Raw genomic sequence first — 227,144 nt, 5'->3', positions numbered from 1 at the left:
CGGCTGCTACCGCGTGTTCGCCAAGGCCGACGCCGAGCTGGCACCGGACTTGGCAGCCATCGCCGTACCCGCCCTGGCGGTGACCGGTGAGAACGATCCCGGGTCCACCCCCGAGATGACCCACCGGCTCGCGGCGGCACTGCCCGACTGCCGGGCGGAGATCGTCCCCGGAGCGCGTCACATGCTGCCCGTCGAGCGCCCGGAGGCGTTCGCCGACCGCCTCACCACCTTCATCGGAGGTTGCGCCCATGTCTGACCTCACCACGTTGCGGCACTTCATCGGCGGGGCGTCGGTCGAGCCCGCGTCGGGCGAGTACTTCGAGAGCGCCAATCCGGCCACTCGCGAGGTCCTGTACCGGGCCGCGCGCGGCGACGCCGCCGACATCGACCGGGCGGTGGCCGCCGCGCGGAAGGCGTTCGAGGACCCGCGCTGGCGCGACCTCAGTCAGACCCGGCGCGGGCATCTGCTGCGGCGCCTGGGCGATCTGATCGCGGAGAACGCCGAGGACCTGGCCCGGATGGAGACCCGGGACAACGGCAAGCTGCTGCGCGAGATGCGGGGTCAGCTGGCCACGCTGCCCGAGTACTACCACTACTACGCCGGACTGGCCGACAAGATCCACGGCGACTTCATCCCCACCTCCGACCGGCGGGTGCTCAACTACACGGCCCGTGAACCCCTGGGCGTCGTGGGCGCCATCACCCCCTGGAACTCACCTCTCACGCTGACCAGCAGCAAACTGGCGCCCGCGCTGTGCGCCGGCAACACGGTCGTGATCAAGCCGTCCGAGTACACCTCGGCGACCGTGCTGAGGCTCGCCGAGCTGGCGCTCGAAGCGGGGTTCCCGCCGGGCGCGGTGAACGTCGTCACCGGGTTCGGTGCCGAGGCCGGGCAGGCGCTGGTGGACCACCGTGACCTGGCGAAGATCTCCTTCACCGGCAGCACGGCGACCGGGTCGCGTATCGCCGCCGCCACCGCGAGCCGCTTCATCGGCTCCACGCTCGAACTCGGCGGCAAGTCCCCCAACATCGTCTTCGGGGACGCGAACGTCCCGAACGCCGCGATGGGGGTGGTGGCGGGCATCTTCGCCGCCGCCGGACAGACCTGTATCGCCGGCAGCCGGGTCTTCGCGCACCGGTCCGTCTACGACGAGCTGCTCGAACGGGTCACGGAGCGCGCCCGGACCATCGTCATCGGCGACCCCCTGGACGAGAAAACCGAGCTGGGCCCGCTGGCCTTCGAGGGCCAGCGCGACAAGGTCGCCGGATACGTCGACCTCGGCCGCGACGAGGGCGCCCGGGTGCTGACCGGCGGCCGGGCCACCGACGGCGGCCTGGGCGGCTGGTTCTACGAACCGACCGTCCTCGTGGACGTCGACAACGACATGCGTGTCGTACGGGAGGAGATCTTCGGACCCGTCCTCGCGGTGATGCCGTTCGACACCGAGGAGGATGTCGTCCGGCTGGCCAACGACACCGAGTACGGGCTCGCGGCCGGGGTGTGGACGACGAACCTCTCCCGGGCGCACCGGATGGCGGCGCGGCTGGACGCCGGGACGGTGTGGGTGAACACCTACCGGGCCATGTCCCCGATGTCACCGCGCCAGGGCTTCAAGACGAGCGGGGTCGGGGTGGAGCACGGCACCGAAACGATTCTGGAGTACACGCGGCTCAAGAGCGTCTGGATCAACACCAGCGAGGAGCCGGTGGCCGACCCGTTCACGATGCGGAGCTGAGCCGGCATGGCGACGGACGGAAACGAACAGGTACGGACAGAGGCGGAGGAGCGGTCATGAGGTTTTCGTTGTTCGTGCACATGGAGCGCTGGGACGAGGAGGTCAGTCACCGGCAGCTCTTCGAGAACCTCACCGAGCTGACGCTGATGGCCGAGGCGGGCGGGTTCGGCACGGTGTGGATCGGTGAGCACCACTCGATGGAGTACACGATCTCCCCGAGCCCGATGCCGCTGCTCGCGCATCTGGCCGCGAAGACCTCGACGATCCGGCTGGGGGCGGGCACGATCATCGCCCCGTTCTGGCATCCGCTGCGGGTGGCCGGTGAGTGCGCGCTGCTCGATGTGATCAGCGACGGCCGGATGGAGGTCGGACTGGCCCGGGGCGCCTACCAGTTCGAGTTCGACCGGTTGGCGGGCGGGCTCCCGGCGGCGGACGGCGGCAAGCACCTGCGTGAACTCGTACCGGCCGTACGGGCGTTGTGGCAGGGCGACTACGCCCACGACGGCGAGATCTGGCAGTTCCCGACCTCGACGAGCGTGCCCAAGCCGGTGCAGCGGCCCACGCCGCCCATGTGGATCGCGGCCCGCGACCCGGCCTCGCACGACTTCGCGGTGGAGCAGGGTTGCAATGTCATGGTCACCCCGCTGATGAAGGGCGACGAGGAAGTGGTCGACCTGAAGCGGAAGTTCGACACCGCCGTGGCGAACCATCCGGAGGTGGCGCGCCCGGACCTGATGGTCCTGCGCCACACCCACGTCCACTCTCCCGACGACCCCGACGGCTGGCGCCCGGCCGCCGAGGCCGTCAACCGCTTCTATCGCACCTTCGACGCCTGGTTCGGCAACAAGTCCACGCCGGTCGACGGCTTCCTGCCGCCCAGCCCGGAGTCGAAGTTCGAGGGCCGCCCGGAGTTCGCGCCGGAGTCGCTGCACCGGACCGCCATGATCGGCACCCCGGCGGAGGTGATCGAGCGGCTGCGCTCCTACCAGGAACTCGGTGTCGACGAGTACAGCTTCTGGATCGACAACGGTCTGCCGCACGAGGAGAAGCGCAGGTCGCTGGAGCTGTTCGTCAAGGAAGTCGTGCCCGCGTTCCGGTGAGCGCGCTCCGGCGTCCCGCGCGCCGGCCCCCGAGGCGGCGGCGTGGCTCCGGGCCGCACAGGAGCCAGCCGGTGAGGGCGGTGGTGAGGCAGACGGCCCACAGGACGTGGGCGTCGGCCCAGCGCGGGTCGCCCGGCGGGACGAACAGGGCGAGGTGGTGCGGGAGGAGGGCGCCGGCCGCGATCGGCAGGGCGAGGACGGCGCCCGCCACGGCCGGTCCCGGCATCCGGGTCGCGCTGAACCGGACCGTCGCGGCGGCCAGGGCGAGCGCCGACGCGGTGAACGCGCCGGCCTCGACCGTCACCGCCCCCGGCGGCAGCGCGGCCCACTCCTCGGGGGCGGCGCCCGCCCGTACGACAGCCAGCACCACCGCCCACCACACCGCCCACACCGGCAGGACGACGGCCACCCGCAGCGCCTGCCGCAGCGGGCGCGGCACGGGCGGCACGCCGGTGGTGTGCCGCGCCGGATCGTCCAGCACGAACGCCGTCCCGACCGCCCCGCACAGTCCGGCCCCCCGGAGCAGGTTCACGAGCACCTCCGCCGGGAGGTCCAGGGAGAACAGCGGCGGTACGGCGGCGATGGCCAGTCCCAGGGCCCATCCGGCGGCGAACAGGGTCCACGGCAGGGACCGCACCGTGGGCCGCACCAGGGCCGCCGTCACCAGGAGCCGTCGTCTCACGCGCACTGGTACTCCCGGTCGTCGGCGGTCTCGGCCGGAGCGGTGACGTCCAGCAGGTCCGCCGCCCGGTCGGTGGTGGTGCCGGCGGCGGACAGGTCCGCCCAGGCGGCCTTCACCCGGCGCTCCACCTCCGCCTGCGGCTCGGCCAACAGCGCCTGGACGACGGCGAGTTCACGGCCCCGCAGGGAGATGGCGCCCGCCGGGGCCTGAATCACCCCGGGGCTGTTGAAGCCCTCCCCGGTCTTCTCGAACATGGCCTCGCCGTCCCGGGTCGCGCGGACCGCCAGCCACACCATCAGCACCCCCCGCGCGTCACAGTGCGCGCCCTCGTAGCGTTCGTGTCCCACGACCAGCCCCCGGGCCACGCTCGCGGCGAACTCCAGTTCCCGTTCCCCGCCCCACGCCGTCGTCGCCGTCACCTCACCGGGCGCGGCGGGCGAGATCTCCCCGGTGCCCGACGGTCCGTCGAGCGCGGCCACCCTCTGTCGTACGGTCAGTGCCCGTGCCGACTGCGGGCCGCCGGCCAGCGAGCGCACCCGGTCCGTGACGCGGGCCCACTCGTCGGTCCAGGGAGTGAACTCGGGGAAGGCACAGTAGGTCGTCGGCCCGCGCCGCTCGCAGTCCTGCACGGTCGCCGGGTCACGGGTCGCCACCTCGCGTGCCTCACGTACCGCGTCCGAGGGCGCCATGCCCTGGAGGACCACGGCGGCCACGACGACGCCGAGCGCGCCGAGCGCGGTGGCCCGTACGGCACGGATCCGGCCGCCGCTGACGAGCACCGCGCCCGCCGCCGCCAGCACGGCGAGCGCCAGCAGATACAGCGCGTGCCAGGCCGCGGGCCGCCCCAGCAGGTCGGACGGGAGCGGCCGGCCGCCCTCGTCGAACAGCACGGGCGCCGTCCCGCGCAGCCAGGCCGGGCTGTCGGAGTCGGCGACGAAGACCATGGTGACGGCCAGGAAGACGATCACGGCCAGCGGTGCCGCGAACGCCGACCGGACGACCCGGCCGAGCAGGACGCCCACGGCCGCGGGCAGCAGGATCAGCAGCGGTCCGGCGGCCAGCTCGGACACCGAACCGTGGCCCACCGCCCCGGGTTCGAGGGCCGCCGCCGTGAACTGCCCGGCCACGACGAGCGCTCCGACCAGGACCGTCGGCAGCACCGACAGCAGATGCGCGAGGGTGCGTCGCCACGGCGGCAGCACCAGCACCGCGAACGTCGCGTCCGTGCCCCGCCGGTGCGAGCGCAGCACCGCCAGGTTCGCGGCGACCATCACCGCGAGCCCGAACAGGAGTTGCCCGGTCTGGGTCTCGCGGTCGATGTCCTGGAGGACCGGATAGGCGTCCTCGGTCTCGCCGCCCGACCACAGCAGCAGCGTCAGGTACCCCAGCAGGGCGAGCAGGACGAGGGGATGCAGCAGCAGGCGCCGCGCCTCCACCCGGGCCAGCGCGAGCACCGCCCGCCGCCCGCCGTGGACGGGCACCGCCCCGGGCTGTGACTCGGCCTTCGGGCGGGGCGCGGGGGCCCGGGTCCCGGTCGGCGCCGTCATGCCGCGACCTCCGCGACCGGGTCGCCGCCGAGGGTCAGCAGATAGCCGTCCTCCAGCGTCGGTTCGGCCTGCCGGGCGCCCGGGGGCGGGTCCCCGACGTTGCGGAACTCGCCCGTCCCGGTGCGCCATCCGGCGCGGGCGCCCGGCTGCCGCTCCGTGCTGTGCCACACCCGGCCGTCCGCCACCGCCGTCAGCTCGGCGGCCGTCCCGTCGAACCGCACCCGGCCCTTGTCCATCACCACCACCCGGTGGCACAGCATGGCCACGTCCTCGGTCTGGTGGGTGGACAGCAGCACGGTCCGGCCCTCGCCGGCGTCCGCGATCAACTCCCGGAAGCGCATGCGCTGTTCGGGGTCTAGTCCGACCGTGGGCTCGTCCAGGACGAGGAAGCCCGGGTCGCCGACCAGGGCCGCGGCGAGCGCGACGCGCTGGCGCATACCGCCGGAGAGCCGCCGTATCCGCTTGCCGCGCACGTCCGCGAGGCCGACCGCGTCCAGGACCCGGCGGGCCTCGGCGTGCCGGGCCCGACGGTCCGTCAGCTCCTTGAGGATCGCCACGTAGTCGATGAACTCGAAGGCGGTGAAGTCGGGATGGAATCCGGGGTTCTGCGGCAGATAGCCCAGGGTCCGTCGTACGTCCTGCCGGCCGCGGACCGTGCTCGGGTCGTGCCCGAGGACGGTGAAGGCGCCGTTGTCCGGCGGGGTGGCCGTCGCCAGGATCCGCAGCAGGGTCGTCTTGCCCGCGCCGTTCGGCCCGAGCAGCCCGGTGACGCCCTCGGTGAGCCGGAGCGTCACGTCGTCCACGGCTCTGGTGCCGCGATAGCTCAGGGTCAGCCCCGCGGCGGAGACCGTGGGGCGGATGGGGGCCGGGGATCGGGTCATGACAGCCTCCTGGCTGCGGATCGAAGGGGTCGGAGGGCGGGGCCGAGGCGGCGGCCGCTGTCGAAGCGGTCCCGGGCCGCGATCAGCAGCGCCGTCGCGACCGTGGCGAGCGCCGCCGCCGCGCCCTGCCCCTCGGCGGTGAAGGGCAGCGGCGTACCGGAGGCCAGCAGACGGCTGAGCACCACCAGTGCGGTCCAGCCGGCGCCGACCAGGGCGGGTGCGAGGACCGGGCCCAGCCGGGCGGTCAGCGCGAGGCCCGTCGCGGTCAGCGCCAGCGCCGGCAGCAGCCAGCCGAGCGCGGCCAGACCGTACGACGGCAGCGCCAGGCTCGCGAGCCCGCTCAGCACCGTCGTGGTGGAGAGCACGGCGACCGTGCGCACCATCAGCAGCCGGAAGGTGTGCATCGGCGCGACCACGGCCATCTCGTGCGTCGGGTCGAGCCCCGGCCCGAACGACACCGCCACCCCCACCAGCGGCAGCAGCGGCGCGGTGGCCAGGAGCATCAGCGGCGACGCGGCCAGGCCGACGCCGACCGCGAGCAGCAGGGTGAGCGCCACCGCGCCGAGCCAGGAGCGGCGCAGCACCGGAGTCGCCGCGAGCAGCCGCGCGGTGTGGTCGGCGACGCCGGTCCGGATCAGGAGCGACTCGGCGAAGCCGGGCCTCGGGGCGTCCAGTTCGGCGTCCAGCCGTGCCCAGCCCGCGTCGGTCTCGGCGCGGGGGACATGGGCCGAGAGCGCCTCCCGGCAGTCGCCGCAGGCGGCGAGGTGGGTCTCGACGGACCACAGCCGGGGGGCCACCAGCACTCCGTGGGCGTACTCCCGCAGATCCCCGTCGTCGGCGTGCCAGCTCATGTCAGGCCTTCCCGCAGTTGCTTCCGGGCGCGCATGGCCCGGGTCTTGACCGTGCCCGGTGGGATGCCGAGCAGGACCGCCGCCTCACGGGTCGTCAGGCCGTCGACGACCGTGGCCTGCAGCACCGCCCGCAGCTCCGGCGAGAGCCCGGCCAGCGACCCGGCGAGGTCGCCGTACCGCACCCGGGCGAGCACCTGTTCCTCGGCCGACGCCTCGTCGCGGTGCCGCAGCCGGGCGAGGGCCTGCCGCAGCCGGCCGCGGGCGCCGTCGCCCCGCAGCGCGTCCACCAGGCGGCGCGATCCGATCCGCCACAGCCAGCCCGCCACATCGCCTTCACGCCGGTAGCGGGCCGCTCCCCGCCACACGTCGAGAAAGGTCTCCTGGACGACGTCGTCGACCAGCACCGGGTCGGCGCACCGTCCGCGCAGCCGCAGTACGAGCCAGGGCGCGTACCGCCGGTACAGCTCCTCGAAAGCCCGACGATCCCCGTCCGCGACCGCCCGCATCAGGTCGGCGTCGCCCGGACTCCCCCGCTTCAATTCGCTCACACCCCTTCATCGGACGAGCCCCCCTCGGCGGTTCACGGTGCCTTCAGCAGCCGCTCCAGCTCGTTCCCGGCCTCGTCGTAGCCGGCGTCGCAGATCCGTTGCAGCTCGCGCAGGTCGCCGGCCGCGACCGCACGCCGGGTGAGCAGCGCCCCCGCGTGCGGGGAGCCCTCGTCCAGCAGGTCGCTCAGTTCCCCGACGTCCCCGGCGGCGTCGGCGAGGTCGGCCAGCCGGTCCAGGGCGGTCTCGTTGCCCGCGTCGGCCAGCTCGCGCAGGGTCTCCCGGTCGAGCCGCCCGTTGTCGGACTTCGCTTTCCCGTGCTCGCTCCCGTGCTCATGCTCGTGCTTGTTCCCGTGCGCATTCTCGTTCTCGTTCGTCATGGCGCCATGCTGCAACCCCGCCCCTGGGGCGGGGTCAAGTGGGACGATGGCCAGGTGATCACCATCGGACAGCTGGCCAGATATGTCGGGGTGTCCGTCAAGACCGTCCGCGTCTACCACGCCAAGGGGCTGCTCCCCGAGCCCGAGCGCGACGCGTCCGGGTACCGGCGGTACGGCACCGAGGACGTCATCGGGCTGATCAAGATCCGGACGCTCGCCGAGGCCGGTGTGCCCCTCGCCCGGATCCGGGACCTGAGAGCGGCGACCGACGAGGAGTTCCGGCGGGCACTGCGCGAGATCGACGACGACCTCACCACCCGTATCCGTGGCCTGCGGGCGACGCGGGACAGGCTGCGGCAGCTCGCCGCCGGGCAGCCGGTGCCGCTGCCCGCCGGGGTCGGCGCCCATCTGGAGCGGCTGGCCGGGTGGGGGTTCACGCCCCGGTGGGTGGAGCTGCAACGCGACCTGTGGATCCTGGTGTTCGCCACCCACCCCGACCACGCGGCCGGCCTGTTCGCCGACCAGGGCGAGATCCTCGCCGACCCGGCGCTGCGGCGGCTCTTCCTCGCCTACGACCAGGCCTACGACCTCGACGCCGACGATCCCCGCCTCGCCGACCTGGCCCGCCGGATCGTCGAGGCGACCCGGGAGCGCTACGGCCCCGACGGGCTGCCCCAACTGGGTTCGGCGTCCGAGATCCCCGCCCTCGTCCAAGGCACGGTCAACGCCTCGTCCCCGGCCTGGCGACGACTCGACACGCTCGTCCGCGCGGAACTGGGCGTGTGACGGCAGCGGGCCTCCGCGCGTGCGGACCTCCGCGCGTGCATGCGTCCGCGCGTGCGTGCGTCCGCGCGCAACCGGACGTGTGACCCCGGCGGACCCAGACCTCCGCGCGCCCGGCGGAAGACCTTAACGCGGTCTTGACGCCTCCCGGCCCCGTTTGCCATGGCCCGGGCGTCACTCCTTGCCTACGCTGATGCGGCGGTCCCCCGTTGGCCGGAACTGTTCGTAGCACCGCACGTATGGAGCGTTCATGGCCACCACGCAGGACACGCGCGGCACCCGTCTGCGGGCGTGGATGCTGGAGGGCCTGTCCGACATGGGCAAGGGCGGCGGCCACGCCGGACCGCACGCCGAGCCGGAGCCGGCGCACCAGGGTCAGCCCTGGTGGCGGGTGATGTGCCTGACCGGCGTGGACTACTTCTCCACCCTCGGCTACCAGCCCGGCATCGCCGCCCTCGCGGCCGGTCTCCTCTCCCCCGTCGCGACCATCGTGCTGGTCGTCGTCACCCTCGCGGGAGCGCTCCCCGTCTACCGTCGCGTGGCCGAAGAGAGCCCCCGGGGCGAAGGCTCGATCGCGATGCTGGAACGCCTGCTGACGTTCTGGAAGGGCAAGCTCTTCGTCCTCACCCTGCTGGGCTTCGCGGCGACCGACTTCCTGATCACGATCACCCTCTCGGCGGCGGACGCCTCCACCCACCTCATCGAGAACCCGCATCTGACCGACGCCCTGCACGACAAACAGCTCCTGATCACCCTCATCCTCATCGCCCTGCTCGGCGCGGTCTTCCTCAAGGGCTTCCTGGAGGCGATCGGCGTCGCGGTGGCGCTGGTGGCGGTCTACCTGGCGCTGAACGTGGTGGTCGTGATCACCGGGCTGTGGCACGTCGTCACCGAGGGCCATGTCGTCACCGACTGGTCGACCGCGCTGACCGCCGAGCACGGCAACGTCTTCGTCATGATCGGCGTGGCCCTGATCGTCTTCCCCAAGCTCGCGCTCGGCCTCTCCGGCTTCGAGACCGGCGTGGCCGTCATGCCGCATGTGAAGGGCGACCCCGGCGACACGGAGGCGAACCCCAAGGGCCGTATCCGCGACACGAAGAAGCTGCTCACCGCCGCCGCCGTGATCATGAGCGTGTTCCTGATCTGCACCAGCTTCATCACCACCCTCCTCATCCCGGAGAAGGAGTTCGAACCGGGCGGCGACGCCAACGGCCGGGCCCTCGCCTATCTCGCCCACGACTACCTGGGCAACACCTTCGGCACGGTCTACGACGTCTCCACGATCGCCATCCTGTGGTTCGCGGGCGCCTCCGCCATGGCCGGTCTGCTCAACCTCATGCCCCGCTATCTCCCCCGGTACGGCATGGCCCCGCACTGGGCCCGCGCGGTCCGCCCCATGGTCATTGTCTTCACCCTGGTCGGCTTCCTCGTCACCTGGATCTTCGACGCGGACGTGGACGCCCAGGGCGGCGCCTACGCCACCGGCGTCCTCGTCCTCATCTCCTCGGCGGCGATCGCGGTGACCATCGCCGCCCGCAAGGCCGGCCAGCGGGGCTGGACCATCGCCTTCGGCGTGATCTCGGTGGTCTTCCTCTACACCACCGTCCTGAACGTCGTCGAACGCCCCGACGGTGTGAAGATCGGCGCCTGCTTCATCGCCGGCATCATCCTCGTCTCCCTCCTCTCCCGCCTGGCCCGCGCCTTCGAACTGCGGGTGACGAGCGTGCGGTTGGACACCATGGCGGAACGCTTCGTACGGGACATCGCCCACCGCAAGATCCGCTTCATCGCCAACGAACCCGACAACCGCGACCTCGCCGAGTACCGCGACAAGATCGAGCAGATCCGCCACGACAACGACGTCCCGAGCGCCGAGGACTTCGTCTTCGTGGAGGTGACGGTGACGGACCCCTCGGAGTTCGAGGCGGGCCTGACCGTCCGGGGCGAGGTGATGCACGGCCGCTACCGCGTCCTGACGCTGGAGTCCTCCTCGATCCCCAACGCCCTGGCCGCCCTCCTCCTCCATGTCCGCGACTCCACCGGCGCCCTGCCGCACATCTACTTCGAGTGGACCGAGGGCGGCCCCTTCGCCAACTTCCTCCGCTTCTTCCTCTTCGGCCAGGGCGAGGTCGCCCCCGTCACCCGGGAGGTCCTGCGCGAGGCGGAACGCGACCGGTCCCGCCGCCCCCGCGTCCACGTGGGCTGACCGGCCGCACCGCGACACCGTCAGCCGACGCGGATCTCCGCGAGTTGGAGCCGGTACTTCGCCGTCTCGTCCGAGGCGGGCCGGCCGAGCCTGGTGACCCTCAGGCGCAGATAACGGCCGCTCGCGGAGGCGAGAGTGTAGGTCTGGGCGGCCCCGTTCGGATTGGGTTCACCGGTGATGGTGCGGGCGGTGGTGTACGTGGTGCCGCCGTCGGTACGGGTCTGGAACGTGAAGTCGACCGGGAAGCCCGCCGTGCCGCCGCCGGAGGCGCTCGTGTCGGTGCGGGGGTGGAGGGTGACGGTGCCGATGGGCCGGTCGGCGCCGAGGTCGATCTCCACCCAGACGGGGTTCGCGCTCACGTCGGCGGACGGGAAGTCGATGCTGGTGAACCCCTTGGCCCCGGCCACGCTGGTGAGGGTGCCGTCCAGCAGTCGGGTCTTGCCCCAGTCACCGTTCTCCAGTGTGCAGTTGCCGGTGACGGTGGTCGCCGCGGTGGGGACGGTCAACTCGGCCAGCTGAAGGCGGTACTTGGTGGTCTCGTCGGAGGCCGGGGCGCCGAGGCGGGTGGCCCGCAGCCGGACGTACCGGGCGGTGGCCGTCCGGAAGCCGTACGTCTGGACCCGGCCGTCGGGGTCGGTCTGCCCGGTGACCGTGCGGACGGTGGTGTACGCGCTCCCTCCGTCGGGACGGGTCTGGATCGTGAAGTCGACCGGGAAGCCCGCGGTGCCGCCGCCGGCGGCCCGGGTGTCGGTGCGCGGGAAGAGGCGTACGGCGTCGAGGTCGGTGTCGGTGCCGAGGTCGACCTCCACCCAGACGGGGTTCGCGCTCACGTCGGTGGAGGAGAAGTCGTTGCTGGTGTAACCCCGCGCGCCGCTCACACCGGTCAGCGTGCCGTCGGTGAGCCGGTTCCTGCCCCACTCGCCGTTCTCCAGGCTGTTGTTGCTGGTGACCGGACGGGCGAGCGCGAGGTTGTCGAGCCGGCCGGCGCCGGTGACCGTGAACGTCCACGCACCCGGCCGGAGCAGGAAGTAGACGTATGAGGCGTCCTTGCCGTCGTAGGTCAGTCCGCTGACGTTCCCGGTGGACGAGCCGCCGGTGAAGACGGTGGTGGTGCCCGCCTTGACGACGGGCGAGGAGCCGCCGTAGGTCGGGACGCCCACGCGTGCGGTCGTGCCGCCCGGCGAGGTGAGGGTCAGTGTCACCTTGGTTCCGTCGCGGGTGATGCCGAAGCGGATGTCTCCCTCGACGGTCGACGTCACGGTGTTGATCTTCGTGAGGGTGCCGGTCTGCGGGATGACCTCGTAGGTCTCCCAGCCGGGCTTGGTGGGGCGGACACCGGCGGCGTAGGCGGACAGGGCGTACAGGGGGCCGCCGTTCCAGGCGTGGTTGTCGGTGCCTTCCGACTTGTCCCACAGCTCCCACAGGGTGTGGCAGGCGGGGTCGGCGACCTGGGCGGCGAAGCGGTTGCGCATCCGCTCCTCGGCGACCGTGGCCGCGCCCATCAGATACAGCGCCTCCAGGACGTAGAACTCCATGTAGGGGCTGGCGTTGAGGTGGGTGCGCAGGACTTCGGTGATGGCCTTGTGCCGTGAGGCGGGGGCGAGGCCGGCGACGACGGCGAGGCCGTTGGCGCGGTCGTCGGTGTCGCGGGTGTAGCCGGGCGAGCGGTACTCGTTCTTCGAGGAGTTCCACAGGACGCGGTCGAAGTTGGCCTTGATGCTGTCCCGGCGGGATCTGAAGCCGGCCACGTCACCGCCGTTGCCGCTGAGGTCGGCGAGTCTGGCGGCGGTGTCCAGGGCGAGGTAGTACCAGCAGTTGTCCAGGACCCGGGCGTCGATGTTCGAGCCCCAGTCCTCCCAGTCCCAGTCCCCGGCGCGGTGGTTGACCAGGCCGTCACCGTCCAGAGTCCACAGGTCCAGGTACTTTTTCACGGCCGGGTAGACGGCGGTGACGGCGTCGGCGTTGCCGGTGTAGAGGTAGTAGGTCCAGAACGACCACACCGAGGCGAGCATCTGCACGGGCAGTTCGCTGGTCCAGATCGTCGTGGGGACCGGCGAGTACAGCGCCCCGCCCGGCTTCTGCCAGGCCGCGAGCTGGGCGATGGCCTTCGCGCCGAGGGCGTGGGAGCGGGTGTCGAAGGTGTAGAAGCCCTCCTTGAGCTGGTTGACCACATCACCCCACCACTGGGCGCGCTCACGCGTGGGGCAGTCCATGTAGTTGTCGCGCATGTTGACGTACATCGTGCGGGCGGCCTTGGTCCACAGCGTGTCCAGGAAGGCGTCACTGCTGCTGAACGACCCGGCGAAGTCCGTGTCGTAGCCGCTCTCGCGGTACTTCAGCTCCACGATTGTCACGTTGGAAGGGATCGTGTACCGCACCGCCGTACCGCTCATCCACGCCAGCGACTCGAACTCCTGCACACCGCCGGCGCAGACGTAGGTGGCGCGCATGTTGTACTGCGTCCCGGGCTCGATCCCGACGAGACCCGCACCGTCGTCGTAGTGGTCGGTCTGGATGCCGATCACCGCCCCGGCCGGCGCGTCCACCTTCAGAAACGGGGTCACCTGAAGGTTGGACGGCAGGGTCGCCGAGATCGCGGTGGAACCCTGCCCCGTGGACGGCAGCGAGCTCGCGTTGGCGTAGGGCTGCAGAGCGGAGTGGCGGAACTGCGGGATCGGCCGCTCGACGAGGCCGTTCCAGGGCGCGGCGCCCGCGGCACCGAAGTCGGTCGGCGCCGTCCAGGAACTGTCGTCGAACCCGGGCGACCGCCAGCCCGACATCACGGCGGCGGCACGGGCGTCGTAATACACATTGGACTCGGGCAGCCGGAAGTTGACCTGCGTCCCACTGGTGTTGTTCGAGTAGCCCGGGTGGACGGTGTGCTTCCAGCCGGTGTCACTGACCAGCCGGATCGTCGTCGAACCGGCCTCGATGTCCGACTGAAACAGCAGCCCGCCCCTGCCGCTGCTGTTGTGCGAGAACCCCTGCTTGCCGAAGTACCAGACCAGCAGCGCCACCGTGTTGCTGCCGCTTCGGAGGTACGGGGCGAGGTCGATCTCGTCGTAGTACGTGTCCGTACGGTTGGGGCCGCGCTTGAGCCCGCCCTCGAAGACCACCAGCGTGCCGTTCACCCACAGCCAGTACTTCGAGTCCGCCGCGATCTGCGTCACCGCCCTCGACGGCGCCGACGCCAAGGTGAACGATCTACGGAAAGCCACCCACTGGTTCGCCGAACTGGAGGGCGCCCAGATCCACTTCGCGGTCCAGGACACGGCTGCGGAGGCCGTGGCCGCGAGCCCGGGCAGCAGCACGGAGCCCAGTGTGGGGGCGAGGGCGACGGCTGTGGCCGAGCTCAGGATGGACCGGCGCGAGATGTCGGACATGGCGGCTCTCCTATGCGGGATGAAACGTTTCAATCAGCGACGCGGTGCTACCGGGGCCCGGGGGCGGGCAACGGGGTGCTGGATTTTTGTGCAACGTGCCACAAAGGGACGCCCAAGATTGAGGCGAAGGGGGCTGAGACGTCAAGGCATCCGCGAGTAACGTTCCCGAAAAGCCGGAAGCGGTGGAGCGGTGCGGAGAGACGGAGGTGGGGCCCCGGTGTCGGCGGCGGGCGGTTCGAAGCGGGTGACGATCGGCGATGTCGCGCGCAGCGCGGGCGTGTCGACCTCGGCGGTGTCGAAGGTTTTCAACGACGCGTACGGGGTGAGCCCGGCGATGCGTGAGCGGGTACGGACGGCCATGGCCGAGCTGGGCTACCGCCCGCACGCCGCCGCCCGCGGGATGCGGGGCCGCACCTACACGCTCGGCGTCCTTCTCGCGAGCATCCGCAACGCGTTCTACGCCGACCTCCTGGACGGCGTGAACACCGCCCTGCGGGGCACCGAGTACGCGCTGTTCCTCGGCTCCAGCGGCTCCGCGGACTCCGTCGACTCCACCGAGAAGGAGGAGCAGACCCGGCTGATCCACGCCATGGTGGACCGTCGGATGGACGGTCTGCTCCTGATCGCGCCGGCCGTCCCCCGCACCGAGGTGATCCGTCTCGCCGCCGACGTGCCGACGGTCGTGATCGGCCACCACGACCCGTCCCCGGCCTACGACTGCGTGGTCAACCAGGACGGCGTCGGCGTCGACCTCGTCGTCGACCATCTCACCGCCCTCGGACACCGCGACATCGCCCATCTGTCGCATCCGACGGTGCGCGGTACGCGCTGGGAGCAGCGGCCGGAGCACCACGTCCGGGCCGCCTATCAGGCGGCGATGGCCCGGCACGGTCTGGCGGACCTGGCCCGGATCGTGCACTCCGGGTACTCGGACGAGGGCGGCTACCAGGGGGCCATGGAACTGCTGACCTCCGCGCGCCCGCCGACCGCGATCTTCGCGGGCGCCGACGTCGCCGCGACCGGTGTCTTCCGCGCCGCCGCCGAACTGGGCCTGCGCATCCCCGACGACCTCTCGCTCGCCGGCTACAACAACACCTCCGTGGCCGCCCTGGCACCCGTCAGCCTGACCAGTGTCGACCAGGCCGGGGCCATGATGGGCGAGACCGCGGCCCGGCTGCTGCTGGAGCGGATCGAGAAACGACGCGACCGCGCCGTCGTCATGGCCTCGACCCCCCGCCTGGTGCCCCGCGGCAGCACCGCGCCGCCCCGCGTCTGATCGGCCCGCGGACGCGCTGCCGGGGACTCAGGCGTGGAACGTTCCACGGCGGGGCCGTCCGCCCACTCCGCCCGCTGACGCCCTCGCTCACGTCGTCCGCCCGGCACGCCCGCCACGCACGGCGCCGCTGTGAACGAGGCGGGCGACTCGACTCGACGGAGCGCACCGGGCGCGGCCCGGGGCTCGCCCCGCCGGGACTTGGCTCAACGGCTCACCTCGCCGGGGGGCATGACCCGGCAGCTCACCTCGCCGAGGCATGACCCGGCAGCTCACCTCGCCGGGGCACGACCCGGCGGCTCAACTCCCCGGGGCACGACCCGGCAGCTCACCTCCCCGGGGCGCGCGCGGCCAGGGCCTCCAGCAGCAGGTCGACGGCCTGCTCGAAGGAGCTGTTGCCCATGGTCCGCAGCTCTCGGCGGACGGCGGTCAGAGCGGGGTACGACGCCGGGTCGAGCCCCTGGTAGACCTCGCCCCACGCCCGCTCGTCGGCCTCGCGCTGCCCGCGCGGGAGTGCCTGGAACGCCGCCTCCATGGCCGCGTGACTGAGCACGGTGTCGATGAAGGTCAGATAGAGGCGGGTCGCGTCGGCCGGTCCGAAGCCCGCGGCCAGCAGCAGTGCGATGCCGGTGTCGACGGCCCGGATCTCGTGGGGCCGCCGGGTCACCCGGTACGAGGCGATGGCCGCCGCACGGGGGTGGGCGAGGTATCCGGCGCGGACCCGCAGCGCCATCTCGCGCAGCGCGGCCACCCAGTCGTCGCCGGGGACGAAGCCGGCCATGGCGTCGCCGATGATGCGGTCGGCGATGGCGAGCACCAGATCGTCGGTGCCGTGGAAGTAGCGGTAGAGGGCGCTGGGGTCGCAGCCCAGGGCCGTACCGAGCCGGCGCACGCTCAGCGCCTCCGGGCCGTGCTCGCCGATCAGCCGCAGCGCGGTCTCCACGATCAGCTCCTCCGACAGCACCACGCCCGAGCGGGTGGGGCGGCGCCGTCTGCGCTCCTGCGGGACTCGGGTGGTCATGGCCGGGCTCCTGTCGGTGGGGACCGCGTACCGGCAGTGAAGGGCCCCGCACCTCTTATGTCAACAGCATTGACGCAAGAGGAACGCCAGGTGTTCCATCAGGGACCCGCGCGGCTTAACCTCGTCCCCTCCCCACGAGGAGCCCTCCATGCCATCGTCATCGTCATCCACCTCACTGCGCCGCTCCCTCGGCGTGGTCGACGGTGTCGCCATCGCCGCCTCCAGCACGGCCGCCACCACCAGCATCGCCATCGGCATGGGCACCATCGCGACCATCGTGGGTCTGCAGGGCCCGGCGCTCCTGCTCCTCGCCTTCCTGCCCGTGCTCGGCATCGCCACCGCCTACGCCCGTCTCAACCGCTCGGAGCCCAACTGCGGCAACGGCTACACCTGGGTCGGCAAGACCCTCGGCCCCTGGCCCGGCTTCCTGACCGGCTGGGTCACCCTCGTCGGCTCGGTCATCTTCTGCGCCTACACCAGCGCCGTCATGGGCTCGGTCGTCCTGGTCTTCGCCAACAAGGCCGGTCTGACCAGCCTCGCGGGCATCGCGCTCGATCCGGGGTCCACGGGCGTCAGTACGGCCGTAGGGCTGGTGCTGCTGCTCGGCCTCACCGCCCTCGCCGTCACCGGCACCCGCGCCACCACCCGCTTCCAGTTCGCGCTGCTGGTCTTCGAGTACGCCGTACTGATCGGGTTCTGCGGCTGGGCTCTGATCACCGGCGGGCAGTCCTTCTCCCTCTCCTGGTTCAACCCCTTCGAGATCGCCGACGGCACCACGTTCGCCCAGGGCATGGTCCTCGCGGTGTTCTTCTTCTGGGGCTGGGACGCGGCGTTCAGCGTCACCGAGGAGACCAGAAAGCCGGATGACGCGGCCCGCGGCGGCCTGATCGCGCTCTTCGCCATGCTGGGCCTTTTCCTCTTCGCCTCGGTCGCCTTCCAGCGCGAGATGAGCCTCGCCGAGCTGATCGAGAACGGTCCGCAGGCCCTGCCGTACCTGGGGCAGAAGCTGGCCGCCGAGCCCTGGGCCACGCTGCCGCTGGTCGCCCTGATGTTCTCCGCCGCGGCCTCCGTGCAGTCCACGCTGATCCCCACCGCACGCGGACTGCTCGCCATGGGCCGGGACCGCACCATGGGCCCGCTGTGGACCCGGGTGCACCCGCGCTACGGCACCCCCGCCGCCGGAACGGTGGTGGTGCTGTCCATCGCCGCCGCGATCGCCGTGCTGGCCGTGGCCATGCCCCGGCTGAGTGACATGCTGCTGGCCGCCGTCAACGCCATCGGTCTGCTCGTCGCCCTCTACTACGGGCTCACCGCGCTCGCGTGCGCCGTCCGCTTCCGGTCCGCCCTGCGCGAGGGACTCCGGGAGGCGGTGCTCGCGGTGGGGGTGCCCGCCGTGTCCGGGCTGGTGCTGCTGGGCCTCGGCGGCTACCTCGGCTACTCGTACCTCACGATGAGCGACCACTTCGAACTGAGCCCCGACAACGGGTGGTTCATGTTCTTCCTGCCCGCCGCCATCGTCCTGGCGGGTCTGGTGATGGCCGCGGTCGCCAAGTACGTCCGCCGGTCGCCGTACTTCGCCACCGGGCACGGCACCGACGCCGAGGCCATCGCCCTCCCGATGGACCGTACGGCCGTCTGAGCCCAGCAGTCCACTCCCTTCCCTCTCCCCCCATGGAGTCCTTCGCCATGCCGCAGCCCCAGGTCACGGGCCCCGCCGATCTCGTCCTCACCGGCGGGCCCGTCCACACCGTCGATCCCGCCCGGAGCCGTGCCACGGCCGTGGCCGTGCGCGGCGGGCGGATCGTCGCCGTCGGCCACGACGAGGTGCACGCGCTCGTCGGACCCGGCACCGAGGTCGTCGACCTCGCCGGGAAGCTGCTGCTGCCCGGCTTCCAGGACGCCCATGTGCACCCGCAGGGCGCGGGCCTGGAACTGGGCCTGTGCCATCTCGCCGACACGACCGACCCCGCCGAGTACCTGCGGCGGATCCGGGCGTACGCCGACGCCCACCCGGAGGCCGAGTGGGTCACCGGCGGCGGCTGGTCCCTGGAGGCGTTCCCCGGCGGCGCCCCCACGGCCGCCGCGCTCGACGCGATCGTGCCCGACCGGCCCGTCTTCCTGCCCAACCGCGACCACCACGGCGCCTGGGTCAACTCCCGCGCCCTGGAACGGGCCGGCATCGACGCCCGCACCCCCGACCCCGCCGACGGCCGGATCGAACGCGACGCCGACGGCAACCCCACCGGCATGCTCCAGGAAGGCGCCGTCCACCTCGTCGGCCGACTGGTGCCCGACCCCACCCCCGAGGAACAACTGACCGCCCTGCTGCGCGCCCAGGCCGTGCTGCACTCCCACGGGGTCACCGCCTGGCAGGACGCCATCGTGGGCGCGTACGCCAATATGACCGACCCGGCGCCCTCGTACCGCACGGCCCAGGACCGGGGCCTGCTCACCGCCCGTGTCGTCGGCGCCCTGTGGTGGGACCGCGAGCGCGGTGCCGAGCAGATCCCCGAACTCGTCGCGCGGCGCGAGGAGTTGAGCCGGGGCCGGTTCCGGGCCGGCACGGTGAAGATCATGCAGGACGGCATCGCCGAGAACCACACGGCCGCCATGCTCGACCCGTACCTCACCGGCTGCGGCTGCACCTCGGCCGGCCACGGCAACAACAGCGGCACCGGCACCGGCACCGGCACCGGCACCGGCACCGGCACCGGCATCAGCTTCGTCGAACCGGGTGAGTTGAAGAAGTACGTCACCGAACTCGACGCGCTCGGCTTCCAGGTGCACTTCCACGCCCTCGGGGACCGCGCCGTGCGCGAGGCGCTCGACGCCGTCGAGGCCGCCCGTACCGCGAACGGGCACCGGGACACCCGCCACCACCTCGCGCACCTCCAGGTCGTCCACCCGGACGACGTACGACGGTTCCGGCCGCTCGGTGCCACCGCCAACCTGCAGATGCTGTGGGCCGCGCACGAACCGCAGATGGACGAGCTGACCCTGCCGTTCCTGGGCCCCGAACGCGGCGCCCGGCAGTACCCGTTCGGCGATCTGCTGCGGTCCGGGGCGACGCTCGCGGCGGGCAGCGACTGGCCGGTCAGCAGCCCCGACCCGCTCCAGGCCCTCCATGTCGCCGTCAACCGCCGCTCCCCCGGCGCCCCCGAGGGCACCCCCGAGTTCCTGCCCGAGCAGCGCCTCGACCTGGGCACCGCCCTCGCCGCGTACACGGCGGGCAGTGCTCACGTGAACCACCTCGACCACCTCACCGGCAGCATCACCGTCGGCAGGGCGGCCGACCTGGTCGTCCTCGACCGCGACCCGTTCACCGGTCCGCCGGAGGAGATCGCGGCCACCCGCGTCCTGCAGACCTTCGTGGACGGGGAACGCGTCCACGCGGCTCCCGACGCGTAGCCGACGGCCGACGGCCGACGGATGCGTACCGAACTCTTGACGGCGGTCGTGTGACTGCGTAGACATGACTACGCAGACATGACAGCGCAGTCAGAGAGGTGATGTCTGGCATCATCGGTTCGGTTCGTTCGGTCATCGGGAGGCAGGCGTCATGACGCGAGGTACGGGACGGGGCGGCAGCCCCGCGGCACCGAGCAGCACGGATGTGGCGCGGCTGGCCGGGGTCTCACAGAAGACCGTGTCCAGGGTCTTCAACGACGAGCCGTATGTCTCCGCCGAGGTGCGCGGACGGGTCCTGGACGCCGCGGAGCGGCTCGGTTACCGGCGTAACAACGCCGCGCGGGCACTGGCCTCGGGGCGGACCCGCTCCATCGGGGTGGTGACGCTGGGGACGGCGCTGTACGGCCCGGCCTCGCTGCTCATGGGGGTCGAACGGGCGGTCCGGGACACCGGGTACGCGCTCCGCGTGGTGAACACGGTGGAGGGTGATCCGGCGGGGATCGCGGGGGCCGTGGACTCACTCCTCGACCAGGGTGTGGACGGCATCGTCGTCTCCGAACCGATCGACGAGGTCGACGGGACGGGGGAGGCCGCGGCCGGGGAGGCCGGGGACTCCGTTCCCCGGGTCGCCGTGCCGGTCCTGGTGATCGGCGCCCCGCCGTTCGTCACCGCGCCCGCGGTGCTGAACGCGGGTGACGGCGCCGACCTGATGGCGCGGACCGCCACCGAACACCTGCTGGGGCTGGGCCACACGACGGTCCATCACCTGGCCGGTCCGCAGCGGTGGTACGCCGCCCGGGACCGTCTGGAGGGCTGGCGGGCGACGCTCACGGCCCACGGGAGGGAGGTGCCCGAGGTCGTCCGGGGCGACTGGTCGGCCGCGTCCGGGTACGCGGCCGGACGCGCACTCGCCGAGGACGGCGCGGTGACCGCCGTGTTCGCCGCCAACGACGACATGGCGATCGGGCTGATCCGCGCACTGACGGAGGCCGGACGCCGGGTGCCGGAGGACGTCAGTGTCGTCGGCTTCGACGACATCCCGGTCGCCGCCTATGTGACTCCTCCCCTGACCACGGTGCGGCAGCCGTTCGACGCCGTGGCGCAGGAAGGGCTGAGGCGTCTCGTGCACACCATCGAGAACCCCGGCGCGGACCCGTTGACGCCGAGCGACCCACCGGTCGACCTCGTCGTCCGCGCCTCGACCGCGCCTCCGCCGAGCCGTCCGGCTCCGTCACGTGCGAACGGAGGCACCGCCACCCAGCGCTGACCACCGCCACCTCGCCCGCACCACAGCCCGCACGGCCGGCGTGACGCCCTGAACGAGCCGCGACACCCGTCACGCCCCGCCACTTCGGCGCGCCCCCGCACATGATCGGCGCAGGGCCGCCCCCGTTCCCAGCAGCGTGCCCTGAGCCCCTGCGGCCAGGTCCCCTCACCTCCGCCTGGGCACCCTCGTCTCCCTCCCGGCCGCGCCCGGCCACTGAGGCGTTCCGCCCGGTCGTCGCGTCCGCCCTTTCGCCACCCCCACGCACCACACCCCCGCATGCCTTCCTCAGACATGCCTCCACCCTCGCCACCGCCCGGAGTTCACCATGCCCAGAAACGCGTTCACGGCCGCCTCCTCCACCCTCGGCTCGCCCATGAGCCGTCGGCTGTTCCTCACCACGACGGGTGCCCTGTCGCTCGGGGCGGCCCTGACCGCCTGCGGCGGCGGTGACTCCGGCGGCTCCTCCGGCTCCGCCGAGCCCGTCAGCCAGGCGGACATCGACAAGGCGATGAAGACGCCGACCGAGCTGACGTTCTGGACGTGGGTCCCCAACATCGCCAAGGAGATCGCGCTCTTCGAGAAGAAGTACCCGGCCGTCAAGATCAAGGTCGTCAACGCCGGTCAGGGCACCCCGCAGTACACCAAGCTGCGTACGGCGCTGAAGGCCGGCAGCGGAGCCCCGGACATGGTGCAGATGGAGTACCAGGCGATCCCGACCTTCACCATCACCGACAGCCTGCTGGACCTGCGGCCGTACGGCGCCTCCGAGTTGAAGGACAGGTTCGTCGACTGGACGTGGAGCCAGGTCAGCGGCGGTGACGGCGAGGTGTGGGCGATCCCGCAGGACACCGGGCCGATGGGGCTGCTGTACCGCAAGGACATCTTCGACAAGCACGGCATCGACGTGCCCGGCACCTGGGACGAGTTCGCGGAGGCGGCGCGCAAGCTGCACAGGGCCGATCCCGACGTGTATCTCACCAACCTCGCGGCCAACCAGCCCGCCGCCTGGCACGGCCTGCTCTGGCAGGCCGGTGCCAAGCCGTACGCGACCTCCGGCAAGAGCGACATCACCATCAGCGTCGACGACGCGGTCTCGCGGAAGCTCGGCGCGTACTGGGGCGGGCTGGCGAAGGAGGGCGTGATCAGCGTGGAGCCGGACTTCACCGACGCCTGGTACGCCGCCCTCAACCAGGGCCGGTACGCCACCTGGATCACCGCCGCCTGGGGCCCGGCCTTCCTCTCCGGCTCGGCCAAGGCGACGGCCGGCAAGTGGCGCGCGGCCCCGCTCCCCCAGTGGGACGCGGCGAAGCCCAGCTCCGGCAACTGGGGCGGCTCGACCACGGCCGTCATCCGCTCGACCAAGAACCCCATAGCGGCGGCGGTGTTCGCGCAGTTCCTCAACAGCGACCCGGCCAGCGCGAAGATGTTCGCGACCGAGCAGTTCTTCTTCCCGGCGACCAAGGCCCTGCTCACGGACGCGGAGTTCGTGGCGGACGCGCCGTCGTTCTACGGCGGCCAGAAGGTCAACCAGGTCTTCGCCGACATCAGCGCCACCGTGGACCCGTCCTTCCAGTGGCCGCCGTTCCTCGACCAGGCGGCGACCGACTGGACCGAGACGGTCGGCAAGTCCCTCGCCGACAAGACCGACACCGTCCGCGCGCTCGGCACCTGGCAGTCGCGCCTCACGACGTACGCCAAGAACCAGGGCTTCACCGTCAAGGGAAGTTGAGATGGCCGCCACACGCCGCCGACGCTCGGCGGGACCCCTGTTCGTCGCCCCCTTCCTGGTGCTGTTCCTCCTGCTCTTCCTCGCCCCGCTCGGCTACGCCGCCTACCTCAGCCTCTTCCAGACCCGCCTCATCGGCGGCACGACCTTCGTCGGCCTCGACAACTACGTCCAGGCCTTCGGCGACTCCCAGTTCCTGCACGGGGTCGGCCGGGTCGCCCTGTTCTTCGTCGTCCAGGTCCCCGTGATGCTGCTGCTGGCCCTGCTGTTCGCGCTCGCGCTCGACAGCGGCCTGCTGCGGCTGTCCCGGGTGATCCGGCTGGGCATCTTCGTCCCGTACGCCGTGCCCAGCGTCGTCGCCGCACTCATGTGGGGCTATCTGTACGGCCCGGACTTCGGCCCGTTCGCCCAGCTGAGCCGGAACCTGGACCTGCCCGTCCCGAACTTCCTCAGCGAGGGCTGGATGCTAGGCAGCCTGGCGAACATCGTGACCTGGGAGTTCGTCGGCTACAACATGATCATCCTGTACGCCGCCCTGCGCACCGTCCCGCACGAGCTGTACGAGGCGGCCGCGATGGACGGCGCCGGGGCCTGGCGTATCGCCTGGTCGATCAAACTCCCCGCGCTCCGCCCGGCGTTGCTGCTCACCCTGCTCTTCTCGGTCATCGGCAGCTTCCAGCTGTTCAACGAACCGAACCTGCTGATGAAGATCGCCCCGGACGTCATCACCAGCTCCTACACCGCCAACCTCTACGCCTACTCCCTCGCCTTCACCGGCCAGCAGGTCAACTACGCGGCCACGGTGTCCTTCCTCCTCGGCCTGGTCATCGTGATCGCCTCCTACGGCGTCCTGCTCACCGCGAACCGCCGGAGGACCCCATGACGACGGCCACCGCCCGCCGCAGCACCCCGCTGACGATCGCCATGCTGGCCGCCCTGGCCTACTTCCTGCTCCCCCTGTTCTGGCTGCTGGTCGCCTCGACCAAGAGCACCCAGGACCTGTTCAACAGCTTCGGCCTGTGGTTCTCCGACGCCCCGCAGCTGCTGACGAACATCAAGGAGACCTTCACCCAGGACGACGGGGTGTTCGCGCACTGGCTGCTCAACACGGTCCTGTACGCCGGGGTCAGCGCGGTCGGCGCGGCGCTGCTGGCCGCCGCGGCCGGGTACGGCTTCGCCAAGTACCGCTTCCGCGGCGACCGGGCCGCGTTCAACCTGGTCCTCGGCGCCGTCATGGTCCCGACCACCGCGCTGGCCATCCCGACGTATCTGCTGTTCGCGCAGGCGGGCCTCGCCAACACCCCGTGGGCGATCATCCTGCCCTCGCTCGTCAACCCGTTCGGCCTGTATCTGATGCGGGTCTACGCGGCGGACGCCGTCCCCGACAGCATCCTGGAGGCCGCGCGGATCGACGGCGCCGGCGAGGCCCGGATCTTCTTCCGGATCGCGCTGCGGCTGATGGGCCCCGGTGTGGTGACGGTCCTGCTGTTCACCCTGGTGGCCACCTGGAACAACTACTTCCTGCCGCTGATCATGCTCAACGACCCCGATCTGTACCCGATCACCGTGGGCCTGGCCTCCTGGGCCGCGCAGGCGCAGAACGGCGGCGCCGGGGCCAGCAGCGACATGCTCGCGCTGGTGGTCACCGGCTCCCTGATCTCGATCGTCCCGCTCGTCGTGGCGTTCCTGATGCTCCAGCGGTACTGGCAGAGCGGCCTGGCCACGGGCGGCGTCAAGCAGTAGGGCCCCCGGCCCCCGCACCACACGTACCAACTCCCCCACTTCTTCCGGAGGTTCCCCTTCATGGCGGCTCTGCCCGACCGCGTCCTGTTCGGTGCCGCGTACTACCACGAGTACGCGCCCACCCACGGCTCCCCCACGCCTCCCACCGACCGCCTCAAGAGCGACCTGGACCTGATGACCGAGGCGAACTTCACCGTCATCCGGGTGGGCGAGTCGGTGTGGTCCACCTGGGAGCCGGAGAACGGGCGGTTCGATCTCGACTGGCTCCAGCCGGTCCTGGACGGCGCCCACGAGCGCGGCATCTCCGTCGTCCTCGGCACCCCCACGTACGCCGTACCGCCGTGGCTGGCCCGCCAGTACCCGGAGATCACGGGCGAGCGGCGCACCGGTGAGCGCATCGGCTGGGGCGCCCGCCAGGAAGCCGACTTCACCCACCCGGCGTTCCGCTTCCACGCCGAGCGGGTCATCCGCAAGGTCGTCGGACGGTACGCCGGCCACCCCGCCGTCATCGGCTTCCAGGTCGACAACGAACCCGGTCTGCGCCTCTTCCACAACCACGGGGTGTTCCAGCGCTTCGTGGACCATCTGCGCGAGAAGTACGGCGACGTGGAGACCCTCAACCGCGAGTGGGGGCTCGTCTACTGGTCGCACCGGCTGTCGACCTGGGCGGACCTGTGGACCCCGGACGGCAACGAGCAGCCGCAGTACGACGTCGCCTGGCGGGAGTTCCAGGCCCGGCAGGTCACCGAGTTCATCGGCTGGCAGGCCGACCTGGTCCGGGAGTACGCCTCGCCGGAGCAGTTCGTCACCACCTGTATCTCCTACACCCGGCAGGGCGTGCAGGACGACGACCTGACCGACCGCCTCGACATCGCCTCCGGCAACCCGTACTACGACATGCAGGACGGCCTGCTGCTCCCCGACCCCACCCCGGACGGCCACGAGCAGAAGTGGAAGACAACCGGTGTGTGGTCGCTGTACCAGACCGCCGACTGGATGTTCTCCTCCCGCCAGGAGCCGTTCCTCGTCACCGAGACCAACGCCGGTTCGATCGGCATGGCCTGGGACAACCGGCCCGGCTACGACGGCCAGTGGCGGCAGGCCGCCTGGGCGCTCGTCTCGCGGGGCGCCCGGATGATCGAGTACTGGCACTGGCACACCCTGCACTTCGGCGCCGAGACCTACTGGGGCGGCGTCCTCCCGCACACCGGCCGGCCCGGCCGTACGTACGCCGAACTCGCCCGTCTGGGCGCGGAGTTCGAGGCGGCCGGTCCGCTGGTCGCCGGGTTGGAACCGGATGCCGACATCACGCTGGTGTACTCGACGCCCAGCAAGTGGCTGATGCAGAAGTACCCGCCGCTCGCGAAGCCGGACGGTGAACCGGACCCCGCCGCCTACCACCGCATCCTCGACCCCTTCTACCGGGGCGCGTTCGACGCGGGCCGCCAGGTCCGTATCGTGCACGCCCGCCAGTTGCACGACCCGAGCGACGAACGGGAAGGCCTGTCGCCCGAGGAGGCCGTCGGCCGCCACCCGGTCCTCGTCGTCCCGGCGCTGTACCTCGCCGCCGACTCGACGCTCGACTGGCTCGCCGCCTACGCCCACGCGGGCGGCCACCTCGTCCTCGGCCCGCGTACCGGTTACGCCGACGACGAGGCCCGCGCCCGCGCCGAGCGGGCCCCCGGGCGTCTCACCGAGGCCGCGGGCGTCGGCTACGACGAGTTCGGCAACCTCGTACAAGAGGTACCGGTGCGGTCGGCGCCCGGCGGCTCGCTCCCGCTCCCCGAGGGCGCGACCGCCACCCGCTGGGTGGACGGTCTGACGGTCACCGACGCCGAGGTGCTCGTCGCCTACGACCACCCGCACTTCGGGCGCTGGCCCGCCGTCACCACCCGCCGCCACGGCGCGGGCCGGGTCACCCAGGTCGGTACGGTTCCCGGCCGTGCCCTTGGCCGGGCGCTGGCCGAGTGGCTGACGCCGGCCGCCCGCCACGCCTGGGGCGACCTCCCGGCGTCCGTGACCGCCACCACCGGCACCTCACCCGACGGGCGCCGCGTCCACATCGTCCACAACTGGGCCTGGGAGCCCGTGAGCGTTCCCGTGCCGGTGTCCCTGTCCGACGTGCTGACCGGGGCCGCGCTCCCGGCCGAATCGGCGCTGGACCTCGGCCCGTTCGACGTCCGCGTGCTCGTCGCCGACGACACCCGGGTCTGAGAGCCCCGACCAGTCAACCGTTCTTGATCCATCCCCGAAGGAGGGGCTGTGCACAGCAGAAGACTCGGCAGAGCGCTGGGCGTCGTCGTAGGAACCTCGGCCCTGCTCGCCATCCCCCTGGCGGGCAGCGCCCAGGCGTACGACCCGACCGGCGGAACCCTGTACCAACTCGGCGGCGAGCCCTGTCTGAAGGGGCGGGGCAACTGCGCGGTCTACCCGAAGTCGGCGCAGCTGCCGAGCGGCCGGCTGGTCGCCTCGTTCGAGAAGTCGACGGTCGTGGAGGCCACCGGCAGCGCGGACCGGCAGACGCTCCCCGTTTACAAGAGCGACGACGACGGCACGACCTGGCAGCCGCTGTCGGAGGTGAAGGCCCCGGCGTATCTGTCGAAGGACCCCCGCTACGCGAAGTACACGAGCAACTGGACGAACCCGTACCTGTACGTCCTTCCGCAGCGCGTCGGCGGTCTCGCGGCGGGCACGCTGCTGCTGGCGAGTGTGGTCTCGGGCGACGACCGGTACTACAAGGAGCACAAGGCCGCCGACCCCGACTGGACGCCGTCCAACGACGGGGACCGGAGCGACATGGCGATCGCCCTGTACTCCAGCACCGACGACGGCAGGACCTGGAAAGTCCTCAACGTCGTCGCGACCGGTGGCTGGCAGGGCGGCAGCGCGGGCGCGGTCGGGCAGAACGTCGCGAACGCCAACACGCACCGGCAGGTGGACCCCCTCTGGGAGCCCTACCTGATGGTCCACAAGGGGAAGCTCGTCTGCTACTACTCCGACGAGAACGACTACCTCGGCTTCGACCCGGCCACCGGGGTCCCGCGCCTCGACCCGGCGAACGACACCGCCAAGGACTCGCACGGCCAGATCCTGGTGCACAAGACGTGGGACGGCAGTGGTGCGAAGTGGAGCGATCCCGTCGTCGACATCGCCGGGCTGACCGAGGACATGGGCGGCGGCAAGAAGGAGATCGGCGGCGGCCGGCCGGGCATGACCAACGTCGTCCCGACCTCGGACGGCAAGTGGCTGCTCACCTACGAGTACTGGGGCGGCGGGGCCAACACCCGCTACCGGATCGCGGACGACCCGCTGAAGTTCTTCCGCGGCTCCCCCACCGGTATGGGCGTCGACGCGCTGCCGGTCGTCTCCGGCTCCCGTCCGCTCGCGGCGGGCGGCAGCCCGGTCCTGATCCGGCTCCCCGACGGACGCCTCGTGTACAACGCCGCCGGCAGCGGGAGTGTCTGGGTGAACGGCAGCGGGCGCGGTGACGGGGTGTGGAAGGAGTACCGGACGACCTCGCGGGCCGGCTACAGCCGCAACCTCCAGTACGTGGACGGCACCGGCCGGGTCGTGATCCTCAACAACCAGGGCACGTCGACGATCGCGTACGCCGAGGTCGACCTCGGGCGATCGGCGGGCGCCTACCGGCAGTTGGTGAACCGCAAGACCGGCCAGGTCATCGGCACCGGGAACAACACCACCGACGCGGACCTCGGCAACGGGGACGTCCCCGACGTCGTCCTGGAGGACGCCGGGGCCGCCGCCGACCCGGACACCCAGTACTGGCACGTCGTCACCAAGTCCGACGGCGGTGTCACGCTGCTCAACAAGTCGGGCGGTCGCGCGGCTGCGGTCTGGACCGGCAACGCGACCGTCGGTCAGCGGATCGGCCAGTGGGTCGACGACAGCCGCGCCGGCACCTGGACGGTCATCCCGTCCACGGAGGGCCACGTCAAGCTCCGGTCCACCAAGAACCCGGACCTCTACCTGACCGGCGCCTCCGCCGACGCCCCGCTCACCCTCCAGAACGCGACCTCGGACGGCTCCCAGGACTGGAAGCTCGTGCGGTAGCGGGCCCGAAAGCAGTTGCTCACCCGCCGGCCAGCCATCTCTGGAACACGGTGAAGTCGGCGGGGGTCAGCCCCACTTCGGGTTCCACGCGGTGCAGGAGGGCCCGTCCCGGGTGGTGCCGTGCCACCCAGGCCCGGTCGAGTCCGGTGATCTCGTCGTCGGCCCAGATGAACGGCCGCCCGGCGGCGGTACGGACGAGGGCCCGGGTCTTCCAGTCCAGCAGATCGGCACGGTCCTCCTCCGGTGCCTCCGGCAGCTCCACGACCGGCAGCGGCGGCAGTCCGAGGAGCGGGGCTATGACGTCGTTGGCGTCGCCCATCCACGCGGTGGCCCACATCAGCGCGCAGGGCAGCCGCAGCAGGCGCGGGCCGTGGGTGAGGTCGATCCTCGCCAGCTTCGGGTTGGACGCGTGCTGCCAGTCGCCCCACTCCTCGGCGGCCGACGGGAGCCGCGCCCCGCCGTAGGGCAGCACCGTGCCGTCGACGTCCAGGAAAAGCAGCGGACGTCCCGTGGGGTCGGTCTCCCGGCGCAACAGATCTCCCGGCTGGCATGCGAGCACCTCACAGAGGGCCGCGAGGGTGGTGAAGCGGACCGCCTCGGCCCGGCCGTTCTTGAGCACCGCCAGGTCGGCGGGGGTGATGCCCACATGGTCCGCGAGTTCGCGCCCGACCGGCGATAGAAATCTATCGAAAATCGATAGCACCGGCAAGCAGTGACCGATGGCTCTCCGTCAACTGCGGGGTCTGGTAGGTGCGTTCGGGTCTGCACATCGGCAGACCCGGTCGGCCCCTTCGGTAGACGCGGTTCACGCGGAGGGCACGCCATCCTGCTGCGGAAACCTCTCGGAAGGCATCCGGATGCGCGTGGAACGCTCGGCTCTCGGCACTCTCGCCGCCCTCGGCACGGTAAGGATCCGAACCGGGAGCACCACAGGATGAAGGGGCGGCACGCTTTCTCCCCCGTCCCCCGCGGGCACTGGCTCCTACTGGTCGTCGTCCTCTCCGTGCTGGTGTCCGCCTTGCTCTTCGAGGGCTGGACCCGCAACGAGGTGGACGCCTCACGAGCGCGGCTCGCGTGCACCCGGCCGGTACCGAAGGCCGTGGCGGAAGGCGGCCCCGTGCTGCGCGTCAGCGGCGACCGGGTGACGTCGGCCGGGATGCCCGCGCATACTGTCGCGCTCACGTTCGACGGTGGACCGGATCCCGTCTGGACCCCGCGCCTGCTCGACCTGTTGCGCGAGCACCGGGCACGCGCCACCTTCTTCCTCGACGGGTCCCGGGCGGCCCGGCACCCGGAACTGGTACGACGTGTCCTCGCCGAAGGACACGAGATCGGGTCCCACACCTACAGCGGCGACGCCCTGGGCCCGGCGTCCCGGACCCGCCGCCGACTGGAACTGTCGCTCACCCAGCGGGCACTGGCCGGTGGCGCGGGAGTGCGCACCGCACTGTTGCGGATGCCGGGGACCACCACCGTGGACACCCTGTGCGGGGCCGAGTGGGGGGCGGCCGTGCACGCCGCCGCGGACGGATACGCGCTGGTCGCCGCCGACGACCCGGCCCGGAAGCCCGCGCGCGGCGCGATCCGCCAGTTCAGCCACACCGGCCTGGGCCACGGCGAGGCGCGGCGGCTGCTGCGCGGCAACCCGAACGCAACGTTCACCACCGTGACGGCCGGGCTCGGCCGGGCCCCGGCGAACACACCGGCGTCCTCCTCCGAGCGCCGGGAGGGCGCCGCCCTGCTCCGGGCCGCCGTCGTCGGGCGGACGCTGGCCGACGGCATGACCTGGACGCTCGTGGCGGTGGGCACGCTGGTCGCGTTCCGGCTGATGATGCTGGCCCTCCTGGCCCGCGTCCATGTCCGGCGCATCGACCGTGCGCCGGCCGGCCCCGGCGCCGGCCGGCGGGGAGGGGTGACCGATCCGGTGACGGTCCTCGTCCCGGCGTACGACGAGGAGGCGGGGATCGGGTCCACCATCCGCTCCCTGCTTGCCTCCACCCACCGGCCTCTGCAGATCCTGGTGATCGACGACGGGTCGACGGACCGCACGGCCGCCGTGGCCGAAGGCGTCGGCGATCCCCGGGTGACGGTGATCCGCCGTCCCCACGCCGGCAAGGCCGCCGCCCTCAACCACGGCCTGTCCCGGGCGAGGCACGACATCGTGGTCATGGTCGACGCCGACACCGTCTTCGAGCCGGACGCCGTTCACCGGCTCGTCCAGCCGCTCGCGGATCCGGCCGTGGGTGCGGTCAGCGGCAACACCAAGGTCGGCAACAGGCGTCGGCTGCTCGCCAGATGGCAGCATCTAGAGTACGTCTTCGGGTTCAACCTCGACCGCCGCACGCTGGATGTGCTCCAGTGCGTACCGACGGTGCCCGGCGCGATCGGCGCCTTCCGACGGACGGCACTCATCGAGGTCGGCGGCGTCAGCGACGACACCCTGGCCGAGGACACCGATCTCACGATGGCCCTGTGGCGGGCCGGCCGGCGAGTGGTCTACGAGGAGTCCGCGATCGCCTGGACCGAGGTCCCCGTCTCGCTGCGCCAACTGTGGCGGCAGCGCTACCGCTGGTGCTACGGCACCCTCCAGGCCGTGTGCAAGCATCGCCACGCCCTCGTGGAACGGGGCGCCGCGGGACGCTTCGGCCGTCGTGGGCTGGTCCATCTCACGCTCTTCCAGATCCTCCTGCCGCTGTTCGCGCCGGTCATCGATGTCTTCGCCCTGTACGGGGCCCTCTTCCGCGACCCGGTGGAGGCGGCCGTGCTGTGGCTCGCCTTCCTCGCCATGGAGATGTGCTGCGCGGGATACGCGCTGCGGCTGGACGGTGAACGGGCCGGGGCGCTGTGGGCCATGCCCCTGCAGTCCTTCGTCTACCGGCAACTGATGTACCTCGTCGTCATCCATTCCCTGGTCACGCTGCTGATCGGCAGACGGCTGAGGTGGCAGCGTCCGCACCGCACCGGCACGGCCGGCCAGGAGTCCCGTCCCATGGAGCCGACCAGCAGGGAGTACGCGGCATGAGCGACCGGCCGAGCACCTGGATCGACTTCGACGGACACGCGGATGAGGCGGTGATGCCCGCACCGCGTCCGATCACGAGGGAGGCGGGCGTCCGCGTCGCGCCCCGGCGGCGGCCGGCCCGCGTCCGCCGGAGCCTGGTCCGTCGCATCGGGCGGACGCTGCTCCTGCTGGGGCTCGTCCTCCTGCTCGTCCCGGTCGGCCTCTACCTGGGCGCCGACGCCTCGCTGAACCGTCAGGTCGATCTCGGAAAGGCCGGCGACCGGCCACCGCGGGGCGTGGGCACCAACTACCTCGTCGTGGGCTCCGACAGCCGGGAGGGCCTGAGCGAGGCGGACAGGAGGAAACTGCACACGGGCTCGTTCCAGGGGGGCCGTACCGACTCGATGATCCTGCTGCACACCGGCGCGCACGGCACCACGATGGTGAGCCTGCCACGCGACTCGTGGGTGACGATCCCGGAGACCCTCCGTCCCGAGACCGGCAAGCTCCGTCCGGCGTCCGAGGACAAGCTCAACGCGGCGTACTCCCTGGGCGGCCCCGAACTGCTCGTACAGACCATCGAGCACAACACGGGCCTGCGCGTCGACCACTACGTGGAAATCGGTCTCGGCGGCTTCGTCGACGTCGTGAACGCCGTCGACGGCGTCGAGATGTGCGTGGACCGTGACATCAAGGACGAGGACTCGGGCCTTGATGTGAAGCGCGGCTGTCAGGTCCTCCACGGCGCGCAGGCGCTCGCGTTCGTCCGCCAGCGCAAACAGGAGGCACGCGGCGACCTGGGCCGTACCGGGAACCAGCAGAAGTTCCTGGCCGCCCTAGCGGAGCGAGCCACCCGACCCGACGTCGTACTCAACCCGTCCAGGTTCCTCTCGACCGCGGAGGCGGGCCTCGACACCCTCGTCGTCGACGAGGGCACGGGCCTGCCCGAACTCACCGCGCTGCTGCGGGCGGTACGGAAGGTCTCGGGAAGCGGCGGCGGCCGGCTCACCGTTCCGGTGTCCGACGTGCGCTTCCGTACCGCCAAGGGCATCGCCGTGCGGTGGGACGGCCCGCGGGCGAAACAGCTCTTCGCGCAGCTGCGAAACGATCGGCCGGTCACCTCTCCGCCGGCCGGCTCGGGGATGTCGAACTGACCCCCCAGGGCCCGGCGATGAACGAAGGACGGCTGGCAACCGTATCCCGTGTCGTGCGGGAGGCTCAGGCTCTGGCGTCTCCGGGCGCGCGTCCGACGGAACGGGTCGTGCGGGAGATCGGGCTGCTCGGCCTGATCGCGTTGATCACCTGGGGGTCGGCGAGCCTGTGGAGCAACCCCGAATGGACGCCGACAGCCTCCGTTCCGGAGGGGCTCCTGACCTGGGGGGCGATGGGCGGCGCGGTGTTCACCACGCTGCTCCGGCTGTGGTCGCCGGCCGTCGCCGTGGTCGGCGCGACCGCCTTGTTCGGCTTCTGGCCCGCGTCGGGCAGCGCGGTCGCGGTGGCGGCCTTCGCGGTCTGCGGGCGGCACCGGTCGGCGGGGCGGCGGTTCGCCGTCCTGGGTACGGCCGCTGCGATCGGCTACGGCGTGGCCGTGCTCTCCAGCCCCCTGCCGACCATGGTGCTGACGACGTTTCACCTGTTCACGGCCCTGGTCTGTCTGGGACTGCCGGCCGGTGTACGCGCCCTGCTGGGAACGGCGGACCGCGTGATCCACGCGCTGCGGGAGCGTGCGCTGTTCGTGGAGGACAACTACCGGCTGGCCCAGTCGACGGCACGCCTTCAGGAACGGTCCCGTATAGCCCAGGAGATGCACGATCAGCTCGGCCACCGGCTCAGCCTGATCTCCCAGTACGCCGGCGCCCTGGAACTGGCATCGGCGGGGAGGGCGCGAGCCGACGACGGGAAGGGCGACGGCGGGAAGGGCGACGGCCGCGAGGCCGAACTGATCCGCGGTACGGCTCAGACCGCCATGCGCGAACTGCGCCTCATTCTGGGCGTCCTGCGCTCCGCCCGCCGCGAGGACGCGGCGCTGCGGCCGGCCGGGGAGACCGGTCTGCGCGCGGACATCACGCGGCTGGTCGAGCAGTCCCGGTCGGCGGGCGTCACCATCGGGTTGACGTGGCGGGGAGACGATCTGCGTGACGTCGCCGCGCCCGTACGACGGGCCGTGCACCGCGTCGTCCGCGAGGGGTTGACCAATGTGCACAAGCACGCGTCCGGTGCGGCGGTCTCGGTCATGGTCGAGCGTGGACGGGACGCCGTCCGCGTGGACCTCCGCAACGGAAGCGGCGGTAAGCGGCCTTCCGGCGGGGCCCCGCTCGCGTCCGGCACCGGAATGGGCCTCGTCGGAGTGCAGGAGCGGGTGACCCTGCTGGGCGGCGGTTTCTCCGCCGGTCCCACCGAGTGCGGCGGTTTCCGGATGCGCGCCGAACTGCCTCTGCGCGTGCCGCCGGGGCCGGTTGTCGGCACCCGGCCGGTCACGCGGAGCGAGACGGCCACGGACGACCGATCGCCACCGGCCACGGTGGCTCCGAGCACGACGGCTCCGACCACCTCGGCTCCGGCCACGGTGGCTCCGGCCGACGGACCGCAGACGCCCTTCGGCCATGGGGTGCGTCTGGGGACGTCCGCGGTGCTCGCCGCCTGCCTGGTCGGTGTCACGGCGCTGGTCACCGTGGGGCTCCATGTGCTGCCGTGGACCTCGGCGGAGTACCGGCGGATGGTGGAAACGCCCGCGTCGCGGACGGTGACGATCGGCATGGCCCTCGATCGGGTGGCCCTCCTCGTCGGCCCGGACGACCCCCTGGCACGGTTCGCCGCACGACGCGTCGAGTCGCCTCCCCCGTCCCCCGGCGCCTGTCTGTACACCCAGGAATGGCCGGAGGAGCAACGGATGCTGATCGTCCGGTTCTGTTTTCGCGAGGACCGTCTGATCGCCGTCGACCGCTACGAGATCGGCGACGGTGTCGCCGGTGGTCCTTGAGGAGCGGGCGGACATGAACGACGACCCGACCGGGCCGATCCGGGTCCTGCTGGCCGACGACGAGGCACTGATGCGGGCGGGCCTGCGCCTCGTCCTGGCCCATGACGCGGGCATCGAGGTGGTCGCGGAGGCGGCCGACGGCGCCGAGGCGGTCGACCTCGCCGTCCGCCACCGCATCGACGTGGTGCTGATGGACATCCGGATGCCCCGCGTGGACGGTCTCGCCGCCGCCGAGCGGCTGGCCGCCCTGGTGCCGTCGGTGCGGGTCGTCATGCTCACCACGTTCGGGGAGGACGAGTACATCACCCGCGCCCTGGAGGCCGGCGCCGCCGGCTTCGTCCTGAAGGACACCGGCCCTCAGGAACTCATCCAGGCGGTACACGTCGCCGCGCGCGGTGACGCCGTCCTCTCTCCGCGCATCACGCGGGGCCTGATCGACCAGTACGTGCTCACCCGCGCACGACGGACCACCGAGGCACGGCGGCTGATGGAAGTCCTGACCGCTCGCGAGCAGGAAGTGCTCGTGCTGGTCGGACTCGGTCTGTCCAACGCCAGGATCGGCAGCAGGCTCCATATGGGCGAGGGCACCGTCAAGACCCATGTGCGGCACATCCTGACCAAGCTGAGCTGCGCCAACCGTGTCCAGGCCGCGATCCTCGCCCATGACGCCGGCCTGCTGCCGGCCGAGTGAACCTGCCCCTCCCGCGAAGCCCGCGCCCTCTACCGATCGGACGAGCGGACGTGGCCGATCGGAAGAAGTGCCCGGCCGTCCCCCCGAGCGAGAGTCGGACGCGGCCGGTCGGCGTGCGCCCGGCCGGTGTCGGTCAGCAGCGGCCCGTGACCGTCACTCATGTCCTGTGCCGCACAGGCCTGTTCGGGAGGGATCATCCAGTTGGGGACCACACGCGTGGACAGACGAGGCACGACACACAGGGCGGTACTGGCGGGCGTCGCCTCCGCCGCCCTGCTGGGCCTGACCGGCGGGACACTGCCGGCGACCGCCGCACCGGGAAAGGGAGTTGACGGCAGCGCGGGAACGGGAGTCGACGGCCGGGCGGGCTCGGCACGGAGCGCACCGGGCCGCACCGTCGAGCGGATCACACTGATCACCGGGGACGCGGTGGACCTGGATTCCAGGGGCAGGGTCACCGAGGTCACCCACGGTCCCGGACGCACCGGGATACCGGTGTCGGTACAGCGCTTCGCCGGCCACACGTATGTGACGCCCGCCGATGTCGCCGGCCTGCTGGCCGACGGCACTCTGGACCGCCGGTTGTTCGACGTGACGGGGCTCGCCGCCTCCGACTACGACGACGCGCACCGGCGGACTGTGCCGCTGATCGTGACGTACGAGAAGGGCGCCGCGCAGGGCGACGCCCGGCGGGCGCTGCGCGCCGCGGATGCCGACGTGGGGCACCGGCTGCCCGTGGTGCGCGGGGAGTCGATGACCGTCCCCAAGGCCCGGACCGGCCGGTTCCTGGCGGCGTTGACCGACCCTCGCCGCGGTTCGGCCCAGTCCCTGACGACCGCTCCCGGTATCGAACGGGTCTGGCTGGACGGCCGCAGGAAACTCGACGCGGCCCGGCACTCCCCGGCGGCGGCGAGGAAGGCGGGTGATCCGGATCCACGAGGCGGCCCGGTCCAGATCGGCGCGCCCGTGGCGTGGCGGGCGGGCTACGACGGCAGGGGCGTCACCGTGGCGGTCCTGGACACCGGCATCGACTCCACCCATCCCGATGTGCGAGGGGCTGTCTCCGAGGCCAAGGACTTCGGCGGCAGCGGCACCACGGACGACACCGACGGGCACGGCACCCATGTGGCCTCCACCATCGCCGGGTCGGGGGCCAGGAGCGGTGGGAAGTACATGGGCGTCGCGCCCGGCGCACGGCTGCTCGTGGGCAAGGTCTTCGACGGCCCCTTCGCGACGGACTCGGCGATCATCGCCGGCATGCAGTGGGCGGTGCAGCGGAAGGCCAGGATCGTCAACATGAGCCTGGGCAGCACGGATTCCGTCGGTGCGGACCCCATCGAGCAGGCGGTGGACGACCTGTCGAAGTCCTCCGGCACCCTGTTCGCCGTCGCGGCGGGGAACGAAGGGCCCGGCGACCACACGGTGGGCTCTCCCGGCTCCGCGGAGTCGGCGCTCACCGTGGCCGCCGTGGACCGTGAGGACCGCCTCGCCGACTTCTCCAGCCGAGGGCCGACCGCCGGCGACACCCTCAAGCCCGACCTGTCCGCCCCCGGTGTGGACATCGTCGCCGCCAAGGCCGTCCACAGCCAGGGAGGCGACCCCGCGACCCCTGGCTACGTCCCGATGTCCGGCACCTCGATGGCCACCCCCGCGGCGGCCGGTGCCGCGGCCGTCGTCGCCCAACAGCATCCGCGGTGGACAGGGCAACAGCTGAAGGCCGCACTGATGGCCTCCGCCGAGCCGCTCGCCGGACAGAGCGCCTACGCGGTCGGGGCCGGCCGAGTCGACCTCGCCCAGGCCATCCGCCTCACGGTGAGCACCGGGCCCGCGTCCCTCGATCTCGGCGTCCAGCAGTGGCCGCACGGCGACGACCCGTTGGTCTCTCGCACCCTCACCTACCACAACCTCGGCGACCGGCCGGTCGCTCTGGACCTGTCGATGTCGGATCCGGTCCGTCCGGGCGGCGGGGCCGCGCCCGCCGACGTGTTCACGGTCTCGCCGTCGCGGCTGACCGTCCCGGCGGGCGGTACGGCCGACGCGACCGTCACCGCCGACACGCACACCGCGGGTCTCGCCGACGGGCTCTGGTCCGCCCTGGCCGTCGCGAAGGGCGACGGGCAGACGGTACGCACCCCGGTCGGGGTGGTGCGCGAGGAGCGGTCGTACACCCTGACCCTCAAGGCCACCGGCCGCGACGGAAAGCCCGCCCGGAACATCAGTGTGGCCGTGGCCGACCTGGACGGGGGCCGGACGCACCTCCCGTACGACTACGGCGACCAGGACGGTGACGGCGTCGTCACCGTCCGGCTGCCCGAGGGCCGGCACCTGGTGGACACCAGGATGGAGCATGCCTCCGGGAGCCGCACCGAGCTGTCCTGGCTGGTGACGCCCCGGCTGGTGATGGACAAGGACCGCACGCTGACGCTCGACGCGCGCACCGCCAAGCCCGTCCGCGTCACCGCACCCGACCCCCGGGCCCGTGTGCGCGGCGCGCAGCTGCTCGTCGCGGCCGGTGACCCGAAGAACGGTTACTACAGCGGGCTGTTCGCGGACGACTACGACAGCATCCGTGTGGCGCAGGCCGGGCCCTCCGCACCGCCGGGGGACTTCATCGCCCAGTACGGCGGGATCTGGCAGCGCGGAGCGACGGATCCGCTGTACGCCCTCGTGGTCGACCGCCGGGGCTCGATGTTCACCGGACTCGACCGGACCGTCTCCGCGCGCGGCCTGGCCAGGGTCGTCACCTCCACCGGCCCGGTCCCGGCGGGCGCCCTCGTCACGCCCGGCGCCGCCTGGACCGTGCCCGGCTGGGAGGACGAGATATTCGTCCCGGACCTCGGCGGGGTCGCGCGGAAGGCGCCGTACCGCTCCGGGATCCACTACGTGTCCACGGAGCGGGGCCTGCGCTGGAGGCTGAATGCGACCGTCGGCTCCGAGTCCCGCCCCCGGCTGGGCACCTGGGAGGGCGATCTCCACCGCTACGAGCCCGGCCGCACCTACCGGGAGAAGAGCTTCGGCACGGCCGTGTTCGGCCCGTCCCTCCCGGCGGACTACGGAGGAGCCTACTCGGGGGCCTACTACCAGATCTGCGTGCCGATGTTCAGCGACGGTGCCGGCCACACGGGCTTCCTCGACTCGACCGAAACGGCCTACCGCACCCGCTTCACGACGGACGGCACCGTCCTCTTCGACGAGGAACAGGATCTCTGCGACCTCCCGGTCAACAGCGGGCTCAAAGACCGCGGCGCCCGCTACCGGCTCAGCGTCGACGCCTCCCGCGACGCCGCCGTGTACCGCGTCGGCACCCGCGTCCTGGCGGTCTGGGACTTCAGTCTGCGGCCCTCGCCCACCGAGTTCACCACCATGCCCCTGTCCGTCGTCCGCTTCACACCGGACCTCGGTCTGGACAGCACCGCCAAGGCGGGCACCCGCATCACCGTCCCCCTGGTGGTCCAGGGCGCGGCGTCCGCTCCGGGCGCGCTCGCGTCGCTGACCGTCAAGGTGTCCTACGACGGCGGGCGTACCTGGAAGAACACGACGGTCCGCGCCACGACCGGCGGCAAGCGGTCCGTGACACTGACCCAGCCGAGCACCCCGGGATCCGTGTCGTTCAAGGCCACCGCCACCGACACCCGGGGCAACAGCGTCACCCAGACGCTGATTCACGCCTACCGCACTGTCCGCTGACGGAAGGAGGAATACGTATCTGCCTGCCCGATCGCGTCGATCGGGCAGGCAGGCGCGCAAGGCGGGCGGATGGCCGGGGCGGCGTCAGGCGACGGCAACGACGACGGCGATGAAGCCGCCGAACGGGGCGGTGTGCACGGTGAACCGGTGGCCCTTCGCGGTGCTGTGGCGCAGGGTGCCGTCGGTGGCGGAGGTGTCGGCGAAGAGCCGGAGGGTGCCGCGGGAGCGGATGCCGAGGTCGCGGAGGTCGAAGGTGAGGGGGCGGGCGCGGCCGGTGGGCGGGGCGTAGTCGGCGGCGGCGGAGTCGAGGCCGGCCGACAGGGTGCGGGTCTCGCCGTTGACGCCGGCGATGTACCAGGTACGGCCCTTGCGGCGGGCGACGACGAGGTGGGTGCCGGGGTCGGCGTCCAGGAAGCGGGTCTCGTCCCAGGCGACCGGGACGCTGCTCAGCAGGTCACGGACCTCGCGCGCCTGGCCGAGGTAGGCCTCGGGGCTGTCGGCGAAGCCGTTGAAGCCGGACTGGTAGACGACGGTGAGCGCCAGTTCGTGTGCGTCGGTGGTGTGCCGGGGGCTCTCCGGTAGGGCGTACGGGGAGAGCAGGGTGGTGCCGTAGTCGAAGGCGCCGACGATGTTGCGGGAGAGGGCCGCGATGGTGGTCTGCTCGGGGATCTGGTCGGCGAGCGCCTTGGTGTTGGAGTAGTGCTCGCTGGCGATGCCGGCCTCGACCCCGAGGAGGTGCGGGTAGGTGCGGTCCCAGCCGCGCGGGATCGTGGTGTTGTGCAGCACGATGTGCAGCCGGTAGCGGCCCGCGTCCTCGATCACCTCGCGCTGCCAGGCGATGAGTTGCTGCTTGTCGGCCTCCCACATGTCGACCTTCACCCCGGCGACGCCGTGGTCGCGCAGCTTCTTGAAGTGGGCGCGGCGGGTGGCCGCGTCGGTCATCAGGTCGCGCGGGGTGCCGGTGCCGGTGTTGTTGGCGCCGCCGGAGTTGTGCCAGAGGAAGAGCTTGACGCCGCGTGCGTCGGCCTCGGCGACGATGCGCTCCAGCGGCACCCTGTTCCCGGCCGCGTCGGTCATCTGGTCCCAGCGGGCGTCGACGAGGGCGTAGGGCCAGCCCATCTCCTTGCCCAGGTCGAACCAGCGGATGCTCTGCTCCAGGCTCTTGGGGCTGTCGTGGTCCATCATCCAGCTGAACGTGGCCGCGCCCGGCCGGACCCAGGAGGTGTCGTCCAGGCGGCAGGGCACCCCGAGGTCGGTGGCGAGCGTCGTCTCCGCCACCCGCGCGGCGGTGCGGGCCACGGCCACGAAACGCCACGGGGTCTGCCATGCCCCGCTCACCCGCGGGGTGCCGGGGCCGAGGGTGCCGAGCGCCTCGTCGTCGTAGGGGAAGGCGATGGTGTACGTGACGTGGCCGGTCGCCGTGTCGACGACGGGCTGGGCGAGGTGGCAGGCCGGGTAGGCGCCGTCCATGCCGGACTCGCTCGACAGCACCCACCACTCCCGGCCGTCGCGGGCGGCGGTGCGGGCCAGCAGCGGGAAGGACGCGCCGCGCGGGGAGGCGGTGGCGTCGCCGAGTGCGGGGAGGGTGTGCCGGTCGCGGGGGACGTACCACTCCTGGTACTTGGGCTTCTGGACCGTGTACGGCAGCGTGAACTGCGCGCCGCCGTCGGCCGGGACGCGCAGGGTCAGACCGGTGGCCTCGGCGGCCACGGTGCGTGTGACGCCGTCACCGCGGTCGGGGAAGCGGTAGCGGAAGGCCGCGCCCTCGTCGTCGGCGCGCAGCACGATGTCCATGGGCAGGCCCTTGGCGTTGCGCAGCGACACCACCCGCTCGGTCGTCCTCTTGTGGACGCGGGAGACCTTGCCCTGGAGCAGTGCGTAGTCGACGGTGACCGTTCTCGCGCGGCCCCGGTCGGCGAGGGTGAGGCGTGCGGTGAAGTCCGCGTCGTCCAGGGCGAGTCCGAGCGGGCTGGGCGGGACGACCTCCACGTGGTCGACGGCGACCGTGTACGTCACGGCTCCGGCCTTCAGCCGCAGGGCGACCTCGACGCGGCCGTCCGGGGAGGTGACCGTCACCGCCCCGCCGCCGTCGTGCGCTCCGGTGGCCCGGGTGGCGGCCTGCGCGGTCGTCGCCGTCAGCGGCCCCGCGACGGTCGCGGCGGCGGCCCCCACGGCTCCGGCCGCGATGACGGACCTTCTGGACGGCCGGGACGGCTCAGAGGTCTCGGCCGGCTCGGACGGCTCGGAGGGCTCGGACGGCTTGGCGAGGTGAGCGCTGCCCATGGGTTTCTCCTGTTTTCACGGTTGCTGCAGCGCATATCGTGCGTCCCCGTGCCGGAACCCGAGCGGTCACCGAGGTGATCAGGACATGTAGGCCAGAAGGCCGATCTCCGGTGCCAGCGCTCCGGGCTGCCCGAGGGACCGGAAGTCGTCCTCGACCTCGGCCAGGTCGAGGACGCCCGCGCGCACCGCCTGGTACCGGACGAGCGACCACAGGAAGACATCCAGGTTGTCGTACTGGGTGTCTTCCTCGATGACCTGCTCCTCGTGGAACCACACGGCGACCCGGCCGCTGGTGAGGACGACGAAGTAGTTGCCGGAGCCGTCGGCGCCGAGGGACCACACGTCGTCGTCGGAGAGTTCCGTCTCGTAGTCGGTGTCGAGGATCGTCTCGTCGTTCTCCGCGAAGTCGAAGGCGTACGACCACGCGTCGATGTCGAGGAACCGCGCCAGCGCACCCGAGCGGACTTTGCGGTCGAAACCGGCCAGCGCGGTGGCGGCGGCGGGCGGGAGCCTGGCGAGGAACGGCTCCACGGATCGGGTGTCGGCGGGGATCTCGACGCGCGGCTCGTCGGGGAACCAGCGCGCCAGATCGGCGTCCAGGTCGCGGTCCACATAGCCGGTCAACTGCTCGACGGTGAGAGGCATGCGGCGAGGCTAGCCGAGCGAGGTGCGCAGAGAACGCCCAGCTCAGCGATTACGTGTGCGCGTACGTACTTCCACGCACACGTCCTTGCACGCACACGTCCTTCCGCACACACGTCAGCCGGACGTCTCCCCGGCCGCCCAGTCGCCGATGAGCCGGATCGTGCGGTCGACTCGCTCCTCGTGGAGATAGTGGCCGGTGTGCGGCCAGTACTCGACACGTGAGCCGGGCACCCGCAGCGTGCCGCGCTCCCACTGGGCGGCCTCCTCGAACGTCCACACCGTCAGCGCCGGTTGCGGACGGCGGAGCAGATACTCCTCGCTGTGCGGGCGGGCGCCCACCGCGCCGGGGTCGGTGTACATGCCCGCGTAGGCCTGGGCGATCACATGGTCCGGTGTGCCGAGGACGGTGCGCAGATGCGCCGTACGAAGTCCGGGCGGGGCCTGGGCGGAGAAGGCGCCGGCCACGAAGGCGGCGGCGGCGCGGGCGCCGTGCTCCCGGTACTCGGCGAGACGGGCGGGGATCTTCGCGACCTCGGCCTCGTGCGCGCCGTGCGCGGGGTCGAGGGCGACGACCGACCGCACGGCCTCCGGGTGGCGGACGGCGAGCAGGTTGACGACCTGGACGCCCATGGAGTGGCCGACGGCGACGACCGGCCCGACGCCCAGGGAGTCGAGCAGCGCGGCCAGGTCCTCCGCCATCTCCGCCGGGGTGTTGCCCTCGTCCGGCACCTCGGAGCGGCCGTGGCCCCGCAGATCGGGGACGAGGACCCGGAACCGGTCGGCCAGCGCCTCGGCATGGGGCGACCACTCCCGCCCGTCCCCGCCCCAGCCGTGCACCAGCAGCACCCCCGGGGCGGCGTCGGGTCCGAGTGAGGTGCAGAAGAGGCGGATACGGCCGAGGTCGCGCAGTGTCATGAGGGGCTCCGATCACCGGGGATGCGCACTCCCGGGTACCACTCGAAGGCGGAGGCGGCGATCAGGACGGGGTTGTGGATCACGAAGAACTCCGCTGAGTGAACGGTCGGATGATGAACAACAGGGCGCCGGTGCGGTCCCCCGTGCCGCACCGGCGCCCCGGGTCGGGCGCCCGCGGTCCCGGCCGGTCAGCGGCCCCGGTACAGCACCAGCGTGCTCAGTGGTCCGAGTCTGGGCCGCTGTCCGGCGCCGATCGTGCGGCCGGTGGCGAGGTCGCGGGCGGGGCCGAAGTCCTGCCGGGCGGGCAGGGTGAACGTCTTGTCGGTGGTGGTGTTCATGGCGATCAGATAGTCGCCGTACGCGCAGAGGTAGAAGGGCGCGCGGCCGACGAGCATGGTCTCCACGCCGTCGAAGTGGACGCCGAGGGTGGGGTCGGGGATGTCGTCCGGGACCGGGGCGAGGCGGTAGACGTCGCCCTCCTGCGACTGGTGCAGGGTGTCCCCCGGCGGCGGGAAGCCGCCCGGCGGGAGGTGTCCGGCACCGGGGTCGTTGATGGCGTAGTCCCAGAGGATCCAGTCGCGTGCCGTGAACGTCTCGTCGGTGGTGCCGGCGGAGCGCTGCCGGACGGTCGCCGAGCGTTGGTCCACGGGCGTGAGGTGGTGCACGCGCGCGTAGTCGTTGACGCCCTGCCGGGACCGCCAGTACAGGGACGCGAACAACAGTTCCTCGCCGTTCTTGACGGCCACACAGCCGTTCTCCTCGTCGGCGAAGACGAAGTCGGGCCGCTCCCAGGCCGTGGGGATCCGGGCCGGGCGGTCGGCGAGGGCCTGGAAGGCGTCCCAGTCGCGGGAGACCAGGCGCAGCGCGGCGAGGCCGACGCGGGTCCAGGAGTGGTGGACGAGCAGGTCGAGCTGGCGGTAGAACTGGCCGTCGTCCACCATCTCCTGGGTCCAGCCGACGATGTCGGGGTCGTGGAAGACGGCGGCGGACATCACGGGGTTGGAGTCCCAGGCGGTGCGGGAGGCGTAGGCGATCTCGCCGGGGTAGACCTCGTTGCGCCAGCCGATGACGGTTTCGATACGGGAGACACGGGCGCCGGTCTCGTCGACGTCGACCACCCGGAACCGGCCGCGCGCCTTGATGATCTTGACCATCTGTTCGCGCAGTTCGGGCGCCTCCCGGGCGTCGTGGCCGCGGGTGACGGACTCGTACATCATGACCAGCCAGTCGATGACCTCGCCGTAGCTGCCGACATAGCCCAGTTCGCGGGTCAGACCGGCCCGGGTGACCTGGTGGTAGGTCTCGCCGAGCGGCTTGGTCGGGTTGCCGTCCTTGTCCTCGCGGCCGAGGTAGGGCTTCATGCCGAGCGACTGGTACATGTAGTCGCGGGCCCGGTCCTCCGGCAGCGCGAGGTCCGGGTCGAGGAGCCGCAGGCCCCGGTTGGCCTGGTAGAGGCCGATGGCGCAGATCTGGGACTGGTTGGTGTAGTGCGGGAAGTGCTGCCGCCAGTAGTCCCGGCTCGACCTGAGCATGTCGGTGTAGGCGGCGCGGCGCACCGGCTGCTGGGTGATGGAGGTGCTCTTCGGCGGGGTGACGGTCAGATCGTCGAACCAGGCGGTGCCGGGACCCGACAGCCGCAGATGGAACTCCATCTGGGTGGCACCGGCCGGGGTCTCCAGGTCGAGGGAGACGTACTCCCAGTCATGGGTGCCCGTGGTCGCGAACTTCTTGTGGTCGCTGCCGACGAGTTTGCCGTTCGCGTCGAAGAACAGCGGGTCGATGTGCGCGCCCAGGCCGGTGACGCCGTCGGTCCTGATCCAGGCCCCGTAGGTGTAAGTGCCCGTGGTTATACGGGTCTTGGGGCTGGAGTAGGTGTACATGTTGCCGCCGGCGGCGGGCACCTGGAGCTTCAGGGAGGCGGAGCCGGTGCGGTGGACCGTGGTGTCCCGGGTCCAGGTGGCGCCGGAGGTCTGTCCCCAGCCGGGCGCCAGCCAGCCCATGGGGGTCTCGTCGCCCTCCTCGAAGCCGGGGTTGGTGATCTCGTACGGGGAGCCGGTGACCCTCTGGTCGAGGCGGTCGCCGAGGTGTTCCCAGAGCAGGGCGAGGACCAGGCCGACGCGGCCGAAGCCCTGCCACTGCTGGTCGGAGCCGGTGAGCACGGAGGCGTCGGCCTTCCAGGCCGTGTAGCGGCTGTCGATGGCCCGCAGCACCCGGTCGAGGGCGGCCGGCTTGTGGTACGCGGGGCTGCCGGACCAGAGGTAGCCCTCGGCGAGGGACTGGAAGGCCCAGGCGTCCATGCCGGCCGGGTTGGCGGTGGTGAGGTAGTTCTTCTGGTCCTTCGCGACACGGGCGCGCACGGCCTCCAGCACCTCGGCGCCCTCGACCGTGCGGGGCTTGAACTCGGGTGCGGGTCCCTGCCGTTCACCCTTCGGCGGGATGAAGTACGGCTCGGTGTGGGTGTAGATCCGGTAGATGCCGCGCGAGGGCGTCGTCATCGTCCGGTACAGCTGCTCGGGGTTCTGGCCGTACGACCAGATGCGCCCCATGGCGCGGATCTCCAGCGTCACCTTCTTCTTGCCCGCGGTCATGCGCTCCGGCAGCGGCAGTGTGTGGAAGAAGAAGCGGCCCGGGGTGCGCGGCGCGGTGTCGAGGATGTCGAGGCTGTCGACGGCGCCCTCGTCCTGGTAGCCGACCTGGAGGCCGTCCACGAAGAGCTGGAGCCGCCACATGTTCGTGCCGGAGCCGGCCTGTTCGGAGGTGGTGTCGTGGTCGTCGCCCCACAGGCGGACCGTGACATAGGTCGTGTCGGTCGGGCTGACGGCGACGTCGAACGTGAGGGTGCCGCCCCAGTAGCTCGCCGGTTCGGTGGGGTTGAGGACACGGGCGCTCTGGCCGAGGCCGCCGGTGACGGTGTCGGAGAGGGTGGCGGTGAGCTGGTGCGCGGCCTCGGACTCGGTGTCGCCGAAGACGACGAGGTCCAGGGGCTCGCAGACGGCCTTCCGGGCGGCCTCGGGGCTGCCGGTGGCCGGTGACGCGGCGGCGGGCCGGGAGGTCAGCATCCCGAGGCCGGCGGCGGCGACGCCGGTGGTCCCGGCGTACTTGAGCACTTCACGTCTTCTGGGGGCGTGGGACACGGCTCTGTTCCTTCTTACTTGAGGCTGCCCATGAGAATTCCGCTGCGCCAGTACTTCTGGAGCGTGAACATGAAGACCGCGAGCGGGACGATCGACAGCAGGGACCCGGTGAGGACGAGGGTGTTCATGTCACGGGCGGTCTGTGCCTGCTGGAGCCAGGAGTACAGGCCCAGGGTCACCGGGAAGGTGCGCTCGCCGTTGAGCATGAACAGAGGGAGGAAGAAGTTGTTCCAGATGTTGATGAACTCGAGCATGAAGATGGTGATGCCGCCGGTGCGCATCAGCGGCAGCGCGATCGAGACGAAGACCCGCAGATCGCTCGCGCCGTCGATCCGGGCCGCCTCCATCAGCTCGGTGGGCACCGAACTGTCGGCGTACACCTTGCCGAGGTAGACCCCGAACGGGTTGATGAAGTACGGGATGAGCACCGACCAGATGGTGTTGGTGATGCCGATCTCGGAGAACACCAGATACAGCGGGAAGGCCAGCAGCGTGCTCGGCAGCAGCGAGGCGCCGACGATGACGGCGAAGGCCACGCCCCGGCCCCGGAAGTCGAACTTCGACAGTCCGTACCCGGCGGCGAGCGAGACGAGGGTGGAGCCGGCCGCGCCGAGGGTGGAGTAGAGGACGGAGTTGCCCAGCCAGCGCAGGAACACCCCGTCGTGGTAGGTCGCGATGGCGTGCAGGTTGTCGCCGAGGTGGTTGGAGGAGAACCACAGGCCGAAGGTGGAGTAGAGGTCGGTCTGGTCCTTGGTCGCGGAGACGATCAGGAACCAGGTCGGGGCGAGCGAGTAGAGCAGGAAGACCACCAGCAGGCCGGTGGTGAGCACCACCGCACGGCGGGAGGGGCGGACGCCGCCCCCGGAAGCGACACTGCTCATGACATCTTCCTGTTCGTGGCGCGGTAGAAGACGAAGGCGAGGATGCCGGTGACGACAGCGAGGACCAGGGACTCGGCGGCGGCGTACTGGTAGTCGCCGACCTTGAAGGCCTTGTCGTAGATCTCCATCATCGGTGTGAAGTCGGTGTTGATGGACTCCGGTGCGATCTGCCGCATGATCAGCGGCTCGCCGAACAGCTGGAGCCGGCTGATCAGGGAGAACATGCCGGTCAGCACCAGGATCCCGGTGATGTTCGGGATCTTGATGGACCAGGCGATCCGCCACTCCTTCGCCCCGTCCAGCCGGGCCGCCTCGTACAGCTCGCGGGGCAGTGCCTGCAGTGAGGCGGAGATCAGGATCATGTTGAAGCCGATGCCCTGCCAGGTGAGCAGATTGCCCAGCGAGAGATAGGTGTTGAGGCCGCCGAAGAAGGAGATCTCCGCGCCCGCACGCTCCGCGAGGTCCAGCAGCGGGCTGCCCGTCGGGCTGTAGAGGAACAGCCACATCAGGGTGGAGACCACGGCCGGGATGACGTACGGGATGAGCAGGGCGGCGCGGAAGAAGCGCACCGCGCGGGCGGCGACGCCGTCAAGCAGGAGGGCGAGCAGCAGGGCGATGCCGAGCATCACGGTGATCTGTGCCGCGCCGAACAGCAGGGTGCGGCCCATGCTCGCCCAGAACGCGCTGTCACTCAGCACCGAGGCGAAGTTGGCGAAGCCGGTGTAGACGACCCGGGTGGGGCCGAAGCCTAGGCCGCTGCTCTTCTTCTCGTGCAGGCTCTGGCTGAAGGCGTAGCCGATCGGCACGACATAGGTGGCGAGGAAGCCCAGCAGGAAGGGGAGCATGAACAGCAGTCCCTTGTAGGCTCCCCGCCTCCCGGCCCGGCGGGGGGAGGGCCGCCGGGCCGGGGAGTCGGTCACGGCCTTCGCCGGTCGCGTCAGGGTGGACACGGGTGTCTCCAATGTCTCCGGGTGAGGGTGGGTCGACGGGCCGGGGAGCAGCGGGGTGCGGCCCCTGTGAAGCGGAGCGGGGCGTGACCGCTCCGCTCCCCGGTCGGCGTCAGCTGCCCGCGACGGCCTTGACGCCCTTGCCGTTGAGGTCGTCGACGGTCCACTTCTCGATGCTCTTGAGCATCTCCGCGACCGTGAGTTCCTTCTTCATGACCTTGCCCCACTGCTTCTGCATCTCGGAGTACATGGCCGCGTAGTTGGGGCCGTACTGCCACTGGTCGCCGACCCGGGAGGCGGCGTCGGTGATGACCTTGGCGCTGTCGGACTTCCCGTTGAACATCTCGGTGGGGATGATCTTGTCGACGTACGGGGTGACGTCCGGGACGGCCGGGAAGAGACCGGACTTGGAGGCGGGGTCGGTGAGTGTGGTCAGCGACTCCTCGCTGCTGGACAGCCAGGAGGCGAACTCGGCGGCGCGGTCGGGGTACTCGCAGCCCTTGAGGACGGCCAGGACGTCGAAGTTGGAGGAGGTCCGCGGCTCGGCGGTGTCGAAGACGGGGGCGTCCGCGAGCTGCCACTGGCCCTTGGACTTGGGGAAGTTGGTGTCGTAGATCGGCAGTTGCCAGGTCGACGTCGTCATCGCGATGGTCGTGCCGAGGTCCCAGGTCTTGAAGACGCCCGGGTCGGCGTAGGAGGCGTTGGAGGCGAGGTCGCCGTCGACCAGCCGCTGGACGATGTCACCGGCCTTCAGCGCCTCGGGCGAGGTGAAGTCGACGACCCAGTGGTCGCCCTCGACCTTGTACCACTGGGCGCCGGCCTGCCAGGACAGGTCGACCAGGGTGCTCGGGTCCTCACCGGCCATGTTGAAGATCTTGACCTTCTTGTTCTCCTTCTGGGCCTTCTCACCGGCCTTGATGAGGTCGCCCCAGGTCTTCGGCGCCTCGATGCCGTACTTCTCGAACAGGTCCGCGCGGTAGGCGGTGAACAGCGGTGAGGAGCCCATCGGGATGCCGAAGGTGGTGCCGCCGGGGCTGACCGCGTTCCACGCGGCGGCCGTGTACTTGTCCTTGTACGGCGCGGCGACCTTGGTGACATCGGTGAGCAGGCCGTCGGCGGCGAAGTTCGCCAGGTTCATCCCGTCCATCTTCGACAGACAGGGCGCGGTGCCGGCGTTCACCGCGGCCCGCAGCTTCTGGTACGCCGTCTCGCCCGCGGGGTTGACGAACGTGACCTGGGTGTCGGGGTGGGCCTTGTTCCACACCTTGGTCTGGGCCTCGATGCCGTCGGTCCAGCTCCAGAACTCCAGGGTGACCTTGCCCTTGGTGGCCTTCGTGGCGGAGTCGGAGTCGGAGTCGCCACCCCCGCAGGCGGCCAGCAGAAGGGACAGAGACGCTGCTGCGGCGGCCGAGGCGAGGGCTCTGGCACGGAACTGGGACATCGGTCCTCCACGGACGGAACAGGACGGCGCATGGGGTGGGGGAACCGGCGCGGTCGGGGCAGTAACCGGTTGTTGTGGACCGTAGGACGCGAGCGGCCGAATCCACAAGAGGCGAGGCCGGTTTGTTTCGTCGTACTTTCAACAGCGTTACCGGCAGACCTCCATCTACCTGCATCTTTCTTATCGATGTCACTTTCGGTTGACAGATGGACTACAAAGAATGACGACCGATCGAACGTTGACCTGCGCGTCAGCGACTCTCTAGCTTGGTAACCGTTTACTTCCCTTTTCCCCTGTCCAGCAGGAGCGCCATGCCCCCGCACTCGCTTCCCCGTGCCGTCTTCGCCATGAACCCGGTGCATCTGCCGGAGCTGTTCCCACCGCCACTCCTGAACCGGTTGCGGCAGGTCGTGACGGTCGATCCCGGACTCGTCGTCCAGGACTTCGCCGACCCGGCGGCGGCCTCCGCGCTGGCCCGCGCCGAGGTGCTGATCACCGGCTGGGGCTGTCCGCGCGTCGACGCGGAGGTTCTGGACGCGGCGCCCCGGTTGCGGACCGTGCTGCACGCGGCCGGCAGTGTGCGCGGGCTCGTCGGCGACGCGGTGTGGGAGCGGGGCCTCACCGTCTCCAGCGCCGTCCGGGCCAACGCGCTGCCCGTGGCCGAGTACGCGCTCGCGGCGATCCTGTTCGCCGGCAAGGACGCCTTCGGGCTCCGCGAACGCTTCCGGGCCGAGCGGGTGTATCCCGCGCCGGACGCGTACACGGCGGTCGGCAACCTCGGCCGGCGGGTCGGGATCATCGGCGCGTCACGCGTGGGCCGCCGCGTGCTGGAACTGCTGCGCCCCTTCGACCTGGCGGTCAGCCTGTACGACCCCTACGTGGACGCGACCGAGGCGGCGGCGCTCGGCGCGGTGCCCCTCCCCCTCGACGACCTGCTGCGCACCAGCGACATCGTCAGCGTGCACGCCCCCGACACACCGGAGACCCACCGGATGCTCAGCCGCGACCGGCTGGCCCTCATCCCCGACGGCGGGGTACTGATCAACACCTCGCGCGGTGCCCTGGTGGACCACGAGGCGCTCACCGCCGAACTGGTCGGCGGCCGGATCGGCGCGGTGCTCGACGTCACCGAACCGGAGCCGCTGCCCGCCGACTCCCCTCTCTACCGCCTCCCCAACGTCTTCCTCACCCCGCACATCGCGGGCTCCCTCGGCAACGAACTGGCCCGCCTCGGCGGCACCGTCGTGGAGGAACTGGAACGACTCGCGGCCGGACTGCCGCTGTCGCACGGGGTGCGCCGGGGGGAGCTGACGATCAGCGCGTGAGCGGGGACGCGGGCGCGGTCACGCCACGGGACCCTGCGACCAGCGAGCCCCCGCGGTCGAAGCGCCCCGATGGCCGGCGACCCCCGAGGCCGGTGCCCCCGCGCCCGGTGGCGGCCCGCCGACCCCGCCCGGGGCTCGACCGCCTGCGGCTCGCGGCCGGACTGCCGCTGTCGCACGGGGTGCGCCGGGGGGAGCTGACGATCAGCGCGTGAGCGCGGACGCGGGCGCGGTCATGCCACGGGACCCCGCGGCCGGCGAGCCCCCACAGTCGAAGAGCCCCGATGGCCGGCGACCCCCGAGGCCGGTGCTCCCGCGCCCGGTGGCGGCCCACCGGCCCCGCCCGGGGCTCGACCGCCTGCGGCTCGCGGCCGGACTGCCGCTGTCGCACGGGGTGCGGCGGGGGGAGCTGACGATCAGCGCGTGAGCGCGGGCGCGGGCGCGGTCATGCCGCGGGACCCTGCGGCCGGCGAGACCCTACGGCCGGCGAGCCCCCGCGCCCGGTGCCGGCCCGCCGACCCCGCCCGGGGCCCGCCCGCCGCAGCGGTCAGCCGTCCGTACCCGGCGCGCCCAGTCCCCGCGGGGCCGCTGCCACCACCCGTTCCTCGATGCGGTGCACCGCCGACCGCAGCTCGTCCAGATGGCGGCGTACGACCTCCTGCGCGGACATGAGCGACTTTCGCCAGGTCACGTTGACGCACCCCAGGACCTCGCCGTGCACCCGGATCGGGACGGCGATCGAGTTGCGGCCGTCGAAGTCGTACTCGGGTGCGCGCACGCTGTAGCCGCGGGACCGGGTGGTCGTCAGCAGTTGGCGCAGCCACTTCGGGTCGTGGGCGTACTGGTTGCCGGGGACGTCGTGGTCGCGAAGGCGCCGCAGGACCGCTTCCCGTTCCCGCTCGGGGCAGAAGGCGATGTACGCCCGGCCCGAGGCGCCGAGCAGCATATGGGAGCGGAAGCCGATGGGGGCGACCGGGACGACCTCGTCGAAGTAGGCCTTCGGGCTGTTGGTGTCGATGGTCTCCATGTAGTCCAGCCGCGGCACGGTCAGCACGGAGGGCCACATCACGCGTTCGCACAGCTCCTCCAGGACCTGCGACGCCAGTTCGCCGAGCCACTCGGCGTCGTCGTACGGGGCGCGCTGCGGTCGCAGGCTGGCGATGAACGCGCCGTCGGCGAGGCGCTGCCACACCAGCCCCTGCTGGTTGCAGGTGTGCAGGATGCGGAGCAGGGTGGCCTTGGGGATGCCGGTGACCTGGTGCAGGTCGTGCAGGCTCGCGGCACGCATCTCCTGGAGGGTCCGCAGCACCCGCAGACCGCGCTCCAGCGAACTGATCGTCTTCACCTGGTAGTCCCGCACCGGACCAGCTCCCACCTGCGCAGACACCGACTGGATTTCACCACGTGAAAAGTTAGCAGCCGATGGTTGCCCGGTCCAGGGCCGGTCGTGGACCGTTCGTTCCGTGACGCGAGGAGGCGACATGGACGTCGAGGCGACAGCGGGCTCCGAGGCCCCCGGGGCCCGGGCGGGCACGGCCGGGCCGGTCGCGGTGGCCGAGGGCGAGCTGCTGTGGGCCCCTGGCCCGCAGCGGGTCGCCGACGCGCGTCTGACGCACTTCGGGGAGTGGCTGGCCCGCGAGCGCGGGCGGCGGTTCGACGGCTATGACGAGCTGTGGCGCTGGTCGGTCACCGACCTGCCGGGGTTCTGGGGCGCGCTGTGGGAGTACTTCGACGTCCGGTCCACGACCCCGTACTCCGAGGTGCTCGGCAGCCGGGCCATGCCGGGCGCCCAGTGGTTCCCCGGCGCCCGGCTCAACTACGCCGAGCACGTCCTGCGCCATGAACGCCCCGGCACCGACGCCCTGTTGTACTGCTCGGAGGGCTCCGCTCCGGCCGGGCTGCGGTGGGAGGTGTTCGCGGGGCGGGTGCGCGTCCTGGCGACCCGGCTGCGGGCGCTCGGGGTGCGTCCCGGCGACCGGGTCTGCGGTTATCTGCCGAACGTGCCGGAGACCGCGATCGCGATGCTGGCCACGACGGCGATCGGCGCGGTGTGGGCGAGCGCCTCCCCCGACTTCGGGTCGCGGGGTGTGGTGGACCGTTTCAGCCAGCTGCGGCCGAAGGTCCTGTTCTGTGTGGACGGCTACCGCTACGGCGGGAAGACCTTCGACCGGCGCGCGGAGGCCCGGCTCGTCGCCGAGGCCCTGCCGGGCCTGGAGCACGTCATCCACCTTCCGGCCGTCGCACACGGCGGGGCACGAACCGCCGCCGACGGCGGACAACCCTGGACCGACCTGCTGTGGGACGAGGTGCTCGCCCATCCGCCCGTGGCCGCCGAGGACTTCACCTTCGAGCACGTTCCCTTCGACCACCCGCTGTGGGTGCTCTTCTCGTCCGGTACGACGGGGCTGCCCAAGGCGATCGTGCACGGCCACGGCGGCATCCTGCTGGAGCAGCTGAAGCTGCAGACCTTCCACATGGACCTGCGCGAGGGCGACCGCCCGCTGTTCTTCACCACCACCGGCTGGATGATGTGGAACTTCCTGATCAGCTCCCTGCTGGTCGGTGCCTGCCCGGTGCTGTACGACGGGAACCCGGCCCATCCGGAGCCGGACCTGCTGTGGCGGATCGCCCAGGACACGCGGGCCACGTTCTTCGGTGCCAGCCCGGCCTATGTCGACCTGATGGGCAGGGCCGGCATCGTGCCCGGCGAGCGGTACGACCTGTCCGCGCTGCGCACGGTCATGCCGGCCGGTTCGCCGGTGTCGCCGCAGTGCACCGCCTGGTTCCACCGCAACGTCAAAGCCGATGTGTGGGTGGCCACCGGCAGCGGCGGCACGGACTGCTGCACCGGCTTCGTCGGCGGGGTGCCCACGCTGCCCGTGTACGCCGGTGAGATGCAGGCCCGTTCGCTGGGCGTCGCCGCGTACGCCTACGACGAGAGCGGTCGCGAAGTCGTCGACGAGGTCGGCGAGTTGGTGATCACGGAGCCGCTGCCGTCGATGCCGGTGACGTTCTGGGGCCCGGACGGCGACGAACGGTACCGCCGCTCGTACTTCGGGGACTTCTCCGGGGTGTGGCGGCACGGCGACTTCTTCAAGGTCAACGCGCGCGGCGGCTGCTTCGTGCTCGGCCGCTCCGACGCCACGCTCAACCGGCAGGGGGTGCGTATCGGCACCGCCGAGATCTACCGGGTGGTGGAGGCGCTGGACCAGGTCGACACGGCGCTGGTCGTCAGCCTCGACCTGCCGGACGAGAAGTTCTTCATGCCGCTGTTCGTCGCCCTCAAGGAGGGCGTGGCGCTGGATGCCGGGATCGAGGACACGATCCGCGGCCGGCTGCGCCAGGAGTACAGCCCCCGGCACGTGCCGGACCGGATCGTCCAGGTCCCGGCCGTCCCGACCACCCTGACCGGCAAGAAGCTGGAGATCCCGGCGCGCAGGATCTTGCTCGGCACCCCCGTCGAGCAGGCGGCCGACCGCAGCACGGTCGCCGACCCACGCGCGCTCGACGCCCTCGCCGAGTACGCCCGTACCCAACGCGACTACCCCCTGGCCACCACCGCCGTCTGAGCCGCACACCCTGGAGAGCACCGTGAACGATGCGAGACCCGACTCCCGTTTCCCTCTTCCCTCGGAGCTGACCGCCGTGGCGGGCGCCGAGGACTGGGCGTCGATGTACCCGTACTACACCCGGTTCCAGCCCGAGGACGACGGGCGGTTCTGGTTCTACAACGCGATGCACTTCCCGGAGCCGATGCCCGCGTTCGACGCCGTCACGGCGGAGACGCCGTACACCGCTCTGGGCGCCAACACGGCCCGGATGTTCGTCTTCCCCACCACGCTCGGCATCGAGCACCGCATCGTCAACGGCCGGGTCTACATCACCGCCAACCCGGTGACCGACCCGGCGGAGGTACAGCGCAGGCTCGCGGAGTTCAGTGAGCGGGCGGGCTACTACTACGAGAACTGGGACGAGCTGTACCAGGGGTGGGTCACCCGGATCACCGGCCTGATCGACGAGGTGCGGCGGATCGAGGTGCCCCGGCTGCCGGAGTTCGAGGACCCGGAGGTCGTGTTCGAGGCCAGGGGCGTGGCCCAGAACCACTATGTGCGCGAGAACTACCACCGGCTCATGGACCTGTACTCCAAGATGTGGCACCACCACTCGGAGTTCCTGATGCTGGGCTACGGCGCCTATGTGGTGTTCTTCGAGTTTTGCAAGAAGTCGTTCCCGGAGATCCCCGACCAGGACGTGGCCCGGATGGTCGCGGGCATCGACGTGATCCTCTACCGCCCCGACGACGAGCTGAAGAAGCTGGCGCGCCTGGCCGTGGAGCATGGCGTCGACGACCTGTTCGTGGAGGGCTGCGACCCGGAGAAGGTACTGGCCGCGCTCGGCGCGCGCGGTGCCGGCGGCCGGAGCTGGCTACGGGCCATGGACGAGGCCCGCGAGCCGTGGTTCAACATGTCGACCGGCGCCGGTTTCTACCACCATCACCGCAGCTGGAACGACGATCTGACGGTGCCGTTCGCGGCGCTGCCCGGCTATGTCGACCAGGCGCGGCGCGGCGCACTCCTCGACCGTCCCACGGAACAGCTCACGGCGGAGCGGGAACGTATCGCGCGGGAGTACCGCTCCCTGCTGGCGGGAGAGGAGGAGCGGGCCGCCTTCGACCAGATGCTCGAACTGGCCCGGGTGGTGTTCCCGTTCGTGGAGGACCACAACTTCTACTGCGAGCACCACTTCACCACGAAGTTCTACGGGAAGGTCCGCGAGTTCGGTGAACTGCTGCGCTCCCAGGGGGTGTTGGCCGACGCCGAGGACATCTTCCAGCTGAACCACACCGAGGTCGGGCAGGCCCTGACCGATGTGATGCTCGCCTGGGCGGCCGGCAGCAGGCCGGTGGGGTCGGCCCGGGTGCGGGCCGTGGTGACCGAACGCCGGCGGATGCTGGAGGCCCTCGCGGGCTGGTCGCCGCCGCCCGCGCTGGGTCCCGTCCCCGAGGCGCTCAACGACCCGGCGGTGCGCATGCTGTGGGGCATCACCGCGGAGACGATCCAGGCCTGGTCGGCACCGGCCGAGGCCGGCGACCACGAGGTGCGCGGGTTCGCCGCCTCGCCGGGTGTGGTCGAGGGACCCGCCCGGGTACTGCTGAGCGCCAACGACATCGGCCAGGTACGGGCGGGCGAGGTGCTGGTCTGTCCGGTGACCGCGCCCAGCTGGGGGCCCGTCTTCGGCAAGATCGCGGCGGCCGTCTCGGACATCGGCGGCACCATGTCGCACGCGGCGATCGTGGCCCGCGAGTACGGGCTGCCCGCCGTCGTCGGCACGGGCCACGCCACCAAGCGGATCACCACGGGGCAACGGCTGCGGGTGGACGGCGACCGCGGCATCGTCACCCTTCTCGACTGACCCCCTCGACCACGCAGGGAGCACCACGATGAACACCTCACCGTTCGTCCGCCGGTTCGCGGATCTGCGGCTCACCGACCGGCCCTCCGTCGGCGGCAAGGGCGCGAGCCTCGGCGAACTCACCTTCGCCGGGGCGCCCGTACCGCCCGGCTATGTCGTGACCACCGCCGCCTTCGAGGCCTTCCTCGGCGCCCTCGACCCGGACGGCGGGATCCGCGCCGGGGTCGAGGCCCTGGACGCCGAGGACACCGAGGCGATCGCCCGCGCGACCGCGCCGGTCCGGGAGCGCGTCGAAGCGGCCGAGCTGCCGGCGGAGGTGGCGGCGGCGATCCGGGGCCACTACCGGGACCTGGACAGCGAGTCCGACACTCCCGGGGAGCCCGCCCCCGTCGCCGTACGGTCCAGTGCCACCAGCGAGGACGCGGAGGACGCCTCCTTCGCCGGACTCCAGGACACCTATCTGTGGGTGCGCGGCGGGGACTCCCTCGTCGAGCACGTCCGCCGCTGCTGGGCCAGCCTCTACAGCGTGGAGTCGGTGAGTTACCGGCGCCGCCTCGGCCTGCCGGAGCACGACCTCGCGATGGCCGTCGTCGTCCAGCGCATGATCGACCCGCGCTGCGCCGGGGTCCTGTTCACCCGCAGCCCGCTCACCGGCGACCGTTCCGTGGTCGCCCTCGAAGGGTCCTGGGGGCTGGGGTCGGCGCTCGTCGGCGGCGATGTGACACCCGACAAGTACGTGGTCGGCAAGGTCACCGGGGAGATCAGCTCCCGCACGGTGTCGACGAAGCTGCGACAGCACCGGATGGACCCGAGCGGGTCCGGGGTGGTGGAGGAGGACGTCCCGGAGTACCTCCAGGACGAGCCCTGCCTCTCCGACGACGAGATCCACGAGCTGGTACGGATCGCCCGCCAGGTCGAGTCCCATTACGGCAGTCCGCAGGACATCGAGTGGGCCATCTCCCGCAACCTCGTCCCCGGCCACAACGTGTTCCTGCTCCAGAGCCGCCCCGAGACCGTGTGGGCGCAGCGCGAGAAGGCACCGAAGGCGGCGCCCAAGGCAAGGGCGTTCGACCATGTGCTGTCCCTGCTGGGCGGCACCGGCGCGGGCCCGGGGCCCGGCGGCAGCGGCGGAGGCACCCCGTGAGCCTCAGCGGCGAGGACGTCCAGGACATCCTGCGGATCATCGACGACATGGACGTCGACCGCCTCCGGCTGCGCACCGGCCGGTTCGAACTGTCGCTGCGCCGTGCGGACGACGGCGCGTGGACGCAGTCGACCCGCACCACCGCCGAACCGGTGCTGGTCGACCGTGAGCCGCCGGAGCGGCCGGCGGACGGGGGCGGGACCGCCGCGGACGGGCCGCGGGTGTCCGCCCGCGAGGGCCTGGCTGAGGTGCGTACGCCGTTGCCGGGTGCCTTCTACCGGGCGCCGAAGCCGGGTGCGCCGCCCTTCGTGGAGATCGGGGACGAGGTCACCGAGACCACCGTGGTCGGGATCGTCGAAACGATGAAGCTGATGAACTCCGTCTACGCGGGGGCGGCCGGAACGGTGGCGGACATCGCGTCGGCGGACGGTGGATTCGTCGAGCAGGGAGCCGTGTTGATGTACGTCGACACGGCCGCGGCGGGGGCGGCGCCGTGATCCTGCGACGTGTGCTGATCGCCAACCGGGGCGAGATCGCCCTACGGATCCTGCGGACCTGCCGACGGCTGGGCATCGAGTCGGTGCTCGCCGCCTCCGACGCCGATCTCGCCTCGGTGCCCGCCCGCCTGGCCGACCGGGTGGTCCGCCTCGGGCCTCCCCCGCCGTCGGCGAGCTATCTCGACGTGGACGCCGTCCTCGCGGCGGCGAGGGCGGCAGGGGCCGACGCCATCCACCCCGGCTACGGATTCCTCTCCGAGAACCAGCGGCTCGCCCGGGCCTGCGCGGACGCGGGCATCGTGTTCATCGGTCCCACGGTCGAACAACTCGCCGCTGTGGGCGACAAGTTGGAGGCCCGCAGGCACGCCATCGCGGCCGGGCTCCCGGTGGTGCCCGGCGGACCGCTCGACGACGCCGGGAACGCCGAGCGCCTCGCCGCCGAGATCGGCTTCCCCCTCCTCGTCAAGGCCGTGGGCGGCGGTGGCGGCCGGGGCATGAAGCAGGTGCACGACCCCGCCGCGCTGACCGCCACCATCGACCTCGCCATGGCGGAGGCGGGCGCCGCCTTCGGCGACCCCCGGGTCTACCTCGAACGGTTCGTCGCGACCGGCCGCCACGTGGAGGTCCAGCTCCTCGCGGACGGCGAGAACGTCGTCCACCTGGGCACCCGGGACTGCTCCGTGCAGCGCCGCTACCAGAAGCTCATCGAGGAGGCGCCCGCGCCCGCCCTCGACCCGGCACTGCGCGCGGAGATGCACCGGGCGGCGGTGGCCCTCGGCAAACATCTGGAGTACCGGGGCCTGGGCACGGTCGAGTTCCTGGTCGACGTCGACCGGGGCACCTTCTACTTCCTGGAGATGAACGCCCGGATCCAGGTCGAGCACCCGGTCACCGAGGCCATCACCGGCCTGGACCTCGTCGCCGAGCAACTCGCCGTCGCCGAGGGCCGGCCGCTCTCCTTCGGCCAGGCGGACGTCTCGTTCGCCGGGCACGCCGTGGAGTGCCGGATCAACGCCGAGGACTGGGCCGACGACTTCCGGCCGAGCCCCGGGACGGTCGCCGACGCGGTCTGGCCGCTCGGTGACGGCATCCGGATCGACACCCACCTCCAGGCCGGCGCCACCGTACCGCCGTACTACGACTCCCTGCTGGCGAAACTGATCGTCCACGGCCGGGACCGGGACGAGGCGCTGGCCCGGCTGTGCGGCGCCCTCGCCCGGTGCGCGGTCGACGGGGTCGCCACCAACATCCCGATGCACCAGGAGGTGGTCGCGGAGGCCGAGTTCGCCGAGGGCGGCGTGGACACCGCTTGGTTCACCCGCTTCCTGCGGGACCGTCCGGCAGGAGGCACCCATGGCTGACATCCAGCTCGTCGACGTATCGCTGCGCGACGGCAACCAGAGCCTGTGGAGCGCCACCGGACTGGACACCGGCAAGATCCTGCAGATCGCCCCCGTCCTGGACCGGGTCGGCTTCCGGGCCCTCGACTACACCTCCAGCACCCATATGGGCATGGCGGTGCGCACCCACCGCGAGGATCCCTGGGAACGCATCCGGCTCACCCACCGGGCCATGCCGAACACCCCGTTGCAGTTCATCGGCACCGGACTGCGCTTCATCTCCTGGGAGGTCGCCCACCCGGAGTTCATGCAGCTCGTCTACGACCGGCTGGTGGCCAACGGCGTCACCCGGTACGTCGTGCTCGACCCCATGCACGACATGGACGCCGTACGCGAGTCCGCGCGGATGATCCGCGCCGCCGGTGCCACGGAGATCGTCGGAGCGCTCACCTACACCGTCAGCGATGTGCACGACGACGCCCACTACGGCGCCCTCGCCGCCGAGATGGCCGTCTGCCCGGACATCGACCGCGTCTACATCAAGGACCCCGGCGGTCTGCTGACCACGGAACGCGCGACCACCCTGGTCCCGGCCGTCGTCCGCCGGCTCGCCGGCAAACCGCTGGAACTGCACTCCCACTGCACGATCGGACTCCCCGGTCTGACCTATCTCCGCGCCGCCGACCTGGGGGTGGAGGCACTACAGGTGGCCTGCGGGGCGCTCGCGGGCGGGACCTCGCTGCCCGACGCCCAGCAAGTGGTGGCCAACCTGCGGGAGTTCGGCCACACCGTGGACCTCGACGACCGGCTGCTCGGCGTGGTCGCGGACTACTTCCACCGGATGGCCGGGGCGGAGGGGCTCCCGGTCGGCGGTCCCCGGGACTTCGACGCCGCGTTCATGCGCCACCAGGTGGCCGGCGGCGTGATGACGACGCTGCGCCGCCAGCTCGACGAACTGGGCTTCGGCGACCGCTTCGACGCGGTCATCGAGGAGGTGACCCGGGTCCGCGCCGAGCTGGGCCACCCCATCATGGTCACCCCCTTCCCGCAGATGGTCTGCACCCAGGCCCTGTACAACGTGGTCGGCGCCGAGCGCTACGCGAACGTCTCCGACCAGGTGATCCGGTATGTGCAGGGCACCTTCGGCAGGCCGACCGGCCCCGTGGACCCGGACATCGCCGACCGCATCCTGGCCCGGCCCCGGGCCCGGGAACTCGCCGCGGAGCCGCCCCCGCCCACCCTCGCCGAACTGCGCGGCCGTTTCCCGCGCGGCATCAGTGACGAGGAACTGCTGCTGCGGGCCACGATGCCCGCCGAGCAGGTGGACGCCATGGTGGCGGCCGGTCCGGCCCGGCGGCACTACAACCCCGGGGTGAAGCCGGTGCTGGACCTGCTGCGCGGTCTCCGCGACCGCCCGGCGACACCCGAACTGATCCTGGAACGGCCCGACTTCCGACTGGAGCTGCACCGTGACCGCCGACCCGACTGACGAGACCGCCGACCGGGTGACCGCCCGCCTGAGCGACATCGGCGGCATCGTCTTCGACCTGGACGGCACCCTCGTCCTGGGCGACCGACGCAACCACGGGCTCACGCCCCTCCCCGGAGCGCTGGAACTCACCGCCACGCTCACCGCGCGCGGCGTCCCCTGGCTCACCTTCACCAACGGCACCACCCGTACCCCGGAGGCGTACGCGCGGACCCTGCGCCGGATCGGCTTCGACCTGCCCGACGAGGCGGTGCTCACCCCCGCCACCAGCGCCGTCGACCACTTCCTGGCCGAGGGGCACCGCAGTGCGGTGGTGCTGGGCGGCGAGGGACTCAGGGAACCGCTGCGCCGAGCCGGCATCGAGATCGTCGAGCCCCGGGGGAAGCCGGAGGCGGACGCCGTACTGGCGGGCTGGTACCGGGAGTTCACCATGGACGACCTGGAGGCGGCCTCCCATGCCGTCCTCGGCGGGGCCGCCCTGTACAGCTGCTCGCAGTCGGTGTACTTCGCCACCGCCGAGGGCAGGGCCCTGGGCACCTCCCGGGTCCTCTGCGCCATGATCCGCAGTGTCACGGGGGTCGCCGAACAGGTCGTGGGCAAACCGTCGTCGATCGCGCTGTCCTGCGCCGCCGGGCGGCTGGGCGCGGCCCCACCGGATCTCGCCGTCGTCGGGGACGATCCGGAGCTGGAGATGGCGATGGCCCGTGCCGCCGGGGCCCTCGCGATCGCGGTGACCACCGGCATCCACCCGGCGGACGATTACACCGGTCTCCCGCCGGAGCGGCGCCCGCACCTCACCCTGGGCGGCCTCGGCGAACTGCTCACCCTCCTGCCCACGCCGGCCTGACCGCGGGGCATGATCGGGGCATGAGCGAGCACACCGAAAACGGCTATCTCCTCGACAACCGTCGGTCCGAGGCAGGTGAGCGCTTCGACGCGCTCGCCGCGCTCTTCGACGCCTCCACCTTCCGCCATGTGGACGACCTCGGGATCGCACCGGGCGGGCGCTGCTGGGAGGTGGGGGCCGGGGGCTCCTCGGTGGTCCGGGGCCTCGCCGAGCGGGTCGGGCCCACGGGGTATGTGCTCGCCACGGACATCGACACCTCATGGACGGCGGACGCCGCGACCGCGCCGCAGGTCGAGGTCCGCCGCCATGACATCGCCGCCGACGAGCCCCCGCCGGGCCCCTTCGACCTCGTCCACGCCCGGCTGGTCCTCGTCCATGTCACCGACCGCGCACGGGCCCTGCGGGTCATGACCGACGCGCTGCGCCCCGGTGGATGGCTCCTGCTGGAGGACGCCGACCCGGCGCTCCAGCCCCTGATCTGCCCCGACGAGTACGGCCCCGAACAGCGGCTCGCCAACAAGCTCCGCCATGGCTTCCGCGCGCTGCTCGCCGAGCGGGGCGCCGATCTGTCCTACGGCCGCCGCCTGCCACGACTGCTGCGCGAGGCCGGCCTGACCGATGTCCGGGCGGACGCCTACTTCCCGGTCACGGGCCCGGCCTGTACGGCACTGGAGACGGCCACCGTGCGGCAGGTCCGCGACCAGCTGGTGGCCAAGGGGCATGCGACGCCGGAGGAGATCGACGCCCATCTCGCCGCCGTCGCTTCGGGCGGCCTGGATCTGGCGACGTCCCCGATGATCTCGGCGTGGGGCCGCAAGCGCCGGGCTTGATCCCCGGGCGTGATCCCCGGTGGCGTCTGGGTACCGGCACCCGCGTAGTCGCGCGCGAAGTCGAGCGCGAAGTTGAGTACGCGCACTCAAGGCCCGGGGCGGGCCGGCCCCCGACGATGAGGTCGTCCTCGTAGCGACGAGGTCATCTTCGTAGAGACGAGGTCATCCTCGTGGAGACCGGGAGTGACCCCATGTTCAGCCGCCTCGCCGATGCCCTGGTGCCCGTCCTCGGGCGTCTCACGGTGACCGCCGACGCCGGGACCACGTGGGCGCCGGGCAGCATCGTCGTCGCGAACCACACCTCGCTCGCCGATCCCGCCGTCGTCCTCGCCGCGCTGCACCGCCTCGGCGTCCGGCCGGTCGTCATGGGCGCCGCCGGTCTGTGGCGCATCCCGCTGCTCGGCCGGGCGCTCACCCGCGAGGGGCACATCCCGGTGTACCGCCGGGACCCGCGCGCCGCCGACGCGCTCGACCTCGCCGCCGCCGCGCTGGCGGAGGGCCGGACGATCCTCATCTACGCCGAGGGCGGCATCCCGCTCCGCAGGGACCCCGCGGAAGCGCCGCCCGAGCCGTTCCGCAGCGGCCTGGCCCGGCTCGCCGAACGCACCGGCGCGCCCGTCGTCCCGGTCGGCCAGGCGGGAGCGCGCCGGGTCACCTCCGGCGGTACGGCCAAGCAGCTCGCGGGGCTGTTCACCGCGCCCCTGCGCCGCCCCGCCCTGCATGTCCACGTCGGCGCGCCCCTCGCCCTGACCGGCGGGCACACCGCGAACACCCGGCAGGCGCACGCCGCGGTGACGGCCGCCTGGCGCACGGCGGCGGCCCGCCTCGGGGAACCGGCGGCGCTCGCCGCGTGACAGCGGACGGCGGACGGCGCGCGGCGGGCGCCGCGCCCGGAGTGTGGTGGCCGACTTGCCTGGTGAGAGACCGTCAAGGGATGCCGACAGGTCTTCCTGCGATCACCCGGGAGCGGCACAATCGCGCCATGACGATCACCACGGCGCCGGCGCCGACCCACCACACCCCGGTCGCCCTCGCGCGCGGCTTCCTGACCGGTGGGGTGACCGGGGTGACGTCGGCCGCGCTGGTCGTCGGCGTCATCGTCGAGAACGTCCCGCTCTTCCTGACGGGCCTGGGGCTGCCCGTGGTCTACGGCGTGCTCCTGCGCTTGGCGGGGCGGCCGAGACGGGCCCGGGAGGCGGCCGTCGTGCCGCACACCGCCCTCGCGACGATCGAGAGCCTGCGCGCGGGTTCGAGCGAAACCGGTGACGTACCGATCCACTTCGTCCTCACGGTCGCGCCGGACGACGCCCCGGCGTTCCGCGTCGAGATCACCCAGTCCATCAACCTGGTCGACCTTCCCGACTACCGGCCGCGCGGCGTCCTGGTGGTGCGGTATCCGCCGGAGCGGCCCTGGCGGACCCGGATCGTCGAGCGCCCGACAGCGGAGTGGGAGAGCCGGGCGGCCGAAGCCCGCGTGGACTCCGCGCCCGAGTCCACGCTCGTGAAAGAGCCCCCCGAGGGCTGTGCGTTCGGCGCCCTGGTCGTCGTCGGCCTGCTGCTCGGTGCCGCCGCCGTGGTCCTGCTGTTCCGTGCGGACCTGTTCGACGCGGACCGCTCCGAGGGGGCGCCGCCCGCCCCCGGCCCGTCCGTGTCCTCGTCGTCCAGCACGGTCACCACGACGTCGATGTCCGCCACGGTCGCCCTCGGCCCGGGTCAGTCCCTGCTGGACAAGGGTGAACTGCGCCGCGCGGTCACCTCCTTGACCGAGAACAGGGCGGGCGAGGGGGAAGCGGGAGGCAAGGGCGGCGGGGACGCGCCGCAGGCGCTCACGCTCGTCGTCCAGGAACGGCTGCTGACCGTGGTGTTCGCCCCGCCCGGCACGGCCGCCCCGCGGTTCGACCTCGACGCCCTCCCCTACGACCGCGTCCCCGCCCTGGTCGAGCGGGCCAGGACCACGCTGAAGGTCGGCTCCCCCCAGACCTGGCAGCTCACCGCCGAAAGCCTCACCGGCTCCCTCACCCTCCGTGTCACCGTGACCGGGCCCGACGGCGCGGCCTCCCTCGACGCGGACGCCGAGGGCAAGGTACGGCGATGACCGGCCATGCGGCGCGGATCCTGTGGACGGCACTGAATTCCTGATGCGGCACATCAGGAAAACCGCGTTTCCACGGGCTTACCAGGGGCTCTTCCCGTGGGTCACAGTCGGCGGCGTGGAACACCACTGAACGCCGCCCGGACCCCACGCGCGAAGGAAGTCCGATCATGCCGAAAGTCACCTACTCCCAGCCGGACGGCACCGAGACCGTCCTCGACCTGACCCCCGGCACCACCGTGATGCGCGGCGCCGTCGCGGGCGGAGTGCGGGGCATTGTCGCCGAATGCGGCGGCAATCTGATGTGCGCCACCTGCCATGTCTACGTCGACCTCGACGAGGACACCCCGGACCCCTTCTCCCCCGTCACCCCCGACGAGGACGAACTCCTCGACTGCACGGCCGCGCCCCGCGAGGCCGGCAGCCGCCTCAGCTGCCAACTGGGCCTGACAGAGCGTGCCGCCGACGTCGTCGTACGAATCCCGGACGCCCAGACCTGACCGCTGATGTGACCCCACCCGGGACGGCCGGCCGCAGGTCCACGGCGGCGGACACGCCGGCTACCGCGAGGGCCGGGGGCCGAACTGGTGCGGTGGGAGGCCGAGTACGAGCATCAGCGGACCGAACAGGCGTGCCTGCAGCGGGCCTTGTCGGAGGCTCAGGACAGGCTGATCACGGGGTGGCGCCCGGGCAAGGGCACCGGCGAGCACCAGCGCGCCACCCGGGCCGGTGCGCCGGCCCGTTCCGTGCACCGCCGCCAGGACGACCTCGAACGCCACCAGGACGACCTCGAACGCCACCAGGTCACCGCGCCCGTACCGCCCAGGCGGTTCCACATGCCCGACCTGCCCGCCCGGCCCGGTGTCCTGCTGCCGCGTGCCCAGGAGGTGAGCATGGACGGGCGGCTGCACCGGGCGCGTACCGTCCGGCTGCACCTCCCGGGGCAGGAGTCGCCGGGGTCCTCAAGGAGGACGAGGTGGTCGGGCTCGCGGCGCTGGGGCGACCAACCACCTGTCCATCGCCCATGACCGGCCGTGGCTGAGGCTGTCCGTGTCGGGACGGTGATCACGCAGCCACGGTGATCACGGAGCCTCGGACCGGCGGCTACCACCACCGGTGACGGTCGCTGACGATGCGTCGGTCGCCGAGCGGCTGTGTCTCCAGGGCGTTGCCCTCGGGGAAGACCTTCCGGTAGTGCGCCAGCGCCTCGGCGGACGCCTGGACGGGGTGGGTCAGCAGGGTCCAGCGCACTCCCGGGAGGTAGGGGCAGGTGGTGGTGGAGCCGACGTAGCGGTAGGACTCGGTGCAGGACGGCAGCAGGGCATCGAGTTCGACCCCCTCGACCGTCCAGTACTCCTCCGCGCGACGGGCCGAGGTCAGCAGACGGTCCAGGGAGGCATTGGCCTGCCCGGGGTGGACGAAGACCCCGATCACGGTGAACCCGCTGTCCGCCGCCCCGACCCCACGGGCGTGCTCGTCCTCGCCACCGCCACCGTCACCGTCACCGTCACTGGCCACCCGCTGGTACTTCATGTGCTGTTCCAGCGGGAACGCCACCCCACCCACCGTGTGCTCGGACGGTGTGTGCCAATGCACGTCGACCAGCGCGAACCTGTCGTCGCCCACCCACAGCAGACACTCGTCACCGTCCCCCGGCTCGGCCTTCACACTGCCCTCGTCGGTCCGCACACAGTCGGGCCGGCCTCCCCGCACGAGGTCGCGCGGCGGCCGGCGCCGGGGCTTCCTGGGATCGTCGAAGTGCAGGTCCATCTCCAGCTCCCTCGGGTGCCGGAACCGCAGCGGCGGCAGCACCGACGAGTCGGTGTCCTGCGGCCGAATGTCCACCGGACTCAGCTTCTCGGCCTGGACACCGACGACGGACGACACGGACGCGGTCTGAGACATGGGCGAACACCCTCAACTGACTAGGAAAACCCGGCTGGAACCGCCCCATATCTCCCCACCCCACCACCCCAGAACGCACAACCTCACCTGGACTGCTGAACGGGCGGCATGAGCTTGACGGCACGAAGTCACCCACCCTGGTGAACTGCCCGTGAAATTGGCAAAGTTGCCCGGGACCTGGCCCGGACACACGAGGGAGCGGCCGCCATGAGCCCGCAGCAGATGACCTTTCGCGCGATCGACGTCGGCGACGGCGCCGACGGGCGGTGGGCCGCGCACACGCAGGAGCTGTGGCCGCTCGCGGAGGGCTGGACGAGCGACGAGGGCCGCACACCGGAGGGCGCGGCCCGGGCCCGGAGGCTCTTCGAGGAGCACCTGCCGGAGCTGGTCCCGGTGCTCGACCGGCTCGCCCGTCAGCTGGACCGGCCCGGCGGGGAGACCTTCCTGACCCTCGCAGTCCTACGGCCGTTCTTCTCCGGGTGCACCCAGATAGGCGGCCCGGGCAGCCTACTGCGCAACTACGACTTCAGCCCCGACGAGTGCGAGGGCACGATCGTCGCCTCCCATTTCCTCCGGCCGGTGATCGGTATGCAGGATGCGGGCTGGGGCCTGCTGGACGGGATGAACGACGCCGGGCTCGCGGTATCGCTCACCTTCGGCGGGCGGTTCGTCCACGGCCCCGGATTCGCCATCCTCATCGTGCTGCGCTATCTGCTGGAGACCTGCGACACCGTCGGGGAGGCGATCGACCGGCTGCGGACCATACCCGTCGGGATCCCGCAGAACGTCACCCTCGTCGACCCCGAACGCGCGGTGACGGTGTTCGTGGGGCCCGACATCCCCCTGACCGAGGCGCCGGACGCCTGCGCCGCCAACCACCAGCATCTGCCGGTGCCCGACGAGCAGGAGCGGTTCTCCCGGACCCAGGAGCGGCTGGCCGGCGTCCGCGCCGCGGGATCGGACGTGGCGGCGATGCTGAAGTCACCGCTGTACCAGTACGCGTACGACGAGGGACTGGGGACGGTGTACACCGCGCACTACCGGCCCTCGGAGGGCCGGGTGACCTACCACTGGCCCGGCGAGTCCTGGGAGCAGTCCTTCGACACGTTCACTCCGGGTCGCCGGACCGTGTCACTGGGCGGGTGAGGGTGGCGGTCAGGACCGCAGCGCGCAGGGCCGCGTTGACGGTGGCGGGTTGTTGGGTGTGGGGGTAGTGGCCGGGGACGCGGAGGAGGCGGGCGGCGAGGGTGCCGGGGACGCGCTGGAGGCGGAGAGCGGAGGACGGCCCGGTGACCCGCGGTAGGGGGACCGGGAGGAACTGGCGCGGGCCGTACGGGAACAGGCCGGACTGGGCGGTGGACGGGGTCGACGCTGTCCGGCGGTGCTCACTGGGGCGGCGCGCCCTGTGCATCAGCGCCCTCGATCTGGCGCGCGTCGGCCACCTCTGCCTGCGCGGCGGGGTGTGGGGCGGGCGCCGGGTCGTCTCACGAAGGTGGATCGAGGAGTCGTGGACGCCCTGCCCGCGACCTGGTGATCGTCCCCTGTCGGGGCGCGAAGGCCGCGCTCCTGGCGGCCGTGTCGCGGGCGATGGCGCCAGCCCACTGAGCTGCAGGGTCTCCAAAAACCTGCGTGCGCCGGACCCGTCCCCCACGTGACAATCAGGGACCACCAAGGGGAGGAACACATGAGCCAGGCCCACCTGACTCTTCACGAGCTGCTGCCGCCGCCGGAGGAGCTCGCGGCAGCACTCGAAGCAGGGCACGTCGCGCGGAAGTCGCACCCGGAACTGCCACTGTCCATCTACACGTACATGCCTCAAATCATCTCATCTACTTGTAAAATGACAGCATGGCAACACCCGAAAGGCACGCGCGCTGGTGCGCTGGGCAGCTCAACGCCTACCTGTCCGACAAGGCTTGCGACGTATGCGGCACCAGCAACGACCTTGCGCTCGTCTTCAAGAAGCGCTGGTGGTCAGAAGTCGCCGTCACTGCTTGGGCGCAAACCAAGTTCAACCTCCGGACCACGCTGGGGCGTTCTCGCATCACATGCCGACCGTGCATCGCGGATCGGATGGCCCGCGTCCGCGCTGTGCTTGAGTCCGGCATCCGGCACGACACGTGCCAGGACGACGATTGCACCAAGGAAGTCCGCAGCCGGGGCTTCTGTATCAACCACAGGTACGCATACATGCGACTCACGGGCGTCACGCCCCGCAGCTTGGCCCCGTCCGGCGCGGGAAACGTCAACAAGGAGGGCTACAGGCGCATATCTGCTCCGGACCACCCCAACGCCAATCGGCACGGCAGGATCCTCGAACACCGCAAGGTCTTGTCCGAGAAGCTCAGTCGACCGCTGCGGCCAGAAGAAAGCGCCCACCACAAGAACGGTGACCGGCTCGACAACCGGCCAGAAAACTTGGAGCTCTGGGTCAAGTCCCAACCGGCAGGCCAACGCGCGAGTGATCTCGTCGCGTGGGCACGCGAAATCATTGAGCGATACGGCGACGAGGTCGAGCGCGGGATTGTCTAAGAGCGTTCGCGGGGGCTGCCATGCAGCTCTCTGACCTGTTCAGCCTCCGCGACCTTGAGACAGCCGTTGCCGCTGGCCATGTGACCCGCAAGGCCCACCCTTCGCTGCCGGTCTCCATCCTCACGTACACGCGGACGTGCCAGTACGGGCGCCACTGGAACACGGCCACGATTGCCTGCCGGGGACTGATCGTCGAAGACGACACCGACAGGGTGATCGCAAATCCGTTCCCGAAGTTCTTCAACGTCGGTGAGCACGAGACCGGTCAGCCGTACGCGCCGGCGCTCCCGGACGAGCCGTTCGAGGTGTACGACAAGGTCGACGGCAGTCTGGCGGTGGTGTTCCACTACGCGGGCCGGTGGCGGGTGGCGTCCAAGGGGTCGTTCATCAGCGTGCAGGCGACCTGGGCGCAGCGGCTGCTCGACGCGAAGGACACCTCCGGTCTGGTGCCCGGGGTGACCTACCTGGCGGAGATCCTGTACCCGGAGAACCGGATCGTCGTCGACTACGGCGACCGGCGGGACGTGGTGCTGCTGGCCGCGTTCGCCAAGGACGGCACCGAGATCGCCCTCGCCGAGGCCGCGACCGGCTGGGCGGGCATCGGCTCGGTCGTCACCGTGCGGCCCGCGCTGCCGCTCGCCGAGCTGCTGGCGATGACCGAGGGCAACCGGCTGCCCGGTGGCAGCGCGGCCACGGGCACCGACGCGGAGGGCTTCGTGCTGCGGTTCGCCTCGGGCGTGCGGGCGAAGGCCAAGTTCGCGGAGTACGTGCGGCTGCACAAGGTGCTGACCGGGGTGACCGAGCGGGACATCTGGCGCGGTCACGGCGTCCAGCGGTTCGCGGGGCTGCCCGCGAAGCAGGTCGCGCAGGCGCTGAACTGCTCGGCCGAGGACGTCGTCGCCTCCGGCGGCCGGCCCCTTGACACGCTCCTGGAGCAGGTGCCCGACGAGTTCGACGCCTGGGTACGCGGGGTCGTCGCGGGCATCGAGAAGCAGGTGGAGGACCGGGAGCGGGCGATCGACGAGGCGTTCCGCTCGCTCGCCCATCTCGCGGGCGACCGGGGCGCGTTCGCCCGCGCGGTACGGGAACTGCCCGACGCGGCCGTGCGCCCCGCCCTGTTCCAGCGCCTGGACGGGCGTTCGACCGTCCTCGTGACGTACCGTTCCACCCGGCCGGAGGCGTCCGACCCCTTCAAGAACGACGAGGAGAACTGATCGTGCCGACCGTGCCCGTGGTGCACGTCATGACGGGGCTGCCCGCCTCGGGGAAGACGACGGCGGCGCGCAAGCTGCAGGCGGAGTCCGAGGGGCGGATGCGCCGCGTCAACCTCGACGATCTGCGGCAGATGCTCGACATCCCGCTGCCCGAGGGGGCCGAGCGCCGGTCGTACGCGCACGAGCAGACCGTGCTGGCGATCCAGGACGCGGCGGTGCGCGCGGCCGTCGAGGGCGGCTTCGACGTCGTCGTGGACAACACGCACATGACACCGCACATCCCGAAGCGGCTGAAGGCGGCGGTGGCGGGGCTGGCCACGTTCGTGGTGCACGACTTCACCGACGTCCCGGTGGAGGAGTGCCTGCGGCGCGACGCCGCGCGGGAGCGGCCGGTCGGTGAGGAGATCATCCGGATCCTCGCCGACAAGCACGCCAAGTCCCGCAAGGGCGGCTGGCGGCTCACGGCGGAGTGGCTGAACGACGAGCCCGCCGTCGAGCCCTACACCGCCGACCCGGCGCTGCCCTCGGCGGTCATGTGCGACATCGACGGCACGCTCGCGATCCGGGGCGACCGGGGCGCGTACGACTTCACGCGCTGCGAGGAGGACCTGCTCAACGTGTCGGTGCGCGGTGCGCTGCGCTCCTTCCGCAGCGCCGACGGCGATGTGATCGTCCTGCTCTCCGGGCGCGGGGAGGAGCACCGGGGCCAGACGGAGGCGTGGCTGCGGGCGCACGAGGTGCCGTACGACGAGCTGTGGATGCGGGCCGCCAAGGATCAGCGGCGCGACGACGTGGTGAAGGCGGAGCTGTTCGACCGGCATGTGCGGCACCGGTTCGCCGTGCGGGTCTCGCTGGACGACCGGGACCGGGTGGTCGCCGTGTGGCGGCGGATGGGGCTGCCGACCTGGCAGGTCAACTACGGCGCCTTCTAGCCGCCGGGGCCGGGGGCGTGCGGGCCGGTCGGCCGTGCTGCACCCGCTGGTAAAATGGGGGCACGCTTCGACACCGCCGGGGCCCGTACCGAGGGGTACGGGCCCCGGCGCGTTCCGGGCGACCACACCAGGAAAGGTTCCCTTTTGAACGCGAAGCCGCCCGCCTCCGAGTCCGCCCTCGCCGGGCCGCCGCAGCCCACCGACGTGCCGCCGGCCGAGTCCTTCGACGCGCTCGGGCTGCCGCCTGAGCTGCTGCGGACCATGACCGACCTCGGGGTGACGGAACCGTTCCCGATCCAGGCGGCGACCCTGCCGAGCGCGCTGGCCGGGCGTGATGTCCTCGGCCGGGCGCGGACCGGGTCGGGCAAGACGCTGGCGTTCGGGCTCGCGCTGCTCGTGCGTACGGCGGGCCTGCGGGCGGAGTCGAAGCGGCCCCTCGCGCTGGTCCTGGTGCCGACGCGGGAACTGGCGCAGCAGGTGAGCGACGCGCTGACCCCGTACGCGCGGACGCTGGGAGTGCGGCTGGGGACGGTGGTGGGCGGGCTGTCGATCAACAAGCAGCAGGCGCTGCTGCGGACCGGCGTCGAGGTGCTCGTGGCGACGCCGGGGCGGCTGACCGACCTGGTGTCGCGCCGGGACTGCCATCTGAACCAGGTGCGGATCACGGTGCTGGACGAGGCGGACCAGATGTGCGACCTGGGCTTCCTGCCGCAGGTCTCGGAGATCCTGGACCAGGTCCGTCCCGACGGGCAGCGACTGCTGTTCTCCGCCACGCTTGACCGGGATGTCGACCAGTTGGTGCGTGACTACCTGCACGACCCGGTGCACGCCTCGGTCGACCGGGCCGCGGGCGCGGTCACCACGATGGAACACCATGTGCTGAACATCCACGGCGCCGACAAGTACGCCACCGCGACCGAGATCGCCGCGCGGGACGGCCGGGTACTGATGTTCCTGGACACCAAGGCCGCGGTGGACCAGTTCACCCGTCATCTGCGGGCCAGCGGCGTACGGGCGAGCGCGCTGCACAGCGGGAAGTCGCAGCCGCAGCGGGCGCACACGCTCGGCCAGTTCAAGGACGGGGCGATCACCGTGCTGGTGGCCACCAACGTCGCGGCGCGGGGCATCCACATCGACGCGCTCGACCTCGTCGTGAACGTCGACCCGCCCGCCGACGCCAAGGACTATCTGCACCGGGGCGGTCGCACGGCACGCGCCGGGGAGTCCGGGAAGGTGGTCACGCTGGTCACCCCCAACCAGCGGCGCGACGTGAACCGGATGATGTCCGAGGCCAAGATCCGGCCGACCGTCACGCAAGTACGGTCCGGCGAGGCGCAGTTGACCGCCATCACCGGGGCGAAGCGCCCGCCGACGGGCACGAAGACCAGCACCGGCAACGCCCCGTTCCGCGGCCTCGGCACCCGTCCGGGCCGCCCCGCGAAGGAGTCCCGCAAGGCCGCCGAGGCCCGGAAGGCCGCGGAGGCCCGCGCGGCGGCCCGGGTGCGCAAGGGCCGCTGACGCCAGGCCCGTTGGCTCCAGGGCCGCTGCCGCGCGTTATTCGTTCGGCGTCGGACGGTGGCTCGCGTAGGGTGCCCGGGTTGCCGAGTGCGAGAGCGGGTGGTGGGCGTGGCTCCCCGGACAGTGACGCGAGACCGGTTGGCAGGAGCCGCGCGGGCCGCGCTGGGTGACGGACGTCGCCTGGAGGCGGTCGAGCGGCTCACGGGCGGCACCACGAAGGGTGTGTACCGCCTGACGATGGACGACGCCACGACGGCGATCGCCTATGTGTGGGACGAGTCCGAGAACTACTGGCCCGCGGCCGAGGGCGACGGCGATCCCACGGACCCGTTCTCGCCCGGTGTCGGACTCGACCTGTTCGAGGCGGCCCACAAGCGGCTCGACGCGCTGGGGCTGCGGGTCCCCGAGATCCGTCTGATCGACCGCGAGCGCGCCCACCACCCCGCCGACCTGGCGATCGTGGAGGACATCCCCGGCGAGAACCTGCTGGAGCTGTTCGACCGCGACCCGCGCGCGGCGGAGCCGACGGTGGCGCGTCTCGCGGAGGTCCTGGCGGCGATGCGGGCGCATCGGGCGCCACGCTTCGGCAAGGTGGCCGTGGTCGACGCGGGAGGAAGCCCGGCGGCGGCGTCGTGCGAGAAGGCCGCGCTGGACTTCGCGCTGCGCTGTCTCGCCGAGGCGGCGGCGCGCGACCGGCGGATCGCGGACGCCCGCGACCGGCTGGACGTACGGCTGCGGGAGCTGGCCGCCGCGGTACGACCCCGGCACCAATACTCGGTCGTGCACGGCGAGTTGGGCTTCGACCATGTCCTGGTGGACCGGCACGGCACCCCGGTGCTGATCGACATCGACGAGCTGCTGTACTTCGACGTCGAGTGGGAGCACGTGTTCCTGCGGCTGCGCCATCCCGACGGCCACTGGCGCCCGTTGGCGGTGGACGGCCTGGACGAGGACCGGCTCGCGCTCTACACCCTCACCCAGCGGCTGTCGCTGACGGCGGGCCCGCTCCGGCTGCTCGACGGGGACTTCCCCGACCGGGCGTTCATGCGGGGCATCGCGGAGCACCACGGGGGCGAGGCGGTGGCCATGGTCACCACCCCGTAGAACCGGCGGCCTACGCCGACTTCCTTCACCGCACACGGCCAACTTCCTTCACCGTACGCCCCCTTGACCGCGATCCGGCTCGCTGGTTCCGTGGGAAGGCTGCTCATGGGAGCGCTCCCAACACCGGTGCGAAAGGATCCCCATGCTGACCTCCCCCCACAGGTCCGGCAGACGCGGTGAACGAGGCCTGGCGGCCGTCCTGACCGCGGCGCTCGTCGTCTGTCTGCTGTCGCTGGCCGGTATCACCCGCGCCCATGCCGCGCCGGGCGACGGTTCGGTCTCCGACCCCCACATCTCCTATGTCGGCCGCTGGGACACGAGTTCCGGGACGACGGCGATCGCCCACTGGACGGGCGCGTACGTGCGGACGTCGTTCACCGGCACCACGGTGAAGGTGAAAGCACGGGACGCGGTCAACTTCTACGTCAGCGTCGACGGCGGCCCCGACGTGTTCCACGCGGGCGTGCGCGGCACGGTGAACGTCACCCCGCAACCCCTCGCCCCGGGCACGCACACCCTGCGGATCACCTACCGGTCCGGGGACACGGTGTTCCAGGGGCTGGTGCTGGACGCCGGTGCCCGTACGGTCGCGCCGGGCGCGACGCCGGGGCTGATCGAGTTCGTCGGTGACTCCATCACCGCCGGTGCCCTCACCGACCGGCTGGCGCTCGACTCGTACGCGTGGAAGACGGGCGAGCGGCTCGGCATGCGGCACACCCAGATCGCGCGCGCCGGGTACTGCCTGGTCGCGCAGTCCGGCTGCACCGGGCTGAGCGGTCAGTTCTTCAAGACGGCCAGTACGGGCGCCGCGGACTGGGACTTCTCCCGCTACCGGGCGAGCGCGGTCGTCGTCAACCTCGGCACCAACGACATCGGGCACGGGGTGACCGGCGCCGCGTTCCAGGCGGCGTACACCGCCTTCCTGCGGGACGTGCGCGCCAAGTACCCGGAGGCGACGCTGTTCGCGGTGCAGACCCTCAAGAAGCGGTACGTCGCCGAGACGAGGGCGGCCGTCGCCGCGCGCAACGGCGCCGGGGACAGCAGGGTCCGTTACGTCGACACGAGCGGCTGGCTGACGGACGGCGCCGACTACGAGGACGGCAACGGGCATCCCAACGAGGCGGGCCACACCAAGTTCGCGGGACGCCTCGCCCCCGTGATCAGCGCCGCCCTCAGCCCCACGGCGTCCGCCTCCGTACGGGCTGCGGCGCCCGGGCAGCCCGGTGACCCGAACATCAAGTTCGTCGGCCGCTGGGACACCACCACGTCGAGCACTGCGTACACGCCGTACTGGGCCGGCGCCTACTACCGGGTCGGCTTCACCGGGCGGACCGTGCAGCTGAAGCAGCGCGGCACGATCGACTTCTGGGCGCGGATCGACGACGGGCCCGTGAAGTTCTACGACGACGTGAAGGGGACGGTGAACCTGACCCCGGCCGCGCTGGCGTCCGGCCGGCACACGCTGCAGGTCAACTACCAGGTGGTGGCGGGCTCCTATCGCGGTGACGCCGTCTTCCAGGGGCTGGTCCTGGACAGCGGCGCGACGACCTTCGCGCCGCCCGCGCCGACGAAACTGGTCGAGTTCGTGGGCGACTCGATCACCGTGGGCACGACCAGTTCGCAGAACGCCCGTACCGCGTACGGCTGGCTGACCGGGGAGCGGCTCGGCACCGAGCACACCCAGATCGCCCAGGGCGGCGCCTGTCTGGTCGCGGCGGCGGACGGCTGCGTGGGCCTGGAGCGGCAGTACACCAAGCTCAACCCCAACGCGGCGACGCCCGACTGGGACCCGGCGCGCTACCGGGCCGACGCCGTCGTGATCAACCTGGGCACCAACGACGTGGGCCACGGGGTGAGTTCGGCGCAGTTCCAGGCCGGGTACAGCAGTCTGCTGCGCAAGGTCCGGGCCGCGCATCCGGGGGCCTGGATCTTCGCGCTGGAGACCTTCCGGGGACGGTTCGTCCCGCAGACCGAGGCCGCCGTCCAGCAGGCGATCGCGGGCGGGGACTCCCGGGTGTCCTTCGTCGACACCACGGGCTGGCTGGGCTCCGGCGACCTCACCGACTCCGTCCACCCCAACGACCGGGGGCATCGCGCGATCGCCGACCGGCTCGCCCCGGTCGTCGCCGCGCGGATCGGCGCCTGAGGCCGGTCGCCGGGCCTACGATGACGTCATGGCAGTCGTCCTCTTCGCAGGCATTCCCGTGAACGACTACAGCGTGGCGCTCTCCTGGTACGAGCGGCTGCTCGGTGCGCCGCCGACGTTCTTCCCGAACGACACCGAGGCCGTGTGGGAGCTGGCGGAGCACCGGTATGTGTATGTCGAGCACCGGCCGGGGCGTGCCGGGCACGCCCTGCACACCGTCTTCGTCGACGACCTCGACGACCGGATCGCCGGGATCACCGGGCGGGGGCTGGAGCCCAGCAGCCGCGAGACGTACGCGAACGGCGTCCGCAAGGTCACGTACCACGATCCGGACGGGAACGAGATCGGGTTCGGCGGCGGTCCGGTCTGACATGTCCGGGTGACGACCGGTCCGACATGTCCGGGTGACGACGGGAGGCGGGTTTCACTTCCGCTTCCCGATGTCGTCGGCGCGGGCCACGAAGCGGGCCGCTCCCCCGGTCACCCGGAACAGAAACCCACCGCTGTCGTCGCCGACCTGGAAGAACTGCGAGGCGGCGTCGAAGCCCATGCGGCGGGTGATGCCCTGCCAGGGGCGGCGCAGGAGTTCGGAGCGCAGGGCGGAGCGGCCGTCGTCGCCGACGGCGGCGAGTCCCTGGGCGGCGAAGCGGACGGCGTCGTACGCCTCGGCCGCCCAGGGGCCGGGGGCGGCTCCGCCGTGGCGGGCGCGGAACGCGGCGGCGAACGTCTTGGTGCGGGGGTCGGCGCTCGCGTCGGTGTAGGAGGTGCCGATGCGCCAGTCCTCGCCGACGGCGAGGAAGGGGGCGGCGAGGACGTGCTCGCCCGCGACCCGGGCGCCCCGGTGGCCGGCGTCGAGGAGCGCGCGGGCGCAGGCGGCGGCGCGGTCGGGGCTCACTCCGGCGAACAGGACGGCGTCGCGGGGCCGGGCGGCGATCCGGCGCGCGAGGGCGGTGAAGTCCTCGTCGGCGGCGGCGTCCTCCACGGCCGTCTCGCTGTCGAGCTTGCCGTGCACGGTGGCGATCCGGACCGTGGGCAGGCTCTCGGCCTCGGTGGCCAGGTCGTGCACGACGACGGTACGGGCGGGCTTGACGACCCGGTTCAGATGGCGCAGTACGGGGTGCGGGCCGACCCGGTACTTGTACCAGTCGAAGGGATGCGCCTTCCCGCCGTCGGCCAGCCACTCCCCGGTCTCCGCCAGGTCGTCCTCGCTGACCGCGGACCGCGCGTCGCCGAACGCGTCGACCTCGGAGTACGGCCCGCGCACCCTGTCGGTGGCGTTGAGCCGCTGCTCGGGGCAGCGCAGCGCCGCCTCCAGGGCGCCGGCCCTGTCGCAGCGCGCCGACACGACGTCCCGGTGCACGGTGACGGTCACCGACACGTACACCGCTCCCTTGCCGTCCCGCTCCGGCAGTTCGAACGCCCGCGTGAGACTGGCCAGTACGGTGGCGGGCAGCGCCTCGCGCCGCCACAGGCAGTCCTGCCCGAGCACGGCCCACTGCTCCGGATCGCTCTCGTACGGCTCGCGCCTGCGGAACCCGCTGCCGAAGTAGTCGGGGCGCACGTCGAGGTCCCGGACGAACGTGACCGCCTCGGCCCGTGTCTTCGGTGCCCGGTCCTCGGCGAGCGTGTACGGCTCGCTCACCGGCGTCGACGAGGGCGAGGGTGAGGGCGAGGGCGACGCGGTGGGGGCCCCGCCCGGCTCGCCCTTCGCCTCGCTCCCGTCGTCCGGTCCGCTGGTGCACCCGGCCAGCAGCAGCGCCCCCGCCGCCGCGGCCAGGGCTGGTCTCCACCCGGCCATGCCGCACTCCCGCCCCGCGCGTCCGCCCTCGGGTGGGCGGTGTGACGTAGATAGGGGAAGTGTGACGCACGCGAGGGTTTCCGGCCCCCAACTTGCCTTACGTATATACGTAGTTACGGCGTCACGGGGGCGGCGATCTCGCGCTTGAGGATCTTGCCGCTGGGGCCGGTCGGCAGGGAGTCCACGATCCACACCTCGCGCGGGTACTTGTAGGCGGCGACCCGGTCCTTGACGAACTCGCGCAGTTCGTCGGGGGTGGCGTGGGCGGTCGGCCGGAGGACGACCGCGGCGGCGATCTCCTCGCCCAGGTGGGAGTGGGGCACCCCGACCACGGCGGCCAGGGCGACGGCCGGGTGCTCGTGGAGGGTCTCCTCGATCTCGCGCGGGTAGACGTTGTAGCCACCGCGGATGATCATGTCCTTCTTGCGGTCGACGATGTAGAGGTAGCCGTCCTCGTCCCGGCGTGCGAGGTCGCCGCTGCGGAGCCAGCCGTCCGGGATCGCGGCGGCCGTCTCCTCGGGGCGGTTCCAGTACCCCTTCATCACGTTCGGCCCCCGTACGGCCAGTTCGCCGACCTCGCCGGGGGCGACGTCCTGGCCCTTGTCGTCCAGGAGCCGTACCTCGACGTCCTGGATCGGGGTGCCGATGGAGCCGGCCTTGCGGGGCCGGTCGGGGTGGTTGAAGGTGACCACCGGGCTGGTCTCGGACATGCCGAAGCCCTCCAGCACCGCGCAGCCGAAGCGCCGCTCGAAGCCGTGCAGGACCTCCACCGGCAGCGAGGCTCCGCCGGAGACGCACATCCGCAGCGTCGAGACGTCCGCCTCCGACGGGTGCTGGAGCAGTGCCGCGTACATCGTCGGCACACCCTCGAAGACCGTGGCCCGGTCGCGGGCGATCGCGTCGAGCACGGCCTGCGGTTCGAAGCGGGGGATCAGGGTGAGCGAGGCACCGGCCCGCACGGCGACGCTCATGGTGCAGATCTGACCGAAGATGTGGAACAGCGGCAGACAGCCCACCACCACGTCCTGCGGCGTCATCCGCTGCACATGGACCGTGTTGACCTCGGTGTTGTGCCGCAGTCCGCCGTGGGTGAGCGTGGCGCCCTTGGGGCGGCCGGTGGTGCCGGAGGTGTAGAGGAGGACGGCCACGTCGTCGTCCGCGGTCTCCGCGACGCCGGGCAGCGGTTCGTGCGCGGCGAGCAGCGTCGCGAAAGCGGCCGGGTCGACGGCCCGGTGCCGTACGCCGGCGGCGTCCGCGCCCTGCGCGCCCTCGCCCGGCGCCTGGTGCCATTCGAAGAGGAGCACGGCCCCGGAGTCGCTCAGGTGGTACTCGGTCTCCCGGGTCTTGAGCAGCGGGTTCATGGGGACGACGATGCCGCCGGCGCGCAGCACGCCGTAGTAGAGGACGACGAACTCGGGCACGTTGGGCAGCATCAGGGCGACCCGGTCCCCCGGTCGTACGCCCTCGGCCCGCAGCAGCGCGGCGGCGCGGGCGCTGCGCTCGTCCAGCTCCGCGTAGCCGATGGTCCGGTCGCCCAGGCGCAGGGCGGGGCGCTCCGGCTGCCGCTGTGCCGTCTCCACCAGGAATGCCGCCAGGTTGGCCATGACCCGCCTCCACGAATGTCACCGTCGAAATCCGCCGTTCACTTCGACGACATGGTGCTGCCGCTCGCGGCGACGGCCTATGGGGCGCACGACAGGACCTCCCGCACGGGGTTGTTCCGGAGGACAAAACAGCAGTACTAAGCTGCGATGATGGACATCTCGGGCGTGGCCGCGGTACTGCATTCCCGGCTTCCGGAACTGGGTGAGCGGATCGCGCGGCGCATCCGCGCGGACGTCGACGCCTACGAGGACGAGTCGCTGCTCCCCTTCGACTCGCTGCGCCGCTCGTGCACCGCCAACGCGGACCTGATCCTCGGCCACCTGCGCGAGGGCGCCACCCCGGACCCGAGCCCGGCCCGGGAGACCGGGCGCATCCGTGCCGAGCAGGGGGTGCCGCTGGCGGACACCCTGCACGCGTACCGGGTCGGCTTCGAACTGCTGTGGACGGAGATCCTCGCGGAGGCGCGCACCCATCCGGAGGTCTCCGACGACCGGCTGGTGTCCGAGTCGGCGCGGATCTGGGCGCTGTTCGGCCTGTACGCGGAGGCGGTGGCGGCGGCCTACCGGGAGACGGCGGCGGAGCTGACCTCGCGGGGGCAGGCCCGGCGTTCGGCGCTGGTGGAGGCGCTGTTCACCGGTGTCATCGCGGACCGGACCACGCTGTGGGAAGCCGCGCGCGAGCTGGGGCTGCCCGAACGCGGGCCCTACGCGGTGGCCGCGGCGGCGGCCGGCGCGCCCGGTGAGGAGCCGCTGACGGGGGTCGAGGCGGCGCTGCGTCAGGCCCAACTCCCCTCGGCGTGGCGGCTGTTGCCGGACCAGCAGATCGGGCTGATCGCCCTGCCCACGGGGGCGGCGGAGGGGGCCTGTCTGCGGGTCCTGCGGCGGGCGCGGGCCCGGGTGGGGGTCAGTCCGTCCTTCCACTCGCTGCGGGACACCCCGCAGGCGCTGCGCTTCGCCCGGCTGGCGCTGGCCGGGCTGCGGGGTACGGGCCCCGGCGTCGCCCGCTTCGACGACGACCCGCTCGCCATGGTCGTCGCCGCGGCGCCGGCCGAGGCGGCCCAGCTGGTGGGGGTGGTCCTGCGTCCCGTACTCGACCTCCCCGTCGCGGAACGCGCCCGTCTCCTGCAGACCCTGGACCACTGGTTCGCCGCGGCCGGCTCCGCCACGGAGGCCGCCCGCACCCTCTTCGTCCACCCCAACACCGTCCGCTACCGCCTCCGCCGCATCGAATCCCTGACCGGCCGCCCCCTCACCGACCCCCGAGCCATAACCCACATCGGCACAGCCCTCCTGGCGGTCCGGAGCGCCACGACGGGGGGTGGGGAGACGCCGGGGGGTGGGGAGGGGTGAGCTTGGCGGGGGGGGTGACCGGGCGGGGCCGGGGTGGGGAGGCCGGATGCGACCAGCCGCGGTGGGTTCCGACGTGACGGGCCGGGATGAAGGCCGGGGGGAGGGCCGACGTGACGGGCCGGGGTGGAGGGCCGACGTGACGGGCCGGGGTGGAGTGCCGACGTGAGGGGGCGGGGTGGAGTGCCGGACCGGGGAGGTCGGGCCGGCAGGACAGGCCGAGCTGCCGGACTGGGCTGACCTGTCAGCGTGACGGGCCGGGCTGACGGCCGCCGGGAAAAGAACCGGGGCGACGGACCCTGGGGGACGGGTCAGCGCGCCCAGCAGGGGCGATAGGCCCAGGTAAAACGGCCGGGACCGGGCCAGGCGGGTCGAACGGGCAGGCGAGCCAGCCGAGGAGGCGGGCAGGTGAGCGGGCTGCGCGGGTGAGCCGGACGGGCGGGTAAGGCGACCAGCCGGGCGGCCGGGCGGGGCACCGTGGCCGGGCTTCGTGGCATCCGGCGCTTCGCGGTGCCGGGAATCCCCTCCACACCGCACGCACCCCACAGCGCACCACGCCCCCTCCTCCCCGCCCCACCTGATCACGGCACCCGGCATGTCCCGCCGGCGTCGTGCGCCCCCTGGTGCCGAGCCCCGGTGCGGTGGCCTCACCGGCATGCTGGGGCCGGGTGGTGGGCGTATGGTCCGCATATGGGTGACGTGCGGTGGCTGGGGACCCGGGTGGTCGGATCGGTTCGGGGCGGGTGACGGCGTGCCCGATCCCGGTGTCGTCGGTCCGCGGGTGCTGGAGTCCGCTCTGATCGAGATGGCCCGGGAGAGCGGCACATCGGTGACGGCGGTGTATCTGCCGCCCCCGGACGAGCCGGTGCTGCAGTTGGCGGTGCTGGGCGGGGTTCCCTGGGAGATCTCCATGCCGTGGGCACGGGTGGCACTGAAGTCCTCCTCCCCGGTCTCCGACGCCGTACGCGAACGCCGCCTGGTGTGGGTGAGCGGCCAGGAGGAGCTGGCCCGCCGCTACCCCCGGCTGGCCCTGGTCGTGCCGTACCGCTTCACGCTCGCCGCCGCCCCCCTCACCACCGGCACGGACCTCTGGGGCGGCCTGGTCCTGCAGTGGCCGGCCTCGCACCCGCCGCAGCCGAGCCCCGAGGAGCGGGAGGAGATCACCGGCGTCTGCGACCGGCTCGCGCGGCTCCTGCGGGCGGAGGCGGACGCCGGCCGTCCGGTGCGGCCCGCCGCCGAGCCGGTGATCCTGCCGCCGCTCCGGGTCCGTACCGCGGGCCCGGACGAGGCGCAGGCCGCCGTCGACTTCGCCGAGCGCATCCCCGGCGGCTGCTGCTCGCTCGACGTGGACGGCCGGATCACCTTCCTCAGCACCAAGGCCGCCGATCTGCTCGGCGCCCCCATCGCCGACCTGCTCGGCACCAAGCCGTGGGAGGCGCTGCGCTGGCTGGACGACCCGACCGCCGAGGACAGCTACCGGGCGGCTATGCTCAGCCGTGAACCCGTGTCGTTCATCGCCCGGCGCCCACCGGACCGATGGCTGTCGTTCAGTCTCGTACCGGACGCCTCGGGTATCAGCGTGCGGATCGCCCCCACGCACTCGGCCCACGCCCACGCCCCGGTGGCGCACCGGACCTCCGGTACCCCGCCGGCCGCCACGCCGGGGCGGGCCACCACCCTCTACCACCTGATGCATCTGGCGGCCACGCTCACCGAGGCCGTCGGGGTGCGCGACGTGGTCGACCAGGTCTGCGAACAGGTCCTGCCCGCGTTCGGCGCCGCGGCCCTCGCCCTGATGACGGCGGAGGACGGCCGGCTGCGGATCATCGGCTACCGGGGCTACACCGCCGAGCTGATGGAACGCTTCGACGCCGCCCCGCTCACCTCGGACACCCCCGCCGTACGCGCCCTCACCACCGGCGTCCCCGCCTTCTTCGACACCTTCGCCGACCTCAAGCGCGCCTACCCCCCGGCGGTCCTCCAGGACGCGATGGCCGCCTGGGCGTTCCTGCCCCTGATCACCTCGGGACGCCCGGTCGGCTCGCTCGTCCTCGCCTACGAGCAGCCGCACCACTTCACCACGGAGGAGCGGGCCGTCCACATCTCCACCGCCGGGCTGATCGCGCAGGCCCTGGACCGGGCCCGGCTCTACGACGCCAAGCACCAGCTCGCCCACAACCTCCAGGCCGGGCTGCTGCCCCACACCCTGCCCCGGGTCGCCGGTCTGGACGTGGCCGCCCGCTATCTGCCGGCCACCCGGGGCATGGACATCGGCGGCGACTTCTACGACCTCATCCGGCTCGACCCCACCCGCGCCGCCGCCGCCATCGGCGACGTACAGGGCCACAACGTCAACGCCGCCGCCCTCATGGGACAGGTCCGCACCGCCGTCCACGCCACCGCGGGCGCGGCCCCCGACGAGGTCCTCGCCCGCACCAACCGGCTGCTCACCGATCTCGACCCCGACCTGTTCACCAGTTGCCTCTACGTCCATCTCGACCTGGGCGCGCACACCGCGTGTCTGGCCACCGCCGGGCACCCGCCCCCGCTGCTGCGCCACCCCGACGGCCGCACCGAACCCGTCCGGCTGCCGCCGGGGCTGCTCCTGGGCATCGACCCGGACGCCGACTACGCGTCCACCGAGATCCCGCTGCCGCCCGGTTCGGTGCTGGCGCTCTACACGGACGGCCTCGTCGAAGCCCCCGGCATCGACATCGACGACGCGGTCGACGACCTGGCCCGTGCCCTCGCCGGCACCGATCCGTCCGGCCCGCGCGCCATGAACGGCGTCGCCGACACCCTCGTCCAGCACGCCCGCCGTTCCGCGCCGCGCAGCGACGACATCGCCCTGCTGCTCATCCACGCGATCTGAGCGGCGACCCCGGTCCTCACCGTCCTGATGGCGGCCTCGCTCGACGGGGGCAAGGGTGCCGTCTGCGAGTTCTCGACGGTTCACATACGTGATCGCGAAACCAACCCATTAGCCCAGTCCGGCCTCGGTCCGGGCTCCGGCGAACCCGGCGCGGCGCAGGGGCGGTTGACCACCGGCAACGCACGCTGACGGACGCTCCGCCCCCTGTCGGGCAACCCGGCCGGGCCACCGCCTGCCCTTGGCGAGAGGAGCGGCGAGGCCCCCGGGACACCCCGCGTGCGGCGCAAGCCGGCCGACGCGCCGTTCCGGCCCGAGCGCAGCCGCTCCCTCGGTGCGGACCACCACCGGCTCCGCCCCGCGCCATGGACGACCGCGCGCTCGCCGTCACCTCGCCCCGGCTCGTGTGACGGTCTCTCATCTCACCCGGCGTGCCCGTCTCTTCAGGCGGGGCACGCGGTCGAAGACGGCGGCGAGGCGGGTGGCCTGGGTGAAGAAGGTGGCGGGGCGGGAGCGGTCGCCGTCGAGGTGGGTGAGGGTTTCCATGCCTAGGTAGAAGGCGACGGCCGCGCCGGCGAGGACACGTACCCGGACGACGGACGCGAGGGGTTTGCCGCGCAGGAGGACCGTGAGCTGCTGTTCGGCCAGGTCCTCCCACTTCCCGGTCTCCAGGGAGAGTTGGGCGGCCAGCCGGGTGCCGGGCCGCGCCCCCGCGTACAACTCCTGGACCGCGGCGATGTGCCCGGTCGCGGTGTCCTCGTCGTACAGCTCGCGCAGCCGGGCGATCGCGGGCTCGGCGCGGTCGATGCCGGACAGTTCGGCCCCGTAGCGGTCGAGACGGGCGTCGCTGGTGCGTTCCAGGGCCGCCACCAGCAGGTCGTCCAGGTCGGCGAAGTGGTAGTGGATCACCCCGGGCGCGAACCCGCCGACCTGGGCTATCGCCCGTGCCGTGGTCCCGCCGTAGCCGTGGCGGACCAGGCAGTCGAGGGCCGCCTCCAGGACCCGGTCACGGGTGCCGCGGCCCTCCTGCCCGCCACGGCCTCGCCGGGCGCCTCGGCCCTCAGACAACGCGCACCGGCCGTACCCCGTGGGCGGCGAGGTGGCCTTCGAGTCTGCGGGCCAGTTCCACGTCAGCAGCGGGTACACCCGTCTCCCGACGATCGCCATCACCGTATAGACCAGCAGACCCGGCGTGTACGGCAGGAGCAGCGCTCCCCCGGTCAGCGCGGCGAACGGGGCCGCGCGATCACGACGGCGTCGGCGGAGCGGGCACCCCAACCGGGCATACCACGGCCCGCGTTCTGAACTTCTGCTCTGAACATCCGTTCAGAGCGGGAGAGTTCCTCCTCCGCGTCAATGGTCCGGGTATGTGCGAAGAGACTCCCGGGAACCGCTCCCGCCGGGATTGCGTACCTCTGTACGATCACCGGTCACACACGGGGTACCGCGGTGGAGGGGGCGGCGATGGACGGCAAAACTGCTGGACGAAGAGGTGGTTGGCGGCTGAGGGCCGCCGCGTCGGGGGCCGTGGCGGCGGTCCTGCTCGGCGGTTGCAGCGCGGGCGCGGCGGAGCGCGCGGACGGGCCCGACGCCCGGGCCTCGGGGTCCCCGACGCCTTCCGCTTCGGCCTCCGGGCAGGTCTCGGCGGAGGGCGCGGAGCCGTCTGCGATACCGTCCACGACCCCGTCCGTGACGCCCTTCGAGGCGGCCCCGGACCGGGTACCGGAGTCGCGGCGGGAGGGCGCGGCTCTCGCGGAGGCGATCGTGATGCGGCCGCGGGACTGGGGCGCGGGCTTCCGCGCCCAGCCGCTCGCCCGGAGCGCCGAGGGCACCATGGCCGTACTGGACGAGGAGTGCCGGTGGCAGCGCCGGGCGCTCCCCGACGACGTACTCGACTCGCTGTCCCTCTACAGCGAACTGCCCGGCACCGGGGGACGCGGCACGATCAAGGTGACGGCGACGGCGACGGTGCACACGACCGTGCCCGGCGCCGACGACCATGTGTCCGAGACGCTGGAGGAGGCGCTGCGCTGCCCTGAGCAGCAGGTGCGCACCGACGAGCGGATCGCGGAACTGATGTCCGTGGGCACCCCGCGCGGTCTGCGCGGCAACAACTACGCCGACGACTCGGTCCTGGAGACGGGCGTCTACCTGACCGGCGGCGGCGAGGCCCTGTACCGGTGGATGGTCACCCGGCTCGGCCAGGTGACCCTGACCGTGTCGTTCAAGGGCGCCGAGGGCTACACCGTCGCCGAACTGGAGCAGTACATGACCCGTGGCACCACCACCATGCTCGACCGGGCGGGCTACGAACTGGGCGGGGGCGAGGACTGATGGAGCGGCTGCGCTCTTCCGATCCGGCGCGGATCGCCGGCCACCGTCTGCTCGGCCGGCTCGGCGCCGGCGGCATGGGGGTGGTGTATCTCGCGCGTACACCGGCCGGTTCGCTGGTGGCGTTGAAGGTGCTGGCGGCGGAGTACGCCGAGGACGCCGGGTTCAGGGAGCGGTTCCGGCGCGAGGTCGAGGCCGCGCGGCGGATCCGCAGTCCCTGGGCGGTGCCGGTGGCAGCCGCCGACGCGGACGCGGAGGCGCCGTGGCTGTCCACGGCGTATGTGCCGGGTCCCTCGCTGGCCGAGGCGGTGGCCGCGTACGGGCCGCTCACCGAGCACGGGCTGCGGATCCTCGGCGGGCGGCTGGCGCAGGCGCTGGCCGAGGTGCACGCGGCGGGGCTGGTCCACCGGGATCTCAAGCCGGGCAATGTCCTGCTCGCCGTGGACGGGCCCCGGCTCATCGACTTCGGTATCGCCAGGGCGCCCGAGGACACCGCGCTCACCGCGACCGGGTTCGTGATCGGCACGCCCGGCTATCTCGCGCCGGAGCAGGCCGACGGGCGGGGCGACCGGGTCATCGGCGCGGCCGTCGACGTGTTCTCCCTGGGCTGCGTGCTGGCCTACGCGGCGACGGGCCGCCCCCCGTTCGGCACGGGGGCACTCGACGCCCTCCTCTACCGCGCCGTCCACGACCCGGCCGACCTCGACGACGTCCCGGCCCCCCTGACCCCCCTCCTGTCCCGCTGCCTGGAGAAAAACCCGGCCTTGCGACCCGAAGCGGCTGAGCTGGTACGGGAGTTGTTGCCTGGGGAGGCGGCAGGTGGGTCGTCTTCCGGGGGGAATGAGGAGGGGTCGGCTGCCGCGGAGGCAGTCGAGGGGTCGGCTGCCGCGGAGGCAGTCGAGGGGTCGGCTGCCGCGGAGGCTGACGCCCACGCCGACCCCGAAGCCGTTGTCAGCGCCGGCGCCGGCGCCGGCGGCCGAGTCGGCGGCCAGGCCGCGTCCGACGCCGGCGCCCCGGCCCGCTCCCAAGCCGGCGCGGATGCGGGCAAGTTCGTCGATGGGGCCGGTGGTGCCCACGACTTCTGGCTGCCCGAGGAGGTCGTGCGGCTGATCGCTCGGCGGTCGGCCGATGCGCTCGCGCTGCCGGACATCGACCGCACCGAGATCTCGGCCGGTGTCACCACCGGCGCCTCGATCGGCACCCCGGCCGATGTCGCGACCGGCACCCCGGCCGATCCCACGCCCACCGATGCCGTCCCGGACGGCGGTTCCCCTGACGGGGCCGGGCCACGGGGCGGCTCCTCCGGTGACGACACCGTGTCCCCGGCGGCCGGTGGCGGGGACGCGGCGGCCACCGACACCCCCGGAGCCCCCGCGCGACGCCGTGTCCTGCTCGCCGGAGCGGCGGGTGCGGTGCTCGTCGCGGGAGGCGCCGCCACCTGGTGGGCGGTGGGCCGAGACGGTGGCGCGGGCGGCGGCAAGCCTGCCGCCGCCTCCTCCGGGCGGCCCGCCCACACCGTCGCGCTGCACGGCGACCTCAGCGGTGGACAGCGCGACAGCGGCAGGGCCCAGGAACGCGGACTGCGGCTGGCGGTCGCGGAGTTCAACGCCCGAGGGGACGCCCCGTTCCAGGTGGACGTACGGGCCGTGGACGACGGCGGCGACCCGGCCGAGGCGGCGCGCCTCGCGAAGCGACTGGCCGACGACCCCGCCGTACTCGCCGTGATCGGTCCGACCACCGACGCGACCGCCCAGTCGGCGCTGGCGGAGTACGACGCCGCCCTCGTCCCCGTGCTCGGCGTGTCGCCCGGCGCCATCGGACTGTCCGTGCAGGGCTTCCGCACATTCCTGAACACCCGGCTGCCGGACTCGGTGATCTCCGTCTACCTTGACGCCGTCCTGCGCGGTGCCCGCCCGCGCCGGGTCGGTGTGGTCGTGGACCGCGCGGCCGACAACTACGGCTGGGAGATCAGCAGCACCCTCAGCAAGCAGCTGAACACGGCCGGGCAGCCATACATCCCGCGCGTGGTCAGCACCCTGCGGTCCGACTTCGAGGACGTCGTGGACGACCTGCTGGCCGCCGACACCGACTCGTTCGCCTTCGCCGGACTGCCCGACCGGGCCGCGTCGTTCGCCCGGACGCTGCGCGAACGCGGGTTCTCCGGTGCGCGGGCCGGCGGGCCCGCGCTGCTCGACGCGCGTTTCCTCACGGCGGCGAAGGAGGACGCCGACGGATGGTCGATCGTCGCACCGATCGTCGACCCGGCGGACATCCCCGAGGCGAAGGCTTTCGTGGCCGCCTACCGGAAACGGTGGAAGGAGGCACCGCCCCGCTACGCGGCGGAGGCCTACGACACGACCTCCCTGGTGCTCACCTCCCTGGCGGGCCTCCCGGCCAAGGCCCGCACCCGTGAGGAGCTGTTCGCCGCGCTCCTGGCCGCCAAGTACCAGGGCGTCACCAGGACTTACGCGTTCCAGGAGAAGACCGGCCTGCCGGTCATCGACGGCACCGGAGCCCACCTCTGGCGGGTCGAGGCCGGCGCGTTCGTGTACGGCGGCCCGGCGCCGCTGACGGCCTGATGGAGCCGCTGCGCACCGCCGACCCGTCGCGGCTGGGCGACTACCGCCTGCTGCGGCGGCTCGGCGCCGGCGGCATGGGCGTCGTGTTCCTGGCCCGCGCCCCGGGCGGGGCCTTCGCCGCCGTCAAGGTCGTACGGGCCTCGTACGCCGACGACGCCGGGTTCCGGGCCCGGTTCCGCCGGGAGATCGAGGTGGCCCGGCGGGTGGACAGCCCCTGGGTGGTCCCGCTGCTGGGCGCGGACGCCGACGCGGAGGATCCGTGGCTGGCGACCGCGTTCGTACCGGGTCCCTCGCTCGCCGAGGTGCTGGAGAGGCACGGGCCGTGGTCTCCCGCGTCCGTGTCCGTCCTGGGGCTGCGGCTCGCCGAGGCACTGGACGCGGTTCACCGGGCGGGGCTGGTGCACCGGGATGTGAAGCCGGGCAATGTGCTGCTGGCCCCGGACGGGCCCCGGCTCATCGACTTCGGTATCGCGCGCACGCCGGAGGACATGGCGCTCACGTCCACCGGCGTCGTCGTGGGTTCGCCGGGCTTCCTCTCCCCCGAACAGGCGCGGGCGCGCGGCGCGGGGATCGGTCCGCCCAGCGATGTCTTCTCGCTGGGCTGTGTCCTGGCCTTCGCCGCGACCGGCGTACGGCCCTTCGGGGGTGGCGCCGCCGCCGGGATGCTGTTGCGCACGGTCTACGACGAACCGGAGCTGCCCGGCATCCCGGAGGCGCTGGAACCCGTCGTACGGGCCTGCCTGGACAAGGATCCGGCGCGACGGCCGACCGCCGTCGAGGTCGGTACGGCGCTCGACACCGCCGTACCCGCCGACCGGGAGCGATGGCTGCCGGAGCCGGTGACCCGGCTGATCGCGGACCGCAGCGCGGCGGTCCTCGCGATGGGCCCGATCGAGCCGACGCGGGTCTCCGCACCGACCGGGAAGGGAGTCCCGGCGGAATCGGCAGCGGTCGCACTCGCGAACGGGCCGGTGGACGCGGGTGACCTCGTAGACGCGGGCGGCGCCGTGGACGCGGACAGACAGGCGACCCCGAACGGGCATGCGGCCGCGAACGGGCCGGGGAACGCCGGCGGGCCGGTGGCGGCGGAGGCGGGCACGGTCACGTCCCTTGAGGAGGCGGGAGCCGGTCCCCCGGCCGCCGCCCCCACCCGCCGTGGGTTCCTGGCGCTCGGCTCCACGGGAGCGGCGGCCGGGGTCCTGGCGGCCGGCGGCGGAGCCTGGTGGTGGAGCAACCGGGCCGAGCGGAAGGCCGGTGCGGGTGGTTCGCCCTCGTCCGCCCCGCGCAGCGAACTCGTCGTGGCCTTCCAGGGCGACCTCTCCGGCGCCACCGGCCCGATGGGGCAGGCGCAGCTCAACGGCGCCCGGCTGGCCGTCGCGCAGGTGAACGCCGACGCCGACCGGCCGCTACGGCTGAGGCTGCGGGCGTACGACGACGGGGGCGAGCCGGACCGGACCCGGGAACGGGCGCGGAAGCTGGTGGCGGACGAGCGGGTCCTCGCGGTGTTCGGCCCCACCACGGACGACTGTTTCCTCGCCGCGGAGTCCACGTACACGAAGGCCGTGCTCCCCGTCGTCTCGGTGTCGGTGGGGGTGTCGGCGCAGGTCAGGGAAGCCGGACTGACCACGCTCCGCTCGCACGCGCAACTGTCTCCGACCGATCAACTGCTCGCCGCCCCCTGCAACCGCTACCTCTCGGGCAAGGCCGACGCCCGCGAGGTGTTCCTCGTCGACGACCGGGCCGAGGGCGACTTCGCCTGGACCCTCTGCGACTTCGTCCAGCGCGGAATGAGCCGCGCCGGGCGGAACACGAGCATCACGAGTGTCGCCGCCGGAAAGCTCGACGCCGGCACCCTCGCCGCGAAGGCCGTGGCGGCACGGGCGGACGCGGTCGTGTTCAGCGGCGGTCAGGAGCGGGCGGGCGCCTTCGCGGCGGCGCTGCGCGGGGCCGGGTTCTCCGGGGCCCGGGTCGCGACCCAACGGGCCTTCGGCACACGGTTCCTGGAGAGCGCGGGCCCCGCCGCCGACGGCTGGGTCTTCGCCACGACGTTCATCGACGCGACGGCCACCCCGGCGGCCCGCTCCTTCAGCGCGGCGTACGAGGCACGGTACGGGGAACGCCCCGGCCCGTACGCGGCGGAGGCGTACGACGCGGTGCTGTTCCTGGCGAAGGTCTGCGGGGGTGGGGGCGGGGGCCAGGACGGGGGCGGGGGCGGCGGCTCGCCACTCGCTGAGCGTGGCGCGGTCGTCCGGCGGATGCGGGAGGTGTCGTACAAAGGCGTCAGCCGGAACATCGCGTTCTCGTCGGACTATGGATACAACCATGACGCGATGTTCCTGTTCCGCACGGTCGATGGGGAGTTCGACTTTCTCGGGCAGTACCAGCGGGCGGACGTGTAAGCGGAGGCGTGAGCGGGCGTGTGAGCGAAGGCGCGGGGAACCCGCTTGGTCATCGGGGCCCGGTCCGAGGGGCTATCGTGCCTTCATGTCGCAGGACCTGATTCGTATCGTTTCCCGAGACTCGCCGATGGCCCTGGCCCAGGTGGAGCGTGTACGCGCCGAACTCGCCGTGCTGCACCCGGCGCTGCGCACCGAAGTGGTCCCCGTGAAGACGACCGGGGACAAGTGGATGGGCGATCTCTCCCAGGTCGAGGGCAAGGGGGCCTTCACCAAGGAGGTCGACGCCGCCCTCGTCGCGGGCGAGGCGGATCTCGCCGTGCACTGCGTGAAGGACATCCCCGCCGACCGGCCGCTGCCCGCCGGCACGATGTTCGCCGCGTTCCTGGCGCGGGACGACATCCGGGACGCGCTCGTGGACCCCGCCGGACGCACGCTCGACGAGTTGCCCGCGGGCACCCGTATCGGCACCTCGTCCGTGCGGCGTAGCGCGCAACTCGCCGCCTCCCACCCGCACTTGGAGTGCGTGCCGTTCCGGGGCAACGCCAACCGCCGGCTGGAGAAGCTGGCCGCCGGTGAGGCGGACGCGCTGCTGCTGGCCGTCTCCGGGCTGGAGCGGATCGGCCGTGCGGACGTGATCAGCGAGATCCTCTCCGTCGAGACGATGATGCCGCCGATCGGCGCGGGTGTGCTGGCGCTGCAGTGCCGCGAGGACGACACCGCCACGATCGACACGGTCAGCGGCCTCGGCGACCCGAACACCCATCGCGAGACCCTCGCCGAACGCATGTTCCTGCACGTTCTGCAGGGCCACTGCAACAGCCCCATCGCCGGCTTCGCCCGCACGGACCGCAGCGGCGAACTCTCCCTCCGCGCCTCCGTCTTCACCCCCGACGGCAAGACGATCCTCAACGCCCACGAATGGGCCGGCCGCCTCGACCCCGCCACCCTCGGCACCTCCGTCGCCGTCGCCCTCCTGCGCCAGGGCGCCCGAGACCTCATCGACGAGATCGCCCACTGACCGACGCCCAAGCCCAAGCCCAGGCCCGGCCCCGCCGGGTCGGCCGGGGTCGTCGGGTCAGTCGGGGTCGTCGGGTCAGTCGGGGTCGTCGGGTCAGTCGACCCTGCGGGCCAGTACCTGGCCCGGCCAAGTGCCGGACAGGAAAGGCGTCGTGCGGGTGAAGCCGTTGCGTTCGTAGAAGGCGACGAGGTGGCCGTCCTCGCCCGCCCAGCAGTCGACGCGGAGCAGTCCTACGCCTGCTCGGCGGGTTTCCTCGACGGCGTGCGCGAGGAGGGACGCGCCGATGCCCATGCCCGAGTTGTCGCGGTCGGAGGCGAGGAGGCGGATGTAGCGCTCCGGTTCGTCGGCCGGGGGGATCGGCATCTGGGGGCTGGGGCCGGTGTCCAGGACGAGCACTCCGACGGGGCGGCCGTCCGACTCCGCGATGTACGGGGCGTTCTCGGTCGTGTACCGCTCGATCCGGGCCGGGCCGTCGGGGCGTTCCGAGTAAGGGATCGTGCCCCATTGCTCCGTGTTGCCGCGCGCGTTCATCCAGGCCACCGCCCCGTCGAGCATGCGGAGGATCACGGGCGCGTCGGCCGGGCCGCCGGGGCGGATGTGCAGGGGGCGGGGGGTGTCGATCATGAGGGAGAGCCTAGGTGGTGGTGTCGGGGTCGGCGAGGTCGTCACCGGAGCCCGGATGGTCCTGGCCGAGGCCGAGTTCATGGGGGCCAAGCGGCTCGAAAAAGCGGTGTACGTCGGCCTCGGTGACGTCGGTCAGGGTGGCCGGGGACCAGCGGGGGTTACGGTCCTTGTCGATGACCTGGGCGCGGACGCCCTCGACCAGGTCGGCGGTCGCGAGGGCGGCACAGGAGACGCGGTACTCCTGGTCCAACACCCGCTCCAGCGAGCCGAGTCGCCGGGCGCGGCGTACGGCGGTGAGGGTGACCTTGAGCGCGGTGGGCGACTTGGTGAGCAGGGTCTCGGCGGTCTCCTTCGCGGCCGGGTCACCGTGGGCGAGCAGCAGCCGGACGATCTCCTCGACCGTGTCGGCGGCGAAACAGGCGTCGATCCAGTCCCGTTGAGCGGCCAGTTCGCCGGGCGGGGCCTCACGCGCGTGCCGGGCGACCGCCTCACGCGCGGGCAGAACGGCCAGGTCGTCGAGCAGTCGGCCGAGTGACGTGGACGGTACGTAGTGGTCGGCGAGGCCGCACAGCAGGGCGTCACCGGCGCCGATGTGGGCGCCGGTCAGCGCGAGCAGGGTGCCCGACTCGCCCGGGGCCAGGGCCAGGAGATGGGTGCCGCCGACGTCCGGTACGAAGCCGATGCCGGTCTCGGGCATGGCGATCCTCGACCGCTCGGTGACGACGCGGACGCTGCCGTGCGCGGAGACACCGACTCCGCCGCCCATCACGATCCCGTCCATGACGGCGACGTACGGCTTGGGGTAGCGCGCGATACGGGCGTTGAGGTGGTACTCGTCGCGCCAGAACGCGGCCGAGGCGGAACCGTCGCCGTCGCGGGCGTCGTCGTGGACCACCCGGATGTCGCCGCCCGCGCACAGCCCGCGCTCCCCCGCGCCCGTGATGACGACGGTCTCCACGGCCGGGTCGTGCTCCCACACGGTCAGGGCCTCGTCGATGCGCCGCACCATGGTGTGGTTGAGCGCGTTGAGGGCTCTCGGGCGGTTGAGGACGATGTGGGCGGCCCGGCCGGTGGTGTGCAGGAGGACGGGCTCTTCGCCGCCGCCGGTCATCGGATCGGTTCCGGGGCCGTTGCTCGCGCCGGTCATCGGTTCGCCTCCGTCGCCACTGCCCCCGCCGGGCCTCGGAGCACAGGGACGTACATGATCTCGTCGTTTCCTTCCCGGGTCCGGACCGGCGACCGCCCGTCATGAGACGGACCCCGCTCCGAGCAGGAGCTAGGTGGGCGCGGTCGCCGGCAGCGCCCTGAGCTTGCCAGCACCCCGGACCCGCCGAGCCTACCTGCCCCTCCGTCCCACCCGACAGCGCAGCCCCTGGTGCTCACTCCCGCCGCTCACCTACCGCCCATGGCCCACCACCGATCACCCACCGCCGATCACTTACCGCCGACCGGCCCCCGCGCGTCCGCCTCCGCCAACAGTTCGTGCGCGACCGCGTTGACCGCCTCCACCGCGCCCTGGCGGTCGAAGCGGAACAGGAGCGTGCCGCTGGTCTGGGCCCAGGTGCGGGCCTGGGGCGTGTACCCGGCGGCGGAGAAGAAGACGCCGGTCTTCCGCTCCTGTGCGGCGACGCCGTGGAGTTGCTGGACGGTGGGACGGCCGGTGGGCTTGCCCTCCAGCTTGACCTGGGCGACGGCACGGGCGCTGACCACGTCGATGCCGCCGTCCGCGCCGACGGGCGTGGCGACCGCGTCGGCGAAGCCGAGGTAGCGCATCCACTCGGCCGCGATCAGTTCGGCGTCGCGGGCCTCACGGATCAGCCGCTCGGTCGGCCGCCCGCTGGGTGTCACGGGTCCGCGTCGCGCTGAGGAGGCGGCGAGTTCGCGGGCGGCGACGGCTGTCTCCAGGCCGTGGTTGGCGGAGAAGAAGAACGTACGGGCGCCGGAGGCGAGGCAGCCGTACGGACCGGGGAGGATCTCCGGGGTGTCGTCGCGGTAGACGACGTCCCGGTCCTTCACCACCAACGCCCGGTCGGTGACGACCACGAGCACCCGGACGCTTCTCGAAGGCCCCTCTTCCGGGCCGACGGCCAGACCGAGTATCCACTCGTCGGCGGCGACATGGGCCCGTGCCAGCTTGGTGAACCGCACCGCGAGCGGCTGCGGGTCGAAGGGCCGCAGCCGGGCCATACAGGCGGCGACCGCGTCCTCGACCGTCGAGCCCAACGGAGGCAACTCCTCCAACAGCCGCTTCGCGTCCGCTTCGACGTCCCGCGCGGGCGGGCCGGTGTCCGCCGTCGCCGCTCCCTCCCTGACCGCCTCGATGGCCCGCCGGTGCGCGGCGGCCACCCGGGCGGCGGGGCTGAGGTGGGCCCGCCAGACCACCATCCCGACCGAGACGAGCAGACCCAGCCACCACACCGTCCACGAGCCGGACACGATCGCCGCGACCGCGCTCAGGGCGAGTGCGCCACAGCCGATCGTTGGGGTGCCGACCGGGGACGCGGCGCTCTCGTCCGGCAGGCACGGCGCGCCGTCCGCCCGCTGATGCCAGGCCATCCCCTGCCGTGTCGCCGCCACCTGTTGCCCGCACAGCGGACATTCCAGTCTGCTCATCCGTCCACCCCCACGCCGGTACCTGTGATCACTCCCCGGCCCGGAGACTAACAGCGGCCACCGACAACGCCCCGCCGACCGACCACCGGCCGACACCGACCACCGACGGACGGCGCCACCGCTCACCCCGGCGGCTTGCGCCAGACCCTGATCTCGGTCGCCGGAAGACGCTCCGCGAACCGGCCGTCGGGAGCTGTCTCCGCGAGCAGCGCCCGCAGGTCCCGCTCGAAGTCCGCCAGCCGGTCGCCGAACAGGTGCGGCGCGGAATCGGACCGGGAGAACGCCCACGCGACGATGTCGTCCGAGGTCCGGGGGACGACCTCCCCGGCCGGCACCACCAGGCGCGCGAAGAACCCGAACCCGGCGCGCTCGATGATGGCCGCCTCACCACCGGGCGTGCCGTTGACCAGCACCCCCTGCCCCGCCCGACGCACCGGGCCCAGATACCGGCGTACCAGCTCCCCGACCCGCTCGTACGGCGGCACGGGCGACGACGGCCGCACGGGCGACGACGGCGGCGCGGACGGCACCAGCGCGCCGGGCGACGACGGCGGCTCCGGAACCGGCTCCTTCAGGTCGCTCACATGGACGAGCACGCCCCCGGGCTCCAGCATCTCCAGCACGGTGGCCGCGACCCGGTCCCGGTCCGTCCAGTGGAAGGACTGGGCGAACACCACGGCGCGGAACTCCCCCAGACCTGCGGGCAGATCCTCGGCGCGCGCGGCCACCCAGCGCGCGTTGGTCACCCCTCGGCGTCCGGCCTGCCGTGCGGCCTCGGTCAGCATGTCCTCGTCCGGATCGACGCCGACCGCCTCGGTGAAGTACCGCGCCATCGGCAGCAGGACGATCCCCGGACCGCAGCCGACGTCGAGGAGTCGGCCCCGGCCGTCCAACTCCAGTGCCTCGGCCAGCACTTCGGGGAAACCGGACGCGTACGGGAGCCGGCCCCGCTCGTAGTGCGCCGCGCTCCCCTGGAAGAGCGTGCGGTCCCACCGCCATCCGTCAGGCATACCGGGCTCCTCGCTCCGCTCAGTCGAACTCCTCAACGTACTCCTCGGGCGGCCCCAGTTCGGGGCGGGCCCGCAGCTCCAGCTCGGCGCCGAGGCGTTCCAGTTCGAGGACGGTCACGGTGTTGCCGCCGGGGCGCAGCAGGGGCGCCGGGCAGTACAGCGTGACCTGCGGTCCGACGTCCCGGTACCGGCCGAGGAGAAAGCCGTTGACCCAGACCAGGCCCCGGCAAGATCCCGGCAGGGCGAGGAAGGTGTCCGCGGGTGTGTCGACGGAGAACTCGGCGACGGCGAACCCCGCGCTCGTGGGCCCGGTGCCGGTCCCCACCCGCACGGGCCCGGCCGCGACCGCCGCGCCCAACTCCCCCTCGCCCCACTCCTGCAGCGCCACCGGCGCGCTCTCCCACCCCTGCACGATGCGCCGGTCGACGAGGACCGGTCCGAGCAGGCCCTTGTGGCCGCCGATGCCCGGACCGTAGTTCACCCGCCCGAGGTTCTCGACGAGGATCTCCAGGCGTACGACGGCACCGGTCCCGTCGACGGACACGTCCGGGGAGTCGGGGTCGGCGACACCGGCGAACGCGCCGTCGACGAAGACCAGCGCCCGGTCCCGCACATCCGTGAGGACGAGCCGGTGTGCCCCCGCCGGGACGCGGGGGTGGGCGGTGTGCAGGACCATGCCCGCGTCCAGGCCGAGTTGCTCGAACGAGGCGGGGCGGGGCGCGGTGGTGGCCGTGGCCGGGACTGCGCGCAGTCCGGGGAGCAGGTCGGCGTGGTGGACGAGCGGAACGCGGGCCGGGGGCAGGGTCGGCGGGCGCGCGGGTGACCGGAGCGGCCCCTGGGCGCCGAGTGCCTCCCGTACGGCGTGGAACTTGGCGGTGAAACTGCCGTCCTCGGCGATCGGCGCGTCGGAGTCGTAGCTGGTCACGACGGGGGCGAGGCGGCCCTCGTGGTCGTTGGCGCCCGCCCAGAGGCCGAAGTTGGTGCCGCCGTGGGCCATGTAGACGCTGACGCTGCCGCCGTCGGCGACGATGCCGCGCAGGGTGTGGACCGCGCTGTCGACGCCCCGGACGTGGTGCCGTGTGCCCCAGTGGTCGAACCAGCCGTTCCAGAACTCGGCGACGAGGAAGGGCTCGTCGGGGCGCCGGGAGCCGAGGAGCGCGCGGGCGGCCTCGGGTTTGGAGCCGAGGGTGACGGCCGTGAGGGTGCCGGGGAGGGTGCCGCCGTCCAGCATCAGGTCGGTGGGGCCGTCTGCGGTGAACAGCAGTTCCCGGATGCCGCGTTCGGTGAGGGCGCGGCGGTTCCAGCGGAGATAGGCGTGGTCGTCGCCGTAACTGCCGAACTCGTTCTCGATCTGGACCGCCACGACGGGGCCGCCCTCGGATGCCTGGAGGGCGGCGATACGGGGCACGAGGTCGTCGAACCAGCGGCCGACCGGGGTGGTGAACGCCGGGTCGGAGCTGCGGATCGCGAGGTCACGGGCGGTGAGCCAGCTGGGCAGGCCGCCGTTGGACCACTCGGCGCAGATGTACGGGCCGGGCCGCACGATGACGTCGAGGCCCTCCTCCCCCACCGTACGGATGAAGCGTTCGAGGTCGCGCCAGCCGTCGAAGCGGGGCGGGGTGTCCTCGCGGGGCTGGTGGAAGTTCCACGGCACATAGGTGTCCACGGTGTTGAGGCCCAGGTCGGCGAGCCGGCGGACGCGGTCGCGCCACAGGTCGGGGTGGACCCGGAAGTAGTGCAGCGCCCCGGAGAGGACGCGATGCGGGACGCCGTGCCGGTAGAACCGGCCCCCGCCCCAGGTGAGAGCGCCCGCGGCGCCCCCCGTGCCGTGCCTGCTGTCCGTACGCGCCGTGTCGGTCGTGGTGTGGGCCGGGCAGAGGTGTGTCGTGGTCGGCTCAGTCACGAGGTGAGCCTATGTTATCGGTGCCATGCGTAACAAGGTCGATAGAATCCGGTGAACGACTCCGTGGGCCGTCCACGGGAGGGGAGCACCATGACCGAGGAGACCGCGCGGCTCAGGCAGCCGAGCATGGCCGATGTGGCGCGGGCCGCCGGGGTGTCGGCGCAGACCGTCTCGCGTGCGCTCCGCGGATCGCCGAACGTCAACCCGGAGACCAGACGGCGGGTGCTCGCCGCCGTGGAGCAGGTCGGCTACCGCTTCAACAGCGCCGCCAGGGCGCTCTCCTCGGGCCGCAGCCACACGATCGGCCTGGTGCTGCTGGCGTCCGGCGGGTACTACTCGCGCTCGGCGGTGACGGCGGGCGTGGAGGCGGCGGCGGGCGCGGCCGGGTACGCGGTGTCCATCGCGACCATCGCCGCGCTGGACACGGGTCTGATGGAGCAGTCCCTGTCCAAGCTGGCCGACCAGGGCGTGGACGGCTTCGTGATCGCCGTGCCGCTCATCTCCGTGACGCGGAAGATGGAGGACATCACGCGCGACATCCCGACCGTCACCCTCGACGGCTCGCGGACGGCGGGCGCCCGGGTGCTCGGCATCGACCAGCAGGAGGCGGGCCGGGTCGCCGCCCAGCACCTGCTGGACCTGGGCCACCGCCAGGTCTGGCACATCTCGGGACCCGACGAGTGGATCGAGGCGCGTCGGCGCCGGCAGGGCTGGCAGGAGTGCCTGACGGCGGCCGGGATCGAGGCGCCGCCGATCCTGGAGGGCGACTGGTCGCCCGACTCGGGGTACCGGCAGGGGCAGATCCTCGCGATGATCCCGGAGGTCACCGCGGTGTTCGTGGCCAGCGACGAGATGGCCTTCGGGGTGATCCGGGCGCTGCGTGAGCGGGGCCGGTCGGTGCCGGACGACGTGTCGATCGTGAGCGTCGACGACATCGCCCTCGCGGCCTACAGCTCGCCCCCGCTGACCACCGTCCGGCAGGACTTCTACCGCTACGGCGCGGCGGCCGTCGACCTGCTGCTGCACGGCGACGAGGCCGCCGTGGACGCGTCCGAGGTGACCGTCTCGCTGACGGTTCGCGCCTCCACCGCGCCGCCGCGCGCCGACTGAAGCGGCCTCGCGCTCCGTCCCGTCCGTTCGGCAACTGCCTTCCCTTCGCCTATTGCGCTGTCATGTTATCGGTGCCACCGTAACAACACCGGATCACTCTGTGATCCACATCTCGCGCAGCCAGGTGGGCAGTTCGTCCACGGGAAGGACACCGCATGAGGAGATCGCTCGTCCTCACGGGCGCCGCGGTCACAGTGCTCGGACTGCTCGCCGGCTGCTCGGCCGGCGGGAGCGGCTCGGACTCCGGCAAGACGATTCTCAAGGTCGCCGCCCTCGAAGGCGGTTACGGCCGGGACATGTACACGCAGGTCATCAAGGCGTACGAGACCTCGCATCCCGACATCGATGTCCAGTTGCAGATCTCGAAGAGCATCGAGGACGAGATCACCCCGAACATGAAGGCGGGCCGCTACCCGGATGTCGTGGTGCTCGGCCAGGGCCGCAAGGCCGCCCTCACCGAGACCCTGATCAAGGACAAGGCCCTCGAAGACCTCACGCCGGTACTCAAGGAGAAGGTCCCCGGTGAGGACACGACCGTCGGGGACAAGCTGACCGAGGGCATCGTCGGCAACCTCAACACCAACCCGTACGGCACGGACCAGACGTATCTGATGCCGATGTACTACGCGCCCACCGGACTCTTCTACAACCAGGGCCTGTTCAAGGAGAAGGGCTGGAAGGTCCCGGCCACCTGGGACGAGATGTTCGCGCTCGGCGACACCGCGAAGAAGCAGGGCATACCCCTGTTCACGTATCCGACCGCCGGGTATCTCGACTCGTACTTCTTCGCGCTCCTCGCCGATGTCGGCGGGGAGTCCTTCTACACCGAGGTGATGACGTACAAGAAGGACGTCTGGAAGTCGGCGAACGCCCGGAAGGCGCTGGACATCACGACGAAACTGCTCGGCTACGCGGCCCCGGCCACCGTCGGGTACGCCAACGAGCAGGACTTCACCAAGAACCAGCAGCTGGTCCTCGACGACAAGGCGCTGTTCATGCCGAACGGCACCTGGATCGTCGGTGAGATGGCGGACGCCCCGCGCGCCGACGGCTTCCAGTGGGGTCTGACCCCGCTGCCGGCGGTCACCACGGGCGGCAAGCGGTACATCACGACGTCGGTCGAGTCGGTGTGGGTGCCGAGCGCGGCCCAACAGAAGGACGCGGCCAAGGAGTTCATCGCCTATCTGTACTCCGACGAGGCGGCGAAGATCTTCGCGAAGTCGAACGCGATCCAGCCGGTCGAGGGCATCGCGAGCAGTCTGTCGGCCGAGAACGCCGAGTTCTACAAGGTGTACGAGGACCCGTCGGTGGCCGCGCTGGTCGGCGGCTTCGCGAGCACCGCGCCCGTCGAGGGCGTCGACATCAAGGCCACTCTCTTCGACACCGCCAACAGCATCATCAGCGGCGACACCACCGAGGACAAGTGGCAGTCGGCGCTGAACGAGGCGAGCGAGAAGCTGCGGCAGGCGGGCAGTTGAGGTGCGGACAGGCACGGTGACGCCCTCCGCCACCCCCGGTCCCGGTCCCGGTCCGGTGGGCGGCGCCTCGAAGTCAGCGCCGGGAGCGTCCGCCGGGCGTTCCCGGGAGCGGGGCGCGCGGTCCACGCCCCGCCGCCGCGCCGACACCCGCTTCGTGCTGCTCTGTCTGTTGCCCGCGCTGGTCCTCTTCGCGGTGTTCATGATCGTGCCGACCCTGAACGTGTTCCGGATGTCGTTCTACACCTGGAGCGGCTTCTCCCCGGACATGCGCTTCGTGGGCCTCGACAACTTCCGCTCGCTCCTGGACGACCGCCAGTTCGTGCGCGCGTTCCAGAACACGGTCGCGCTGCTGGTCGTGGTGACCGTCGTGACGATGGGCATGGGCCTGTTCCTCGCCGCGATCATGACCCGGCAGCGGCTGCGCGGACGCAACCTCTACCGGTTCGTGCTCTACATCCCGAACGTGCTCTCGGTGGTCGTGATCGCGGCGATCTTCTCCGCCGTCTACGACCAGGAGAACGGCCTGCTCAACGGCACACTCCGCCTGCTGTCGCTGGACGGTCTGCAACAGGTCTGGCTCGGGAACCAGAAGATCGTGCTGTACTCCGTGGCCGCAGCGATGGTCTGGCAGTCGCTCGGCTACTACATGGTCCTCTACATGTCGAGCATGGCGAGCGTCCCGGAGGAGCTGTACGAGGCGAGCGCCCTCGACGGCGCCTCCCCCACCCGGCAGTTCTTCTCCCTCACCCTGCCGCTGATCTGGGAGAACCTGCGCACCACCCTGACCTTCTTCATCATGAGCGCCGTCAATCTCAGCTTCGTCCTCGTCCGCGCGATGACCGGTGGCGGTCCGGACGGCTCCTCCGAGGTCCTGCTGAGCTACATGTACAAGCAGGCGTACACGAACTCGTCGTACGGCTACGGCATGGCCATCGGTGTCGTCATCTTCGCGTTCTCGTTCCTGGTGTCGCTCCTGGTGAGCCGGGCGACGCGGCGCGAGCCCCTCCAGTACTGAGGACGGACACCCCGACCATGACCCTGACCACCTCGTCCCGCCCGCGCTCCGAGCGCCGGGAAGGCTCACGTATCGGCCGCCCGCTCACCCAGGTTCTCGTCATCGCGCTCGCGCTCGCCGTCGCCGTGCCGGTCGCCTGGGTGCTGCTGGCCTCGCTCAAGCGGAAGAGCGAGTTCTTCGGCAGCCCCTGGACGCTGCCGGAGAGCCCGCACGTCCAGAACTACGTGGACGCGTTCGTCGGCGCCCACATGGGCCAGTACTTCCTGACCTCGGTGTTCGTCACCGCGCTCGGCCTGGTGTTCGTCCTGGCGGTCTCCGTACCCGCCGCCTATGTCATCGCCCGCTACGAGTTCCGGGGCCGCCGTCTCGTCGAACTCGCCCTTCTCGCGGGCCTGTTCGTCAACGTCAACTACATCGTCGTACCGATCTTCCTGATGCTCGTCGACTGGGACCGTGCCCTGATCGACGTCTTCCCCGGCGGCTTCTTCATCGACAACCCCACCGTCCTGGCCCTGGTCTACGCGGCCACGTCGATCCCGTTCACGATCTATCTGCTCACCGCGTACTTCCGGTCGATCCCGGCCGAGTACGAGGAGGCCGCCGCGCTGGACGGGGCGTCCCGTTTCCGGATCATGACGAGCGTCATGCTCCCGATGGCGCGTCCCGCGGTCACCACCGTGATCCTCTTCAACTTCCTGGCCTACTGGAACGACTTCATCATCGCCCTCACCCTCCTCCCCGGCGAGGGCAAGACCTTGCAGGTCGGCCTGTTGAACCTGTTCACCGCACAGAAGGCGGCGGCCGACTACGGGCGCCTCTACGCCGGCATGGTCATCGTCATCGTCCCCGTGCTCCTCCTCTACGCCGTCATCCAGCGCCGGCTCATCGAGGGCATGGCGGCGGGCGGCGTGAAGGGCTGACCGCGACAGCGGAAGGAATCCGAACATGAAGGCCATGAAGGCCATGAAGGCATCGACGCGTACGGCGTTGCTGGTCGCCGCCCGTACGCTCGTCGCGGCGGCCTGCGTCACGCTCGTCGTCACCGCGCGCACCACGGTCGGCTGGGACAGCCTCCTGGTCATGCTAGCCGCCCTGGCCGGCCTGCTGGCCCTGCTCGCGTCCTACAACCGGCGGTTCCGATGACCGGTTCCGCCACGGCCGCCGCGACCGGACAGGCACTGGCCCAGGTCCGGCCCAGCGGGCGTCAACTCGCCTGGCAGGCCATGGAGTTCTACGGCTTCCTCCACTTCGGCATGAACACCATGACGGACCGGGAGTGGGGCGAGGGCCACGACGACCCGGCGCTGTTCGACCCGGCGGGGCTCGACGCCGACCAGTGGGTGCGGGCGCTCAAGAGCGCGGGGATGACCGGTGTCATCCTCACCTGCAAACACCACGACGGCTTCTGTCTCTGGCCCAGCGACGTCACGTCCTACTCGGTCGCCGCGTCGCCGTGGCGGGACGGCCGGGGCGACGTGGTCGCGGAGGTCGCCGACGCGGCCCGCCGGCACGGCCTGCGGTTCGGCGTCTACCTCTCCCCCTGGGACCGCACCGAGGCGTCGTACGGCTCCGGGACCGCGTACGACGACTTCTACGTCGCCCAGCTCACCGAACTGCTCACCCGGTACGGGCCGGTGTTCTCCGTGTGGCTGGACGGCGCCAACGGGGAGGGCCCGAACGGCAAGCGGCAGTACTACGACTGGGAGCGGTACTACGCGGTGGTCCGCGAGCTGCAGCCGGACGCGGTCATCAGCGTGTGCGGCCCCGATGTCCGCTGGTGCGGCAACGAGGCCGGCGAGACACGCCCCGACGAGTGGAGCGTGGTGCCGCGCGCCCTCCAGGACGCCGAGCGGACCGCCGACCGCTCGCAGCAGGCCGACGACGGCACCTTCGCCCGTCTCGTCCGCAGCGACGACCGCGACCTCGGCAGCCGCGCCGCCCTCGCCGGGCACGAGGACGATCTCGTCTGGTACCCGGCGGAGGTCAACACCTCGATCCGGCCCGGCTGGTTCCACCATCCGGCCGAGGACACCCAAGTCCGTTCCGTGGACGAGCTGTTCACCGTCTATCTGCGCTCCGTCGGCGGCAACTCCTGCTTCCTGCTGAACGTCCCACCGGCGCGGGACGGGCTCGTGCAGGACGCCGATGTGGCGGTTCTCGACCGACTCGGGCGGCGCATACGGGACTTCAGGGCGCGGCGGATCGAGGCGACCCGGTCGGTGTCCTCCCCGGTCCCCTGCGATCCGGTCCCCCGCGATACGGGCCCCCTCACCACCGTGACGCTCACCTTCACCCGGCCCCGCCTGGTCGAGGCGGTCGTCCTGGGCGAGGACATCACCCAGGGGCAGCGCATCGAGCAGGTCGTCGTCCAGGGCCACCGGGACGGCCGCTGGACGCCCCTGGCCGAGGCGAACGCGGTGGGGCATCAGCGCATCCTGACGTTCCCGCCGACCGAGGCCGACTCCGTACGGGCCGAAGTGCTCCGGTCCCGGGACGTGCCGGTGCTCGCGCGGCTGGACGCGATCGAGGCGGCCTCGTGAAGCGGACCGGGACACCCCGTAAGACGACCGGAACCCCCCGGAGAACCGCCTTCCTGATCTTCGGCGCGTGCGTCGCCCTCACCGCCCTGATCGTCACCGGCGTGACGCTGATCGGCGACCGCGACAGCGGAAGCAGCGGCGGGACCCGGATCGCGACCGTCGACGGCCACCCCGTCACCCGGGACGAACTCCTCTTCCACATGCGCCGGTTGGCGCCGACCGTGCAGAACGAGCTGCGCAACGCGTACGGTCCGCGCGGCACGGTCGACTGGAACGCGAAGGCGGGTGACGAGACCGCGCTCGACCGTCTCGAATCCCGGGCGCTCGACGAGATCCGGCGTGACAAGACCGTCCTCGTCCTCGCCGAGGAACAGGGCCTCGTCGACTCGGTGGACCACGCGGGCCTCCTCGCCGACATGGAGCGGGAGAACGAGTCCCGGGCCCGGGCCGTCGCTGCGGGCCGCACGGTGTACGGGGTCACGGAGTTCTCCCCCGACGAGTACTACACCCACCGGCTCACCGAACTGACCACGGCCCTGAAGAAGCGGCTGGGCGCGAAGGGCGACGGCCCCCTCCGGGTCGCCGACTCCGAGGTCCGGCACGCCTTCGCCACCGACCGGGACGCGTGGAGCGCCAACGCGACGACGTACACGTACACCCGGCTGGTCGTGCCGACGCCCGCCGACGCGCCCTCGGACCACGCCGCCCGCCTCCAGCGCCGCGTGGCCGACGCCGGGCGTCTCGCGGATGTCGCCCCCGAGGAGCCCGGCGCCAAGCTGACGACCGCCACGTACGACGGTGGTGGCGCGGGCGGCCTCAACGCACACGACCAGGATCTGACGACCGTGCTGGGCGGGCTGAGGACGGGTGAGGTGTCCGCTCCCGTGCCGGGCACCGGGCAGATCACGTACTACGAACTCGACGGCAAGCGCGTCGACGAGGACAAGGCGTTCGCCGCGTACTCCGGGCGGATCCGGCAGTCGCTCGTCGAGGAGAAGTTCGACCAGTACCTCCAGCGTCGGATCGACGACGGTGACATCGATGTCGACGGCGCGGCGCTGGGTGCCATCAACGCAGAGGATGTGCAGCCATGAGACCCGTCGACACCGGACCACCGCGCCCCGCCCGGACGCTGTACGTGGGCTTCGTCGCCCTGCTCGCCGCACTGCTCGTCGGAGCGCTCGTCCCCGCCGCGCACGCCGGCACGGCCCCGCACCACAAGCCCGTCAAGATCAAGCCCGCCTGGCCGGGCAACACACCGAACACCACCGGCGGCAGGGACTACTTCATCGACGCCACGCTCGGCCGCGACAACGCGGCCGGGACCTCGCCGGCGACCGCCTGGCGCACCCTGGCCAAGGCGAACGCGACGACGTTCGCGCCCGGCGACCGCGTCCTGCTCAAGGCCGGAGAGCAGTGGCAGGACCAGCAGTTGTGGCCGAAGGGCTCGGGCAGCACGGGCCGGCCGATCACCATCTCCGCGTACGGCGACCCGAACGCGCGGCGCCCGTACATCGCGACCAACGGCAAGGTGCGCAGCCCGTTCCGGGCGGACGGCACGAAGGATCCGGCGACGGTCGGGCTGACGGGTGCCGTCGTGCTGCGCAATCAGCAGTACTGGGACATCAACCACGTCGAACTGTCCAATGACAACGACTTCGCCACCGACATCACCACGGGGACGTACGTCCGCGACGGCATCATGATCTCGATCAACGCCGATCTCCTGGCGAGCGGCGCGGACAGCATCATGGACCACTTCCGGATCTCGAATGTGTACGTCCATGATCTCGACGGCCCGAGCACCTGGCAGAGAATCCACTACGGCGCCGTGAATTTCCAGGTGTTCGGCAGCCGCAACTACAAGGACTACGGCACGGGCGGCTATTACTTCAAGGACGTCCGGATCGAGAACAACACCTTCGAGAACGTCGAACTGCACGCCGTTCAGTTCGCATTCAACTGGTTCGCGGCCGACGGCGCGGACGCCGGTCAGTACGACGAGAGCGGGAAATGGCACGAGGGCTGGGAGCAGCTGTGGGTGCGCACCCGCGACCTCTACAGCCGTGACGTCTACATCGGCCACAACTACGCGGAGAGCGTCGGTCAGGGCGCGATCCAGCTGGCCAACACCAAGAACATGACGGTCGAGTACAACGAGGTGAACGGCTATCTGGAGCGCTACGACGCGGTGTCCTGCGCGCTCTATCTGTGGGCCGGCGCCGATTCGGTGATGCAGTTCAACGAGGTGTACGGCGGCCCGGACAACGAGTACGACGGAACGCCCTGGGACCTCGAATACACCAACTTCAACGTCACGTACCAGTTCAACTACTCGCACGACAACGCGGCGGGCTGGATGGCCTATATGGGCAACAGCTCGAACTCGATCGCCCGTTACAACCTGAGCGTCAATGACAACGGCGTCCTGGTGAAGAACATGCTGTCGACGAACTACTCGCCGACGTATTTCACGAACAACACGTTCGTCTATGACGGAGCAGATCTCGACTACGTCCACGACGAGACGTTCCTGAGCCGTGTCTACTTCCTCAACAACGTCTTCTACAACACCTCCGAGACGAGACCGACGACGTGGTACCGGCGGACGGGCGCCCTGCGGCAGGCGGTGTTCGCGAACAACGACTACTACGAGGCCGGCGGCACCCACTCGACGCAGGAACCGGCCGACCCCAACGGACTGCGGGCCGATCCACGGTTCGTCGGTGATCCCGCCGACTATGTCACCGGGGTGGGCGTGAACCGCATCCGGGAGGCCGCCGCACACTTCGCCCCGCGCGACGACTCGCCGTTGATCGACGCCGGGCGCTACAACCCTCGGCTGGGCACCCAGGACTTCCTGGGCAGGCACATCTACTACGGCGACGCCCCGGACATCGGCATGGCCGAGACCCTGATCGGCCCGAAGGTCCCGAACCCGGTGGACGACGACCCCATCGAGGAGGAGGTCGACAACCGGACCGACCTCGCCCTCGGCAAGCCGGTCACCGCCAGCTCGACCCATCCAGGGGCCAACGGCACCCTCACCGCCAACAGACTGACCGACGGCAGCCTCACGACCCGCTGGGCCGCCGCCGACGACGCGGCCTACCCCATCACCCTCGACATCGACTTCGGCGCGAACACCACCTTCGACCAGGTCTCTCTGGACGAGTACACCGACTCGGGCACCAACCCCCGGGTGCGGACGTTCGACCTGCAACGCTGGGACGCGACGGCCGGCCGCTGGGTCACCTTCGCGACCCGGGACACGGGCATCGGCCACGACCTGACCGTGACCGGCTTCGGTGACATCACCACCTCCCGGCTCCGGGTGGCGCTCACCGGGAAGATCGCGACGGAGCAGTACACGCCCACGCTGACCGAGATATCGGTCTACCGGAGCGACGGCTGACGGCTAGGGCCTCCCGCGCACGACGGTCACCGATGGACCGACGCCCACCGGTGACCGTCGCCGTCACTCAACTCAGGTGACCCCCGCGCACGGGTCTGGCTAGAGTCGGGCGATGCCCGAGCTGCAGCGGCTGCATGCCGACCACGCCCCGGCGGTTCTGGCCTTCGAGCTGGCGAACCGCGCCTACTTCGCCGCTTCGATCGGCGACCGCGGCGACGACTTCTTCGACCGGTTCGCCGACCGGTTCGACGCCGCGCTGGCCGAGCAGGAGGCCGGTGTCTGCGCCTTCTACGTGCTCGTCGCCGAGAACGGCTCGGTACTCGGCAGGTTCAACCTGTACGACCTGGAGGACGGCACCGCCAAGCTCGGCTACCGGGTCGCGGAGCGGGTCGCCGGCCGCGGCGTGGCGACCGCCGCCGTCCGGGAGTTGTGCCGGACGGCGACGACGACGCACGGACTACTCACCCTGCGGGCGGCCACCTCCCACGGCAACGCCGCGTCCCGGAAGGTCCTGACCCGAACCGGATTCGTGCCGGTCGGCCCCGCGGCCCCGGCCGATCTCGGCGGCGAGTCGGGCACGTGGTACCAACTCGACCTCCGGCCATAGGCCTTGATCCAAACCTTGATCCAGACGTTGACCCAGAACTTGATCCAGAACTTGAGACAGACCCTGGTCTAGGCGCCGAAGCCGAGAAGCGCGACTTCGAGAGGCAGCACCGGGCGCTCGGGAAGGGCGGGCGGGTCCTGGCCGCGGCCGGTGTGCGTGGGCGGGACGACCCGCAGCGCCTTGATCCCGTCGGCGGCCCATCCCGCGCCGGTCGGAGGCAGCGACAAGGTCATCCGGCGGCCGTCTGCCAGCGTGGTCTCGATCGTGGTCGGGTCGTTCGTCGTCATGGCAACCCACTTCCGTCGCGCACCAGATGCGTCCAGCGTCACCGTGCGTCCAGCCTCACCACCAAGGACGCCCGCGCGAGCCGAGAAGTTCCCCGCCGCCTGTGAAACCGCTGCTCGGGCCACCGGAAAATGTGAACTGGCGTACGGAGCACGGGCGTCGGGACGTAAGTTGTGTCCGGAACTCCTCGCTTCGGCTGAAAGACGGACGGTAGACATGACCGACCACGCGACCACGCCCGGACCGGCGGCGCAACAGAAGATCGACACCTCGGTGCCGCACTCGGCCCGTATCTGGAACTACTGGCTGGGCGGGAAGGACAACTACCCCGTCGACGAGCAGGCCGGCGACGCGTACACCGCCGTCTTCCCCGGCATCGTGACCATCGCCCGCAGCAGCCGCGCGTTCCTGCGCCGCAACATCACCTACCTGGTCGCCGAGGCAGGCATACGGCAGTTCCTGGATGTGGGCACGGGTCTGCCGACCGCCGACAACACCCATGAGGTGGCCCAGCGGATCGCGCCCGAGACCCGGATCGTCTACGTCGACAACGACCCGATGGTGCTGGCCCACGCCCGCGCCCTGCTGTACTCGACGCCGGAGGGGGCGACCTCCTACGTCGACTCCGACGTGCTCGACCCGGACCGTATCCTCGCGGCCGCCGCCGAGACGCTGGATCTCACCCGGCCCACCGCGCTGATCCTCAGCAACATCCTGGGGCATGTCGCCGACACCGCCCAGGCACGCTCCATCGTCGACAGCCTGCTGGGGGCGCTGCCGTCCGGGAGCTACCTCTCCATCAACGACGGTTCCCGCGGCATCGACCCGGTCTTCGAGCGGGCCCAGGACGGGTACAACGAGAGCGGCGCCGTGCCGTACAACCTGCGCACGGTCGACGAGATCACCTCCTTCTTCGACGGTCTGGAACTCCTGGACCCCGGTGTCGTCTCGGTCCCCCTCTGGCGCCCGGACCCCGCCGACCCCGCCCCGAAGGTCATCGCCGAACACGGGGGCCTCGCCCGCAAGCCGTGACATGAGGTGACGGGACACGCCCCGACCGGCCGCCGGGAGAAATCGGCTGGTGCCGACGGGGCGTCTCCGGCAGGCTTCCCCACGATGAGCGACGACACCTCCGACCGCACCTCCGACGGGACCTCCTTCGGCACCTCCGACGGCACCTCCGGCGGCACCTCCGGCGACCCTGTGTACGCCTCCCCGCGCACCCTCGAAGGCCTGCTGCAACGCGGCCGTGGTCTGGGCGCGTTGCGGGTGCACGACGAGCCGGAGGTGTCGGCCGCGCAGGTGTACGAGGTCGTGCGGCAGGACTGGCGCTGGGACACCGTGGTGGACGACCGCGATCTGTATCTGGCGCGCCTGGTACGGGAGTCGGGGCTGCCCCTCGGCCCGGTGCTCACCCTCCTCGACGGCGATGCCGACGCCGTCGAGCGGGCCACCCGGATCCTGGAACTGCTGGCCCTGTCGGGGTCGGCCGAGGCACGCGAGACGCTGCGGGCCTACGTCCGCGAGGGCGAGCACTGGACGGATGTGCTGGAGTCGGTGGCGGAGGCCTGGCCCGTCGAGTGGTGGGACGACCTGGCCGGCGTCGCACGGGCCCGGCTGGGCGACGACCGGCCCCGGTTGTGGCGCTCGGAGCCCTGGGTGCGCTGGCGCCTGGGGGCCGAAACCCATACATCCGGGCAACCACACCGGCCGCACCGGCCGCACCCGATCGACCTGAGTCCGAGCAGCCGCCTGCTGCTGGACGTCCTCGCCGACAGCGGCTCGGAACTCCACGAGAGAATCGAGGCGCTGCGCCTCCTTGCCAGGCGTCCGCCGGACCCGTCACTCGTCCCGCTGGTGCCGGACCTTGCGGAGGTGAACGGTGAACTGCCCCTGCCAGGACTGGAGTTCGCGGTGCTGCGGCTCGGTCCGCTCGCCGTGCCCGCCGCCCGGGGCTGGGCGGTGGACGGGCGCTCACGGCTGTCCCGGATCGGCGTCGACCTGCTGGCGGAACACGGCACGGTCCAGGATCTGCCCCTCCTGCTGGCGGAGTTGGAAGCGCAGGAAGCGGCACGCCAGTGGTGCGGCCCCTCCACCCTGGCCGACGGGATCGCCCGCTTCGGCGCGGCCGGCGCGGAGGCGGCGCCGGTGCTGCGCCGGCTGTGGGTGCGCACCCCGCACTCCTACGAACGGCCGGACTACCTACGGGCGTTGACGGCCGTCGCGCCGTCCGGGCTCGACTTCGCGTTCACCGAGTCGCTGTGGGACTGCGAATCGGACGCCCGACTGCTGGGGATCGCGCACGCGCCCGAGCACCCGCGGGTACGGGAGCAGCTCGCCCGGCTCCGGGACGATCCGATGGAGGAGGCCGAAGTCCGGACGGCCGCCGGCGAGCGCCTGGTCACCGGTGGTCGGTGATCGGTGGTCGGTGATCGAACAGTTTCCGGCCAAAGACTTGTTGTGCCCCTGACATAGTCGGCTCACGTCTGTCACTCTGTGCGCACTCCGTCTCACGACGGCGCACGCGCACCCGCATCGCAGCACTCCCTGCCCCACCCGGTGCCTCGACCCGTGCACCGGGTCCTTCGTACGGCCGTTCGTCCAACGTCGGCCGCAGCAAAGGAGTTCGCGTGAGATCCACCCCCCACAGACGTACCTCGGCCACGGCCGCCCTCGTCGTCGCGGCGGCCATGCTCGCCGTCGCCGTCCCGGGCGCCCCCGCGATCGCACGCGGTGACGGCGGCGAAGGCACCGCCCGTCCCGTGTCCGCGAAGCCCGACCGCGGCGCACTGCCCGCGAAGCTGTCTCCCACCCAGCGCGAGACCCTCATACGGTCGGCCGAGAAGGCCACCGACAAGACCGCAGACCGCCTCGACCTGGGCAGCCAGGAGGAGTTGCGGGTCCGCGATGTCATCAAGGACGCCGACGGCACCGTGCACACGCGCTACGAGCGCACCTTCGCGGGGCTGCCCGTCCTCGGCGGCGACCTCGTCGTGCACGCCGCCAAGTCCGGCGCGGTCGAGAGCGTCACCCGGGCCTACAAGCCCACGCTGAAGGTGTCCGACCTCAGCCCCGAGGTCACCCAGGCCACGGCCGAGAAGCAGGCGCTCGCGGCGGCGAAGGAGGAGGGGTCCACGAAGACCGCTCCGGACAGCAGCCGCAAGGTCGTCTGGGCCGCGAAGGGCACGCCGACCCTCGCCTACGAGACCGTGGTGAGCGGCTTCCAGCACGACGACACCCCGAGCGAGCTGCATGTCATCACCGACGCGCAGACCGGGAAGAAGCTGTTCGAGTACGAGGCCGTGCACACCGGCACGGGCAACACCCGCTACAGCGGCACGGTCACGCTCGGCACCAGCCAGTCGGGCTCGTCGTACACGCTGACCGACGCGGACCGGGGCAACCACCGTACGTACAACCTGAACCGCGGCTCGTCCGGGACGGGCACGCTGTTCAGCGGGACCGACGACGTCTGGGGTGACGGGACCGCCGCCAACCTGGAGACGGCGGGCGCGGACGCCCACTACGGCGCGGCGCTGACCTGGGACTACTACAAGAACGTGCACGGCAGGAACGGCCTGCGCAACGACGGTGTCGCGCCGTACAGCCGGGTCCACTACGGCAACAACTACGTCAACGCGTTCTGGCAGGACTCCTGCTTCTGCATGACGTACGGCGACGGGTCGGGCAACGCCAACCCGCTCACCTCGATCGACGTGGCCGCGCACGAGATGACGCACGGTCTGACGTCGGTCACCGCCAACCTCACCTACAGCGGTGAGTCGGGCGGCCTGAACGAGGCGACCTCCGACATCTTCGCCGCCGCCGTCGAGTTCGCCGCGGGCAACGCGAGCGACGTCGGGGACTACCTCGTCGGCGAGAAGATCGACATCAACGGCGACGGCACCCCGCTGCGTTACATGGACCGCCCGAGCAAGGACGGCTCCTCGCGCGACTACTGGTCGTCCACCCTCGGCAACATCGACGTCCACTACTCCTCGGGCCCGGCCAACCACTGGTACTACCTGGCCTCCGAGGGCAGCGGCACGAAGGTCGTCAACGGCGTCTCCTACGACTCGCCGACCTACGACGGGCTGCCGGTGACACCGATCGGCCGGGACGCGGCCGAGAAGATCTGGTTCCGGGCGCTCACCACGTACATGACGTCCAGCACCAACTACGCGGGCGCCCGCACCGCCACCCTCCAGGCCGCCGCCGACCTGTACGGGCTCGGCTCGGTGACGTACAACAACACCGCCAACGCCTGGGCCGGCATCAACGTCGGCGCCCGGATCCTCGACGGGGTCACGGTCGTCCCGCCGGCCGCCCAGTACTCCCTGGTCGGTCAGGCCGTCACGCTGGACGTCCAGGCCTCCTCGACCAACGCCGGCGCCCTGTCGTACGCGGCCACCGGCCTGCCGGACGGGCTGTCGATCGACGCCGCCACGGGCCGTGTCTCGGGCACCCCGACCACGGCCGGGAACTGGACGCCGACGGTCACCGTGACGGACGCGACCGGCGAGACCGGTACGGCGAGCTTCGCCTGGCGGGTGGACGAGGAGGGGAACCAGTCGGTGTTCGAGAACACCGCCGACTACCAGATCCCCGACAACGGCACCGTCGAGTCCCCGATCAACGTCAACCGGGCCGGAGCGGCGTCCGGCGCGCTCACCGTGGATGTGAACATCGTCCACACCTGGCGCGGTGACCTGGTCGTCGACCTGGTGGCTCCGGACGGTACGGCGTACCGGCTGAAGAACTCCTCGTCGTCCGACTCGGCCGACAACGTGGTCGCGACGTACACGGTGGACGCCTCCTCCGAGACCGCCGCGGGCACCTGGAAGCTGCGGGTCCAGGACGTGGCCAGCCTCGACACCGGTTACGTCAACAGCTGGAAGCTGACGTTCTGACGGTCATGGACCACTGAGCGGCCGGTCCCGCGGGGGCGGGACCGGCCGCTCTGCCGTGCTCCCCTCGGCGTCGATGTGCGGCATGATCCGGTCCAGCCAGCGCGGGACCCACCAGGCGTGGCTGCCGAGGAGGGTCAGCACGGCGGGCACCATGAGCAGCCGGACGACCGTCGCATCGATGAGGACGCTGACGGCGAGACCGAGGCCCAGCATCTTGACCACGATGTTGTCGCTGACGATGAACGCGGCGAAGACGCTGACCATGATCAGGGCGGCGCAGCTGATGACCCGGGCCGTGATCTCCAGCGCGTGCGCCACGGAGGCACGGGCGTCGCCGGTGCGCGACCAGGCCTCGTGGACCCGGGAGAGCAGGAAGATCTCGTAGTCCATGCTGAGGCCGAAGATGATGGCGAACATCATCATCGGGACGTAACTCTCGATGGGCACCTTGCCGTGGACGCCCAGCGCGGGTCCGCCCCAGCCCCACTGGAAGACGGCGACGACCACGCCGTACGAGGCGGCGATGGACAGGACGTTGAGGACGGCCGCCTTCACCGCGACCAGCAGGCCGCGGAAGACGGCGAGGATGATCAGGAAGGCGAGGCCGACGACCACGGCGATGATGATGGGCAGCCGGTCCGCCACGATGTCGCGGAAGTCGACCTGGGCGGCCGTGGTCCCGGTGACATAGCCCTTCGCCTCGGTGCCGGAGACCGAGGCGGGGAGGGTGTCGTCGACGAGGCGGTTCGTCAGGTCCGTGGTGTCGGCGTTCTGCGGGGACTCCTTGGAGTAGACCGTGCCGACGAGGACGTCCCCGTCCTGGGTGGGCGTCAGCGGAGTGACCGCGTACGCGCCCTCGACCGCGTCGAGGTTCTTCTGCGCGGTGCTCTGCAGGCTCTGCCGGTCCGAGGACGGCACCGAGGTCTGGTCGATGACGATCGTGAGCGGACCGTTGGAGCCCGGCCCGAAGGCGTCGGTCATCAGGTCGTAGGCGCGGCGGTCGGTGAACGACGTGGGGTCGGCGCCGTCGCCGATGTGGCCGAGCTGCATGGAGAAGAGGGGGATCGCGAGGATCGCGACGGTCGCGACGCCGGCCGACAGGAACCGCCACGGATGGTGTTCGACGCGTTGGGCGTAGCGGTGCCAGGTGCCGGTGATCTCCTCGCCCGCGTCGGCGCCGGTCTCGGCGACGGGCTTGCGGACGTGGTAGCGGTCGATGCGTCTGCCGATCAGGCCGAGCAGGGCCGGGACCAGGGTGAGGGCGCCGATGATCGCGGAGACCACGGTCACGGCGGCGGCCAGTCCGAGTTTGCCGATGAAGCTGACGCCGGACGCGTACAGCCCGGCGAGGGCCACGATCACCGTGCAGCCGGAGACGAGGACGGCATGGCCGCTGGTGGAGGCGGCGCGGCCGGCCGCCCGGACCGGGTCGTCGCCGTCCATCAGGTTCTGCCGGTGACGGGTGGTCAGGAACAGGGCGTAGTCGATGCCGACGCCGATACCGATCATCGTGGCCAGGGTCGGGGAGACGGTGGCGAAGACGAACGCGGAGGCCAGCAGCCCGAGGCAGGCCAGGCCCCCGACCACGCTCAACAGCGCGGTCACCAGGGGCAGTCCGGCCGCGATGACGCTGCCGAAACCGATGAGGAGGACGACGATCGCCACCGCGAACCCGATGAGTTCGCTCACCCGGTCGTCGGGCGCGGGCCGGGCCAGCTCGCCGAGCGGTCCGCCGTACTCGACCTCGGCGCCCGCCGACCGCAGCGGCTGCACGGAGTCGTCCACGCCGTGGAGATAGCCGTCACCGAGGGTGGAGGGCTGCTCGTCGAAGCGGATGGTGATGTACGCCGTCTTCTGGTCGGAGGAGAGCGGGCCGACGTTCGGCTGCTGCGACTGCCCCGACGACTGCGACGACTGGCCGGAGGGCGTGGAGAGCGGGTTCTGCACCGACAGCACATGCGGCAGTTTCTGCAGGTCGTCGACCGTGTCGGACATCGGGGAGCCGAGCGAGGTGAGCGCCTTGTCCTTGTCGTGGACGACGATCTGGCTGCTGTAGCCGGCGACCGCCGGGTCGTGCGCCTGCAGGACGTCCAGGCCCTTGGTGGACTGCACGCCGGGGAGGTCGAAGTCGTCCGAGTAGTCGCCGCCGTAGGCGTGGTTGAGCACTTGCAGGCCCGCGAGGGCGAGCAGCCAGGCGACGATGACGATCACGAAGTGCCGGGCGCACCACTCGCCGAGCCTTCGCAGCCGCCCCGCCTCGGCCTTTCCCCCGCCCTTCCCACCGGTACGACCTGAGCGCATCGTCTCTCCCACGGGAGCGATCTCCCGGACCCCATTACACGACGCTCCCCGGGGCCCGGCACGTCCACCGGGAGCGATCCCCCGGTTGGCGGCCCCGGCTTGACAGGCGGACGATGGGGAGGTGGGACGGAACGGAAGGAGCCGTCATGCTGGAGATCAAGACGGTCGAGAAGCCGGACGAACGGCGTGATTTCCCACGGGGTCACCTCGAAGCCGTTCACCTGACCGGGCTCGACTTCGCCGTGGCCACGTTCGAACCGGGCTGGCGCTGGTCGGAGTCCGTCGGCCCCATCGCGGGCACGGAGAGCTGCCAGGTCCACCACAACGGCTATGTGGTCCAGGGGCGTATGCACATCCGTATGGACGACGGTGGTGAGGGCGAGGTCGGACCGGGCGACGCCTTCGTGTGCCCGCCGGGACACGACGCGTGGGTGGTGGGCGACGAGCAGGTCCTGCTGTACGACTTCGCCGGACAGATGGCGACGGACTACGCCAAGGCGAAGGACGACTGACGGGAACGGCCCTGTTCGGGTGTGAGAGGGGCCGGAGGCGGCGGCGCACACGCGCCCCGCCTCCGCTGCGGGGCTAGATTCCGTCGGACTCCCGCAGGTTGTCGAGCGTCGCGTTGGTGTCGGTCTTCAACCACTCCACGACGTCGTCGACGTCCGGCATGCTCACGTCGTCGTAGGTGGAGCCGTAGGCGCTCCACCGCATCTCGTACGTCATCCAGCCGTCGCGCACCGCGAGGGTGGCCGACCGGCTGCCGCTGTTGTCGTCGCCGGACGTGGTGTCCTCGGTGACGAGATACGCCTCGTCGCCGAAGCCGGACACCTTGTCCACCTCGTAGTCGTCGTAGCGCTGGTCGTACTCGGACCACAGGGCGGTGAACTCGGGCCCGGGGTCGGTCTTCTTGTGCAGGTCCATCTGAACCGAGAAGTACGCGTCGGAGAGCGAGGAGGTCGAGGACTCCTTGAGGGAGATGCTGCAGTAGCCCTGGTCGAGGGCCTCGTGCTCCAGGGAGTTGTTCACCGGGGCGGTGTCCTCCTCCGGGTACTCGTTCTTGAACGACGAGTAGTCCACCGAGGAGCAGAGGTCGGACTTGGCCTGGTAGCCGCGCAGATCCGCCTCGCTGTCGTCCTTGCCGATCAGGAAGACACCGCCCGCCCAGGCCGCCGAGGCCACCACCGCGCCGAGCAGCGCCCACAGCACGGCGCGACCGCCGGCGCCCGTCGCGGGCGGGGTGCCGTAGGGCGGGTATCCGCCCGGGGGATAGCCGCCGGCGGGCTGGCCGTACGGATGGGCCGGGGCCGGTACCGGAGCGGCCGGGGGGCCGTAGCCGGGCGGTGACTGGGGATTCGGGTAGGGGTAGGCGGTCGGGCCCGGCTGGGCGGGCGTCTGCGCCTGCGCCTGCGCCTGCGCCTGCGCCGGGAGGGGTATCTCCGCCTGGGTCGGTGTGGGCGTCTGCGGCTGGGACTGCGCGGCGGGTGCCGCGGGCAGGGCAGGCTGGGGCGAGGCCGCCTGCGGGCCGGGCTGGGCCGGGGGCGGCCAGGCGGGGGACGCGGACGGCTGGTCCTGCGGCTGTGGTTGCGCCGGCGCACCCTCGGGGCGTTCGGTCATCGGGTTCTCCTCGGATCGTGGTGGACGAGGTGCGGCGGCGGGGGCGGAACCCGCCCGGCGGGGCCGCCGGACGGGGCGGCCGGATGTGGTGTGCGAACGCGTAGAGGAGAAATACCCGCGGCCCGATCCCTTCCATGCGGCCCCGGGGATCCCGGCCGCACCTGAAGATCCCAGCCTGTCAGAGCGTCTCCCGCGCGGTCGTCCGTAGATCTACGCACCCCGCCTACGCAACCTGGGGTGCCGGCCGGGGCGGTGGCCGTCCTGGGGCGGGTGTCGGTGCCCGGTGCTTTCATGGGAGTCATGACCAGCAGAAGTGTCGTAGTCGAGCGGCGGGTCGCCGCTTCTCAGGGCCGGGTGTGGGAGGCCCTCACGGACCTCGGCGGAATGGACCGGATGCTCAGCGGTGTCACGCGGGTCGAGGTCCTGACGGACGGGGGCTTCGGGGTGGGCACCCGATGGCGGGAGACCCGCCGGATGTTCGGCAAGGACGCCACCGAGGAGATGTGGGTGACCGTCAGCGAGCCGCCCGAGCGCTATGTGGTGGAGGCCGAGTCGCACGGCTCCCGCTATGTCTCCCAGTGGCAGCTGCGGGCCGACGGACCGGAGTCGACCACGATCCTGATGACGTTCTCGGCGGAGTCGACCGGTGCCGTCGCGGGCCTCCTCGCCAAGCTCATGGGCCCCGTCGGCGCCCGCGCCGTCCGCAAGGCCGTCGCCAAGGACCTCGACGACGTCGCCGGGTGGGTGGAGGGCCGCAGGGGCTGACCGCCCCCGCGACCCCGCGGTCACCGTGACCGGGTGGGCGTCAGGAGTTCACCCCGAGGCCCGAGGTCACATAGGCGCACTCCGTGTAGATGTAGCCCGACTCCAGCTTGGCCGTGTCGGAGGCGGCGCTCGACGCGCTGCCGCCCTTCGGCTTGTGCAGGAAGTACGTGGTGCCCACCGGCAGACTGATCGTGCGCTGCGGGTAGTTGTCGTTGCCGTTGCACGGCTTGAAACTGGGGTTCAGCGTGCTGCTCCAGTCGTAGCTGGTGCAGCTGCCGCAGCCCTTCAGGGTGAAGGAGCCGGTCACCGGGCCGGTGTACATGACCTGGATCTCGTCGGGGCTGTCGTTCTTGACCGTGACGGAGATGCTGCCGCCGGAGCGGGTGGTGGGCAGCTTCTTGCCCGCGGCCGGGACCTCCTGCGCGATCTCGGCGGCGATCGCTATCTTCTTCGCGCGCGGCGCGTTCTTGTGCTTCTTGTTGGCGTCGACGAAGTCGTTCATCGACGTCACCGCCTCGGCGAAGTCACCGTCGTTGTACTGGTCCACACCGCAGGTGTAGACGCCCGCGGACGCGGACTTCTCGGCCTTCCCGGCGTCGGCGGCGAGGGCGTCGGCCACGCCCGCCTTGTCCCCGGGCAGCGCCTTGACCTGGGAGCCGAGCGTCTCCAGCTGGTCCACGGCGGTGCACGGGTCGTCGCCACCCACGGCCTTGACGGCCTTGTCGACGGCCGCCTTGACGTCGGGTTCGACCTTGGCCGCCTGGTCCGAGTCGGGGAACGTGGTGAGCAGGTCGCTGAACTGGTCCTGCCAGCCCGCTGTGTTGCCCGCCAGGCTGTCGGAGGCGCACTCGTACAGCGAGGTGGCGAGCCGGTCGTCGGGCCAGCCGGCCAGCGAGCCGAGGTCCTGCTTGCTCACGGTCTGCGGGACCGTGCGCAGGTATTCGAGGGGTGCGACCGCGTCGCAGTACTTCTGCTCCTCGAAGGGGGCGCCGACCGTCGAGTAGAAGGTCTTCAGCCGGTCCGGGACCTGCTCGGCGGCCCGGGAGTCGGGGTGGTCGGTGCTGAGGTCGTCGTAGGCGGTCAGGGCCCTGCGGTACTCGGACTGCGTGGTGGAGAACCCCTCGCCGGACGCCTGCTTCACCAGGTCGTCGGCCTTGTCCAGCCGCTCCAGGAGCATCTCCTCGACGGCTTCCTTCCGCGCGCTCTCGTACAGCAGACCGCTCGCGACCGGTACGCCGAGGAGGAGGACGCCGAGCGCGATGGCGAGCGGGGACTTCGCGGGCCACACCACGCGGTTGCGCAGGCCCAGGAAGGCGCCGTGGGCCGCGGCGAGGAGGAGGAACAGACCGTAGACGGTGAGGGTCGCGCCCGAGACGCCGTCGGGGTCGGCCGGCAGCACCGTGAAGAGCAGCAGGCCGGTGGCGGCCCAGCACACCAGGGTGAGGAGCGGGCGGCGCATCAGGGCGTAGCCGAGACCGAGACCGCTGAGGTTCAGCAGGCCCACCCCTACGGCCCGCCAGCCGTCGGCCGGACCGGGCGGCGGGCCCGGCGGCATCGGAGGCACGACGTAGCTGTGGCTCCAGCCGTCCTGGTCTCTTATCCCGTACTGATCCCCGGACATCTCGGATCCCCCCGTCAACTCCACCCGCATGCTTACGAATTGTCAGTGTACGGCCGAAACTCGATGCCGCGACAGGTGATTCTCGGGCGCGGGCGGAGATCGATTTCCTATCGTGATCACCGTCCGGTTCGCTCGGCGAGCGGGGTCTTCTCCGCCGGCGGTCCGGGAGCCGGGGTGCGGCGGGCGGGGGACGCCTGGGCCAGGACATGGACGGCCACCGCGCCCACGGTGAGGACACCGGCCGCCAGCACGATCCACCAGGGCGCGGTCGCGTCGTACGGGGCGCGGCCGGCGTAGGCGGTCGCGGTGACCGCTCCGAAGGCGGCGGCGTAGCCGAGGGAGGCCAGGGCCAGCATCGTGGCCGCCCGGCGGGACGGGAGACGGCCCGCGTCGGCCAGGATCGCGAGGACGCCGAGCAGTTGGATGCCGTGCAGTCCGGCGGCGTGGGCGAGCTTGGCACTGCCCGCCGCGCCGAACAGCACCTCGTCCGGCACCCGCCCGGTGTCGTCGAACGCGGCCTCCCCGAGGGCGGCCATGTCGGTGCCGATGTACCCGGCCACCAGGACGGCCGCCAGCCCGACGAGCGCGGCGACGCGCGCGGCCCCGCTGCCGTCGAACCGGATCAGCGCGGCGACGAACAGCCAGACCAGGCCGAGGATCAGCGGCAGGATCAGGGTGCCGATCACGGACCAGATCGCGGAGTCGGTGTCCGTGGCCTGGTTGAAGTGGGACGCGACGCCGCGCCAGCGCTGGGCGGTGATGAGCCCGACCTCCAGGACGCTCACGAGGACGATCAGGGCCGCCGGGAACCGTACCCACCAGCGCGCGGGCATCTGCTTCACGATCCAGACCACGGACCACACCAGCAGCCCGAAGGACACCCCGAACGCCACCGGCTTGCGCCAGGACACCGGTCCCCACCAGGGCTCCTGGTCGATCACCGCCACCAGTCCGTGCGCCGCGCCGGAGACCACCAGCGCCGTCCCGCACCACCACAGCAGCCGCTGGAAGCGGCCCTCCGGTCGTACGGCACGCCACACGTCCGACGCCGGCACGGCCCCCGCACCGATCGCGCTCATCTCCTGCTCCCCCTCCCGCCGAGTGGCTCGACCGTAGGACGGCGGAGCGAGCCGGGCGTCCCCCTGCGGGGGTGCGGGAACGTACCCCTGTGGGGGTACGGGGCCCGAGACCAGGGCCGCGCGGTCAGCCGAAGCCGGGGGCCGGGCGGTCGTCCCGTCGTTCCATCAGGCCGGAGCGGTACGCCAGGACCACGGCCTGGGCCCGGTCGCGGGCGTCGATCTTGTGCAGGATGCGCTTGACGTGGGTCTTGGCGGTGGACTCGGCGATTCCGAGCAGGTCGGCGAGTTCCGCGTTGGACAGCCCCTCGGCGATCAGGCGCAGCACCTGCGCCTCCCGTGCGGTGAGCCCGCGCAGCCGGGCACGGTCCCCCGCGTCCGGATCGGTGCGGCCCGTGCGGCCGTCGAGGACGAAGCGCTCGACGAGGGCACGGGTGACCGACGGGTCCAGCAGGGTGTCCCCGGCGGCGACCGTCCGCACCGCGTCGATGAGCCGCTCGGGCGCGGCCCGCTTGAGCAGGAAGCCGCTGGCTCCGGCCCGCAACGCCCGCCACACGTACGCGTCGTCGGGGAACGTCGTCAGGACGAGGACACGGGCGGCCAGGCCCGCCGCGACGATCCGGGCGGTGGCCTCGATGCCGTCGACGCCCGGCATCCGTACGTCCATCAGCACGACATCCGGGGTCAGCGCGTGGCACAGGTCCACGGCCCGCACCCCGTCGGCGGCCTCCCCGACGACCTCCAGGTCCGGGGCGGTTCCGAGCGTCACCGCGACGCCGGTGCGCAGCAGGGCGTCGTCGTCGGCGAGCAGGACCCGGACGGGCGGGGCGGCGGGAGGGCCGCTCATGGCGGCGGGGCGGGTGGCGGTCACGGCAGCGGCAGTTCGACGGTGAGGGTGAAGCCGACGCCGTCGGCCGCCGGGCCGTGGGCCACCGTGCCGCCCAGCGCGGCGGCCCGTTCGCCGATGCCCCGCAGCCCGCGCCCCGGCCGGTAGGCGGGAGGCGGCCCCTCGCCGCAATCCACGACCCGGACGAGCACCGCGTCGCCCCAGCGCTGTCTGCGGACCGTCACCTCGGCGGAGCGGGCGTGGCCGTGACGCAGGGCGTTCGTCAGCGCCTCCTGGACGATGCGGTGGACGGACAGCCGCAGCGGACCCGGCAGGACGAGCGTCTCCGGCTCGATCCGCAGCCGTACGTCCATGCCCGCGTCCGCCATGGGGCGCACGAGCCGGTCCAGATGGCCGGGGTCCAGGTCGTCGGGGTCCGGGTCCCCCGGGTCCGGGGAGGCGGAGCGCCCGCCCGTCACCGTGGGGGCGCCGTCGTCGTCGGCGCGCAGGACACCGAGGAGGCGGTCGAGTTCGCCGAGGGCGTCCCGGCCGGTGCGTTCGACGCTCATCAGCAGGTCGCGGGTGCGGTCCGGGTCGGTGTCGAGCACCATGCGGCCGGCGCCGGCCTGGACCAGCATGGCGTTGACCGAGTGGCCGACGACATCGTGCAACTCCCGAGCGATGCGCACCCGTTCGGCGACGACCGTCTCGCGGCGCAGCAGTCGCCGCAGTTCCGCCGTCTCTCGGCGGTGCCGGGCCGTGGCACAGCCCGCCGCCCAGACCAGGAGCCACACGAGGACGACCGCGGCCTGCGTCACCCACGAGTCGTCCTTCGGCGCGAAGTGGGCGAACACGCCGAACGGGACGAGGAGCGCGCCGAGCACGGCCCGGCGCGGACTCGCGTACAGGCCCAGCGAGTGGACGCCGATGAGGTTCGCGACCGGTGTCAACTCGCCGGGGCCCACCCCCGACGCCTCGGCGACGAGCGCGGCCGTACCCACCACGTACCCGGTCAGGGGAGCGCTGCGCCGCACCGCCAGACCTCCGGCGATCACCACGCCGAGGGCCGTCGCCCAGGGCAGGGAACCGGTGGGTTCCTCACCCGGGCCCAGCCGTACGGCCAGCATGGCCACGAGCAGCACGCCGGCCGCCGCCATGTCGCCCGGCGGCGGCCACCGCAGCCGCCGGGCCCCGCCCTCCGCCATGCTCCGCCCCGACCGCTCGGCTGATACAGGATCAATTCCCGCTCAAACTAACAAGGTTGGCGGAGTGGGGGGAACGGCGTCCGGCGGGCTTGTGACGATGCGTGCCCGGTCAGTAGCCTCCGCGCCTGACCCGGCGGAGCAGCACGACACCGGCGAGCACGGCCACGCCGCCGATCATCGCCGGCCACAGCTGCGAACCGGTCTCGGCGAGGCTGCCCGTCGCCGACTGCGACCCCTGCGAGCCGTTCTGCCCGGCGGGCGACGGGAAGTTGGCGGCGGGAGGCGTCGTCTGCGCCGGGGCGGCCACGTCGTCGCCGTCGTTCCCGGCGTCGTCCGCGCCTTGGTCGCCGCCCTCGTCCCCGGCGGCGTTCCCGCGCTGGGTCGACTTCGCCGAGCCGAGGACCTGGGGCTCCTTGTCGCCGCCCTGGTCCGCCTGGTCATCCCCGGTGTCGGGGGCCTGAGCGGTCTCGCTGGGCTCGACGGTGTCGTCGTCCTGGTCCTGGCCCTGGCCGTCGCCCTGGTCCTGACCGTCGTCCTGGCCCTGGTCGTTGCCCGGCTGCTCCTGGCCCTGGTCGTCGCCCGGCTGGTCGTCACCGGGCTGGTCCTGGCCCGGGTCCTGGCCGTCGCCCTGACCGGTGTCGCCGCCCTGGTCGCCACCGTTGCCCGGGCCACCGTTGCCCTGGCCGCCGTTGCCCTCGTCGCCGCCATTGCCCTGGTCGCCGCCGTCACCCTCGTCGCCGCCCACGTCCGCCGCGTCGCACTCGCGGCCGTCGTTGATGCAGTCCACCATCGTCCGCATCAGGTCCTCTTCGAAGACGTTGATGAAGTCGCCGTGGTCGGTTACGGGCTTGTGGAGTTGCTCGGGGAAGGAGTCCACGGCGAACAGCGGCGTCGTACGGCCGCCGTCCTGGAGGCTCGGGGCGTCGACGTCGTAGACGATGCGCTGGACCAGCTGCGGGATGGCCTTGAAGCCGTTGGCGCAGCTGCCGTCCGCCGCGGCGAACGCCACGTGGGTGCGGTGGTTGGCGCTGTCGATGTTGCGGCCGTCCCAGCAGCTCTGGAACTCGAAGGTGCGCACGACGTCGCTGCCGGGCGGGCAGAGCGGGTACTTGTCCTTCAGCTGCCGGTCCTCGAACCCGGTGCAGCTCCAGGACGCGTTGGCGTTGGCCGGGCCGTTGACGAAGGCCTTGGCGTCGCCGGTGATGATGCGCAGCAGCCGCGGCATCTCCGTGACGTCGCCGCGCGGGCTGCCCTCGAAGCTCATCGTGACCGCCTTGGGGGTCACGATCTCACCGGCGTTGCCCTCGATGCCGCCACCGGGAGCGTTGGCGTCCTGCTCGGCGGTGCCGTTCTGGAGGCGGATCACGGGCCAGAAGTACGAGGACTTGTCGCCCTGGTTCTCACAGCTGGTGTCGGCGGCGGCGAGGTCCTCGTCACTGGCGAAGGCGCTGTTGCCCTGGTTGCCGACGTAGTCGTGGAAGTGGTGGGCGCCGTTGGAGACGCCGGGGGCGACGATGACGTTGTCCGAGTTGAACAGGCCGCCTGCGTTCACGCCGCAGGCGGTGGTGAAGGAGCCGGTGGAGCCGTTCTGTTGTCCACCGCGGTTACCGGCGTTCGGCTGGAGGGACTTGATGTCGGCGTAGTCCGCGGCCACCGGCCCGTTGCCGGCCTGACCGCCGTTGCCCGGCTGCCCCTGCTGATCGCCCTGACCGTTTTGGTCGCCCTGGTCGCCCTGGCCCTGACCGTCCCCGCCGTTCTGGTCACCGCCGCCCTGGTCCCCGGCATTCTCCTCTCCACCGTTCTCGCCGTTCTGGTTCTCGGCGGGCCGCAGTTCACAGGCCGCGAGGGAGTCGAGGCCGTCGGGGCGGTCGCCGACGCGATCGACGGCGATCGCGATCCGCTCGATCGTCGCGGCCCGCTTCTCCTTCAGCGGGTTCATGATCGCGTTGTCGGCGAACCCGCTGTCCTGCCGCTGGGCCTGCTGGGAGTTCTGCAGCCGCTGGTAGGCCTCGGCTATCTGCTGGTCCAGGGCGGCGAGTTCCTTGTCGACCCCCGGCCGGGCCTCCTCGGGCACCTCCGTCAGTTCGGCCCCGACATCCGGGCAGTCGATCGTGCCGGCAGCCGAGTTGACCTGTTCGACGGTGTCGTCCGCCGGCCCCTCCTCGGTGGCCGACGCGTAGACGTTGACGGCCACGAGCCCGCCCCCGCCCAAGATCAGCGCGATCGCGGCAGAGGTCGCGCGCCGTGCTCCAGATGGGCGTCTGCGCCTGGTGGTGCGTCCCACGGACAGCTCCTACACGTCTCGGTCGGAATCCGGGCAGGGAAAACCCCAGCCAAATACGGAGCCGGACCGCGATCTGTTCAAACGACTCGTGAATTCATGGGAATCTCATAGGAAGCGGCACGTCACAGGTGGTCACAGCGCTGCCGGGCGGCTCACGGATCGTGCGGTCGACGGCATCGGCCGTGACAGTGCGTGATCCCCTCTCGCCTCCGGGCGCGGGGCAGTGTAGACATGGGCACATGGTCCGTCTCCTGGGTCGATCTCGCTCTCAATCGACCCGCCGTCCCCAGAGCCGGCCTGCGCAGGGCCGGGACGACCGCGCCCGGCGGGCGGTGCACGGATCCGACGGCGGCGCAAGCCGGGAGCCGGGGCACGGCTGGGGTCCGCTCGCGGGGCTGCGGTCGGCGCTGAGCGGACGCAGTGTCGCCGGGCAGGTCTTCCTGCTGCAGGTGGTGATCGTGCTGGTCCTGGTCGTGTCGGCCGTGGTGGCGCTGGTCCTGCAGGTACGGCACGACAGCACCAAGGAAGCGCACAACCGTTCGCTCGCCGTGGCGGAGACCTTCGCCAACGCGCCGGGCACCCGGGAGGCGCTGGACGCCGAGGATCCGACGGCGATCCTCCAGCCGAGGGCCGAGGCCGCCCGGATCCAGTCCAAGGTCGACTTCATCGTCGTGATGAACACCGACGGGATCCGCTACACCCATCCGAAGACGGACCGCATCGGCAAGAAGTTCGTCGGCAGCCTCGAACCCGCGCTGAAGGGCGAGTCCTTCACCGAGGACATCGACGGCACCCTCGGCCCCCTCGTCCAGGCCGTGGTGCCGGTCAAGGACCCCGACGGCAAGGTGGTGGGCCTGGTCTCAGCCGGGATCACCACCGAGAACGTGGGCGGCGTCGCGGAGCAGCAGCTGCCCCTGGTGCTGGCCGCCGCCGCGGCGGCCCTCCTCCTCGCCACGGCGGGCACGGCGCTCGTCAGCAAGCGGCTGCTGCGCCAGACCCACGGCCTCGGCCCGTCCGAGATGACCCGCATGTACGAGCACCACGACGCGGTGCTGCACGCCGTACGCGAGGGCGTGATCATCGTCGGCGGCGGGGGCCGGCTGCTCCTCGCCAACGACGAGGCGCACCGGCTGCTCGACCTGCCCCCGGACGCCGAGGGACAGGACGTGCTCGCCCTGGGCCTCGAACCGCACATGGCCGATCTGCTGGCCTCGGGGCGCGTCGCCAACGACGAGGTGCATCTCGTGGGCGACCGGTTGATCGCCGTCAACCAGCGTGCCACCGATCTGCAGGGCGAGCCCTCCGGCAGTGTCGCCACGCTCCGCGACTCCACCGAGCTGCGCGCCCTGTCCGGCCGCGCTGAGGCCGCCCGGGAGCGGCTGCGGCTGCTGTACGACGCCGGAGTGGGCGTGGGCACCGGCCTGGACGTCACGCGTACCGCCGAGGAGCTGGCGGAGGTGGCCGTCCCCCGGTTCGCGGACTTCGTCACCGTGGACCTGGCGCCGGCCGCGCTCAGCGGCGACGAGCCCGAGACGGCCACGACGCTGCGGCGCACGGCGGTGTGCGGGATCCGCAAGGACGCCCCGCTGTACAAGGTGGGCGAGCGGATCGACCTGGTCGCCTCCTCGCCGCAGGCCCGCAGCATCGACAGCCACAGCTCGACCCTGGTGGCCGACCTCAGCCGGGCCACCGGCTGGCAGGCCCAGGACGTGGAGCGGTCCGCGCAGGTCGTCGAGTACGGCATCCACTCGCTGATCACCGTGCCGTTGCGGGTGGGCCAGCTGGTGATGGGGGTCGCCAACTTCTGGCGCTCGGAGAAGCCGGAGCCGTTCGACCAGGAGGAGCTGGCCCTCGCCGAGGAGCTGGTGGCCCGTGCGGCGGTCTCCATCGACAACGCGCGCCGCTACACCCGCGAGCACACGATGGCCGAGACCCTGCAGCGCAGCCTGCTGCCGCGCAACCTGCCCGAGCAGAGCGCCCTGGACGTCGCCTACCGCTATCTGCCCGCGCAGGCCGGGGTGGGCGGGGACTGGTTCGACGTCCTGCCGCTGTCCGGGACCCGGGTCGCGGTCGTCGTGGGCGATGTCGTGGGCCACGGGCTGCACGCGGCGGCCACGATGGGGCGGCTGCGCACGGCGGTCCACAACTTCACCGCGCTGGATCTGCCGCCGGACGAGATCCTCGGGCTGCTGGACGAGATGGTCAGCCGGATCGACCAGGACGAGGCCGTGCTCGACGGCACCGCGCCGATCACCGGGGCGACCTGTCTGTACGCGATCTACGACCCGGTCTCACGGCGCTGCACCGTCGCCCGCGCCGGTCATCCGCCGCTCGCGGTGGCCCGGCCCGACGGCACGGTCGACTTCCCCGACGTACCGGCCGGTCCGCCGCTGGGCCTGGGCGGGCTGCCGTTCGAGACGGCGGAGCTGGAGCTCGCCGAGGGCAGTCGGCTGGTGCTGTACACCGATGGGCTGGTCGAGCACCGGGAGCGGGACATCGACGCCGGTCTCGAAGTGCTGCGTACCGCGCTGGCCGGGTCCGACCCCTCGCCGCAGGGCACCTGTGAGGCCGTACTGAACGCGCTGCCGCCGAGCCGGGCGAGCGACGACATCGCGCTGATCGTGGCCCGCACCCGTGCGCTGGACTCGGGCCGCGTCGTGGAGTGGGAGGTGCCCGACGACCCCGCGGCGGTCCGCCGGGCGCGCGCCGAGGCCACCCGGCAGCTGACCGCGTGGGGCCTGGAGGAGCTGGAGTTCACCACCGAGCTGATCCTCAGCGAGCTGGTGACCAACGCCATCCGGTACGGCGGCGGGCCCATCCGGGTGCGCCTGATCCACGACCGGCAGCTGATCTGCGAGGTCACCGACAGCAGTCACACCTCGCCCCATCTGCGGTACGCCGCCACGACCGACGAGGGCGGCCGCGGCCTGTACCTCATCGCCCAGCTCACCCAGCGCTGGGGCACCCGCTACTCGCCCACCGGCAAGACCATCTGGACCGAACAGGCGCTGCCCTGACGGTCGTGAAAGAGAGACCTACACATGCGTATCGGACTGCTCGGAACCGGACCGTGGGCCGAGATGGCCTACGCCCCCGCGCTGAGCGCGCACCAGGAGCTGGACCTCGTGGGGGTGTGGGGCAGGCGCCCGGAGGCGGCCAAGGAACTCGCCGACCGGCACGGCGGGCCGGCCGTCTACGAGGACGTGGACGCCCTGTTCGCCGATGTGGACGCGGTCGCCGTGGCGCTGCCGCCGTCCGTGCAGGCACCGCTGGCGGCGCGGGCCGCGCGGGCGGGCTGCCATCTGCTGCTGGACAAGCCTCTCGCGATGGACGTCGAGGAGGGACGGGCCGTCGTCGCGGCGGTCGAGGAGGCCCAGGTCGCCTCCGTCGTGTTCTTCACCTCCCGCTTCCAGACCGAGATCGACGCGTGGATCACCGAACAGGCCGCCCGCGGGGGCTGGTTCACCGGCCGCGCGGAGTGGTTCGGGTCGCTGTTCGACGAGGAGAGCGACAGCCCGTTCGCGGACTCGCCGTGGCGGCGGGAGAAGGGCGGGCTGTGGGACGTGGGCCCGCACGCCCTGTCCGTGCTGCTGCCGGTCCTCGGCGATGTGGAGAAGGTGGCCGCCGCCGTGCGCGGTCCGAAGGACACGGTCCATCTGGTCCTGCTGCACACCGGCGGGGCGTCCAGCACGCTCACCCTCAGCCTGACCGCTCCGCCCGCGGCGTCCGGCGCCACGGTCGAGCTGCGCGGCCGGGCCGGGACGACCGTGCTGCCCACGACCGACGAAGGTGCCGTACCGGCTCTCGTACGGGCGGGGGACGCGCTGGTGGCGGCGGTCCGTACCGGGCGTCCGCATCCGTGTGACGCCGCGTTCGCGCTGCGGGTGACGGAGCTACTGGTGGCCGCCGAGGGGCAGTTGACGGGCTGACGGGCCCAACTCGGCGCCCCGCGTTCGAGTTTGCGTTCGACCGATACCGGACATCGTCCGGTGGCGGGCACGGCTTCGCCTCGCGTGTGTCGGTGAGGAGGTGCCCGTGGGCGTGACGGACGGGGACGCCGCCGAGCCCCTGCGGCCCGGGGCGGCGGCCCGGAAGAAGGACCAGGACGCGCGGACGGTCATGCGGTTGCGCCTGGGGGTCGGGATCATCGGTGTCCTGCTCCCCCTCGCGCTGCCGATCGGCAACTGGATCGCGGCGCGGCTCGACGGCCGGACCGGTGAGGACGCCTGGCCCGGTTCGATGAGCGGCGCGTACCACACGAGCACCCGTGACATCTTCGTCGGCGCCCTGTGCGCGCTCGGGATCTTCCTGATCGTCTACCGGTTCGACCGGTTCAACGACGTCCTGGGCACCGTCGCCGGCACCTGCGCCCTGGGGGTCGCCCTCTTCCCCACCGCGCCGGGGTCCGGGGGCGACTCGGGGCAGCAGACGGTCTCCGTGTTCCACCAGGTCTTCGCCGTCGCCCTGTTGACGGCGATGGCGGCGTTCTGCCTCTCCATGTACCGGGCGCCCGGTATCGAGGACCGGCCGTACGCGCGGCGCCCCTATCTGGTGGCCGGGGTGCTGATCCTCGTCTTCATGGCGCTGGCCGCCGCCGCGGCGGCCACGAAGGTGGGCGACGACTGGCTGATCACGCCCCTGTACCTGTGCGAGTGGCTGTCCGTGTGGTCCTTCGGCTTCGCGTGGACGGGCGCGGCCCTGTCCCTGGCCGCGGACATCGGCCGCCTGTCCCGGACCCGGGCGGTCGTCGATGCCGTGGCCGGGTGGTTCCGCTCCCTCGGCGGCCTCGGCTCCTCGGTCGGCGGCGGGCTCAGACCCGGGAGCCGGTGAGGAAGCGGTCCAGGGTGGCGGTCAGCTCCGCCGGCTTCTCCACGGGGAGTTCGTGACCGGCGTCCAGGATGCGCACCTCGGCGTCCTGGCAGGCCTTGGCCATACGGAGCATCTGGGAGACGGGCAGCTGGATGTCGTGGTAACCGTGCACGAGGAGGACGGGGGTGCTGATCTCGCCGAGACGGTCGAGGACGTCGAAGGCGCGCATGGCCCCGTACAGGGTCATGACGACCTCGCGCGGGGTGGCCGCCGAGGCGCGGATGTACTCCCGGATCTCCTCGCGGGGGTAGCCCGGGGCGAAGGCCCGCTGGATGTTGGTGGCGACGAAGAGTTTGAACGGGACGCGGGTGGAGGCCGCCATCAGCAGGCCGCGGCCCCGGCTGTAGGTCATGCGGCCGATGGAGTTGACCAGCACCAGGCGCTCCACCCGCTCGGGGTGGGCGAGGGTGATGGTCTGGGAGATCATGCCGCCCATGGAGTGGCCGACCAGGACGAACCGCTGGATCTCCAGATGGTCGAGGAGGGCGAGCACGTCCCGCGCCAGCTCCTCGATCGTGCGCACCCCGGCGCCGCCGCTCTCGCCGTGCCCGCGCAGATCGAGCCGGATCACCCGGCGCTTCCCGGCGAAGTGCGCGACCTGGTGGTCCCAGCGGCGGCGGTTCGCGGTCCAGCCGTGGACGAACACCAGGGGCACGCCGTCGCCGTCGCGGGGGCCCTCGTCGTCGTACGTCAGCGCGGCGCCGTCGACTTCGAGCTGCGGCATGGGGCCTCCTGCGGTGCGGTCCGGTCCTGTCCGGAGCCATCCAGTTACTGACCGGTACGGTAACGGGTCGCCCGGCCCCCGTAAATCGTGCGCGCCTCACCCGGCGCCCTGTTAATTTCCCCCGGGTGTTCTCTCTCCAGCAGCCCCCGTTCTTCACACGCCTGCGTGACGCGCGGCGCGTGCTCATCGCCGGTGCCGGCGGCGGTTTCGACGTCTACGCCGGTCTGCCGCTGGCCCTCGCCCTGCGGTCGGCGGGCAAGGAGGTCCATCTCGCCAACCTCTCGTTCGCCGATCTGTACGGCCTGAGCCTGGACGTGTGGCTGGAGGCGGACGTCGCCGCCATCGGTCCCGAAACCACGTTCCGGGGCGACTACTTCCCCGAGCACACCCTCGCTCGGTGGCTGGATCTGCACGGGCTGCCCAGCACGGTGTACGCGCTGTCCCGGACGGGTGTGGCGCCCCTGCGGGCGGCCTATCGGGCGCTGATCGGGCATCTGGGCGGGGTGGACGCCGTCGTGCTGGTGGACGGCGGCACCGACATCCTGATGCGCGGGGACGAGCACGGGCTCGGCACACCGGAGGAGGACATGGCGAGCCTGGGTGCCGTCGCCGGTCTCGACGACATACCGGAACGGCTCGTGGCCTGCCTGGGCTTCGGCGTGGACGCCTACCACGGGGTCAACCACTCGCTGGTCCTGGAGAACCTGGCCGCGCTGGACCGCGACGGCGCCTATCTGGGCGCCTTCTCGCTGCCGCGCGACAGCCGTGAGGGCGCGCTCTACCTGGACGCGGTGGCCCACGCGCAGGCGTGCACGCCGACCCACCCGAGCATCGTCAACGGCTCCGTCGCGGCGGCCGTGCGCGGCGAGTTCGGCGACGTCCGGTTCACCGAACGGACCCGTGGCGGCGAGCTGTTCGTCAACCCGCTGATGGCGCTCTACTTCTGTGTGGACGCGGTGGGACTCGCGCGGCGCAACCTCTACCTCGACCAGCTGGAGAAAACCGAACTGACCCGGCAGATCAGCTCGGTCGTCGCGGAGTTCCGGGACGAGCTGCCCCGGCAGCGCCCACCGCGTGCCTACCCTCATTGACCACGGGGAACAGGTGACAGACTGACGCCATGGAAGAACGCGCATTCGGTAGGTTGGGTCAGCACGCGTCCGTGGTCGGTCTCGGCACTTGGCAGCTGGGCGCCGACTGGGGAGACGTCGACGACAGGGAAGCCCTCGCGGTGCTGGAGGCGGCGGCCGAGTCGGGGGTGACCTTCTTCGACACGGCGGACGTCTACGGCGACGGGCGCAGCGAGCAGACCATCGCCACGTTCCTGCGGAGCAGGCCCGATCTCCACGTGTTCATCGCGACGAAGATGGGCCGTCGCGTGGACCAGATCCCCGAGAACTACGTCCTCGACAATTTCCGGGCCTGGAACGACCGGTCCCGCCGCAACCTCGGTGTGGACCGCCTCGACCTGGTCCAGCTGCACTGCCCGCCCACGCCGGTCTACTCCTCGGACGAGGTGTTCGACGCCCTCGACACCCTGGTCGAGGAGGAGCGTATCGCCGCGTACGGCGTGAGCGTGGAGACCTGTGCCGAGGCGCTGACGGCGATCGCCCGGCCGAACGTGGCGAGCGTGCAGATCATCCTGAACCCGTTCCGGATGAAGCCGCTCCTGGACGTGCTCCCGGCGGCCGAGAAGGCGGGCGTCGCGATCATCGCGCGGGTGCCGCTGGCCTCGGGTCTGCTGTCGGGCAAGTACACGAAGGACACGGTGTTCGCGGAGAACGACCACCGCACCTACAACCGGCACGGCGAGTCCTTCGACCAGGGCGAGACGTTCTCCGGCGTCGACTACGGCACGGGCGTCGAGGCGGCCGTCGAGTTCGCGGCGCTCGCTCCCGAGGGCTTCACCCCGGCCCAGCTGGCGCTGCGCTGGATCATCCAGCTGCCGGGCGTCACGACGGTCATCCCGGGCGCCCGCACACCCGAGCAGGCCCGCGCCAACGCGGCCGCCGCCGCGCTGCCGGAGCTGTCCGGCGAGACGCTCACGGCGATCCGGGAGCTGTACGACCGCCGGATCAAGGAGCAGGTGGAAGGGCGCTGGTAGGACGCCGGCCGGGGGTCGTCCGGCGGCTTACCCCCGGACGACCCCCGTGGCGCGTCAGATCCGGCCGCCGGTGAGCCGGGTGAGCGGGCCGCCGTGGACCTGGCGGCCCGAGCGGCGGCCGACCGCGTAGGAGGCGGCGGTCAGGGCGGTCAGGCCGGCGCCCACACCGGCGGCGACGAGCTTGCGGTGGGCTATGACGGTCATGGCCGTCTTCGCGGTGGCGGCCACCTGCCCGGAGGCCTGGACGACCGCCTGCCGCCCCACATCGACGCCCTTGACCGCGCTGTGCACGGCGCTGCTGGTGGTGTCGGCGGCCCGCTTGGTCGCGTCGGCCGCGTGTCCGGCCCCGGACTTGGTGGACGACGCCGCGTCGTCCACCTTGATCGCGGCGGTCTTCGCGCCCTCGGTGGCCGGTGCCGTCGCCTTGCCGGCGGTCCGGCGGGCCTTGGCCGCGGCCGTCTCGGCGGACGCGGAGTTCTCGTTCGGGTCCTTGTTCGGTCGATTCATGCAGACCGCGTTGCCGTTCACCGCTCAGGCAAACACATCCGGGCGCAGACACCTCCGGTCGGCCGTCCGGCATTCCCCCGGATGGCATAAGATCGCTTTATGAGGTCATAGACCCGACCCGCGTACCTGGTAAGGGTTACCTTAGTTTAGGGTTGCCGTCGAGACGCTTTTCTTCCGCTCGAAGGGAACCTGAACATGCCCCGCCCTCTGCGGGTAGCCATTGTCGGAGCCGGACCCGCCGGGATCTACGCCGCCGACGCGCTGCTGAAGTCCGACGTAGCCACCGAGCCCGGTGTGTCCATCGACCTCTACGAGCGGATGCCCGCCCCGTTCGGACTGATCCGTTACGGCGTGGCCCCCGACCACCCCCGCATCAAGGGCATCATCACCGCCCTGCACCAGGTGCTCGACAAGCCCCAGATCCGTCTCTTCGGCAACGTCGACTACCCGTCGGACATCAACCTGGACGATCTGCGCGCGTTCTACGACGCCGTGATCTTCTCCACCGGTGCCACGGCCGACCGCGCGCTCGACATCCCCGGCATCGACCTCGACGGCTCCTACGGCGCGGCGGACTTCGTCTCCTGGTACGACGGCCACCCGGACGTCCCGCGCACCTGGCCCCTGGAGGCCGAGAAGGTCGCCGTCCTCGGTGTCGGCAACGTGGCGCTCGACGTGGCCCGCGTCCTCGCCAAGACGGCGGACGAGCTGCTCCCGACCGAGATCCCCGCGAACGTCCACGAGGGCCTGAAGGCCAACAAGGCGCTGGAGGTCCACGTCTTCGGCCGTCGCGGCCCGGCGCAGGCGAAGTTCTCCCCGATGGAGCTGCGGGAGCTGGACCACTCCCCCAACATCGAGGTCATCGTCGACCCCGAGGACATCGACTACGACGAGGGCTCGATCGCGACCCGGCGCGGCAACAAGCAGGCCGACATGGTCGCGAAGACCCTGGAGAACTGGGCGATCCGCGACACCGGCGACCGCCCGCACAAGCTGTTCCTGCACTTCTTCGAGTCGCCCACCGAGATCCTCGGCGAGGACGGCAAGGTCGTCGGCCTGCGCACCGAGCGCACCGCCCTCGACGGCACCGGCAACGTCAAGGGCACCGGCGAGTTCAAGGACTGGGACGTCACCGGCGTCTACCGCGCGGTCGGCTACCTCTCGGACAAGCTGCCCAAGCTGCCCTGGGACGTCGAGTCGGGCACCGTCCCGGACGAGGGCGGCCGGGTCATCGAGGAGACCGGCGCGCACCTGCAGTCGACGTACGTCACCGGCTGGATCCGGCGCGGCCCGGTGGGCCTCATCGGGCACACCAAGGGCGACGCCAACGAGACCGTCTCCAACCTCCTGGACGACTTCGCGAACGGCCGGCTGCACGAGCCGTCCGCGCCCGCGCCGGAGGCCGTGGACGCGTTCCTCGCCGAGCGGAACGTGCGCTTCACGACGTGGGAGGGCTGGTACAAGCTCGACGCGGCGGAGAAGGCGCTGGGTGAGCCGCAGGGCCGGGAGCGCGTGAAGATCGTCGAGCGTGAGGACATGCTGCGGGAGAGTGGCGCGTAGCGCTCCGCTCCGGGGCAGGGCGGGGCAGGGGGGCTGTGGGCGGTTGTTCGGCTGCGGGTTGTTCGTGGCTGGTCGCGCAGTTCCCCGCGCCCCTTTCAGGGGCCTGCGGCCCCATCGAGGGGTGCGCGGGCCTCTGAGGCATAAGCTCGTCCAATGGCCAAGTACTACGACGTGCATCCCGACAATCCTCAGCCGCGTGCCATCGGGCAGGTGGCCGACAGTGTTCGTCAGGGTGGGCTCATCGCGTATCCGACGGACTCCTGCTTCGCGCTGGGGTGCCAGCTGGGCAGTCGTGACGGGATCGAGCGGATCCGTACGATCCGGCAGCTCGACGACCGGCATCACTTCACCCTGGTGTGCGAGAACTTCGCGCAGCTGGGGCAGTTCGTGCACGTCGACAACGACGTGTTCCGGGCCGTGAAGGCGTCGACGCCCGGCAGCTACACCTTCATCCTCCCCGCGACGAGGGAGGTGCCCCGCAAGCTCCTGCACCCCAAGAAGAAGACCGTCGGGGTACGCATCCCCGACCACCGCGTGGCCCAGGCCCTGCTCGCGGAGCTGGGTGAGCCGCTCGTCTCCAGCACCCTGCTGCTCCCCGACGAGGAGGAGCCGCTGACGCAGGGCTGGGAGATCAAGGAGCGCCTCGACTACCTGGTCGACGCGGTGGTGGACTCCGGGGACTGCGGCACCGAGCCGACGACCGTCATCGACTTCTCCAGTGGCGAGGCCGAGATCATCCGCAAGGGCGCGGGCGACACCTCACGCTTCGAGTGACGCCCGGAGGTCTCAGGGGCGTCGTCGGCGCTCAGGTCTGCCGCAGCGGCTCGTACGCCTCCGCGCTCAGGCCGAACGTCCAGGCCACCCCCTCCCGGGCCGTCGTCGTCGTGGGCGGTACCCGCAGCCAGTAGGTGCGGCTCGTGCCGTCGGGCTCCGGTGTGGAGTTGACGACCTCGACCATCACCACGTCCTCGTCGCCGGGCAGGGCCGTCCGCCAGAGCACGCCGGTCTCGTCGCGGTGCACCGGCCGGGCCCCGGACTCCGCCAGATAGCGGTCGTAGCCGTAGAACTCCAGCATCACCCGGCGCAGTTCCGCGTTCTCCTCGGACCGGATCCGCTCGGGCGTCAACGTGCCCAGCTCGTCGAGGAACTCACCCGGGACGGGCAGGCCGCGCCAGGCGTGCAGGGCGAAGCCGTCGGCGTAGGCGAGGGCGGGCCCGTCGCACCGGTCGAGCCGGCCCGCCTCGTCGCGGTGCAGCTCCACGGGCCGCTCGGCGACGACCGCGACGTGCTCGTACGGCCACCACCAGCCCGCCGTGCGGGCCACCTCGGCGAGTCCGTCGAGGCCGGGGGCGTCGTCGAGGGCGGCCAGCCAGGCCGCGTCGTGCTGTCCGAGGACCGCGTCCAGCAGCAGGAGCCGGATGCCGGTCTCGTCCTTGCGGCCGGCCGGGGCCAGCGCCTCGACGACACCGGTGCGGACGCGGTCGATCAGCGGCCGGGTCGTCTCCCAGAGGTCGGCGCCCGTCGCCCGCCAGTGGTCGCCCCAGCCGGTGGGGCCCAGCCGGGTGTGCAGGGCGGCGCGTGCGGCGGCGACGGGTCTGTTGCGGACGGCGTCACGGACGCTCGCCCCGCCCACCCCGGCCATCCCGGTCACCTCGCCCACCCCGGCCATCCCGGTCACCTCGCCCACCCCGGTCGCCGGCGGTGCCTCGCCGTCGCCTGCCGGTTCGCCCGACAGCAGGTGTACCGCCTCCAGGGGCGAGCGGGCCCATACGATCCGCTCGGGTTCCCGCAGCCCCGCCCGCCGGTAGGCGAGCCGTACGCCCGCCTCGGCCCGCGCCCGGTCGACCGCTCCGGTGGCCGCCGCCACCGACCGCCAACTGGCCTGTTCCGTCACGCCGTTCCCCTTGGTCATCGTCCTGTCCCGCCCCCTGTGCCGTCGTGCCTTCGTGGCGTCGTGCCTTCGTGCCGTCGTGCCGTCGCGTCAGTCCGCGACGATCCGCACCGACCCCGGTACGTACTCGCGCTGCCGTATCACCCGGTACCAGCCCTTGGGCAAGGAGATGGCCGCGTGCTCCTCGTGGACGACGCGGGCGCCCTCCGGGACGTGCAGCAGCATCGGTCCGAACACGCTCGTCTCGCGGATCAGGCGGCCGGGGCCGACCACGGCGTGCGCGTGACCGGTGACCTCGCCGAGGGCGAGGACGAGCCGGCCGCGCCCGTCGCGCGGCTCCGAGGCGGCGTCGAGCGCGCCGCCGGGCACGGCGCTCTCCGCCAACGGCGCGATGAGGACGTCTCCTTGCCGGTACATGGGTCTCCCTCCCGTCGGGCACTCTCCGTGCCACGAGACGACCGTAGGGGCACCCACTGACAATCGGCCCGTGCGGGCCTCGCGGACCGTTCTCCGGGGCGGGGTGCGACGGTTGTCCACAGGACCGAGGTGCGTTGTTTATCCACAGGACAGGGGTCCGCCGCACACGTTGTCAGTCGTTCTTGGTAGAACTCCCGTACCCGGCGGCGCTGTGTGCTCCGGGTGCGCAGCGGGCGGACCGGGCACGGGCTCGGTGGCCGCCCATGGACAGGGAACGAAGGGGCGGGGCGCACATGACCATCGGGAGCCATCTGGAGGATTTCCACGGCCTGCCGGTCCACCGTTTTCCCAGCTCGGTGAAGGGCCCTGAGGGTGCCGCGCACCTGCCCGCCGCCGAGTCGGTGGCCTGGAGCATCGCGGTGGACTCCTACGACAGCGAGGAGGAGTGGGAGGCGGCGTTCGCCCGGTTCCTGGACTCCGTCGACACCGAGAAGGTGCGGGCGCTGGTCGTGGGGGCCTGGAGCGAGGCGTACGACAGCGGCCCCGAGGGGATCGTCGAGGCCCTGGTGGCGGCGAAGGACCGGCTGCCCTCGCTGCGGGCGCTGTTCCTCGGCGACATCGTGATGGAGGAGTGCGAGATCTCCTGGATCAACCAGGGCGATGTGGGCCCGCTGCTGAACGCCTTCCCGGAGCTGGAGGAGTTCGGGGTGCGCGGCGGCCAGGGGCTGGTCTTCCCGGCGCTGCGGCACGAGCGGCTGCGGACGCTGACGGTCGAGACCGGCGGGATGCCCGTGGAGGCCGTCCGGGGTGTCGCGGGCAGTGAACTGCCGGCCCTGGTGGAGCTGGACCTGTGGCTGGGCACGTCCGAGTACGGCGGCGACTGCGAGGTGGCCGACCTGGCGCCGATCCTCGCGGGCACCCGGCTGCCCGCCCTCAAGCATCTGGCGCTGCGCAACAGCGAGATCCAGGACGACATCTGTGTAGCCCTGGCCTCCGCGCCGGTGGTGGCCCGCCTCGACGTGCTGGACGTGTCGATGGGCGTCCTCACCGACGACGGCGCGACCGCGCTGCTCACGGGCCAGCCGCTGACCCACCTCACCACGCTGGACCTGCACCACAACTACCTGAGCGCGGCGATACGCGACCGCCTCCGGGACTCCCTGGAGGCCGAGGGGGTCCAGGTCGACGTCGACGCCGACGACGCCGAGTCGGACGAGGAGGAGGACGGCACGGTCTGGCGGTTCGTCGCGGTGGGCGAGTGAGCGCGTAGGCGTACGGGGGCGAAAGGGGGGCGCGTGGTGTCCGGTTGGAGTGGTGCGGCGGGGGTGGGGCCCGGTCCGTACAGGTGGGTGGTCGTCGGGAACGGGGAGAACCGGCGGGTCGGGCTGTTCGTCGCGGCGGCCGAGGCGGCCGGTTTCGGTACGCCCCGTGTCGTGGAGTGGCGGGACGTGCTGCGCGACGGCGGGCACGACTTCGCCGACGACGAGATCGTGCGGCTGGACTCGCCGGGCGAGAACGCCGAGGTGGACCGGCTGCTGCGGGGTGTCGACGATCCGACGCGGGTGGAGGGCTCGGCCGTCTGGTACGCCCGGTTCCTGGCGGCGGTGGGTTCGTTGCGGGGCGGGGTGCGGCTGGACGATCCGGCGGATCTGCCGGTGCTGTTCGACAAGCGGCTGTGCCACGCCCGGCTCGACGCGGCCGGGGTGCCGGTGCCCCCGTCGCCCACCTCGGGCGACGCGCCGCCGGTGCGCGGCTGGGACGACGTACGGGCGGCGATGCGGGAGCACGGCATGCCGCGGGTCTTCGTGAAGCCGGCCCACGGGTCCTCCGCGTCCGGTGTGCTGGCCGTCGAGTCGTCGGGAGCGGTGTCGGGAACGTCGTCGGGGACAGGGCGAACCGGCGGGCGGATCCGGGCCACCACCTCCGTGGAGATGGCCCCCGACGGCCGGCTGCACGCCCCGCCCCGGCTGCACAACTCCCTGCGGGTGCGGCGCTACACGGACGAGCGGGAGATCGCCGGCATCGTCGACGCCCTCGCGGCCGACGGTCTGCACATCGAGCGCTGGCTGCCGAAGGCGTCCGCGCACGGCAGATCCGCCGATCTGCGGGTCCTGGTCGTGGCGGGCCGGGCCACCCACGCCGTCGTCCGCACCAGCCGCTTCCCGATGACCAATCTGCATCTCGGCGGGGCGCGGGGCGATCTGACCTCGGTCGTGGACGCGGCGGGTGACCGCTGGCGGCAGGCGCTCGACATCTGTGAGCGGGCCGCTGCCTGCTTCCCGGGCACGCTGTGCGTCGGCGTGGACCTGCTTCCGGCGATCGGCTGGCGCCGGTTCGCCGTGGGCGAGGTCAACGCGTTCGGCGATCTACTGCCCCGGCTGACCGGACTGCCCGGCGGCCCCGCGGAGGGCCTGGACACCTATACGGCCCAGCTCGCGGCAGTACGGAGCGCGCTGCTCCCGACGCCCTCGCACCACCCCCAGGCAAGGAAAGACCATGCGCCCTTCTGACCCGGCCGACACCGGCACGGCCGACCCCGGCACGGCCGTCGATCCCACTCCGCCCGACATGGGCGACCTGCCCGACATGAACGAGGTGGTGGGCCGCGACGACCTGTTGCTGCTCACCCTCGACACCCTGCGGTACGACGTGGCCGTGGAGCTGGCGGCAGCGGGCCGGCTGCCGAACCTGTCCGCCCATCTGCCGGGCGGTGTCTGGGAGAAGCGGCACGCGCCCGGGAGTTTCACCTACGCCTCGCACCAGGCGATGTTCGCGGGGTTCCTGCCGACCCCGGCGGCGCCGGGGCCGCATCCGCGGCTCTTCGCGAGCCGGTTCGCCGGCAGTGAGACGACCGCGGGCCGCACCTTCGTCTTCGACAGCCCCGACCTGGTGTCGGCGCTCGCCGGGCACGGCTATCGCACGGTGTGCGTCGGCGGGGTCGGCTTCTTCAACAAGCAGGGGGCGCTCGGCAGTGTCCTGCCGGGCCTGTTCCAGGAGAGCCACTGGGAGCCGGAGTTCTCCGTGGCGTCACCGACGTCCTTCGAGTCCCAGGTGGCCCGTGCCGAGCGGATCGTGGCCGAACTGCCCGCCGGGCAGCGGCTGTTCCTCTTTCTCAACGCCTCGGCGCTGCACCAGCCGAACTGGTTCCATCTGCCGGGCGCGACCCGGGAGGCGGGCGACAGTCCGGCCACGCACGCGGCGGCCTTGGAGTACATCGATCGGCATGTCGGGCGGCTCTTCGCCGCGATGAGTTCCCGGCGTCGCTGCTTCGCCGTCGTCTGTTCCGACCACGGGACCACCTACGGCGAGGACGGCTACACCGGGCACCGCCTCGGCCACGAGGCCGTGTGGACCGTCCCCTACAGCCACTTCTTCCTGGAGCCGTCCGCATGACAGTGACCGCCGGCGAGACCGGCACCGCGACCGAGCCCGAGGCACCGGTCCGCCCCTATCAGCACTACGTCTACGCCTACCCGCACAAGACGGCCTACCGGGAGCTGCCCGGCGCCCCGCTGCTCGCGGACCTGTGGGCCGGTGAGTCCCGGCAGGCGCTGTCGCTGTACGCGCACATCCCGTTCTGCGAGGTGCGCTGCGGCTTCTGCAACCTGTTCACCCGGATCGGCGCGCCGGACGGGCTGACCGGCCGCTATCTCGACGCCCTCGAACGGCAGGCGATCGCCGTCCGGGAGGCGCTCGGGGACGCGGAGCCGCCGCGGTTCGCGAACGCCGCGTTCGGCGGTGGCACCCCGACCTTCCTGGAGGCCGCCGAGTTGGAGCGGCTGTGCGACATCGCCGAGCGGCACATGGGCGCGGACCTGCGGGCGATCCCGCTGTCCGTGGAGGCCTCCCCCGCCACCGCGACGGCCGACCGGCTGACCGTCCTGGCCGAGCGGGGCGCCACCCGGCTGAGCCTCGGCGTGCAGAGCTTCGTGCCGGAGGAGGCGCGGGCGGCCGTACGGCCGCAGCGGCGCTCCGACGTGGAGGCGGCGCTGTCGCGGGTCCGGGACGCGGGCATCCCCGTCCTCAACATCGACCTGATCTACGGCATCGACGGGCAGACGGCGGCCAGTTGGCGGCGGTCGCTGGACGCGGCCCTCGCGTGGCGGCCGGAGGAGATCTATCTCTATCCGCTGTACGTACGGCCGTTGACCGGCCTCGGCCGCCACACGGACCCGGAGGTCGCGGACCGCGACTGGGACGAGACGCGGCTGCGGCGCTACCGCGAGGGCCGCGACCATCTGCTCGCGCACGGCTATGAGCAGGTCTCCATGCGGATGTTCCGCCGTACGGACGCGCCGCCACAGGGCCCCGACGACTATGCCTGCCAGACCGACGGCATGATCGGCCTGGGCTGCGGCGCCCGCTCGTACACCTCGAAGGTGCACTACTCCTTCGACTACGCGGTGAACATGGGCCAGATCCGCACGATCATCGACGACTACACGGCCACCGAGGACTTCGGGCGGGCCGTGCACGGCCGTGAGGTCGACGAGGACGAGGCGCGGCGCCGCCATCTGCTGCAGTCGCTGCTCCAGGCGCGGGGGCTGCCGGTGGCGGAGTACCGGCAGCGGTTCGGCTCGGACCCGTACGCGGACTTCCCCGGGGAGCTGGACCTGCTGGCGGCGCGCGGCTGGCTGGCGGAGGCGGGCACGGGCGGGGGGCTGCTGCGGCTCTCCGCCGAGGGGCTGGCCCATTCCGACGCGATCGGCCCCGGCTTCTTCTCCCCCGCCGTGCGGGCCGCGATGGCCGCGTACGAGCTGAAGTGACGGGGCCGGGACCATGGACCTGACGATTCTCTACCGGGGACCTCTCGCCTCCTGCGACTACGACTGCCCCTACTGCCCGTTCGCCAAGCGGCGCGACTCGACGGCGCAGTTGCGGGCCGACCGCGCGGCCCTGGACCGTTTCACCGGCTGGGCGCGGGAGCAGTCCGGCGACCGGCTCTCGGTGCTGTTCACGCCGTGGGGCGAGGGGCTGGTGCGCTCCTGGTACCGCGAGGCGCTGGTCGGCCTCTCCCACGAGCCGCACATCGACCGGGTGGCGATCCAGACGAATCTGAGCTGCCGTACCGAGTGGCTGGCGGAGGCCGACCCGGACACGGTGGCGCTGTGGTGCACGTACCACCCCGGGCAGACCCCGTACAAGCGGTTCCTCGGCAAGACCCGTCGGCTGGCCGAGTTGGGCATCCGCTTCAGTGTGGGGATCGTCGGTCTGCCCGAGCATCTGGAGCACGCCCGGCGGCTGCGCGGGGAGCTGCCGGAGCGGGTGTATCTGTGGGTGAACGCGGCCGACGGGCACACGTACACCGACGAAGAGGCGGCGGTGTGGAGCGAGTTGGACCCGCTGTTCCCCTTCAGCCGTCATCCGCACCGCTCGGCGGGCCGCGCCTGCCGTACCGGCTCCACGGTCGTGTCGGTGGACGGGGAGGGGACGGTCCGGCGCTGCCATTTCGTCAAGGCGGAACTGGGCAACCTGTACGACGGTTCGTTCCGCGCGGCGCTCGCGCCCCGTCCGTGCCCACTGGCCGTCTGCGACTGCCACATCGGGTACGTCCACCTGGAAACGCTACCGCTGTACGACGTCTTCGCGGGCGGCGTCCTGGAACGCGTACCGACAATGGAGGCTCGGCTGCACGTACGAACAGACATCGGAAAGCGAGTGAGTTCATGACCTCAGCGGTCAACAGCGGTGTGTGGATCCGTCGTTACCGGCCCGCCCCGGAGGCGGCGGTACGGCTGCTGTGTCTGCCGCACGCGGGCGGCTCGGCGAGCTACTACCTGCCCATGGCACAGGCCCTCACCCCGGCCGCCGATGTGCTGGCCGCGCAGTATCCGGGGCGCCAGGACCGTTACGCGGAGCCGCCGGCGGAGAGCATCGCCGAGCTGGTCGAGGGGGTCGTCGGGGCCCTCGGCGGGGACGACGGCCGTCCGCTCGCCCTGTTCGGGCACAGCATGGGCGCGGTGGTCGCGCACGAGCTGGCGCTGCGGCTGGAGGCGGCGGGCCGGGCCCCGGTCCGGCTGTTCGTGTCGGGGCGGCGCGCCCCCTCCACGCCTCGGGACGGCAGGCAGCTGCACCGGGTGAGCGACGCCGAACTGATCGAGGCCGTACGGCGGCTGGACGGCACCGACGGGCTGGTCTTCGAGGACGAGGAGCTGGTCCAGCTGGTGCTGCCGGCGCTGCGCGGTGACTACAAGGCGCTGGACACGTACGAGCCGCGCCCCGGCGTCCGGCTGGCCTGCCCGGTCACCGTGCTCACCGGCGACGCCGACCCCGTGACCCCGGTGGACTACGCGCGTGCGTGGGCGGACCACACCACCGGGCCGACCGAGGTGTCCGTGTTCCCCGGCGGCCATTTCTACCTCAACGACCGGTCGGGGGAGGTCGTCGACGTCGTACGACGGCACCTGGGGCTGTAGCCGAACCGGCGGGTCCCGGTCGGCGTCACACCCGCCAGCTGTAGCGGCGCTCCGGCCGCCCGGCCACGCCGTAGCGCAGGGAGACGTCGGCGCTGCCGGTGCCGTGGAAGTACTCCAGGTAGCGGCGGGCGCTGACGCGGGAGATGCCGGTGAGGGTGGCGCACTCGGTGGCGGAGAGGGTGCCGTCGGCGGCGCGCAGGGTGCTCTCGATCAGCTCAGCGGTCTCGACGCTCATGCCCTTGGGCAGGGCCCCGGCCGCCGAGGCGGGCGCGGTGGCTCCGGCGAGGACGCGGTCGACGTCGGCCTGGCCGCGGACGACGGTGGTGAGCAGCCGTCCGCGCTGGGCTGCGTACCGCTGGAGCCGGGAGCGCAGTTCCTCGAACTCGAAGGGTTTGAGGAGGTAGTCGACGACGCCGTGGCGGACCGCGCCGCGCACGCTGTCGGCCTCCCGGGCGGCGCTGATGACCATGACGTCGCAGTCGTGACCGGCGGTGCGCAGCCGGGGTATGACGTCGAGGCCGAAGCCGTCGGGGAGGTAGAGGTCGAGGAGGACCAGGTCGGGGCGGAGTTCGTCGACGGCGGCGACGGCCTGTTCTCCGGTGCTGGCGACACCGACGACGCGGAACGGCTCGACGCGTTCGACGAAGGTGCGGTGGACCCGGGCCACCATGAAGTCGTCGTCGACCACGAGCACGTCGATCGTGCCGGAAGTGCTGCTCAGGGCGGACGGGCCGGTGCCCCTTCCGGGCGGGCTGCTCGTGCCGGTCATGGTGTCGCTCCTTCCGCCACCGCTTCGGCGAGGTGGCTGACGGTCATGCGGGCGGTGAACATGGCCCCGTCCGGGGTGTTGGTCACCGAGATCTCACCGCCGTGGCGTTCGCAGACCAGGCGGGTGAGGGCCAGGCCGATGCCGCGTTCGCCTTCCCGGGCGGCCTTGGTGGTGAAACCGTGGGAGAAGACCTCACGGGCGAGTTCGGGGGCCACGCCGGGGCCGGAGTCGCGGACGACGATCTCCACGCTGGAGGCGTCCTGCCGCAGCTCCACCTCGACCCAGGCCTCACGGTCCTCGGCGCCGCCCCAGGTGTCGGGCTCGTCGGGCGCGGTCGTGGTGGCGGCGGCGTCCACGGCGTTGTCGACGAGGTTGCCGACGACGGTGGCCACGTCGGCGGCGTCCTCGGGGGCGAGCCGGTCGAGGTTGGTGTCGTCCGAGATGCGCAGGGTGACCCGGCGTTCGGCGGCCAGCGAGGTCTTCGCGGTGAGGAGGGCGGCGACGGCGGTGTCGCGGACGCGGCGGCTGAGGGTGACGTCGAGGGAGTGGCGGTGCCGGCTCAGCGCGCGGATGTAGTGGACGACCTCGTCCTGCTCGCCGATCTGGATGAGCCCGGAGATGGTGTGCAGCTGGTTGGCGAACTCGTGGGCCTGGGCGCGCAGCAGTTCGGAGGAGCTGCGGAAGGAGCCGATCTCCCGTTCCAGGCGGGCCAGTTCGGTGCGGTCCCGCAGGGTGGTGACGGAGCCGAGGGGGCGGCCGTCCTTGGTGACGGTCATCCGGTTCATCACCAGGACCCGGCCCCGGCGGATGACGACCTCGTCGCGCTGGTGGGGTGCCTCTTCCTGGGCTCCGGCCAGCACGTCCCGCAGGCGTCCCTCGATACCGAGGTCGGCGAGGCTCTTGCCGACGCAGTCCTCGGGCAGGTCCAGCAGCCGGCGGCCCATCTCGTTGACGAGGGTGAGCCGGTGGTGCGGGTCCAGGGCGATCACGCCCTCGGCGATGCCGTACAGCATGGCCTCGCGGTGTTCGGCGAGACCGGCGATCTCCTGGGGCTCCAGGCCGAGGGTCTGCCGTTTGACGCGGCGGGCGAGCAGCCAGGAGCCGACGAGGCCGAGGCCGCTGGCGATGCCGAGGTAGGCGAGGAGGTAGGAGGAGGCGCCGCTGAGGCGCTGCCACACGGTCGGGGAGGCCTCGCCGATCATGACCGTGCCGAGGAGACGGCCGAGGTTCTCGTCGGTCGTCGCGCCGAGCACGGGCACCTGGGCGACGAGTTCGCGGCGGCCGTCGAGGGTGAGGGCGCCGGACCAGCCGCGGCCCGCGACGGCGCCCTCGCCGGTGGGCAGCGGGTCGCCGATCGCGGTGGGGTCGGTGGAGGTGACGATCCGGCCCTCGGCGTCGGCGACGGTGACCGAGGTGACGCCCGACTGGGTCTGGGTGGAGTTCACCAGGGGTGCCAGCGCCTCGTGCGCGACGGGCCGGGCGAGCCGGTCGCGGACCAGGGGGTTGGCGGCGAGCTGCTCGGCGAGCGCGGTGACGCGGCGGCCCTCGACCCGGTTGAAGGTCGCCGCCGACTGCGTGAGCGAGACCGCCGCGACCGCGAGCAGCACCACCACGACGATGGCGAGCTGGAGGACCAGCATCTCGCCTGCGAGGGTATGGCGACGGAACACCACGGCGGACTCTTCTCTCGTGCAGATCTCTCGTGCCGACGCCGTCCCGGGCGTATCGCGGCTGGGCGCCGACTCGTGCGGCGGGGCCCCATCATGGCGCTCACACGGGGTGCGGGAAAGAGAGGTGTGGGGGACGTGCTCATAAGGTGACAGGGGCCGTGACCACTACGACCACAACCTCCGTTGCTTCCGCAAGTGAGGCAGGCCCGCCTCTTGTGGGCACGCTGTGTCCCAGGTCACCCTTCCCCCCTCGACCCGACCGACAGGTGGTGGCATTCGTGCAGCTGCGCACCCCCCTCGCCCTGCTCGGGGCGGCCGTGCTCCTGCTCGTGGGGCCGCCGCTGCTGACGACCGGCAGCGGCGCCGAGAGCGGCACGCAGATACCCGGCCTGCGCTTCATGGTGCCGAACACGCCGGGCGGCGGCTACGACATCACGGCGCGGACGGCCGCGAAGAACGCCGAGGACGCCGGGCTCACCCACAACATCGAGGTGTTCAACCTGCCCGGCGCCGGTGGCACGGTCGGGCTGAGCCGGCTGGTGAGCGAGCACGGCAACGGCAAGCTCGCGATGTCGATGGGGCTCGGTGTCGTCGGCGCCGTCCGCTCCAACGACGCGCCGAAGACCCTGGCCGACACCACCCCGATCGCCCGCCTCACCGAGGAGCAGGACGTCGTGGTGGTCGCCAAGGACTCGCCGTACAAGACCATCGACGAGCTGATCGGGGCGTGGAAGGACGACCCGGGGAAGCTGCCGGTGGGCGGCGGGTCGGCGCCGGGCGGGCCGGACCATCTGGCGCCGATGCTGATGGCGCAGGCCGCCGGGATCGCGCCGAAGGACGTCAACTACATCCCCTTCGACGGCGGCGGTGAGCTGCTGGCCTCGATCCTCGGCAACAAGGTCGCCTTCGGGGTGTCCGGGGTCGGCGAGTACCTGGACCAGATCAGGGCGGGCGAGCTGCGGCTGCTCGCGGTGACCGGGCCGAAGCGGGTCGCCGGGCTGGACGCGCCGACCCTCCGGGAGGCGGGCTACGACGTGAACTTCACCAACTGGCGCGGCATCGTCGCCCCGCCCGGTCTGACCGAGGCCGAGCGCGACAAGCTGACGCGGCTGATCGAGGAGCTGCACGACTCGCCGGAGTGGCGGCAGTCGATGAAGCAGAACGGCTGGGACGACGCGTTCCTCACCGGCGACGCGTTCGGCGACTTCCTGGACGCCCAGGACAGGCGCGTGGTGTCGGTGCTGAAGGAGCTGGGCCTGTGACCACGGACACGGACACCACCGGCACTCCCCCGGCCCCCGCGCCCGAGCCCCGTTCCTGGCTGCGCGACCACTCCGAGCTGGGCGTCTGCGTCCTGCTGCTGGCGCTCGGCGTCCTGGTCCTGACCGACGCGCTCACCATGGACGTCGACATCGCGCAGCGCGGGCCGGTCGGCCCGAAGACCGTGCCGATCGTGGTCGGGGCCGGGCTGCTGCTGATCGCCGCGCTGCTCGCGGTGGACGTACTGCGGGGCGGGCGGGGCGAGGCCGAGGGCGGCGAGGACATCGATCTGTCCGAGCCGGCGGACTGGCGCACGGTGCTGCTGCTCGCCGGGGTGTTCCTCGGCGCGGCCGTCCTCATCGAGCCGCTCGGCTTCCCCATAGCCGGCGCCCTGCTGTTCTGGGGCGCGGCGTACGCCCTGGGCAGTCGGCGCCTCGACCGTGATCCGCTGATCGCGGCCGTCATCTCGCTGGTCACCTACGCCGTGTTCAACAACCTGCTCGGGGTGCCGCTGCCCGGCGGTCCGCTGATGGGAGTGCTCTGACATGGACGCCTTCAGCTCCCTCCTCGACGGTTTCGGCACGGCCCTGACGCCGATCAACCTGCTGTGGGCCGCGATCGGCGTCCTGCTGGGCACGGCGATCGGGGTGCTGCCCGGCATCGGGCCCGCCATGGCGGTGGCGCTGCTGCTGCCGGTGACGTACGGGCTGAACCCGGTCGGCGCGTTCATCATGTTCGCGGGCATCTACTACGGGGCGATGTTCGGCGGGTCCACCACCTCGATCCTCCTCAACACGCCCGGGGAGAGCGCGGCCGTGGTCGCGGCGATGGAGGGCAACCCGATGGCGAAGTCGGGGCGCGGCGCGCAGGCGCTGGCCGCGGCGGCCATCGGGCACTTCGCGGGCGGCATGGTCGGCACGCTCCTGCTGGTGGCGCTGGCGCCGAAGGTCGCCGAGCTGGCGGTGGACATCGGTGCCCCGGACTACTTCGCGATCATGGTGCTGGCGTTCATCGCCGTGACGTCCGTGCTGGGCTCGTCCCGTGTCCGGGGTCTCGCCTCCCTCCTCATCGGTCTGACGATCGGCCTGGTGGGTCTGGACCAGATGACCGGACAGCAGCGGCTGACCTTCGGTTCCCTCCAGCTCGCGGACGGCATCGACGTGGTGATCGTCGCGGTCGGGCTCTTCGCCATCGGCGAGGCCCTGTGGGTGGCGGCGCATCTGCGGCGCAGTCCGCCGGAGCCGATCCCGGTGGGCCGGCCGTGGCTCGGCCGCTCCGATGTGAAGCGGACCTGGAAGTCCTGGGTGCGGGGCCCGTTCATCGGCTTCCCGTTCGGCGCGATCCCGGCGGGCGGCGCCGAGATCCCCACCTTCCTGTCGTACGTCACCGAGAAGCGGCTGTCCAAGCACAAGGACGAGTGGGGCAAGGGCGCCATCGAGGGTGTCGCGGGCCCGGAGTCGGCGGCGTCGGCCTCGGCGGCGGGCACCCTCGTCTCCATGCTGACCCTCGGCCTGCCGACCACGGCGGTCGCGGCGGTCATGCTGGCGGCCTTCCAGCAGTACGGCATCCAGCCCGGCCCGCTGCTCTTCGAACGTGAGCCCGACCTGGTGTGGGGCCTGATCGCCTCGCTCTTCGTCGGCATGGTGCTGCTGCTCGCGCTCAACCTGCCGCTGGCCCCGCTGTGGGCGAAGCTGCTGCGCATCCCGCGGCCGTATCTCTACGCGGGCATCCTCTTCTTCGCCGCGGTCGGCGCGTACGCGGTCGGCGGTGAGGTGATCGACCTGGTGATCCTGCTGATCATCGGCCTGATCGGCTTCGGTATGCGCCGCTACGGGCTGCCGGTGCTGCCGGCCGTCATCGGTGTCATCCTCGGCCCCAACGCGGAGCAGCAGCTGCGGCGGGCCCTGCAGATCAGCGACGGCAGTGTGAGCGGCCTGGTGAACACACCGTTCTCGGTGACGGTGTACGTGATCATCGCGGTGCTGCTGGCCTGGCCGCTGCTGAAGCGGCTGGTGATCCGGAGGCGCACGGCCGGGGTCTCGTGAAAACGGCTGCGCCGCTCAAGGTGGGGCGCTCAGCTCGCGCCGCGCTCCGCCTCCTCGTGCAGGAACGCGCTGATCTGGCCGGCGATGTCGGCGCGGCCCGGACCGCCCGCCGGGTCGAGGAGGTCCTCGTCGACGCCGATGCCGCCGGACCACAGATACCGCTCGGTCCACTCCTCGTCGGCCCGCAGCTGGACCTGGATGTCGAACTGGGTGAGGTGGGCCTCGGGGGCGGCGGCGTACAGGACGGAGGTCGCGCGGCGCAGCGGGTAGAGGTCGAAGCCCTCGATGAAGCGGGAGTTGCGCCAGTCCAGGAAGGCGCTCTCGCCGTCGGGCCCGGTGCGGATGTCGAGCTGGCCGTCCTCCAGGTGGAGGCCGATGTGACCGGTGCCCCGGTTCTCCACGGTCACCCGGAACACGAAGTACGTCAGGCCCTCGGCGGCGTCGTCGCGTCCCCGCGGGGGTTCCGCGCACTCCACTCCGTGGACGCGCACACGCAGGCCGGCCAGATCGCCGTCGTACTCCTGCCAGTCCCCGATCACATTGGGCTCGCGCACCGTCCACCTCTCCACATCGGCGGGACACCTCCCGCGTTCGCGCGCACCACAGTGCCACACCCGTCGGACGTCCGGGTTCGGGGTATTACCGCCGGTCAGAGGTGATCAAGCCGTGTGCAGCGACGATTGCCGGGAGGGTGCCGCGAAGGGGGTCCGGCACGTGCCGTACATCACGTTCACGGCCCACAGTGCGGATGGGGGCGGCCGACTTGTCGATTCCCCGGGCGGGCCCGCGCGCCGTGCGCTACGTTCGATCACCGCCGGTTGGCGCACCGTCGGCGAGATCTCGTGCAGGGAAGGTTCTGAGCGTCGCATGGGCAACTTCGGCATCGCTCCGTCGACGGGCCCGGCCATGGCCGGAGGGCTGGCCGATCCGGTGTTCGAGACGGCACACCGTGATCCCGCCCTGCCGCAGCTGGCCCGCCGCGATCCCGAGGCGCCGGGCACCTGGAACCGGGTGAGCGCCGCCGAGACCCGGGACGAAGTGGTCGATCTCGCCAAGGGGTTGATCGTGTCCGGGATCCGGCCGGGCAACCGGGTGGCCGTGATGGCGCGGACCCGGTACGAGTGGACGGTGCTGGCCCTCGCGCTGTGGGCGGTGGGCGCCGAGATCGTGCCGGTCTACCCGACGTCGTCGCGCGACCAGATCGAGTGGATCCTGCGTGACGCGGCCTGTGTGGGTGTGGTCGTCGAGGACGAACAGGGCGTCATGACGGTCGGCTCGGTGTGCGCCAAGCTCCCGTTGCTGCGGCACGTCTGGCAGTTGGACGCCGAGTCCCTGCCGCAGCTCGTCGAGGCGGGCCGGGACGTGCCGGACGCGACGGTGGACTCGCTGCGCCGCATCGTGATGCCGGACTCCACCGCCGTGATCGCCTACACCTCCGGCACCACCGGCCGGCCCCGGGGCTGCGCGCTCTCCCACCGCAGCCTGGCGAGCCCCTGCGACGTCCTGCTCGCCGGGTGGCGGCAGACCGCGGCGGCACCCGGTGAACAGCCCGCCATCCTCGCCTTCCTGCCGTTCTCGCACGTCTACGGCCTGATGATCCAGGGGATGTGTCTGCGCGGCGGCATGCTCCTCGCGCACGAGCCGGAGCTGACCGAGAAGGCGCTCTCCGCCGCCCTGCGCTCGTTCCGGCCGACGTTCCTCTACGGAGTCCCGTACGTCTTCGAGAAGATGTACAAGAACTTCCTGCGCACGGCCCAACAGGCGGGCCGGGGCCCGCTGTTCGAGCGGGCCGTGCGCACCGCGCAGGAGTACGCGCTCGCCGTGGAACGGCAGCGGCTGGACACGGGCCCCGGCCCCGCCATGGACCTGCGCCTCCAACACGCCTTCTACGAGAAGACGGTGTACCGCAAGATGCGCGCGGCGCTCGGCGGCCGGGTGCGCGGCGGCTGTTCCGGCGGCTCCCCCCTCAACCGCGACCTGACGCTGTTCTACGCGGGCATCGGCATCGTGATCCACGACGGGTACGGCCTGACGGAGACCGGCGGGGGCATCACCGCCCAGCCGGTGGGCCGGGAGAAGTTCGGCACCGTGGGCCGTCCGCTGCCGGGCACCGAGATCCGGGTGGCGCGGGACGGAGAGATCCTGGTCAACGGGCCCTCGGTGTTCCAGGGCTATGTCAACGACGAGGCGGGCACCCGGGCCGCGCTGCAGGACGGCTGGCTGGCCACGGGGGACATCGGGCGGCTCGACAACGAGGGGTATCTGTCGATCACCGGCCGCAAGAAGGAGATCATCATCACCAGCGGGGGCAAGGGCGTGGCCCCGGCGCCGCTGGAGGAGCAGCTGCGGACGCATCCGCTGATCCACCAGGCCGTGGTCGTGGGCGACAACCGGCCCTGTGTGGGTGCCCTGATCACGCTGGACCCGGAGTTCCTCGCGCACTGGCGGGGTTCGCTGTCCGCGCCGGGTGAGCTGCTGGGCCGGGAGGCGCGGGAGGAGAACGCCCTGCGCCAGGAGGTGCTGCGGGCGATCGCGGCGGCCAACAGCACGGTGTCGCGCTCGGAGTCGATCCGGGTCTACCGCATCCTGTCCGAGCCCTTCGACCTCGCCAACGGTCTGCTGACGCCGTCGATGAAGCTGCGCCGGGACACCATCGTGCAGCGGTACGAGGCGGAGATCGAGGCGATGTACGCGACGTCCGCGCGGGGCGTGCGCCGCGCCGCCGCGGAGGAGTTCGGGGGCTGGGACGACTCGGACTCCGACGACGTGTTCCGCCGCGCCCGGCACTGACGCCCGCCCGGCATTAGTCGCCCGCCGCGGTCGTCGTACCTGACCACAGGTCGGGCCGCTGTTGACGAAACGGTCCTCCGGATGCGGAGATGCTCCAGGCACCCGCGGGCAACCGCTTGCCCACAGCGACTCGGCACCCCAGCACTCCGCACCACCGTGACACGAAGGCAGAGGACCAGGACCCATGGCACTGCAGATCAGCGCCACCAACCCCGAACACCCCGCGCTGCTGCTCGAACTGCCGTGGCACCTGCCGCTGGAGGAGTGGCCCGAGCACCACCTCGTACCGCTCCCCCGCGGTATCTCCCGCCACGTCGTGCGCTACGCCCGCGCCGGCGACGAGGTCGTCGCCGTCAAGGAACTCGCCGAGCGGCCCGCCCTGCGCGAGTACGAGCTGCTGCGCGACCTGGACCGGCTCGGCATCCCCGCCGTGGACGCCCTCGGTGTGGTCACCGGCCGCACCGACGAGGCGGGCGAGCCCCTGGAGTCGGTGCTGATCACCCGGCATCTGGGCGGCTCGATGCCGTACCGCTCGATGTTCGAGACGACCATGCGCCCGGCCACCATGCACCGGCTGATGGACGCCCTCGCCGTCCTGCTGGTGCGGCTGCACCTCGCCGGGTTCGCGTGGGGCGACTGCTCCCTGTCCAACACGCTGTTCCGGCGGGACGCGGGCGCGTACGCCGCGTATCTGGTGGACGCCGAGACCGGCGATCTGCATCCGCAACTGAGCGGCGGGCAGCGGGAGTACGACCTCGATCTCGCCCGGGTCAACATCAGCGGCGAGCTGCTGGACCTGGAGGCGTCCGGGGCGCTGCACCCGTCGGTGGACGCGATCGAGTTCGGCAACGAGATCTGCTCCCGCTATCACAAGCTGTGGGAGGAGCTGACGCGCCGATCGGTGTACCCGGCCGGGAAGTACCACTACATCGAGCGCCGGATCCGCCGGCTCAACGACCTCGGTTTCGACGTCGCCGAGATGCAGATCGAGCACGCGGACAACGGCGACACGGTGACCTTCGTGCCCAAGGTCGTCGACGCGGGCCACCACCAGCGGCAGCTGCTGCGGCTGACGGGGCTGGACACCGAGGAGAACCAGGCCCGCCGGCTGCTGACCGACCTGGAGAGCTGGATGGCCACCCAGGACGACTACGCCCCGGGCGACCCCCTCGGCGCCCGCCCCGAGGTGCTGGCCCACCGCTGGGTGCGGGAGGTGTTCCGGCCGACCGTGCGGGCCGTCCCGCTCGAACTGCGGGGCTCGGTGGACCCGGCGGAGATCTACCACCAGCTCCTCGAACACCGCTGGTACCTGTCCGAGCGGGCCCAGCACGACATCGGCCTCGACACGGCGGTGAAGGACTACATCGACAAGGTCCTGCCGAGGACGCTGGCGCTGTTGCCGCCGACGGTGGACGACGTCACCCCGATGTGAGCCACGGGGCGGGTCCCTACTTGTGCGGGACGACCGCCACCGGGCAGTGCGCGTGGTGCAGGACGCCGTGGGCCACCGAGCCGATCCGGGCGCCGACGGCCGTACGGCGGGCGCGGCGCCCGACCACCATCAGCTGGGCGCGCCGGGCCACGGACAGCAGCACCTGCCCGGCGCTGCCCATCTCGACGTGCCGGACGACCGGCACGTCCGGGAACCGCTCCCGCCAGGGCTCCAGCGCGGCGGCCAGCGCCTTCGTCTCGTACGGCTCCAGGCCGCCGGCCTCGTCGAGGAGCTTCAGCGAGCCGGGGCTGTAGGCGTACAGCGGCGGCAGCGCCCAGGCCCGGACCGCGCGCAGGGTCGCGCCCCGGGCGGCGGCCGTCTCGAACGCGAACCGCAGGACGTCGGCGCTGTCCTCGGGTGTGCCCTGCTGGCCGACGACGACCTCGCGTCCGGCGGCCTCCCCGGCGGGGCTGTCCTCGGCGCGGACCAGCACGACCGGGCGCGGCGAGCCGACGATGACCTGCTGTCCGACGGAGCCCAGCAGGAAGCCGACCACCGCACCGTGTCCGCGCGAGCCGAGCACCAGCGTCTCGGCGTGCTCGGCGGCCCCGACCAGGGTGTCGACCGGCGCCCCCTCCACCAGGTCCGTCGAGACCTCCAGCTCCGGGTGCCGCTCGGCGACCCCGCGCACGGCCTCCGCGAGCGCCTCCCGGGCCCACCGCTCCTGTCCGTCCCGGTCCACAGTGATCGCCTCGTGCGGCTCCCACCGCCACGCGTGCACCACCCGCAGCGCCAGGCCCCGGCGTACGGCCTCCCGGCCGGCCCAGGCCAGCGCGGCCAGACTCTCGGTCGTACCGTCCACCGCGGCGGTGATCGGGCGCGTCGTCATCGGCCACCTCTCTGTTCCTCACATGGCTGACATGGCCAGTCTTCACTACCCTCGCCACATGGCCTTGGAGTGGGAGCAGTTGGTGGTGGACGCGAGCGATCCGGTGGCTCTCGGGAGCTGGTGGGCCGAGGCGCTCGGGTGGGTCGTGGTCGACGACTCCGCCGAGGAGTACGAGATCCGTCCGGCCCCGGACCGGCTTCCGGGCCTGCTGTTCGGGCTCGACCCCGGGGCCAAGGCCGGCAAGAACCGGCTGCACCTCGACTTCCGGCCCGTCGACCAGGAGGCGGAGGTCACCCGCCTCCTCGCTCTCGGCGCCCGGCACGCGGACGTCGGACAGACCGGTGAGGAGCCGTGGGTCGTGCTCCAGGACCCCGAGGGCAACGAGTTCTGCGTCCTGGCCCCGCGCAGGCGCTGAAGCCCCGGGTCCCCGGCTCCGGGAAACCGAGCGAACCCGGACGGTCGAACATACGATGGGCCCATTGGGCTCGGGGTGGAGGCGTATGACTCAGGCGGTCGGTCCGGCGCGGAACGTGATCCTCACGGTGGATGACGATCCCGGGGTGTCCCGCGCGGTGGCGCGGGATCTGCGGCGCAGGTACGGCGAGTCGTACCGGATCGTCCGGGCGGAGTCCGGGCAGGCCGCGCTGGAGGCCCTGCGGGAGCTGAAGCTGCGCGGCGACCAGGTGGCGGTGATCCTGGCCGACTACCGGATGCCGGAGATGAACGGCATCGAGTTCCTGGAACAGGCCCTGGACGTCTATCCGGGCGCCCGGCGTGTCCTGCTCACCGCGTACGCCGACACCGGCGCGGCGATCGACGCGATCAACGTCATCGACCTCGACCACTATCTGCTGAAGCCGTGGGACCCGCCGGAGGAGAAGCTCTACCCGGTCCTGGACGACCTGCTGCAGGCCTGGCGGGCCGCCGACCGCACCTGCGCGGGCACCACCAAGGTGGTCGGCCACCGCTGGTCGGCACGCTCCTCGGGCGTACGGGAGTTCCTGGCCCGCAACCAGGTGCCGTACCGCTGGTTCTCCTCGGACGAGCCGGAAGGGCGGCGGCTGCTCGCGGCGGCCGGCGCGGACGGCGATCGGCTGCCGCTGGTCGTCACCCCGGACGGTACGCCGCTGCTCGCGCCGGAGGACCCGGAGCTGGCGGAGAAGGTGGGGCTGGCGACGACTCCGGCCCAGGAGTTCTACGACCTGGTCGTCATCGGCGGCGGCCCGGCCGGGCTCGGGTCGGCCGTGTACGGAGCCTCGGAGGGGTTGCGGACGCTGCTCGTGGAGCGGTCGGCGACGGGCGGACAGGCCGGGCAGAGTTCCCGGATCGAGAACTACCTCGGGTTCCCCGACGGTGTGTCCGGCGGCCAGCTCACCGGCCGGGCCCGTCGCCAGGCCACCCGGTTCGGGGCGGAGATCCTCACCGCGCGCGAGGTCAGCGGCCTGGAGGTGAACGGGTCGGCGCGGACCGTCCGGTTCTCCGACGGTTCGGCGGTCGCCGCGCACAGCGTGATCCTGGCGACCGGCGTGTCGTACCGGCAGCTCGCCGCGCCCGGCTGCGCGGACCTCACCGGCTGCGGGGTGTTCTACGGCTCCGCGCTGACCGAGGCCGCCGGCTGCCAGGGGCAGGACGTGTACATCGTGGGCGGCGCCAACTCGGCCGGGCAGGCGGCGATGTACCTGTCCCGGGGCGCCAAGTCGGTCACCCTGCTGGTCCGCGGCGACTCGCTGACCGCGTCGATGTCGCACTATTTGATCCAGCAACTCGCCGAGGCACCCAACATCTTCGTGCGGCCCGGCACGGTCGTCGAGGCCGCGCACGGGACGAAGCAGCTGGAGCAGCTGACGCTGAAGGACATCGCGAGCGGGCGCGAGGAACTCGTCGACGCGCAGTGGCTGTTCGTGTTCATCGGGGCCGAGCCGCACACCGACTGGCTGGAGGGGACCGTGCTCCGCGACGAGCGCGGGTTCATCGTGGCCGGGCCCGACATGACTCCGGACGGGAGTCCGCCGGCGGGTTGGGAGCTGGACCGGCCGCCGTACCACCTGGAGACCAATGTGCCCGGGGTGTTCGTCGCCGGGGACGCGCGGTCGGAGTCCGCGAAGCGGGTCGCGTCCGCGGTGGGAGAGGGAGCGATGGCCGTGATGCTGGTGCACCGATATCTGGAGCAGTCGTGAGGGCCGCCGGGGCGTGGTCATGAGCGGGCAGCCGTCGCCGTGCGACCGGGCCGAGCTGGGCCGGCTGTTCCTGTTCGAGAAGCTGGACCCCGGGCAGCTGGACCGGCTGTGCCACGAGGGCCGGGTGGAGCGGTTCGAGCCCGGCCCGGTCTACCGGGAGGGCGAGCCGGCCACCTGCTTCTTCGTGCTCCTGGAGGGCACGGTGGTGCTGTCCCGGCAGGTCGGCGACGACGACGTGGAGGTCAGCCGCAGCTCCCAGATCGGGGTGTACGCGGGCGCCTTCCAGGCGTATCTCGGCGACCAGGCGGACCAGGCCCGCTACAAGGGCTCGATGCGGGTCACGGTCCCCTCCCGCTTCTTCGTCCTGCCCGCGGCCTCCTTCGCCCAGATCATGCGGGACTGGTTCCCCATGGCCGTCCATCTGCTGGAGGGCCTGTTCTTCGGCAGCCAGAACACCCAGCGGACCATCAACCAGCGGGAACGGCTGCTGGCGCTGGGCTCGTTGTCGGCCGGGCTGACGCACGAGCTGAACAACCCGGCCGCGGCGGCCGTCCGGGCGACCTCGGCGCTGCGGGAGCGCGTGGCCGGGATGCGGCACAAGCTCGGGGTGATCGCCGCCGGGCCCTACAAGCGGGCCATGCTGGAGACGCTGGTCGACCTTCAGGAGCGGACCGCCGAGCAGGTCGCCAAGGCGACCCCGCTCAGTCCGCTGGAGGCCTCCGACCGGGAGGACGAGCTGGGCGACTGGCTCGACGACCACGGCATCGCGGGCGGCTGGCAGCTCGCGCCGAACTTCGTGCAGGCCGGGCTCGACACCGAATGGCTGGACCAGGTCGCGGCGGCGGTGGACGAGCACGCCCTCGAAGGGGCGGTGCGCTGGCTCAACTACACCGTCGAGACCGAGCTGTTGATGAACGAGATCGAGGACTCCACGACCCGGATCACCCAGCTCGTCGACGCGGCGAAGCAGTACTCGCAGCTGGACCGCGCGCCCTACCAGAACGCCGACGTCCACGAACTCCTCGACTCCACCCTGCTGATGCTCTCCGGGAAGATCGGCGAACGGATCGAGGTGGTGAAGGAGTACGACCGCACGCTGCCGCGCATCCCCGCCTATCCGGGTGAGCTGAACCAGGTGTGGACGAACCTGATCGACAACGCGGTCGCCGCGATCAACGACGCCGGCGGCACGGGCACGTTGACGGTCCGGACGGCACTGGACCACCGCGACCAGGTGCTGGTGGAGTTCCGCGACACGGGCCCCGGTATCCCGGAGGAGATCCGGGGCCGGATCTTCGACCCGTTCTTCACCACCAAGCCGGTCGGCCAGGGCACCGGGCTCGGCCTCGACATCTCCTGGCGCATCGTCGTCAACAAGCACCACGGCCACATCGACGTCAGGTCCCGGCCGGGCGAGACCCGTTTCCAGGTCTTCCTGCCGCTGACGGCACCCGCGGCCGACCTGGACCTCACGCTCGCCGACGATCCCGACGCCGGCCCGGACCACACCCCCGACGCGTCCCAGGAGACCTCATGACCCTGCCCGCCGGAATCGACCCCGCCGCCGCGCCGAGCGGTGACGGATGCGTGGACTGCGACGCGGCCGGCGGCTGGTGGTTCCACCTGCGGCGCTGCGCCCAGTGCGGCCACATCGGCTGCTGCGACTCCTCCCCGGCCCAGCACGCCACGGCCCACTCGAGCACCACCGGGCACCCGTTCGTGCAGAGCTACGAACCGGGCGAGTCCTGGTTCTGGAACTACGAGACCTCCGAGATGTACGAGTCTGGGCCCGACCTCACCCCACCCCTCAGCCACCCCGCCGACCAGCCCGCCCCGGGCCCGGCGGGGCGCGTCCCGCAGAACTGGACGGAGGCCCTGCGGTGACGTGAACGGGTCCCCCCCCCGGGGGTAATGTCCGAGGGCGAGTGCGGGTCCGGTGGGGCTTCTCGCGCAGTTCCCCGCGCCCCTGAAAGACGAAAAGCACGGGGCGCAGCCCCTGCTTTTCAGGGGCGCGGGGAACTGCGCGACCAGCCCCCACCGGACCCGCGGACAACCCCGCCCACCGAACGGAGTGACATCGTGTTGATCGGGATCGGCGAGATCCAGGACACGGCCCGGCAGATCGCCGGCCACGTCGTGCGGACCCCCACCGTCGCGAGCCCGGGACTGTCCACGCTCCTCGGCGCCCCGGTGACCACGAAGCTGGAGCTGCTCCAGCGGACCGGCTCCTTCAAGGCCCGCGGCGCCACGGCGAAGCTGCTGTCGCTGACGGACGCCGAGCGGGCGGCCGGGGTCGTGGCCGTCAGCGGCGGCAACCACGGCATCGCGCTGGCGCACATGGCGGCCGCGCTGCACATCAAGGCGACCGTGGTGATGTCGAACACCGCCCCGCGCCGCGCCGTCGACCTCGTCGAGGCGGCCGGGGCCGCGCTGCGGCTCACGGACGGGATGGCGGAGGCGTTCGCGCTGACCGAGCGGCTGCGGTCGGAGGGGCTGACCCTCGTCCACCCGTTCGACGACCCGTTGGTGATCGCCGGTCAGGGCACCGTCGGCCTGGAGTTCGCCGAGGACCTCGTGGCCACGGGGGACGTCGGCGCGGTCACCGATGTGCTCGTCAGCATCGGTGGCGGCGGGCTCGCCGCCGGTGTGGCGGCGGCCTTCAAGGCCCTGCTCCCGGGTGTGCGGATCTGGGGCGTGGAGACCGTCGGTGCCACGGCCATGGCCGCCGCGATCGAGGCGGGCGGACCCGTGACGGTCCCGCTCTCCTCCGTCGTCACCACGCTCAGCGCCCCCTCCGCCTCGCAGCTCACCTACGACCATGTGGCCGCCCACGTCGAGGACGTCCTCGTGGTCTCCGACGCGGAGGCGGTCCAGGGGGTCCTCGACTTCGCCGAACACGCCAAGGTGTGGGCGGAACCCGCCGCCGGATGTCTGCTGCCGGCGGCCCGGCAGGTCCTCGACCGGGTCGGCTCGGACGCCCGGCTGGGCCTGGTGGTCTGCGGCGGCAACGCGACGACGTCCGACATCGCGGAGTGGGCGCGGCGGTTCGGGCTGGACTGAATCGAACAGCCCGCCCCAACAACCCTGCCGCGCACCTCACTTGACGTAGGCCACCGGGCATAATGCTCCGGTGACCACCCCCACCACCCCCTCGGGCTCCTCCCCGGCCGAGCACGTCCCCGTCGTCATCGTCGGCGCCGGACCCGCCGGGCTCACCGTCGGCAACCTTCTGCGGGCCGCCTCCGTGGACTGTGTGGTGCTGGAGACGGAGAGCCGGGAGTTCATCGAGACCCGGCCCCGCGCCGGGTTCCTGGAGGAGTGGGCGGTGCGGGCGCTGGAGCGGCGCGGGCTGGCCGACCGGCTGATGGAGCGGGCGCCGACCCACACGGAGTTCGAGTTCCGCTTCGCCGGGGAACGGCAGCGGTTCCCGTACACGGAACTCACCGGGCACCACCACTACGTGTACCCGCAGCCGCTGCTGGTGACGGATCTGGTCCGGGAGTACGCGGACGTCCGGGGCGGCGACATCCGCTTCGGTGTGCGCGAGGTGGAGCTGCGCGACCTCGACGGCGAGCGTCCTTCGGTGTCGTACGTGGATCCGGCGACCGGTGAACGGCGGGTGCTGCACTGCGCGTTCGTCGCCGGGTGCGACGGAGCGCGTGGTGTCACGCGGACCGCGCTGCCCGCCGGGCACACCACGGTGGCCCGGCACGACCACGGGGTCGGATGGCTGGCGCTGCTCGCCGAGGCACCGCCGTCGTCCGACTGCGTCGTCCTCGGCGTGCATCCCCGGGGCTTCGCCGGGCACATGGCCCGCAGCCCCGAGATCACCCGCTACTACCTGGAGGTCCCGGCCGGCGACGACCCGGCGAACTGGCCGGACGACCGGGTCTGGTCCGAGCTGCACACCCGCCTCGCGGTGCCCGGCACCCGGCCGCTCACCGAGGGCCCGCTGGTCGAGAAGCGGGTGCTCGACATGCACAACTACGTCACCGAGCCGATGACGTACGGCCGTCTGTACCTGGCCGGTGACGCGGCCCATCTCGTCGCGCCCATCGCCGCGAAGGGCATGAACCTCGCGCTCCATGACGCGCTGCTGCTCGCGGACGCCCTGATCGCGTATCTCGGCAAGGGCGACGACAGCGGGCTGCGCGGCTACTCGGAGGCCTGTCTGCGCCGGGTCTGGCACTACCAGGAGTTCTCGCAGTGGCTGGCGGAGCTGCTGCACGGGCCGTCCTCGGGGGACCCGTTCCGCGCGGGCGCCGCCACCGCCCGGCTCCGCCGTCTCCTCGGCTCCCCCGTCGCCGCGTCGACGTTCGCGGAGCTGTTCATCGGCAAGGACACCGACCACTGAGCACAGCCGCGCGCCCCGGTCAGTGGCCGTCGTGGCAGCACCCGTCCTGGCGCATCAGCCGTCCCACCTCCAGCCAGTCCTCCTCGGTCTCCGCCGCCTTCGTCCGCCGGGCCGTGGGCCGGTACGCGGCCAACAACTCCTCGGTGGTGTAAGGGGTTCCGCCACGCAGGACCGACACGGTGCGGACGAGGTCGGCGAAGTCGGTGAAGGGGTCGCCGTCGACGACGGCCAGATCGGCGAGCTTGCCCGTCTCGACCGTGCCGAGGTCGTCGTCGAGGCCGAAGAGACGGGCCGGGAGGACGGTGGCGGTGCGCAGGGTCTCGGCGGGGCTGAGGCCGCCGTCGTGCAGGGCGCGCAGGGCGAGGTGCAGGAAGAGGCCGACGGGGCCGAGCGGCTGGTCGGTGCCGAGGGCGACGATGCCACCGGCCGCGAGGATCCGCCGGTAGATGTCGGTCTCGGTGCGCAGCGCGGCGAGTTGGGCGGGGGTCGGGGGGATCCCCGCGCCCTGGCGGACGAGGGCGGCGTCCCACGGCGGCATCACGACCGTGACCCGGGGGTCGTCGGCGAGGGAGGGATCGGCGCCCATGAGGGGCGCGGCGGTGAAGGGGGTGGCGATGAGGGAGAAGTCCACGCCCTGCCGGGCGTAGATCTCCACCACGTCCTCGTAGGCCTGCCCGCTCGCGGTGATGGCGTGGCCGAACTCGGCGCGCTGGGTGGCCTGCAGATGGGTCGTCAGGTCCTGGCCCAGCTGGACGCCCGGGGAGAGCAGATGGCCGCCCGTGCGGACGCCGAGGCGTTCGTGGGCGAAGTGGGCGGCCTCGCTCATCACCCAGCCGGGCACCCGCACATAGGTCTTGACGAAGTCCCAGTCGAGGGCCGCCCCGCGCTCCAGGGTGCGCCGCAGCCCCGCTTTCGTCCGGTGGGCACGTCCCATGCTGTACGCGACCCGGGCGCCGTCGAGGAGTTCGCCGGTGGTGAGCAGCCGGGGCCCGGCGAGCCGGCCGGCGTTGACCTCCTCGCGGATGCGGGCCTGTTCGTGGGCGAAGCCGCCGAGGGAGACGGCGGTGGTGACGCCGTAGGTGAGCTGGCCGGTGGCCTGGCGGCTGCCGTAGGTGCTCTGCCAGGGGTGGGTGTGGGTGTCCCACAGGCCGGGGAGCACGGTGTGCGCCGAGGCGTCGATCCGGCGGAGGGCGGCCCGGCGGTTGCCCCGGTGCGGTTCCACGGCGGTGATCCGGCCGTCGCGTACGACGATGTCGACGTCGTCGCGGACCGTGTCGCCGGTGCCGTCCCACAGGCGCCCGGCGTGGACGACGGTGTCGGCGGGTGTGGGGCGGGTGCGGTCGAGCGGCACCCGGACGGTCCGGGCGTGGCCGCCGGAGACGTCGACCAGGCGCAGGCGGGTGCCCGACTGGTAGAGCAGGGTCTTGGAGTCGCCGGACCAGGTGGGGTGGTCGGCGGGTTCGGTGGTGAGGGTGCGCAGTCTGCCGCGCGGGGTGCCGTCGGGGGCAACGGGCAGCAGGCAGAGCGCGGACTCGACGATCACGGCCATCCAGCGGCCGTCGGGCGACCAGACGGGCCCGGAGTCGTACCGGTCGGCGATCGAGGTGTGCGGCGCGACCGGGTACAGCCGGTCGGCGCCGGTGGTGGTGTCGACGACCCGGACGAGGTTGTAGCCCTCGCGGAAGCGGGCGCCGAGACGGTTGCGATCGCACAGTGCGAGGTGGCGGCCGTCGGGCGACCAGCTGGGCCTGCCGGGGAGTCCGCCCCCGCCGAGCGGGGCCACGAGGACACGTTCCTCGCCGCTCGTGAGGTCCCGTACGACGAGCCGTCCGGTCATGTCGAGGCAGGCGAGGCGCCGGCCGTCGGGGGAGAGCGCGGGCATGACCCGGCCGCCGGTCGCGAGGGTGGTCTCCTCGCCGGTGGCCAGATCGTGCCGGTACACGCCGAGGAGCCCGTCGCGGTCGTCGGCGTAGACGAGGGATGCTCCGTCGTGGGCCCAGGCGGGGGCGAGCAGCCAGCGGGTGGGCGGCGACTGCCGCAGCCTCTTCGGCCGTCGTCCGCCCGAAGTACCGGCCAGCCAGAGCGAGTTGAGGGCGGCGAAGGCGATGCTCCGGCCGTCCGGCGAGAGGGCGGGCAGATGGATGCCGCGTACGGGCCGTACCCGCGCCTCCCCGAGGTCGTACTCCTTGACCCGGTAGCGCGGCCGGTCCACCGGGAGCACCGCCTCGAAGGGGATCGCCTCCGGCCGCGCGGGTTCCTCGGGGCGGACGAGGGTGAACCGGCCGTCCAGCGTGAGCAGCAGCTCGCCCGCGGCCGTCCAGCGGGGCGGTACGGGGGCGAGGTCGCCGTCGACCGGGACGGGCTCTCCGGCGACGACGAGGGTGCAGGAGCCGTTCGGGGAGGCGGTGGTGCGCAGGTACGCGAGGCGGCCGTCGGGGGCGAGGGCGGGGGTCATGACCTGGACGGCGGCGGTCTCGGTGTGCTCGACGGTGACCGGGCCGGTGCCGTCGGCGGCCACGGCGGCGACCGTGCGGGCCTCGACGGACGGGGTGGTGCCCGAGGTGACGACCTTGCCGCGCACGAACAGCAGCCGGGTGCCGTCCGGTGACCAGGTGGGGTCGAAGTCCTCCCAGCCGCAGTCCTGGAGGGGGCCGTCCTGGCCGGGGAGGCCGGTGACGCGGGTGATGTCGCCGGTGCGGAGGTCCAGGACGTGGATGCGGTAGGGGCTGCCGCCCGAGGGTGCGCCGGGGTCGCCGCCGCGTTCGGAGCCGAAGGCGATCCGGGTGCCGTCGGGCGACCAGGCCGGTGCGCGGTCGTCCCAGGGGCCGTCGGTGCGCCGTTTCAGGTCGGAGCCGTCGGGGCGCACGGTCCAGATGTGGAAGCCGCCGCCCCGGTAGGCGCAGAACGCGACGAGGGCGCCGTCCGGGGAGTGGGTCGGCCGGTTGGGTTCGAGATCCGCCGGGGTGAGGGGGACCGCCTCGCCGCCGTCGCGCGGCAGGGACCACAGGCCGCTCTGGATCTCGGCGATCAGCGTGTCACCGGCGGGTGCGAGGGTCGCCGAGCCGTTGGTGGCCCGGGTGAAGGTGAGGGAGCGGCCGGTGCCCGGGGTGCCGGACCGGGGCGCCGCGGCGGCGGTCGGTGCCGTGGTGCCGAGGACCGCCGCGGCGCCGGTGGCCCCGGTGGCGGCGAGGAGTTGACGACGGCTCAGGGGCGGGATGCGGCGACTCTGATCACGGTCCATGACACGGCACGCTCGCGCACCACCCGCCCCCTGGGCAACACCGCCATTCACGCCAAAAGGCGCGTCACCCACGGGTGTGACGGCGGCCGGCTTCACGCGCCGGAGCGCGGTGCCGTCCGTCGGCGGCCGGCTTCACGCGCCGGCGCGCGCTGTCAGTCGTCGGCGTGGCGGCGGCGGATCCACGCGGGGAGCACGAACCAGCAGAGCAGGTACCAAAGGACGACGCACCCCACGAGCCAGGGCACGTACTCGTCGTGGGTGGCGACGCGCAGGATCAGCAGCAGCGCCGCCGTCATCGTGGCGAGGAGCAGGATCAGGCCGATGACGGTCAGCCGGCCCGCCCACTGCACGGCGGCCGGTTTGATACGGCGTCCGGCGACGATCCGGTGGAAGGAGACGGGCCCGATCAGGGCTCCGGTGGCGGCGGCGCCGAGGACGACGGTGACGATGTAGATGGTCTGCTCGGTCTGCGGCAGATCGGCGTAACGCGGGGTGAAGACGACGGTGAGCAGGAAGCCGAAGAGGATCTGCACCCCCGTCTGGGCGACCCGCACCTCCTGGATGAGTTCGCTCCAGCGGCGGTCGGCCCGCTCGTCCTCGGTCTCGTCGCGGCCGCGGTCCTGGTTGCCGTGCGCCTGGGTCACGGGTCCTCCCGGTCGGGTCGATGTCCCCCCTCCCTGGATGGTGCCGCACCTCCGGCACCAAGCAATCCCCCACGTTTCGTCACTCACATGAGTGAATCCGATTGGCGCATCGGTCACTTGTGTCAATTCCGGGCCTAGCGTGATCCGGTGACCGACTCCACCGACTCCACCGACTCCTCAGAAACGTCCCGTCGGGGGTTCCTCCTCGGCGCCGCCGCGCTCGCCCTCACCCCGCAGTTCGTCCGCCAGGACCCTGCCGCCGCCGCGGCCGAGCTGCCCGGTTTCCCGGCGGACGTCGAGCTGTACCGGTCGGCGTACCGCAACTGGGGCGGGGAGATCACCGCCTCCGCGCTGTGGGCGTGCGCCCCCGCCGACCCGGAGCAGGTGGTGGCGGTGGTCAACTGGGCCCGGCAGCAGGGCTGGACGGTCCGGCCGCGCGGCTTCTCCCACGGCTGGTCGCCCCTGACGATCACCACCGGCACCGACTCCGGCACACCGGTGATGCTCGTCGACACGACCACCCACCTCACCGGTATGGCACTGGAGTCCACCGGCCCCGCCGCCGTCCGCGTGGGCTCCGGCGCCTCCCTGGAAGCCCTGCTGACCTTCCTGGAGGGCCACGGCCTCGGGGTGACGGCCTGTCCGGCGCCCGGGGACCTCTCGATCGGCGGCGCCCTCGCCGTCGACGCCCACGGCACAGCCGTACCGGCGGCCGGGGAGACCCGGCGGCCCGGTCACACATACGGCTCGCTCAGCAATCTGGTGCTGTCGCTGACGGCGGTGGTGTGGGACGCCGACAGCGGCGCGTACGTGCTGCGGACGTTCACCCGGGACGACGCGGACGGGGCCGCGCTGCTCACCCATGTCGGGCGGGCGCTGGTCACCGAGGTCGTGCTGCGGGTGGGGGCGAACGCCAATCTGCGGTGTGTGAGCCGGACCGACATCCCAGCCGGGGAGCTGTTCGCCGCGCCCGGCGGCGGCGGGCGTACGTTCGCGAGCTTCCTGGACGAGGCGGGGCGGCTGGAGGCGATCTGGTTCGCGTTCACCGAGTTCCCCTGGTTCAAGGTGTGGAGCGTCGAGCCGACCCGCCCGCTCACCTCCCGGCGTGTGACCTCGCCGTACAACTACCCCTTCTCGGACAACGTGCCGACCGTCGTCGCCGACCTCGTCGGGCGGATGGTGTCCGACGCCGCCTGGTATCTGGCGCCGGTGCTGGGCAACGCGCAGCTGACCACGGCCTCGCTGGGGCTGACGACCACGTTCTCGGCGGACATCTGGGGGCCGTCGAAGAACACGCTGCTCTATCTGAAGCCGACCACGCTGCGGGTGACCGCGAACGGGTACGCGGTGCTCACCTCCCGGGACCAAGTGCAGCGCGTGGTCTCGGAGTTCGCCGCGTTCTACCGGGAGCGGCTCACCGCGTACGCGGCCCGGGGGCGCTTCCCCGTCAACGGCTCGGTGGAGATCCGGGTGACCGGCCTCGACGACCCGGCGGACGTCGGGACGGCCGGCGCCCGTGCCCCGCTGTTGTCGGCGCTGCGCCCGCGCGCCGACCGGCCCGACTGGGACACGGCCGTGTGGCTGGACGTGCTGACGCTGCCGGGGACACCGGACACCGAGGCGTTCTTCCGGGAACTGGAGCGCTTCCTGCTCAGCACGTACGACGGCGGCCACGCCCTCACCCGGGTCGAGTGGTCCAAGGGCTGGGGCTACACGGACGAGGCCGCCTGGAGCGACGAGGAGGTCCTCACCACCGTCGTCCCGGCGTCCTTCGACGATGGTGAGGGCCCCGGCTGGGACGACGCCATGGAGATCCTGGACCGGCTCGACCCGCACCGGGTATACGGCAACGCCTTCCTCGACCGACTGTTCCCTTGAGCGAATTCCAGGCCCCTTCAGCGAACCTCAGACGCGGCGCCACCGTGCCATCGCGAAGGAGAACAGCCCGAACAGCACCAGCCCGGCCGCGACGCAGGCCAGCAGCGCCGGGCCCGCGGGGGAGTCGGCGAAGGAGCGGAGGGTGTCGTCGAGGCCCTTGGCCTCGTCCGGTTCGTACTTGATCGCGGCGCGGACGGCGAAGACGCCGGCCGTGGCGAACACCAGGCCGCGCGCGATCCCGCCGACCACGCCGGCCACATCGACGGCCCGGCGCGTCCGCCGGGACATCTCACCGAGCCGCAGATGCTTGTGGTACGAGCGCATCGCGGCCCGTACGCCGATCCACCCGCCCGCGGCGATCACACCGAGGCCCGCCGCGCCCACGAGCCACTGGCCGCCGGGGAGTTCGAGCGCCCGGGCGGTCACGTCCCGGGACTGCTCGTCGCTGGAGCCGCCGCCGCCCGACTCCCCCGCCGCGAACGTCAGCACCGAGTAGGCGACGAAGGCGTAGAAGACGAAGCGCGCGGCGGACGCGAGTCGCTTGGTCCACTTGCGGCCGTCCGCGCCCGCCGCACCGAACACGGCCTCCGAGAGCCGCCACAGTGCCATGCCCACCAGGCCGATGCCCAGGGCCCACAGCATCACCGACCCGAGCGGCTTCTCGGAGATCTCCTCCAGCGCGCCCTGCCGGTCGGCCTGCTCCGAACTGCCGCCGAAGGCGATCTGCAGCGCCAGCGCCCCGACCAGCAGATAGATGACACCGCGTGCGGTCAGCCCGGCGCGTGCCGCGCCTTCCGTCACCGAACCTCGCGCGGCACGGCCACGCCCCACCCCCAGAGTCGTCATCAGCCGCGCCCCTCCCGCCCCTCGACCCGCAGTTGGAGCTGGACCTCCTGGTCACCGGCGTCCACACCGACCTGGCTCACGGTGTACGCCTCCTCCAGGGCCTCTTGCAGCAGCCGGACGGCGGGCGGGCTGCCCTGGACGTCGACCGTGACGGGCGCGGACAGCGGCTCGGGGTGTGCGCCGGCGTCGCTGGGGACGACGGCGGTGTCGTACATGCCGGTCCACATCGTCGGGCGGTCGGTGCCGGTCTCATGGGGCGGGTCGTCGGGGCGCCGGTCGGACTCGAAGTGGGCGCGCAGACAGGCGAAGACGCGTTCGGCGTCCTGGGCGGAGCAGTCGCAGAGCACGACCTCCACCTGGGACACGGGCAGGCTGGGCAGGGTCACGGGCCTTCTCCCTCGTGTGGACGACAGGGTCCGGGCACCCCGGGTACCCCCATGGTGTGCCCGAAACGGGGTTCTCGCAGGTCGCGCGATCGGCCGGGGGCCGCACGGGCCGTGGGCTATGTTGAGTGCTCGTGGGAGACGAAGGAGGCGCGCGGGTGCCATCGCCGCAGCAGGCACGTGCGCAGGCATCAGCGATCACGTCCGGGCGGACCGCGCCGGAGACCGAGCAGTCGCCCACGTCCCGGCTCAGGGAGTTGTTCGACGGCCCCCGGCTCTCTCCCGGGCAGCGGCGGATCGCCCAGTATCTGATCGAGCACATCACCGAGGCCGCGTTCCTGTCGATCACGGACCTCGCGGAGCGGGTCGGCGTGAGCCAGCCCTCGGTGACCCGGTTCGCCGCGGCCGTCGGCTTCAGCGGCTACCCCGCGCTGCGCGAGCGGCTCCAGTCCATCGCGCTCGCCACCCTCGGCAGCGCCCCCGGCCTCTCCGCGGCCGACCGCAGCAACGAACTCCAGGCCGCCGTGGACGCCGAGATCGAGAACCTGGAGAACCTGCGGCGCGACTTCGCCGACCCCGACCAGGTCATCGAGGTCGGCCGCGCCCTGTCCCGCTCGGCGCCGCTGACCGTCCTCGGCCTGAGGATCTCCGGCGCGCTCGCCGAGTACTTCGCGTACGCCGCCCGCCGTATCCACCCCGACGTCCGGCTGGTGACCAAGGGCGGCACGGTCGCCTACGACACGCTGCTGCAGTCCCGGGAGGCGGGCGGCACCTGGGTGCTGGCGTTCTCCATGCCCCGGCACGCGCACGAGACGCTGACCGCGCTGCGGGTCGCCCACGGCGCCGGGCTGAAGGTGGCCCTGGTCACCGACCTGGCGCTCGGGCCGCTCGCGGACGAGGCCGACGCGGTCTTCGCCACCGGCACCGGGTCCCGTCTGGTCTTCGACTCCTACGCCGCGCCCGTGATGATGTCCTCGGCCCTGCTGCAGGCCATGACCGACGCCGACCCCGAGCGCACCCAGGCCCGGCTGGAGGCGTACGAGCAGGTCTCGGAGCAGCATCAGTTCTTCCTGCGGGACTGACCCCGTTCGCCCCATCTGGTCAGGACAGCAGCGGATTATTCATACCTTTCCCGGCATGAATTTTTTCATGTTCTTGCAAACTCATCGGTATATATAAATACTGCTCGCGGATCGTGACCCGGCAGGACTCCGGGTCACGTCGTCCACCCGGGTCCGTCCGCTCCTACCCGCCACGGCGCCCCGGGTGAGGCGGCCCCGGCCATCCCCTATGCCGGGGCCGCCCAGACTCCACCACCGCTGCACCCAATGGCGTCGATGCAAGACCGGAGCGTTGAACATGGCCCTCACCTCCTCGCCCCTCCGCACGGACTGGCCGTGTCAGGTCAAGACACCCGGCAGTTACGACTGGGAGAGGTCCGCGGCCAAGTGGCTGCGCGAGCTGGTGCCGGCCCGTTACGGCAGCTATCCGGCGATGATGCGCCACCCCGTGCTGCTCGCCCGGCACGCCCAGATCCAGGTCCAGCACGAGATCCGCGTCGCCCGCACGGCCCTGCAGACCGCCCGTTCCGAGCTGCCCAGCCTCGGGATGTCCGAGTCGGTCATCGAGCACACCATCAAGATGTACGCCGCCGAGGTCATGCAGCTGAACCACATGGCCCGCTCGATCCGGGCCGTCAGCCAGGCCCTCGTCGACCACAACCTGGCCCGCGCCCCGCACTGACCCGGCCCCCGCCTCCGCGCGCCGCGGTACAAGGCGCGCGCGGAGGGAAGACGATGGGCAGGGCACCAGCCGGGCACCCCGCCCGGCGCTACCGAGGGGCGGGACCGATGGATTCCTGGACGTGGGTGATCGTCGCGATCGCGGTGGTCGGGGCCGCTCTGCTCGGCGCGGCGGTCTGGCTGCTCCTCCGGCTCGTCCGCACCCGCCGCGAACTGAACCGGGCCGGACTCCCCACCGGCCCCAAGTGGGTCTTCTGGGGCGCCGTCCTCTATCTCGTCCTCCCGACCGACCTGGTACCGGACCCGGTCTACCTGGACGACATCGGTGTCCTCCTCCTCGCGCTCAAGACGATGCGCTCCGGCCGGCAGGACGCCCTGGCCGCCGCCGAGCGGCAGGAGGACCCGGGAACCGCCCTGCGGGGGTGAGACGTTGTCGGGCTGACGGTCACTGCGACGGACGGCACCGATGAACGAGCTGGTACCAGGGGGCAACACCCCGCTGCCGGGCGGCACCCTGACGATCAGGGTGCCGGGCCCCTTCGACGTCTCGGCCCTCATCACCGACGACACCGGCAAGGTCCGCGGCGACGCGGACTTCGTCTTCTACAACCAGCCCACGGCCCCGGGCACCCGGCTGACCGGCGACACCCTGACGGTGACCCCGGCCGCCCTCCGCCCGGGCGCCACCCGCCTCACCCTCGCGATCAGCCCGGCCGCCCCCGACACACCATTGGGCCACCTGCCCGCCCCGACCCTCCTCGTCACGACCCCCGACGGCCACCCCCTCACCCGCTTCACCCCACCCCGCCCCACCCGCGAGACGGTACTGCTCTTGGCGGAGCTGTACCGCAAGGGCTCAGCCTGGAAGCTACGGGCCCTGGGCCAGGGCTACGCGGACGGCCTGGCAGGGGTGGCGAGGGACTTCGGAGTAGAGGTACTGGAGGAAGAAACGCCCACACCACCGCCCCTTAAGGGGCGCGGGGCTGTGACATATGCGGCTCCGCCGCGTGGGCGCGACAAGCCCCCACCGACCCGCACCCACCCCACAACCGCGCGACCCCCCACCCCCCACCCCACCCACTACCTCGACCTGATCAACTCCACCCGGGCCACCACCGGTTCCCCACCCGTGACCCTCAACCCGCAGCTCACAACGGCGGCCCAGACCCACGCCACCGCGATGGCCACCCAAGGCCGGCTCGCCACCGAAGGCAAGGACGGGATCTCCGTCTACCAGCGCGTCACCACCACCGGCTACACCTACCTCACCATCGGCGAACACCTGGTCTCCGGCCCCCGCACCCCCGCCGAGTTCGTGGACTACTGCCGCTCCGACCACAAAGCCAACCGCACCCTCCGCGAACCCACCTGGACCGAGACCGGCCTCGGCCACGCCACCGACCCCCGCTCGGGCACCGTCTTCTGGACGGCGCTCTGGGCCCACCCCTTCTCCCCGGCCGGCCTCCACCGGACCGCCACCGAGGTCATCACCCTCACCAACACCGAACGGGCCGGGGCAGGTCTGCCCCCGCTCTCCCCCGACCCCCACCTCACCACCGCCGCCCAGGCGCACAGCGCCGACATGGTGGCGCGGGCCTTCTACGCGCACACCTCCCCCGACGGCGGCGAACCCTGGCACCGCGCGGCGGCGGCCGGCTCCACCCGGCGGTCCATCGGGGAGAACATCGCGTGCGGCCAGCGTTCCGCCGCCGAGGTGGTGCGCGGCTGGATGAACAGCCCCGGGCACCGGGCGAACATCCTCAAACCCGGCTTCACCCATATAGGTATCGGCTTCGTCGGCGGGGGCACGGCCGGCACGTACTGGACCCAGCTCTTCGGCGGCTGAAACCGATCACCGGCGCTGTCCCTCTTTCGAGTAGCTCAACTCACCCTCGCACCTGGCTACTTGACTCTCCGTGATCACTCGACTCCAATGCACCTGTCGATGGCGGCAGTCAGCAGACAGTCCGCAGGCAGTGGGACGACGGGCAACGGGAGACGAATCGGATGGTGCAGATGGTTTCGAGAACGGTGGGCACGGGCGTGGCGACGCTGGGCGCGGTCGTCCTGTCCCTCCTGACGGTCCCCGCCCACGCGGCCCCGGCAGCGGGCCCCGATACGACCGAGCTGCGAAAAACGCTGCGCACGGCGCTGACGCAGGGAGCGCCGGGCGCGTTCGCGAGGATCGACGACAACGGCAAGGTGCACCACCTGGCGGAGGGTGTCGCCGACCGGTCCACCAAGCGGGCCCTCGGCACCGGCGACCGTATCCGGGTCGGCAGCGTCACCAAGACGTTCACGGCGGTGGTCCTGCTGCAGCTGGTCGACGAGGGCAAGGTCAAGCTCGACACCTCGGTCAACACGTATCTGCCGGGGCTGCTGCCCGACAAGAAGATCACCGTGCGCCATGTGCTGAGCCACCGCAGCGGGCTGTACGACTACGCCAACACCCTCTTCTCCCCCAGCGTGGCCGGGTTCGAGAACGTGCGGAACAGGGTGTTCACCTACCGTCAGCTGATGGACCTGTCGCTCGCCAAGCCGCTGACCAACAAGCCGGGGGCGTCCTACGCGTACTCGAACGCCAACTTCGTGGTCGCGGGCATGCTGATCGAGAAGCTCACCAAGAAGTCGGTGGCGACGGAGTACCAGAACCGGATCATCAAGCCGCTGAAGCTGGCCGACACGTTCTACGTGCACCCGAAGAACACGATCCCCGGCAAGTTCTCCCGCGGCTACATGACAGCCGACTCCACCGGCAAGAAGCTCGACTCGACACTGCAGACGACGTCGTGGGCGCAGAGCGCGGGGGCCCTGGTGTCCAGCGCGAAGGACCTGAACAAGTTCATGTCCGCGCTGGTGCAGGGGAAGCTGACCTCGGCGGCGCAGCTGAAGGAGATGCTGAAGTGGACACCGGTGAACAGCACCCAGGCGTACGGGCTGGGGCTGCGCCGGCGTGATCTGTCGTGCGGGGCCTCGGTGTACGGGCACACGGGGACCGTGCAGGGCTACTACACCTGGGCGTTCACCTCGAAGACCGGCAAGCGCAGTGTGACGTCGTTCGCGAACACCTCCAACAACGGCACGGTGTACGCGACCGTCAACCGCACGCTGGAGTCCGCGTTCTGCGGCTGACGGCCGCGTACGGCACGTCGTCGACCGCCCGGCGTCTCAGCGCGTCCGCCCGCGGGGGCGGCCGGGACGCCGGTGCGGGGGCTGTTCCGGCGCCGGGCCGGGCGGTTTCGCGGCCGGGATGTCCAGGCGCCGGGGTTTGTCGCCGTGGAGGGTGACCGGCTCGCCGTGGTGGTGGATCGTCAGGGAGTCGCCGGAGAGCAGTCGGTAGGTGGCGTGCCGGGGGGTGATCTCCACGCGCAGACAGGTGTCGAGCAGCCCGATCCGGAAGGTGAGGCCGCTCAGGCGCTCGGGGAGGCGGGGTGCGAAGCCGACGGTGGTGCCGTGGTGGCGCATACCGCCGAAGCCCGCGACGAGCGCCGTCCAGGTGCCGGCGAGGGAGGCGATGTGGAGGCCGTCGCGGGTGTTGTGCTCCAGGTCCGCGAGATCCATGAGCGCCGTCTCGGTCAGATAGGCGTGGGCGAGGTCGAGATGGCCGACCTGGGCGGCGATGACGGCCTGGCAGCAGGCGGAGAGTGAGGAGTCGCGGACGGTGAGCGGCTCGTAGTAGGCGAAGTCGCGGGCCACCTGGTCGTCGTCGAAGCGGTCGCCGCACTTGTACAGCGCGAGGATCAGGTCCGCCTGCTTGACGACCTGTTTGCGGTAGAGGTCGAAGTAGGGGAAGTGCAGCATCAGCGGGTACTGGTCGGGCCCGGTGTCCTCGAAGTCCCAGCGCTGGTGGCGGGTGAACCCGGCGTGCTGTTCGTGGACGCCCAGTTCGTGGTCGTAGGGGATGTACATGGCCCGGGCGGCGTCGCGCCAGGCCGCGCTCTCCTCGTCGTCCACGCCCAGGTGCTCCGCCCGGTCGGGGTGGCGTTCGACGGCGTCGGCGGCGGCCAGCAGGTTTCCGCGGGCCATGAGGTTGGTGTACGTGTTGTCGTCGACGACGGCGCTGTACTCGTCCGGGCCGGTCACCCCGTCGATGTGGAAGGCGCCGTGGTGGTCGTGGTGGCCGAGGGAGCGCCAGAGCCGGGCGGTCTCCACGAGGAGTTCGACGCCGGTGTCACGTTCGAAGGCGGTGTCGCCGGTGGCGGCGACATGGCGGACCACGGCGTCGGCGACGGCGGCGTTGACGTGAAAGGCGGCCGTACCGGCGGGCCAGTACGCGGAGCGTTCCGAGCCGTCGATGGTCCGCCAGGGGAACGCGGCGCCTTTCAGGCCGAGTTGGGCCGCGCGGTCGCGGGCGGCGGGCAAGGTGTTCTGGCGCCAGCGGAGCGCCTCGGTGACCGCGCCGGGCGCGGTGTGGGTGAGCAGCGGCAGGACGAAGGTCTCGGTGTCCCAGAAGGCGTGACCGTCGTAGCCGGAGCCGGTGAGCCCCTTGGCGGGGATCGCGCGCTCCTCGGCACGGGCGCCCGCCTGGAGGACGTGGAACAGGGCGAACCGTACGGCCTGCTGGATCTCCTCGTCGCCGTCGACCTCGACGTCGGCGCGGGCCCAGAAGTCGTCGAGGCAGGACCGCTGTTCGTCGACGAGGCCCTGCCAGCCGCCGTACGCGGCGGCGGAGAGGGCCGCGTCGACCTGGTCGCCGACGGCGGGCAGCGAACGGGTGCCCGACCAGCCGTAGGCGACGGTCTTCTCCATCCGCAGCCGTTCGCCGGGCCTCAGGACGGTGGTGGCGGTGAGGCGGGCGACGTCGTCCCTGCTCTCCGCGTCGGTGGTGATCTCGCCGGGTCCGGTGACGACATGGTCGGCGGCGGCGCCCACGCGCAGACCGCTGCGCCGGGTGCGGTGCACGAGCCGGAGCCGCGTCCCGTCCGCGAAGTGCTCCTCCGGCTCCAGCGGTGACTCCAGGGCGACGGCCGCCCGTGGGTCGCCCTTGCGTTCGGGCAGTTGCTCGTTGGCGACCAGTTCCGACTGGACGACGATCCGGGCCTCGCTGTCGACGGCCTCGACCTCGTAGGCGACGGCGGCGATCGCCCGCTGCGTGAACGACACCAGACGGGTGGAGCTGACCCGTACGGTCGTCCCGGCCGGGGAGGTCCACTCGCAGCTGCGGCGCAGCACGCCCGCGCGGAGGTCCAGGACGCGTTCGTGGGAGTGGAGGCGGCCGTAGCGCAGGTCGAAGGGTTCGTCGTCGACGAGCAGGCGGAGGAGCTTGCCGTTGGTGACGTCGATGACCGTCTGCCCGGACTCGGGGTAGCCGTAGCCGGCCTCCGCGTACGGCAGCGGGTGGAGTTCGTGGACGCCGTTGAGGTAGCTGCCGGGCAGTCCGTGCGGTTCGCCCTCGTCGAGGTTGCCGCGCCAGCCGATGTGCCCGTTGGCCAGGGCGAACACCGATTCGCTCTGCGGCAGGACGTCGAGCTGGAGGCCCTGTTCGCGCAGCGCCCAGGGTTCGACGCCGTACGAGCGGTGGGTGATCACGCCCAGTCCCCCAGTTCCGTCAGGTCGGGTACGACGATGTCGGCGCCGTGGGCGCGCAAAGCATCCGCCTGGCCGACGCGGTCGAGGCCGACGACGTGGCCGAAGTGGCCCGCGCGTCCGGCGTCCATGCCGGCGAGGGCGTCCTCGAAGACGGCGGCGTCGGCGGGTGCGACACCGAGGTCGTGGGCGGCGGCGAGGAAGGTGTCGGGGCGTGGTTTGCCCGGCAGCCGGCGTTCGGCGGCCACCACTCCGTCGATCCGTACGTCGAAGAAGTGCTCGGCGTCGATCGAGCGCAGCACGTCACGGCAGTTGGCGCTGGCGGAGACGACGGCGGTGCGCAGACCGTGGGCGCGGACCTGGTCGAGGTAGCGCAGGGTGCCGTCGTAGGCCTCGACTCCGTCGGTGCGGATCAGGTCCAGCAGGATGTCGTTCTTGCGGTTGCCGAGGCCGTGCACGGTGGGAGCGTCGGGCGGGTCGTCGGGGGCGCCCTCGGGGAGGTGGATGTCGCGGGAGGCGAGGAAGGTGCGGACGCCGTCGGCGCGGGGGCGGCCGTCGACGTACTCGGCGTAGTCGGCCGACGGGTCGAAGGGGCGGAAGGCGTCGCCGTCGCGGCGGCGCAGGAACTCGTCGAACGCACGCCGCCACGCGGCGGCGTGCACCACGGCTGTTTTGGTGACGACCCCGTCGAGGTCGAAGAGACAGGCGCGGATCCGTTCGGGCAGGCCGAGTTGGGTCAGGTGGGTCGTCTTCGTCATGGGGTGGGGGTTCCCCGCGCGGCCGAAGTCAGTGTGCCCGGCGGGTAAGAACCCGCTCTCACCGTCGGCTGATGCTGCCGCCGCCGTGGGCGCGGCCGAGGGTGTGCAGGTGTTCCAGGGCGTCGAGGACCACGGTCCGGTCGTACCAGGCGAGCCACTCGCCGGTTTCCGCGCCCACCACGGTCAACGCCTTCAGCTGGGCGCGTGTCAGCCCCCGCGACGGGCGTTCGAAGTGGGCCGACACCATGCCCACGCACAGTCCGGAGGACGTGGTGAGCGGCACGCTGTGGCAGGCGCGGCTGCCCGCGTGCAGGATCGCCGAGCGGGCGTCCTCGGTGAACACCGGGTCCGTGGCCACGTCCTGGACGGTGACCTGGGCGACCTCCCGCGCGGCCTTGGCGCAGGAGGTGCCCTCGTCGCCGACGTGGGCGAAGAAGTCGACGAAGTCCGCCGGGTGTCCCGTGTGGCGTTCGATGCGCAGTCCGCCCTCGGCCCGGTCGGCGATCTGGACGTTGCCCATGCCGGTGCCGGTGACGGCGAGGGTCTGGCTGAGGACGGCGGTCAGGATCTCGCTCCGGTTGCCGCGTCCGACCCGGCCGCGGAGTGCCTTCTCGAAGCTGAGGGGCGGCTCCGCGAGCCGGGCCCGGCCGGGGAACCACAGGGTGCTCCGGCCGTCGGGGCGCGGCGCGCTCACCGCCGCCTCGGCGAGGGCGCGCAGCTTGACGTTGTACTGCTGCGAGGCCCGCTGGAGCAGCGCGAACGCGGTCTCGGCGTCCGGCAGGGCGTAGCGTTCCCGCAGCATGCCCTGGGCCTGGGCGATCAGCGGGCGGCCCTCCATACGGGTGCGCAGCTGCCGCACCTCGGCGCGCAGCCGCGCGATTTCCTCCCGTGTCGCCGCGCTGTCGCCGTCCGGCTCCGGCCAGGGTCTGTCTCTCATCAGGTACCTTCCGCCTGTTCACCCCGACCCCGCTCCGGTCGGCAGCAGAGGTCGTCTGCCCGGTCCGTGCCCGAGTACGCCGGATCGGGGCTACCGTCGTCCGCATGTCGCTGACCTTCGACGATCTGCTGCACCGGGCCGCCGCGCTGGTCCGCCCCGGGCGCCGGGCCCTCCTCGGTGTCACCGGGAGCCCCGGTGCGGGGAAGACCACCCTGGCCGAGGGGTTGACCCGGGCCCTCAACGGCGACGGCGAGCCGTGGGTCGCCCATGTCCCCATGGACGGCTTCCATCTCGCCGACGTGGAGCTGGACCGGCTGGGGCGCCGGGATCGCAAGGGGGCGCCGGACACGTTCGACGTGGCGGGGTACGCGGCGTTGCTGGGGCGGTTGCGGGGTGCCGGGGAGGACGGCGCGGACGGCGGTGAGGACGACGTCGTGTACGCGCCCGGCTTCGAACGTGTCCTGGAGCAGGCTGTCGCGGGGGTGATTCCGGTGCCGCGCTCCGTCCGGCTGGTCGTCACCGAGGGGAACTATCTGCTGGTGGACGAGGGGCCCTGGCGGCGGGTGCGGGCCCGTCTCGACGAGGTGTGGTTCTGCGAGCTGGACGAGGCGGAACGGGTACGGCGGCTCGTCGCCCGGCACGAGGAGTTCGGCAAGGGGCATGAGGCGGCGGTCGCCTGGGTTCAGCGGACCGATCAGCGCAACGCGGAGTTGGTGGCGTCGACGAGGGGGTTCGCGGATCTGGTGGTGCCGGGGGTGGCGATGCCGGGGGGCGCGATGCCGGGGGTGGAGTCACCGACGGCCGGTCTGCGGGCACCCGGGGGCTGAGGCCCACCCGTGCCGCCGCCCCAGCGGCACGATTGCCCGCAGCTACGGCTACGGCTACGGCTACGACAGGCTCAGGGTCAGGGTCGGTTCGCCCTGCTCGTCGCCGGTGGGGGTGCCGATGACCGCGGTGAAGGCCTCCGTGCGGATTCTCAGGCCGTCCGTGACGTGGGCGAATGTGGGGTCGAAGAGGTCGCCGGAGCCGCCGTAGCGGACGGCGAAGACGTTCAGGTCGGCCGGTGCGCCCGGGGCGGGGGTCGCCTCGATGGCCGTGGAGGCGATCAGGTGGGACCAGCCCTCGTCGGGGTTGCCGTAGCCGCGGGGGTCGGCGGCGAGGGCGAAGGCGGCGAGTTCCTGGGTGGTGTCGGCGCGGGCGTCGAAGTACTCCGGGCCCTCGCCGGCCGGGTGGGTCAGCCACAGGTCGCCCGCGGAGGCCACCTCGGCGTCCGCGATCCGGCGCAGCCCCGCGGCGTCGTCCGCCACGTACGGCAGGCCGGCCAGCAGATACGGCTCGCCGGGGAGGCGTTCGACGGCGACCGTGGTCCACAGGCGGGTGCCGTCGGTGACGTACAGGGACCGCACGTGCCGCAGGACGTGGTCGCGGGTGACGACCGGCTTGGTGACCAGCTTGGCCCGGAGGCCGTCGGCCCGGGCGTCCCGGACGCGGACCTCGCCCATGGGACGGCAGAGCAGGAAACCGTCGATGACCGGGCCGAAGCCGTGCTGGCGGTTGACGGCTGCGGGCAGGAAGTACGTGCCGTCGGCCTCGACGAGGGACGGGGTCATCCTGGAGTCGAAGGCGACCGAGACCCCGCCGGAGCGCAGTTGGTGCCGGACCGGTTCGGTGGACGGGGTGCGGTGCCAGGGCGTGGTGTCCTGGATCTGCCAGACCAGCATCCACGCGAAGTGGCCGTCGACCCCGCCGTCCTGCTTGACCGCGTGCCGGCCCCAGCGGGTGTCGCCCCGGTAGCGGCCGAGGTCGGCGCCGACGCGGTGGCCGAAGTAGCGCAGGCCGAGCACCGATTCGAAGCCGGAGTGCTGCTCGCTGTAGCGGGGGCCGCCGCAGTCGAAGCCGCCGGTGGTGAGGCGGGCATCGAGGTAGCGGGCGACCGTCTCCCCGTCCTCGGCGAAGATCGCCTCGCCGCTGATCCGGTGGGCCTGGGCGAGGAAGGACAGGGAGATCGGGCCGTAGTTGTTGTCCCACGCGCCGCCGTGCTCCGGCGGGAGCAGGGCGCCCCGGTCGCGTACCCGGTGGGCGCGGATCTCCTCGGTGTACAGCTCCAGCGCCCGCTCGCGGACCGGCTCCCGTTCCCCGGTGGGCAGATGGTGCGCCAGCATCAGACCGCCGACCACACAGCCGATCGCCTGGTTGCCGGCCTCCTGCGGATTGAAGAAGGTCGCCTCGGTCAGCCAGCGCCAGTATCCGCGTGCCACGTCGAGGAGCCGGAGGCGCGCCTCGTCCTCGACGAGGCCGTCCGCGAGGTCCAGCACGTCGACCGCCTGGAGCAGCGCCCACACCGTGCTCGGCCAGTCGCCGATGGGGTGGGCGCCCGCCGCCAAGGTGTAACGGGCGTACGGAAGGCCGGAGTCGCGCACCTTCAGGTTCGGGTAGCCGGGGTTGTCCTCGGTGTACACCCGCTCCCGCAGATGGAAGGCGAGGCTGCGGTTCACGGCCTCCGGGAGCCTCGGGTCCTTGCCGCGCTGCCAGTCGAGCGCCAGCAGGGAGGTGATGCCGAGGGAGGTGTCGCCGATGTCGTCGACGCAGTCGGGGTGTTCGAGGTTGCCCTCGGGCGTGAGGCGCGCGAGGGCCTGCTCGGTGACATCGGCGAGCACGGCGTCGTACGCCTCCGGGGTGTCCGGCAGGTCGTGCAGCGAACCGAGCTGGCGTGGGAGGTGCACGGCGATCAATCCTTCATGCCTGAGAGGTGGCGCGCAGTGTGAGGGTCAGTGTCTGCGGTCCGTGCCCACCGAGGTAGACGCGGTTCCCGGTCGTCGCGTCGGTGCCGCCGGCCACGGTGTAGTCCTGCCCCGGGTCGTAGCGCAGTACGTCGCTCCGGTCCGGTCCGGCGAGCGGTTCGCCCGTCTGTACGCCGGCCTCGACCCGGATCTCGTCGTCACCGACCCGGTAGGTCATCGGCCCGGTCGTCAGGCACCAGCGTCCCTCGCCGATCGGTACCGCGCCCTCCGGTACGCCGCCCGGCCGGAAGGTCAGTTCGAGGGCCCAGGGCACCCGTGGTCCGCTGATGTCGATCCGCAGGTCGGCGCCGTCCTCCCGGAGATCCACGTCGACGCGGGTCGTGTGGGAGACCTCGTCCCGGGGCCGGTCCTGGAAGGCCATCGAGGCCGAGAAGCGTCCGTCGTCCACCAGCCGGTAGGCGCCGTCGTCCCGCCTCTCGTCCTTCGGCAGCGGCTGGTAGTAGGCGGCCGTGAGGGTCTCGGTGAGCCGGTAGCGGTTCTCGGCGGGCTGCTCCATGTCGGCGGCGCGGAACGGGCCCAGGTCGAAGAACCCCCGCGAGAGCCGGACGGCGTCGAGGACCGCGTCGCCGGCGAGCAGACGTAGGAAGGTGGGGTTGCAGGCGAGTCCCGAGCGGATGCGCCGGTGCCGGGGCACGTCGGAGCCGCCGTACACCACCGTGTGCGCGGTGGCCGAGGCGTGTGCGGCGAGGCGTGCGGTGGTGAGGTACCGGGCGCGCGGAAGGGTCTCCGCCGCCGACTCCGGTAGGACGCGGCACAGGTCCGGGGTGAGGAGGGTCTGGGCGAGCAGGTCGGGGTCGTCGATGCCGCCGGCGGCCGCCAGGCGGGCCGCGCGGGCGAAGTCGCCCCGGCCGGTGCGGATCGCGAGCAGCCGGTAGTGCGGCAGGTAGGGCGCGAGCGGGAACGGGTGGTACTGGTCCTGCCGTCGCGAGTGGAGGGTCTCCACCGTGCCGTCCGGTCGGATCAGGTCCAGGGTGGTGGTGAGATTGCGTGCGACGGCGTCCAGCAGGTCGGCGCGGCCGAGCACCTCGGCCAGGAGCAGCAGCGACGGGTTGGACACATGGGCCGCGTAGTTGGCGCTGCGTTCCGAGTACAGGCCCTCCGCGTCGATGTCGACGCCCTCGGCGAGCCATTCCCCGACGCGGTCGAGCAGCCGGGCGTCGGGGAACGACCGGTGCAGACGGGCGAGCGCCGCACTCAGCTCCCAGCGGTGGTTCGGGGTGTGTACGCCACCGGTCAGGAGACCGGCAGTGGCGGCGTCGGCGATGTCGGCGAGCGCGGCCGTGACCTCGCGCAGTTCGGGCCCCGCGGCGGCGGCGAGGACGTGCGCGTCGCACACGTCGTTGACGGTGAACGCGGAGTCCGGCGGGGACTGCACGTTGTCGCCGCCGGCGAAGAGACCGGTGGTGGTCTGCGCGGCCTGGAGGGCCCGGAGGTGGGTCAGCGCGGCCGTCACGGCCCGCCCGCTGCCGTGCAGTTCCGAGTCCGCCGAACGGTACGCCGCGACCAGGGTCTTCACCCGGAACGCCAGACCACGGTGCGGCACACCGGCGGGTTCCTCGTCGGGGCGGGCCGCGAGCGGGGCGGCCGTCCGGTCGGCGGCGTGGGCCGCCGAACGGACGAACGCGTGGTCGAGCGGGGTGGACAAGGTCAGTCCTTCAGTCCGGCGTTGATGTCGGCGTTCATGACGTACTTCTGGAACACCAGGAAGACGACGATCAGCGGGATCATGGAGATGACCGAACCGCCGAGCAGCACCGACCAGTTGATGTTCTGCGCGCCGACGAGGCTCTGGATGCCGATCTGCACCGTGAACTTCTCGGGGTCGTTCAGCATCAGCAGCGGCCAGATGTAGTCGTTCCACCTCCACTGGAACGACAGGATGGCGAGCGTCAGCATGATGGGCCGGGAGAGCGGCACCATGATCCGCAGGAAGATCGACAGCTCTTTCGCGCCGTCGATGCGGGCGGCCTCGATCAGTTCGTCGGGGACCGTCAGGAAGAACTGGCGGAACATGAAGCAGCCGGTCGCGGTCAGCAGGGCCGGGAGGATGATGCCGGAGAGCGAGTTGTAGAAGCCGAGGTCGCGGACCACCAGGAACAGCGGGGCGAGCATGACCTCGGCGGGCAGCATCGTGGTGGCCAGGATGCAGAGGAAGAAGCCCTTCAGCCATTTGTTGTCGTACTTGGCCAGCGCGTACCCGGTGCAGCAGCTGACCCCCACCGTGAGGATCGTCGCGATCACGCACACGATGATCGTGTTGATGAAGTACCCGGAGAAGTTGGCGCTCGCCCACGCCTCCTTGTAACCCGAGATGGTGGGGTCGTCCGGGAACACCGTCAGCGGAAGGGAGAACAGGTCGCCCGCCGGTTTGAAGGAGCTGAGGACGAACCACAGCACCGGGATCCCGTAGAGGCCCGCCAGGACCCACAGCAGAGTCGTCGGGGCGATCGCGCGCCGAAGTCCGCCGGTCGCCGAGCCGCGCGACCGCTTCCTGGGGACGGCCCGCACGGAGCCGGCGTCGACCTTGCGCACTGTGTCTGTGGTTGTCATCGGTTCTCCACCCGCCTGTTGACCATCATCTGGATGATCGCGACGGCCATCAGAATGAGCATGAGCACGAACGACGCGGCGCTCGCGTAGCCGATCTGGCCCGACTTGAACCCCGTCTGGTAGATGTACTGGACCAGCAGGTTGTTCGACGTTCCGGGTCCGCCGTTGTTGAGGGAGGCGAACACCGCGTATTCCTTCATCGCGTGGATCGTGTTGAGCAGGATGACGATGAAGGACGTGGGGGCGATGCTCGGCAGGGTGATGCTGAAGAACTGGCGCCAGGGACCGGCGCCGTCGAGCGCGGCCGCCTCGTAGTACGACGTCGGTACGTTCTTGATCGCCGCGATGAACAGCAGCATGGAGAAGCCCGTCCAGGCCCAGGCCGCCGCCACCACGACCACGAGCAGGGACAGGTCCGCGTTCGACTGCCAGGGAACGGCGCTGCCGCCGACCTTCTCGATGAAGTAGTTGACCAGTCCGAAGTTCTCACCGAACATCCAGCGCCACAGGACACCCACGATGATGGGCGACAGCAGCCACGGGATGAAGAAGAAGATGCGGGCGACCGACGCGCCCTTGGCGTGCTTGCTCACCAGCACGTTGGCGATGAGCAGCGACAACACGAAGTTCAGCGGAACGAAGAGCACGGTGTACAGCAGCGTGCGGCTCGTCGCGTCGTAGAAGGTCGAGTCCCCGAGCAGCTTCTGGTAGTTGTCCAGTCCGATGAACTGGAACGACCCCACGCCCGTGTAGTTCGTGAAGGAGTAGACGAGCCCGATCACCGCCGGCCAGACGAAGAACAGCGCGAAGAGCACGACATTGCCCGCGATGAGGACGAGCGGCGCGAGGGTGTACTTGCTGCGTCTCCTGGGCGGGCTCACGGACACGTCCGAAGCGTCCGGGGCGCGTTTTGTCATCTTCCTGACTCCGTGCTGGTGGAATGGGTTCCGGTGGGCTCAGGCCATGAGCCCGGCGTCACGCGGGGGCCGGGGGCCCGGGCGGCGGGGCCGAGACACCGCCGCCCGGGACTGTCGGTCCGCGATCAGCCGCCGACCTGCGTGTTGTAGCCGTCCACGATGTTCTGCAGGGCCTTGTCGGCCGACTGCTCACCGTTGATCGCCTTGCCGAGCTCCGCCTTGGTCGGGTCGTCGGCGAGGCTCTTGCCCTTCAGCACCCAGTTCGTCTGCGCGCTGTTGAAGTAGCCGGAGATCGGGTCGTAGAGCGGGATGGACTCGTTGTAGAGCTTGAACGCCGCCTGTGCCGCCTCGGACTTGAAGGGGTACTCCGGGTTCAGACCGCTCTCGACCGGCAGGAAGCCGGAGGTCTCGCACAGCGTCTTGTAGTGGTCGGGCTCGTAGAGCCAGGACAGGAACTTCTTCGCGGCGGCGGCCGCGTCGGCGTTGTTGTTGAAGCCGACCGTCATGCCACCGCTGTTGACGTCACTGGCCTGCACCGGCTGGGCGGGGGTCGGGACGCTCGCCCAGTCGAACTTCGTGATGCTCTCCGCGTAGGCGGCGACCTGCCACACACCGGACCAGTAGGCGACGACGTCACCGCTCTGGAACATGGCCGACGGGTCGGCGCCGCTGGTCCACACCGACTTCGGCATGGTCTTGTCGTCGTTCCAGCCGACGAAGGTGTTCACGGCCTTCTTGGTCGCCGCGTCCACCGAGAACTTGCCGGAGTCGTCGGCGTGGACGTACTTGCCGCCCATCTCGTAGACCATGGCGCGCAGCCGGGACGGCGACTGGTCGAAGGTCAGGGAGTACTTGGCGTCGGTCTTCTCCCGGACCTCGTTCGCGGCCTTGATGAACTCGTCCCAGGTCCAGGTCTTGTCGGGCGAGGTCGGGTAGTCGACGCCGGCCTTCTCGAACAGCGACTTGTTGATGAACATGCCGGACGCGGTGACGTCCGAGGGGATGGACAGCACCTTCCCGGAGGAGTCCTTGGCGACGAAGTTGGCGTTGATCTTGTTCGTCTTGTTGTTGGCGATGTCGCTGAGGTCGATCAGCTTGTTCGACCAGATCGGGTCGAGCGCCGGCACGGCCGCCACGTCGGGCAGCGAGTTCGCCTGCGCGGAGTTGCGCAGCTTGGTCGCGTAGCCGTCGTAGGGGATGTTGACCAGCTTGACCTTGACGCCGGTCTCCTTCTCGTACTGGGCCACCATCTTCTTCCAGCCCGCGTCCTGCCCCGGAACCGTGGAGATCCAGAACGTCAGCGACTTGGAGGTACCGCCCGAGTCGGAGTCCCCTCCTCCACAGGCGGAGAGCAGCAGGGCGGCCGCCGAGACACCGGCAGCGAGGGGAACCAGGCGGCGCATACCGCCGCGGCCGAGTCGGCTTGAGCGCCGCACACCCACAGTGGTCATCTTCGATCCCTTTTTTTCGGTAGGGGACAGAGCACGGCGCGCCGACCGAGGCGGCACGGGTGCATTTTGCAGGAAGGCTGCTTTCCGGGGGGCACGGCCTCGCCCGGCCGCGTCGTCCACGCGGGGCGGGATCCCCAGCCGTTCTGGCCGTCACCGCACGGGCACGCCCTCGTGCGGTGGCCGTACATCGAGTACGGGCGGGAGGCTCGCCCCAAGCCGGCGTCCCGGCCGACTTAGAAAGCGCTTGTCCGGACATTGACAGATGCCGGTGGAGTCCGTCAATGCTTCACCGCCCCGCCTCCGGTCACGGTTTGGATTCCCCGGGCCACGGCCAGCCGACTGGCCCCCACGACGGTGCCGCTGTCGCCGAGCGCGCTGCTCACGACCTCGGTGGGCCAGCTCAGCCGGGCCAGCTCGGCCCGCACGCCGGGCAGCAGCAGGGGCTTGGAGCCCACGGCGCCGCCCAGCACGATCAGACCGGGGTCCAGGACCGCGGTGGCCGCGACGGCGAGTCTGCCCACGTCGGCGGCGTGCCGGCCGACCACGGCGCAGGCCGTGGCGTGCCCGGCGTCGGCCAGCGCGAACAGCCCGTCGACGGTGTCCGGACAGGGGTCGTCCACACCCCGCCAGGCGTCCGCCGCCCGCCGCAGCAGGGAGCCCGCCCCTATGTGCGCCTCCAGGCCCTCGTGGCGGGGCTCGCGGTCCGCGTCCCACGGGTAGGGCAGCCGGGCCACCTCACCGGCGGCCCCGTTCGCGCCGCGCAGCACCTGGCCGCCGATGACGACACCGAGACCGATGCCGACGCCGATCCGCAGATACCCGAAGGTGTCCCGGCCCCGGGCCGCGCCCTCGTGCAGCTCGGCCAGGGCGGCGCAGTTCACGTTGTTCTCGACGTGGACGGGCACGCCGGGCGGGAGGGCCACGGTCAGGGCGTCGAAGATGGGGCCCGCCTTGGCGGTGGCGGGCCGTACGGACGTGCCCTCCCGGCCCTGGACGGTGACATCGCCGACGGCGACGACGATGGCGCGCAGCGGCGCCCCGGCCGACAGCCCGGAGAGGGCGTCCGCGACCACGTCGACAGTGTCCGCCCGCAGACCGGTGCCCTCGGCGAGCAGGGTGCCGTCCAGGGCGCACACCCGTACCCGGGTGACGCTGGGGCCGAGGTCGACGGCGAGGACCGCGCCGGCGGCGAGCCCGAGATCGTATACGGCCGCTGACCTGCCGGTTCCTCCGTTGAGGGTGCCGGAGCGGGCGGCGAGACCGGCCGCTTCCAGCTCGGCCACGGCGGTGGAGACCGTCGGCTTGGAAAGACGCGCCCCGGTCGCCAGTTGGGGGCGGGTGGCGGTGCTCGACGCGGCCAGTACGGCGAAGACAGCGCGGGCGCTCTCGCTCAGTTGCATGCTCTCCCCAGTCGTACCGCGATCATTCCTCCGCACGGTCGTGCGGGATCCGGCGTCATAACCCTTGACGCACTCTTATTCGTTAGTTAATTTCCTAACGAAGTCAAGCGGTACTCGCCTACCGCACCCGCAGAGGCCCGTCCCGGGGCTTCCCTAGCACCCCCCACAGACCCTGTGTGTCCAGGCACGGTTTCGCCCAGCCGTCGCTGCGCCCATCGCAACGCAACGACGAAAGAAGCCTCACGTGCAGGACTCCAGGCCCGTCGCGGTCGGTATCGACGTGGGCGGCACCAAGACCCATCTCCGTGCTGTCGCGGGGACGGAGATGGTGGCCGACCACATCCGTCCCAGCCGCGGCTGGCGACCGCACGACCCGGCGTCCGCCGCCTCATGGCTGGCCGCGCTGGTCGGGGAGGTGCTGCCCGCGCACACCCTCCCGTCCGCCGTGGCCGTCGGCGCCCATGCCTGCGAGACGCCCCGGCAGTGCGAGGGGATACGTCTCGCCCTCCAGGAACGGCTTCAGGTGCCGTGCCTGGTGGTGGGCGACGCCGAGCTGCTGGTGCCCGCCGCCGGTTTCGACCGGGGGGTGGGTCTGGTCGCGGGCACCGGTTCGGTGGCCGTCGGCCGGTCCGCCGACGGCACTGCGGTGCAGGTCGGCGGCTGGGGCGCGGTCCTCGGCGACGAGGGCGGTGCCGCCGGTCTGGTCCGTGAGGCGGCCCGTGCGGTGTGGGCGGCGCACGACCGGGGCGAGGCCCCCGACGCGCTCGCCGACCGGCTGACCGCCGCCTTCGGGGTGACCGAAGTCCCGGCTCTCGGCGGGGCGTTGGAGTCCGCGACGGATGTGTCCGCCGACTGGGGCCGGCACGCGACCGTGGTGTTCGACGCCGCCGACGAGGGCTCCGCCCTGGCCCGGCGGGTGATCACCGAAGGGGGTCGCGCGCTCGCCTCGCTCGTGGCGCGGCTCGCCGCCCGCGGCATCGCCGTGGACGACGTGGTGGTGGCCGGCGGGACGATCCGCTCCCGGCCCGTCCTGTACGCGGCATTCGCCGAAGCACTCCTCGACGCTGTACCGTCCGCGCGACCGCAGGTGCTCCAAGTACCGCCGGTCGAAGGGGCGTTGGCACTGTCACGAGATCTCCTCCGACCGGTCATGCGCTGATCACCGTCCGGTCGCCGACCGGACACCAACCGGTCATTCGTCAACTCCACGCTCAGCCCGCACCCGATCAACCCACCGCGAAAGGAGCGGCGCTCGATGCCGTCATCTGCCGGGCACCACAGACTCAACCGCCGTGTCTTCCTCAGGAGCTCCCTCGGCGTCTCGGCCGGCCTCATCGCCGCTCCGACCCTCGCGAGCATGTGGCAGGCCTCCGCCGCCGAGGAGAAGGCCGCTACCGCGTTCACGCCGTTCGTGGACGACTACACCACCAACATCACGGCCAACCAGACGCCCGAGACCAACGCCGTGGTCCGCGCGCTCGGCGGTTTCGCGGAGATCTGGAAGACCGGGGGCGCCTGGAACACCGGCACCCCGCTGCGGCCCGAGATCCTGCGCGACAACATGCGGTACTGCGCGCGCCTCACCCGCCGCCGCACCGAGGCGCAGGCCCGCGAGGCGTTCGTCTACGACCGGCAGCACCAGAGCTACGCCATGATCGGCGCGCTCGGCCCGCTGGCCGAGCTGTACCGCTCGGGCGCCAAGGCGGTCACCTCGATCACCGCCGCCCCCGACGACATCCCGGCCGCCAAGATCAACGACGCCGTGCCGGCCGGCGCGCCCGCCGGTTCCGCGCTGGGCGCCGGCTCGTACGACTCCGACCTCGGCCAGGTCGCCAGGCTCGTCGACACCGTGCGCGGCCCGTTCGCCTCCGGCAACCCCGCCAAGTTCACGTTCCAGTACCCGCGCCCGTGGCGGATGAACGAGGACAGCGAGGTCGTCGACACCGGCAAGGTGGACGAGCTCGGCTTCCCGGTCTACGACTCCGAGGTCGTCGTCGTGAAGCAGCTGCTGCGGCAGCGCGGCGAGAACCCGGCCGAGGACGGCGGTTTCCCCAGCGGCCACACCAACGCCTTCCACCTGGCGGCGCTGGCGTTCGCGTACGCGGTCCCGGAGCGGTTCCAGGAGATCGTGACCCGCGCCTTCGAGCTGAGCCACACCCGGATCATGTCCGGGATGCACTCCACGGTCGACGTCCTCGGCGGCCGGGTCATGGCCACCGCGCTGGCCGCCGCCGCGCTCGCCGACCCGAAGAACGCCACGCTCAAGGCCGCCGCGCGCCAGCAGGCCGCCGAGTACTTCCAGGCGAAGACGGGCACCACGGCCGACACGCTGTTCGCCCACGCGCACTCCGACGCCGACGACGAGTACGCCGACCGCACGGCCAATCTGCGCATGGTCGAGCCGAAGCTCACCTATGTGCTGACCCGGCGCGGCAAGTCCGAGGACCTGACCGTGCCGAAGGGCGCCGAGGTCCTGCTGGAGACCCGGCTGCCCTACCTGGACGCGGCGCAGCGGCGCGAGGTGCTGCGTACGACCGCGCTGCCGGCCGGCTACGTCCTGCTGGACGGCTGGGAGCAGTGGGGCCGGCTCAACCTGTTCGCGGCGGCGGACGGCTACGGCGCCCTCGACGCCGATGTCACCGTCACGCTGGACGCCTCCCTCGGCGGCTTCCACGCGGCCGACACCTGGCGCAACGACCTCGACGGCTCGGGCCGCCTGGTCAAGAAGGGCAGCGGCACGCTCACGCTGGCCGGCGCCAACGAGTACAAGGGCGGCACCGTCGTGGAGGCCGGTGTCCTCGCGGCGGGCTCCAAGGAGGCCTTCGGCCGCGGTGACGTCCGGGTCGGGGGCGGCACGCTGGCCACCGGCGACCACACCGTCCGGATCCGCGGCGAGTACACCCAGGCCGGTGTCCTCGATGTGACGCTGGACCGGGGCGACGACGCGGCCCTTCAGGTGGACCGGCGCGCGGTCCTGGAGCGGGGCGCCAAGCTGGTGGTCCGCTTCGACGCCGAGCAGGCCCCGCGTTCCGGCAGCACGGTCGCTGTCATCGACGCGCGGTCCCTGCAGGGCCGGTTCGCCGAGGTCTCCGTGGCCGTCGACGGCTGGACGGCCGAGCAGGTCTTCACCGCGCACGGGGTGTCGGTGCGCCTGCGGAAGAAGTAACTCCCGTAGTACGTACGACTGTTGGGGGTGGCGTGAGCCGCCCCCAACAGCCGTTTCCACGGCCCCTACAGGGTCGGCGGCAGGGCCTGTTCGGCCCAGATGGTCTTGCCCGCGCCGCTCGGGCGGCTCCCCCAGCGGTCCGTGAGCTGGGCGACGAGCAGCAGACCGCGGCCCCCCTCGTCGAACTGGCGGGCCCGGCGCAGATGCGGTGAGGTGCTGCTGGCGTCGGAGACCTCGCAGATCAGGGTGCGGTCGCGGATCAGGCGTAGCTGGATGGGGGCGCCGCCGTAGCGGATGGCGTTGGTGACCAGTTCGCTCACGACGAGTTCGGTGACGAAGACGGCCTCCTCCAGGCCCCAGCGGTTGAGCTGGTCCGTGGCGAGCTTGCGCGCGTTGGCGACCAGCGCCGGGTCGTCGGTGAGGTTCCAGACCGCCACCTGTTCCGCGTCGAGGGCGCGGGTGCGGGCGAGCAGCAGCGCTACGTCGTCGGCCGGTTTGTCGGGCAGCAGCGCCTTCAGTACGGCATCACAGGCGCTCTCCAGACTGCCCACCGTCCCCTCCAGCGCGGCGCACAGGGCGGCGGTGCCGGTGTCCACGTCACGGTCGCGGGCCTCGACCAGACCGTCGGTGTAGAGGGCGAGGACCGAGCCCTCGGGCAGCGCCAGCTCCGTCGCCTCGAACGGGAGGCCTCCGACGCCGAGCATCGGTCCGGCGACCACCTCGATGACCTGCACACCGCCGTCGGGCCGCACCACGACGGGCGGCACATGTCCGGCCGAGGCGATCGAGCAGCTGCGGTCGACCGGGTCGTACACCGCGTAGAGGCAGGTCGCGCCGATCTCCCCGTCGCCCGTGCCGTCCCCGGCGGCGAGGTGTTCGACGAGGTCGTCGAGGTGGGTGAGGAGTTCGTCGGGCGGCAGGTCGACGTCGGCGAGCGCCCACACGGCCGTGCGCAGCCGGCCCATGGTGACGGAGGCGTGGATGCCGTGGCCGACGACGTCGCCGACGACCAGGGCCACCCGGGTCCCGGACAGCGGGATCACGTCGAACCAGTCGCCGCCCACCCCGGCCTGCGACAGCGCCGGCAGATAGCGGGAGGCGAACTCGACGGCCGCCTGTCCGGCGACCGTCTTCGGCAGCAGGCTGCGCTGGAGCGCCAGCGCCGTCGTACGTTCCCTGGTGTAGCGGCGGGCGTTGTCGACGCAGACCGCGGCCCGGCTGGACAGCTCCTCGGCGAGGGAGACGTCGTCCTGGTCGAAGGCGTCGGGGTGCTCAGGGGTCAGCAGGCGGACGAAGACGGCCACACCGAGGGTCGTGCCGCGCGCCACCAGGGGGACGGCCATCAGGGACAGGTCGCGGGCCTCGGCCTCCCGGAGCTTGGCGGAACGGGCCCCGTGCTGGGCGAACCAGGCGTCGAGCGAGTGGTCGCCGGTGCGGGTGAGCACGGGTTCGCCGGTGAGCAGGGCCCGGGCGGGGGGTGAGGCGGGCGGGTACTCGTCGGCGGCGCCCAGGGCGATCGCCGCCTCGGGGACGCCCGGTGTCTCCGAGTGGTGGGCGGCGCGGCGCAGGCGGACGCCGCGGTCCCGGGGGACCGTCTCGGGTTCCTCGCCCTGGAGCACGGACTCCAGGAGGTCCACGCTGGCGAAGTCGGCGAGCCGGGGCACGGCCAGTTCGGCGAGTTCGCGGGCGGTCCGGACGACGTCGAGTCGGGTGCCGATGGATCCGGCGGCCTCGTTCAGCAGGGCGAGGCGCTGGCGGGCGGCGAACTGTTCACTGCTGTCGAACGCGGCGAGCGCGGTACCGATCAGCTGCCCGGCGGTGTCCCGTACCGGCCACATCTCGGAGGTCCAGGCGTGCATGCGCCGGCCGGAGGGCGAACGGGTCCAGCTCTCGTAGCGGACCGGCTCTCCGGTCTCCACGACGATCTCCAGATGGCGCAGGAAACCCCGGCTGTGGACGGCGTCCTCCACGGTGTCGGGGAAGTACTGGTGCCGGAACTCCTCCTCGGGCTGGCCCATGACCTGGCACGCCCAGTCGTTCATCCGCAGATAGCGCTGCCCGGTGTCGAAGATCGACATGGACATGGAAGCCTGTTTGAAGGCCAGCTCGCCGAGGCCCCGCTCGGCCCGGTCCGGTGTCGCCTGGACGACGAACCTCCGCCGCTCACTCTCCCCGCCGCGCACCGCGCAGATCCGCAGCGCCACCTTCTGCCGCCGGCCGTCCCGGTAGCGCAGGTCCACCACCACGTCGCCGTGCGTCAGCAGCGCCCGCCACACCGCCGCCGCGTCCCCGTCGACCAGGTCCGCCGCCGGCCGGCCGGTCACCTCCCCGGCCGCGTACCCGGTGAGCCGCCGGGCGCCCTCGCTCCACCCCGCGACGAGGCCGCGCCCATCGACCACCGCCATCGCCTCACCGGCCGTGGCAGCCCGCGACACACCGGACGCCTTCGTCACCATAGGGACAATATGGTCCGTTCGGGGCGGGGCAACAACCCGGAAACACCCGTGACGCACCGGGCCCCCGTCCCCGCCCCGCGGCTGGAGCGCGGTGCGGCTGGAGCGGGGTGCGGCTAGAGCGGGGTGCGGGATTCCAGGTCCTGGCGGGTGTCGTTGCCGTAGACGCCCGTTTCGTCGCCCCGGATGCCGTACCAGAGCTGGAACCGTGCCACCGCTTCCTTCAGTACGGCGTCGTACTGACCCGAGGTGGAGCCGTTGTCGTACACGTTCGGGATACGGAGCAGCCGTTGCTGGAGTTCGGAGACCTCGGCGCCGCTGTCGCCCTCGCGGAGGGTGCCGGCACCGTCCGGGTCGACGCCCGCGTTCTGTGCGGGGGCGGAGGTGGCGGGCGCCGACGGGGTCGGGGTGACCGCGCGCGCCTCCTTCTCCTTCTCGCCGCCGGGCAGCAGGAGCGCGGCGCCGAAGCCGAGGAGGGCCGCCGCGCCGACGCCGACGACCACCGCGGCGCGCTTGAGGCCGGACCCGCCGCCGGGTGGCACGGGGCGGCGTCGCCGCTGTCGCCGTTCACCGGGCGGGACCGTGTCGGAGCCGAAGTCCTCGCCGACCATGACCGGGGGCAGTTCCTCGGTCTCGTACTCCGTCCGGGGCAGGATCCGCTCGGGCGCGGGCTTCGGCTCCGGTGCGGGGGCGCGGGGTGGTGCGGGCGGGGGCGTCGGTGTCGGCGCGGGCGTCGGCGCCGGTGGTACGGCGACGGTCTCGTACTCGTCGTTCGCGGGTGTCGTCCCCTTGTACTGCTCGAACTCGCGCAGCAGCTCGGCCAGGGCCTCGGTCCTGCGCCGGCGCATGACATAGGTGGGCTCGATCGTGGGACGCTTCGTCGTCCGGCCCGGTTCGGGCGGTATCGACACGCTGTTCTCCTTCCGTGCACGCGGTCTCCCGCCATCCCCGACAGGAGATACGGGAAGCCGGGCCGGGAGGTTCAGCTCATCGGGCGGCCACCGGGGCGGCCGGGAGCACGGCGACGACCTCCCAGCCGGGTCCGTCCTCGCGCGGCCGGGCCCGCAGGCGACCGCCGAGCGCGGTGACCCGTTCGGTGAGACCGACGAGGCCGAAGCCGCCGCCGCGGGCCGCCTCCGGCAGCCGGGCTCCGCCGCGTCCGTCGTCGCGCACGGAGACCTCCAGGTCACCGCGGGCGTAGCGGAGGTCGACGGTGACCTCGGTGGCGTCGGCGGCATGCCGGCGCACGTTGGTCAGGGCCTCCTGCACCACGCGGAAGGCGGCGGCCTGCACCTCGTGCGGCAGGTCGTCGGGGACGGCGGGGGCGAGGCGCAGGACGGCCGTGCGTCCGTCGACACCGCCGACTCCGTCGAAACCGCGCACCAGTTCGCCGATGCCCGTCAGATCGCCCACCGGGCGCCGGTCGGCCGCCCCGGCCTCCTCCTCGTGGTCGCGCAGCACGCCGACCGTGCGGCGCATCGAGGCCAGCGCCTCGGTCGCGGCGTGCTCGATGCCCGCGAGCACGGGATCGAGACGCTCGGGTGCGGTGGTGGCCATCATCCGGGCGACCTGGGTCTGCACCAGGATCCCGGTGACATGGTGGGCGACGAAGTCGTGCAGGTCGGCGGCCATGGCGAGGCGCTCCGCACGGCGGGTCTCGGAGACGATCTGGGTCCGCCGGTTGTCCATGACCCGCAGATACGCGGCGACGCCGGCCGAGGCCCCGCCGAGGAACAGCAGGACCATGACGGCGCCCACGCTCCCGCCGTCGTCCGGGTCGAGTGCGAGGTACGGCAGCGGAAGCGCGACCAGGACGAGGCCGTCGAGGAGTCCGCAGGCCAGCGCCCAGCCGGGCGAGCAGGTGCGGACGGCGACGACCAGCAGGCAGAGCAGCACGGCCGCCTGTCCCAGGCCGACGCCGCCCTGTTCCCGCGCCAGGACGAGAACCACCACGTTCGCCAGGGCGGCGAGAGCCGGTGCCCCGGTACGGACCTGCGGCGTCAGCCAGGCCGGCCGGCGGTGTGCGGGCCACAGCAGGGCCACGAGGCCGACGGCCAGGGCGAGCAGGTGCAGCCACAGAAAGTCGGTGCCCTCCGCCGACAGGAGAAGGAAGTCGGATGCGCAGGCCAGGTACAGGGCCACGATGGCGCCGACGCGTACACAGCCCGGTCTGGCGGGGCGCACCGGCCGGCCGGGGGCGCCGCCCGGGGGTTGCTTGGTGTCGAGCACGAGGTTCACGCGGATCACAGTAGGCAGCGACGGAGGTCCCCGTATCGGCCGTACGGCCGAGGAGGCGCGTGGCGGCGGGTCGGGAAGCCTGGCCGTTCGGCCGAGGCGGGCGCCCCCGGCGCCGGGAGAGGTTGGGTGTCGCAAGCCCACCCCTCTCCACCAGGAGCACCTCATGGAACGCAAGCCCCTCCTCATCACCGGCGCCGCTGTGGCGGCGATCGCCGTCGGCGGCGGAGCCCTCACCTACGCGATGAGCGGTACGGAGTCCACCACCGGGCTCGACAAGTTCACCACCGTGACCGTGGACGGCCACAAGGCGCTCAGCGGGAACATCGTCGCCGGCCGCACCGAGTCGAAGTACAGCCCGCTGCCCTGGATCGGCGGCGAGACGTCCGGCCTGAAGTGCCCCGACCTCAAGGCGGTGGCCGGCACCAAGGTGACCTGCACCGCGAAGGACGGCGACGGCAAGGACCTCTCCATCCCCGTCACCGTCGTCAAGGCCGACGCCTCCAGCGTGACCTGGAAGTTCGAGCGCGCCTAGTCCACGCCCAGTCCGACCGGAAAGGAACCGTCATCCTCATGAGCACCGTCCTGGCCGGCAACGGCCTCGTCAAGAAGTACGGCCCCACCACCGCCCTGGCCGGCGTGGACGTGGCGGTCGCCGAGCGTGAGTCCCTCGCCATCATGGGGCCGTCCGGCTCCGGCAAGTCGACGCTCCTGCACACCCTCGCCGGGATCATCCGCCCCGACGACGGCCAGGTGCTGCTGCGCGGCGAACGCATCGACCACTGGGGCGAGAACAAGCTGAGCGCGCTGCGCCGCAAGCGGTTCGGATTCGTGTTCCAGTTCGGCCAGTTGCTGCCGGAGCTGCCCGCCGAGGAGAACGTCGCGCTGCCCCTGATGCTGGAGGGCGTGCCCCGCCGCCAGGCCGTGCAGCGGGCCCGCCGCTGGTTCGCCCCGCTGGGCCTCGCGGGTCTGGAGCAGCGCCGTCCGGGCCAGCTCTCCGGGGGCCAGGCCCAGCGCGTCGCCATCGCCCGCGCCCTCGCCGTGGAACCGGACGTGGTCTTCGCCGACGAGCCCACCGGCGCCCTCGACCAGTCCACCGGCGAGGAGGTCATCCGCCTCCTCACCTCGGTCACCCGCGACCAGGGCGCCTCCCTGGTCATGGTCACCCACGACGCGGAGGTCGCCGCCCACTGCGACCGCGTCGTCCACGTGCGGGACGGCCACATAGCGGGCTACAGCCAGTACACGGCGGCGTGACTGACAACCCCCGGCCCGCCCCGCTCAGGGGCGCGGGGAACTGCGCGACAAGCCACGAACAACCCGCACCCGCCATTCAACCGATCCACCCGAGCTCATAGGCACCCAGAACATCCAGATCCCCGGAGACAAGACAATGCGCTCCCCCGTCCTGCCCCTCACCTGGCACCTGGCCCGCGCCTCCGGCAGGCGCGGCCTCCAGAGCCACCTCCTCTCCGCCGCGGCCGCGGCCGCCGGCGCCCTCGTCCTGCTGACCCTCCTCGGCGCCTACCTCGGCTCCGGCACCCGGGCCGACCGCACGGCCTGGCGCACCCCCGACGCCGTGGCGGCGCGGCAGGCGACCGCCGTCCAGACCCTCGGCACGACCTATGTGGACCACCGGCCGGTCACCGTCGTCTCCCTGGCCCAGCTCCCGGACCGGGCCGCGACCCCCGCCCCACCCGGTCTGGACCACTTCCCGCGCCCCGGCCACACATATCTCTCGCCCGCCCTCGCCGAGCTGATGCGCGAGCTGCCCCCCGGACAGCTCGAAAACCGTTTCCCCACCACGACCGACTACGGCACGATCGGCGAGGCCGGTCTCGCCGCCCCCGAGGAACTCGTGGCCGTGATCGGCCGCACCCCCGCCGACCCCGCGATCACCCGGGCCGCCGAGGGCAGTGCCCTCGACATCCTCGCCGCCCGCGCCCGTGTGGACGGGTTCACCGGCACCAAGCCCAGTCTGTTCACCTCCTTCGACCAGCAGACCGCCCTGCTCGGCGGCGCCCTCCTCGTCGTCCCCGTGATCGTGCTGGCCTCGGCCGCCGGACGCCTCGGTGCCGCGCGCCGTGAGCAGCGGCTCGCGGCCCTGCGGCTGGCCGGCGCCACACCCCGGCAGATCCTGGCGATGACCGGCGCCGAGTCGGCGGCGGTGGGCCTGGCCGGCGGTCTCCTCGGCGCGGTCGCGTACACCCTGCTGCTGCCGGTCCTGGCACGGGTGCCGTACGGCATCGGTACCTGGTACGCCGGACAGCTGTGGGTCGGTCCGCTCCTGCTGCTCGCGGTGGTGGGTGTCGTGGCCGTGCTCACCTCGGTCAGTGCCATGACGACCCTGCGCGGGGTGGCCCGCTCGCCGCTGGGCGTCGCCCAGCAGGCCGATCCGCGCCGGACGAGACTGATCCGGCTGGCGCTGTTCGTCGCCATCGGGCTGTATGTGACGGTGACCGCCCACGGCGGCGGGCTGAGCACGGGCCAGTCGCTCGCGCTGATCGTCCTGGTGTACGGGGCGTTCTGGACGCTCGGCCCCTGGGTCGTGGACATGCTGGGCCGGCTGCTGAGCCGCTTCGCGCGCCGCCCGGCTACGCTGCTGGCCGCCCGCCGGCTCAGCGACGATCCGCGCGGCGCCTGGCGCACGGTCAGCGGTCTGGTCCTCGCGGGTCTGGTCGCCGGGTTCTTCACGGTCGGTCAGGTCGGCCTCGTGGGCTCTGCCTACCCGGGTCAGGTGGCGGTCCGCGCCGAACACGGCAATCCGCGTGAACTCGCCGTACAGGCAAGGGAGTTGCTCGCCCAGGCCAAGGTGCGGGCGACGGTGGAGACACCGGCCGCCGACACGTGGGACGGGCTGCTGAACGGCGACCGGGGCATCGTGGTCCATGTGCGCGGCGGGCAGAAGCAGCTGGACACGGCGTCGACCGCGCTGTCCGGCATCTCCCCCGGGAACCTCCCCTTCACCCAGGACTACGTCAACGCCGAGGGCGACATCACGACCCGGCTCATCGGCGAGACGGGGCTCGCGGTCCTGGCGCTGGGCTTCCTGGTCGCCGCCGCCTCCGCCGGGCTGACCGCGGCGGCGACGGTCCTGGACCGGCGCCGGGTGTACGGGCTGCTGCGGCTGGCCGGTACACCGCTGAAGGTGCTGGACCGGGCGCGGATCCGGGAGACCGCGCTGCCCCTGGTGGTCCTCGCCGGCGGTACGACGGCGACCGGGATCTACGGGGGGATCAAGGTCAACGAGATGTTCCACCTGGAGCCGGACGCGTCGGGTGCGGTACGACTCGCCCTCTGCGTCGCCCTCGGCACGGTCACCATGTTCGCGGCGCTCGCCGGGAGCAGGCCGCTGCTGCGGAAGGTGACGGCGGAGCGGGCACAGGACCCCGACTGACCCGTGGCTTCAGGCCCACCGCTCCTCCCACTCCTCCCACTCCCCCGCTCCTCCCGCTCCCCCACTCCTCATCTCAGGCATGATGCGCCCATGAACGACCGCAGCCCGATCCGGGTTCTGATCGCCGACGACCAGGACATGGTCCGCACCGGCTTCCGTTTCTTCCTCGACGCGCAGCCGGACATCACCGTGGTCGCCGAGGCCGCCGACGGTGAGACGGCGGTGCGGCTGGCCCGTGAGGTGCGGCCGGATGTGTGTCTGCTGGACATCCGGATGCCGAAGCTGGACGGTCTGGAGGCCACCCGGCTGCTGGCCGGTCCGGGGGTGGCCGATCCGTTGCGGGTCGTCGTGGTGACCACGTTCGACCTCGACGAGTACGTCTACGGGGCGTTGCGCGGCGGCGCCTGCGGGTTCCTGCTCAAGGACGCCGGACCGACGCTGCTGGCGGAGGCCGTACGGGCTGCGGCGGTGGGCGACTCGCTGGTGTCGCCGTCGGTCACGGTCCGGCTCCTCAAGCACGTCACCGCGGAGCAGGCGGAGAAGACGGAGCAGGCGGGCAAGGAGGGGCGGGCCGGGCAGGAGGCGGCGCCCGGTCCCGGGGCGTCGCGCCCGCAGGAGCCGTTGACCGACCGGGAGTTGGACGTCGTACGGCTGGTCGCGCTGGGCCACACCAACGCCGAGATCGCCGCGGCGATGTTCGTGTCCCTCTCCACGGTCAAGACGCACCTGGGCAGCATCCAGCTCAAGCTCGCCGCCCGGAACCGGGTGGAGATCGCGGCGTGGGCGTGGCGGACGGGCCACGCGGGCGAGGTCTCGTGACCGTCCGCCCGCGCCCGGCGGGGCTCAGTCGGTCAGGGTGACGCGGATGCCGATCGTGCCGTCGGCGCCCCGGCGCAGTCGGCTGCCGAGGAGGGTGAGGCGCCCGACGAGGCCGTATTTGCGGGCGATGAGCCCGCGGTAGGCGGCGGCGCCGGCCGCGTCGAGGATCTCGGCGCGGGCCGGGACGGAGTCGCCGGTGGGGTTGCCGCGCAGATCGCAGGGGCCGACGAGGACGTCGGCGCGGTTCCGGATGCGGTTGACCTTCCAGGAGTCCGCGACCGTCCAGACGCCGAGCGCGTCCCCGTCACGGACCACCCACACCGGGGTCGGGACGGTGGTGCCGTTCTTGCGGTAGGTGGTGACCAGCAGGTACTTGCCCGCGCCGAGCGCGTCGAGAGTGGTGTTGTCGGCCATGGCGGGAGTCTAGGTGTACGGCCACCGGACGGGACCGGTGGCCGTACGCCCAGCGGCGGTCGAACGGTGTCAGTCGAGGAGCCCGTCGTAGTCGGGCAGCTTGTACGTCCGCTCGGCGTGGCCGCCGACGAGGTCGGTGGTGTTGTTGCCGACGTTGGCGATGATCGTGTAGCCGTCGGACTCGATGTCCGCGCGCGAGGCCGTCTTGTAGGCGGAGACCTCGGCGAACAGGTCGGGCAGGTCACGCACGTAGAGGCCGTCGACGGGGTAGCCGACGGTCTCCAGGTTCCACTCGGTGACGCTCTCGATGATGCCCGGCCGGGCGGTGACGAAGAAGACGGAGACCCCGCGGGACTTGGCGTACTTGGCCAGCGCCAGGGAGGGCTTCAGCGCGGGGGTCGGCAGCTGGTACCAGGGCGTGTAGTGCGACTCCAGCGTCGTGTTGTCGATGTCGAAGACGATGGCGAGCTTCTGCCCCGAGGAGTTCGCGGTGCGCTGCTGTACGTAGGGCGTGGCCGTGTCGATGACGGCCTTCACGTCCGTCTGCCAGGTCGCGTAGTCCACCTCGGCGGCGGCGGTGGCGCTGACGGCGGCCTCGCTCGACGCGGCGGCGGCCGGAACCGCGGCGGTCATCGAGGCACCCAGACCCAGTACGGCCACCGCGGCGACCGTGGTGATGCGGCGTCCCACACCGCTTCCTGTCATGTCCGTCCCCTTTTCTCATGTCAAAGCGGCGAGGTCGTCCGAACCTTCGCCGCACTCGTCATGGTCATGCCCATCGGTGGCCGGGAGACTACCGAAGAGTTACTGATTAGTAGAGGGGTCTCGACGATCATTGTTCGACGGTCCCCGGGGAAGGCTCTCGCCAGAAGTCGGGCGGCCCTCGGAAACGCCGTCCGAAGCCGGCCCCTGTGAAGATCGCCGAAGTCTCGGCAAAGGCCAACCGACGGGTCTACATTGCCCGTTGGATGAAGCACCTTCACAGAAGATCCAGGAGTTGACGCCGTGACGGACAACCCGGCAGCCCCGGACTTCAGCTTCGCGTCGCTGAACAGCCGGATCGTCACCACCCGGCCGGTCGCGGCACGGATCTGGAACTACTGGCTGGGCGGCGGGGACTACTACGAGGTCGACCGGAAGGCCGGGGACGAGATACGCCGGCTGCATCCCAGCATCGAGGACTACGCCCGCGCGGACCGGGAGTTCCTGCGGCGGGCCGTGCGTCATCTGACCGCCGAGGTGGGCCTGCGGCAGTTCCTGGACATCGGTGCCGGGCTGCCGACCGCGGAGAACACCCATGAGGTCGCCCAGCTCATCGCCCCGGACTCCCGGATCGTCTACGTCGACAACGACCCGCTGGTCCTGGTGCACGCCCGTGCCCTGCTGACGAGTTCTCCCGAGGGCCGTACGGACCATGTCGACGAGGATGTGCGCAACGTCGACTCGATCCTCGAACACGCCGCGCGGACCCTGGATCTGACCCGGCCGGTCGCGCTGATGCTGCTCGACGTGCTGGCCTTCGTCCGGGACGACGAGGACCCGCACGGCATCGTGCGCCGGCTGATGGACGCCCTGCCCGGCGGCAGCCATCTGGTGCTCTCGCACACCATCACCAGCCCGGAGTGGCCGGACGTGGATGTCGCCGCCGCCTGGTGGAACCAGCACGGCATCCCGACGCTCACCCAGCGCACCCCGGAGGTGATCGCGGGCTTCTTCGAGGGGCTCGACCTCCTGGCGCCGGGTGTCGTCTCGTGCACCCGCTGGCGCCCGGAGGGCACCGGCGATCCCGCTTCCGGGGAACCGTCGGAAGTGGCCATGTACTGCGGAGTGGGAGGCAAGCGCTGATGGCGACGGAATGGGTCCGGCTCCAACTGGACGTCACCGACTTCGACCTGGCCCGTTTCCAGCCGTACGTCGACAAGTGCCGCACCTCCGGCATCCGGCTGAGCACGCTGTCCGAGTTGGGCGACACACCCGAGCACCGCCGGGAGTTGTACGAACTCAACAAGGAGTGCTCGGCGGACATCCCCGGGCGCGGCGACTTCTTCGCGTACGACGAGTACCACCGGCTCCGCTTCGAGGTGCCCGCCTACGATCCGCGCGGTGTGGTGCTGGCCCTCGACGGCGACCGGTGGATCGGGATGGCGGCCACCTCGGACCGGCGGGCGTCGGGGTTCGTGTTCAACGAGATGACCGGGGTGCGGGTCGGCCACCGGGGCCGGGGCATCTCGGTGGCCATGAAGACCTTCGGCATCGGGTTCGCCGGGATCTGCGGGGTCAGCACGGTCCGAACCGTGCACCATCCGGCCAACGAGCGCGCGATCGCCATGAACCGGACCTTGGGATACGTCGACGCACTCTGGTGAACAGGTGGGGACCGTCGCACGTATGGAAGGAGGGCGCTCAAGGACCGGACGCCCTGGCGGTGTTGACACCGTGTCGGACGGGGTTCGGGAGCCAGGCAATGAGGCACGCACGACGACAAGTCGTGAAGCGGGTGGCGCGGCTGACGGCCGCCGGTGGACTGATCTGCGGAACCCTGATGGTGACGCAGGCGGCGATGGCGACCGAACCCACCACCTCCCCGCCCGCGACCCGGAGTGCGGTGCTCGCGGCGTCCGGGACCGGAAACGGTCTGTTGAGCGAACTCGGCTCCGAGCGCACCGCGGGCACCTGGATCGCCGAGGACGGCGAGCCGGTCGTCGCGGTCACCGACGAGAAGGCGGCCGCCGAGGTCGAGGAGGCCGGAGCGCGCCCCAAGATGGTCGAGTACAGCGGCGACGACCTGAAGTCGGCCACGGAGGCGCTGCGTTCGGCGCCCAGGGTGTCGGGTACCTCTTGGGCCATCGACCCGGCCTCCAACGAGGTCGTGGTGCGGGCCGACAGCACGGTCTCCAAGAAGGACTGGGCGAGCCTCACGGACCTGGCCGAGGAGATCGGCGGTTCCGTGCGGATGGAGCGCACCGAGGGCTCGTACACGATGCGGCTCAACGGTGCCCAGCCCATCTTCGGCACGGGCGGGCGCTGTTCGATCGGCTTCAATGTGACCGACGGTGAGAACGACTTCATGCTGACCGCCGGGCACTGCGGTCCGGCCGGTTCGGTCTGGTTCTCCGACAACCAGGGCCGGCAGGAGATCGGCCGGACGACGGAGACCAACTTCCCCGGCGCCGACTACTCGCTCGTCCAGTACCTCCAGGACGCGCCGAGCAACAAGACCAACGTCGTCTCGGTCGGTGACGGCCGGGGGGTGCGGATCACGTCGGTCGGTGACGCGGCGGTCGGCCAGCGGGTGTTCCGCAGCGGCAGCACCAGCGGTTTCCGCAACGGCGAGGTGACCGGCCTCGACGCCACGGTCAACTACCCGGAGGGCACGGTCAGCGGTCTCATCGAGACCACGGTCTGTGCCGAGCCGGGCGACAGCGGCGGCCCGCTCTTCTCGGAGGGGGTGGCCCTGGGTGTGACCTCGGGCGGCAACGGCGACTGCGAGGAGGGCGGTACGACGTTCTTCCAGCCGCTGTCCGAGGCCCTCGACGATCTCGGTGTCCAGCTGACGGGTCTGCCCCAGTCCGCCGCGCAGCCGACCGCGGCGGCCGACGGTTCCTCGGACGACGACTCCCAAGGTGCCGCGGCCCCGAACACGGTCGACCCGGGGTCCGTGGAATCCATCGAGGCCGCCTCCGACCTCCTCGACCGCCTCGCCGATCCCCGCAACGTCGGCCCGGGTCTGCTGGTGATCGCCGGCAGCATGGTCGCCCTCGCCGCGACCCGCTTCATCCGCACGGAACAGGACCGCCAGGCCTACCGCCGCCAGTACTCGCAGACCTGGAGCTAGCAGTCGGCCCCGCACCCCTGTCAGGGGTGCGGGGCCGTCCCGAAACCGAAGACCTACGAAGCCGCCGCCCACTCAAGGACAAGGCGCTCGTACTCGCTCCGCTGCTCCCTGTTCAAGGTCCCCCCGCTCCGGAACCAGAGCGCCCGGATCTCCTCGTTGACCTCGGCGGCCGTTCGCGCCGACGCTTCCGTTCTTTCCAGGACGACATCAGGGGTGGTGGACATGGTGTAAACCATATGTCCTCGAACGTGAAGCCGATGTGAGTAAAGGTCCCACTTCAGACATTACGGACCGTGAAGCTGATCACTCTGCGTTTACGGCTCCACGGTCCCGAGCACGAGCACCTGAATGGCCAGCACGGCCGCCCCCCGCGCCCAGTCATGGAAGTCGGACACCTTCGTCTCCAGCGGGACGGGCGCGGCCAGCGGGTGCCGATGGGCCCGCACGGCCGCGTCGACGGCCTCGCCGGCCACCTCCATCAGTCCCACCCCCTCCCCCGCGAGCAGGATCTTGCGCGGCATCACGAAGTTGGCGATCTGGGCCACCAGCGTCCCCAGCGCCCGCCCCGCCTCCGTGACGACCCGCACACACATGGGGTCCCCGTCGGCCGCCCCGGCGAGGATCTCCTCGTACGTCACCTCACGGCCGGTCGCCGCCCGCACCTGGTAGCGGATGCTGGGGATGCTCAGCATCGAGACGGCACTGCCGCGCTCCCCCTCGGGGGTGAGCGGCCCGGACGGGTCGACGATCCAGTGGCGGCCGAACCCCCGGTCCTCCTCGGCGTACGCCACCCGCTTGCCGCCCAGGACGAGCCCGTAGCCGACGCCCGCGCCGATGGTGAGGACGACGAAGCGGTCGAGGCCGCGTCCGGCGCCGAACCAGGTCTCGGCCTCGACGAGCGCGGCGACGTCGTTCTCGACGACCACCGGCAAACCGGTGCGTTCCTCGACGAGTTCGGCCAGGGGCACGTCGCGCCACGCCAGGAAGGGTGACTCCCCGACCACCGCGCGGCGCCGGACGAAGCCGCCGACGCCGATGCCGATCCCGGCGAGGGAGGGGTGGGTGCGGGCGAGTTCGGCGGCCATATCGGCGAGCAGGTCGGCGACCCGCTCCGGCTCGTGCGTGGCGAGCGGACGGTCGTACCGGGTGACGATCTCGCTCCGGAGTGTGGTGACGACGCCGTACACCATGTCCTCGGTGATCTTGAAGCCGAGGAAGGAGCGGGACTCGGCGACGATGTCCAGCGGCTGCGAGGGGCGGCCCTGCCGGACCTCGGGGAGCGCGGTGCCCTCGGGGGTCTCGACCAGCAGTCCCGACTCGATCAGGGGTTTGGTCAGCCGGGTGAGGCTGCCTGCGGACAGGCCTAGCCGGCGGGCGAGTTCGGTGCGCGAGAGCGGGCCGTGCACGAGCACCTCGATCGCCACCGCGCGTTCTCCGGGACTCAGCGGCAGCCAGCTGGCAGCGAGTGCGGTCATGAGGGTCAGACTCCCACACCAGATTTTTTCCGTCATGGAAACAATAAGCTCACTCCGCGTCCACGAACACCCCGCATCCGCCTCAGAAAAAGATGTTCGCCCGCCTCTTGACGCCGCAATTCTTTCGCAGCAAAAGTAAGTGGTCCGAGCCCGATGTCTGAGGCAGCGCAGCCGATGAGGGAGCACCGATGACCGTCGCCGCCGGCAGTCCACCGTTCCGCAGGCGAGGCGACGGCCTCCTGGCCGCCGTGTTCATCGCCCCGGCGATGATCGGCTTCCTGGTCTTCCTGCTCTGGCCGACGCTGCGGGGCATCTATCTGAGCTTCACCCGCTTCAACCTGCTCACCCCGGCGGAGTGGGTGGGCCTGGACAACTATGTCCGGATGGTCAACGACCCGATCTTCTGGGACTCGTTGACGGTCACGGTCGAGTACGTGGTGCTCAACATCGGTGTACAGACGGCCGCCGCGCTCGCCATCGCCGTCCTGCTCCAGCGGCTGACGCAGTCGGCGCTGCTGCGCGGCATCGTGCTCACGCCGTATCTGATGTCGAACGTGGTCGCCGGTCTGGTGTGGCTGTGGATCCTCGACACCCAGCTCGGCATCGGCAACGAGATCATCGGCGCCCTCGGCGTGGACCGTATCCCGTTCCTCGCCGACGAGACCTGGGCGATCCCCACCATCGCCCTGATCAACGTGTGGCGGCACGTCGGCTACACCGCGCTGCTGCTGTTCGCCGGGCTCCAGGCGATCCCGAACGACGTGTACGAGGCGGCCCGGGTGGACGGCGCGAGCGAGTGGCGGATGTTCTGGCGGGTCACCCTGCCCCTGCTGCGGCCGGTGCTGGCGGTGGTGCTGATCATGACGGTGATCGGGTCGTTCCAGGTGTTCGACACCGTGGCGGTGACCACGGCGGGTGGTCCCGCGAACGCGACCAACGTGCTCCAGTACTACATCTACGGCTCCGCCTTCGGCCGCTTCCAGTTCGGCTACGCCTCGGCGATGTCCGTCGCCCTGCTGGTCGTGCTCAGCGCGATCACCGTCCTGCAGTACCGGCTCACCCGGGCCGGCCGAAGCGACCTCGGCTGACGGACTCGGCTGACGGAAGGGAGACCCCGACATGGCCGCCACCACGGCGACGACGCCGACCACCACCCCGACCAGTGTCCCGGCCGTACGGCCGACGAGACGCCGTCCCTCCCTCGGACGGGCCGCCGGCTGGACCGTGCTGGGCCTGGTCGTGCTCGTCACCCTGCTGCCCTTCTACTGGATCCTGCGCACCGCGCTCTCCTCCAACGCCGGGCTGAGCGCGGACCCCGCGAACCCGCTGCCCGTCGACCTCACCACCGGCGGTTTCGAGCGGGCGCTCGGTCTGCAGTCGGCCGAGGAGGCGATCGCCCAGGGCGGGACGGGCGGCGGGCTGGACTTCTGGCGGTATCTGCTCAACTCGGTGATCGTGTCGACGCTGATCACCGGCTGTCAGATCTTCTTCTCCGCGATGGCCGCGTACGCCTTCGCCCGGCTGCGGTGGCGTGGCCGGGACCAGGTGTTCGGGCTGTTCCTGGCCGGGCTGATGGTGCCGACCCTCTTCACGCTGCTGCCGAACTTCGTGCTCATCAAGCAACTCCACCTGGTGGACAGCCTGTTGGGCATCGCCCTGCCGAGCCTGTTCATGACCCCGTTCGCGGTCTTCTTCCTCCGCCAGTTCTTCCTGAACATCCCCCACGAGGTGGAGGAGGCGGCGCTCCTCGACGGGGCGGGGAAGGTCCGGATCTTCTTCCGGGTGATCCTGCCGATGGCGTCCACCCCGGTCCTCACCCTGTCCGTGCTGACGTACATCACCTCCTGGAACGACTACTTCTGGCCGCTGATGGTCAGTTACAGCGACGGTTCCCGGGTGCTGACCGTGGCGCTGGCGATCTTCCGGGCGCAGACCCCGGCGACCGGCGTGGACTGGTCGGGGCTCACGGCCGCGACGCTGATCGCCGCGCTACCGATGCTGCTGCTCTTCGCCGCCTCCGCCCGCCGGATCGTCAGCTCCATCGGCTTCACCGGGATCAAGTGAGGGAACCGACCATGCGACTACCGACCATGCGACGTCCGGCCATCCGACGTCCGACCATCCGACTTCGGGCGCTGACCGCTTGGGCCGGGGCGCTGACGCTGTCCCTGGTGACCGGCTGCGCCCAGGGCGACGGCACCGGCGGGTCCTCGGACACGGTGACCTACTGGCTGTGGGACGCCAACCAGGTGCCCGCCTACCAGGCCTGCGCGAAGGGGTTCGAGAAGGAGAACCCCGGACTGACCGTGAAGATCACCCAGTTGGGGTGGAGCGACTACTGGACCAAGCTCACCGCCGGGTTCATCGCGGGCACCCAGCCGGACGTGTTCACCGACCACATCCAGAAGTTCGGCCAGTTCGCCGATCTCCAGGTCCTCGAACCGCTCGATGACCTGGGCATCGAGGACTCCGACTACCAGCCGGGCCTGGCCGCCAACTGGATCGGCCAGGACGGTCACCGCTACGGCGCCCCGAAGGACTGGGACACCGTCGCGCTCTTCTACAACAAGAAGCTGGTGGCGGACGCGGGCCTCTCCGCCGACGAGCTGAACGACCTGTCCTGGAACCCCGAGGACGGCGGCACCTTCGAGAAGGCCGTCGCCCACCTCACCGTCGACGGCAAGGGCCGGCGGGGCGACGAACCCGGCTTCGACAAGAACGACGTCAAGGTGTACGGCCTGGCCAGCAACGGCGGCGGCTACGCCGACGGGCAGACCCAGTGGAGCCCCTTCACCGGCTCGGCCGGGTGGAGTTACACGGACAAGGCGCGCTGGGGCACGACGTACCAGTACGACAGCGCGACCTTCCAGTCCGTCGTCCGGTGGTACTTCGGGCTCGCGGAAAAGGGCTACATGGTCCCCTTCGCCGATTACAACGTCCAGTCCAACCAGGCCAACACCCAGATCGCCGCGGGCAAGGCCGCCGTCACCTTCGACGGGGCCTGGATGATCTCCACCTACGCCGGGTTCAAGGGCATGGAGATCGGCTCGGCCGTCACCCCGGCCGGGCCGACCGGCAAGCGCGCCACCATGATGAACGGCCTCGCCGACTCCATCGCCAAGGCCTCCGAGAACAAGGCGGGCGCCCGGAAGTGGGTGGCGTATCTGGCCTCCGACGCCTGCCAGAGCGTGGTCGGCCGGTACGGGGTCGTCTTCCCCGCCACCCCGGCCGGCACCGAGGCCGCGGTCGCCGCGTACGAGAAGAAGGGCCTCGACGTGTCGGCCTTCACCGAACCGGTGGCCGACAAGAAGGACTTCCGGACCTTCTCCTACCCGATCACCAACTACGCGGCCGACGTCACCGCGCTCATGCAGCCCGCGATGGAGGACATCTACGGCAACGGGGCGCCGGTGAGCGGCCTCGACGAGACCAACGACCAGATCAACCTGATTCTCGACCAATGACACGACCAGTGACACGACCAGTGAAGGACATTCCCCAGATGACGTTCTCCCTCGGCATCGTCGGCGCCGGCCAGTTCTCCGGCCAGTTCGCCACGCTGTTCCAGGCCCACCCCGGCGTCGGTGACGTCTATGTGACCGACCTGCTGCCCGAGCGCGCCGAGGAACTCGCCGCCGCCCAGGGCCTGGCCGGCACCTTCCCCTCCTACGAGGCGATGCTGGAGTCGCCGGCCGTCGACGCGGTCGCGATCTTCACCCAGCGCTGGACGCACGGCCCGCTGGTGCTCCAGGGCCTGAACGCCGGCAAGCACGTCTACTCCGCGGTGCCCATGGCGATCACCGCCGACGAGATCGCGGCGATCATCGACGCGGTCAAGGCGACTGGGCTGACGTACATGATGGGCGAGACGAGTCAGTACAACCCGGCGACCGTGCACGCCCGGAACCAGATAGCCGAAGGCGCGTTCGGGCGGATCTTCTACGCCGAGGGCGACTACGTCCACGACATGGATCTGGGGTTCTACGAGGCCTACCAGTACAGCGGCGGCGAGGACTGGAAGCGCACCGCCAGTTATCCGCCGCTGCTGTACCCGACGCACTCGGTGGGCGGGGTGCTCGGCGCCTGGCGGACGCACGCGGTGAGCGTGTCCGCGATCGGTGTCGTGGACGGGCGCGGGGACGGGGTGTTCGACAAGGAGGTCAGCCAGTTCGGCAACGACTTCTCCAACGCGACCGCGCTGTTCGAGGTGGCCGGCGGCGGTTCGTTCCGTACGAACGAGTTCCGGCGGGTCGGCTACCCCTCACAGATACGGGAGTCGCGGTTCCGGTTCTTCGGTACGGACGCCAGCATGGAGCAGCTGGCCACGGTGGCGTTCTGGCAGGACAAGAAGGGGGTCGAGGACATCAGTGAACTGCTGGAGCCCAAGCCCACCATGTCCCCCGACGATCCCTCGCTCCAGCACATCGCGCCGGAGCTGCGGGCCGCCTTCACCTCCGGGTCGGCGCCGGTGCACGACCGGTCACGGCTGCCCCGGGAGTTCGACCATCTGCACAACGGGCACGAGGGCAGTCACCACTTCCTGGTGGACGACTTCGTGACCGCCGTCAACACCCGGACGCTGCCGTCGGTGAACGCCTGGGTGGCGGCCCGCTACACCCTGCCGGGCATCGTCGCGCACGAGTCCGCGCGGCAGGGCGGGGTACGGCTGGAGATCCCTGACTTCGGGGACGCGCCGGAGGCGTGACGACGCCCCGGGTGTGACGTTTCGCCACGGTCGTCGGGCCGGGCTCCTGGCCGTCCGTCAGGTGCCCGGCTTGCGGCCGTACACGTAGACGTCGTCGCCGTTCTTCAGGAGGGACCAGTACTTCTTGGCGTCGGTCTTGGTCATGTTGGTGCAGCCGTGGGAGCCGGGCGGGTTCCACATGCTGACGCCGACGGAGTGGAAGGCCTGGCCGCCGTCGAAGAACTGGGCGTAGGGCATGGGCACGTGGTAGATCGACGACACGTGGTCGATGTTCCGCCAGTAGATCTTCTTCAGGCCGGTGCGGGTCTCGTAGCCGTCGCGGCCGGTGCGGACCGGGACGGGCCCGTAGACGAGCTTCTTGCCGTCCTGGATCCAGCTCAGCTGGAGCGTGAGGTTCACACAGGCGATACGGCCCTTGTTCGTGGGGCACTTGCCGGCCTTGTTGGGGTTCTTGCCCACGGCCTTCTGCTTGTTCATGAGGTCCATCACGCCCCAGGTGACGGAACCCGCGTAGCCGATGTTCGGGGTGATGCCGTGCTTGGTCTGGAAGGCCTTGATCGCCTTGCAGTCGGCGGACGACTGCTTGCCGTCGACCGGCCGGCCGAGGAACTTCTCCACCTGCTTCTGGTACGGCCCCGCCGACGTCGTACAACTCGCCGCCTGCGCGGGCGTGGCGCCCAGCGCGAGGGTGAGCGGTGCGAGCAGTCCGGTGACGGTGAGTCCGACTGCGGCTCTTCTGCCTATGTCCCCCATGGCGACCGTTCCCTTTCCCGTGAATCGCTGGTCCTGCCTGCCTAGACAGCCGGTGGGCGCCGACGGTTGTGGGTGGGCCCGGGTCGAGACGAAACAGTTACACAGCCGGGAATTCGCATATAGAGTTCTCCTCATGAGCAACAGCGATTCCCCCTCTCGTGTGGCCCTCAAGAAAATCACCCCCGATGTGTCCGGAGCGATGGGTGCCCTGCACGGCGCCGCCGTTTCCGCGGCCCGGGACGCGAAGGTCGAACCCGAGATCCTCGAACTGATACGCATTCGCGCCTCGCAGATCAACGGCTGCGCGTTCTGCCTGGACATGCACACCAAGGACGCCCGTGCGCAGGGCGAGACCGAGCAGCGGATCTACGCGCTCAGCGCCTGGCGCGAGACCCCCTTCTTCACCGTCCGCGAGCGCGCCGCCCTGGCGTTGACCGAGGCCGTGACGCTGGTCGCCGACGGTCAGGTGCCCGACGACGTCTACGCCGAGGCGGCGGAGGTGTTCGACGAGGAGCAGGTCGCGGCGCTGATCTGGGCGGCCACCGTGATCAACGCGTACAACCGGATCGCCATCGCGACCCGGATGGTTCCGGGGGCTTATCAGCCGGCCAAGAAGTAGCCGCCCGCGATACTCCCGATACATCGGCAATAGGTTTAAAGAGAATTCAGAAACGACTTTGAGCGCCGGGCCGATTTCCTTTCGGCCCGGCGCTTTCGCGCGCCCATATATCTCTTGTGGCGCTCTGAATTCAGTGGTCCGGCAGTGGCTCCATGAGACCGTCCAGCCAGGTCCGCCATTCCGGGGCGTGGACGGCGGGGCCGGGGGTCATCGGGCGGCCGGTCCAGGCGGCGACCGGGCGGATGCCGTGGAGGGCGTTGACGAGCCACACCTCGCGCCCGTCCAGCTCCGCCAGGGAGCGTTCGCGGTGGGCGAGCCGGACACCGGTGCGGGCGGCCCGCTCCTGGATGAGCGCCATGGTGACCCCGGCGAGGAGGGGCAGCCGGGGCGGCGGCAGACAGAGCGTGTCGTCCTCCCACCAGAACAGGCTGGAGTTGGCGGCCTCCAGCACCAGACCGGAGGGCGCGATGAGCACGGCCTCGTCGGCGTCGGCCCCGGACGCCCGCCGACGCACCCGGGCCAGGGCGTCCAGGTCCGGCCCCTTGCGGCGGGGCACGGTCCGCGGGTCGGGCTGACCGGCCGCCCACACCCGGACCTCGGCCGTGAGCGGCGGGGCGTGCCGCAGCAGAAGCCGCAACTCCAGTGATCCGGCGGCGAGTTCGACACGGGGGAACCACTCCCCCGTGCGCGGCAGGGCGCGGGTCATGTCCTGCCAGAAGTCGACGACCTGTCCGAGGGGCGGTGCGCCGCACTCGCCGCAGGACCGCAGGAACCGCTCGCGGTGCCGGTCGAAGCCGCGCACCCGTCCGTCGCGCAGCAGCCATGAGTCGGCGACGAGGAGACGCCCGGCCCGGGCCTCGCCGGGGACGAGGCCGTGTTCGGGTGACCAGGTCGACAGACCTTCCGCGGTGGCGGGTTGTGTCACTGGGGACTCCTGTCGTTCAGTATCTGCGGCCCGCGACGGCCGGGGCGCCGTGCCGGGGCCCGTACGGCGCGTGTTCCAGCCAGGCGCCGCAGCGGGGCACCACGGGGGCGAGGGCCGCCGCCGCGCGCTGCTTGACGCGGACGATACGGCGCCGGGGCCGCAGATGGTCCAGGGCCGTGCCGGCGGCGGCGCTGTTGAACAGGCCCGCCGAACGCCGGACCTCGGCGAAGGAGTCGACCGCCTCGGGGGTCCCGTCGGCGATCGCGCGGGCCGCGGCGACCGCGTCCGCGATACCGCTGTTCATGCCGCGCGCCCCGAACGGCGGGAAGAGATGGGCGGCTTCACCGGCCAGCAGCACCCGGCGGTGCGGGTCGGTGAACGCGGCGGCGACCTTGCGCAGGAAGCGGTAGGTGGACACCCACAGGACGCGCTCGCCGTACCCGTCGCCGACGACCTCCGGCAGCCAGCGCCGTACGGCCTCCCGGGTGCCGAACTCCTCGGTGGCGTCGTCGTCGCGGCACTGCAGGTCGAGCTGGAAGCCGCCGGTGAACGGCACCCGCATGACGCTGCGGCCGCCGAGCGCGGGATGCTCGTAGTGGAAGACCCGTTCCAGGGGCAGTTCGGCGCCGGGGATGTCGGCGATGTCCGCGACGACGTGGAAGCCCTCGCCGTGGGTGCCCTCCAGCGGGATGCCCAGTTCGCGCCGTACGGCCGAGCGGGCGCCGTCGGCGGCGATCGCGTGGGTACCCGTCCAGGTGCGGCCGTCCTCGCCGGTGAGGGTCACGCCGTCCGGGTCGGTCCGTACGCCGGTGATCCGGGCGTCCCACACGAACTCCACGCCCGCGTCCCGGCAGGCGTCGAGCAGGAAGCGCTCGGTGTCGACCTGGCGGAGGCTGGTGAAGGGCGGGGTGCCGGTGGGCGGCGGGAAGGTGCGGGCGTACACCTCGCGGCCCCGGTACAGGGTGCGCTTGGTGTGCCAGGTCTGCCCGTACGCGGCGATCTTGACCGCGAGGCCCGGGTGGGCCTCCTCCAGGAGCTCCAGGGTCTCGCGGTGCACGAACAGGGCGCGGCTGCCGGGGCGTTCACGGCCCTCGGGGTCGGCTTCGAGGAGGGTGACGGGGAGGTCGTGGGCGCGCAGGGCGAGGGCGGCGGACAGGCCCACGGGGCCGGCGCCCACGACGAGAACGGGGACGGGGGCGGCGGGGCCGGGGCTGGGGGGCGTCATGCGCGGGTGCTTTCGGTGAGCATGCGGGTGATCTCGACCCGCTTGACCTTCCAGGTGGAGGTCATCGGCAGTTCCTCGAACCGCCATTGGCGGGGCTCCGCCATGGCCGGCAGGTCGGCCGTGGCCTCGTGCCAGCGGCGCGGGTCCAGGGGGCGTTCGCCGCGGACGCAGACCACGGGGACGGGTTCCCGGTCGACGCCGGGGACGATGACGACCTCGCGCAGCTCCTCCAGCCGGGACATCAGGGTGTCCTCGATCTCCAGGTTGCTGTGCACGGAGTCGATCTGGTCGATCTCGCGGTCGATGAGGTAGAGGGCGCCCCAGCGGCTCTGGTAGCCCATGTCGCCCATCTGCCACCAGCCGCTGTCGAGTTGCCGCAGATAGCGTTCCCGGGCGCCGAGGTAGGTGAGGATGCGGCCCCGGGTGCGGGCCTCGATCCGGCCGGCGGTGCCGGGGGCGACCCGTCGTCCGGCGTCGTCGGCGACGCGGACGCGGGTGAAGCCGGGGATGCCGATGCCGACGCGGCGGCCGTCGGCGCGGGCGGCGCTGCGGCGGGTGAACCACTGGAAGGCGACCGGGCCGGTCTCGCTCTGCCCGTACAGCTGGATCAGCCACGGCGAGCGCCGGTTCGAGGCGTCCAGCAGCCGCTGCACGGTACGCGGGTGGATGGCGTCGAAGGTCGAGCCGTACGAACGGACGCGGGACAGCGGCGCTCCGGGCGCGTCGGCCAGCTCCTCCCACAGGACGAAGGTGTTGGGGTGGGTCTCGACGATGCCGGGGCGGTGGCGGGCCAGCAGCGGGCCCACGTTCGACGGTTCCGGGTCGATGATCAGGACCAGTGGGCTGCCGAAGTGCAGCAGGACGCCGAGCAGATGGTAGAAGCGCGAGTGCACGAACGACATGTGCAGCGCGGCGGTCTCGCCCCGGGTCGGCCAGCCCATCGCCTTCTGCGGGACGAGCCGGTTCCACATGGTGTTCGGGCAGTGCACGGCCAGCTTGGGCAGGCCGGTGGTGCCGGAGCTGTGGGTGATGAGGGACGGGTCGCGGGGGTGCAGCCGGACGGCCGCCGGGGTCGGGGCGCCCGCGTACTTCTGCAGCGGTTCGGCGCCGGCGGCGTCGTCGACGGAGAGCGTGCGCCGGACGAGGCCGGTGAGGTCGACGTCCTTCAGGGGGCCTTCGAGCTTGGCCCGGTCGGTGATCAGCCAGGGCCGGTGGAGGCGTTCGAGGAGCTGCCCGACCACCGGGCCGGCGAGGCCGGGCGACAGCAGCACCGGGACGGCGCCGATACGGGAGACCGCGCAGGTCAGCAGCACGATGTCGACGTTGTCCGTCTTGTGGACGACCACCTCCTCGGAGGGGCGCACGCCCGCTTCCCAGAGGCGGCCGGAGAGTTCGTCGACGAGGTCGGCGAGCGCGGCGTAGGAGAGGTCGGTCCCGAGGTCGGGGTTGACGTCGAGGGTCCGGTCCAGGGTGACGAAGACGGAGCCGTGGCGGTCGGCGGCCTCTCTGAACATCGAGCCCAGATAGAAGCCGCGGCCGGCCAGGGCGAGCGTCGGTGCGGGCTGCCGGTCGGCCTGGAGTTGGTCGCGCATGGGACCGGACCTTTCTGCGGGGACGAGGGTGTCGGCCATGCTCACCACGCGCCCTGGCGGACGAGGTGGCGGCGGAGCTTGCCGGTCGCGGTGCGCGGCAGGGTGGGGACGAAGCTGACGCTGCGGGGGACCTTGAAGGCGGCGAGCCGGTCGCGGGCCATGCAGATCAGTTCGGCCTCCAGGCCCACCCCGATGGGCGGGACGGGGACCACGAAGGCCCGTAGCTTGCTGGCGCCGCGCTCGTCGGTGACGGCCGCCACGGCGACGTCCCGGACCCCGGGGTGGGTGCGCAGCAGCGCCTCGATCTCCAGCGGGGAGACGGTGATGCCGCCGACCATCTCCATGTCGTCGGCCCGGCCCAGATGCCGGTAGGTGCCGTCGGGTTCGCGGACGGCACGGTCCCGGGTGTTGAGCCAGCCGCCGACGAGGGTGCGGTCGTTCTCCTCCGGCCGGTTGAGATAGCCGGGGGTCACCGTCGGGCCGCGGACCCACAGGTCACCCGTCTCGCCGTCCGCGACCTGGGCGCCCGAGCGGTCGCGGAGTTCGACCTCGAAGCCGGGGACGGGGCGGCCGACGGTGCCGGGGTGGTTGTGGTCGAAGCTGTTGGCGCAGAAGGCGTGGCCGGCCTCGGTGGAGCCGATCTGCTCCAGGACGGGGGCTCCGAGCAGTTCGGTGACCTGCGTGCCGAGTCCGGCGGGCATGCCCTCGCCGGCCGACACCGCCGCGCGCACCGAGGCGAAGCAGTCCTCGTGGCCGCCGGCCCGGTCGGCGACCAGGGCGGCGTACGCCGACGGCACCGAGTAGAGCAGGGTCACCCGGTGCCGGGCGACGAGTTCGTCGACCGCCGCGGGGGTGGGACGGCGGTCGGCGAGGACGGCGGCGGAGCCGGAGAAGAGCGGGAAGACGAGGGCGTTGCCGAAGCCGTAGGCGAAGTACAGCCGGGAGACCGAGAGGGTGACGTCGTCCGGGGTGATCCGCAGCAGTCTGCGGCCGATGAGGTCGTGGTACGTCTTGGGGTCGCCGTGGACGTGGACGACGCCCTTGGGGTGGCCGGTCGTGCCCGAGGTGTACTGGATGTAGAGGGGGGTGTGGGCGTCTACGGGGTGGGCCGTCTCCTTGGGCGTGGCTGTGGTGCTCAAGGCCGTCAGTTGGTCGGAACTGAGGCGTGGCGCCGCTACCGCCGTCTTCACAGTGCGGATCGTGCGTGGCTGGTCGCGCAGTTCCTCGCGCCCCTTGCGGGGCGCGGGTATGCCGGCCGAACCGTACGTGTCCAGGCCGGGGCCCGTCACCCACAGGACCGCTTCCGTGTCCTCCGCCATGAACTGGAGTTCCGGCGGGGTGAGTTCGGGGTTGACCAGGACGGCTACCGCGCCCAGGCGGGCCAGGGCGAGGAACGTGGTGACCCAGGTGACGGAGTCCGGGAGGGCGAGCAGGACCCGGTCGCCGGGGCGGACCCCGTGGTCGGCGAGGACGGTGGCGGCGCGGGCCGCGAGGTCGTGGATCTCGCCGTGGGAGTAGGCCCGGTGGCCCTGGTGGAAGGCGGGGCGGGCGGTCCAGCCGCGCCGGTCGGCCAGGGCGGCGAGATGGGCCGCGAGGTTGCCGGGGGCGTCGGCGTCGCCGTGGAGGCGGGTGGGCCGGCCCGTCGTCGTGATCGTCGTCGTGATCGTCATCGCGTCGGCTCCTCGGTGACGGCCGGGGCGGAGGCGTGCTCCCGGTGGGCCCGCATGAGTGCCGCCGTCTTCAGCAGCATCTCGTCGTACTCGGCGGCCGGATCGGAGTCGAGGACGATCGCGCCGCCCGCGCCCAGATGCATACGGCCGCCCTGGAACACGGCGGTACGGATGACGATGTTGAGGTCCGCGCCGCCGCTGCACCCGAGATAGCCGAGGGCTCCCGAGTACACGCCGCGCGCCTCGGTCTCCAACTCGTCGATGATCTCCAGGGTGCGGAGCTTGGGTGCCCCGGTCATCGAGCCGCCCGGGAAGCAGGCCCGGACGCAGTCGACCGCGTCGGTGCCCTCCCGGAGTCTGCCCTCGACCGTGGAGACCAGCTGGTGCACGGTGGCGTAGGTCTCGGTGGCCATGAGGCGGGTGACCTTCACCGAGCCGGTCCGGGAGACCCGGCCGAGGTCGTTGCGGAGCAGGTCGACGATCATCAGGTTCTCGGCGCGGGTCTTGGCGTCCGCGGCGAGTTCGTCCCGCAGCCGGTCGTCCTCCTCCGGGGTCGCGCCCCGGGGCGCGGTGCCCTTGATGGGCTTGGCCTCGGCGACACCGTCGCGGGTGATCCGCAGGAAGCGCTCGGGGGACGAGCCCGCGATGTCGAGGTCGCCGAACCTGAGGAAGGAGGCGTACGGGGCCGGGTTGATCCGGCGCAGCACCCGGTAGAAGTCGTACGGGTCGTAAGGGGCGGGTAACCGGGCCGCGTTGGTCAGACAGATCTCGTAGCTCGTGCCCGCGTTCAGCTCCGCCTTGCAGGCCTCGATGTCGGCGAGGTAGGTGGCGCGGTCGCGGACGAGCCAGGGCTCGGCGGCGCGGGGGTAGGGCCGGCCGGCCGCCCTCAGGGGGACCGTGGCGTCCGAGGAGACGAAGGTCAGCTGGGCCAGCGCGGTGTCGAGCCAGTCGCCGGCCTCACGGGACGCCGCCGGGGTGTCCTCGGACAGGCAGACGGCGTAGGTGTGGCCCTCCTCGTGGTCCACGGCGATCAGGCGGTCCGCGAACAGCCAGGCGGCGTCCGGGGTTTCGGCCGTGTGCCGGTTCGAGGAGCCGGTGTCGGCCTTGAGTTCGTAGCCGAAGTAGCCGACATAGCCGCCGGTGAAGTCGAAGGGCAGGCCGGTCGCGTCGACCTTGCGGGCGGCCAGCTGCCGCTTCAGATAGTCGAAGACGCTCGCCTGGACCCGGCGGGTGGGGCGTCCCGCCCGCTCGATCTCGCACTGGCCGCTGTCGACGTCGTAGCGGACGACCTCGGCGAGCGGGCCGCTGCCGTCGCCGAAGAACGAGAACCGCGACAGGCCCGGCTCCACGCGGGAGCTGTCCAGCCAGAAGGCGTGCGGCGCGTCGGCGTACATCCGGGTGAAGGCGGCCTCGGCGTCGACGGCGCCGGCGATCCGGCGGGTGTGCAGCCGGTAGGCGGGTCCCGGGGGCCGCCGGGGGCGGGGGATCGCGCCGGGCAGAGGGGACGCCGCGGTGGGGTGCGTACCGGCGACGGAGGCGACCGCCGTGTTCTTGGTGCGCGGGCTGCCGGCCCGTTCCGCCGTGAGGTTGCGGAAGTTGACCAGCAGGCGGTGGCCGTGGTCGGTCAGGATCGACTCGGGGTGGAACTGCACGCCCCACAGCGGCCGTTCGCGATGGCGCAGGCCCATGAGGACGCCGTCCTCCGACCATGCGGTGGCCTCCAGGGTCGGCGGCAGCGGCTCACGCACGGACAACGAGTGGTAGCGGACGACCGAGAAGTTCTGCGGCAGACCGCGGAACAGGTCGCGGCCGTCGTGCCGGACCGTGGACAGATGCCCGTGCCGGGGCCACGGCGCGGGCTCGACATCGGCCCGCTCCCCCGCCGCGATGCCCTGATGGCCCAGACAGACGCCCAGGACGGGGATCTCGGCCTCGGCGATCAGCCGGGCCGCGATCCCGAAGTCACGCGGTTCCGAGGGGTGGCCCGGTCCCGGCGACACCACCACGTTGTCGAATTCCCGCAGCTCCGGTATGTCCTCGGCCGAAGCGTCGTTGAGCACCACCACCGGCTCCTCGCCATTGACCTCGGCGATCAGCTGGAACAGGTTGTACGTGTACGAGTCGTAATTGTCGATGAGCAGGGTCTTCAACCCGCCCACCCCCCTCTTCGTTCTCGGACCTAGACGGTCCGTCGTTTGTGTCGGCCACGCAGCGCCTGCAACGGCGGATACAGCCATTTCTTCAGGAACTTCTGGAGTCTCGGCATGAGGATCCAGGTGACGATGGCTGCCACGGACAGACACAGCAGAAGTGTACGGAAAAGCGGATTAAGGTCGTTGAGATAGGGAAGTATTGCCTGGTTGAATAAGAACACGGGCGGGAAGACCGCACCGGAATTCACCAACCAGAGTTTCCATTTCGGGGGTGGCCCCGGAGGCCCGGCCGGCGTCGGGGCGCGGGCCGCCTGGGAGTCGAACCAGGCCCGGGAACCCACGACGCTCCGTCGGCCGGTCTCCTGTGCCAACTCGTCGACGCGGGCCGACCACTGCGCCCAGACCACGGAGTTCTCCCAGGTCCGGGCCGTTTCTTCGCTGTCGAAGCGGTAGACGACATGCCACTCAGCCCCTCCGTCGACGAGTACGCCACCCCCCAGAAAGCCCGGCTGCCGCGCACTGGCACGCAGCACGGCCCACCCCCAGGAATGGAAGTCGGCCTCGCGCCCCGGCACCACGTGGTACGCGAGGGTGACGGTAACGGGATTCCTGCTCACGACGTCGAATACGAGAGGATCCGAGACCCCGTTCAAAGATTCAACGAACATTTTCAAAGGTGTCCGGATCGTGCGCCTATGACGGTCTTTCAGATGTCTTGACGCATTTCGTCGAGTATTACGGCAGGGTAACTTCCGGCACTTCTTGAAAGCGGTTGCCCGGTCGAGCGGAACAGGAGCACCATCGCCAGGAGGAGCGGGGGGAATTGCACGAAAGTGAGGGAGAGTCATGTCCAGGTACGACTGGGATATGAACCACGAGGGAATCGACCGGGCGCGCTCCGCGATCGAGCCCGTGCGGAAAGAAGTCACCGCGCACCCGATCTATCGGCGCATCGACAGCCGTGCCGATATGGCGGTGTTCATGGAGCACCATGTTTTCGCGGTGTGGGACTTCATGTCCCTCCTCAAATCCCTCCAACGGGATCTGACCTGTGTGGACGTCCCCTGGGTGCCGCGCGGGTCCGAGGTGAGCCGGCGGCTCATCAACGACATCGTGCTCGTCGAGGAGAGCGACGAACTGAACGGCGGGTTCACCAGTCATTTCGAGCTGTACCGGTCGGGCATGGCCGAGGCCGGGGCGGACACCGGCCGCCTGGACTCGTTCCTCGGGCTCGTCGGCGAGGGCCACGACGTGTCGGCGGCGCTGCGGGTGGCCCAAGTGCCCGGTCCCGCGGCCGAGTTCGTCCGGACGACCTTCGAGATCACCGGGAAGCGGCCGCTGCACTGCCGGGCCGCGGCGTTCGCGTTCAGCCGGGAGGACCTGATCCCGGACATGTTCGACCAGGTGATCAAGAAGGAGGGGACGGAGCGGTTCCCGCTGTTCTGCGACTATCTCGCGCGGCACATCGAGGTGGACGGGGAGGAGCACACGCCGATGGCGATGGCGATGGTGGCGGATCTGTGCGGTGGGGTGGAGGGGCGGTGGGAGGAGGCCGTGGAGACGGCGGTGCTGGCGTTGGAGGCGCGTGCTCGGTTCTGGGACGGGATCGTGGCGGCGATGGGGTGAGGTTCACAGCGCCGCTGGGGCCGGGGGACGGTGGTGCGCCGACGGTGGTGCGTGGCTGGTCGCGCCCACGCGGCGGAGCCGCATAGTCGATACGGTCTCGCGCCCCTATCGGGGCACGTCCCTTTCCGCGTCCCGCCATGCCCGTGCCGCCCTGTCGAACGACGTGTTGACGGCCAGCAGGCCACCGTCCACGCGGAGGGTCGTGCCGGTGATCCAGGACGCGTCGCGGGAGGCGAGGAAGGCCACGGCGGCGGCGATGTCGGTCGGCTCGCCCACACGGCCCAGCGGGTAGATCTCGGCGAGGTCGTCGAGCTGGGACTCGCGGCCCGCCCAGCCGGGGGTCCGGATCGTGCCGGGGGCGACCAGGTTGACACGGACGCCTCGGGGCGCGGCGTCGCCCGCCAGGGTGCGGGTGAGGGAGACGAGGCCGGCCTTGGCGGCGCTGTAGGCGTGGTTGCCGAAGTCCTGGAGGCCGTTGACGGAGCCGATGTTGACGATGGCGCCGCGTCCCGAGGCCACCAGATGCGGCAGCGCCGCGCGGGAGCAGCGGAACGCGCTGGTCAGCGTGAGGTCGAGGTCGCGGGCCCAGGTCTCGTCCGGGGTGTCCTCGAAGAGCGGCTCGTCCGGGGTGCAGCCGAAGGCGTTGTTGACCAGGACGTCGAGGGAGCCGAGCGCGGACACCGCGTGCGCGACCGCCGCCTCCACGGACTCCCGGTCCCCCACGTCGCACCGGTACGCCTCGGCGGCCAGCCCCTCCCCCCGCAGTTCCGTCACCGTGCGCTCGGCCGCCGCCAGGTCCACGTCGGTGACGAGCACATGGGCGCCCTCCTCCGCCAACCGCCGCGCCGTCGCCGCGCCGATGCCGCGCGCCGCGCCCGTGATGAGAACCCCGTACCCCTCGAAACGTCCCGTCGTCTCCATACGGCAGAACGTACTGCCCGACCGATCACCGGCACAGCCGCGCCGCGATCTCCGTCCCGGTCACCGTGCGGTTCCGCCCGGGCATTCGGCGCGCCGGCGGCTGCCGCCGACGCCGCCCACGGTTCAGCGGTAGCCGGTGGTGTCCGCCGGCTTGCCCGCGTCCTGGACCTCGACGAGGTAGCGCCAGGCGTCCGGTCGGCTGCCGTCGAGGTCGGTGAAGCCGTAGGTGCGGGCGAGGGAGCCGCTGGAGAGGGATTCGCCGTTGAAGCGGGCGACCTCGGGGTCGGCGGCGAGGGCGGCGACGGCCCGGCCGACGTAGCGGGGCGTCTCCGAGATGGCGAAGTGGGGGACGCGGTCGAGCGCGTCCCGCCAGGTGTCCTCGGTGACGCCGAACCCGTCGAGCATCATCTCCGAGCGGAGCCAGCCGGGGGTGAGCGCGACGGCGGTGGCACCGCGCGGGCCGAGTTCGTGGCCGAGGGCGAACGCCATGCGCAGGACGGAGGACTTGGCGAGGTCGTAGAAGAAAGTGGCCCGGTAGTTGGCGCCGTTGTACTCGGCCGTGCCGTCGGTCATCTCCACGACCAGGCCGCCGGGGTGGCGCAGCAGCAGGGGCAGCGCGAAGTGGCTGGTGATGGCGTGGGTCTCGACGCCGAGACGCAGCAGCCGCAGACCGTTGTCGAGATCGTGCTCCCAGACCGGGCTCTCCCACTCGAAGAGCTTCTCGCCACCCCAGACGTCGTTGACGAGGACGTCGAGCCTGCCCTGTTCCTCGGCGATCCGGTCCACCAGGACCCGTACTTGGTCCGGTTCGAGATGGTCGGTGGGTACGGCGATGCCGTGGCCGCCCGCCTCGGTGACCAGGTCGGCGGTGTCCTCCAGGGTTTCCGGGCGGTCGTACTCGGAGCGTCGCTCGCGGGTGGAGCGGCCGGTGACGTAGACGGTCGCGCCGGCCGCGCCCAGTTCCACGGCGATGCCGCGGCCCGCTCCGCGGGTTGCTCCGGCGACGAGGGCGATCTTGTTCTTGAGCGGCTTGGTGCTGGGCGGTGTCGACATGTCCGGCCTCCTGGGTGTGGCTGTCACCTTGGGGGCGCCGGGGGTGTTTCGGCGTCCTCGACACGAGGGTGTCGTGGAAGCCGGACATCTTCTGTCGGGTTTTCTGTGGGACGCCCAATAGCTCGGTCGATGGGGTGATCGGGCGGCTGCGGGTTCGTTGTGGCTTGTCGCGCAGTTCCCCGCGCCCCTTTCGGGGCGCGGGTGCGGGACTCTTCCGGATCAGTGGCCCCGGTTGATCCACTCCTCCAGGTGTGGGGCCTCGGCGCCGATCGTCGTCGTGTCGCCGTGACCCGTGCGGACGACCGTGTCGGGTGGGAGGGCGAGGAGGCGGTCGCGGATGGAGTCGATGATGGTCGGGAAGTGGGAGTAGGAACGGCCGGTGGCGCCGGGGCCGCCGGAGAAGAGGGTGTCGCCGGTGAAGACCGTGCCGAGGGCCGGGTCGTAGAGGCAGACGGCGCCCGGCGCGTGGCCGGGGGTGTGCAGGACGGTCAGATCGGCTCCGGCGGCCTCGATGACCTGGCCGTCGGCCAGCCAGTGGTCGGGCAGCCGGTCCGGGTGGGTCTGCTTCCACAGGGGCAGGTCGTCCGGGTGGAGCCAGATCGGCGCGCCGGTGCGCTCCGCGAGGGCGGGGGCGGCGTCGATGTGGTCGTTGTGGGCGTGGGTGCAGACGATGGCCGAGAGCCGGCGCTCCCCCACGGCCTCGGCGATCGCGTCGGCGTCGTGGGCGGCGTCGATGACGATGACCTCATGGTCGTCGCCGACGAGCCAGACGTTGTTGTCGACGTCCCAGGTGCCTCCGTCGAGGCTGAACTGGCCCGAGGTGACGAGGTGTTCGATGCGCGCGGCCATCAGAGGACCACCACCGAGCGCAGGACGTCGCCGCCGTGCATCCGCTCGAAGGCCTTCTCCACGTCGTCCAGTGCGATGGTCTCGGTGACGAACGCCTCCAGGTCCAGGCGGCCCTGGAGATAGAGGTTGATCAGCATGGGGAAGTCGCGGTCGGGCAGGCAGTCGCCGTACCAGGAGGACTTCAGGGAGCCGCCGCGTCCGAAGACGTCGAGGAGGGGCAGCTCCAGCTTCATCTCCGGGGTGGGGACGCCGACGAGGACGACCGTTCCGGCCAGGTCGCGGGCGTAGAAGGCCTGCTTGTAGGTCTCCGGGCGGCCGACCGCCTCGATGACCACGTCGGCGCCGAAGCCGCCGGTCAGCTCCCGGATCGCCTCGACCGCGTCGGTGTCCTTGGAGTTGACCGTGTGGGTCGCGCCGATGCTCTTGGCGGTGGTCAGCTTCCGGTCGTCGATGTCGACGGCGATGATCTTCTCGGCGCCGGCCAGCCGGGACCCGGCGATCGCCGCGTCGCCGACACCGCCGCAGCCGATGACCGCGACGCTGTCGCCCCGGCCCACGTTGCCGGTGTTGATGGCGGCACCGATACCGGCCATGACGCCACAGCCCAGCAGTCCGGCGACCGCGGGCGCGGCGGCCGGGTCGACCTTGGTGCACTGACCGGCGGCGACGAGCGTCTTCTCCGCGAACGCGCCGATGCCCAGCGCCGGGGACAGCTCCTGGCCGGTCGAGGCGAGGGTCATCTTCTGCTTCGCGTTGTGGGTGCTGAAGCAGTACCAGGGGCGGCCGCGCCGACAGGCCCGGCAACTGCCGCACACCGCACGCCAGTTGAGGATCACGAAGTCGCCGGGGGCGACGTCCGTGACCCCGGCGCCGACGGACTCCACCACACCGGCGGCCTCATGGCCGAGCAGGAAGGGGAAGTCGTCGTTGATGCCGCCCTGCTTGTAGTGCAGGTCGGTGTGGCACACCCCGCACGCCTGCACCTTCACCACGGCCTCCCCCGGCCCCGGGTCGGGCACGACGATCGTCTCGATCCGCACCGGTTCGTTCTTGCCCGGTGCGATCACGCCGCGTACTTCCTGCGCCATGGTGAACCCTTCCGTCGATCCGAGATGGCGGTCGCCCGCCCATGGTCACCCTACGGAGTGACCAGCGAGTAGGACCGCCGGGGCGGGCACGGCCGTGACCGAAAGCCGCCGGGTCGCGCAGACCGTCGCCACGCCGTCGCGCCCCGTCACGACGTCACCGAATACCCCCCTGGGTATATCTGCTACCGTTGCACGCATACCCCCGGGGGTAATTTCCGGGGGTCGCAGTCACAGGGAGCAGTCACAGGGAAGGGAGTGCTGCCGTGTACTTCGTCGACACCATTGAGGTGCCGGGGCTGGGCAACCGGAGCTATCTGGCGGGTGGCCCGCGCGGAGCCGTGGCGGTCGATCCGCCGCGCGACATCGACCGGGTGATCGCGGCCGCCGCCCGGCGGGGCGCGCGGATCGCGTACGTCGTCGAGACCCACGTCCACAACGACTACGTCACCGGCGGACCGGAACTCGCCCGGCTCACCGGCGCCGCATATCTGGTGCCCGCGGGGGCGCGGGTCGCCTACGAGCGGGTGCCGGTGCACGACGGTGACGTGGTGGAGGTCGACGCGGGACTGACGCTGCGCGCGATCGCCACGCCGGGGCACACCCCGCACCACACCGCGTACGTCCTGGAGGAGGGCGGGGCGGCGGTGGCCGCGTTCACCGGGGGGTCGCTGCTGATCGGCACGGTCGGGCGGCCGGATCTCGTCGAACCCCGGCTCACGGGCGAGCTGGCCCGCGCCCAGCACGCGTCGGCGCACCGACTGGCCGAGGAGCTGCCGGAGGAGACGGCGGTCCTGCCCACGCACGGCTTCGGCAGTTTCTGTTCCGCCCGGCGGTCGGCGGGTGACACCTCGACCATCGGGCAGGAGCGGGCCGGGAACGAGGCCCTGGTCAAGGACGTGGACACGTTCGTCGCGGAGCTGCTGGCGGCGCTCGACGACGTACCGGCGTACTACGCGCACATGGGGCCCGCCAACGCGGCGGGGCCGGCGCCGGTGGATCTGACGCCGCCCGCGCCGGCCGGTGCCGAGGAGATCGCCGCGCGGCTCGCGGCGGGCGAGTGGGTGGTGGATCTGCGGCACCGGGTGGCGTTCGCCGCCGGGCATGTCGCCGGGGCGGTGAACTTCGAGGCGGACGGGCAGCTCGCCACGTATCTGGCGTGGCTGCTGCCGTGGGGCAGGCCGGTGACGCTGCTCGCCGAGTCCCCTGAGCAACTGGCGCACGCCCAGCGGGAGTTGGTGCGCGTCGGGATCGACCGGCCGGCCGCGGCGGCCACCGGTTCGCCCGCCGACTGGCTGGCCGGGGGTGAGCGTGCGCGGTCCTTCCCGCGCGGCACCTTCGCCGATCTGGCCGAGGTGTACCCCGCCGAGGGGCACCCGGGCGGCGGCGGGCCCGTGGTCCTCGACGTCCGCCGCACCGCCGAGCGCGCCGCCGCCGGACACATATCCGGGTCGGTGCACATCCCGGTCCATCGACTCCGCGACCGGCTCGCCGAGATACCCGCCGGCACGGTCTGGGTGCACTGCGCCGGAGGCATGCGCGCGGCCATCGCCGCGTCCCTGCTGGACGCGGCCGGCCGCTCCGTGGTGGCCGTGGACGACGGCTTCGCCTCAGCGGCGACCGCCGGGCTGCCCCTCACGAGGACGACTCCACCGACGGGACCGCACCCGGCCTCGGGGCCGTCGACATCCCACCACGACACGGGCTCCGCCTCCTCGACGCCTGTTGGCGACGCGGGCTCCGGACCCTCGACAGCCGTCAGCGACACGAGCCCCGAACCCTCGACACCCACCCCCGCACGCCTACACACCCCCACACCCCTCACCCCCTCCCCGTCCACCGGTGTCCCCGCCGGATGAGCGCGCTCGTTCTCGCTCTGCTCGCCGGGGGCGTGATCGGGGTCTCGTTGGGGGCGCTGGGTGGCGGGGGCAGTGTGCTGGCCGTGCCCGCGCTGGTCTATCTGCTCGGGTTCAGCCCTGCCGCGGCCGCCACGGCGAGTCTGGTGATCGTGACGGTGACCTCGGCGACCGGCCTGGCCGCGCATCTGCGAGCCGGTACGGTCCGGCTGCGCGGCGGGACCCTGTTCGCGGCGGCGGGACTGCTGCCCGCGGCCCTCGGCGGGGCCCTGTCGGCGGGGCTGCCGGCCACGCTGCTGACCGGGTCCTTCGCCCTGGTCGCGGGGGCGGCCGCGTACCGCATGCTGCGTCCCTCGGGCGCGGGACGGGCGGCGTCGACGGTCCGGCCGGGCCGGGTCGCCCTGTCCGGCGCGGGGCTCGGCGGGGTCACCGGGATCCTCGGGGTGGGCGGCGGTTTCCTCGCCGTACCGGCCCTGGTGAACGTCGTGGGCCTGCGGATGCGCGACGCCGTAGGCACCAGTCTGCTGGTCATCACCGTGAACTCGTGCGCAGCGCTCGCGGGCCGGACCGGCGCCGCCGAGGGGCTCGACTGGGCGGTGGTCGCCCCCTTCGCCGGGGCGGCGATCCTCGGTGCCTGGGACGGCCGGCGGCTGGCCGCCAAGGTCTCCGGGGACACCCTCCGGCGGATCTTCGCCTGGGTGCTGCTGGCCGTGGCCGCGTTCATGCTCCTCGACACGGTCACCTCACTCGGCTGAGCCACGGCCCGCCCAGCCCAACCCGACCGAGCCCAGCCCGACCCAGCTCAAACCACCCCAGCCCGGGCCGCGCCCCTCACGCCAGCGACAGGAACAGCTTCTCCAGCCGCGCCCTCATCTGCTCGTTCGTCTCGCCGTTCCGCCCGTCCTTCTCGGCGTCGGTGAGGCACTGCTGCAGCCCGGTCGCGATGATCGCGAAACCCGCTCGGTCCAGGGCGCGGGAGGCCGCGGCGAGCTGGGTGACGACGTCCTCGCAGTCCCGCCCCTCCTCAATCATCTTGATCACCCCGGAGATCTGCCCCTGGGCCCTCTTCAGCCGGTTCAGCACCGACTTCAGCTCATCCCCTTCGAACTGCAGCTCCACGACCAGTCCACTCCTCACGCCTCCGCTACATACCCTTGGGGGTATTTTACCGCCCCCCGCAGGAAAGGATCGCAGACCACCATGTCCACCCCTGGCACCCCCAGCACTCCCAGTACCCCCGGTGCGCCCCGCCGCCTCGACGTCGACGAGGTCCGCGCACGGCTGTCCGAGCTGACCGTCGTCGATGTCCGCACCCCCGGCGAGTACGCCTCCGGCCATGTCCCCGGCGCCCTGAACATCCCGCTCGACCACCTGGATCGCGCACTGTCGGCACTCCAGGACTCCGACGCCGAACTGCTCATCGTCTGCAGGTCGGGCGCCCGGTCCGCGCAGGCCTGCGCCCTCCTCGCCGGGCACGGCATCGCCGCGGCCGACCTCGCCGGCGGTACGAACGCCTGGGCGGCCGGTGGCCACGGACTGCACCGCCCGTCCGGCGGGGCGCGGGCCGGCTGGACCATGGAGCGCCAGGTGCGGTTCACCGCCGGCACGCTCGTCCTCCTCGGTCTGGGGCTCGGACTGCTGCACCCGGCCTGGCAGTTGGTGTCGGCCGGAATCGCGGGCGGCCTCCTGTTCTCGGCACTCACCGACACCTGCGGCATGGCGGCGGTCCTGGGCAGACTGCCGCACAACCGCCCACGCCCCGCGGATCTCTCCGCCACCCTCGCCGCGCTCGGGGCGCGGTGACCGGCGTCAGCACGTGAAGTCCCGTACGGCCTGGGCGATCCCGTTCTCGTCCAGGCCGTCGGCGCGGTCGGCGGCGAGGACGACCCCGTCGAGGCCCGGCCGCACGAGCCGGAAGCCGCTCGTGGTGTCGTACGGGGAGGCGTTGGAGCGGGCGGAGACCTGGATGTACGCGTGTTCGCCATAGCCGACGGTGGCCGTGACCGCGTGGCGCACCTCGTCGGGGTGTCCGGGCACACGCACGGTCCAGCCGGGTGCGGCGGCGTACCGGTTCAGCTCGTGGAGCCGACACCCGGTGTGGTGGTCGCGGCGGTCAACGGCCCCCGGGCCCTGGTCGTCTCGGGCGACCGCGACGCGGTGACAGCCTTGTACGACGGCTGGGAGGGCCGGGCCGCCGGACCCGGCTGCTGCGGGTGGAGCTGGCCGCTCACTAGCCGCACCGCCATCCCCTCCTGGACGACTACCCCGACGTCCTGCGAACCATGGACCTGCGACCCCCGCACACCCTTGGGCCTGCTCCGCCGGGACGGTGTGGGGACCTGTCTCGAACTGGGTCCGGGCAGGGTGCCGACCGTGCTCGCCGTCGCCCGGGAGCGGAGGGTCCTGCTGGGCGGTTGAAAGTCGTTCCCGGTGCTCCGGGGGCCCGACGTAGGCTGAAGCTCCGCGCCCCGGTCCCCACTCCCCGACCGATCTGCCGAGGAGCCTCGTGAGCACCCCTGAGACCACGGCCGAGCGGCAGCCGCCCACCTGGCGGCTGCTGCTCGGTTATGTACGACCCCATCGTTGGGCACTGCTGCTGGGCGCGCTGCTGTCCCTGGTCACCGGAGCCACCGGCCTCGCCCTGCCGCTGGTGGCCCGGGAGCTGATCGACGACCTCTCGCACGACCG

General features: G+C 71.9%; 189 protein-coding genes and 1 pseudogene (2 of these 190 only partly in view). 112 read left to right on the top strand and 78 right to left on the bottom strand.

Annotated features, from left to right (window positions below; genetic code table 11):
* The 3 genes in view from ACZ7MG_RS26640 to ACZ7MG_RS26630 are tightly spaced (at most 56 nt apart) and all read left to right on the top strand, a layout consistent with a single transcriptional unit that may run on beyond the window.
* Nucleotides 1–256 carry the 3' portion of an alpha/beta fold hydrolase gene (locus ACZ7MG_RS26640; protein WP_471381112.1) on the top strand. Its footprint begins 476 nt before the window's first position, so 256 of the gene's 732 nt are visible here — the last part of the coding sequence; its start codon lies beyond the left edge, outside the window; its stop codon occupies nt 254–256.
* A complete protein-coding gene (locus ACZ7MG_RS26635; RefSeq protein WP_471381109.1) occupies nt 249–1,736 on the top strand; it encodes an aldehyde dehydrogenase in 1,488 nt (495 codons plus the stop codon). Before ACZ7MG_RS26640 ends, ACZ7MG_RS26635 begins: the two co-directional genes overlap by 8 nt.
* A gap of 56 nt (nt 1,737–1,792) precedes the next feature.
* Nucleotides 1,793–2,836, top strand: coding sequence for an LLM class flavin-dependent oxidoreductase (locus ACZ7MG_RS26630; RefSeq protein WP_471381107.1), 1,044 nt, complete (start codon nt 1,793–1,795; stop codon nt 2,834–2,836).
* On the opposite strand, the gene ACZ7MG_RS26625 is transcribed toward ACZ7MG_RS26630, so the two are convergent.
* The 6 genes from ACZ7MG_RS26625 to ACZ7MG_RS26600 all read right to left on the bottom strand — a co-directional run bounded on the left by ACZ7MG_RS26625 (nt 2,808) and on the right by ACZ7MG_RS26600 (nt 7,722).
* Entirely contained in the window at nt 2,808–3,518 is a 711-nt protein-coding gene (locus ACZ7MG_RS26625; protein ID WP_471381106.1) for an ABC transporter, read from the bottom strand. The genes ACZ7MG_RS26630 and ACZ7MG_RS26625 overlap by 29 nt on opposite strands.
* Nucleotides 3,515–5,065 (bottom strand): ABC transporter permease, encoded by a 1,551-nt coding sequence (locus ACZ7MG_RS26620; RefSeq protein WP_471381105.1) that lies wholly within the window; start codon nt 5,063–5,065, stop codon nt 3,515–3,517. The genes ACZ7MG_RS26625 and ACZ7MG_RS26620 overlap by 4 nt, the downstream gene beginning before the upstream one ends.
* Entirely contained in the window at nt 5,062–5,925 is an 864-nt protein-coding gene (locus tag ACZ7MG_RS26615; RefSeq protein WP_471381734.1) for an ABC transporter ATP-binding protein, read from the bottom strand. Before ACZ7MG_RS26615 ends, ACZ7MG_RS26620 begins: the two co-directional genes overlap by 4 nt.
* Nucleotides 5,926–5,942: 17 nt before the next feature.
* Entirely contained in the window at nt 5,943–6,797 is an 855-nt protein-coding gene (locus ACZ7MG_RS26610) for a zf-HC2 domain-containing protein (protein ID WP_471381103.1), read from the bottom strand.
* Nucleotides 6,794–7,303: an RNA polymerase sigma factor gene (locus tag ACZ7MG_RS26605; protein ID WP_471381733.1), complete on the bottom strand. Its 510-nt coding sequence runs from the start codon at nt 7,301–7,303 to the stop codon at nt 6,794–6,796. Before ACZ7MG_RS26605 ends, ACZ7MG_RS26610 begins: the two co-directional genes overlap by 4 nt.
* 74 nt (nt 7,304–7,377) lie before the next feature.
* A complete protein-coding gene (locus tag ACZ7MG_RS26600) occupies nt 7,378–7,722 on the bottom strand; it encodes a hypothetical protein (RefSeq protein ID WP_471381100.1) in 345 nt (114 codons plus the stop codon).
* 6 nt (nt 7,723–7,728) lie between these two features.
* On the opposite strand from ACZ7MG_RS26600, the gene ACZ7MG_RS26595 reads away from it, so the two are divergent.
* Together ACZ7MG_RS26595 and ACZ7MG_RS26590 are read left to right on the top strand one after the other, a co-directional pair.
* Entirely contained in the window at nt 7,729–8,508 is a 780-nt protein-coding gene (locus ACZ7MG_RS26595) for a MerR family transcriptional regulator (RefSeq protein ID WP_471381098.1), read from the top strand.
* 247 nt (nt 8,509–8,755) lie between these two features.
* Nucleotides 8,756–10,711 carry an APC family permease gene (locus ACZ7MG_RS26590; RefSeq protein WP_471381096.1) on the top strand — a complete coding sequence of 652 codons (1,956 nt, stop codon included), beginning with the start codon at nt 8,756–8,758 and terminating at the stop codon, nt 10,709–10,711.
* 20 nt (nt 10,712–10,731) lie between these two features.
* Here the strand turns inward: ACZ7MG_RS26590 and ACZ7MG_RS26585 are convergent, their stop codons facing one another.
* Complete coding sequence (locus ACZ7MG_RS26585; RefSeq protein ID WP_471381093.1) at nt 10,732–14,094, bottom strand: alpha-L-rhamnosidase-related protein; 3,363 nt, start codon at nt 14,092–14,094, stop codon at nt 10,732–10,734.
* Between the two features lie 217 nt (nt 14,095–14,311).
* Between ACZ7MG_RS26585 and ACZ7MG_RS26580 the strand changes: the two genes are divergently transcribed.
* Complete coding sequence (locus ACZ7MG_RS26580) at nt 14,312–15,370, top strand: LacI family DNA-binding transcriptional regulator (protein WP_471381090.1); 1,059 nt, start codon at nt 14,312–14,314, stop codon at nt 15,368–15,370.
* Between the two features lie 325 nt (nt 15,371–15,695).
* Here the strand turns inward: ACZ7MG_RS26580 and ACZ7MG_RS26575 are convergent, their stop codons facing one another.
* Nucleotides 15,696–16,388, bottom strand: coding sequence for a TetR/AcrR family transcriptional regulator (locus ACZ7MG_RS26575; RefSeq protein ID WP_471381088.1), 693 nt, complete (start codon nt 16,386–16,388; stop codon nt 15,696–15,698).
* Between the two features lie 148 nt (nt 16,389–16,536).
* On the opposite strand from ACZ7MG_RS26575, the gene ACZ7MG_RS26570 reads away from it, so the two are divergent.
* The 8 genes from ACZ7MG_RS26570 to ACZ7MG_RS26535 all read left to right on the top strand — a co-directional run bounded on the left by ACZ7MG_RS26570 (nt 16,537) and on the right by ACZ7MG_RS26535 (nt 28,603).
* Nucleotides 16,537–18,027, top strand: a complete 1,491-nt coding sequence (locus ACZ7MG_RS26570; protein WP_471381086.1) for an APC family permease — start codon at nt 16,537–16,539, stop codon at nt 18,025–18,027.
* 47 nt (nt 18,028–18,074) lie between these two features.
* A complete protein-coding gene (locus ACZ7MG_RS26565) occupies nt 18,075–19,796 on the top strand; it encodes an amidohydrolase (protein ID WP_471381083.1) in 1,722 nt (573 codons plus the stop codon).
* Between the two features lie 151 nt (nt 19,797–19,947).
* The gene (locus ACZ7MG_RS26560; RefSeq protein ID WP_471381081.1) at nt 19,948–21,063 is read left to right on the top strand and encodes a LacI family DNA-binding transcriptional regulator; all 1,116 of its coding nucleotides are present in this window, start codon (nt 19,948–19,950) and stop codon (nt 21,061–21,063) included.
* A gap of 325 nt (nt 21,064–21,388) precedes the next feature.
* Nucleotides 21,389–22,792, top strand: a complete 1,404-nt coding sequence (locus ACZ7MG_RS26555; protein ID WP_471381080.1) for an ABC transporter substrate-binding protein — start codon at nt 21,389–21,391, stop codon at nt 22,790–22,792.
* Nucleotide 22,793: 1 nt separating this feature from the next.
* Nucleotides 22,794–23,672, top strand: coding sequence for a carbohydrate ABC transporter permease (locus tag ACZ7MG_RS26550; protein WP_471381078.1), 879 nt, complete (start codon nt 22,794–22,796; stop codon nt 23,670–23,672).
* Nucleotides 23,669–24,532 (top strand): carbohydrate ABC transporter permease, encoded by an 864-nt coding sequence (locus ACZ7MG_RS26545; protein WP_471381076.1) that lies wholly within the window; start codon nt 23,669–23,671, stop codon nt 24,530–24,532. The genes ACZ7MG_RS26550 and ACZ7MG_RS26545 overlap by 4 nt, the downstream gene beginning before the upstream one ends.
* A 60-nt stretch (nt 24,533–24,592) precedes the next feature.
* A complete protein-coding gene (locus ACZ7MG_RS26540) occupies nt 24,593–26,746 on the top strand; it encodes a beta-galactosidase (protein ID WP_471381074.1) in 2,154 nt (717 codons plus the stop codon).
* 48 nt (nt 26,747–26,794) lie between these two features.
* Nucleotides 26,795–28,603 carry an RICIN domain-containing protein gene (locus ACZ7MG_RS26535; protein ID WP_471381071.1) on the top strand — a complete coding sequence of 603 codons (1,809 nt, stop codon included), beginning with the start codon at nt 26,795–26,797 and terminating at the stop codon, nt 28,601–28,603.
* 19 nt (nt 28,604–28,622) lie between these two features.
* On the opposite strand, the gene ACZ7MG_RS26530 is transcribed toward ACZ7MG_RS26535, so the two are convergent.
* Both ACZ7MG_RS26530 and ACZ7MG_RS26525 read right to left on the bottom strand, forming a co-directional pair.
* On the bottom strand, nt 28,623–29,135 hold the full coding sequence (locus ACZ7MG_RS26530) for an HAD domain-containing protein (RefSeq protein WP_471381732.1): 513 nt from the start codon (nt 29,133–29,135) through the stop codon (nt 28,623–28,625).
* Nucleotides 29,130–29,306 (bottom strand): annotated as a pseudogene (locus ACZ7MG_RS26525) (helix-turn-helix domain-containing protein); the annotation flags it as partial. The gene ACZ7MG_RS26530 and the pseudogene ACZ7MG_RS26525, both read right to left, overlap by 6 nt.
* A gap of 231 nt (nt 29,307–29,537) precedes the next feature.
* Between ACZ7MG_RS26525 and ACZ7MG_RS26520 the strand changes: the two are divergent.
* The 5 genes from ACZ7MG_RS26520 to ACZ7MG_RS26500 all read left to right on the top strand — a co-directional run bounded on the left by ACZ7MG_RS26520 (nt 29,538) and on the right by ACZ7MG_RS26500 (nt 38,962).
* Nucleotides 29,538–31,625 (top strand): bifunctional polysaccharide deacetylase/glycosyltransferase family 2 protein, encoded by a 2,088-nt coding sequence (locus ACZ7MG_RS26520; protein WP_471381068.1) that lies wholly within the window; start codon nt 29,538–29,540, stop codon nt 31,623–31,625.
* Nucleotides 31,622–32,758, top strand: coding sequence for an LCP family protein (locus ACZ7MG_RS26515; protein WP_471381065.1), 1,137 nt, complete (start codon nt 31,622–31,624; stop codon nt 32,756–32,758). The genes ACZ7MG_RS26520 and ACZ7MG_RS26515 overlap by 4 nt, the downstream gene beginning before the upstream one ends.
* Nucleotides 32,759–32,865: 107 nt before the next feature.
* Nucleotides 32,866–34,584, top strand: a complete 1,719-nt coding sequence (locus ACZ7MG_RS26510) for a sensor histidine kinase (protein ID WP_471381062.1) — start codon at nt 32,866–32,868, stop codon at nt 34,582–34,584.
* 13 nt (nt 34,585–34,597) lie between these two features.
* A complete protein-coding gene (locus ACZ7MG_RS26505; protein ID WP_471381061.1) occupies nt 34,598–35,275 on the top strand; it encodes a response regulator in 678 nt (225 codons plus the stop codon).
* 216 nt (nt 35,276–35,491) lie between these two features.
* Nucleotides 35,492–38,962, top strand: a complete 3,471-nt coding sequence (locus tag ACZ7MG_RS26500) for a S8 family serine peptidase (protein WP_471381059.1) — start codon at nt 35,492–35,494, stop codon at nt 38,960–38,962.
* 84 nt (nt 38,963–39,046) lie between these two features.
* Here ACZ7MG_RS26500 and ACZ7MG_RS26495 read toward each other — a convergent pair whose 3' ends face one another.
* The 7 genes from ACZ7MG_RS26495 to ACZ7MG_RS26465 form a co-directional block, all read right to left on the bottom strand.
* Nucleotides 39,047–41,245, bottom strand: a complete 2,199-nt coding sequence (locus ACZ7MG_RS26495) for a glycoside hydrolase family 97 protein (protein ID WP_471381057.1) — start codon at nt 41,243–41,245, stop codon at nt 39,047–39,049.
* Nucleotides 41,246–41,323: 78 nt separating this feature from the next.
* Nucleotides 41,324–41,890, bottom strand: a complete 567-nt coding sequence (locus tag ACZ7MG_RS26490; protein WP_471381055.1) for a hypothetical protein — start codon at nt 41,888–41,890, stop codon at nt 41,324–41,326.
* 114 nt (nt 41,891–42,004) lie between these two features.
* Nucleotides 42,005–42,805: an alpha/beta fold hydrolase gene (locus ACZ7MG_RS26485; protein WP_471381054.1), complete on the bottom strand. Its 801-nt coding sequence runs from the start codon at nt 42,803–42,805 to the stop codon at nt 42,005–42,007.
* Nucleotides 42,806–42,993: 188 nt separating this feature from the next.
* Nucleotides 42,994–45,939 carry a Tat pathway signal sequence domain protein gene (locus ACZ7MG_RS26480; RefSeq protein ID WP_471381051.1) on the bottom strand — a complete coding sequence of 982 codons (2,946 nt, stop codon included), beginning with the start codon at nt 45,937–45,939 and terminating at the stop codon, nt 42,994–42,996.
* 14 nt (nt 45,940–45,953) lie between these two features.
* A complete protein-coding gene (locus ACZ7MG_RS26475) occupies nt 45,954–46,820 on the bottom strand; it encodes a carbohydrate ABC transporter permease (RefSeq protein ID WP_471381050.1) in 867 nt (288 codons plus the stop codon).
* Nucleotides 46,817–47,770, bottom strand: coding sequence for a carbohydrate ABC transporter permease (locus ACZ7MG_RS26470; RefSeq protein ID WP_471381049.1), 954 nt, complete (start codon nt 47,768–47,770; stop codon nt 46,817–46,819). The genes ACZ7MG_RS26475 and ACZ7MG_RS26470 overlap by 4 nt, the downstream gene beginning before the upstream one ends.
* 109 nt (nt 47,771–47,879) lie before the next feature.
* Nucleotides 47,880–49,208 (bottom strand): ABC transporter substrate-binding protein, encoded by a 1,329-nt coding sequence (locus tag ACZ7MG_RS26465; RefSeq protein WP_471381047.1) that lies wholly within the window; start codon nt 49,206–49,208, stop codon nt 47,880–47,882.
* Nucleotides 49,209–49,519: 311 nt separating this feature from the next.
* Here ACZ7MG_RS26465 and ACZ7MG_RS26460 point away from each other — a divergent pair, with 311 nt between their 5' ends.
* Nucleotides 49,520–50,533, top strand: coding sequence for a hydroxyacid dehydrogenase (locus ACZ7MG_RS26460; protein WP_471381045.1), 1,014 nt, complete (start codon nt 49,520–49,522; stop codon nt 50,531–50,533).
* Between the two features lie 208 nt (nt 50,534–50,741).
* Nucleotides 50,742–50,957 carry a hypothetical protein gene (locus ACZ7MG_RS26455; RefSeq protein WP_471381043.1) on the top strand — a complete coding sequence of 72 codons (216 nt, stop codon included), beginning with the start codon at nt 50,742–50,744 and terminating at the stop codon, nt 50,955–50,957.
* 120 nt (nt 50,958–51,077) lie between these two features.
* Here ACZ7MG_RS26455 and ACZ7MG_RS26450 read toward each other — a convergent pair whose 3' ends face one another.
* Entirely contained in the window at nt 51,078–51,917 is an 840-nt protein-coding gene (locus ACZ7MG_RS26450) for an IclR family transcriptional regulator domain-containing protein (protein ID WP_471946159.1), read from the bottom strand.
* Nucleotides 51,918–52,011: 94 nt separating this feature from the next.
* Between ACZ7MG_RS26450 and ACZ7MG_RS26445 the strand changes: the two genes are divergently transcribed.
* From ACZ7MG_RS26445 to ACZ7MG_RS26390, 12 genes are all read left to right on the top strand, one after another.
* Entirely contained in the window at nt 52,012–54,099 is a 2,088-nt protein-coding gene (locus tag ACZ7MG_RS26445; protein WP_471381038.1) for an acetoacetate--CoA ligase, read from the top strand.
* Between the two features lie 22 nt (nt 54,100–54,121).
* Complete coding sequence (locus ACZ7MG_RS26440; RefSeq protein WP_471381036.1) at nt 54,122–55,942, top strand: PEP-utilizing enzyme; 1,821 nt, start codon at nt 54,122–54,124, stop codon at nt 55,940–55,942.
* A gap of 28 nt (nt 55,943–55,970) precedes the next feature.
* The gene (locus ACZ7MG_RS26435; RefSeq protein ID WP_471381033.1) at nt 55,971–57,086 is read left to right on the top strand and encodes a PEP/pyruvate-binding domain-containing protein; all 1,116 of its coding nucleotides are present in this window, start codon (nt 55,971–55,973) and stop codon (nt 57,084–57,086) included.
* Nucleotides 57,083–57,583, top strand: a complete 501-nt coding sequence (locus ACZ7MG_RS26430) for an acetyl-CoA carboxylase biotin carboxyl carrier protein (protein WP_471381031.1) — start codon at nt 57,083–57,085, stop codon at nt 57,581–57,583. The genes ACZ7MG_RS26435 and ACZ7MG_RS26430 overlap by 4 nt, the downstream gene beginning before the upstream one ends.
* Entirely contained in the window at nt 57,580–58,944 is a 1,365-nt protein-coding gene (locus ACZ7MG_RS26425; RefSeq protein ID WP_471381030.1) for an acetyl-CoA carboxylase biotin carboxylase subunit, read from the top strand. The genes ACZ7MG_RS26430 and ACZ7MG_RS26425 overlap by 4 nt, the downstream gene beginning before the upstream one ends.
* A complete protein-coding gene (locus tag ACZ7MG_RS26420) occupies nt 58,937–60,412 on the top strand; it encodes a biotin carboxyl carrier protein (RefSeq protein WP_471381028.1) in 1,476 nt (491 codons plus the stop codon). Before ACZ7MG_RS26425 ends, ACZ7MG_RS26420 begins: the two co-directional genes overlap by 8 nt.
* Complete coding sequence (locus ACZ7MG_RS26415) at nt 60,393–61,259, top strand: HAD-IIA family hydrolase (RefSeq protein WP_471381026.1); 867 nt, start codon at nt 60,393–60,395, stop codon at nt 61,257–61,259. The genes ACZ7MG_RS26420 and ACZ7MG_RS26415 overlap by 20 nt, the downstream gene beginning before the upstream one ends.
* Nucleotides 61,260–61,279: 20 nt before the next feature.
* Complete coding sequence (locus tag ACZ7MG_RS26410; protein WP_471381025.1) at nt 61,280–62,089, top strand: methyltransferase domain-containing protein; 810 nt, start codon at nt 61,280–61,282, stop codon at nt 62,087–62,089.
* 191 nt (nt 62,090–62,280) lie between these two features.
* A complete protein-coding gene (locus tag ACZ7MG_RS26405) occupies nt 62,281–62,943 on the top strand; it encodes a lysophospholipid acyltransferase family protein (protein ID WP_471381730.1) in 663 nt (220 codons plus the stop codon).
* Between the two features lie 128 nt (nt 62,944–63,071).
* Nucleotides 63,072–64,184 carry a hypothetical protein gene (locus ACZ7MG_RS26400; protein ID WP_471381024.1) on the top strand — a complete coding sequence of 371 codons (1,113 nt, stop codon included), beginning with the start codon at nt 63,072–63,074 and terminating at the stop codon, nt 64,182–64,184.
* Between the two features lie 167 nt (nt 64,185–64,351).
* Nucleotides 64,352–64,681: a 2Fe-2S iron-sulfur cluster-binding protein gene (locus tag ACZ7MG_RS26395; protein ID WP_471381023.1), complete on the top strand. Its 330-nt coding sequence runs from the start codon at nt 64,352–64,354 to the stop codon at nt 64,679–64,681.
* Nucleotides 64,682–64,768: 87 nt separating this feature from the next.
* Nucleotides 64,769–65,209 carry a hypothetical protein gene (locus ACZ7MG_RS26390; RefSeq protein ID WP_471381022.1) on the top strand — a complete coding sequence of 147 codons (441 nt, stop codon included), beginning with the start codon at nt 64,769–64,771 and terminating at the stop codon, nt 65,207–65,209.
* Between the two features lie 76 nt (nt 65,210–65,285).
* Here the strand turns inward: ACZ7MG_RS26390 and ACZ7MG_RS26385 are convergent, their stop codons facing one another.
* Entirely contained in the window at nt 65,286–66,086 is an 801-nt protein-coding gene (locus tag ACZ7MG_RS26385; protein WP_471381021.1) for a carbonic anhydrase family protein, read from the bottom strand.
* Nucleotides 66,087–66,293: 207 nt separating this feature from the next.
* Between ACZ7MG_RS26385 and ACZ7MG_RS26380 the strand changes: the two genes are divergently transcribed.
* Nucleotides 66,294–67,232 carry a C45 family autoproteolytic acyltransferase/hydolase gene (locus tag ACZ7MG_RS26380; protein WP_471381020.1) on the top strand — a complete coding sequence of 313 codons (939 nt, stop codon included), beginning with the start codon at nt 66,294–66,296 and terminating at the stop codon, nt 67,230–67,232.
* Here ACZ7MG_RS26380 and ACZ7MG_RS26375 read toward each other — a convergent pair.
* Nucleotides 67,195–67,497 (bottom strand): hypothetical protein, encoded by a 303-nt coding sequence (locus ACZ7MG_RS26375; protein WP_471381019.1) that lies wholly within the window; start codon nt 67,495–67,497, stop codon nt 67,195–67,197. The genes ACZ7MG_RS26380 and ACZ7MG_RS26375 overlap by 38 nt on opposite strands.
* Before the next feature lie 437 nt (nt 67,498–67,934).
* On the opposite strand from ACZ7MG_RS26375, the gene ACZ7MG_RS26370 reads away from it, so the two are divergent.
* From ACZ7MG_RS26370 to ACZ7MG_RS26340, 7 genes are all read left to right on the top strand, one after another.
* A complete protein-coding gene (locus ACZ7MG_RS26370; protein WP_471381018.1) occupies nt 67,935–68,618 on the top strand; it encodes an HNH endonuclease in 684 nt (227 codons plus the stop codon).
* 20 nt (nt 68,619–68,638) lie between these two features.
* Nucleotides 68,639–69,832, top strand: coding sequence for a T4 RnlA family RNA ligase (locus tag ACZ7MG_RS26365; protein ID WP_471381016.1), 1,194 nt, complete (start codon nt 68,639–68,641; stop codon nt 69,830–69,832).
* A 2-nt stretch (nt 69,833–69,834) separates the two neighbouring features.
* The gene (locus ACZ7MG_RS26360) at nt 69,835–70,764 is read left to right on the top strand and encodes a phosphatase domain-containing protein (RefSeq protein WP_471381015.1); all 930 of its coding nucleotides are present in this window, start codon (nt 69,835–69,837) and stop codon (nt 70,762–70,764) included.
* Between the two features lie 144 nt (nt 70,765–70,908).
* On the top strand, nt 70,909–72,282 hold the full coding sequence (locus tag ACZ7MG_RS26355; protein ID WP_471381013.1) for a DEAD/DEAH box helicase: 1,374 nt from the start codon (nt 70,909–70,911) through the stop codon (nt 72,280–72,282).
* Between the two features lie 123 nt (nt 72,283–72,405).
* Entirely contained in the window at nt 72,406–73,386 is a 981-nt protein-coding gene (locus ACZ7MG_RS26350; RefSeq protein ID WP_471381729.1) for a phosphotransferase family protein, read from the top strand.
* A gap of 142 nt (nt 73,387–73,528) precedes the next feature.
* A complete protein-coding gene (locus ACZ7MG_RS26345; protein ID WP_471381012.1) occupies nt 73,529–75,532 on the top strand; it encodes a GDSL-type esterase/lipase family protein in 2,004 nt (667 codons plus the stop codon).
* A 28-nt stretch (nt 75,533–75,560) separates the two neighbouring features.
* Nucleotides 75,561–75,902: a VOC family protein gene (locus tag ACZ7MG_RS26340; protein ID WP_471381010.1), complete on the top strand. Its 342-nt coding sequence runs from the start codon at nt 75,561–75,563 to the stop codon at nt 75,900–75,902.
* 54 nt (nt 75,903–75,956) lie between these two features.
* On the opposite strand, the gene ACZ7MG_RS26335 is transcribed toward ACZ7MG_RS26340, so the two are convergent.
* Together ACZ7MG_RS26335 and ACZ7MG_RS26330 are read right to left on the bottom strand one after the other, a co-directional pair.
* Nucleotides 75,957–77,330, bottom strand: coding sequence for an ABC transporter substrate-binding protein (locus ACZ7MG_RS26335; protein ID WP_471381009.1), 1,374 nt, complete (start codon nt 77,328–77,330; stop codon nt 75,957–75,959).
* Nucleotides 77,331–77,443: 113 nt separating this feature from the next.
* Nucleotides 77,444–78,934, bottom strand: coding sequence for a long-chain-fatty-acid--CoA ligase (locus ACZ7MG_RS26330; RefSeq protein ID WP_471381007.1), 1,491 nt, complete (start codon nt 78,932–78,934; stop codon nt 77,444–77,446).
* A 150-nt stretch (nt 78,935–79,084) separates the two neighbouring features.
* Here ACZ7MG_RS26330 and ACZ7MG_RS26325 point away from each other — a divergent pair, with 150 nt between their 5' ends.
* Together ACZ7MG_RS26325 and ACZ7MG_RS26320 are read left to right on the top strand one after the other, a co-directional pair.
* Nucleotides 79,085–80,284 (top strand): PucR family transcriptional regulator, encoded by a 1,200-nt coding sequence (locus tag ACZ7MG_RS26325; RefSeq protein ID WP_471381727.1) that lies wholly within the window; start codon nt 79,085–79,087, stop codon nt 80,282–80,284.
* 802 nt (nt 80,285–81,086) lie between these two features.
* Nucleotides 81,087–83,153: a SpoIIE family protein phosphatase gene (locus tag ACZ7MG_RS26320; protein WP_471381725.1), complete on the top strand. Its 2,067-nt coding sequence runs from the start codon at nt 81,087–81,089 to the stop codon at nt 83,151–83,153.
* 414 nt (nt 83,154–83,567) lie between these two features.
* Here ACZ7MG_RS26320 and ACZ7MG_RS26315 read toward each other — a convergent pair whose 3' ends face one another.
* Both ACZ7MG_RS26315 and ACZ7MG_RS26310 read right to left on the bottom strand, forming a co-directional pair.
* On the bottom strand, nt 83,568–84,428 hold the full coding sequence (locus ACZ7MG_RS26315; protein ID WP_471381006.1) for a TetR/AcrR family transcriptional regulator: 861 nt from the start codon (nt 84,426–84,428) through the stop codon (nt 83,568–83,570).
* 152 nt (nt 84,429–84,580) lie between these two features.
* Nucleotides 84,581–84,829, bottom strand: coding sequence for a hypothetical protein (locus ACZ7MG_RS26310; protein WP_471381005.1), 249 nt, complete (start codon nt 84,827–84,829; stop codon nt 84,581–84,583).
* A 10-nt stretch (nt 84,830–84,839) separates the two neighbouring features.
* On the opposite strand from ACZ7MG_RS26310, the gene ACZ7MG_RS26305 reads away from it, so the two are divergent.
* The 4 genes from ACZ7MG_RS26305 (at nt 84,840) to hemC (ending at nt 91,477) form a co-directional block, all read left to right on the top strand.
* On the top strand, nt 84,840–85,484 hold the full coding sequence (locus tag ACZ7MG_RS26305; protein WP_471381003.1) for a hypothetical protein: 645 nt from the start codon (nt 84,840–84,842) through the stop codon (nt 85,482–85,484).
* Nucleotides 85,484–88,060 (top strand): bifunctional serine/threonine-protein kinase/ABC transporter substrate-binding protein, encoded by a 2,577-nt coding sequence (locus ACZ7MG_RS26300; protein WP_471381002.1) that lies wholly within the window; start codon nt 85,484–85,486, stop codon nt 88,058–88,060. Before ACZ7MG_RS26305 ends, ACZ7MG_RS26300 begins: the two co-directional genes overlap by 1 nt.
* A complete protein-coding gene (locus ACZ7MG_RS26295) occupies nt 88,060–90,459 on the top strand; it encodes a bifunctional serine/threonine-protein kinase/ABC transporter substrate-binding protein (RefSeq protein WP_471381000.1) in 2,400 nt (799 codons plus the stop codon). The genes ACZ7MG_RS26300 and ACZ7MG_RS26295 overlap by 1 nt, the downstream gene beginning before the upstream one ends.
* Before the next feature lie 85 nt (nt 90,460–90,544).
* Nucleotides 90,545–91,477 carry a hydroxymethylbilane synthase gene (gene hemC / locus ACZ7MG_RS26290; RefSeq protein ID WP_471380999.1) on the top strand — a complete coding sequence of 311 codons (933 nt, stop codon included), beginning with the start codon at nt 90,545–90,547 and terminating at the stop codon, nt 91,475–91,477.
* 93 nt (nt 91,478–91,570) lie between these two features.
* On the opposite strand, the gene ACZ7MG_RS26285 is transcribed toward hemC, so the two are convergent.
* From ACZ7MG_RS26285 to ACZ7MG_RS26265, 5 genes are all read right to left on the bottom strand, one after another.
* Nucleotides 91,571–92,101 (bottom strand): GNAT family N-acetyltransferase, encoded by a 531-nt coding sequence (locus ACZ7MG_RS26285; RefSeq protein ID WP_471380998.1) that lies wholly within the window; start codon nt 92,099–92,101, stop codon nt 91,571–91,573.
* 10 nt (nt 92,102–92,111) lie between these two features.
* Nucleotides 92,112–93,248, bottom strand: a complete 1,137-nt coding sequence (locus tag ACZ7MG_RS26280; protein WP_471380996.1) for an enoyl-CoA hydratase/isomerase family protein — start codon at nt 93,246–93,248, stop codon at nt 92,112–92,114.
* A gap of 287 nt (nt 93,249–93,535) precedes the next feature.
* On the bottom strand, nt 93,536–94,714 hold the full coding sequence (locus ACZ7MG_RS26275; protein ID WP_471380995.1) for a restriction endonuclease: 1,179 nt from the start codon (nt 94,712–94,714) through the stop codon (nt 93,536–93,538).
* Nucleotides 94,715–94,836: 122 nt separating this feature from the next.
* Nucleotides 94,837–95,724 carry a class I SAM-dependent methyltransferase gene (locus ACZ7MG_RS26270; RefSeq protein ID WP_471380994.1) on the bottom strand — a complete coding sequence of 296 codons (888 nt, stop codon included), beginning with the start codon at nt 95,722–95,724 and terminating at the stop codon, nt 94,837–94,839.
* A 19-nt stretch (nt 95,725–95,743) separates the two neighbouring features.
* A complete protein-coding gene (locus tag ACZ7MG_RS26265; RefSeq protein ID WP_471380993.1) occupies nt 95,744–97,627 on the bottom strand; it encodes a glycoside hydrolase family 35 protein in 1,884 nt (627 codons plus the stop codon).
* A gap of 90 nt (nt 97,628–97,717) precedes the next feature.
* Between ACZ7MG_RS26265 and ACZ7MG_RS26260 the strand changes: the two genes are divergently transcribed.
* From ACZ7MG_RS26260 to ACZ7MG_RS26220, 9 genes are all read left to right on the top strand, one after another.
* Nucleotides 97,718–98,737 (top strand): LacI family DNA-binding transcriptional regulator, encoded by a 1,020-nt coding sequence (locus ACZ7MG_RS26260; protein WP_471380992.1) that lies wholly within the window; start codon nt 97,718–97,720, stop codon nt 98,735–98,737.
* A gap of 155 nt (nt 98,738–98,892) precedes the next feature.
* The gene (locus ACZ7MG_RS26255; protein ID WP_471380991.1) at nt 98,893–100,215 is read left to right on the top strand and encodes a carbohydrate ABC transporter substrate-binding protein; all 1,323 of its coding nucleotides are present in this window, start codon (nt 98,893–98,895) and stop codon (nt 100,213–100,215) included.
* 16 nt (nt 100,216–100,231) lie between these two features.
* A complete protein-coding gene (locus ACZ7MG_RS26250) occupies nt 100,232–101,230 on the top strand; it encodes a carbohydrate ABC transporter permease (protein ID WP_471380989.1) in 999 nt (332 codons plus the stop codon).
* A 17-nt stretch (nt 101,231–101,247) separates the two neighbouring features.
* Nucleotides 101,248–102,150 carry a carbohydrate ABC transporter permease gene (locus ACZ7MG_RS26245; RefSeq protein WP_471380988.1) on the top strand — a complete coding sequence of 301 codons (903 nt, stop codon included), beginning with the start codon at nt 101,248–101,250 and terminating at the stop codon, nt 102,148–102,150.
* Between the two features lie 25 nt (nt 102,151–102,175).
* The gene (locus tag ACZ7MG_RS26240; protein WP_471380986.1) at nt 102,176–102,373 is read left to right on the top strand and encodes a DUF6903 family protein; all 198 of its coding nucleotides are present in this window, start codon (nt 102,176–102,178) and stop codon (nt 102,371–102,373) included.
* Nucleotides 102,370–103,770, top strand: a complete 1,401-nt coding sequence (locus ACZ7MG_RS26235) for an alpha-L-fucosidase (RefSeq protein WP_471380985.1) — start codon at nt 102,370–102,372, stop codon at nt 103,768–103,770. Before ACZ7MG_RS26240 ends, ACZ7MG_RS26235 begins: the two co-directional genes overlap by 4 nt.
* The gene (locus ACZ7MG_RS26230) at nt 103,767–104,864 is read left to right on the top strand and encodes a hypothetical protein (RefSeq protein ID WP_471380983.1); all 1,098 of its coding nucleotides are present in this window, start codon (nt 103,767–103,769) and stop codon (nt 104,862–104,864) included. The genes ACZ7MG_RS26235 and ACZ7MG_RS26230 overlap by 4 nt, the downstream gene beginning before the upstream one ends.
* Nucleotides 104,861–107,185: a discoidin domain-containing protein gene (locus tag ACZ7MG_RS26225; protein WP_471380982.1), complete on the top strand. Its 2,325-nt coding sequence runs from the start codon at nt 104,861–104,863 to the stop codon at nt 107,183–107,185. Before ACZ7MG_RS26230 ends, ACZ7MG_RS26225 begins: the two co-directional genes overlap by 4 nt.
* Before the next feature lie 112 nt (nt 107,186–107,297).
* Nucleotides 107,298–107,792 carry a GNAT family N-acetyltransferase gene (locus ACZ7MG_RS26220; RefSeq protein ID WP_471380980.1) on the top strand — a complete coding sequence of 165 codons (495 nt, stop codon included), beginning with the start codon at nt 107,298–107,300 and terminating at the stop codon, nt 107,790–107,792.
* A gap of 68 nt (nt 107,793–107,860) precedes the next feature.
* Here the strand turns inward: ACZ7MG_RS26220 and ACZ7MG_RS26215 are convergent, their stop codons facing one another.
* A complete protein-coding gene (locus ACZ7MG_RS26215) occupies nt 107,861–108,079 on the bottom strand; it encodes a hypothetical protein (protein WP_336537315.1) in 219 nt (72 codons plus the stop codon).
* A gap of 214 nt (nt 108,080–108,293) precedes the next feature.
* Here ACZ7MG_RS26215 and ACZ7MG_RS26210 point away from each other — a divergent pair, with 214 nt between their 5' ends.
* From ACZ7MG_RS26210 to ACZ7MG_RS26200, 3 genes are all read left to right on the top strand, one after another.
* Nucleotides 108,294–109,109 (top strand): SAM-dependent methyltransferase, encoded by an 816-nt coding sequence (locus ACZ7MG_RS26210; RefSeq protein ID WP_471380979.1) that lies wholly within the window; start codon nt 108,294–108,296, stop codon nt 109,107–109,109.
* 84 nt (nt 109,110–109,193) lie between these two features.
* The gene (locus ACZ7MG_RS26205) at nt 109,194–110,495 is read left to right on the top strand and encodes a hypothetical protein (RefSeq protein ID WP_471380978.1); all 1,302 of its coding nucleotides are present in this window, start codon (nt 109,194–109,196) and stop codon (nt 110,493–110,495) included.
* Between the two features lie 212 nt (nt 110,496–110,707).
* Nucleotides 110,708–112,987, top strand: a complete 2,280-nt coding sequence (locus ACZ7MG_RS26200) for a M4 family metallopeptidase (protein ID WP_471380977.1) — start codon at nt 110,708–110,710, stop codon at nt 112,985–112,987.
* Between the two features lie 3 nt (nt 112,988–112,990).
* Here ACZ7MG_RS26200 and ACZ7MG_RS26195 read toward each other — a convergent pair whose 3' ends face one another.
* Nucleotides 112,991–115,288, bottom strand: a complete 2,298-nt coding sequence (locus tag ACZ7MG_RS26195; RefSeq protein ID WP_471380975.1) for an MMPL family transporter — start codon at nt 115,286–115,288, stop codon at nt 112,991–112,993.
* Nucleotides 115,289–115,434: 146 nt separating this feature from the next.
* On the opposite strand from ACZ7MG_RS26195, the gene ACZ7MG_RS26190 reads away from it, so the two are divergent.
* Nucleotides 115,435–115,800 carry a cupin domain-containing protein gene (locus ACZ7MG_RS26190; protein WP_152173310.1) on the top strand — a complete coding sequence of 122 codons (366 nt, stop codon included), beginning with the start codon at nt 115,435–115,437 and terminating at the stop codon, nt 115,798–115,800.
* A 73-nt stretch (nt 115,801–115,873) separates the two neighbouring features.
* Here the strand turns inward: ACZ7MG_RS26190 and ACZ7MG_RS26185 are convergent, their stop codons facing one another.
* Complete coding sequence (locus ACZ7MG_RS26185; RefSeq protein WP_471380973.1) at nt 115,874–116,905, bottom strand: hypothetical protein; 1,032 nt, start codon at nt 116,903–116,905, stop codon at nt 115,874–115,876.
* A gap of 300 nt (nt 116,906–117,205) precedes the next feature.
* Here ACZ7MG_RS26185 and ACZ7MG_RS26180 point away from each other — a divergent pair, with 300 nt between their 5' ends.
* Complete coding sequence (locus tag ACZ7MG_RS26180; protein ID WP_471380972.1) at nt 117,206–117,670, top strand: SRPBCC family protein; 465 nt, start codon at nt 117,206–117,208, stop codon at nt 117,668–117,670.
* Between the two features lie 40 nt (nt 117,671–117,710).
* Here ACZ7MG_RS26180 and ACZ7MG_RS26175 read toward each other — a convergent pair whose 3' ends face one another.
* The 5 genes from ACZ7MG_RS26175 to ACZ7MG_RS26155 form a co-directional block, all read right to left on the bottom strand.
* The gene (locus tag ACZ7MG_RS26175; RefSeq protein WP_471380971.1) at nt 117,711–119,291 is read right to left on the bottom strand and encodes a hypothetical protein; all 1,581 of its coding nucleotides are present in this window, start codon (nt 119,289–119,291) and stop codon (nt 117,711–117,713) included.
* A 116-nt stretch (nt 119,292–119,407) separates the two neighbouring features.
* Nucleotides 119,408–120,370, bottom strand: coding sequence for a hypothetical protein (locus ACZ7MG_RS26170; protein ID WP_471380970.1), 963 nt, complete (start codon nt 120,368–120,370; stop codon nt 119,408–119,410).
* Nucleotides 120,371–120,494: 124 nt separating this feature from the next.
* Nucleotides 120,495–121,214, bottom strand: coding sequence for a response regulator (locus tag ACZ7MG_RS26165; protein WP_471381723.1), 720 nt, complete (start codon nt 121,212–121,214; stop codon nt 120,495–120,497).
* Between the two features lie 20 nt (nt 121,215–121,234).
* A complete protein-coding gene (locus ACZ7MG_RS26160) occupies nt 121,235–122,398 on the bottom strand; it encodes a sensor histidine kinase (protein WP_471380969.1) in 1,164 nt (387 codons plus the stop codon).
* A gap of 109 nt (nt 122,399–122,507) precedes the next feature.
* Nucleotides 122,508–124,592 carry a DUF1996 domain-containing protein gene (locus ACZ7MG_RS26155; protein ID WP_471381720.1) on the bottom strand — a complete coding sequence of 695 codons (2,085 nt, stop codon included), beginning with the start codon at nt 124,590–124,592 and terminating at the stop codon, nt 122,508–122,510.
* A gap of 329 nt (nt 124,593–124,921) precedes the next feature.
* On the opposite strand from ACZ7MG_RS26155, the gene ACZ7MG_RS26150 reads away from it, so the two are divergent.
* The 3 genes from ACZ7MG_RS26150 (at nt 124,922) to ACZ7MG_RS26140 (ending at nt 129,512) form a co-directional block, all read left to right on the top strand.
* Nucleotides 124,922–127,699, top strand: a complete 2,778-nt coding sequence (locus ACZ7MG_RS26150; protein ID WP_471380967.1) for a SpoIIE family protein phosphatase — start codon at nt 124,922–124,924, stop codon at nt 127,697–127,699.
* Between the two features lie 24 nt (nt 127,700–127,723).
* The gene (locus ACZ7MG_RS26145; protein ID WP_471380965.1) at nt 127,724–128,611 is read left to right on the top strand and encodes a Gfo/Idh/MocA family protein; all 888 of its coding nucleotides are present in this window, start codon (nt 127,724–127,726) and stop codon (nt 128,609–128,611) included.
* Between the two features lie 106 nt (nt 128,612–128,717).
* Nucleotides 128,718–129,512 (top strand): hypothetical protein, encoded by a 795-nt coding sequence (locus ACZ7MG_RS26140; RefSeq protein ID WP_471380964.1) that lies wholly within the window; start codon nt 128,718–128,720, stop codon nt 129,510–129,512.
* On the opposite strand, the gene ACZ7MG_RS26135 is transcribed toward ACZ7MG_RS26140, so the two are convergent.
* On the bottom strand, nt 129,493–130,275 hold the full coding sequence (locus tag ACZ7MG_RS26135) for an alpha/beta fold hydrolase (protein WP_471380962.1): 783 nt from the start codon (nt 130,273–130,275) through the stop codon (nt 129,493–129,495). The two genes, ACZ7MG_RS26140 and ACZ7MG_RS26135, sit on opposite strands and share 20 nt — an antisense overlap.
* A 125-nt stretch (nt 130,276–130,400) precedes the next feature.
* Between ACZ7MG_RS26135 and ACZ7MG_RS26130 the strand changes: the two genes are divergently transcribed.
* Nucleotides 130,401–131,366 (top strand): DUF1152 domain-containing protein, encoded by a 966-nt coding sequence (locus ACZ7MG_RS26130; RefSeq protein WP_471380960.1) that lies wholly within the window; start codon nt 130,401–130,403, stop codon nt 131,364–131,366.
* Nucleotides 131,367–131,395: 29 nt separating this feature from the next.
* Nucleotides 131,396–132,379 (top strand): aldo/keto reductase, encoded by a 984-nt coding sequence (locus tag ACZ7MG_RS26125; RefSeq protein ID WP_471380959.1) that lies wholly within the window; start codon nt 131,396–131,398, stop codon nt 132,377–132,379.
* A gap of 54 nt (nt 132,380–132,433) precedes the next feature.
* Here ACZ7MG_RS26125 and ACZ7MG_RS26120 read toward each other — a convergent pair whose 3' ends face one another.
* Nucleotides 132,434–132,886: a hypothetical protein gene (locus ACZ7MG_RS26120; protein ID WP_471380958.1), complete on the bottom strand. Its 453-nt coding sequence runs from the start codon at nt 132,884–132,886 to the stop codon at nt 132,434–132,436.
* A 195-nt stretch (nt 132,887–133,081) separates the two neighbouring features.
* Here ACZ7MG_RS26120 and ACZ7MG_RS26115 point away from each other — a divergent pair, with 195 nt between their 5' ends.
* A complete protein-coding gene (locus ACZ7MG_RS26115; RefSeq protein WP_471380956.1) occupies nt 133,082–134,446 on the top strand; it encodes an FAD-dependent oxidoreductase in 1,365 nt (454 codons plus the stop codon).
* 153 nt (nt 134,447–134,599) lie between these two features.
* Nucleotides 134,600–135,220 carry an L-threonylcarbamoyladenylate synthase gene (locus ACZ7MG_RS26110; protein WP_471380955.1) on the top strand — a complete coding sequence of 207 codons (621 nt, stop codon included), beginning with the start codon at nt 134,600–134,602 and terminating at the stop codon, nt 135,218–135,220.
* A 31-nt stretch (nt 135,221–135,251) separates the two neighbouring features.
* Here the strand turns inward: ACZ7MG_RS26110 and ACZ7MG_RS26105 are convergent, their stop codons facing one another.
* Nucleotides 135,252–136,358 carry a DUF6745 domain-containing protein gene (locus tag ACZ7MG_RS26105; protein ID WP_471380954.1) on the bottom strand — a complete coding sequence of 369 codons (1,107 nt, stop codon included), beginning with the start codon at nt 136,356–136,358 and terminating at the stop codon, nt 135,252–135,254.
* 69 nt (nt 136,359–136,427) lie between these two features.
* Nucleotides 136,428–136,754 carry a hypothetical protein gene (locus ACZ7MG_RS26100; protein ID WP_471380952.1) on the bottom strand — a complete coding sequence of 109 codons (327 nt, stop codon included), beginning with the start codon at nt 136,752–136,754 and terminating at the stop codon, nt 136,428–136,430.
* Nucleotides 136,755–137,047: 293 nt separating this feature from the next.
* On the opposite strand from ACZ7MG_RS26100, the gene ACZ7MG_RS26095 reads away from it, so the two are divergent.
* The 6 genes from ACZ7MG_RS26095 to ACZ7MG_RS26070 all read left to right on the top strand — a co-directional run bounded on the left by ACZ7MG_RS26095 (nt 137,048) and on the right by ACZ7MG_RS26070 (nt 143,170).
* Complete coding sequence (locus ACZ7MG_RS26095) at nt 137,048–138,016, top strand: STM4015 family protein (protein ID WP_471380950.1); 969 nt, start codon at nt 137,048–137,050, stop codon at nt 138,014–138,016.
* A gap of 36 nt (nt 138,017–138,052) precedes the next feature.
* Complete coding sequence (locus ACZ7MG_RS26090) at nt 138,053–139,264, top strand: STM4014 family protein (protein WP_471380949.1); 1,212 nt, start codon at nt 138,053–138,055, stop codon at nt 139,262–139,264.
* Nucleotides 139,265–139,340: 76 nt separating this feature from the next.
* The gene (locus ACZ7MG_RS26085; RefSeq protein WP_471381718.1) at nt 139,341–140,147 is read left to right on the top strand and encodes an STM4013/SEN3800 family hydrolase; all 807 of its coding nucleotides are present in this window, start codon (nt 139,341–139,343) and stop codon (nt 140,145–140,147) included.
* The gene (locus ACZ7MG_RS26080; RefSeq protein ID WP_471380948.1) at nt 140,144–141,520 is read left to right on the top strand and encodes an STM4012 family radical SAM protein; all 1,377 of its coding nucleotides are present in this window, start codon (nt 140,144–140,146) and stop codon (nt 141,518–141,520) included. Before ACZ7MG_RS26085 ends, ACZ7MG_RS26080 begins: the two co-directional genes overlap by 4 nt.
* Before the next feature lie 13 nt (nt 141,521–141,533).
* On the top strand, nt 141,534–142,424 hold the full coding sequence (locus tag ACZ7MG_RS26075) for an STM4011 family radical SAM protein (protein ID WP_471380946.1): 891 nt from the start codon (nt 141,534–141,536) through the stop codon (nt 142,422–142,424).
* Nucleotides 142,421–143,170 (top strand): thioesterase II family protein, encoded by a 750-nt coding sequence (locus ACZ7MG_RS26070; protein WP_471380945.1) that lies wholly within the window; start codon nt 142,421–142,423, stop codon nt 143,168–143,170. The genes ACZ7MG_RS26075 and ACZ7MG_RS26070 overlap by 4 nt, the downstream gene beginning before the upstream one ends.
* 25 nt (nt 143,171–143,195) lie before the next feature.
* Here the strand turns inward: ACZ7MG_RS26070 and ACZ7MG_RS26065 are convergent, their stop codons facing one another.
* Nucleotides 143,196–143,939 (bottom strand): response regulator, encoded by a 744-nt coding sequence (locus ACZ7MG_RS26065; RefSeq protein ID WP_471380943.1) that lies wholly within the window; start codon nt 143,937–143,939, stop codon nt 143,196–143,198.
* A complete protein-coding gene (locus ACZ7MG_RS26060; protein ID WP_471380941.1) occupies nt 143,936–145,579 on the bottom strand; it encodes a sensor histidine kinase in 1,644 nt (547 codons plus the stop codon). The genes ACZ7MG_RS26065 and ACZ7MG_RS26060 overlap by 4 nt, the downstream gene beginning before the upstream one ends.
* 308 nt (nt 145,580–145,887) lie before the next feature.
* Between ACZ7MG_RS26060 and ACZ7MG_RS26055 the strand changes: the two genes are divergently transcribed.
* From ACZ7MG_RS26055 to ACZ7MG_RS26045, 3 genes are read left to right on the top strand one after another with little or no spacing between them, the layout of a single operon-like run.
* Entirely contained in the window at nt 145,888–146,871 is a 984-nt protein-coding gene (locus tag ACZ7MG_RS26055) for a Bug family tripartite tricarboxylate transporter substrate binding protein (RefSeq protein ID WP_471381716.1), read from the top strand.
* Nucleotides 146,868–147,413: a tripartite tricarboxylate transporter TctB family protein gene (locus ACZ7MG_RS26050; protein ID WP_471380939.1), complete on the top strand. Its 546-nt coding sequence runs from the start codon at nt 146,868–146,870 to the stop codon at nt 147,411–147,413. The genes ACZ7MG_RS26055 and ACZ7MG_RS26050 overlap by 4 nt, the downstream gene beginning before the upstream one ends.
* A 1-nt stretch (nt 147,414) precedes the next feature.
* Nucleotides 147,415–148,914, top strand: a complete 1,500-nt coding sequence (locus ACZ7MG_RS26045; protein WP_471380937.1) for a tripartite tricarboxylate transporter permease — start codon at nt 147,415–147,417, stop codon at nt 148,912–148,914.
* 29 nt (nt 148,915–148,943) lie between these two features.
* On the opposite strand, the gene ACZ7MG_RS26040 is transcribed toward ACZ7MG_RS26045, so the two are convergent.
* Nucleotides 148,944–149,468 (bottom strand): hypothetical protein, encoded by a 525-nt coding sequence (locus ACZ7MG_RS26040; RefSeq protein WP_471380936.1) that lies wholly within the window; start codon nt 149,466–149,468, stop codon nt 148,944–148,946.
* A 313-nt stretch (nt 149,469–149,781) separates the two neighbouring features.
* Between ACZ7MG_RS26040 and ACZ7MG_RS26035 the strand changes: the two genes are divergently transcribed.
* Nucleotides 149,782–151,704: an AMP-dependent synthetase/ligase gene (locus ACZ7MG_RS26035; protein WP_471380935.1), complete on the top strand. Its 1,923-nt coding sequence runs from the start codon at nt 149,782–149,784 to the stop codon at nt 151,702–151,704.
* 184 nt (nt 151,705–151,888) lie between these two features.
* Nucleotides 151,889–153,136, top strand: a complete 1,248-nt coding sequence (locus ACZ7MG_RS26030) for a DUF4032 domain-containing protein (RefSeq protein WP_471380934.1) — start codon at nt 151,889–151,891, stop codon at nt 153,134–153,136.
* 16 nt (nt 153,137–153,152) lie between these two features.
* Here ACZ7MG_RS26030 and ACZ7MG_RS26025 read toward each other — a convergent pair whose 3' ends face one another.
* Nucleotides 153,153–154,025 carry a universal stress protein gene (locus tag ACZ7MG_RS26025; protein ID WP_471380933.1) on the bottom strand — a complete coding sequence of 291 codons (873 nt, stop codon included), beginning with the start codon at nt 154,023–154,025 and terminating at the stop codon, nt 153,153–153,155.
* 58 nt (nt 154,026–154,083) lie between these two features.
* Between ACZ7MG_RS26025 and ACZ7MG_RS26020 the strand changes: the two genes are divergently transcribed.
* The 6 genes from ACZ7MG_RS26020 (at nt 154,084) to ACZ7MG_RS25995 (ending at nt 160,556) form a co-directional block, all read left to right on the top strand.
* Complete coding sequence (locus tag ACZ7MG_RS26020; RefSeq protein WP_471380931.1) at nt 154,084–154,440, top strand: VOC family protein; 357 nt, start codon at nt 154,084–154,086, stop codon at nt 154,438–154,440.
* A gap of 85 nt (nt 154,441–154,525) precedes the next feature.
* Nucleotides 154,526–156,202: an NAD(P)/FAD-dependent oxidoreductase gene (locus tag ACZ7MG_RS26015; RefSeq protein ID WP_471380930.1), complete on the top strand. Its 1,677-nt coding sequence runs from the start codon at nt 154,526–154,528 to the stop codon at nt 156,200–156,202.
* 19 nt (nt 156,203–156,221) lie between these two features.
* Nucleotides 156,222–157,739, top strand: coding sequence for an ATP-binding protein (locus ACZ7MG_RS26010; RefSeq protein ID WP_471380928.1), 1,518 nt, complete (start codon nt 156,222–156,224; stop codon nt 157,737–157,739).
* Entirely contained in the window at nt 157,736–158,086 is a 351-nt protein-coding gene (locus ACZ7MG_RS26005; RefSeq protein ID WP_471380927.1) for a UBP-type zinc finger domain-containing protein, read from the top strand. The genes ACZ7MG_RS26010 and ACZ7MG_RS26005 overlap by 4 nt, the downstream gene beginning before the upstream one ends.
* Before the next feature lie 198 nt (nt 158,087–158,284).
* Nucleotides 158,285–159,262 carry a pyridoxal-phosphate dependent enzyme gene (locus ACZ7MG_RS26000; protein ID WP_471381714.1) on the top strand — a complete coding sequence of 326 codons (978 nt, stop codon included), beginning with the start codon at nt 158,285–158,287 and terminating at the stop codon, nt 159,260–159,262.
* 70 nt (nt 159,263–159,332) lie between these two features.
* The gene (locus ACZ7MG_RS25995; protein ID WP_471380926.1) at nt 159,333–160,556 is read left to right on the top strand and encodes a 4-hydroxybenzoate 3-monooxygenase; all 1,224 of its coding nucleotides are present in this window, start codon (nt 159,333–159,335) and stop codon (nt 160,554–160,556) included.
* A 19-nt stretch (nt 160,557–160,575) separates the two neighbouring features.
* On the opposite strand, the gene ACZ7MG_RS25990 is transcribed toward ACZ7MG_RS25995, so the two are convergent.
* Nucleotides 160,576–163,797: an amidohydrolase family protein gene (locus ACZ7MG_RS25990; RefSeq protein ID WP_471380924.1), complete on the bottom strand. Its 3,222-nt coding sequence runs from the start codon at nt 163,795–163,797 to the stop codon at nt 160,576–160,578.
* 152 nt (nt 163,798–163,949) lie between these two features.
* Complete coding sequence (locus ACZ7MG_RS25985; RefSeq protein ID WP_471380923.1) at nt 163,950–164,441, bottom strand: DUF6328 family protein; 492 nt, start codon at nt 164,439–164,441, stop codon at nt 163,950–163,952.
* 147 nt (nt 164,442–164,588) lie between these two features.
* Here ACZ7MG_RS25985 and ACZ7MG_RS25980 point away from each other — a divergent pair, with 147 nt between their 5' ends.
* Complete coding sequence (locus ACZ7MG_RS25980; RefSeq protein ID WP_471380922.1) at nt 164,589–166,319, top strand: cholesterol oxidase substrate-binding domain-containing protein; 1,731 nt, start codon at nt 164,589–164,591, stop codon at nt 166,317–166,319.
* A 27-nt stretch (nt 166,320–166,346) separates the two neighbouring features.
* Here the strand turns inward: ACZ7MG_RS25980 and ACZ7MG_RS25975 are convergent, their stop codons facing one another.
* Together ACZ7MG_RS25975 and ACZ7MG_RS25970 are read right to left on the bottom strand one after the other, a co-directional pair.
* Nucleotides 166,347–167,165 carry a DUF1206 domain-containing protein gene (locus ACZ7MG_RS25975; RefSeq protein WP_471380921.1) on the bottom strand — a complete coding sequence of 273 codons (819 nt, stop codon included), beginning with the start codon at nt 167,163–167,165 and terminating at the stop codon, nt 166,347–166,349.
* Nucleotides 167,165–167,551 (bottom strand): hypothetical protein, encoded by a 387-nt coding sequence (locus tag ACZ7MG_RS25970; protein ID WP_471380919.1) that lies wholly within the window; start codon nt 167,549–167,551, stop codon nt 167,165–167,167. Before ACZ7MG_RS25970 ends, ACZ7MG_RS25975 begins: the two co-directional genes overlap by 1 nt.
* Before the next feature lie 155 nt (nt 167,552–167,706).
* Here ACZ7MG_RS25970 and ACZ7MG_RS25965 point away from each other — a divergent pair, with 155 nt between their 5' ends.
* The 5 genes from ACZ7MG_RS25965 to ACZ7MG_RS25945 all read left to right on the top strand — a co-directional run bounded on the left by ACZ7MG_RS25965 (nt 167,707) and on the right by ACZ7MG_RS25945 (nt 172,422).
* Entirely contained in the window at nt 167,707–168,630 is a 924-nt protein-coding gene (locus ACZ7MG_RS25965; RefSeq protein ID WP_471380918.1) for a MurR/RpiR family transcriptional regulator, read from the top strand.
* 277 nt (nt 168,631–168,907) lie between these two features.
* Entirely contained in the window at nt 168,908–169,291 is a 384-nt protein-coding gene (locus ACZ7MG_RS25960) for a hypothetical protein (RefSeq protein ID WP_471380917.1), read from the top strand.
* Nucleotides 169,292–169,398: 107 nt separating this feature from the next.
* On the top strand, nt 169,399–169,716 hold the full coding sequence (locus ACZ7MG_RS25955; RefSeq protein WP_471380916.1) for a DUF1232 domain-containing protein: 318 nt from the start codon (nt 169,399–169,401) through the stop codon (nt 169,714–169,716).
* 40 nt (nt 169,717–169,756) lie between these two features.
* On the top strand, nt 169,757–171,136 hold the full coding sequence (locus tag ACZ7MG_RS25950) for a CAP domain-containing protein (RefSeq protein ID WP_471380914.1): 1,380 nt from the start codon (nt 169,757–169,759) through the stop codon (nt 171,134–171,136).
* A gap of 170 nt (nt 171,137–171,306) precedes the next feature.
* Nucleotides 171,307–172,422 (top strand): serine hydrolase domain-containing protein, encoded by a 1,116-nt coding sequence (locus ACZ7MG_RS25945; RefSeq protein ID WP_471380913.1) that lies wholly within the window; start codon nt 171,307–171,309, stop codon nt 172,420–172,422.
* A 36-nt stretch (nt 172,423–172,458) separates the two neighbouring features.
* Here the strand turns inward: ACZ7MG_RS25945 and ACZ7MG_RS25940 are convergent, their stop codons facing one another.
* From ACZ7MG_RS25940 to ACZ7MG_RS25930, 3 genes are read right to left on the bottom strand one after another with little or no spacing between them, the layout of a single operon-like run.
* Nucleotides 172,459–174,819: a glycoside hydrolase family 65 protein gene (locus ACZ7MG_RS25940; RefSeq protein ID WP_471380911.1), complete on the bottom strand. Its 2,361-nt coding sequence runs from the start codon at nt 174,817–174,819 to the stop codon at nt 172,459–172,461.
* Nucleotides 174,816–175,574 carry an HAD family hydrolase gene (locus ACZ7MG_RS25935; RefSeq protein ID WP_471380910.1) on the bottom strand — a complete coding sequence of 253 codons (759 nt, stop codon included), beginning with the start codon at nt 175,572–175,574 and terminating at the stop codon, nt 174,816–174,818. Before ACZ7MG_RS25935 ends, ACZ7MG_RS25940 begins: the two co-directional genes overlap by 4 nt.
* Nucleotides 175,575–175,632: 58 nt before the next feature.
* Nucleotides 175,633–176,511 carry an ANTAR domain-containing protein gene (locus tag ACZ7MG_RS25930; protein ID WP_471380908.1) on the bottom strand — a complete coding sequence of 293 codons (879 nt, stop codon included), beginning with the start codon at nt 176,509–176,511 and terminating at the stop codon, nt 175,633–175,635.
* A 104-nt stretch (nt 176,512–176,615) separates the two neighbouring features.
* On the opposite strand from ACZ7MG_RS25930, the gene ACZ7MG_RS25925 reads away from it, so the two are divergent.
* A complete protein-coding gene (locus tag ACZ7MG_RS25925) occupies nt 176,616–177,338 on the top strand; it encodes a nucleoside/nucleotide kinase family protein (RefSeq protein WP_471380906.1) in 723 nt (240 codons plus the stop codon).
* A 60-nt stretch (nt 177,339–177,398) separates the two neighbouring features.
* Here the strand turns inward: ACZ7MG_RS25925 and ACZ7MG_RS25920 are convergent, their stop codons facing one another.
* The 6 genes from ACZ7MG_RS25920 to ACZ7MG_RS25895 form a co-directional block, all read right to left on the bottom strand.
* Nucleotides 177,399–179,234 (bottom strand): hypothetical protein, encoded by a 1,836-nt coding sequence (locus tag ACZ7MG_RS25920; RefSeq protein WP_471380904.1) that lies wholly within the window; start codon nt 179,232–179,234, stop codon nt 177,399–177,401.
* A 13-nt stretch (nt 179,235–179,247) separates the two neighbouring features.
* Nucleotides 179,248–180,957 (bottom strand): hypothetical protein, encoded by a 1,710-nt coding sequence (locus tag ACZ7MG_RS25915; RefSeq protein WP_471380903.1) that lies wholly within the window; start codon nt 180,955–180,957, stop codon nt 179,248–179,250.
* A gap of 2 nt (nt 180,958–180,959) precedes the next feature.
* Nucleotides 180,960–181,862 carry a carbohydrate ABC transporter permease gene (locus ACZ7MG_RS25910; protein WP_471380901.1) on the bottom strand — a complete coding sequence of 301 codons (903 nt, stop codon included), beginning with the start codon at nt 181,860–181,862 and terminating at the stop codon, nt 180,960–180,962.
* Nucleotides 181,859–182,779 carry a carbohydrate ABC transporter permease gene (locus tag ACZ7MG_RS25905; protein WP_471380900.1) on the bottom strand — a complete coding sequence of 307 codons (921 nt, stop codon included), beginning with the start codon at nt 182,777–182,779 and terminating at the stop codon, nt 181,859–181,861. The genes ACZ7MG_RS25910 and ACZ7MG_RS25905 overlap by 4 nt, the downstream gene beginning before the upstream one ends.
* Nucleotides 182,780–182,904: 125 nt before the next feature.
* Entirely contained in the window at nt 182,905–184,230 is a 1,326-nt protein-coding gene (locus tag ACZ7MG_RS25900; RefSeq protein WP_471380898.1) for an ABC transporter substrate-binding protein, read from the bottom strand.
* A 278-nt stretch (nt 184,231–184,508) separates the two neighbouring features.
* A complete protein-coding gene (locus ACZ7MG_RS25895) occupies nt 184,509–185,630 on the bottom strand; it encodes an ROK family protein (protein ID WP_471380897.1) in 1,122 nt (373 codons plus the stop codon).
* A gap of 244 nt (nt 185,631–185,874) precedes the next feature.
* On the opposite strand from ACZ7MG_RS25895, the gene ACZ7MG_RS25890 reads away from it, so the two are divergent.
* Together ACZ7MG_RS25890 and ACZ7MG_RS25885 are read left to right on the top strand one after the other, a co-directional pair.
* Nucleotides 185,875–186,789, top strand: coding sequence for a BadF/BadG/BcrA/BcrD ATPase family protein (locus ACZ7MG_RS25890; protein WP_471380896.1), 915 nt, complete (start codon nt 185,875–185,877; stop codon nt 186,787–186,789).
* A gap of 96 nt (nt 186,790–186,885) precedes the next feature.
* Nucleotides 186,886–188,796, top strand: a complete 1,911-nt coding sequence (locus tag ACZ7MG_RS25885; RefSeq protein ID WP_471380894.1) for a phosphatase PAP2 family protein — start codon at nt 186,886–186,888, stop codon at nt 188,794–188,796.
* A gap of 65 nt (nt 188,797–188,861) precedes the next feature.
* Here the strand turns inward: ACZ7MG_RS25885 and ACZ7MG_RS25880 are convergent, their stop codons facing one another.
* The 3 genes from ACZ7MG_RS25880 to ACZ7MG_RS25870 form a co-directional block, all read right to left on the bottom strand.
* Nucleotides 188,862–191,252, bottom strand: coding sequence for a SpoIIE family protein phosphatase (locus ACZ7MG_RS25880; RefSeq protein ID WP_471380892.1), 2,391 nt, complete (start codon nt 191,250–191,252; stop codon nt 188,862–188,864).
* Nucleotides 191,253–191,365: 113 nt separating this feature from the next.
* Nucleotides 191,366–192,160 carry a peptidoglycan-binding domain-containing protein gene (locus ACZ7MG_RS25875; RefSeq protein ID WP_471380891.1) on the bottom strand — a complete coding sequence of 265 codons (795 nt, stop codon included), beginning with the start codon at nt 192,158–192,160 and terminating at the stop codon, nt 191,366–191,368.
* A gap of 76 nt (nt 192,161–192,236) precedes the next feature.
* Nucleotides 192,237–193,487 carry a sensor histidine kinase gene (locus tag ACZ7MG_RS25870; RefSeq protein ID WP_471380889.1) on the bottom strand — a complete coding sequence of 417 codons (1,251 nt, stop codon included), beginning with the start codon at nt 193,485–193,487 and terminating at the stop codon, nt 192,237–192,239.
* A 163-nt stretch (nt 193,488–193,650) separates the two neighbouring features.
* On the opposite strand from ACZ7MG_RS25870, the gene ACZ7MG_RS25865 reads away from it, so the two are divergent.
* The 4 genes from ACZ7MG_RS25865 to ACZ7MG_RS25850 all read left to right on the top strand — a co-directional run bounded on the left by ACZ7MG_RS25865 (nt 193,651) and on the right by ACZ7MG_RS25850 (nt 197,700).
* Nucleotides 193,651–194,019 carry a hypothetical protein gene (locus ACZ7MG_RS25865; RefSeq protein ID WP_471380888.1) on the top strand — a complete coding sequence of 123 codons (369 nt, stop codon included), beginning with the start codon at nt 193,651–193,653 and terminating at the stop codon, nt 194,017–194,019.
* 38 nt (nt 194,020–194,057) lie between these two features.
* The gene (locus ACZ7MG_RS25860) at nt 194,058–194,741 is read left to right on the top strand and encodes an ABC transporter ATP-binding protein (RefSeq protein ID WP_471380886.1); all 684 of its coding nucleotides are present in this window, start codon (nt 194,058–194,060) and stop codon (nt 194,739–194,741) included.
* 136 nt (nt 194,742–194,877) lie between these two features.
* The gene (locus ACZ7MG_RS25855) at nt 194,878–196,881 is read left to right on the top strand and encodes an FtsX-like permease family protein (protein ID WP_471380884.1); all 2,004 of its coding nucleotides are present in this window, start codon (nt 194,878–194,880) and stop codon (nt 196,879–196,881) included.
* Between the two features lie 90 nt (nt 196,882–196,971).
* Nucleotides 196,972–197,700, top strand: coding sequence for a response regulator (locus ACZ7MG_RS25850; RefSeq protein ID WP_471380882.1), 729 nt, complete (start codon nt 196,972–196,974; stop codon nt 197,698–197,700).
* 24 nt (nt 197,701–197,724) lie between these two features.
* On the opposite strand, the gene ACZ7MG_RS25845 is transcribed toward ACZ7MG_RS25850, so the two are convergent.
* Both ACZ7MG_RS25845 and ACZ7MG_RS25840 read right to left on the bottom strand, forming a co-directional pair.
* Nucleotides 197,725–198,114: a PPOX class F420-dependent oxidoreductase gene (locus tag ACZ7MG_RS25845; RefSeq protein WP_471380881.1), complete on the bottom strand. Its 390-nt coding sequence runs from the start codon at nt 198,112–198,114 to the stop codon at nt 197,725–197,727.
* A 69-nt stretch (nt 198,115–198,183) separates the two neighbouring features.
* Nucleotides 198,184–198,819: an HAD family acid phosphatase gene (locus tag ACZ7MG_RS25840; protein WP_471380879.1), complete on the bottom strand. Its 636-nt coding sequence runs from the start codon at nt 198,817–198,819 to the stop codon at nt 198,184–198,186.
* Nucleotides 198,820–199,119: 300 nt separating this feature from the next.
* On the opposite strand from ACZ7MG_RS25840, the gene ACZ7MG_RS25835 reads away from it, so the two are divergent.
* The 3 genes from ACZ7MG_RS25835 to ACZ7MG_RS25825 all read left to right on the top strand — a co-directional run bounded on the left by ACZ7MG_RS25835 (nt 199,120) and on the right by ACZ7MG_RS25825 (nt 201,949).
* Nucleotides 199,120–199,959 carry an SAM-dependent methyltransferase gene (locus tag ACZ7MG_RS25835; protein ID WP_471380878.1) on the top strand — a complete coding sequence of 280 codons (840 nt, stop codon included), beginning with the start codon at nt 199,120–199,122 and terminating at the stop codon, nt 199,957–199,959.
* Nucleotides 199,959–200,480 carry a GNAT family N-acetyltransferase gene (locus tag ACZ7MG_RS25830; RefSeq protein ID WP_471380877.1) on the top strand — a complete coding sequence of 174 codons (522 nt, stop codon included), beginning with the start codon at nt 199,959–199,961 and terminating at the stop codon, nt 200,478–200,480. The genes ACZ7MG_RS25835 and ACZ7MG_RS25830 overlap by 1 nt, the downstream gene beginning before the upstream one ends.
* A gap of 98 nt (nt 200,481–200,578) precedes the next feature.
* Nucleotides 200,579–201,949, top strand: a complete 1,371-nt coding sequence (locus ACZ7MG_RS25825) for a S1 family peptidase (protein ID WP_471380875.1) — start codon at nt 200,579–200,581, stop codon at nt 201,947–201,949.
* Between the two features lie 53 nt (nt 201,950–202,002).
* On the opposite strand, the gene ACZ7MG_RS25820 is transcribed toward ACZ7MG_RS25825, so the two are convergent.
* Together ACZ7MG_RS25820 and ACZ7MG_RS25815 are read right to left on the bottom strand one after the other, a co-directional pair.
* Nucleotides 202,003–202,185, bottom strand: a complete 183-nt coding sequence (locus tag ACZ7MG_RS25820; RefSeq protein ID WP_471380874.1) for a hypothetical protein — start codon at nt 202,183–202,185, stop codon at nt 202,003–202,005.
* 78 nt (nt 202,186–202,263) lie between these two features.
* Complete coding sequence (locus tag ACZ7MG_RS25815) at nt 202,264–203,424, bottom strand: ROK family transcriptional regulator (protein ID WP_471380872.1); 1,161 nt, start codon at nt 203,422–203,424, stop codon at nt 202,264–202,266.
* A gap of 188 nt (nt 203,425–203,612) precedes the next feature.
* On the opposite strand from ACZ7MG_RS25815, the gene ACZ7MG_RS25810 reads away from it, so the two are divergent.
* From ACZ7MG_RS25810 to ACZ7MG_RS25795, 4 genes are read left to right on the top strand one after another with little or no spacing between them, the layout of a single operon-like run.
* Complete coding sequence (locus ACZ7MG_RS25810; protein ID WP_471380871.1) at nt 203,613–204,512, top strand: carbohydrate ABC transporter permease; 900 nt, start codon at nt 203,613–203,615, stop codon at nt 204,510–204,512.
* Between the two features lie 31 nt (nt 204,513–204,543).
* Nucleotides 204,544–205,488 (top strand): carbohydrate ABC transporter permease, encoded by a 945-nt coding sequence (locus ACZ7MG_RS25805; protein WP_471380870.1) that lies wholly within the window; start codon nt 204,544–204,546, stop codon nt 205,486–205,488.
* 11 nt (nt 205,489–205,499) lie between these two features.
* Nucleotides 205,500–206,888 (top strand): ABC transporter substrate-binding protein, encoded by a 1,389-nt coding sequence (locus tag ACZ7MG_RS25800; protein WP_471380869.1) that lies wholly within the window; start codon nt 205,500–205,502, stop codon nt 206,886–206,888.
* 38 nt (nt 206,889–206,926) lie between these two features.
* Nucleotides 206,927–208,129 carry a Gfo/Idh/MocA family protein gene (locus ACZ7MG_RS25795; protein WP_471380868.1) on the top strand — a complete coding sequence of 401 codons (1,203 nt, stop codon included), beginning with the start codon at nt 206,927–206,929 and terminating at the stop codon, nt 208,127–208,129.
* Nucleotides 208,130–208,186: 57 nt separating this feature from the next.
* On the opposite strand, the gene ACZ7MG_RS25790 is transcribed toward ACZ7MG_RS25795, so the two are convergent.
* Entirely contained in the window at nt 208,187–208,882 is a 696-nt protein-coding gene (locus ACZ7MG_RS25790; RefSeq protein ID WP_471380867.1) for a L,D-transpeptidase family protein, read from the bottom strand.
* A gap of 133 nt (nt 208,883–209,015) precedes the next feature.
* Between ACZ7MG_RS25790 and ACZ7MG_RS25785 the strand changes: the two genes are divergently transcribed.
* Nucleotides 209,016–209,501, top strand: a complete 486-nt coding sequence (locus ACZ7MG_RS25785; RefSeq protein WP_471380865.1) for a carboxymuconolactone decarboxylase family protein — start codon at nt 209,016–209,018, stop codon at nt 209,499–209,501.
* Nucleotides 209,502–209,631: 130 nt separating this feature from the next.
* On the opposite strand, the gene ACZ7MG_RS25780 is transcribed toward ACZ7MG_RS25785, so the two are convergent.
* Genes ACZ7MG_RS25780 through ACZ7MG_RS25755 form a run of 6 tightly spaced genes read right to left on the bottom strand, consistent with a single transcriptional unit; the run spans nt 209,632 to nt 217,734 of the window.
* Nucleotides 209,632–210,426, bottom strand: coding sequence for an aminotransferase class IV (locus ACZ7MG_RS25780; protein WP_471380863.1), 795 nt, complete (start codon nt 210,424–210,426; stop codon nt 209,632–209,634).
* A gap of 16 nt (nt 210,427–210,442) precedes the next feature.
* Nucleotides 210,443–211,651: an FAD-dependent monooxygenase gene (locus ACZ7MG_RS25775; protein ID WP_471380861.1), complete on the bottom strand. Its 1,209-nt coding sequence runs from the start codon at nt 211,649–211,651 to the stop codon at nt 210,443–210,445.
* The gene (locus tag ACZ7MG_RS25770; RefSeq protein ID WP_471380859.1) at nt 211,648–213,243 is read right to left on the bottom strand and encodes a class I adenylate-forming enzyme family protein; all 1,596 of its coding nucleotides are present in this window, start codon (nt 213,241–213,243) and stop codon (nt 211,648–211,650) included. Before ACZ7MG_RS25770 ends, ACZ7MG_RS25775 begins: the two co-directional genes overlap by 4 nt.
* A 41-nt stretch (nt 213,244–213,284) precedes the next feature.
* Complete coding sequence (locus ACZ7MG_RS25765) at nt 213,285–214,913, bottom strand: benzoate-CoA ligase family protein (protein WP_471380858.1); 1,629 nt, start codon at nt 214,911–214,913, stop codon at nt 213,285–213,287.
* Complete coding sequence (pabB, locus tag ACZ7MG_RS25760; RefSeq protein WP_471380856.1) at nt 214,910–217,063, bottom strand: aminodeoxychorismate synthase component I; 2,154 nt, start codon at nt 217,061–217,063, stop codon at nt 214,910–214,912. The genes ACZ7MG_RS25765 and pabB overlap by 4 nt, the downstream gene beginning before the upstream one ends.
* Before the next feature lie 29 nt (nt 217,064–217,092).
* Nucleotides 217,093–217,734 carry a hypothetical protein gene (locus ACZ7MG_RS25755; RefSeq protein ID WP_471380855.1) on the bottom strand — a complete coding sequence of 214 codons (642 nt, stop codon included), beginning with the start codon at nt 217,732–217,734 and terminating at the stop codon, nt 217,093–217,095.
* A 199-nt stretch (nt 217,735–217,933) separates the two neighbouring features.
* Between ACZ7MG_RS25755 and ACZ7MG_RS25750 the strand changes: the two genes are divergently transcribed.
* Complete coding sequence (locus ACZ7MG_RS25750) at nt 217,934–218,692, top strand: DUF3050 domain-containing protein (protein ID WP_471380854.1); 759 nt, start codon at nt 217,934–217,936, stop codon at nt 218,690–218,692.
* A 105-nt stretch (nt 218,693–218,797) separates the two neighbouring features.
* Here the strand turns inward: ACZ7MG_RS25750 and ACZ7MG_RS25745 are convergent, their stop codons facing one another.
* The 4 genes from ACZ7MG_RS25745 to ACZ7MG_RS25730 form a co-directional block, all read right to left on the bottom strand.
* Entirely contained in the window at nt 218,798–219,613 is an 816-nt protein-coding gene (locus ACZ7MG_RS25745) for an SDR family NAD(P)-dependent oxidoreductase (protein WP_471380853.1), read from the bottom strand.
* 123 nt (nt 219,614–219,736) lie between these two features.
* Complete coding sequence (locus tag ACZ7MG_RS25740; protein ID WP_471380851.1) at nt 219,737–220,666, bottom strand: SDR family oxidoreductase; 930 nt, start codon at nt 220,664–220,666, stop codon at nt 219,737–219,739.
* 219 nt (nt 220,667–220,885) lie between these two features.
* Nucleotides 220,886–221,515: an MBL fold metallo-hydrolase gene (locus ACZ7MG_RS25735; protein ID WP_471380850.1), complete on the bottom strand. Its 630-nt coding sequence runs from the start codon at nt 221,513–221,515 to the stop codon at nt 220,886–220,888.
* Nucleotides 221,515–222,603: an S-(hydroxymethyl)mycothiol dehydrogenase gene (locus tag ACZ7MG_RS25730; protein WP_471380849.1), complete on the bottom strand. Its 1,089-nt coding sequence runs from the start codon at nt 222,601–222,603 to the stop codon at nt 221,515–221,517. The genes ACZ7MG_RS25735 and ACZ7MG_RS25730 overlap by 1 nt, the downstream gene beginning before the upstream one ends.
* A gap of 263 nt (nt 222,604–222,866) precedes the next feature.
* On the opposite strand from ACZ7MG_RS25730, the gene ACZ7MG_RS25725 reads away from it, so the two are divergent.
* Complete coding sequence (locus ACZ7MG_RS25725; RefSeq protein ID WP_471380848.1) at nt 222,867–224,459, top strand: MBL fold metallo-hydrolase; 1,593 nt, start codon at nt 222,867–222,869, stop codon at nt 224,457–224,459.
* Nucleotides 224,456–225,211, top strand: coding sequence for a sulfite exporter TauE/SafE family protein (locus tag ACZ7MG_RS25720; protein ID WP_471380846.1), 756 nt, complete (start codon nt 224,456–224,458; stop codon nt 225,209–225,211). Before ACZ7MG_RS25725 ends, ACZ7MG_RS25720 begins: the two co-directional genes overlap by 4 nt.
* Before the next feature lie 76 nt (nt 225,212–225,287).
* On the opposite strand, the gene ACZ7MG_RS25715 is transcribed toward ACZ7MG_RS25720, so the two are convergent.
* Nucleotides 225,288–225,575 carry a metal-sensitive transcriptional regulator gene (locus ACZ7MG_RS25715; protein WP_471380844.1) on the bottom strand — a complete coding sequence of 96 codons (288 nt, stop codon included), beginning with the start codon at nt 225,573–225,575 and terminating at the stop codon, nt 225,288–225,290.
* Nucleotides 225,576–225,656: 81 nt separating this feature from the next.
* Here ACZ7MG_RS25715 and ACZ7MG_RS25710 point away from each other — a divergent pair, with 81 nt between their 5' ends.
* Complete coding sequence (locus tag ACZ7MG_RS25710) at nt 225,657–226,259, top strand: rhodanese-like domain-containing protein (RefSeq protein WP_471380843.1); 603 nt, start codon at nt 225,657–225,659, stop codon at nt 226,257–226,259.
* A 6-nt stretch (nt 226,260–226,265) separates the two neighbouring features.
* Here the strand turns inward: ACZ7MG_RS25710 and ACZ7MG_RS25705 are convergent, their stop codons facing one another.
* The gene (locus ACZ7MG_RS25705; protein WP_471380842.1) at nt 226,266–226,493 is read right to left on the bottom strand and encodes a hypothetical protein; all 228 of its coding nucleotides are present in this window, start codon (nt 226,491–226,493) and stop codon (nt 226,266–226,268) included.
* A gap of 42 nt (nt 226,494–226,535) precedes the next feature.
* Between ACZ7MG_RS25705 and ACZ7MG_RS25700 the strand changes: the two genes are divergently transcribed.
* Nucleotides 226,536–226,874 carry a hypothetical protein gene (locus ACZ7MG_RS25700; protein WP_471380840.1) on the top strand — a complete coding sequence of 113 codons (339 nt, stop codon included), beginning with the start codon at nt 226,536–226,538 and terminating at the stop codon, nt 226,872–226,874.
* A gap of 88 nt (nt 226,875–226,962) precedes the next feature.
* A protein-coding gene (locus ACZ7MG_RS25695; protein ID WP_471380839.1) for an ABC transporter ATP-binding protein crosses the window boundary here: on the top strand, nt 226,963–227,144 show its 5' portion. It continues 1,579 nt past the right edge of the window; 182 of the gene's 1,761 nt are visible here — the first part of the coding sequence; it begins with the start codon at nt 226,963–226,965; its stop codon lies beyond the right edge, outside the window.

Source organism: Streptomyces sp. NPDC107538 (assembly GCF_055657445.1).
Note: the sequence above shows the minus strand (reverse complement) of the source record. Positions and strands in the feature narration are given on the sequence as shown.

What these genes read in the sequence shown, in the direction of transcription:
- ACZ7MG_RS26635 (WP_471381109.1), top strand. Translation starts at nt 249, where the DNA reads ATGTCTGACCTCACCACGTTGCGGCACTTCATCGGCGGGGCGTCGGTC.
- ACZ7MG_RS26630 (WP_471381107.1), top strand. Translation starts at nt 1,793, where the DNA reads ATGAGGTTTTCGTTGTTCGTGCACATGGAGCGCTGGGACGAGGAGGTC.
- ACZ7MG_RS26620 (WP_471381105.1), bottom strand. Translation starts at nt 5,065, where the DNA reads ATGACGGCGCCGACCGGGACCCGGGCCCCCGCGCCCCGCCCGAAGGCC.
- ACZ7MG_RS26610 (WP_471381103.1), bottom strand. Translation starts at nt 6,797, where the DNA reads ATGAGCTGGCACGCCGACGACGGGGATCTGCGGGAGTACGCCCACGGA.
- ACZ7MG_RS26605 (WP_471381733.1), bottom strand. Translation starts at nt 7,303, where the DNA reads ATGCGGGCGGTCGCGGACGGGGATCGTCGGGCTTTCGAGGAGCTGTAC.
- ACZ7MG_RS26600 (WP_471381100.1), bottom strand. Translation starts at nt 7,722, where the DNA reads ATGACGAACGAGAACGAGAATGCGCACGGGAACAAGCACGAGCATGAG.
- ACZ7MG_RS26595 (WP_471381098.1), top strand. Translation starts at nt 7,729, where the DNA reads ATGCTGCAACCCCGCCCCTGGGGCGGGGTCAAGTGGGACGATGGCCAG.
- ACZ7MG_RS26590 (WP_471381096.1), top strand. Translation starts at nt 8,756, where the DNA reads ATGGCCACCACGCAGGACACGCGCGGCACCCGTCTGCGGGCGTGGATG.
- ACZ7MG_RS26585 (WP_471381093.1), bottom strand. Translation starts at nt 14,094, where the DNA reads ATGTCCGACATCTCGCGCCGGTCCATCCTGAGCTCGGCCACAGCCGTC.
- ACZ7MG_RS26575 (WP_471381088.1), bottom strand. Translation starts at nt 16,388, where the DNA reads ATGACCACCCGAGTCCCGCAGGAGCGCAGACGGCGCCGCCCCACCCGC.
- ACZ7MG_RS26570 (WP_471381086.1), top strand. Translation starts at nt 16,537, where the DNA reads ATGCCATCGTCATCGTCATCCACCTCACTGCGCCGCTCCCTCGGCGTG.
- ACZ7MG_RS26565 (WP_471381083.1), top strand. Translation starts at nt 18,075, where the DNA reads ATGCCGCAGCCCCAGGTCACGGGCCCCGCCGATCTCGTCCTCACCGGC.
- ACZ7MG_RS26560 (WP_471381081.1), top strand. Translation starts at nt 19,948, where the DNA reads ATGACGCGAGGTACGGGACGGGGCGGCAGCCCCGCGGCACCGAGCAGC.
- ACZ7MG_RS26555 (WP_471381080.1), top strand. Translation starts at nt 21,389, where the DNA reads ATGCCCAGAAACGCGTTCACGGCCGCCTCCTCCACCCTCGGCTCGCCC.
- ACZ7MG_RS26550 (WP_471381078.1), top strand. Translation starts at nt 22,794, where the DNA reads ATGGCCGCCACACGCCGCCGACGCTCGGCGGGACCCCTGTTCGTCGCC.
- ACZ7MG_RS26545 (WP_471381076.1), top strand. Translation starts at nt 23,669, where the DNA reads ATGACGACGGCCACCGCCCGCCGCAGCACCCCGCTGACGATCGCCATG.
- ACZ7MG_RS26540 (WP_471381074.1), top strand. Translation starts at nt 24,593, where the DNA reads ATGGCGGCTCTGCCCGACCGCGTCCTGTTCGGTGCCGCGTACTACCAC.
- ACZ7MG_RS26520 (WP_471381068.1), top strand. Translation starts at nt 29,538, where the DNA reads ATGAAGGGGCGGCACGCTTTCTCCCCCGTCCCCCGCGGGCACTGGCTC.
- ACZ7MG_RS26515 (WP_471381065.1), top strand. Translation starts at nt 31,622, where the DNA reads ATGAGCGACCGGCCGAGCACCTGGATCGACTTCGACGGACACGCGGAT.
- ACZ7MG_RS26505 (WP_471381061.1), top strand. Translation starts at nt 34,598, where the DNA reads ATGAACGACGACCCGACCGGGCCGATCCGGGTCCTGCTGGCCGACGAC.
- ACZ7MG_RS26495 (WP_471381057.1), bottom strand. Translation starts at nt 41,245, where the DNA reads ATGGGCAGCGCTCACCTCGCCAAGCCGTCCGAGCCCTCCGAGCCGTCC.
- ACZ7MG_RS26490 (WP_471381055.1), bottom strand. Translation starts at nt 41,890, where the DNA reads ATGCCTCTCACCGTCGAGCAGTTGACCGGCTATGTGGACCGCGACCTG.
- ACZ7MG_RS26485 (WP_471381054.1), bottom strand. Translation starts at nt 42,805, where the DNA reads ATGACACTGCGCGACCTCGGCCGTATCCGCCTCTTCTGCACCTCACTC.
- ACZ7MG_RS26475 (WP_471381050.1), bottom strand. Translation starts at nt 46,820, where the DNA reads ATGAGCAGTGTCGCTTCCGGGGGCGGCGTCCGCCCCTCCCGCCGTGCG.
- ACZ7MG_RS26465 (WP_471381047.1), bottom strand. Translation starts at nt 49,208, where the DNA reads ATGTCCCAGTTCCGTGCCAGAGCCCTCGCCTCGGCCGCCGCAGCAGCG.
- ACZ7MG_RS26460 (WP_471381045.1), top strand. Translation starts at nt 49,520, where the DNA reads ATGCCCCCGCACTCGCTTCCCCGTGCCGTCTTCGCCATGAACCCGGTG.
- ACZ7MG_RS26445 (WP_471381038.1), top strand. Translation starts at nt 52,012, where the DNA reads ATGGACGTCGAGGCGACAGCGGGCTCCGAGGCCCCCGGGGCCCGGGCG.
- ACZ7MG_RS26435 (WP_471381033.1), top strand. Translation starts at nt 55,971, where the DNA reads ATGAACACCTCACCGTTCGTCCGCCGGTTCGCGGATCTGCGGCTCACC.
- ACZ7MG_RS26420 (WP_471381028.1), top strand. Translation starts at nt 58,937, where the DNA reads ATGGCTGACATCCAGCTCGTCGACGTATCGCTGCGCGACGGCAACCAG.
- ACZ7MG_RS26410 (WP_471381025.1), top strand. Translation starts at nt 61,280, where the DNA reads ATGAGCGAGCACACCGAAAACGGCTATCTCCTCGACAACCGTCGGTCC.
- ACZ7MG_RS26405 (WP_471381730.1), top strand. Translation starts at nt 62,281, where the DNA reads ATGTTCAGCCGCCTCGCCGATGCCCTGGTGCCCGTCCTCGGGCGTCTC.
- ACZ7MG_RS26400 (WP_471381024.1), top strand. Translation starts at nt 63,072, where the DNA reads ATGACGATCACCACGGCGCCGGCGCCGACCCACCACACCCCGGTCGCC.
- ACZ7MG_RS26395 (WP_471381023.1), top strand. Translation starts at nt 64,352, where the DNA reads ATGCCGAAAGTCACCTACTCCCAGCCGGACGGCACCGAGACCGTCCTC.
- ACZ7MG_RS26385 (WP_471381021.1), bottom strand. Translation starts at nt 66,086, where the DNA reads ATGTCTCAGACCGCGTCCGTGTCGTCCGTCGTCGGTGTCCAGGCCGAG.
- ACZ7MG_RS26380 (WP_471381020.1), top strand. Translation starts at nt 66,294, where the DNA reads ATGAGCCCGCAGCAGATGACCTTTCGCGCGATCGACGTCGGCGACGGC.
- ACZ7MG_RS26375 (WP_471381019.1), bottom strand. Translation starts at nt 67,497, where the DNA reads ATGCACAGGGCGCGCCGCCCCAGTGAGCACCGCCGGACAGCGTCGACC.
- ACZ7MG_RS26370 (WP_471381018.1), top strand. Translation starts at nt 67,935, where the DNA reads ATGGCAACACCCGAAAGGCACGCGCGCTGGTGCGCTGGGCAGCTCAAC.
- ACZ7MG_RS26365 (WP_471381016.1), top strand. Translation starts at nt 68,639, where the DNA reads ATGCAGCTCTCTGACCTGTTCAGCCTCCGCGACCTTGAGACAGCCGTT.
- ACZ7MG_RS26345 (WP_471381012.1), top strand. Translation starts at nt 73,529, where the DNA reads ATGCTGACCTCCCCCCACAGGTCCGGCAGACGCGGTGAACGAGGCCTG.
- ACZ7MG_RS26340 (WP_471381010.1), top strand. Translation starts at nt 75,561, where the DNA reads ATGGCAGTCGTCCTCTTCGCAGGCATTCCCGTGAACGACTACAGCGTG.
- ACZ7MG_RS26335 (WP_471381009.1), bottom strand. Translation starts at nt 77,330, where the DNA reads ATGGCCGGGTGGAGACCAGCCCTGGCCGCGGCGGCGGGGGCGCTGCTG.
- ACZ7MG_RS26330 (WP_471381007.1), bottom strand. Translation starts at nt 78,934, where the DNA reads ATGGCCAACCTGGCGGCATTCCTGGTGGAGACGGCACAGCGGCAGCCG.
- ACZ7MG_RS26325 (WP_471381727.1), top strand. Translation starts at nt 79,085, where the DNA reads ATGGACATCTCGGGCGTGGCCGCGGTACTGCATTCCCGGCTTCCGGAA.
- ACZ7MG_RS26320 (WP_471381725.1), top strand. Translation starts at nt 81,087, where the DNA reads ATGGCCCGGGAGAGCGGCACATCGGTGACGGCGGTGTATCTGCCGCCC.
- ACZ7MG_RS26300 (WP_471381002.1), top strand. Translation starts at nt 85,484, where the DNA reads ATGGAGCGGCTGCGCTCTTCCGATCCGGCGCGGATCGCCGGCCACCGT.
- ACZ7MG_RS26295 (WP_471381000.1), top strand. Translation starts at nt 88,060, where the DNA reads ATGGAGCCGCTGCGCACCGCCGACCCGTCGCGGCTGGGCGACTACCGC.
- hemC (WP_471380999.1), top strand. Translation starts at nt 90,545, where the DNA reads ATGTCGCAGGACCTGATTCGTATCGTTTCCCGAGACTCGCCGATGGCC.
- ACZ7MG_RS26285 (WP_471380998.1), bottom strand. Translation starts at nt 92,101, where the DNA reads ATGATCGACACCCCCCGCCCCCTGCACATCCGCCCCGGCGGCCCGGCC.
- ACZ7MG_RS26280 (WP_471380996.1), bottom strand. Translation starts at nt 93,248, where the DNA reads ATGACCGGCGCGAGCAACGGCCCCGGAACCGATCCGATGACCGGCGGC.
- ACZ7MG_RS26275 (WP_471380995.1), bottom strand. Translation starts at nt 94,714, where the DNA reads ATGAGCAGACTGGAATGTCCGCTGTGCGGGCAACAGGTGGCGGCGACA.
- ACZ7MG_RS26270 (WP_471380994.1), bottom strand. Translation starts at nt 95,724, where the DNA reads ATGCCTGACGGATGGCGGTGGGACCGCACGCTCTTCCAGGGGAGCGCG.
- ACZ7MG_RS26260 (WP_471380992.1), top strand. Translation starts at nt 97,718, where the DNA reads ATGACCGAGGAGACCGCGCGGCTCAGGCAGCCGAGCATGGCCGATGTG.
- ACZ7MG_RS26255 (WP_471380991.1), top strand. Translation starts at nt 98,893, where the DNA reads ATGAGGAGATCGCTCGTCCTCACGGGCGCCGCGGTCACAGTGCTCGGA.
- ACZ7MG_RS26245 (WP_471380988.1), top strand. Translation starts at nt 101,248, where the DNA reads ATGACCCTGACCACCTCGTCCCGCCCGCGCTCCGAGCGCCGGGAAGGC.
- ACZ7MG_RS26240 (WP_471380986.1), top strand. Translation starts at nt 102,176, where the DNA reads ATGAAGGCCATGAAGGCCATGAAGGCATCGACGCGTACGGCGTTGCTG.
- ACZ7MG_RS26235 (WP_471380985.1), top strand. Translation starts at nt 102,370, where the DNA reads ATGACCGGTTCCGCCACGGCCGCCGCGACCGGACAGGCACTGGCCCAG.
- ACZ7MG_RS26225 (WP_471380982.1), top strand. Translation starts at nt 104,861, where the DNA reads ATGAGACCCGTCGACACCGGACCACCGCGCCCCGCCCGGACGCTGTAC.
- ACZ7MG_RS26220 (WP_471380980.1), top strand. Translation starts at nt 107,298, where the DNA reads ATGCCCGAGCTGCAGCGGCTGCATGCCGACCACGCCCCGGCGGTTCTG.
- ACZ7MG_RS26215 (WP_336537315.1), bottom strand. Translation starts at nt 108,079, where the DNA reads ATGACGACGAACGACCCGACCACGATCGAGACCACGCTGGCAGACGGC.
- ACZ7MG_RS26210 (WP_471380979.1), top strand. Translation starts at nt 108,294, where the DNA reads ATGACCGACCACGCGACCACGCCCGGACCGGCGGCGCAACAGAAGATC.
- ACZ7MG_RS26205 (WP_471380978.1), top strand. Translation starts at nt 109,194, where the DNA reads ATGAGCGACGACACCTCCGACCGCACCTCCGACGGGACCTCCTTCGGC.
- ACZ7MG_RS26195 (WP_471380975.1), bottom strand. Translation starts at nt 115,288, where the DNA reads ATGCGCTCAGGTCGTACCGGTGGGAAGGGCGGGGGAAAGGCCGAGGCG.
- ACZ7MG_RS26190 (WP_152173310.1), top strand. Translation starts at nt 115,435, where the DNA reads ATGCTGGAGATCAAGACGGTCGAGAAGCCGGACGAACGGCGTGATTTC.
- ACZ7MG_RS26185 (WP_471380973.1), bottom strand. Translation starts at nt 116,905, where the DNA reads ATGACCGAACGCCCCGAGGGTGCGCCGGCGCAACCACAGCCGCAGGAC.
- ACZ7MG_RS26180 (WP_471380972.1), top strand. Translation starts at nt 117,206, where the DNA reads ATGACCAGCAGAAGTGTCGTAGTCGAGCGGCGGGTCGCCGCTTCTCAG.
- ACZ7MG_RS26175 (WP_471380971.1), bottom strand. Translation starts at nt 119,291, where the DNA reads ATGTCCGGGGATCAGTACGGGATAAGAGACCAGGACGGCTGGAGCCAC.
- ACZ7MG_RS26170 (WP_471380970.1), bottom strand. Translation starts at nt 120,370, where the DNA reads ATGAGCGCGATCGGTGCGGGGGCCGTGCCGGCGTCGGACGTGTGGCGT.
- ACZ7MG_RS26165 (WP_471381723.1), bottom strand. Translation starts at nt 121,214, where the DNA reads ATGAGCGGCCCTCCCGCCGCCCCGCCCGTCCGGGTCCTGCTCGCCGAC.
- ACZ7MG_RS26160 (WP_471380969.1), bottom strand. Translation starts at nt 122,398, where the DNA reads ATGGCGGAGGGCGGGGCCCGGCGGCTGCGGTGGCCGCCGCCGGGCGAC.
- ACZ7MG_RS26150 (WP_471380967.1), top strand. Translation starts at nt 124,922, where the DNA reads ATGGTCCGTCTCCTGGGTCGATCTCGCTCTCAATCGACCCGCCGTCCC.
- ACZ7MG_RS26145 (WP_471380965.1), top strand. Translation starts at nt 127,724, where the DNA reads ATGCGTATCGGACTGCTCGGAACCGGACCGTGGGCCGAGATGGCCTAC.
- ACZ7MG_RS26135 (WP_471380962.1), bottom strand. Translation starts at nt 130,275, where the DNA reads ATGCCGCAGCTCGAAGTCGACGGCGCCGCGCTGACGTACGACGACGAG.
- ACZ7MG_RS26125 (WP_471380959.1), top strand. Translation starts at nt 131,396, where the DNA reads ATGGAAGAACGCGCATTCGGTAGGTTGGGTCAGCACGCGTCCGTGGTC.
- ACZ7MG_RS26120 (WP_471380958.1), bottom strand. Translation starts at nt 132,886, where the DNA reads ATGAATCGACCGAACAAGGACCCGAACGAGAACTCCGCGTCCGCCGAG.
- ACZ7MG_RS26115 (WP_471380956.1), top strand. Translation starts at nt 133,082, where the DNA reads ATGCCCCGCCCTCTGCGGGTAGCCATTGTCGGAGCCGGACCCGCCGGG.
- ACZ7MG_RS26110 (WP_471380955.1), top strand. Translation starts at nt 134,600, where the DNA reads ATGGCCAAGTACTACGACGTGCATCCCGACAATCCTCAGCCGCGTGCC.
- ACZ7MG_RS26105 (WP_471380954.1), bottom strand. Translation starts at nt 136,358, where the DNA reads ATGACCAAGGGGAACGGCGTGACGGAACAGGCCAGTTGGCGGTCGGTG.
- ACZ7MG_RS26100 (WP_471380952.1), bottom strand. Translation starts at nt 136,754, where the DNA reads ATGTACCGGCAAGGAGACGTCCTCATCGCGCCGTTGGCGGAGAGCGCC.
- ACZ7MG_RS26095 (WP_471380950.1), top strand. Translation starts at nt 137,048, where the DNA reads ATGACCATCGGGAGCCATCTGGAGGATTTCCACGGCCTGCCGGTCCAC.
- ACZ7MG_RS26085 (WP_471381718.1), top strand. Translation starts at nt 139,341, where the DNA reads ATGAACGAGGTGGTGGGCCGCGACGACCTGTTGCTGCTCACCCTCGAC.
- ACZ7MG_RS26080 (WP_471380948.1), top strand. Translation starts at nt 140,144, where the DNA reads ATGACAGTGACCGCCGGCGAGACCGGCACCGCGACCGAGCCCGAGGCA.
- ACZ7MG_RS26075 (WP_471380946.1), top strand. Translation starts at nt 141,534, where the DNA reads ATGGACCTGACGATTCTCTACCGGGGACCTCTCGCCTCCTGCGACTAC.
- ACZ7MG_RS26070 (WP_471380945.1), top strand. Translation starts at nt 142,421, where the DNA reads ATGACCTCAGCGGTCAACAGCGGTGTGTGGATCCGTCGTTACCGGCCC.
- ACZ7MG_RS26065 (WP_471380943.1), bottom strand. Translation starts at nt 143,939, where the DNA reads ATGACCGGCACGAGCAGCCCGCCCGGAAGGGGCACCGGCCCGTCCGCC.
- ACZ7MG_RS26060 (WP_471380941.1), bottom strand. Translation starts at nt 145,579, where the DNA reads ATGCTGGTCCTCCAGCTCGCCATCGTCGTGGTGGTGCTGCTCGCGGTC.
- ACZ7MG_RS26045 (WP_471380937.1), top strand. Translation starts at nt 147,415, where the DNA reads ATGGACGCCTTCAGCTCCCTCCTCGACGGTTTCGGCACGGCCCTGACG.
- ACZ7MG_RS26035 (WP_471380935.1), top strand. Translation starts at nt 149,782, where the DNA reads ATGGGCAACTTCGGCATCGCTCCGTCGACGGGCCCGGCCATGGCCGGA.
- ACZ7MG_RS26030 (WP_471380934.1), top strand. Translation starts at nt 151,889, where the DNA reads ATGGCACTGCAGATCAGCGCCACCAACCCCGAACACCCCGCGCTGCTG.
- ACZ7MG_RS26025 (WP_471380933.1), bottom strand. Translation starts at nt 154,025, where the DNA reads ATGACGACGCGCCCGATCACCGCCGCGGTGGACGGTACGACCGAGAGT.
- ACZ7MG_RS26020 (WP_471380931.1), top strand. Translation starts at nt 154,084, where the DNA reads ATGGCCTTGGAGTGGGAGCAGTTGGTGGTGGACGCGAGCGATCCGGTG.
- ACZ7MG_RS26015 (WP_471380930.1), top strand. Translation starts at nt 154,526, where the DNA reads ATGACTCAGGCGGTCGGTCCGGCGCGGAACGTGATCCTCACGGTGGAT.
- ACZ7MG_RS26010 (WP_471380928.1), top strand. Translation starts at nt 156,222, where the DNA reads ATGAGCGGGCAGCCGTCGCCGTGCGACCGGGCCGAGCTGGGCCGGCTG.
- ACZ7MG_RS26005 (WP_471380927.1), top strand. Translation starts at nt 157,736, where the DNA reads ATGACCCTGCCCGCCGGAATCGACCCCGCCGCCGCGCCGAGCGGTGAC.
- ACZ7MG_RS25990 (WP_471380924.1), bottom strand. Translation starts at nt 163,797, where the DNA reads ATGGACCGTGATCAGAGTCGCCGCATCCCGCCCCTGAGCCGTCGTCAA.
- ACZ7MG_RS25975 (WP_471380921.1), bottom strand. Translation starts at nt 167,165, where the DNA reads ATGACGACTCTGGGGGTGGGGCGTGGCCGTGCCGCGCGAGGTTCGGTG.
- ACZ7MG_RS25960 (WP_471380917.1), top strand. Translation starts at nt 168,908, where the DNA reads ATGGCCCTCACCTCCTCGCCCCTCCGCACGGACTGGCCGTGTCAGGTC.
- ACZ7MG_RS25955 (WP_471380916.1), top strand. Translation starts at nt 169,399, where the DNA reads ATGGATTCCTGGACGTGGGTGATCGTCGCGATCGCGGTGGTCGGGGCC.
- ACZ7MG_RS25950 (WP_471380914.1), top strand. Translation starts at nt 169,757, where the DNA reads ATGAACGAGCTGGTACCAGGGGGCAACACCCCGCTGCCGGGCGGCACC.
- ACZ7MG_RS25945 (WP_471380913.1), top strand. Translation starts at nt 171,307, where the DNA reads ATGGTTTCGAGAACGGTGGGCACGGGCGTGGCGACGCTGGGCGCGGTC.
- ACZ7MG_RS25935 (WP_471380910.1), bottom strand. Translation starts at nt 175,574, where the DNA reads ATGACGAAGACGACCCACCTGACCCAACTCGGCCTGCCCGAACGGATC.
- ACZ7MG_RS25930 (WP_471380908.1), bottom strand. Translation starts at nt 176,511, where the DNA reads ATGAGAGACAGACCCTGGCCGGAGCCGGACGGCGACAGCGCGGCGACA.
- ACZ7MG_RS25925 (WP_471380906.1), top strand. Translation starts at nt 176,616, where the DNA reads ATGTCGCTGACCTTCGACGATCTGCTGCACCGGGCCGCCGCGCTGGTC.
- ACZ7MG_RS25910 (WP_471380901.1), bottom strand. Translation starts at nt 181,862, where the DNA reads ATGACAACCACAGACACAGTGCGCAAGGTCGACGCCGGCTCCGTGCGG.
- ACZ7MG_RS25905 (WP_471380900.1), bottom strand. Translation starts at nt 182,779, where the DNA reads ATGACAAAACGCGCCCCGGACGCTTCGGACGTGTCCGTGAGCCCGCCC.
- ACZ7MG_RS25900 (WP_471380898.1), bottom strand. Translation starts at nt 184,230, where the DNA reads ATGACCACTGTGGGTGTGCGGCGCTCAAGCCGACTCGGCCGCGGCGGT.
- ACZ7MG_RS25895 (WP_471380897.1), bottom strand. Translation starts at nt 185,630, where the DNA reads ATGCAACTGAGCGAGAGCGCCCGCGCTGTCTTCGCCGTACTGGCCGCG.
- ACZ7MG_RS25885 (WP_471380894.1), top strand. Translation starts at nt 186,886, where the DNA reads ATGCCGTCATCTGCCGGGCACCACAGACTCAACCGCCGTGTCTTCCTC.
- ACZ7MG_RS25880 (WP_471380892.1), bottom strand. Translation starts at nt 191,252, where the DNA reads ATGGTGACGAAGGCGTCCGGTGTGTCGCGGGCTGCCACGGCCGGTGAG.
- ACZ7MG_RS25865 (WP_471380888.1), top strand. Translation starts at nt 193,651, where the DNA reads ATGGAACGCAAGCCCCTCCTCATCACCGGCGCCGCTGTGGCGGCGATC.
- ACZ7MG_RS25860 (WP_471380886.1), top strand. Translation starts at nt 194,058, where the DNA reads ATGAGCACCGTCCTGGCCGGCAACGGCCTCGTCAAGAAGTACGGCCCC.
- ACZ7MG_RS25855 (WP_471380884.1), top strand. Translation starts at nt 194,878, where the DNA reads ATGCGCTCCCCCGTCCTGCCCCTCACCTGGCACCTGGCCCGCGCCTCC.
- ACZ7MG_RS25850 (WP_471380882.1), top strand. Translation starts at nt 196,972, where the DNA reads ATGAACGACCGCAGCCCGATCCGGGTTCTGATCGCCGACGACCAGGAC.
- ACZ7MG_RS25845 (WP_471380881.1), bottom strand. Translation starts at nt 198,114, where the DNA reads ATGGCCGACAACACCACTCTCGACGCGCTCGGCGCGGGCAAGTACCTG.
- ACZ7MG_RS25840 (WP_471380879.1), bottom strand. Translation starts at nt 198,819, where the DNA reads ATGACAGGAAGCGGTGTGGGACGCCGCATCACCACGGTCGCCGCGGTG.
- ACZ7MG_RS25830 (WP_471380877.1), top strand. Translation starts at nt 199,959, where the DNA reads ATGGCGACGGAATGGGTCCGGCTCCAACTGGACGTCACCGACTTCGAC.
- ACZ7MG_RS25825 (WP_471380875.1), top strand. Translation starts at nt 200,579, where the DNA reads ATGAGGCACGCACGACGACAAGTCGTGAAGCGGGTGGCGCGGCTGACG.
- ACZ7MG_RS25820 (WP_471380874.1), bottom strand. Translation starts at nt 202,185, where the DNA reads ATGGTTTACACCATGTCCACCACCCCTGATGTCGTCCTGGAAAGAACG.
- ACZ7MG_RS25815 (WP_471380872.1), bottom strand. Translation starts at nt 203,424, where the DNA reads ATGACCGCACTCGCTGCCAGCTGGCTGCCGCTGAGTCCCGGAGAACGC.
- ACZ7MG_RS25810 (WP_471380871.1), top strand. Translation starts at nt 203,613, where the DNA reads ATGACCGTCGCCGCCGGCAGTCCACCGTTCCGCAGGCGAGGCGACGGC.
- ACZ7MG_RS25805 (WP_471380870.1), top strand. Translation starts at nt 204,544, where the DNA reads ATGGCCGCCACCACGGCGACGACGCCGACCACCACCCCGACCAGTGTC.
- ACZ7MG_RS25800 (WP_471380869.1), top strand. Translation starts at nt 205,500, where the DNA reads ATGCGACTACCGACCATGCGACGTCCGGCCATCCGACGTCCGACCATC.
- ACZ7MG_RS25795 (WP_471380868.1), top strand. Translation starts at nt 206,927, where the DNA reads ATGACGTTCTCCCTCGGCATCGTCGGCGCCGGCCAGTTCTCCGGCCAG.
- ACZ7MG_RS25790 (WP_471380867.1), bottom strand. Translation starts at nt 208,882, where the DNA reads ATGGGGGACATAGGCAGAAGAGCCGCAGTCGGACTCACCGTCACCGGA.
- ACZ7MG_RS25785 (WP_471380865.1), top strand. Translation starts at nt 209,016, where the DNA reads ATGAGCAACAGCGATTCCCCCTCTCGTGTGGCCCTCAAGAAAATCACC.
- ACZ7MG_RS25775 (WP_471380861.1), bottom strand. Translation starts at nt 211,651, where the DNA reads ATGACGCCCCCCAGCCCCGGCCCCGCCGCCCCCGTCCCCGTTCTCGTC.
- ACZ7MG_RS25770 (WP_471380859.1), bottom strand. Translation starts at nt 213,243, where the DNA reads ATGCGCGACCAACTCCAGGCCGACCGGCAGCCCGCACCGACGCTCGCC.
- ACZ7MG_RS25765 (WP_471380858.1), bottom strand. Translation starts at nt 214,913, where the DNA reads ATGACGATCACGACGACGATCACGACGACGGGCCGGCCCACCCGCCTC.
- ACZ7MG_RS25755 (WP_471380855.1), bottom strand. Translation starts at nt 217,734, where the DNA reads ATGTTCGTTGAATCTTTGAACGGGGTCTCGGATCCTCTCGTATTCGAC.
- ACZ7MG_RS25750 (WP_471380854.1), top strand. Translation starts at nt 217,934, where the DNA reads ATGAACCACGAGGGAATCGACCGGGCGCGCTCCGCGATCGAGCCCGTG.
- ACZ7MG_RS25745 (WP_471380853.1), bottom strand. Translation starts at nt 219,613, where the DNA reads ATGGAGACGACGGGACGTTTCGAGGGGTACGGGGTTCTCATCACGGGC.
- ACZ7MG_RS25740 (WP_471380851.1), bottom strand. Translation starts at nt 220,666, where the DNA reads ATGTCGACACCGCCCAGCACCAAGCCGCTCAAGAACAAGATCGCCCTC.
- ACZ7MG_RS25735 (WP_471380850.1), bottom strand. Translation starts at nt 221,515, where the DNA reads ATGGCCGCGCGCATCGAACACCTCGTCACCTCGGGCCAGTTCAGCCTC.
- ACZ7MG_RS25730 (WP_471380849.1), bottom strand. Translation starts at nt 222,603, where the DNA reads ATGGCGCAGGAAGTACGCGGCGTGATCGCACCGGGCAAGAACGAACCG.
- ACZ7MG_RS25720 (WP_471380846.1), top strand. Translation starts at nt 224,456, where the DNA reads ATGAGCGCGCTCGTTCTCGCTCTGCTCGCCGGGGGCGTGATCGGGGTC.
- ACZ7MG_RS25710 (WP_471380843.1), top strand. Translation starts at nt 225,657, where the DNA reads ATGTCCACCCCTGGCACCCCCAGCACTCCCAGTACCCCCGGTGCGCCC.